Source organism: Klenkia sesuvii (assembly GCF_037083825.1).
Lineage (GTDB): Bacteria > Actinomycetota > Actinomycetes > Mycobacteriales > Geodermatophilaceae > Klenkia > Klenkia sesuvii.
This window is the reverse complement of the sequence record NZ_JBAPLU010000002.1, coordinates 1-222,873: the sequence shown is the minus strand read 5'-3', so window position 1 is coordinate 222,873 and position 222,873 is coordinate 1. Positions and strand designations below refer to the sequence as shown.

Genomic DNA, 222,873 nt, shown 5'->3' with positions numbered 1-222,873 from the left:
GGACTCGGCCCGATCGGGCGACCAGTCACCACGGGCGGGCCGTTCGGCCGACCGGCTGTGCGCGGACGCCCCGGCGCGGGGACGCGGGACGGCGGGGCGGAACTCCTCGGCGCGCTCACGCTCGCTACGCACGACACCCTCCCGCCTGGACTCGACAGCTGTGACCGGTGCGATGGTGCACCTCCTCGCTCGGGGCAGCACCATCCGTGGCCCGCCCATCGATCACGTCACGGTAACGGCCCTCCCTGGGGAGCAGCTGGAGGTCGGGGGGCCGGGCGCGGCGAGCCGTGCCCCGCGGACCTCACCCGTACCGGAGGTCACCGGCGGGCTGCTCGCCGACGGGGGGACGCAGCGGCCGCACCTCGGCCGACACCGGACCAGGCTCGGGCACGGGGGTGGCCGACACCCCGAGGTCGTCGAACCGGCGGGCCGCGCCGAGCACCGAGGTCTCGTAGCTGCCCACGGTGTCGTTGAACCGGCCCACCGCGGCGCCGAGCGCACTGCCCAACCGGGTGAGGTGGCCCGACAACGTGCCGAGCCGGGCGTGCAGCAACCGACCCACCTCGAGCACCGAGGCGGCCTCGCGGGCCAGCCGCTCGGTGCGCCACGAGTGCGCGACGGTGCGCAGCAGGGCCAGCAGCGTGCTGGGCGTGGCGATGACCACGTCGCGGGTGAAGGCGTGCTCGAGCAGCGCGGGCTCGGCCTCCAGGGCCGTGGTGAGGAACCCGTCGGAGGGCACGAACAGCACGGTGAAGGGTGCGGCGGAGTCGAACGCGGTGGGGTAGCGCCGACCGGCCAGGGCCTCGACGTGGGCGCGCAGCTGCCGGGCGTGCTCGGCCACCCGCTGGCGGCGCACCACGTCGTCGGTGGCCTGCACCGCCTCGATCCACCCGGCGAAGGGCACCTTGGCGTCGACCACCACCTGCTTGCCGTCGGCGAGGGTGACCACCAGGTCGGGGCGCACCCCGGTGCCCTGGTCGTTGACGGCGGAGGGTTGCTCCACGAAGTCGCAGTGCTCGAGCAGGCCGGCCACCTCGACCAGCCGGCGCAGCTGCACCTCGCCCCAGCGGCCCCGCACGTGCGGGGTGCGCAGCGCCGTGACCAGCGCGGCGGTCTCCCGGCGCAGCAGCGCCGAGGTCTGGCCCACCGTGCCCACCTGCTCGCGCAGCTCCCCGTGCGCGGTGGCCCGGTCGCGCTCGATGCCGGCCAGCAGCCGGTGCAGGTGGTCCAGCGACTCGTGCACCGGTTCCAGGCCGTCGGGCTGCGGGGCACGGCGGCGCAGGAGCGCCACGGCGGCCAGGGTCACCGCGGTGGCCAGCAGTGCACCGGTGACCAGCCCGAGCAGCAGGGAGGTGGCGTCCATGCCGGCGAGGGTGCCTCAGGGGTACGACAGTTCTCCTTGCGCCGCAGGTACCGGCTGCGCCGCGGCGGCCCGCCCGGTGGTGTGGGCCGCTTCGTGGTCGAGCAGCCAGCGCTTGACCGGCGTCCCCCAGCGGAACCCGCCCAGCCCGCCGCCGGTGGCCAGCACCCGGTGGCAGGGCACGAACAGCGCGGCGGCGTTGCGGGCGCAGGCACCCGCGGCGGCGCGGACAGCCGCCGGGCGGCCGCACCGGGCGGCGAAGGCGGCGTAGCTGTCGGGCTCGCCGGCCGGGACGGTGCGCAGGACGTCCCAGGCATCCTGCAGGAAGGGGCCCGAGCGCTGCCGCACCACCACGTCGTCGATGGCCGCGACGTCGCCGGCGTGGAAGGCGTCGACGACGTCGAGCACAGGCAACCGGTCGGCCTCGACCGAGGACGTCGGCCGCAGGCTCCGGTGCACGACGGGGAGCAGGTCGGAGATGTGCGCGGTCCAGCCGCTGGCGAGCACGGCGCCGTCGTCGACGAGGACGGTGAACGGGCCGACGGGCGTGGCGGTGGTGGCGTGCAGGGCGGTCACGGCTGGGCCTCCGGGTGACGGGTGAACAGGGCCGGGGCGGACATCGCCCACAGGTGCAGGACGGCGTAGGAGCGCCAGGGCCGCCAGCGGGTGGCGGCGTCGGCGTCCGAGCTGCCCAGGGCGGCGAGCGAGCGCCGCAGCGCGAGGTCGCCGGGCAGCCAGACATCGGGGTCGCCGAGACCGCGCAGGGCGACCAGCGCGACGGTCCACGGGCCGATGCCGGGCAGGGCGAGCAGCGCCCGGCCGGCCTCGGCCCGGTCGGCGCCGGGTCCCAGGTCCAGCTGGCCCGTGGCCAGCGCGCCGGCCAGGGCGTGCACGGTGCGTCGCCGGCTGCCGGTCAGCCCGACGGCACCGAGGTCGGCCTCCACCAGGGCCTCGGGCCGCGGGAAGGCGTGGGTGAGGCCACCCACCGGTTCGGGCAGCGGGGTGCCGGCGGCGGCGAGCAGCCGGGCGGTGAAGGTGCGCGCGCCGGCGAGCGACACGTGCTGGCCCAGCACGGCCCGCACGGCGGCCTCGGCGGCGTCCGGGTGGGTGGGCACCCGCCGGCCCGGGGCGGCGCGCACCAGGCCGGTGAGCGCAGGGTCGGCGGCGAGCACGTCGTCGACGGCGGTCGGGTCGGCGTCGAGGTCGAGCAGGTGCCGGCAGCGGGCGACCGCCGCCCCCAGGTCGCGCAGCTCGGTCAGCTGCAGCCGCGCGGTGATCGACGCCTGGTCGGCGCCGGGGGACAGGCGGACCACCCCGGGGCCGTGCGGCAGGTCCAGCACGCGCGAGAACGTCGCGCCGTCCCACTCCTCGAGCCCGGCGACGGCGTGCCCGCCGAGGAACAGCAGCACCTCCTCGGCGCAGAACGGGGCCCGGGCGGCCAGCCGCAGGGTGAGCCAGCCCGAGGGTCCAGCACCCCCACCGGCCCGTCGACGGGACCCCCGCAGGCCGGTGGGGGTGGTGGCGAAGACCTCGCGCACGGTGTCGTTGAACTGCCGCACGCTGGCGAAGCCGGCGGCGAAGGCGATGTCGGCGACCGCGAGGTCGGTGGTCTCCAGCAGCACCCGGGCGGTCTGCGCCCGCTGCGCCCGGGCCAGGGCCAGCGGCCCGACCCCGAGCTCACCGACGACGAGCCGGTGCAGCTGGCGTTCGCTGTAGCCCAGCCCGGCGGCCAGCCCGGCCACCCCGCAGCGCTCGACCTCCCCGTCGACGACGGCCCGCACCGCGCGGGCGACGACATCGGCCCGCACGTCCCACTCGGGGGAGCCCGGGACGGCGTCGGGGCGGCACCGCCGGCAGGCGCGGAACCCGGCGGCCTGCGCACCCGCCGCGGTGGGGTGGAAGCTCACGTTGCCCGGCAGCGGGGTGCGCGCCGGGCAGGAGGGGCGGCAGTAGATGCCGGTGGTGTGCACGGCGGTGAAGAACCACCCGTCGAAGCGGGCATCCCGGCTGGCGACGGCGCGGTAGCAGCGCTCGGGGTCCAGTCCCCGTCCCTCCAGGAGTTCGGTCACGGCTCCGAGCATGCCAGCGACCACGCCATCGATCTGGCGGGAATCGGACACGGTGGTGCTGCCGCGGTCCCGGCCCGCCGATGAGGGTTCCCGCACCCCGTACCGTCGACAGTCAGGGCGTCCCGTGAAGGTTCTCGTCGTCACGACCAAGCACGCGGCATCCAGCTACTACCGGGTGCGCGAGCCGGCGCGGGCGGTGTCGGAGCTGCCCCTGGGCGCAGAGGTGGTCGTGGTGGGCGGGTTGGCGACGACGATGTCCCGCACCCCCGGACCCGACGGACCGGTCGTGGTCGACATCGACGACCAGGGTGCCGACGTGGTGGTGTTCCAACTGCCGAAGACCGCCGAACTCGTCCAGATGGTGTCGATCCTGCAGGCGCGGGGGGTCGGCGTGGTCGTGGAGATGGACGACCTCCTGACGGCGGTGCCGGCCGGGATGCCGGGGCACCGGCGCCTCGTGATGGGCGGGATGGGTGAGCGGGCGCTCGAGTGCGCACGGCTGGCTGACCACGTCACGGTCTCGACCCCGGCGCTGCTGACCGCGTACGCGGCGCACGGACGGGGGACGGTCGTGCCCAACGCGGTGCCGCGGCGCGTCGCCGAGCTGCCGCCGGCGTACCTGCGGGAACCCGGGACGGCGACGATCGGTTGGGCCGGCAGCGTCCACGGGCACCCCTACGACCTGCCCGAGGTCGGGTCCGGCTTGCAGCAGGCGCTGAACGCGGCGCCGAGCCGGTTCGTGGTGCTCGGGGAGGCCGGCGACGCGGGCCAGAAGCTGGGGCTGACCCATGCCCCGGCCGAGATCCGGTGGCTCCCCGACGTCGATTCCTACCTGCGTGCGCTGGGCGAGGAGTTCGACCTGGGCATCGCACCCCTGCGGATCGACCGGTTCAACACGGCCAAGAGCTGGCTGAAGGTGCTCGAGTACGCGGCTCGCGGTGTGTACGCGGTCAGGTCCCCCTCGGCCGAGTACGAGCGGTTGGGCCTGGGTTGGCGGGCCCGCGCGGCCAAGGACTGGGCGAAGGGGCTGACCAAGGGCCTCCTCGAACCGGAGTGGCGCACGGCCCAGGCGCGCGCGGCCCGTGAGGTGGTGCTCGACCGCCATCTGACCGAGCACACAGCGGCGTCGTGGGTGGCGGCGTGGGAACGGGCGGCCGAGCACCGGGGTGGCGTGCTGCGGAGGAGTGCGGTGGCGGTCGGCTGAGACCCGTCGGGCCGTACTCTGGTCCGACGTGGCTCTCTCCATCGGCATCGTCGGTCTGCCCAACGTCGGCAAGTCGACCCTGTTCAACGCGCTGACCAAGAACGACGTGCTGGCCGCGAACTACCCGTTCGCGACCATCGAGCCCAACGTCGGTGTGGTCGGGGTGCCCGACGAGCGCCTGGGCAAGCTCGCCGAGGTGTTCGGCAGCGCCAAGCAGATCCCGGCCACGGTGTCGTTCGTCGACATCGCCGGCATCGTGCGCGGGGCCAGCGAGGGCCAGGGGCTGGGCAACAAGTTCCTGGCCAACATCCGCGAGTCCGACGCGATCTGCCAGGTCATCCGGGTGTTCAGCGACCCCGACGTGGTGCACGTCGACGGCAAGGTCTCGCCGAAGGACGACATCGAGACGATCAACACCGAGCTGCTGCTGGCCGACCTGCAGACGCTGGAGAAGGCCGTGCCGCGGCTGGAGAAGGAGATGCGCAAGGACAAGGACCGCAAGGCGTTGCACGACGCCGCGGTCGCCGCGCAGCAGGTGCTCGACAGCGGCCGGACCCTCTTCGCCGCCGGGGTGGACAGCGAGCCGTTGCGCGAACTGGGCCTGATGACCACCAAGCCGTTCCTGTACGTCTTCAACGTCGACAGCGACGAGCTGGGCAACACCGAGCTGCTGGACGAGCTGCGTGCGCTCGTGGCCCCCGCCGAGGCGATCGTGCTCGACGCGCAGACCGAGGCCGAGCTGGCCGAGCTGCCCGACGAGGAGGCCGCCGAGCTGCTGGCCGCCGTCGGCCAGGAGGAGCCCGGCCTGCACCAGCTCGCCCGCGTCGGCTTCGCCACCCTCGGTCTGCAGACCTACCTGACCGCCGGCCCCAAGGAGTCCCGCGCCTGGACCATCCCGGTCGGGGCCACCGCCCCGCAGGCCGCCGGGGTCATCCACACCGACTTCCAGCGGGGCTTCATCAAGGCCGAGGTCGTCTCCTTCGACGACCTCGTCGCCGCCGGCTCGATGGCCGCCGCCAAGACCAGGGGCCAGGTGCGCATCGAGGGCAAGGAGTACGTGATGGCCGACGGCGACGTGGTGGAGTTCCGGTTCAACGTGTGAACCTCCTCGGCTCCGCCGGCCGGACTACGGGTCACCCGGGAGCATGACCCCGGTCAGCGGCTGCCGTCGTTGCCGGCGTACCGGCCATTCGGGTCGACGATGAGCTCGGGCAGCGCGACGACCCGGGACGGGTCCCGTCCCTGCACGAGCTTGACCAGCAGCAGCGAGTGCAGCCGCTCCAGGCAGAACGCGGGGGAGCGGGCCTGGTACCCCTCCCGGTCGACCCCGTGCTGCTGGCCGTAGGCGACCGCGACCTCCTCGAGCACGGTCATGGTGCGCAGCCACCAGTCCCGGGGGAAGACGCCGACGGTCGCCGCCGGCACCAGCAGCTGGCCGCCCAACCAGGCGGCTGCCTCGGCGTCGGTGACCACTCCGAGGTCGACCGCCACACCCATGAAGAACAGCAGGTCGCGGGTGTGGTGGTACTGGCCGAACTGGCCGATCAGCGATGGTGCGACCTGGATGGGCTGCAGGTGGAGCACGGTGTCCGGCGGGGGGATGAACCGGTCGCGGGAGAGCTTGGCGAAGTCGGCCGGCCGGATCGCCTCGCCGCGGCGGGAGGACACCTTGGCCGGCAGGGTCATGGCGAAGCGCCGGTAGTGGGAGATCCCGATCATCTCGTCGGGCCCGGCGGCGTCCTCGGACTCCAGCGCTCGGCGCAGCGCGAACAGCGTCGCGTACTCGCCGAGCTGGCGGTCGCGGCCGGCCCACTCGGGGTAGCGCGCGCCGAGGTCGGTGACACCGGGCCCGCACGGGGTGGTCGAGACGGCCTCGGCGAAGCGGGGCAGCGCCCACTCCAGGGGGCGGTAGGCCACGCTGAAGTACCGCACGGGGGCTCCTCGGGGGTCGGCTCGGGCAGGACGTCGTCGACGGTGTCGGCGGTGGGGCCGCGGGAGCCGACCACCCGGCGAGGCTAGGCGATGCCTCCGACCGTCGTCCGGGTCCCTGCCCGACCGGGCAGGTGCGCCTGCCCGGTCGGGTCGACCTGACAGCCCGGACGGCCGGTTGCTGCCCCGCACACCTCCCGCAGCGTGTGACCGCGGCCATAGGTTCCGGCCCACCACAGCACCGTCGCTGCCGCAGGAGGGCCGCCGCCATGCAGGTCGAAGAACTGCTCAAGCCGTTCCCGATCAAGGAGTTCCACCCGTTCCCCCGGGCCATGCTCGGGCCGGGTGCGCACGAGCTGATCGGCCCCGAGGCCCTGAAGCTGGGCTTCAAGAAGACGCTGGTCATGACGTCGGGCCTGCGCGGCACGAACATCGTCGAGAAGATCAGCGAGTCCATGAAGTGGCACGGCCTCGACGTCGTCGTCTACGACCAGGTGGAGTCCAACCCCAAGGACTACAACGTCATGGACGCGGTCAAGCTCTACCAGGAGAACGACTGCGACAGCTTCGTCTCCATCGGTGGTGGCTCCAGCCACGACGCCTGCAAGGGTGCCCGCATCTCGGTCGCGCACGACGGCCGCAGCGTCAACGAGTTCGAGGGCTTCAACCAGAGCGAGAACCCCAACAACCCGCCGCACATCGCCGTCTCCACCACCGCCGGCACCGGCTCGGAGACCTCGTGGGCCTACGTCATCACCGACACCACGACCGACCCGGACAACCCGCACAAGTACGTCGCCTTCGACGACACCTCGGTCACCACGCTGGCCATCGACGACCCGGTCCTCTACTACGACTGCCCGGTCGACTACACCGCCCAGTGCGGCTTCGACGTCCTCGCCCACGCCTCCGAGCCCTACGTCAGCCGGCTGAACTTCGCCCCGTCGCTGGGCAACGCCCTCTACGCGGTCAAGCTGACCGCGGAGAACCTGCGCCAAGCGGTCTGGAACGGCCAGGACCTCGCCGGCCGCGAGGGCATGATGTACGCGCAGTACATCGCCGCGCAGGCATTCAACTCCGGCGGGCTGGGGATCATCCACTCCATCAGCCACGCGGTCAGCGCGTTCTACGACACCCACCACGGGTTGAACAACGCGATCGCGCTGCCCCGCGTGTGGGCGTTCAACATGCCCACCCAGTACAAGCGCTTCGCCGAGCTGGCCACCGCCATGGGCGTGGACACCTACGGCATGACCGACGTGCAGGCCGCCGAGGCGGCCCTCGCCGCGGCGGTGCGCCTGCTGCGCGACGTCGGCATCACCGAGCGGTTCGTCGACGTGAAGAAGGACACCTACTCCAAGAACCGGCTGGGCGAGGGCCCCACGAAGTACTACGAGAGCGCGGGCGTCATCGCCGGCGACGACGCCGACGTCGACCGGATCACCCGGCATGTGCTCGGCGACGCCTGCACCCCGGGCAACGCCAAGGAGTGCACCTTCGAGACCGTCCGCCCCGTCGTCGAGCACTGCATGACCGGCGACCTGGACGACCTGCTCTCCTGACCGACCGACGGGGGTGCCGGACGGCCTGCCGGCGCCCCCGTCCCCCCACCCCGAGGAGTGCGCGTGACCGATGACTTCGACAGCGTGGACGACGTCGCCCGCGCCTTCGCCGAGCACGGCTACATCACCGACCGCCGGCTGGCCACGACCACGTTCGTGATGAGCCGGCTGGGCAAGCCGCTGCTGCTGGAGGGCCCGGCCGGGGTCGGCAAGACCGAGCTGGCGAAGACCCTCGCCGCGGCCACCGGGCGGCGGCTGCTGCGGCTGCAGTGCTACGAGGGCCAGGACGAGACCAAGGCCCTCTACGAGTGGGACTACGGCAAACAGCTGCTCTACACCCAGATCCTGCGGGAGAAGACCGCCGAGCTGCTGGCCGACACCACGACGATGGCCGACGCCGTCGAGCGGGTGGCCGAGCAGGACACCGCCTTCTTCTCCGACCGCTTCCTCGCCGCCCGGCCGCTGTTGGAGGCCGTGCGCTCGCCGGAACCGGTGGTGCTCCTGGTCGACGAGGTGGACCGGGCCGACGAGGCGCTGGAGGCGGTGCTGCTGGAGATGCTCGCCGAGTACCAGGTCTCGGTGCCCGAGATCGGCACGTTCGTGGCCGAGCACCCGCCCTACGTCATCCTCACCAGCAACAACACCCGCGACCTGTCGGCCGCGCTCAAGCGCCGCTGCCTGCACCTGTTCCTCGAGTACCCCGACGCCGGACGCGAGCTGGAGATCCTGCGGTCGAAGGCGACGGGTCTGGACGACGCCGCGGCGCAGCAGCTGGTCGGCATCGTCCGCGGCCTGCGCGGGCTGGACCTGCGCAAGTCGCCGTCGATCTCGGAGACGATCGACTGGGCGCGCACGCTCGCCGTCCTGGGGGTGGCCGAGCTCGACGCCGACGTGCTCGCCGACACCGTCTCCGTCGTCGCCAAGTACGAGCGGGACGTCGAGCGCTCCCGCGCCGCGCTGCCCCGCCTGGTCGACCCCAACGCGCACGTCCCCGACCGCAGCCACGGGCACGACCACTCCCACGGGGGCCACGACCACTCCCACGGGGGCCACTCCCACGACGGCCGACCCCACGACGGCCGACCCCACGACCACGGGGACGACGACGACGGCGGCCGCGCCCGCCGCGCCGCCAAGGACCAGCCCGGCCGGCACGACGAGGAGTACTACGGCCAGCGGACCAGCGGATCGGGCAGCGAGAAGGCCGGGGGCGCCCGGGAGATCCCCGCCGCGCCGCGCGGGGTCACCTCCGCCCAGGGCGCGCGGTCCTTCCGGGGCGGCGGGGCCCGCCGCCGGCCGGTCTGATGGAGGGCGCGCTGCACCGGTTCATCCGGCTGCTGCGGCTGCGCGGCATGCGCATCTCCACCGCCGAGGCGGTGGACGCCTTCGCCGCCGCGGCCGCCGTCCGGGTGGGGGACCGGGCCTCGCTAAAGGCGGCCCTCGGGGCGGCCCTGCTCAAGGACCGCCGCGACACCGAGGTCTTCGCCGACACCTTCGCGAAGTTCTTCTCCCTGCGTGCGGTGACCGACACCGACGAGGGCCACGGCCACGCCCACGACGACCTGGTCGACGAGGGCGAGCTGACCCGGATGACCTGGTCCACCGAACCCGGTGCCGAACCCGAGCAGGGCCACAGCCACGGCAAGCCGGTCGACATCCGCGACCACTTCCGACCCGAGGACCTGACCCAGCAGTACAACCTGCACCAGGAGGCGAACAAGGTCGACCTGGCCAGCCTGACCCAGCAGATCGTGCTCAGCAGCGAACCGGTGGGCAACGCCGACGGCCAGGAGCGGGTGCAGGTCGAGGTCGGCCGGTTGCACGACCCCGGGCTGCCCGGGGACCTGGTGCGGGCCGGCGGCACGCAGCTGGACGCCGAGCTGTCGGTCGCCCAGCAGCAGGCGCTGCGCGACTGGCTGGCCCAACCGGTCGACGACCTGGACCCCGAGGTGGCCGAGGCGCTGCGCCGCCAGCTGGCCGGGGTGATCGAGGACCTGCCCGAGCTGCTGCGCGCCCACCTGCAGAAGCTGGCCGAGATGACCGACCTGGCGATCGAGGAGCGGGAGATGCGCGCCGCGCCGGTGCAGCGCGTGACCGAGGCCGAGCGCGCCCGCATCGAGGAGTCCCTGCGCCGGCTGGCCACCTCCCTGCACGGCGGGCTGACGCACCGCAAGCAGCGCTCCACCCACGGGCGCATCGACGTCAGCCGCACCATGCGGTCGAACATGAAGTACGACGGCGTGCCGTTCCGCCCGGTCACCACCCGCCTCGCCGCGGACAAGCCCCGGCTGGTCGTGGTGGCCGACGTCTCGCTGTCGGTGCGCACCACCGCCCGGTTCACCCTGCACGTGGTGCACGCCCTGCAGGACCTGTTCGCCCAGGTGCGCACGTTCGCCTTCGTCGACGACGTCGTGGAGATCACCGACCTGTTCGACGAGCACCCGCTCGAGCACGCGCTCGGCCTCGTGTTCGGCGGCGACGTGGTCGACGTGGACGCCACCAGCGACTACGGGACGGTGTTCGCGAAGCTGGCGGCCGAGCACGGCGGTGCGTTCACCCGCCGGACGACGCTGCTCGTGCTCGGCGACGGCCGGGGCAACGGCAACGCCCCCCGGGTCGACGTGTTCGCCGACCTCGCCCGCCGGGTCCGCGAGACGATCTGGCTCACCCCGGAGCCGCGCTACTCCTGGGCGCTGGGCGGCTGCGACCTGCCCGCCTACGCCGACTCCTGCGACCGGGTGGAGGTCATCCGGGACATGGCCGCCCTGGAGGGCTTCGCCACCGACGTGGTCACCCGAGCGCGCTGACGCCGGCGCCGGTCAGATGAGGCCGAGCTTGGACCCGGCGTAGACCGCCTCGGCCCGCCGGGACACCGAGAGCTTGCGCAGCACGTTGCCGACGTGGAACTTGGCGGTGGTCGCGGAGATGAACAGCTCCCGCCCGATCGCCTCGTTGGACAACCCCCGCGCCAGCAGGGCCAGCACCTCGCGTTCCCGACCGGTGAGGTCGGCGCCGTCGGGCCCGGGGGAGGCGTTCGCCGGCCCGGCCAGCGAGCGGACGACGGCGGCGGCGCTGTGGCTGTCGAACGCCGACTCCCCGCGCCGCACCGCCCGGATGGCGGCGACCAGGACGGTGGCGTCGACGTCCTTGAGCACGTAGCCGCGTGCGCCGGCCTGGATGGCCCGCAGCACCAGCTGCTGGTCCAGGAAGGTCGTGACCACGAGCACCCCGGGTGCCGTCGGCCCACCCCGGCCGGTGATCCGGGCGCACAGCTCCAGCCCGTCCACGTCCGAGCCGGCCGACAGCTTGAGGTCCAGCAGCACGATGTGCGGCCGCTCCCGGGCCACCAGCTCCAGTGCCGCACCCGGCGTCGCGGCCTCGCCCACCACCGAGATGCCGGGCTCGCGCTCCAGGATCGAGCGCAGGCCCTGCCGCACGATGGCGTGGTCGTCGACCACCAGCAACCGGATCGGCTCAGCCACCGGGGCCCGCCAGCGGCAGCACCACGTCCACCCGCACCCCGCCGAGACGGGCCCGGCCCACCCGCAGCCGCGCACCGACCTCCGCGGCCCGCGAGGCCATGTTGACCAGCCCCCGGTGCCGGCCGTCGGGCGTGCGCAGCGCCCGGCGCAGCACCTCCGGCGACCCGGTGCCGTCGTCGGCGACCGAGAGCCGCAGCTGACCGGGCCGGTAGGCCAACCGCACCGTGCACCGGCTGGCCCCCGCGTGCCGGGTGGTGTTGAACAGGCACTCGGTGGCGATCCGGTGCAGGGCGACCACCGCCGGGGGCGGCAGGTCCACCGGGCGGCCCTCCACCCGCACGGCGACGGCCAGCCCCGGCACCGGGTGCTCCTGGGGCAGCCGCGCCAGCCGCGCCGGCAGGTCCTCGGTGTGGTCGGGGTCGGCCGACAGGGCGTGGATCGCCCCGCGCAGCCGCTCCACCGCCTCCCGGGTCAGCGCCTTGGCGTGGTCGAGCCGTTCGTACACCTCGCGGTGGTGCTCGACCTCGGGCCGGCACCACTCGATGGTCATCCCGGCCGACAGCACGTGCTGGGCGACGCTGTCGTGCAGCTCCCGGGCGATCCGGTGCCGCTCGACGTCGACGGCCTCCCGTTGCGCGGCGTCGTCCAGCCGGCGTTCGGCCTCGGCGAGCTGCCGGTGGCGCTCGGCGAGGTCGCGGGCCCGCTGCTCGGCCTCGGCCAGCAGGTGGTCGCTGAGCAGGGCCACCGCGGACTGGTTGCCCACGATGCGCAGGATCGCCAGGTCGGCCGGCCCGGTCGTCGCTCGCGGGCCGACCCAGGCCACCAGGACGCCGGCCGCCTCGCCGTCGACGACCAGCGGCACCACGACGGCGCCGTCGCGGTCGCGTCGGGGCTCGACGGTGCCCGCGGCCAGCCCGGCGGCCACCGCCCGGCCCACCCCGCCGGGCAGGTCGGCCAACCGGTGCACCGGGTCCCCGGCCGGCCCGCGGGCGACCAGCCGCGGACGGGCGAGGGGGAGCGCGTCCTCGCGCAGGGCCAGCACGACCCAGCTGGCCCCGAGGTGGTCGGCGGCGGCGTCGACGACCGCCCGGCACAGCGCGTCCGCCCCCTGACCGGTCGCCGACAGCACCTGCGCGATGCGGTCCAGCGAGCCCAGCGCCCGGGTCAGCTTGTCCGCGGTCTGCCGGTACTCGGCGTACCAGGTCGGCTTGGACGAGCGCAGCCCGGTCAGCTCGGTGATGCCCGGGGTGCTCACATCGCGACCCGGAACAGGTCGGAGACGTCGGCGGCGCCGGCGTCCCGCGGGTTGGTCGACAGGCACGCGTCGGCCAGCGTGGTGGTGGTCAGGGTGTCGACGTCGGCGGGGCGCACCCCGAGCTCGGCCAGCCCGGCGGGGCACCCCAGGTCCGCAGCCAGCGCGGCCACCGCGTCGGCGGCGGCGTCGGCGGCCGCGGCCGCCGACATGCGCCGGGTGTCGACGCCGAGCGCGCGGGCGACCGGGACGAACCGCTCGGCGGTGGTGCGGGCGTTGAACCGCATGACGTGCGGCAGCAGCACCCCGTTGACCACCCCGTGCGGCAGGTCCAGCAACCCACCCACCTGGTGGCTCATCGCGTGGGTGGCGCCGAGGATCGCGGTGGTGAACGCCAGGCCGGCCTCCAGGCTGGCCTGGGCCATCGCGGTGCGGGCGGCCTCGTCGTCGGGGTGGGTGAGCGTGCGGCGCAGGTGGGCCGCGATCAGCTCGACGGCGTGCAGGGCGTGCACGTCGCTCAGCGGGCCGTGCGCCCGGGACACGTAGGCCTCGACGGCGTGGGTGAGCGCGTCGAGCCCGGTGGCCGCCGCCAGGTCGTCGGGCATGGTGGTGAGCAGCCGGGGGTCGGTCACCGAGATGTCGGGCACCAGCGCACGGCCGATCAGCGTCGCCTTGACCCGGCGCGCGGTGTCGGTGACGACGGCGAACTGGGAGACGTCGGCGCCGGTCCCGGCCGTCGTCGGGCACATGACCGTGGGTGGCAGCGCCAGCGCGACCCGGTCCACACCCTCGTAGTCCAGGATCGCGCCCCCGTTGCTGGCCACCACCGCGATCGACTTGGCCGCGTCGATGACCGAACCGCCGCCCAGGCCGACCACGACGTCGCAGCCGCTGTCGGCGTAGGCCCGCGCCCCGGCGGCCACCTCGTGGTCCTTCGGGTTGGGCGTCATGCCCTGCCAGACCGTGCCGGTCAGCCCGACCGCGGCCAGGTGGCCGGTGAGCTCGTCGGCCCACCCCGCCGCCGCCACGCCGTCGTCGGTGACCACGAACGGCCGCCGCGCGCCCAGCCGGCGGGCGGCGTGCCCGGCCTCGGACAACGCCCCCCAGCCGAACACCACCTCGGGCACCAGGTACTTGCTGAAGGGCCCGGCGGCGGACGCGGGAGCGGGTGGTCGGTGCGGGCTGCCCAGCACGGCGGTCATGTGCCCCCTCCCGGTGGTGGGACCCGAGGCTAACCGTTGCGGGGCCATCCTTGGTGATCGGCGCCACATCCGTGCAACGTCCCTCGCCCGCAACCGGTCCGGCGCAGGACCGGCCGCGCGGACGTCAGCCGGTGGGTCGCAGGAAGACGTCGTCGAGGGTGACGGTGGTGAGACCGCGGGCGTCGATGATCTGGCGCAGCTGCGGGAAGACCGTCGTCACCGGGGTGAAGTTCAGGTGCCCGATGACGATGTGCTGGGGCAGGAACCACTCGTCGGCGAAGCCCACGACCTGGTCGGGCGTCAGCAGGCCCGAGTCCGACAGCGACCCGTACCAGAGCACGGGGCAGGTGTAGCCGATCTCGGCGGCCGCGGCGTCGGTGGCGGCGTCGCGGTAGCCGAAGGGCGGCCGGTAGTAGGGCCGCATGTCCACGCCGTAGGTGTCGAGCACGAAGTCGTGGTTGCGCTGCAGCTCGTCCTGGACGCCGGTGCGGTTGAGCGAGGTCAGGTCGACGTGGCTCCAGGTGTGGTTGCCCAGCTGGATGCGGCCGTCGGCGACCAGTGGACGCAGCAGGTCGGCGTTCTCGGTCCAGGCCGGCTTCGAGCCGTTGAGGAAGAAGGTCAACCGGGTACCGGTGTCGCGGCCGAACTCGGTGTAGGCGCGCACCACGGAGCTGTCGTCGCCGTCGTCGACGGTCCACGCGAGCAGCGAGCCCTCCCCGGGCAGGCCGGTGAGCCTGCCCGGCGGGATGGGCACCTTCACCAGGTCGGGGGCGGGGAAGGTGGGCGGCGCCGAGGTCGTGGGCACCGTGGTGGCCGGGGTCGTCGACCGCGTGGTCGGGGGCGGGGCCGACTGCGGGGCCGACGTCGAGCTGCACCCGGTCAGCGCGGCGCCGCCGGCGAGGGAGAGGGCCAGGAAGCGGCGACGGTCCACCCGTCGAGGTTAGGCGATGCCCCCGGGTGTCGAGGCGGCGCCACCGGCTGCCGATACCGGGGACATGACGACGACGGTGTGCGACGCGGTGGCCAGCGCCGCGGTCCTCGTGGCGACCCTCTCCTCGGCGACCGAGCGGGAGCTCGCCCTGTTCCTGGCCGCCGGGTGGATGTCCACCGCGGTCACCGAGGCGCTGGAGGCGCAGCTGGTCCGGGAGCTGGCCCCGCTGCACTGAGCCGCCGGTCTACCGTCGCGGGCGTGCCGAACGTCTTCACCGACTACGCCGAGACCCACTGGGTGCCGATCAACGACGACATGGTCACCGTGCAGACCGTCGACGCCGCGGGCCGGCGCGAGACCCACGTGCTCTCGGTCGCCGACGCGCTGGCCCAGTTCCAGGTCAAGTACCCCTTCGTCGACGCCGCCCAGGCCGCCGAGCTCTTCGCCCGCGGCGGCTGAGCACCGCCGCTTGACCGGTCCTCCACCCGGGCGCACCATGATCTGCATCATCTGGTGCAGAGAAGGGCGTCGACGATGCGGACCACCGTGACCCTGGACGACGAGCTGCTCGCGCGTGCGCAGGAATTGACGGGGACCAAGGAACGGTCAGCGTTGATCCGGGACTCGCTCGAGCTGCTCGTCCGCGTGGAGAGCGGTCGTCGACTCGCTGCCCTGGGCGGCAGCGACCCCACGGCGGCGGTTGGCCCGCGCCGCCGCGGCGCCGCCGGATGATCCTGGTCGACACGTCGGTCTGGATCGACCACCTGCACGCTCCGGAGCCCACGCTCGTCCGGGCGCTCCTCGAGGACGAGGTCGGCCAGCACCCGCTCGTCCTCGAGGAGCTCGCCATGGGCCGCTCGGCCCAGCGGGACGACGTCCTGACCGGGCTCGGTCTGCTGCGGTCCTTCCCGCGGCTCGACCACGACGAGGTCCTGCTCTTCGTGGCGGATCAGCGGCTGTGGGGCAGAGGGCTCAGCACGGTGGATGCGCACCTGCTGGGGTCGCTGCGCCTGGTCCCGGGGTCACGTCTGTGGACGCGGGACAAGCGCATGCTGCGGGCGGCCGTGGACCTGGGGCAACCGCTGGTCGAGGCCTGAGGTCAGTGCGCGGCGGCCTTCCCGCCGCGCTTCGGGACCAGGTGGAGCACGGCCACGACCACCGCGCCGACCACGACGCCGACGACGGCCGACAGTGCCGTGTTGGTGAGCCAGCCGAGCACCCCGCCCAGTGCGCCGGTGGCGTCGTGCACCGCCACCTCGGCGTGGTGCACCAGGTCGTAGGGCCAGGCCCAGCCCAGCTCCTCGGCACCCACCAGCAGGATGTGCCCGCCGACCCAGAGCATCGCCGCGACCCCGACGGTGGCCAGCGTCGCCAGCACGACGGGCATGGCCTTGACCAGCCCGCGGCCGAGCGCGGCGACGCCCGTCGACGGTTTGGCGGCCAGCGCGACGCCGGCGTCGTCCATCTTCACGATCAACCCGACCACGCCGTAGACCAGCGCGGTGATGAGCACCGCGACGAGGACCAGGATGATCGCCCGGGACAGGAACGGCTCGGTGTCGACCTCGTTGAGCGCGATGACCATGATCTCGGCGGACAGGATGAAGTCGGTGCGCACGGCCCCGGACACGACGGTCCGCTCGTGCTCGGCGGGGTCGGTGACGGTCTCCTCGGCGGTCGCGGTCTCCTCGGGGTGGTGCCCCGAGACCTTCTCCCACAGCTTCTCGGCGCCCTCGTAGCAGAGGTAGAGCCCGCCGAGCATGAGGATCGGGGTGAGCAGGAACGGCAGGAACTGCGACAGCAGCAGGATCGCCGGCAGGATGATCAGCAGCTTGTTGCGGATCGACCCCTTGGCGATGCGCCAGATGATCGACAGCTCGCGCTCGGGCTTCAGCCCCTGCACGTAGCGCGGGGTGACCGCGGCGTCGTCGACCACGACGCCGGCGGCCTTGACCCCGGCGCGGCCGGCGGCGGCACCGATGTCGTCGAGCGAGGCGGCCGACAACCGCACCATCGCCGCGACGTCGTCGAACAGCGCGAACAGACCGCTGGCCATCAGGCGGGACCGCTCAGGGGAGTCACAGCGAGCAGGCTAGGACATCTCAGCGCAGCTGCGCCTCCTTCGGCGCGAGCCCGCGCGCGGCCTCGGCGGCGACCTGCTCCCGCGACGCGCCGCCCGCCGCCACGACCACGGCGCCGACCAGCCCCTCGACCAGCGGCGCCGCCGACAGCGTCGTGCGGGCGCGCACGTCGTCGGCCAGGAACTCCAGCGCCGTCTCCGCCGACAGCACCGCACTGCCCAGGTCCATGAGGACGACGGTGCCCTCGCCCGAGTCGGCCGCCTCGATCGCCGCCGAGACCGCCGCGGCGTCGGTGCCCAGCCCGCCGTCCTCGGTGCCGGCGGCCACCTCCACGGCCAGCTCGCGGCCGGGCAGCATCTGCCGGGCCAGCTCGACCGCGGCGTCGGCCAGCGCCCGGCTGTGCGAGACCACCACGATGCCGACGGTCACGGCGTCAGCCCCAGCGTCTCGGCAGCGGCCTGCAGCAGCAACGCGGTCGACGTCGCACCCGGGTCCTGGTGGCCGGCACTGCGCTCACCGAGGTAGCTGGCCCGCCCCTTGCGGGCCACCAGCGGGACCGTGGCATCGCGCCCGTCGGCCGCGGCCTGCGCGGCGTCGGCCAGCGACCCGCCGCCGTCGAGCACGTCGCAGGCTGGCCCCAGGGCGTCGACCATCGTCTTGTCGCCCGGCTCGGCCTTGCCGCGGGCCAGTACACCCTCGTACCCGGCCCGCAGCGCCGGGCCGAACCCGTCGCCGATCGACCCGGCCATGCGCAGGAAGAGGGTGCCGTACAGCGGTCCGCTCGCCCCGCCGACCTTCGAGACCAGGGTGGTGCCGGTCTTCTTGAGCAGCGCGGCGGCGTCGTCGGGCGGGGCCTCGGCCAGCGCGGCCACGACGGCGCTCATCCCGCGGTCCATGTTGGAGCCGTGGTCGGCGTCGCCGATGGCCGAGTCGAGCGCGGTCAGCGCGTCGCGCTGGGCGTGCACCAGGTCGGCGAACCGGGTGAGCCAGGCAGTGAGCTGGTCGGGGTTCACGCGCCCCACCGCAGCCCGGGGGTGTCGACCGGGGCGTCCCACAGCCGCAGCATCTCGTCGTCGGCCTGCAGCAGGGTGACCGAGCAGCCGGCCATCTCCAGGCTGGTCATGTACGGCCCGACCAGCGACCGGGCGATGCCGATGCCCGACCTCTCGAGGATCGCCGCGACCTCGGCGTACACGACGTAGAGCTCCAGCAGCGGGGTGCCGCCCAGGCCGTTGACGAAGCAGATGACCCCGTCGGAGAAGCTGCGGTCGGCCAGGATCGGCTCGACCAGCATCTCGGCGACCTCGCGGGCCGGGGCCAGCGGCACCCGGCGCCGGCCGGGTTCGCCGTGGATGCCGATGCCGACCTCCATCTCGCCCTCGGGCAGGTCGAAGGTGGGCTTGCCGGCGGCCGGCACCGTGCAGGAGGTCAGCGCGACACCCATGCTGCGGCCGGCGTCGTCGACGCGGCGGGCCAGGTCGGCGACCTCGGCCAGCGGGCGTCCCTCGTCGGCGGCGGCGCCGACGACCTTCTCCAGCAGCACGGTGGTGCCCACCCCGCGGCGGCCGGCCGTGTAGAGGCTGTCGGTGACCGCGACGTCGTCGTCGACGACCACGGTGACCACCTCGGTGCCGCTCTCGGCGGCGACCAGCTCGGCCGCCATCTCGAAGTTCATGACGTCGCCGGTGTAGTTCTTCACGACGTGCAGCACCCCGGCGCCGCCGTCGACACCCTGGGTCGCGGCCACCACCTGGTCGGGCACGGGCGAGGTGAACACCTCGCCGGCGCAGGCGGCGTCGAGCATGCCCGGGCCGACGAAGCCGCCGTGCATCGGCTCGTGCCCCGACCCGCCGCCGGACACCAGCCCGACCTTGCCCTGCACCGGGGCGTCGCCGCGGAACACCACCCGGTTCTCGTGGTCGACCCGCAGCCGGGGGTGGGCGGCGGCCATCCCGCGCAGGGCGTCGGCGACCACGTCGGCGGGGTCGTTGATCAGCTTCTTCATGACCCGACGCTAGGGCCCCGGCGCGGCGGCCACAACGGGTCGGGCCCACGTGCGCCAGGTCCGCGGGGGGTGCCAGCGGCTGGTCCTCGCGGTGGGCTCGGGGGTGAAGCCGTGCCGCCGGTAGAGCTCGTGGGCGTGCGGGGCGTCGTCGAACACCCGTGCCAGCAGTCGGTCGGCACCCCCGGCGGCCGCCCAGTCGACGACGGCGCCGACCAGCGCGGCCCCGACGCCGTGCCCCCGGGCGGTCGGGGAGACCCACATCGCGCCGAGCACCGCGTCGGCGCCGTCCCTGGTGCCGTGCACCAGACCCAGCGGGTGGGACAGGAACCAGGCACCCGCCACGACCTCGCGGCGCCAGTGCTCGGCCGGGTGCGCCTCCTCGACGGCCACCGAGGAGGCGAAGGCGTCCGGGTCCGCGCGCAGGGCGCGGACCCGGACGTCGCGGAGCAGGGCCCAGTCGGGCCCGTCGAGCCGGCGGATCAGGAGCCGGTGACCTCGGCGAAGGCGGCCTCGACGACGTCGAGGGCCTCGTCGAGGAGGTCGTGCCCGATCACCAGCGGCGGCAGGAAGCGCAGCACGTTGCCGTAGGACCCGGCGGTGAGGACGACGACGCCCTGCGCGTGGCAGGCCTTGGCCACGGCGCCGGCGAGCGCGGCGTCGGGCTCGGTGCTGCCCGGCCGCACCAGCTCCAGGGCGATCATCGCCCCGCGGCCGCGCACGTCGCCGATGGCGGGGAACCGCTCGGCGAGGGCGCGCAGTCGGGGCAGCATGCGCTCACCGATGGCGCGGGCAGCGCCGGCGAGGTCCTCGGACCGCATGGTCTCGATGGCGCCCAGGGCCGCGGCGCAGGCGACCGGGTTGCCGCCGTAGGTGCCGCCCAGGCCGCCCGGGTGCACGGCGTCCATCAGCTCGGCGCGGCCGGTGACGGCGGCCAGCGGCATCCCGCCGGCCATGCCCTTGGCGGTGGTGACCAGGTCGGGGACGACGCCCTCGGCGTCGACGCCGAACCAGTCGCCGGTGCGGCAGAAGCCGGACTGGATCTCGTCGGCGATGAGCACGACGCCGTGGGCGGTGCACCACTCGCGGAGCGCGGTGAGGAAGCCCGGGGCCGGCTCGATGAACCCGCCCTCGCCCTGCACCGGCTCGATGAGCAGCGCGGCGGTGTTGGACGCACCGACCTGCACCTCGATCTGGGAGATCGCGCGCGCGGCGGCGTCGGGGCCGGCGAGGCCGTCGCGGTAGGGGTAGCTCATCGGCACCCGGTAGACCTCGCCGGCGAAGGGCCCGAACCGGTGCTTGTAGGGCATGTTCTTGGCGGTCAGGGCCATCGTGAGGTTGGTGCGGCCGTGGTAGGCGTGGTCGAACACCACCACGGCCTGCCGGCCGGTCGCGTGGCGGGCGATCTTCACCGCGTTCTCCACGGCCTCGGAGCCGGAGTTGAACAGCGCGCTCTTCTTGGCGTGGTCGCCGGGGGTCAGCTCGGCCAGCGCCTCGCACACGGCCACGTAGCCCTCGTAGGGGGTGACCATGAAGCAGGTGTGGGTGAAGTCGGCGACCTGCGCCTGCACCGCGGCGACCACCCGGGGCGCGCTGGCCCCGACGCTGGTGACGGCGATGCCCGACCCGAGGTCGATGAGGGTGTTGCCGTCGACGTCCTCGATGACCCCGCCGCCCACGCGGGACACGAACACCGGCAGCGTCGTCCCCACCCCGGCCGACACCGCGGCCTGCCGGCGGGCCATGAGCTCGACCGACCGCGGGCCGGGGATCTCGGTGACCAGGTGGCGCCGCTGCTGCAGGCCGGTCTGGTCGAGCACGTCGGTCATGGGTGTCTCCTCACGCGTGGGCCGTCACCACATGGTGGCACCGATCGCGGGCGAACGGGGAATCCGTCGTGCAGAAGTCGTCGGACGACGGAAAGGGGCGGTGCACCTGCCGGTGCACCGCCCCTTCCGAACCTTCGCCGATCAGCTCGTGGGCACCGCGTTCGCGCGCAGGGCACCGAGCAGGTCGTGGTTGAGCCGCGAGATGGTCTCCATCGAGATGCCCTTGGGGCAGACCGCGGAGCACTCGCCGATGTTGGTGCAGCCACCGAAGTCCTCGGCGTCCTGCTGGGCGACCATGCGCACGACGCGGGCGTCGCGCTCGGGCTGGCCCTGGGGGAGCAGGCCGAGGTGGGTCACCTTGGCGGCGGTGAACAGCATCGCCGAACCGTTCGGGCAGGCCGCCACGCAGGCACCGCAGCCGATGCAGGTCGCCGCGTCGAAGGCGGCGTCGGCGTCGACCTTGGGCACCGGGGTGGCGTGCGCGTCGGGCGCGGTGCCCGTGGGTGCGGAGATGAACCCGCCGGCGGAGATGATGCGATCGAAGGCGGACCGGTCGACGACGAGGTCCTTGACCACCGGGAAGCCCCCGGAGCGCCACGGCTCGATGTCGATGGTGTCGCCGTCGGAGAACGACCGCATGTGCAGCTGGCAGGTGGTCGTCTGCTCGGGCCCGTGGGCGATGCCGTTGATCATCAGCCCGCAGCTGCCGCAGATGCCCTCACGGCAGTCGTGGTCGAAGGCGATGGGGTCCTCGCCGTCGAGGATCAGCTGCTCGTTGAGGACGTCGAGCATCTCCAGGAAGGACATGTCCTCGGAGACGTCGGTCAGGTGGTAGTTCGCCATCTTGCCCTTGACCTGGGGGGAGGGCTGGCGCCAGACCCTGAGGGTCAGCTTCATCACTTGTAGCTCCGCTGGGCGAGGTGGACGTACTCGTACTCGAGGGCTTCCTTGTGCAGCACGGGGGGCTCGCCCTCCGGCGTCCAGCCCCATGCCGCCACGTAGGCGAACTCCTCGTCGTTGCGCAGGGCCTCGCCCTCGGGGGTCTGGCTCTCGGCGCGGAAGTGGCCGCCGCAGCTCTCCTCGCGGTGCAGGGCGTCGATGCACATCAGCTCGGCGAGCTCGATGAAGTCGGCGACCCGCGCCGCGTGCTCGAGGTTCTGGTTGAAGGTGTGCGCGTCGCCGGCCACCTTCACGTTGGTCCAGAACTCCTTGCGGATCTCGGGGATGCGGTCCAGTGCCTTGCGCAGGCCCTCGGCGGTGCGCTCCATGCCGCAGTAGTCCCAGACCAGCCGGCCCAGCTCGCGGTGGAACGAGGCCACCGTGCGGGTGCCGTTGATCGACAGGAACTTCTCGACCTGCGCCTTCACCCCGGCCTCGGCCTCGACGATGGCCGGGTGGTCAGCGGGCACCTTCTCGAAGGGCGCGGCCGACAGGTAGTCGGTGATCGTGTTCGGCAGCACGAAGTAGCCGTCGGACAGGCCCTGCATGAGGGCGCTGGCGCCCAGCCGGTTCGCGCCGTGGTCGGAGAAGTTGGCCTCGCCGATCACGAACAGGCCGGGGATGGTCGACTGCAGGTCGTAGTCGACCCACAGCCCGCCCATCGTGTAGTGCACGGCCGGGTAGATCCGCATGCCCGAGGCGTAGGGGTCCTCCCCGGTGATCCGGGCGTACATGTCGAAGAGGTTGCCGTACTTGGCCTCGACGGTCTTGCGGCCCAGCCGCTCGATGGCGTCGGCGAAGTCGAGGTAGACCCCCAGCCCACCGGGGCCGACACCGCGGCCCTCGTCGCAGACGTTCTTGGCCTGGCGCGAGGCGATGTCGCGGGGCACCAGGTTGCCGAAGGCCGGGTACTTGCGCTCGAGGTAGTAGTCGCGCTCGTCCTCGGGGATGTCCTGCGGGGCGCGGGTGTCGCCGCGCTCCTTGGGCACCCAGACGCGGCCGTCGTTGCGCAGCGACTCCGACATCAGGGTCAGCTTGGACTGGTAGTCACCCGACACCGGGATGCAGGTGGGGTGGATCTGGGTGTAGCAGGGGTTGGCGAAGTACGCGCCCCGCTTGTGGGCCCGCCAGATGGCCGTGGTGTTCGAGCCCTTGGCGTTGGTGGAGAGGTAGTAGACGTTGGAGTACCCACCGGTGCCCAGCACCACGGCGTCGCCGATGTGGGTGCTGACCTCGCCGGTCACCAGGTCGCGGACGACGATGCCGCGGGCCTTGCCGTCGACGACGACGAGGTCGAGCATCTCGGTGCGCGAGTGGGTCTCGATGCCGCCGGCGGCCACCTGGCGCTCGAAGGCCTGGTAGGCACCGATCAGCAGCTGCTGGCCGGTTTGGCCGCGGGCGTAGAAGGTGCGCGACACCTGCGCCCCGCCGAACGAGCGGTTGTCCAGCAGACCGCCGTACTCGCGGGCGAAGGGCACGCCCTGGGCCACGCACTGGTCGATGATCTGCGTGCTGACCTCGGCCAGGCGGTGCACGTTGTTCTCGCGCGAGCGGAAGTCGCCGCCCTTGACCGTGTCGTAGAACAGCCGGTGCACGCTGTCGCCGTCGTTGCGGTAGTTCTTGGCCGCGTTGATCCCGCCCTGGGCGGCGATCGAGTGCGCGCGCCGGGGGCTGTCCTGGAACCAGAACGACTTCACGTGGTAGCCGGCCTCGGCCAGGGTGGCGGCGGCGGCGCCACCGGCCAGCCCGGTGCCCACGATGATGACCGTCATCTTGCGGCGGTTGGCCGGGTTGACCAGCTTGCCGCGGAACTTGCGCTCGCTCCACCGCTCGCCGATGGGGACGTCGGTGGGGGCCTTCGTGTCGGCGATCGGGTCGCCGTCGAGGAACAGCTCGAGTGCCATGGCGGTGCTCCTGTCAGTCGATGATGCCGAAGAGGACCGAGAACGGGATGAGCAGGTAGCCGCCGATGAGCACCACGGCGAAGGCGGTGGCGAAGACGTTCACCGCCCGCTCGCGACGCTTGTTGCTCTGCCCGAGGGTCTGGGTGGCCGACCACACGCCGTGCCGGATGTGGAAGCCGAGGGCGATCAGGGCGATGGCGTACCAGATCGTGACGACGGGGTTCTGGAAGCCCTCGACGAGGCGGCCGTAGGGCAGCGAGTCGCGCCCGGCGGGGTTCACCGCGCCCAGGGTGAGGTCGAGGATGTGCCAGATGATGAACAGGATCAGGATGACCCCGCCCCAGCGCATGGTCCGCGAGGCGTAGCTCTGCTGCACCCGCTTCTTGGTGACGTAGCCGACCGGGCGGGCCCGCTTGGCCTGCTTCCACAGGGAGAACGCGGCCCAGATGTGCGCGGCGACCGCGACCAGCAGGACGACGCGGATGATCGTGAGCACGGTCAGGCGCGGGACGATGGGCTCGCCGAGGTCGCGGAGGAACTCGGAGTACTCGTTGAACGTCTGCGCGCCGGCGAACGCCTTCAGGTTCCCCACCATGTGCGCGATGAGGTAGAGCACGAAGATGATGCCGGTGACCGCCATGACGGCCTTCTTGAAGACCGAGGAACCGAACCGCCCGGTGTTCGGTTGCCGCTTCGGACCGGGGTTCGCCCCCGCCGACTGCCCTGCCTGCTGCGTCGTCACTGTCGCCACGGCGCCCACGGTACGACCATGCACAGGTCACACCTACGTGAACGCGGCGTGACACGTCTCTCGGAAGGCAAGCCTTACCCGAGGAACGAACTCCGCACCGCCCGTGTTCCCCGATCGTCCCCGAGTTGGAGGTTCCCGTGCCCGGACCCACCCGAGGTTTCCTCGGCCGCAGCCGCCCCGCCCGCGACCAGCGGCTGCCGCCCGGCCAGTACGACGTCGGGGCCGACTGGCCGGTGCTCACCGCCGAGCCGACGCCCCGGATCAGCCCCGAGACCTGGAGCATCACCGTCGCGGGCAACGTCGAGACGCCGACCACCTGGGACTGGGACGGCGTGCACGCGCTGCCGCGCAGCGAGTACCGGGGCGACATCCACTGCGTCACGACCTGGTCGAAGTTCGACACCCGCTTCGCCGGCGTCTCCCTCGACGCGCTCTGGGAGGTCGCCCGGCCCACCCCCGAGGGCCAGTACGTCATGGCCACCTCGAAGTCGGGCTACACGACCAACCTCCCGCTCGAGGACCTCACCGGCGGCAAGGCCTGGTTGGTGTGGGAGTTCGACGGCCAGCCGTTGAGCGTCGAGCACGGCGGCCCGGTCCGGCTGCTCGTGCCGCACCTGTACTTCTGGAAGTCGGCCAAGTGGGTCACCAAGCTCGACGTGCTGAAGCGGGACCAGCAGGGCTTCTGGGAGCGCAACGGCTACCACGACCGCGGCGACCCGTGGCGCCAGCAGCGCTACCAGGGGGACGACTGAGCCGGTGGTCACCGCCCCCGCGCCCGGGCCCTGGACGACCGCCACGGTCTCCGGGGTCCGGCGACCGCTGCCGCGCACGGTGCAGCTGCGGCTGGACGTCGCCGGCCGGGTCGACCACCTGCCCGGCCAGCACTACGTCGTCCGGCTGACCGCCGAGGACGGCTACACCGCCCAGCGGTCCTACTCCGTGGCCTCACCGCCGTCGGACCCGCTGCTCGAGCTGTTCGTCGAGCGGCTGGACGACGGCGAGGTGTCCACCCACCTGGCCGACGTCGTGGAGCCCGGGGACACCTTCGAGGTGCGTGGCCCGATCGGCGGCGGCTTCGCCTGGGACGGCGAGACCCCGGCGCTGCTGGTCGGCGGCGGCACCGGCGTGGTGCCGCTGGTGGCGATGGTCCGGCACGCGCGGGCCACCGGCCGGCAGGACCTCCTGCGGGTGGCGGTCAGCGCCCGCACCCTGGCCGAGCTGCCCTACGCCGACGAGCTGCAGGCGGCCGGCGCCGTCGTCGTCCTGACGCGGGAGGCGCACGGCATCCGCCCGCCGGCCCGGCTGACCGCGATGGACCTGCTCCCGCTGTGGGAGCCGGGCCAGACGGCGTTCGTGTGCGGGTCGGCCGGGTTCGCCCGCGCGGCCGGCGACCTGCTGGTGGGCCTGGGCTTCGCCCCCGGGTCGGTGCGGGTCGAGCAGTTCGGCCCGTCGGGTCAGTAGCCCTCGGGCCGACCGGGTCCCAGCCAGGCGGCGAAGAAGTCGGTGAGGTCGGTGCCGGCGACCTCGGTGGCCAGGGCGGTGAACTCCCCGGTGGTCACCGCCTGGCCCGCGCGCTCGGTGGTCCACCGCGACAGCAGCTCGGCGAAGGCGTCGTCGCCGACCTCCTGCCGCAGCGCCGCCAGCGTGGCCGCCCCGCGCACGTAGACCGCCGAGCTGAACAGCTCGTCGCCGTCGGCGCCCGGGTCGCCGATCGCCTGCGACCAGAACTCGTCGTCGGCGGGCTGCTCGAGGACGTCGGCCAGCTGGTCGGCGACGGTCTCGCCGCCCTGGGCCTGCGTCCACGCCCACTCGGCGTAGGTGGCGAAGCCCTCGTTGAGCCAGATGTCGGACCAGCGGTCCAGCCGCAGGTCGTCGCCTGTCCACTGGTGGGCCAGCTCGTGCACCACGACGAGCTGGGCATCCTCGGCCGAGCCGAAGAAGTCGCGGGCGTAGATCGGCCGGGTCTGGGTCTCCAGCGCGAACCCCAGCGACGAGTCGGTGACGATCGCGCCGCACTCGTCGAAGGGGTAGGGCGAGCCGAACAGGTCGGCCAGGAAGTCGACGACCTCGGGCTGCCGGTCCAGGGCGGACCGCGCGTTCGCGGCGAACCGCTCCGGCAGGCCCCGGGACACCGCGTCGCGGTAGGTGACGCCGTCGACCACGCGGTCGGTCAGGTCGTAGTCGCCGACCGCCAGCGTGACCAGGTACGGGGCCATCGGCGCGTCGCTGCGCCAGGTCCAGGTGCGCTGCCCGTCGACCGGGTCACCGCGCTCGACCAGCGCGCCGTTGGAGACCGCCACGAGGTCGGCGGGCACGGTCACGGCCAGCTCGACGGACGCGGCGTCGCGGGGGTGGTCGTTCACCGGGAACCAGGTGGCGGCGACGTCGGGCTGCCCGACCACCAGCACGCCGTCCTCGGTGGGCACGACGCCGGACACCCCCGGGCCGTCCCGCACGGGCTCGGGCACGCCGGAGTAGGCGACGCGCACGGTGAAGTCGCCGTCGACGACGACCTGCCCGCGGTCGACGACCAGCTCGTCGCCGTCGCGGGTGACCTCGACCTCGGTGTCGTCGACCTGCACGTCGGACACGTCGAGGCCGACGAGGTCGAGGGAGAAGCTGGCCAGCGGCGCCCCGGTGGTGGTCGCGCTGATGGTCGCGACGCCGGTGAGGACGTCGTCGGCCGGGTCGTAGCCGATGTCGAGGTCGTAGCGCGCGACGTCGTACCCGCCGTTGCCGTCGCCGGGGTAGTAGGGGTCGCCGATCCCGGTGGCGCCCACGACCGGCAGCGGCCGCAGCACGGTCGAGCTGCAGGCGGTGAGCAGCACGAGCGGGCCCACGAGCAGCAGGCGGTGGCGGCGCATGCCTGCACGGTAGGGCCCGTCGTCCGGGCGCCGTATCCTCGCCGCACTGTGCTCCCCGCCGTCACCGCCACCCGCTACGTCCTCCCGCTGCGCGAGGGCGGGTCGCTGCCCGGCCTGGTCGAGGCCGACGACCTGGGCACCTACGTCGTGAAGTGGCGGGCGGCCGGCCAGGGCGTGCCCGTGCTGGCCGCCGAGGTCGTCTGCGGTGAGCTCGCCCGCGCGCTGGCGCTGCCGGTGCCCGCGCTGGTCACCGTCGACGTCGCCCCGGAGCTGGCCGTCGGCGAGCCCGACCAGGAGGTGCAGGAGCTGCTGCGGCACTCGGCCGGCACCAACCTGGGCATGGACTACCTGCCCGGGGCGCTGGACTTCAGCGCGCACACCGCCGACGTCGACCCCGAGCTGGCCGGCCGGGTGCTGTGGTTCGACGCCCTCGTGGGCAACGTCGACCGCTCGTGGCGCAACCCGAACATGCTGTTCTGGCACGGCCGGCTGCAGCTGATCGACCACGGCGCCGCGCTCACGTTCCACCACCACTGGCCCGGTGCGCCGGCCGCGGTCGCCCGGCCCTACGACGCCGCCCAGCACGCCCTGGTCGAGTCGCACCCCGACGTCCGCGCGGCCGACGCGGCCCTCAGCCGGCTGGTCACCCGGCCGCTGCTGGAGCAGGTGCTCGCGCAGGTGCCCGACGCCTGGCTGCGCGGGCCGGCGGAGGAACCGGCCGGCGCCACCCGCGAGCGCTACGTGGCCCAGCTGCTCGCCCGGCTCGACGCCCGCCCGGCCTGGCTGCCCGCCCTGGTGCAGGCCGCCGCCGACGGCTCCCGCGGGCGGGCCCCCGAGCCGCGCGGGCAGAACCGCCCGGGCTGGCTCGGCCCACCGCCCCCGCCCGGGGTGCGGCAGCGGTGAGCACCCCGGCGATGGAGACCTACGAGTACGCGGTGCTGCGGGTGGTGCCGCGGGTCGAGCGCGGCGAGAGCATCAACGCCGGGGTGCTGGTCTACTGCCGCCAGCGCGACTACCTCGGCTCCCGCGTGCACCTGGACGTCGAGCGGCTGCGGGCGCTGGACCCCACGGCCGACCCGGTGGCGATCGCGTGGGCGCTGCAGGCCGCGGCCGACGTCTGCGCCGCCGCCCCGGGCGCGGGTGCCGCGGGGCGGGAGGTGCTGGGGTCGCGGTTCCGCTGGCTCACCGCCCCGCGCTCCACCGTCGTCCAGCCCTCACCGGTGCACACCGGGCTGACCGCCGACCCCGACGCCGAGGCCGATCGCCTGCTGGCGCTGCTGGTGCTGCCGGTCCAGCCCTAGGGCACAGCTGGGTCCGCTGCCGGGCGCCCCGAGGCGAGCTCCGCGCGCAGCCGGGCAACCAGCTCGGTGCGCCGGGTCGCACCCAACCGGCGCCGCAGCCGGACGCGGTCACGCCCCCCGCGGCCGGTCGCTGCGCGGGCCGAGCTGGCCGACCGGGCCGGACACCTGACGGCTGCCCTGCACCGACTGCCAGGCCGACTCGAACCCGACGGTGGCGGCGGGGTCGGTGCGGGGGTCGAGCGCCAGGCCCTTGTCCCCGCCGGAGCGGATGAACCAGAAGTCGGTCTGCACCCGCTCGGGGGTGACGTCGACGACGGCGAAGCCGTGGCCGATGCCCTCCAGGTAACGGATCCAGGGGTTGGCGACCTGGAAGGCGGTGGTCGCGGCGAGTGCAGCGGCCGAGGTGCCGAGGGCCTCCTTGAACCCGTCGCTGGTCACCGACGGGCAGACGAACTCGACGCCGACCGACGAACGCCGGGCGAGGTAGCCGGCCGCGTCGGGTGACAGCGGCAGGTCGTTGGCCCAGGAGGAGTGGATGTCGCCGGTGAGCACGACCGGGTGCGTGGACCCGGCAGCCATGGCCTGCAGCAGCGTGGTCTGGTCGGCCTGGTAGCCGTCCCACTGGTCGGCGTTGAAGACTTGGCCGCCGACCACCCCGGTCCTGGGCACGGCGAACAGCCGGGCGAAGACCGTCTGGTTGCCCACCAGGTGCCAGGGCTTGCGGCTGCGCTGGATGCCGTCGGTGAGCCACTGCAGCTGCTCGGGCTCGGGCAGGTGCCGCGAGGGGTCGGCCAGGGCCGGGTTGACCTGCGCGCCGGCGGTGGTCGGCACCTGCTGGCTGCGGTTCTGCCGGGTCTCGACCACCGACAGGTCGGCCAGGTCTCCGAAGGAGAACCGGCGGAAGAACTGCGTCCCCTGGTGCGGGGCAGGCTGCCAGCCGGGCTCGCGGATCGGCATCCACTCCAGGTAGGCCTGGTAGGCCGCGGCCCGCCGCGCCAGGAAGTCGCCCTCGGCGCGCACCCCGGGTGCCTCGCCTGGCCCGGTGTAGCTGGTGTCGGGGTCGTCCTGCTGCTCGTGGTTCTCCGCACCGGTGGCGTAGGCGTCGTTGGTGACCTCGTGGTCGTCGAAGATCGTGATCCACGGGTGCTGCAGGTGCGCGGCCTGCAGGTCGGGGTCGGTCTTGTAGAGGGCGTGCCGCAACCGGTAGTCGGCCAGGGTGACCATCTCGGTGGGCGGCTGGTGGTCTCGGGTGCCGGCGAGGGAGGCCGGGCCGTAGCGGTCCTCGGCGTTGCCGTACTCGTAGAGGTAGTCGCCCAGGTGCAGCACGGCGTCCAGGTCGTCCCGCGCGGCGATCCCGCGGTAGGCGGTGAAGTAGCCGCCGGTGTAGTTCGAGCAGGACACGAAGGCCAGCCGGAGGGCGTGGGTGCGTCCGGGCTCGTCAGGGGAGGTCTGCGTGCGGCCGACGGGGGAGGTCTCGCCGCGGGACCGGAAGCGGTACCAGTACCGGGTGTAGGGCGTGAGCCCGCCGACGACGACCTTGACGGTGTGGTCGCGAGCGGCGTCGGTGCGCAGCGAGCCGCGGGCGACCAGCTGCCGGAAGCTGCTGTCGGAGGCGACCTCCCAGTCCACCCGGCTGCCCGGGCCGCGCCCGCTGCCGGGCAGCGCCGGTCGGCTGGGGGTCACGCGGGTCCACAGCAGGACCTCGGTGGCGGTGGGGTCGCCGCTGGCGACCCCGAACCCGAAGACCCCGGCCCGGGCGCGCTCCTCCACGGTGGCCCGGGCCTGCTCCGGGTTGAGCGCGCCCAGGGCGAGGGCCGCCAGACCGGCGGCCCCACCCTGCAGGACGGTGCGGCGGGAGACGGAGGGCGTCGCCGACGACATGTGGTCATGCTGTCCGGCGTGGACGACGTCCGCGGGGACTCCGGGTGAACAGCCGGGGCCGCTCACCCGTGGCCTCCGCAGCACTCGTGCGGGGACCTGATCTCCACCGGGCGCCAGGTGCGCGGGCCGGTGGGGTCGACCAGGAGCTCGACCCCGTCGGGGTGCCGCACCGGACGCAGGTAGCCGTCGACCGTGTCCACCTCGTCACCGGGCAGGGCCTCGCCCCCGATCCCGACCACCCGGTCGATGGCGGTGCGGGCCAGCAGCTCTGCCACGGTCAGCCGCACCGGCACCGCCGCCCTCCCCGAGCCGGCCAGGGCGTCGTCGAGGGCGCCGGTCACACGACGTCGACGAAGACCGGGTTCGCGTAGAACCACAGGTCGGCGAAGGGGTCCTCGTTGCCGACGACGTCGATCAGCGGGTTGCCCGCGCTGTCGAGCTGGTTGCCGTCGCTGCCGCGCAGCCGCAGGTAGAACGACTGCTGGACGTCGGTGAACGTGTAGTCCAGCCGGACCCGCCGGCCACCGGCCGACGACGTGACGTCGAAGGTCTTCACCACGCGGGTCTGGGGGGCCGTGAGGGTGTCCCGGTCGGTCACCGGGCCGGTGACCGGCCCGCTGATCAGGTCGACCTTGGCCAGCCGCGGCACCTGCCCGTTGAAGTTGGGTCCGGCGGCCAGGTCGATGGTGACGTCCAGCTTGACGTCACCACCGCGGGCGACGAAAGTGCGGCCGCCGAGGGTGACCCCGCGCCGGTCGCCGTCGCCCCGGAACGCCCGGACCCGCACGTCGAGACCGTCGATCAGCCGCCCGTGCACCGCCACGACCTGGCCGGACTGCAGGCCGCGCATGACGTCGACGTAGTTCTTCGACTGCGCAGCGACCAGGGTCGAGGAGTACTGGCCGGGCCAGAAGTCGCCGTAGGTGGTGATGGGGACGCCGGTGTCGACGGGGGCCCCGCGACTGCCGGTGGTGGCGTAGTCCTGCGTCCCGGGCCGGTAGGTGTCGCCGAACACCTGGTGGGAGTCCGAGGTCGAGGTGACGAACCAGGGCAGCCCCTCGGCGAGCAGGGAGTCCCAGACCCCGCCGACCTTGGCGGTCATCCAGTCGAACCCGCCGTAGGTGCGGTACGGGTTCTCGGCGCCGTTCGGTGCGTAGCCGGCGAAGCTGTCCTGGTTGGGGCTGCGGTCGTAGTAGCCGCGTCCTGACCGGGGGCTCGCCGTGCTGAGCGGGGAAGCGGCGATCTGGTGGCCGGGTGCGCCCTCCATGCCGACGGCGACCCGGGGTGCCGCGTCCCGCCAGCCGCGCAGCTCGTGCGGGCTGTCGATGCCGTTCCGCGAGGGGTGGTTGGCGAACATCAGGGCGATGTCGGTCCGCCCGCTGCGCACCTGCTGGTCCAGGTACTGCAGCGCCTGGATGGCGTAGGGCTCACCGGCCGCCGCGGTGGCCCGGGGGATGACCCCGTTCGACGCCAGGACCGAGCCGTCGTAGGCGAGCTCGAAGGCCTTGAGGATGTCGACCGTGTTCCGGCCGGGGGGCAGGAAGACCGTCGCGTGCTCGGCGCCGGGGATGTTCCACTCCAGGCCCTGGTACACCAGCATGTCCCGGTAGGCGGCGCGCGAGGCCTCGATGTTCGGCGTCACCTGGTCGACGGAGAACTTCTGGTGCGCCACGCTGCCGTGGTCGGTGATGACCACCCAGGAGAGCCCGTACTGCTGGCCCTTGGCCACCTGCTGCTCGACGGTGTACTGCGCGTCGGGGGAGTACTGGGTGTGGATGTGGTGGTCCCCGGCGTAGAAGCGGTTGTTCCCGCTCCACGGGTTGACCGGGGTGCGGCCACCGGGTGCAGCCGCCGCCGTGCCCTGCCCGACGCCGGCGGCCGCACCGCCGATGCCGGCGGCCGTGCCCGCCACGACGGCTGCGCCGGCCAGGAACGCCCTGCGCGAGACCGACAGCGGGTCGTCGGCGCGCTCGTCGCGCCAGCTGCCCTCGACCGGCCCGTGGTCGTGGTCGTGGGTGTGCTCGTGGTCGTGCGGGTGCCCGTGGTCGTGCGCCATCCCTGGTCCTCCCGGCTTGCATGCGTGCTCGACCACCCGACAGTCGTCGAGTGCAGCGAGGGCCGGACGACGCCCGGACGCCGATCCGGTGAACACCACGGGCGGAGCGCGCAGGTGGCTGCGGGGTGGCGACCTGGGGTTCCTCGACCGGTGTGAACTCGCCGTGAACCTTCATCCACCCGGTGGCCACTGACCGCGGCACCGAGGCGCAGGACGTCGCCGCCAACCCGCGATCGCGCAACGCCGCCGGCCACGTCATCGAGCTCGCCTGCCCGGACAACCTTGCCGGTGGACTCCCTCGGCCCGCTGTGGACGGCGGGACGCTCCCCGCGCCCACCAGCATCTGGCCCGACGGCGGCAGCTCGGTGCCGCGCTCGTCGGTGGTCGCGATCAGGCGGCGCTAGCCGCCGTTGCTGCCGGGGAACAGCGCGTCGACCCGGCGGGCGAGCTCGAGGTCGAGCTCGGTGACCCCGCCGGCGTCGTGCGTGACCACGGCGACCCGGAGGCTGTCGTAGCGCAGGTCGAGGTCGGGGTGGTGGTCCAGGGCCTCGGCGACGTCGGCGATCTGGACGACCGCGTCGACCGCGGCGCGGAACGAGGGGAAGTCCAACCGACGGTAGATGCCCTGCGGATCGCCGTCCCAGTGGGTGAGCTCGGCGACCGCGGCGGCCACCTCCTCGGCCGGCAGTGCCTGCGGTCTGCTCATGCCCGCAGTCTGACCGCTACGTGTGCAGCCCGCACTCCACCTTGTTCTTGCCGGCCCAGCGACCGGCCCGCGGGTCCTCGCCCGGGGCGACCGGGCGGGTGCAGGGCGCGCACCCGATCGAGGCGTACCCGATGTCGACCAGCGGGTTGACCGGCACCTGGTGCTCGGCGGTGTAGCGGTCGACGTCGTCCTGCGTCCACGCCGCGAGGGGGTTGACCTTCACCATGCCGCGCTTGGCGTCCCAGTCGACCACCTTGGTGCCGGTGCGCGTCTCGGACTCGTCGCGGCGCACGCCCGAACCCCAGGCGGAGAACCCGGCCAGGGTGCGCGCCAGCGGCTGCACCTTGCGCATGTCGCAGCACAGGTCGGGGTCGCGGTCGTGCAGCTGCGGCCCGAACTCGGCGTCCTGCTCGGCGACGGTCCTCTCGGCCTCGACCGAGAGCACCCGGATGTCCATGACCGAGGCGATCCAGTCGCGGGTGCCGAGGGTCTCGGCGAAGTGGTAGCCGGTCTCCAGGAACACCACCTGGACGCCGGGGTGCGCGCGCGCGGCCAGGTGCGCGAGCAGACCGTCGGCCATCGAGGAGGTGATCGCGAAGGAGTCGCCGAAGGTCTCCCCGGCCCACTGCAGCACGGCCAGCGCCTGCTCGACCGGGTCGGCGATCCCCTCGAAGCGGGCGTCGGCCTCGGCGGCCAGCTCGGGTGTCGGCTCGACCAGTGCTGTCGTCATGGCTGCTGCACTCCCGTTCCCGTCGTCCGCAGGGTGAAGGTCCGCAGGCAGGACCCGCAGTGCCATTCTCCCTCGGTCCCGCGCGGCCGCAGGGTCTCCTCGCCGCAGTACGGGCAGTAGAACGGCGGCAGCTGCCGGACCCTTCCCGCGCCGCTCAGCGCAGCCACTCCTCGTCGGCGCGGGTGGCGTAGGCCGCGAAGCTCTCGCCCTCGGTGCGGTGCTCGAGGTAGCCGCGCAGCACCCGCTCGACGTAGTCGGCGGTGTCGGTCGCGGCGACCTTGTGCCCGCGCAGCTTGCGGCCGATCGAGGACTCGAAGCCCAGGTGGCCGCCCAGGTGCACCTGGAAGCCCTCCTCGCCGCCGACGACCATGCCCTTGAAGCCGATGTCCGCGGTCTGGAACCGGGCGCAGGAGTTCGGGCAGCCGTTGACGTTGATGGTCACCGGGGTGTCGAAGTCGGGCAGCCGCCGCTCGAGCTCGGCGGTGAGCTCCTTGGCCCGGCCCTTGGTCTCCACGATCGCCAGCTTGCAGAACTCGATGCCGGTGCAGGCCATGGTCTGCCGGCGGAAGACGCTCGGGCGGACCAGCAGGTCGTGGGCGGCCAGCGCGGCGACGGCGTCCTCGACCTGCTCGTCGGGCACGTCGAGGACGACGAGCTTCTGGTCGGCCGTCGTCCGGATGCGGCCCTTCCCGTACTGCTCGGCGATGTCGGCGACGGTGCCGAGCAGCTCGCCGCCGATCCGGCCGGTGTGCAGGGCGAAGCCCAGCGCGTTGCTGCCGTCGACCTGCTTCATGACGCCGACGTGGTCGCGCTGGTCGGTGGCCGGGCGCGCGGGGGCCGGGCCGTCGGGCAGCGCCTCGTGCAGGTACTCGTCTTGCAGCACCTGGCGGAACTTCTCCGGGCCCCAGTCGGCCATGAGGAACTTGATCCGGGCGTGGGTGCGGGATCGGCGGTAGCCGTAGTCGCGGAAGACGGCGCAGACCCCGGCCCAGACGTCGGCGACCTGGTCGGGCCGCACGAAGACGCCGATGCGCTCGGCGAAGCGGGGGTTGGTGGACAGGCCGCCGCCGACCCAGAGGTCGTAGCCGGCCTCGCCCGCGGCGTTGCGCACGCCGACGAAGGCGACGTCGTTGATCTCGTGGTTGGTGCAGTGGTGGGCGCAGCCGGAGATCGAGCTCTTGAACTTGCGCGGCAGGTTGGAGTACTCCCGGTCGCCCAGGTACTTCTCGACGACCTCGGCGACGGCGGGGGTCGCGTCGAGCACCTCGTCGTCGAGCACCCCGGCCAGCGGGCAGCCCAGGATGACGCGCGGGGTGTCGCCGCAGGCCTCGGTGGTCGACAGGCCGACCGCCTCCAGCCGGCGCCAGATCTCGGGGACGTCCTCGATGCGGATCCAGTGCAGCTGCACGTTCTGCCGGTCGGTGACGTCGGCGACGCCGCGGCCGAACTCGGTGGAGATCCCCGCGATCACCCGCAGCTGGTCGGCCGACAGCTGCCCGCCGTCGATGCGCACGCGCAGCATGAAGTAGGCGTCCTCGAGCTCCTCGGGCTCCAGCACGGCGGTCTTGCCACCGGGGATGCCCTGGGCGCGCTGGGTGTAGAGGCCCATCCAGCGCATGCGGCCGCGCAGGTCACCGGGGTCGATGCCGTCGAAGCCGGTGTGCGCGTAGATGTCGAGGATCCGCTGCCGCACGTCGAGGCCGTCGGAGTCCTTCTTCATCCGCTCGTTGGGGTTGAGCGGTTCGCGGTAGCCGAGGGCCCACTGACCCTGGCCCTTCTGGGCGGTGCGTGACACGGGCGGGCTCCTTCGCGCAGGTGCGCGGTGCTGCGGGGGACTGGGTGGCGCGGCTCAGAGCGAGCGGCGACAGGCGGCGCTCACGACGCGGCCCAGGTCGATGTGCAGCCGCGCGACCAGGGGGGTGCCGCGGCCAGTCACGCCGAGGAGTCTTCCACACCGGCCATGGCGGCCCGGACCTGCGCGACCGCCTCGGCCAAGGGGACGACGGAGGTGTCGATGCGCAGCTCGGCCCGCACCGGCTCCTCGTAGGGGTCGCTGACGCCGGTGAAGGTCGGGATCACCCCGGCCCGGGCCTTCGCGTAGAGCCCCTTCACGTCGCGGGCCTCGCAGACCTCCAGCGGGGTCGACAGGTGGACCAGCACGAACCGGCCGTGTGCCTCGACCAGCGCGCGGGCCTCCTGGCGGGCCTGCTCGAACGGGGCGATGGCGGCGATGACCGCGGTGCCGCCGTGCTTGACGACCTCACCGGCGACCCAGCCGATGCGGCGGATGTTGAGGTCGCGGTCGGCCCGGGAGAACCCGAGCTCGGAGGAGAGGTGGGTGCGCACCGCGTCGCCGTCGAGCACGGTCACCGGGGTGCCCGCGGCCGCGAGCTCGGCGACCAGCGCATCGGTGATCGTGGACTTGCCCGCACCCGACAGGCCGGTGAGGAGGACGGCGACTCCGGTCATGGGGCAGCAGTCAACAGGGGGCAGGAGTCGATCAGTCGACCGGGACGGCCCCGAAGGACCGCCAGGCGCTCTCGACCTCGGCCAGCTCGGCGACGGCGGCCGGCAGCTTCCCCGCGACGACGTCGGCGAGGGTCACCTGCTCGAGCACGCGGCGGTAGGAGTCGCGGGCGGCCACCCACACCTCGGTCAGCGACCCGGCCACCCCGGGGTAGCTCGAGTCCTCGGGGCGCTGGCCGTGCACCTCGGCGAGGAATCCCTGCTCGACCCGCATCACCCGGGCGATGGAGACCTCCGACGGCGGCAGCGCCAGCCGGTAGCCGCCGTCGCGGCCGCGCTGGCTGGTGACCAGCCGCGCGTGCTGCAGGTCCCCGAGGATGGCCTGCAGGAAGCGGGACGGGATGCCCTGGGCCGTCGCGATGCGGTCGCAGGTGAGGGCGTCGGGACTGGCCGCGGCCAGCTCGAGGGTGGCCCGAACGGCGTAGTCGACGCGGGCGGTGATGCGCACGCAGCCCATCCTGCCCGGTCTGGGAAACTGCCGCGGTGTTCCAGCTGCGATTCACCACGCTGGTGGAGGCGCCGCTGACGGTGGCCTTCGACGTGGCCCGGGTGCTGGGCCGGCCCTGGCCCTGGGCGCTGGCCGAGGTCTCCGCCGACCGCCCGCACGCCGACGAGTTCCACGGGTCGGGGGGGTTGCTGGCCCAGGTGCGGCACACTCGTCGCTTCTCCCCGACCGGGGCGGGCACGCTGGTCGACGAGCAGGTCGAGTGGGACAACCGGGTGCCCGGCGTGCTGGGTCGGTTGCTGGACCAGACCGTCGTCCGGCGGCACGTGCTGGCCGCGATGCAGGCCCACCTCGACCTGTACGCCGCGGCTGCCCGCCGCCGAGCGGAGGACGTCGTCCAGGTGGTGGGTGCGGCCCTGGTGGACGGTGACCGGGTGCTGGTGGCCCAGCGCGGGTCGGGGCCGCTGGCCGGCCGGTGGGAGTTCCCCGGCGGCAAGGTGGAGCCGGGGGAGTCCGAGCTCGCCGCGCTGGTGCGCGAGTGCCGCGAGGAGCTGTCGGTGGGCATCACGCCGCAGGCGTTCCTCGGGGAGGTGCCGCTGCCCGGCGTGGTGGCCGGTGGTGCGCCCGGGGCCTCGACGCTGCGGGTCTGGTGGGGCCGGATCACCGCCGACCACCTGGTCGCGCACGAGCACACCGAGGTGCGGTGGGTCACCGGCGGTGAGCTGGACGACCTGGACTGGATCCCCGCCGACCGGCCGCTGCTGCCCGCCGTCCGGGCGCTGCTGGCCCGTCTCTGACACGACGAAGGCGCCGCCCCGGTGGGGACGGCGCCTTCGTCGTGCGGCTCCCTCGCAGGGTCCTGACGGACGCGGAGCGTCTGGCGGGGGGCGAGGGGGTCCTTCTGCTACTTGAAGACGTCCTTGACCTTCTCGCCGGCCTGCTTGGCGTTGCCCGAGGCCTGGTCGCGCTGACCCTCGGCCTGCAGGTCGCGGTTGTCGGTCGCGTCGCCCGCGGCCTCCTTGCCCTGGCCCATCAGCTCCTCGGCCTTGTTCTTGATCTTGTCGACGGCGCTCATGGCGTGCTCCTCACGTCTGGGGTGCTCGGTCGAGACGTGGTCTACCCGCCGCACCGCCCGCCACACATTGCCCGCCCGGCCGGCTCCCGTCCTCGACCCCCGCCGCTGCACCAGCGGGCTCGCGCGGGATGGCTTGCGGATGCAGGCCGTCCAGTCCGCAGAAGATGTGGTTGTGACCGGGCGATGACGCCAGTGTTTCCGACCGCTTCCGGCCTTGAACCGGCAGATCGTGAGCGGAAGTCACAAAACGGTGACGGTCGTGGACGGCCCCCCACGGTCTGCCTAGTGTCCTCCTGGTCGTACCCGGGTCGACAGGTGCCGGCCAGGTGCGACGTGGCTCGTCCACAGTCCGGTCCGGGCGCCGATCGTGCCCGGACGGGCAGACCAGGTCAGATCCCCCCGCCTCGGCGGGTCGAGGGAGGCAAACGAAGGTGAAGTTCAGCAAGCGCGGCGCAGTGCTGGTCTCGACCGGCGTCGCCGGCGCGATGGTGCTGTCGGCCTGCGGCGGCGGCAGCGGCAGCGGTGGCGACTCGGAGTCCTCCGGCGAGGGGCGGGTCGTCTTCGGCGAGTCCACCGACTTCCCGGAGAACCTGTTCCCCAACATCGCGGCAGGCAACGCGACGTCGACGGCGAACATCATCCACGGGATCCTGCCCGGGGCCTTCAACGCGCTCCCGGACTTCAGCATCGTCTACAACGAGGACCTGCTGACCGAGGAACCCACCCTCGACACCTCCAGCGGCGCCCAGGTGAACACCTACCAGATCAGCCCGGACGCGGTCTGGAGCGACGGCACCCCGATCACGGCCGCCGACTTCGAGTTCACCTGGCGGTCGAGCCGGTCGGGTGACCCGGCCGACGGCGGTTGCCCGGCGAACCTCTCCACCACCGGGTACGAGCAGATCGCCTCCGTGGAGGGCTCCGGGGACGACGACAAGACCGTCACCGTCACCTACGAGACGCCCTTCTCCGACTGGCAGTCGCTGTTCAGCGGGGACTTCGGCGGGGGCATCCTGCCGGCCCACCTGATGGACGACGACGACCCGGCGGTCCTGTGCGACACGCTCACCAAGGGGTGGCCGGTCTCCGAGGGCATCGTCGGCGACATCTCCGGCGGTCCCTGGCAGCTGACCGCCGACAACATCGACGTCGGCAGCCAGATCGTCATCCTGACCCCCAACCCCGAGTGGTGGGGCGAGCCGACCGGGCTGGCCCAGCTGATCATCCAGAACATCGGCAACGACCCGACCACCGCGGTGCAGGGCATCCGCTCCGGCGAGCTCGGCGTGATCTACCCGCAGCCGCAGCTGGACCTGGTCGACCAGATCGAGGGCCTGGAGCCCAACGTGTCGAGCGAGATCACCTTCGGTCTCTCCTTCGAGCACCTGGACTTCAACACCACCTACGGCCCGCTCGGTGAGCTCGCGGTGCGCCAGGCGTTCACCATGGCCCTGGACCGGCAGGAGATCGTCGACCAGACCGTCGGCCAGTTCTCCTCCGACGCCGAGGTGCTGCAGAACCGGATCTACTTCAACAACCAGCCGCAATACCAGGACACCGCGCCCGACGAGTACAAGACGCAGAACACCGAGCTGGCCAAGCAGACCCTCGAGGGGGCCGGTTGGGTGCTGGGTCCGGACGGCGTCTACGCCAAGAACGGCCAGCGGCTGACGGTGCAGATCGACACCACCACCAACAACCCGCTGCGCCAGACCACGATCGAGGTCATGATCCCGCAGCTGGCCGAGGCCGGCATCGAGGCGACGTTCAACGCCAACCCGGACATCTTCGAGAGTGCCGAGTCGCCGACGTCGCTGGAGGCCGGCGGCTTCCAGGCCGCCGTCTTCGCCTGGGTGGGGTCGCCGTTCCGCGCCGCCACGCAGTCGATCTACTCGCAGCCGCAGGGCGACAACGTCCAGCAGAACTACTCGCGCCAGGGCACCCAGGAGATCGACGACCTGTTCGCGCAGTTCGTCAGCGAGCCCGACCCCGACCGCCAGGCCGAGCTGGGCAACGAGATCGACGCCCTGCTGTGGGGCCAGGTGGCCACCGTGCCGCTGTACCAGAAGCCCACGTTCATCGCGTACCAGAGCTCGATCTCCGGTGTCGAGGACAACTCGACGCAGGCCGGACCGCTCTGGAACTCCGACACGTGGACGGTCCAGTGACCCGCTGACCTGACGGTCGGCACGGACCACCGCACCACCTGATCGCAGATCACGTCGCGGCCCCCGGGGGCACCCCCCGGGGGCCGCGCTGTGCCTGGACGTCCCCCGCTGACCAGGCCGTCCCGACCGGACGACCTCCGCTCCCGGCGTAAGGTCCCCGCATGTTCTTCTTCACGATCCGACGGATCATCGCGTCCGTCTTCGTGTTGCTGGCCAGCTCATTCCTGGTCTTCGCGCTCTGCGCGGCCAGCTTCGACCCGCTGGCTCGGTACTACTCCCAGAACCCCCGGCCCCCGCAGACCTTCTTCGACAACCTGCGCGACGAGCTGGGTCTCAACGACAACTTCTTCGTCCGCTACTGGAACTGGCTCTCCGGTGTGCTCACCGGGGACTTCGGCGAGACCGTCAACGGCACGCCGGTGGCCGACCAGCTCGGCGGTCGGCTCTGGGTCACCGGCCGGATGATCGTGCTCGCCATTGTCATCGCGGTCCTGCTCGCCATCATCGTCGGCGTCATCGGCGCCGTGCGGCAGTACAAGCCGTCGGACTACGCCTTCACCTTCGTGGCCTACCTGCTCATCGCGCTGCCCACGTTCTGGTTCGCCGCGATCCTCAAGGAGTTCGTCGCCGGCGGCATCAACGACCTGTTCGGTCGCCAGGTGCTGTTCACGCTCGGTGAGGAGACACCCGGGCTCGCCCTGTACGCCGACGGGTGGGAGATCTGGACGGACCGGCTGGGGCACCTGGTGCTGCCCACCATCAGCCTGGCCCTGCTCTCCTTCGCGGCCTGGAGCCGCTTCCAGCGCTCGGCCATGCTCGACGTGCTGGGGTCGGACTACATGCGGCTGGCCCGCGCGAAGGGGCTGCCCTACCGCCGGGTCGTCCTCAGGCACGGTCTGCGCAACGCGTTGATCCCGTTGACCACCGTCGTCGCCCTGGGCATCGGCACCCTGTTCGGCGGAGCGATCATCACCGAGCAGGTCTTCGTCTGGAACGGCATGGGTCGTTACCTGATCCAGAACGGCATCGGCCAGGACGACATCAACGTCGTCCTCGGCTGGCTGCTGGTCAGCGCGGTCTTCGTCGTGCTGTTCAACCTCGTCGCCGACGTCCTCTACGCGGTCCTCGACCCGCGCATCCGACTCTCCTGACCGGCAGAGGAGAACCCCCCATGGCCACCACCCAGGCCGCCGCCGAGGCGGCCGTCCCCGCCGAGCCCGGCGCGCCGGTCGGCGGCGGCGTCGACCGCGAGTTCACCGTGAAGGCCCGCAGTCAGCGCCAGCAGATCCTCCGGCGCTTCCTGCGCAACAAGGTCGGCATGACCGGGCTCGTCATCTTCGTGCTGCTGCTGGTCTTCGGCTTCCTCGGCCCGCTGGTCTACGGCACCCAGTACTCGACGCTGAACTCCTCCGCGCAGTCGGTGCCGCCGGGCAGCCCCGGCTACCCGCTGGGCAGCGACGAGATCGGCCGCGACCTGCTGGCCGGGCTCATGCAGGGCGTGCAGCGGTCGCTGTTCATCGTCGTGCTGTTCGTGGTCATCGCCCTGCCGCTGGGTCTGCTGGTCGGCGCGCTGGCCGGCTACTTCGGCCGCTGGGTCGACAGCGTGCTGATGCGCTTCGTCGACCTGGTCCTGACCGTGCCGCTGCTGGTCGTGCTCATCGTCGTGGCCAGCAACTTCCCGTCCAGCCGCACGCCGCTGGGCGTCGGCATCATCCTGGGGCTGTTCGGCTGGCTCGACCTGGCCCGCATCGTGCGCAGCCAGTTCCTCTCGCTGCGCGAGAAGGAGTACGTGGAGGCCGCGCACGCCCTCGGCGCCTCCAACGTCCGGATCATCTTCAAGCACCTGATCCCCAACGCCCTGGGGTCGCTGATCGTCTGGACGACGCTGGCCGCGGCCACCGCGATCATCCTCGAGGCGTCGCTGACCTACCTCGGCTTCGGTGTCAACGGGGCCAACCAGACGTCACTGGGCCGCCTGGTCTCCGACGGGGTGCAGGCCACCACGACCCGGCCCTGGCTCTTCTACTTCCCGGGCATCACGCTGTTGATCATCGTGCTGTCGATCAACCTGATCGGCGACGGGATCCGCGATGCCTTCGACCCGAGCAACCGCCGCGTGCGGGCCTGAGGGGCAGTCCATGAGCATCACCACGAACACCGACCCGACGGCGCCGCTGCTGTCGGTCGAGGACCTCAACGTCCGCTTCCCGACCGAGGACGGGCTGGTGCACGCCGTGCGCGGGGTGGACTACACGCTGCGGTCCGGTGAGGTGCTCGGCATCGTCGGCGAGTCCGGGTCCGGCAAGTCGGTCACGTCGCTGGCCGTGATGGGGCTGCTCCCGGCCTCGGCGCGGGTGAGCGGGTCGGTGAAGTACCGCGGCCAGGAACTGCTCGGCCAGCGCGACCGGGCGATGTCCCGGGTGCGCGGCAAGGGCGTGTCGATGATCTTCCAGGACCCGATGACGTCGCTGGACCCGGTCTACCGCGTCGGGTACCAGATCGAGGAGACGCTGCGGGTCCACGACCGCACGCTGTCGTCGCAGGCTGCCCGGGCCCGCGCGGTCGACCTCCTGACCATGGTCGGCATCCCGAACGCGGCCGAGCGGGTGCGGTCCTACCCGCACGAGTTCTCCGGCGGTATGCGCCAGCGCGTGGTCATCGCGATCGCGATGGCCAACCAGCCCGACGTCATCATCGCCGACGAGCCCACCACGGCCCTCGACGTCACCGTGCAGGCCCAGATCCTGGAGGTGCTGCAGACCGCGCTGTCCGAGACCGGTGCGGCGATGGTGCTCATCACCCACGACCTCGGCGTGGTCGCGGGCATCGCCGACCGGGTGCTGGTCATGTACGCCGGTCGCCCGGTCGAGGTCGGCGGCGTCGAGGACATCTACTACGAGCCGCGCATGCCCTACACCCTCGGGCTGCTCGGCTCGCTGCCCCGGCTGGACTCCTCGACCAAGCAGCGGCTGACCCCGATCAAGGGCGCACCGCCCTCGGTGGTCAACATGCCACCGGGGTGCCCCTTCGCCCCCCGGTGCCCGCTGCACGTGGCCGAGTGCGACACCACCGAGCCCGCTCTCCTCGACGTCGGCCGCGGGCACACCGCGGCCTGCATCCGCACCGACGAGGTGGGCCGGGCCCACGGCGAGGCCGCGGCGCTGTTCGACGAGACCGCCGCCGACGACGACGCGCCACGTGGGGGCCGGGCCGACGCGTCCGGCACTGTCGGCACCACCGACACCGGCGCGCCCGGCGACCCGGTCGGCGAGCGCACCGACCCCACCCCGCAGCCGGGCACCGGCTCGCTGCTGGACCCGACGCCGGAGGAGGCGGACCGACGATGACGAGCACCCGTGAGCCCATCCTGAGCGTGCGCGGTCTGGAGAAGCACTTCCCCATCAAGGGCGGCGGGCTGATCAAGCGGACCGTCGGCGCGGTGCGCGCAGTCGACGGCCTGGACCTGGACCTGTACCCCGGCGAGGTGCTCGGCCTGGTCGGGGAGTCCGGCTGCGGCAAGTCGACCACCGGGCGGGCCATCCTCAACCTGCAACCGGCCACCGGCGGCTCGGTTGTGTTCCAGGGCCGCGAGCTGGTCGGGCTGGACCGCAAGGCGATGCGCCCGCTGCGGCGGGACATCCAGATCGTCTTCCAGGACCCCTACGCCTCGCTCAACCCGCGGCTGCCCGTCTTCGACATCGTCGCCGAGCCGTTGATCATCCACGGCCTGACCACGGACCAGGCGGAGCTGCGGGAGCGGGTGCGCACCCTGGTCGAGACCGTCGGGCTCAACCCCGAGCACACCAACCGCTACCCGGCGGAGTTCTCCGGCGGTCAGCGCCAGCGCATCGGCATCGCCCGCGCGCTGGCGCTGGAGCCCAAGGTGCTCGTGCTCGACGAGCCGGTGTCGGCGCTGGACGTGTCGATCCAGGCCGGTGTCATCAACCTGCTCGAGGACCTGAAGGAGCGGCTGGGCCTCTCCTACCTGTTCATCGCGCACGACCTGTCGGTGGTGCGGCACATCTCCGACCGGGTCGCCGTCATGTACCTGGGCAAGATCATCGAGGTGGCGCCGCGGGACGAGCTGTTCGACCGCCCGACCCACCCCTACACGCAGGCACTGCTCTCGGCGATCCCGCTGCCCGACCCGCGCCTGGAGCGCAACCGGCAGCGGATCATCATCACCGGCGACGTGCCCAGCCCGGCCAACCCGCCCTCGGGCTGCCGGTTCCGCACCCGCTGCCAGAAGTTCGCCGGCGAGCTCAGCGACACCCAGCGCGAGAAGTGCATGACCGTCGAGCCGCCGCTGGAGCCCCGCGGGCCGGAGCACCGCAGCGCCTGCCACTACGCGGAGGCGCGGACGATCCTGTAGGGGATCATGGCCGGGTGTCCCCGTCTGGTCGTCGTCTCCTGCTCGTGCACGCCCACCCCGACGACGAGTCGATCAACAACGGCGCCACCATGGCCCGCTACGTCGCCGAGGGCGCGCACGTCACCCTGCTCACCTGCACGCTGGGGGAGGAGGGCGAGATTCTCGTCCCCGAGCTGGCCGGGCTGGCCGCCGACCAGGCCGACCAGCTCGGCGGCTACCGCATCGTCGAGCTCGAGCGCGCCATGGCCGCCCTCGGCGTCACCGACCACCGCTTCCTCGGCGGCACGGGGCGCTGGCGGGACTCGGGCATGATCGGCACCCCCGCCAACGCCCACCCGCGCGCGTTCTGGAACGCCGACCTCGACGAGGCCACCGACGCCGCGGTCGCCGTCCTCCGCGAGGTGCGCCCGCAGGTGGTCGTCGGCTACGACGAGCACGGGGGGTACGGCCACCCCGACCACATCCAGGCCCACCGGGTCACGATGCGGGCGGTCGAGGCCGCCGCCGACCCCGCCCACCGGCCCGACCTGGGCGCCCCGCACACCGTCGCCAAGGTCTACTGGACGTGCGTGCCGGTCTCGGTGCTCCAGCAGGGGCTCGACGCGCTGGCCGCCGCGGACACCGCGTACGACGGGGTGACCGACGCGCGCGCCGTCCCCTTCGCCGCCGAGGACGACGACGTCACCTGCGAGCTCGACGGCGCCGCCCACCGCGCCGCCAAGGCCGCGGCGATGGCCGCCCACGCCACCCAGCTGACCCTGGACGGCGACTTCTACGCGCTGTCCAACAACCTGGGCCAGGAAGTGCTCACCACCGAGTACTACCGCCTGGTGCGCGGCGAGCGCGGCCCGGGCGCCGGTCCGGCCGGCCGGGAGACCGACCTGTTCGCGGGCCTGTGAGGCTCCGGTGAGGCGTGTGGTCACCCTCGGCTGGGGGGTGCTGGCCGCCGTGGTCGCGGCGTGGCTGGCCGTGGTCGAGGTGCTGTGGTTGCCCCTGCGCGTCGGGCCGGTGCCGGTGCCGGTGTCGGTGCTGGCCGCCGCGGCGGGCAACGTGCTGCTGGTCGCCTGGGCCCTGCGCCTCTCGGGCTCCCGCGTGGTGGCCGTGCTGCCGGTGCTGGTCTGGGTGGTCGTCGCCGTGGGCGCGTCGGTGCGACGACCCGAGGGTGACCTGCTCATCACCGGCGCCACCACCGCCAGCCAGTGGGTGGGGCTGGGGTTCTTGCTGGTGGGGGTGCTGTTCGGCTCGTTCTCCGTCGGCCGGGTGCTCAGCCGGCCGCGCGCCGGTAGTGGTACCGGTGGTGCTCGATGAACCCCAACCGCCGGTACAGCTCCCGGGCCGGGGCGTTGGAGGCCACCACCTGCAGGTAGCAGTACCCGGCACCCTCCCGGACCGCCCAGCCCTGCAGCCCGCGGGTCACGGAGGTGGCCAACCCCCGGCGGCGGGCGCCCTCGGCCACGGTGACGGCGCTGACGCCCAGCCAGTCGTCGGTGCGCACCCCGCGGGCGACCGCCAGCACCGCGCCGTCCTCGGCCCGGACCGAGGCGAACACGACCCGGTCGGCCCCGGTGAGCACGGTCGTGGCGCCCGCCGGCAGGGGCCCGTCGCCGTGCTGCCGGCACGCCCGGAGCCAGGCCTCGTCGGGCTGGGGGGCGAGGTGCACCGGCGCCGGGGGCTCCGGCGTCCGGTCGTCGAGCTCGACGGTGAGCACGAGGGTGTCCTCGTCGCGGTCCCAGCCGGCGGCGGCGAGGACGGCGTCGGCGCCGCGGGCCTGCCGGCCGGGCAGCTGCACGCAGGGGCGCAGCCCGCGCGCGCGGTACCACTCCTCCACCGCGCGCACCGCGGCCGGTAGCGGCACCCCCGGGTCGCCGACCGCGAGCGCCGAGTGCGCCCGGCTGGAGTACCCGCCGCCCCCGGCGCGCAGCACCCAGTCACCCAGCCGCTCGGCCTCGGTGCCGCGCCACCCCCGTGCCGCCAGGAGCTCCAGCTCGACGACGTCGAGCGGACTGCGGCGCTGGCCCACGGACCCTCCTCGCTCGACGGTGGGGGTGAGGCGACCCTGGCCTCGCTGGACCCGTCACCCGGTTCCATACTGGACCCCACCCCAGACCCGTTCTGGTCCGCACCCCGGAGGGACCCCGTGACCTACGTCATCACCCAGGCCTGCGTCGACGTCCTCGACAAGGCGTGCATCGACGAGTGCCCGGTGGACTGCATCTACGAGGGCGACCGGATGCTCTACATCCACCCCGACGAGTGCGTCGACTGCGGTGCGTGCGAGCCGGTCTGCCCGGTCGAGGCCATCTACTACGAGGACGACGTGCCGGACAAGTGGAAGGACTTCTACAACGCCAACGTGGAGTTCTTCTCCGAGCTCGGCAGCCCGGGTGGCGCGGCCCGCACCGGCAAGGTCGGCAAGGACCACCCGCTGGTCGCGGCGCTGCCGCCGCAGGGGGAGTGACCTCCCGCTCGCTGCCGGACTTCCCCTGGGACTCGCTCCGGCCGGCCCGCGCGCGGGCGGCCGAGCACCCGGGGGGCGTGGTCGACCTGTCGATCGGCACCCCGGTCGACCCCACGCCCGACGTCCTGCGGACGGCGCTGGCCGACGCCGCCGACGCCCCCGGCTACCCGACGGCGCTGGGCACCGCTGACCTGCGCACCGCCGCGGCGGACTGGCTGTCGCGGCGACTGGGCGTGACGGTGGCCGACCCGCTGGGGGCGGTCCCCTCGGTGATCCCGACCGTGGGTTCCAAGGAGCTCGTCGCGCTGCTGCCGACCCTGCTCGGGCTGCAGGGCGGCACCGTGGTCATCCCCGAGGTCGCCTACCCGACCTACGAGGTCGGCGCGGTCGTGGCCGGGCTGTCGGTGCTGCGCAGCGACACCCCGCCCGCCGACGTCGCCGACCCGGTGCTGGTGTGGCTGAACTCCCCGGGCAACCCGCACGGCCGGGTGCTGTCGCCCGAGCAGCTGCGGGCCTGGGTGGCGTGGGGCCGCGAGCGCGGCGTGCCCGTGGTCGCCGACGAGTGCTACGTCGAGCTGGGCTGGGACGTCGCACCCACCTCGGTGCTGCACCCCTCGGTCGCCGGGCCCATGCACGACGGGCTGCTCGCCGTCCACTCCCTGTCCAAGCAGTCCACGGCCGCGGGGTACCGGGCCGGGTTGCTGTCCGGCGACCCGGCGCTGGTCGCCCGGGTGTGGGAGGCCCGGCGGCACCTGGGCCTGCTGGTGCCCGGCCCGGTGCAGGCCGCCATGGCCGCCGCGCTGGGCGACGACGGGCACGTCGAGCTGGCGCGGTCGCGCTACGGGGCCCGCCGCGACAGGCTGCGCGCCGCGGTCGAGGCCTGGGGCGGGCGCGTCGACCACTCCGAGGCCGGCCTCTACCTGTGGGTCACCCGCGACGAGGACTGCTGGACGACGGTCGACCGGCTCGCCGACCTGGGCGTCGTCGTCGCCCCGGGGGCGTTCTACGGCCCGGCGGGGGAGCGGCACGTGCGCCTGGCCCTGACCGCCACCGACGAACGCGTCGACGCCGCCGTGGCCCGCCTGACCGCCTAGCGGGACGGCCCACCTAGACCGCGAGCTGGAGCAGCAGCGCCCCGGCGTCCGTGCCGGTCTGCGCCCAGCCCTCGGCCGGGGTCCAGGTCCAGTCGGCGAAGCGCACCTGGGTGAGCTGCAGGTTGCGGGCGTGGGCGACCGCCCAGGTGGCCTCGGGCCAGCCGCCGGCGGCCACGGACACGACCCCGCCGTCCAGGACCGTGGGGGAGCCGGCCTCCCGGCGGACGACGTCGGCCACGGCGGCGGCCCGGGCGTCGACCGGCCCGTCGGCGTCGGGTGGGCGGTAGGTGCACGAGAGCGCTGCGGGGGCGCCGGAGAGCAGTGCACCGGCGAGCACGGTGCCCATCTCCTCCCACTGCTGGTAGGCCTCGGGGAAGCCCGAGCGCTGCACCGCCTGGGCCACCTCGGTGAGGCGACCGGTTTCCCAGCCCGGCACCTCGACCAGGCCGTCGAGGAACTTGCCGGTCGCGTAGACCGGGTCCTGCACCTGCTCGGGGGTGCCCCAGCCCTGCGAGGGACGCTGCTGGAACAGGCCGAGGGAGTCACGGTCGCCGTAGTCGAGGTTGCGCAGCCGGGACTCCTGCTGCGCGGTGGCCAGCGCGATGGTGGTGGCCCGCTCGGGCAGCCCGCGGGAGCGGGCGACGGCGGCGATCGTGGCCGCGTTGGCGGCCTGCTCGTTGGTCAGCGTCAGCGGTGAGCCCGCGACCGTGCAGCGCCCCGCCACCGGCGGCACCCCCTGGCTGTCGGTGTCCCACGAGAGGCCGACCACGGCGACGACCACGACCAGCAGCGGCGCCCAGAGGCCGGCCATGCGGCTGGTCCGCTTCGTGCGCCTGCGCCGCCGCTGGGGCGGCCGGGCCGGCCGGGGCCGAGGACGCGCCGCGGCGGGGCGGGCCGCCGGCCGAGCGCTGGTCACCGCTCCCAGGGTAGGCGCTGACTACCGTGTGACCCGTGACCGAGCCCCTGCTGCCCGGTGTCCGGGCCACCCGCGTCGAGACCACCCGCCTGACCCAGCAGGTGCTGCACCGCGAGGACGTCGACCCGGGCGGCGGTGGCGACGCGGTGCTGTTCGTGCACGGCAACGTCAGCTCGGCGCTGTTCTGGCAGCAGCCGCTGCTGGCCCTGGACCCATCGTGGCGGGCGCTGGCGGTCGACCTGCGCGGGTTCGGCGGCACCGACCCCGCCCCGGTCGACGCCACCCGCGGCGTGCGCGACTGGGTCGACGACCTGCAGGCCCTGGTGACCGCGCTCGGGCTGGAGCGGGTGCACCTCGTGGGCTGGAGCCTGGGCGGTGGCGTCGTCCTGCAGTACCTCCTCGACCACGCCGAGCGGGTGGCCTCGGTGACCCTCGTGGCGCCCGTGTCGCCCTACGGCTTCGGCGGGACGGCGGGGCCCGACGGCCGGCGCGTCCACCCCGACGGCACCGGCGCCGGGGCGGGCGGGGCCAACCCGGACTTCGTGGCGGCCCTGGCCGCCGGCGACACGTCGGCCGACGCACCGACCAGCCCCCGGTCGATCTTCCGCGCCTTCTACGTCGCGCCGGACAACCTGCCGGTCGACGAGCGGCTGGAGGACGTGTTCGTGGCCTCGATGCTCACCACCCGCACCGGGGAGGACCACTACCCCGGTGACGTCGTCGCGACCGAGGCCTGGCCCGGTGCGGCGCCGGGCGGGCGGGGCGTGCTCAACACGTTGGCGCCGACGGTGCTCGACGTCTCGGGCATCGCCGAGCTGGCCGCGAAGCCGCCGGTGCTGTGGGTCCGCGGGGACGCCGACCAGATCGTGAGCGACACGTCGGCCTTCGACCTGGCCTTCCTCGGCTCGATCGGGGCGGTGCCCGGGTGGCCCGGCCCGCAGGCGTTCCCGCCGCAGCCGATGGTGACGCAGACCCGGTCGGTGCTCGACCGGTACGCCGCCAGCGGCGGTGCCTACCGCGAGGTGGTGCTCCCGGCGGTCGGGCACTCACCCCACGTCGAGCGCCCGCAGGAGTTCGTCGTCGCCCTCCTGGAGCACCTGACCACCCCGCCCGCCGAGCCCGCCGGGCTGACCTGAGCCGCTAGTTGGCGTGCAGGGCGGCGTTGAGGGCCCCCCAGTCGCCGTCGCGCGGCAGGGCCTCCAACGCGCCCGACACCGAGTTGCGGCGGAACAGCAGCCCCGGCCGGCCCGAGAGCTCGAGCGCCTTGACCACCGAGCCGTCGGGCAGGGTCACCCGCGACCCGGCGGTGACGTAGCAGCCGGCCTCGACGACGCTCTTGTCGCCGAGGGAGATGCCGATGCCGGCGTTGGCACCCAGCAGGCAGCCCGAGCCGATCGAGACGACCTGCTTGCCGCCGCCGGAGAGGGTGCCCATGATCGAGGCGCCGCCGCCGATGTCGGAGTCGGCCCCGACGACCACCCCGGCGGAGATGCGGCCCTCCACCATCGAGGGGCCCAGCGTCCCGGCGTTGAAGTTGACGAAGCCCTCGTGCATGACCGTCGTGCCCTCGGCCAGGTGGGCACCCAGCCGCACGCGGTCGGCGTCGCCGATGCGGACGCCGGAGGGCAGCACGTAGTCGACCATGCGGGGGAACTTGTCGACGTGGGTGACGGTGACGTGCCCGTGGGCGGCGCGCACCTTCGCCGCGCGCACCGGGGTCCAGTCGGCGGCCTCGACCGGGCCGGCGCTGGTCCAGGCGACGTTGGTCAGCAGGCCGAACTGGCCGTCGAGGCTCAGCCCGTGCGGGCGGACCAGCCGGTGGGAGAGCAGGTGCAGCCGCAGGTAGACGTCGTGCGCGTCCACCGGGGCCGCGGACAGGTCGGCGATCGTCGTCCGCACCCCGATGACCTCGACGCCGCGGGCGTCGTCGCCGCGCACGAGCGAGCCGAAGTCGGGACCGAGCTCGCCCTCGAGCTCGAGCGTGCCCAGCCGTTCAGTGCCGGTGGTGGCCACCTCGCCGAGGGACGGGGACGGGTACCAGGTGTCGAGGACGACGCCGGCGGTGGTCACGGTGGCCAGGCCGACGGCGGTGGCGCCGGTCAGTGCATCAGTCACGACCGGCGAGGTTACCGACCGTAGGCTCCCTCCCGTGACAGCTCCGGCCCTCGACCTGACCGCCGACGTCCTCACCCTGACCCGAGCCCTGGTCGACGTCCCGTCCGTGTCGGGCACCGAGGAACCCCTGGCCGACCTCGTCGAGGCGGCCCTGCGCGCCCTCGGCGGCCTCGAGGTCGTGCGGATCGGCAACAACGTGCTGGCCCGCACCGACCTGGGTCGGGACACCCGCGTCGTGCTGGCCGGACACCTGGACACCGTGCCGATCGCCGACAACGTGCCCAGCCGGCTGGAGACCGTGGACGGCGAGGAGCGGCTCTACGGCTGCGGCACCAGCGACATGAAGGCCGGGGACGCACTCATGCTGCGGGTGGCCGGTCTGCTCGGGACGCCGGACGCCGCCCCGGCCCGCGACCTCACCTTCGTCTTCTACGACAACGAGGAGGTCGAGGCGGTGAAGAACGGCCTCGGCCAGGTGGCGCGCGAGCTGCGGGGCTGGCTGTACGGCGACCTCGCGATCCTGCTCGAGCCCACCGACGGCGACGTCGAGGGCGGCTGCCAGGGCACGATGCGCGTCGTCCTCACCGTGCCGGGGGAGCGGGCGCACAGCGCGCGGTCGTGGCTGGGGCGCAACGCGATCCACGGGGCGTCGTCGATCCTGGCCGTGCTCGACGCGTACGAGGCGCGCGAGGTCGAGATCGACGGGCTGCAGTTCCGCGAGGGCCTCAACGCCGTCCGCATCGAGGGCGGGGTGGCCGGCAACGTCGTCCCCGACGAGTGCCGGGTGACCGTGAACTTCCGGTTCGCCCCCGACCGCGACGAGGACGCCGCCGAGGCGCACGTGCGCGCGGTGTTCGCCGACGCGCTGGCCGCCGGCGCGAATCTCGAGGTCACCGACATGTCCGGCGGCGCGCTGCCCGGGCTGGCCGAGCCCGCCGCGGCGGACTTCGTGGCCGCCGTCGGTCGGCCGGCCCGGGCCAAGCTCGGCTGGACCGACGTGGCCCGGTTCGCCGCCTTCGGGATCCCCGCGGTCAACTACGGTCCCGGTGACCCCAACCAGGCCCACCAGCGGGGCGAGCACGTCCGGGTCGACCGCCTGCAACCCGCCGAGGACGCCCTGGTGGCCTACCTGACCGCACCGACGAGCACGGGGGAGACGGCATGAGCGACAACGGCACCCGGCGGGCGCCGCGGCGCACCCGCGGCCCGGTCCAGCTGCGCGGCGGGGAGCCCGACCCCCGCCGCGAGGGGACGACGACCGACCAGCGGCTGCTGGACTCCCGCGGCCCCTCGGACTGGGTGCACGCCGACCCTTGGCGCGTGCTGCGGATCCAGGCCGAGTTCGTCGAGGGCTTCGGCCTGCTCGCCGAGCTGCCCCGGGCGGTGAGCGTGTTCGGCAGCGCCCGCACCAAGCCCGACGACCCGTTCTACGCCGCAGGTGTGCAGCTGGGCGCGGCCCTCGCCGACGCCGGGTACGCCGTCATCACCGGGGGCGGTCCGGGCGCCATGGAGGCGGCCAACAAGGGTGCCTGCGAGGCCGGCGGCACGTCGGTGGGGCTGGGCATCGAGCTGCCGTTCGAGCAGGAGCTCAACGAGTGGGTCGACGTCGGCATCTCGTTCCGCTACTTCTTCGTGCGCAAGACGATGTTCGTGAAGTACGCGCAGGCGTTCGTGATCCTGCCCGGCGGGTTCGGCACCCTCGACGAGCTGTTCGAGGCGCTCACCCTGGTGCAGACCACGAAGGTCACCCGGTTCCCCGTGATCCTGTTCGGCACGGCGTACTGGGCCGGGCTGCTGGACTGGATCCGGGGCACGCTGGCCGACCACGCCATGATCTCCCCCAAGGACCTCGACCTGCTCACCGTCACCGACGACGTCGCCGAGGCGGTGCGGGTCATCCGTGCGGCCGAGGCGGCGCGGGAGGCCGCCGGGCAAGACTCCGGCGGGCCGGCGCCGGTCGAGGGGTGACCGGGTGCTGACGTTCGTCGTCTTCGTCGTCGGACTGGTCCTGGTGGGCGGGTTGCTGTTCCTGGGCGCCGCGCTGCTGCTGGGGCGGGGCGAGACGCAGCCGCCGGCCGAGCTGGACCGCTCGCCGGTCGAGCTGCCCGACGACCGGGCGGTGACCGGGGACGACGTGCGCGCGCTGCAGATCTCGGTGACGGTGCGCGGGTACCGCATGACCGAGGTCGACTGGCTGCTGGAGCAGCTGGCGCAGACCATCGACGAGCGCGACGTCGAGATCGCCCGCCTGCAGGCCGACCTCGACGCCGCAGCACCCACCCCCGTCGAGGAGGAGCAGCCCCGTGCCTGAGCTGGTGGAGACCGTGGACGTCGCCGCGCCGCCGGAGGTGGTGTTCGCCGCGCTGGTGGACTGGCCCACCCAGGGCGAGTGGATGCTGCTGACCGACGTCCGCACGGTGGACGGCGACGCGCAGGGCGTGGGCGGCCGCATCGAGGCGCGCACCGGGGTGCCGCTGCCCGGCGGACGGCGGCTCGGCGTACTCGACCGCATGACCATCACGGGCTGGGACCCGCCGTCGGTGGTCGACGTGCGGCACACCGGGCGGGTGGTGCGCGGCACCGGCAGCTTCCAGGTGCGCCAGCGCGACGGCGGCTCGACGTTCATCTGGGTGGAGACGCTCGACCTGCCGCTCGGCGCGCTGGGACGGCTGGGCTGGCCGCTGGTCAAGCCGGCGTTCGTGGCCGGCGTCCGCCTGTCGCTGCGCCGGTTCGCCCGCTACGCGGAGTCGCGCGCCCGCTGAACCCGCAGCGCCGCCCACCCGGCGGAGACGGCCAGCACGACGCCGACCACCACCAGCAGGGTGACCCCGTAGTCGCGGGGCAGGAAGGACGTGTCACCCACGTCCCCGCCGAAGCCGAGCACGAACGGCAGCGCCACCAGGGCGACCGAGCCGCTCACGGCGAACCCCACCACGACGGGGGCGCGGGCGGGGCGGGGCAGCACACGGGTGGCCAGCCACCCCAGGCCGACCCAGACCGGGGCGATGACCAGGTCGTGCAGCAGGGCCCCGCTGATGAACCACACGGCCCAGCTGCCCAGCGCCGACGTGCTCAGCGAGCTCCACAGCCCGTACCCGCCGACGCCCACAGCCAGCAGGCCGGGTACCAGGAACAGCCAGCGCCACCACGGCGTCAGCGCCGACCGCAGCGGTCGCGCCCGGTCGCTGCGGTAGCGGGGATCGGGCTCCGCGCGGACGGCGCTCACGAGCCCACCCCGGCCGCACCGGGGGCGATCCGGCCCAACCACTTGGTCTGCATGGCCCCGGGACGGTTCGGTGCGATCAGCCGCACCGGGTAGCCGTGGTCCAGGGCCAGCTCCTGGCCGTTGACCTGCAGGGCCAGGAGGGTCTTGTCGCTGTCGGCGTGCGGGCGCCCCACGGTCGAGACGCGGTAGGAGCCACCGGTCTGGATGGACTCGACGTGGACGACGGTGCCCGGCGGGTGCCCGGCGGCGGCCAGCACGTCCCGCAGCCGGGGGCCGGTCCAGTCGGCCCCGGCGCTCCACCCCTCGACGCAGGTGATGGGGAGCCGCTCGGTGTGCTGGGGCATGGCCTGCAGGTCGGCCAGGGTGAGCTCGAGCCGGGTGGGCCCCTCCACCACCAACCGGTACTCCGGGTCCCGGGCGGAGTCGGTGACCCCGGCGGCGACGGCGGTCTGGTTGACCGGCAGCCCCTGCGGGCCGACCCCGGGGATGCGCGGGGCCAGCACCGACACCTGCGCCAGCGGGGAGATCGTCTGGCCCCACTGGGTCAGCGCCACGGCGCCGGTGGCCACGGCGGCCGTGGCGACGAAGGCGCGACGGCTGACCGCGCCCTCCTCCTCGGCGGCGGTCTCGTCCTGGGCCCGCTCCGCCTCCTCGGCCGGGAGACCGGCGACCGAGGCCGCGGTGCCGCGACGGGCGAGACCCCGGCGGATGTGCGGGGCGTAGGCGCCCACGTGGGTGAGCACGGCCCCGAGGGCGACCCACCCGGTCCAGAAGTGGGCGGTGCGGAACCCGAACCCGAACGGGTACCACTGGCTGATGTTCACCAGGCCGGTGACCAGCATGAACACGGCGCTGCCGACCAGCACCAGGATGGACACGCGGGCCACCGCCTTGGCCGGCGTGGCGGCCGGGGGCCAGCTGAACAGCTGGGGGTAGACCGTCCACAGCTTCACCAGCAGCAGCGGGATCAGGGCCAGCCCCACCATCACGTGGGTGCCCTGCGTGACCCGGTAGAGCCACACGGGTTCGGCGGGCCAGACGAACCAGCTCGGCGGTTCCTGGATCAGGTGGCTGACCAGGCCGGTGAGGAAGCAGACCACGAAACCGGCACCGAGCCACACGCCGACCCGGGCCGCCCGGCGTTCGGTGTGCAGCGGGCTGGTGAAGGCGCCGTCGGCGAGGGGCCCGCGGCGCAGCGCGTCGGGCGGGTCGGGCAGTCGCGCGCCGAGCACCCGGTCCAGCGGTGCGGTCACCGGGTCTCCCTCCGTCGGTCCGGTCGCCCCACCGGCGGGGCGACCGTCGTAGTGGTGTTCGTACCCCGACGCCCGTCCGGACGGGTCACAGCAGGCCCGCGATCTCCTCGACGGTGCGCCGCATGCGGCTGGTCTCCGGGCACAGGGCGGCGACCTCCACCGCCTCGGGCCAGTGGTCGACGTCGGTGAGCACGGGCAGGTCGAGCACGGCCAACCCGGCGGCCTCGAGGGCGGCGCGGGTGTTGTCCGCGGTGTCCTCCCGCGACATCGGGACGTCGGGCAGGACGGCGGCTGCTTCTGGGGAGTGGACGCCGAGGGCCCACCAGCCGCCGTCCGGGGCCACCCCGAGCGCCGCCGTCCCGGGGCCGGCCGCCACGAGCCGGGCGAGGCAGTCGGTGAGCAGCTCGGGGCTGATCTGGGGGGTGTCCATGCCGACCAGCAGCGTGGGCAGGTCGCCGTCGCCGTCCATCGCGGCCGCGAACGCGGCCGCCAGCCGGGTGCCCAGGTCCCCCTCGACCTGCGGGACGACGACGAGGTCGTGCAGGTCGAGGTCACCGGGCGGGCCGTCCAGCGCGACGACCCGCCGCTGCACGGGGGTGGCGCGCACGACGTCCAGGGTGTCGCCGACCGCGGCCTCGGCGACCTGGCTGGCCTGCAGCGGGGTGCAGGGCGGGGTCAGCCGGGTCTTGCTCCGCCCGGGCACCGGTGCCTTGGTGATGACCAGCAGCTGGGTCTCACTGCTCCGCAGGGGTTCCGGTGCTGCGCCGCTCATCGGGCCAGCACCCGGGACATGTCGCGCACGGTCTTGGCGGTGCCGAGCACGGTGCCGGTCACCTTCGACTTCGTCCCGTCGGCGCGGGGGTGGTAGTCGACGTCCAGCTCGCGGATGCGCCACCCGGCGTCCGAGGCCCGCGTGACCATCTCGAGGGGGTAGCCGAACCGGCGGTCGGTGATGCCCAGGTCCAGCAGGTCGGTCCGGCGCGCGGCGCGCATGGGGCCGAGGTCGTGCAGGCGCAGCCCGGTGCGGCGGCGCATGAGCACGCTCAGCGCGGTGTTGGCGACCCGGGCGTGCGGCGGCCACGCACCCCGGCCGGTGGGCCGGCGACGGCCCAGCACCAGGTCGGCCGCACCCGCCTCGACCGGGCCGGCCACACGGGGGAGCTGCTGGGGGTCCATCGAGGCGTCGGCGTCGCAGAAGCAGACGACGTCGGCGGTCGCGGCCTCCAGGCCGGCGTGCGCGGCGGCGCCGAAGCCGCGCTGCGGGACGTGCACGACGGTCGCGCCGTGGTCGGTGGCGATCTGGGCCGACCCGTCGGTCGAACCGTTGTCGGCGACGATGGCGCGGTAGCCCTCGGGCAGGCGGGACAGGACCCAGGGTAGCGCGCCGGCCTCGTCGAGGCACGGGAAGACGACGTCGGGCACCAGGGGACGCTAACCGCGGGCGGGGCCGACCGCCCGGTGAGCACACGGGCACCCACCCGGCCGGGTGCCCCCGGGGCACCTACAGTCCGACCTCGTGACCAGCGCGGAACCGACGACGTCGCGGGTGCGGCCCTCCCCGCAGGGGGTCGCCGTCGCGGCGGCCGCCGTCTTCGTGGTGGTCATGGGGTTCATCGGCTGGCGGCTGGCCGAGGGCGGCACGGTGCTGCACCTGCTGGGCGGCTACGTGCTGCGCGGCGGGTTCGGGGTCGTGCTCACCCCGAGGGTGCTCCTGCCGGTGGTCGTCGGGGTCGTGCTGGTGCTGGTCGGTCCCGGTCTGGCCGCCCGGGTGCGGTTCGGCGTGCTGGCCGCCGGGTCGGCGGTCGCGGCGGCGGTGTGGGCGGTGGCGCTGGCGTTGAGCAGCGGCTGGCACCGGCTGCCCGAGCCGCTGTCGGTGGTCTACGAGTACCCCAACGACGTGCCCCGGGTGGGCGCGATCGGGCCGTTCCTGTCCACGTTCACCGACTTCGTGCCCGCCGACTCGCCCGACCCGTGGACCACCCACGTCGCCGGCCACCCGCCGGGCGCGCTGCTGTCGTTCGTGCTGCTGGACCGGTTGGGCCTGTCGGGCCTGGGGTGGGACGCCGCGCTGTGCATCGTCGGTGGCGTCCTGGCCGTGCCGGCCGTCCTCGTCACCGTGCGGGCGGTGGCCGACGAGGCGCAGGCGCGGGTGGTGGCGCCGTTCCTCGTGCTCGCCCCGATCGCGCTGTGGGTGGCCACGAGCGCCGACGCCCTGTTCGCCGGGGTCGCCGCGTGGGGGGTGGCCGGGCTGGCCACCGCGGCGGTGTCCTCGGGGTGGCGTCGGGACGCCAAGGCGCTGGCCGGCGGCCTGCTGCTGGGCCTGGCGCTGTTCCTGTCCTTCGGGCTGACGGCGCTCGGCCTGGTGGCGATCGTGGTCGTGCTGGTGCACCGGCGCGTGCTGGGCTGGGGCGGGGTCGTGCGGGTGCTGGCGGTGGGCGCCGTCGGGGTGCTCGTCGTGGTGGGGCTGTTCCTGCTCGGCGGGTACTGGTGGCTCGACGGCTTCCACGCCGCGGGTGACCGGGTGCGCTCGGGGCCCTCCTACGCCAACCGCCCCTTGGCGTTCTTCCTGTTCTCCAACCTCGCCGCGGCGGCCCTGGCGGTGGGGCCGGCCGCGATCGCGGGGCTCGCGTCGTTGCGCCGCCACCGGCTGGCGCTGCTCCCGCTGGCCGCGTTGCTGGGCATCCTGGCCAGCGACCTCACCGGCCTGGTCCGCGGGGAGACCGAGCGCATCTGGCTGCCGTTCTACGTGTGGGTGCTGACCGCGACCGCCTTCCTGCCCGAGCGGCAGCGCCGGCTCTGGCTCGCGCTGGGTGCCGCCCTGGCCGTCGTCATCGAGGTGACCGTCCGCACCGAGTGGTGAGATGCCCCCGTGAGTCGTCGGGGTTGGGCGCTGTTCGTCGCCATGTCGGTCATCTGGGGTGTGCCCTACCTGCTGATCAAGGTCGCCGTCGGCACCTTCGACCCGGTGCTGGTGGTGTTCGCCCGGTGCGTGCTCGGCGCCGTCCTGCTCGTGCCGCTCGTGGTCGCCCGCGGCCAGCAGCGCGAGCTGGCGCGGCACTGGCGGCCCCTGCTGGCCTTCACCGTGCTGGAGATGACCGGGCCGTGGTTGCTGCTCAGCGTCGCCGAGCAGACGCTGTCGTCCTCGCTCACCGGGCTGCTGGTGGCCACCGTGCCGTTCGTCGCCGCGCTCGCCGGGCAGCTTCTCGGCGGTGAGGAGCCGCTGTCCCGGGTGCGGATCGTCGGCATGCTGGTGGGCGTCGTCGGCATCGGGGCCCTGCTCGGGCTCGACGTGCGGGGCGCCGAGGTGTTGGCCATCGGCGCCGTCGTCCTCACCGTCGTCGGGTACGGGACGGCGCCGCTGATCATCAGCCGCAAGCTCGCCGACGTGCCGGGCGTCGCGGCCAGCGCCGTCGCCCTGTGCGTGACGTCGCTGGTCTACGCCCCGTTCGCGGTGCCCCGGCTCGACCAGTTCGCCGGTGCACCGCTGGACGCGGTGGGCGCGGTCGTCGTCCTCGGGCTGGTCTGCACGGCGGTGGCGTTGGTGCTGTTCTTCCGGCTCATCCGGGAGGTGGGGCCGCAGCGCGCGTTGGTCATCACGTTCGTCAACCCGGCCGTCGCGGTGCTGCTGGGTGTGCTGCTGCTCGGTGAGCCCTTCACCGTCGGCATCGCGGTCGGTCTGCCCGTGATCCTGGTCGGCTGCGTGCTGGCCACCCGCCGCACCCGGGCCCGCGCCCCCGAACCCCTGCCCGTCGCCCCTGCCTGAGGTCACGATCGGGTCACGGGGTCACCCCCTCGTCGTCCCGAGCGACGTCTTAGTGGCGTGCATCGACCACAGGGGGACGGATGAGCGCGGACGACGAGTTCGCCGCGTTCGTGGCGCAGCGGTCCACGGCTCTGCTGAGAACGGCGTACCTGCTCACCGGGGACCGCGGCCACGCCGAGGACCTGCTGCAGACCGCGCTGGTGAAGACCTACCGGCACTGGGGTCGGCTGGCCAACCGCGACGACCCGACGGCCTTCGTCCGCAAGGTCCTGGTGACCACGCACGCCGGGTGGCGCCGCCGGGTGCGGGTCGCTGAGTTCCTCTCGACGACGCCTCTGCTGCAGACCGCCGAGGACGACGCCCCCGATCTGGGCGAGCGCGACCGACTCGTCACCGCGCTGTCGGCTCTACCGCCCCGTATGAGGGCCGTCCTGGTCCTCCGCTACTGGGAGGACCTGTCCGAAGCCGGCACCGCCGAGGCGCTCGGGTGCTCGGTCAACACCGTCAAGACCCACACCACCCGAGGGTTGGCCCGGCTGCGTGCGCAGCTGGTCGACCCCGCCATCGCAGGGGAGTTCTGACATGGACGTCGAAGCGCAGCTGCGTGCCGGGCTCTCGTCCCGGGCCGCCGACATCGACTCCGCCCCCAGTGGTCTGGTCGACGAGGTCCTCGCGGGCCACCGCCGCTCGGTGCGCCGCCGCCGCGCCGCCCTCGTCGCCGGAGCCGTCGCCGTTCTCGTGGCGGTGACGGTCCCGGTAGGTCTCACGGTCACCCGACCCGTGGGTGGTGTGGCTGCTCCGACCACGGTGGGTGCAGGGCCGGCGACGACGCCCGCGGTCGAGGCGGGTTCCCGAGCCTTCGACCTCCCCACCCGCGGTGGTCTCGCGGGTGATCCGGCCTACCTGCAGGCCCTGCTGGAGCGACCCTGGAGCTCGCTCGCGGAGTACGCCGGTCCGCCGGTCGAGACGCGTTCGGTCGTCTACGCGGCCGACGGTGTGGACGGGGTCACCGCCCTCGTGGTCGGGTGGCAGGACGGCGGGTGGCGCGGCATCTGGTGGGAGGGGCCCAGCGGTGCGGCCGTGCCGGACCTCGTCGCCGCCGGCGATGCCACCCCGGTCGACCCGTCCTGGGCATCGATGTACACGGGGTCGCAGCTACTGCTCATCGGGCGCCCTGGGGACGCCATCGAGGTCTCTGCCCGCCAGGACATCGCGGCCGATGGGTCGATCGTCGCGGCCCCGTTCGTCGACGTCGCCGAGGCCGACGGAACGGGGGTCGTCGAGGGAGCGGGGCTCGGCACAGCGAGGATCCGGGTCGTCCGCAACGGCGCTGTGGTCGTCGACCAGACCGTCGTAGGCGGACAGGAGGCCCAGGAAGGGACCGCTGAACAGCTCGACCTCTCCGCAGCGCTCGCCGCCGCAGCGGGAGACCCCGAGCAGTCGCTGGTGCGGATGATGGCCCAGGAAGTGCTCAACCGTCTCGGCCTTGCGCCCTCCGCAGTGGTGGTGGGCGTGCGGTGGGGTGGACCCATCGGGAACGCGAACCTCGCGGCCACGTCCGCCGTCGTCACGGTCCGACTGCCGTCGGGTGCCACGGTGGTCGTCGGGGCCGTCGGGAGCGAACAGCAGGCGGGCGACACCTTCGTGACCGTCGCGCCCTGCGCCCAGGCCATCCTGCCTGCCGGTACCGACGTCGACCGGCTGCTCGTGGCCATGCGGTGCGACCTCACGGCGCTCGCCGACGGCCGGAGCCTCGGCAACCAGCTGGTCGTCGTCCCGCCCGTGGGAACGGCCGAGGTACAGCTGACCGGGGCCGGTGGAGAGGTCATCGACTCCCGTGAGCTCACCGGCCCTGTCTACGTCGAGCCGGCGCCCGATGGTGTGGTGGGGGCGGTCGCACTCGCGGCCGACGACGAGGTGCTGGCGCGAATGCCTCTGCTCGGTGTGGCGCCGTTGCAGGTCGACTGACGACGGCGGGGCGTTTCCGCGGGAACGCACCTACGTCTCAGGCTGCTTCGGCGCGAAGTCGGGAGGTCTGCTGCTGGCGGAGGACGGCTCGGTTGTCGAGGAGGACGCCGAGGGCGTAGCCGATGCCCAGGCGCTCGCCGTTGGCCTGCCAGACGGGTGGCAGGCCGTCGTGCGGCAGCGGTCGTGGTTCGCGGCCGGGTTCGGCGGGGGCCCACACGGGCGTGCCGTCCGAGGTGGTGGCCGCGAGCCGGCCGTCGTCGGTGCGGCACAGGGCGAGGTCGAGGTCGTGGACGAGGCCGTGGCAGCGGTCGCAGAGCAGGACGAGGTTGTCGACGTCGGTGCGGCCGCCGGCCAGCCAGCTGACCAGGTGGTGGGCGTGCAGGCGTTCGGGGCGGGTCTCGGCGCAACCGGGCCGGGCGCAGCCGCGGTCACGGACCAGTAGGGCGCGGCGTTGCGCTGTGGTGGCGAAGCGGCGGGTGCGGCCGCTGGCCAGCACCTGGCCGTCCTCGACCAGGACGACGGTGAGCGCGGCGTCGCAGGCCAGGCGGCGGGCCTGCGCGGGGGTGAGGGCGGCGACGCCGTCGATGGCGGCTTGGCCGGCTGCGGCGTCGTCGGCCAGTACCGCGGCGTCGACCCGGACGACGACCTCGCGGCGGGCTGGGTCGCCGGGCTGGGTGTCGACTGCCCCGGCGCCAGCTCGTCCCAGGTCGAGCAAAGCTGAGGTCCGGGCGACGGTGACCCGGGCGCGGCGGATGGCTGCCATGTGCGGGCCGCCGCCGGTCGTGCGGTCGTCGGGCAGGTCGTCGCCGGCGACCCAGTCGGACCAGTCCGGGGCCACCTGCTCCGCCTCGGCGTCCCGTTCGGTGCCGTTGTCGGCCGAACGGTTGCGGGTGATGCGTTCGCGGCGGGTGAGTACCTCGGCGCGGTGCTCGACCAGGCCGATCAGTTCGGCGGCGTCCTCGGCGGACAGGCGCAGCCGCAGGGTCACGCTGCCGTCACCCTCGTCGTGCCAGTCGAACCGTTGCTCCCACTGCGGGACCGGGCGGTTGGGGTCGGCGCCGTCGGGCCAGGCGGCGAGCCAGACCGCGGCTGCGGCTTCGCGGCCGGCGGCCGCGGCGTCGTCCTCGGTGGCGCCGTCGGCGAGGGCCTCGGCGCGGGCTTCGGCCTCGGCGGTCTCGCTGCGGACTCGTGCATGTTCGGTCTGGGTGGCGTCGGAGCGGCGCCAGCCGGCCACGACCTTGTCCAGTTGAGCGGCCGTGCAGTGCTCGGCGAGGCGGAGCAGCATCTCCTCGCTGCCGGCGTCGGCGACACGGGCGATGGCGCGGGCCTTGGCGTAGGAGATGCGGCCGGACCGTAGCTGCTCGGTGACGGCGGGGAGGGCGGGGAGGGTGCGAGCGAGACGGACGTGGTCGCGGGCGGTGCCGGGGCTGATGCCGCACTGCCAGGACAACCACTGGGCGCACGACGTGACCCCGGGCACCACCCAGCCACGGCGGCGGTCGAACTCGGCCACCAGCAGCAACCAGGCTGCCGTGGCAGCGGAGATGGCCACGGCGCCGGCGCACAACCGGGTGGCGAGCTCGGGCAGCGGGACGGCGTCCTCGGCCCGGTCGGGCTCCCACTCCTTCGTCGGCGGCACACGCACCCCGTCGACGACCTCAGGCGCACCGAGGTCGGTCACCGTGCTCTTCTCCTGCAGCACCGTCGGCATCGCAGACCACCTCCCGCTCAGTTCGAACACTTGAGCGAACGATGGCACGCGGCACCGACAGAACTGCGCGTCGGCGTTTCCGCGGAAACGCCGACCTGCGATCAGGGCTGCTGCGGCGCGGCGCGCAGGAGGGCGGTGGCGAACTCGCGCATGCCGTCCTCGAACGACACGGCAGCGGCGTAGCCGAGCTCGTCCTGGGCCCGCGCCGGGCTGGCCACCACGTGGCGCACGTCGCCGATGCGGTACTGCCCGGTGACCTCGGGCGCTGGTCCGCCGAACGCCTCGGCCAGCGCGGCGGCCATGTCGCCGACGGTGTGCGGGGTGCCGCTGGCGACGTTGTAGGTGCGCAGCGTCGACTCCTCCGGCGGGTTCTCGTAGGCCCTCAGGTTCGCCTGCGCGACATCGGTGACGTGCACGAAGTCGCGCATCTGGCCACCGTCCTCGTACACCTGCGGGGGCCGGCCACCCTCCAGGGACGAACGGAAGATCGACGCCACCCCGGCGTAGAAGGTGTCGCGGGGCATCCGGGGGCCGTACACGTTGTGGTACCGCAGGCCCACGGCCGTGCCACCCGTCGAGCGCGCCCACGCCGACGACAGGTGCTCCTGCGCCAGCTTGGTCGCGGCGTAGGTGTTGCGCGGGTCGGGGGCGGTCTCCTCGCCCACCCGGCCCCACGCCAGCGGCCGACCGCAGACCGGGCACGGCGGGTCGAAGACCCCCGCGTCGAGGTCGGGACGGCGACGCGGCGCGGCGGCCACCACCCCGTGCTCGGCGCACTCGTAGCGGCCCTCGCCGTAGACCACCATGGAGCTGGCGAACACCAGCTGCCCGACGTCGGCGCGGGCCATCCCGGCCAGCAGCACCGCCGTCCCCAGGTCGTTGATGCCGGCGTACTGGGGCATGTCCTGGACGTCGATGCCCAGGCCGACCATGGCCGCCTGGTGGTTGACCGCGTCGACGCCGCGCAGCACCCGGTCGACCGTCGCGGGGTCGCGGACGTCGCCCACCACCAGCTCGACGCCGTCGAGCCCGGGCGGGCCGTCGGGGTAGACGGGGTGGACGGCGGGCAGCAGCGCGTCCAGCACCCGCACCTCGTGCCCGGCGTCGAGGTGGGCGGCGACGACGTGGGAGCCGATGAACCCGGCTCCGCCGGTGACGAGGATGCGCACGACGATGAACGCTAGGTCGCCGCGCTCCCGGGCGCAGCGCGGGTGGCCAACCGGGCCCGAAGTCCGTCCAGCATGAGTGCCAACCCGGTCTCGAACCGCTCGTCGTCGTCGCCGAACCCCTCGGTCGCCGCCACGAGGTGGGGGTACTCGGTGTGCGGGGGGCGGACGTCGCCCGGCGGGCGGTCGAGCGCGGCCTGGGTCTCCAGGACGTCGCCGAGCAGGAACGAACCGAGTGCGGTCAGCACCTGCACCGCTTCGCCCGGCGCCAGCCCGGCCCCCACGAGGGCGGCGATGGTCCGCTCGATCTCGGGCAAGGCGTCCTCGGTGGGCCGGTTGCCTGCCACCACCAGCACGCTGTCCCGGTGCGCGAGCAGCGCCGCGCGGCGCACCCGGATGCCGTCGGCGAGCCAGTCGAGAACCGGCTCGCCCTCGGCGGGGGCGCGGCGGGCGGGCAGCTCGGCGAGCACGTTCTCGGCGACCAGGTCCAGCAGGTGCCGCTTGTCCGTGACGTGCCAGTACAGCGTCGGCGCGCTGACCCCCAGTCGCTTCGCCAGCCCGCGCAGCGTCAGACCGGCCAGGCCGTTGGCGTCGATCACCTCGACCGCCTCGCGCACGACGTCGTCCCTGGTGAGCGGCATGCTTGACACCCTAACGCCGTTAGAGCATGGTTGGCGCATGCCTCTAACAGCGTTAGGGACTCGCCTAGGTGGGGTCGACCGTGCGCCCGCCGTGCAGGTCCGCGGTCTCGTGAAGACTTACCCCGGCAAGGGGAAGCGCTCGGACGTCGAGGCGGTGCGCGGCATCGACCTCGACGTCCCGGCCGGCGAGTTGTTCGGGTTCCTGGGCCCGAACGGCGCCGGCAAGTCCACGACCATCAAGATCCTCTGCACATTGGTCCGGCCCACCGGCGGTTCGGCCCAGGTGGCCGGGTTCGACGTCATCCGCGAGCGGGACGACGTCCGGCGCCACATCGGGCTGGTCTTCCAGGAGACGACGCTCGACGGGCACCTGACCGCGGAGCAGAACCTGCGCTTCCACGCCGAGATCTACGGCATGGCCAGGGCGAGCGTCGGGCCCCGGCTCGACGCGGTCCTGGAGATGGTCGGGCTGGCCGAGCGGCGCTCGGCGGTGGTGAACACGTTCTCCGGCGGCATGAAGCGGCGGCTGGAGATCGCCCGCGGCCTCATGCACTCCCCGCGCGTGCTGTTCCTCGACGAGCCCACCATCGGCCTGGACCCCGAGTCCCGCGCCGGCCTGTGGGACTACGTCGACCGGCTGCGGGCTGAGGAGGACATCACCGTCTTCCTCACCACGCACTACATGGACGAGGCCGAGCGCTGCGACCGCATCGCCATCGTCGACGGCGGGCGGGTCGGTGCGCTGGACTCCCCGGCCGCGCTCAAGGCCAGCGTCGGCCACGACCGGGTGCGGGTCGTCACCACCGACGACGACGCCGCCGAGGCCCTGGTCCGGGACCGGCTGGGCGCGGAGACCGTGCGGGAGGAGGGCGCGCTGGTCGTGCTCACCCCGGACGGCGAGCAGTTCGTGCCCCGGCTGTTCGAGCTGGGGCTCACCGTGCGCTCGGTGAGCGTGACGAGGCCGAGCCTGGACGACGTCTTCCTGGCCTACACCGGCGCTCGCCTCGCCGACCGACAAGCCGCCGCCCCCGGCGGGAAGGGGCGACCCCGATGACCACCACCGTCGCCCCGGTGCAGGTCGCCACCCGCGGGCCGGCGCACGAGCTGCGCGCGGTGAAGGTCGTGTGGCAGCGCGAGCTCATCCGCTTCCGCGCCGACCGCGGCCGGATCCTCTCCTCGTTCGCCCAGCCGCTGCTGTTCCTGTTCGTGCTCGGCAAGGGCCTGGGCGCGAGCATCGGCGCGGGCACCTTCGGCGGCACCGACTACTCGACGTTCCTGTTCCCCGGCGTGCTCGCCACCTCGGTCATGTTCACCGCGGTGTTCTCGGCCATCTCCATCGTGTGGGACCGCGAGCTGGGGTTCCTGCGCGAGATGCTCGTGGCCCCGGTGCGGCGCACGTCGATCGTGCTCGGCAAGGCCCTCGGCGGGGCGACCGTGGCGAGCCTGCAGGCGCTGGTGCTGCTGGCGCTGGCCGGCGCGGTCGGGGTGCCCTACGACCCGCTGATGCTGCTCACGGTCTTCGTGCTGCTGTTCGTGGTCGCCTTCACGCTCACCTCGCTGGGACTGCTCATCGCGGTGCGGGCCGACCAGATCCAGACCGTGATGCCCCGGGTGCAGCTGCTGCTCGCGCCGCTGATGTTCCTGTCCGGGGCGTTCTTCCCGGTCACCGGTGCGCTTCCGGCCTGGCTGCACGGGCTGGCCCTGGTCAACCCGATCACCTACGGGGTCGACGCCGTCCGCCGCGTCGTCCTCGGCGTGGTCGACGGCGGCGACGCCGCGGCCGCCGAGGTCGCGCTGCGGTGGGGCGGCTGGGCGGTGCCGATCTGGCTGGACGTCGTCGTGGTCGCCGGCGTCGGTGGTCTGCTGCTGGCCGCGTCGGCCTGGCTCTTCAGCCGGCCCGAGTGACCTGTCGGTGGGTGCCGCTAGCTTCGCCGCCGTGGAACCCGAACGCTGCGCCTGGGCGACCAGCACCCCCGACTACGTCGCCTACCACGACGAGGAGTGGGGGGTGCCGCTGCGCGGCGACGACGCCCTGTTCGAGCGGCTGTGCCTCGAGGCGTTCCAGAGCGGCCTGTCGTGGATCACGATCCTGCGCAAGCGGCCGGCCTTCCGGGCCGCGTTCGCCGGGTTCGCGATCGACGCGGTGGCGGAGTTCGGGGACGCCGACGTCGAGCGGTTGATGGCCGACGCCGGCATCGTCCGCAACCGGGCGAAGATCGAGGCCGCGCTGCGCAACGCGCGGGCTGCGCAGCGCGTGCCGCAGGGGCTGTCGGAGCTGCTGTGGTCCTACGCCCCGCCGCCGCGCCCGAACCCGGCCACCCTGGCCGACGTCCCGGCCTCCACACCCGAGTCGACGGCGTTGGCGAAGGAGCTGAAGCGGCGCGGCTTCGCCTTCGTCGGACCGACCACGGCATACGCGCTCATGCAGGCCACCGGCATGGTCGACGACCACGTCGCCGGTTGCTTCCGGGCCGGGTCCGGTCCGCGGGGGTGAGGGCTCGTGTTGGTCCGGGGACAGGCATGCGGGAGAATGGGACCCAGCTCTGGTTCCCGCATTGACGAACAGCCACACCGCGCCCCGCACGGGGTCGCGGGTGGCCGGTTGAAGGAGGCACGCATGGCGGCCATGAAGCCGCGTACGGGTGAAGGTCCCCTCGAGGTCACCAAGGAGGGTCGCGGCCTGGTCATGCGCGTGCCGTTGGAGGGCGGTGGCCGGCTGGTGGTCGAGCTGTCGGCCGACGAGGCGGCGGCGCTCTCCGAGGCGCTCCAGGGCGCGATCAGCTGACGGGTCCGGCAGGACAGACGGCCCCGGCCGCCGGCAGCACGCCGGTGACCGGGGCCGTCGTGCACCCCACGGCCCCGCACCCGCGGGTCAAGCTGGCCACGAGCCTGCCCGAGCTCACCGAGGACGACGTCCTCGCCGTACCGGTCGGCGCCCGCGGCGCGCTGCCGGCCTGGTTGGCCGCCGCCGACCTCGACCCCGAGTGGGTGGCCGGCGCGCTCGCCGACACCGGCAACGGCGGCCGCCCCGGCGGCATCACCAACCTGCCCGTGCCCGGACGCCGGCCGCGCTCGCTCGTCGCCGTCGGCCTCGGCGACGCCACCCCGGACCACCTGCGCAGCTGCGTGGCCGTCGCCGTCCGGCGCGCCCAGACGCTGGCCGAGCACGGCGCCACCCGTCTGGTGCTCCCGCTGCCCCCCGACGTCGACCCCGAGCGGGTGCGCGTGGCCGCCGAGACCGTGCTGCTGGCCGGCTACCGACACCGCCGCACCTCGAGCCCGCACCCGCGCCGGCTGGCCCGCGTCGTCCTGGTCGTCCCGGGCGCCGGGCCCGCGGCGGTCGACGCGCTGCACCGCGGGCTGGTCACCGGCGCGGCCGTCGTGTGGGCCCGCGACCTGGTGGCCGCCCCGCCCGACGTCGCCGACCCCGTCTGGCTGGCCGGCCAGGCGACCGACCGGCTGGCCACCCACGACCGGGTGCGCACGACCGTGCTCGGCCCCCGGCAGCTCCGGGCCGCCGGCTTCGGCGGGTTGCTCGCCGTCGGCGGTGGCTCGGACAGCCCGCCGCGGCTGGTGGTCGCCGAGCACGCGCCGCCCGACGGTGGGCCGCACGTGGTGCTGGTCGGCAAGGGCATCACCTTCGACACCGGCGGCATCTCCATCAAGACGACCGCGGGCATGCGGCAGATGCACACCGACATGGCCGGGGCGGCCGCGGTGCTGGCGGTGCTCGACGCGGTCGCCCGGCTGGGGCTGCCCGTGCACGTCACGGCACTCGCGCCGTTGGCCGAGAACGCGGTGTCCGGGGCCGCCTACCGCCCCGGCGACGTGCTCACCCACGTCGGCGGCCGCACCACCGAGGTGCGCAGCACCGACGCCGAGGGCCGGCTGGTGCTGGCCGACGCCCTCGCCCACGCCCGGCTCGGGCTCGGAGCCGACCTGCTGGTCGACGTCGCCACCCTGACCGGCGCCGCCCGCACCGCACTGGGCGCCCGCACCGGCGCGCTCTTCGCCACCGACGACGACCTGGCGCAGGGGCTGCTCGCGGCGGGGGAGGTGGCCGGTGAGCCCTGGTGGCGGATGCCGCTGACCGACGAGCACGTCGGTCACCTGCGCGAGCAGCTCGACAGCCCGGTCGCCGACGCGAACAACAGCCCCGGCGCGCCCGGCGCCACCACCGCCGCGCTGTTCCTGCAGCCCTTCGCCGGTGCGCTGCCGTGGGCCCACCTCGACATCGCCGGGCCGGCCCGGGCCAGCAGCGACCACGCCGAGACGGTCAAGGGCGGCACCGGGTTCGCCGTCCGCACCCTGCTGCGCTGGCTGGAGTCCGGGGTGTCGAGCCCCTCGGCGGCGGGCAGGGCACACCCGGAGCCGCGCCACCAGGCGTGACCGGATCGCACCGCTGCGGCGGGGCGGCGAGGAGGCGACACCATGGCAGGACTGGGCGACAAGGCCAAGGACTTCCTGAACAGCGACAAGGGCGAGAAGGCCAGCGACAGCGCCCTGGACAAGGGCGCGCAGTTCGCCGAGGGCAAGGCCGGCGGGCACGCCGACCAGATCGAGAAGGGCCGCGACGCCCTCGACGACCGGATCGGCTCCGGCGGCGACGAGCGCTGAGCCCCGCGCGGTGCGGCATGCTCGCGGCGTGAGCGAGCAGCAGCACGGCGTCGTGTTCCCGGCCGGCCCCGACGGTCGGCGCAGCACCGGGGCGGTCGGCCGCCGCGTGGTCGCCGATGCGCTCCGCCCGGTCGACCCGACCGGGGCCGCCGCGGCCGAGCGGGAGACGAACTGGCGCTCGGGCTACCTGTCGCACATCCGGCGCACCACCGAGGCCGGCCTGGGCTCCCGCGACGCCGCCCTGTCGATCGCCGCCGCGGGGCTGGAGTCGGTGCACCGGCAGCTGCGCGTCGTGGTCGGCGGCGGCGAGGTCGAGCTGGGCGTGTTGCGCAGCGCGCCCGCCGACGCGGCGCTGAGCACCGAGACCGTCACCGGGTCTGCCGAGCCCGAGCGGGAGCTCACGCTGCCCCTGGGCGGCCGGCGGCTGCACGGCGCGGAGCTCAGTGACCAGCTCGACGCCTGGGTCGCCCGCGGCGTCGTGGAGCCCAGCTGCGCGACCGCCGTCCGTGCCGTCGCCGAGCACCCGGAGTGGCTGGCCCTGCCCGGCCGCACCGTCGCCGTGCTCGGCGCCGGGGCCGAGATGGGCCCGCTGACCGCGCTGCTGCGGTGGGGCGCCCGCGTCGCCGCCGTCGACCTGCCCCGCCAGCCGTTGTGGGACCGCGTGCTCGACACCGCCTGCCGGGGTGCGGGCACGTTGCTGGTGCCCACCCGGGACGGCGCCCGCGGGGCCGACCTGATCGGCGACGTCCCGGCCGTCGCCGACTGGCTGGGCGGGCTGGACGGCGTCCCCGTGCTGGGCGACTACGTCTACGCCGACGGGGCGACCAACGTGCGGGTGTCGGTCGCGGTCGACGCCCTCACGCTGCGCCTGCAGGGGCAGCGACCCGATCTCGCCCTGGCGTTCCTGGCCACCCCGACCGACGTGTTCGTCGTCCCGGAGGAGGCCGTCGCGGCGTCGCAGCGGGCCTACGCCGCGCGCAGCGCGACCGGCAAGCTGCTGGGCCGGCCGTTGCGCACGGTCTCGGGCGGGCGCCTGCTGCAGCGGTCGTACCCGAGGGACGCCGCCGGGCCGGGGATCGCCGACAGCCTGGTGCCGCAGCAGGGCCCGAACTACGCCCTCGCGAAGCGCCTGCAGCGGTGGCGGGCGACCACCGCCCGGGCGGCCGGCACGACGGTGTCGATGAACGTCGCGCCGCCCACCCGCACCCGGTCGGTGGTGAAGAACCGTGCGCTGGCGGCCGCGTACGCCGGGGCCCACCGGTTCGGCGTCGAGGTCTTCGAGCCGGCGACGTCGAACGTGCTCATGGCCGCGCTGCTGGTGCACGACCTGCACACCGGCGGTGGCCCGGCGCACGAGGAGCCGTGGCAGGACGAGGCCCATGCGGCCGCGCACGGTGGCCTGTGGCGCACCGCCTACGCCCCGCGCAGCGCGCTCGGCCTGGCCGCCGTGCTCGGCGTCGGCGCCGCCCGCGGCTAGCGGGCCGGGCCGACGAGACCCGCGACGACCTCGGCGGAGAGGGTCACCAGCGGCAGCCCGCCCCCGGGGTGGGAGGAGCCGCCGACCAGGAACAGCCCGGGCAGCGGCGAGGCGTTGGCCGGTCGCAGGAACGCCGCGCGGGCGCCGTTGGACGACGTCCCGTAGATCGACCCGCCGACGCTGCCGGTGGCGCGCTCCAGGTCGACCGGGGTGCGCACCTCGCGCCACCGCAGCCGGTCGCGGACGTCGAGACCGCGGCGGGCCAGCACCGCCAGCACGTGGTCGGCGTGGGCGTCGGCCAGGCCGGGGGAGTCCCAGTCGACCGGCCCGTGCCGCGGCGCGTTGACCAGCACGAACCAGGACTCGCTGTCGTCGTCGGGCCGGGTGGCCGGGTCGTCGGGGGCGCTGACGTAGACGGTCGGGTCGCGCAGCGGGCGGGGGCTGCGGAACAGGTCGTCGAACTCGGCGTCGTAGTCCTCGGGGAACAGCACGGTGTGGTGGGCGAGGCCCGCCGTCCGCCCGCGCAGGGCCAGCAGCAGCACGAACCCCGCCGACGACGGTGTCGCCCGGGCGAGGGAGGCGCGGGCGCGGCGCACAGGGGCGACGGCCGGCAGCAGGTCCCGGTACAGCGCCGCGGCGTCGGCGTTGCAGACCACCACGTCGGCGGGCAGGCGCCCGCCGTCGGCCAGCTCGACGCCCGCCGCCCGGCCGCCCTCGACGAGGACGCGGGTGACCGGGGTCGACGTCCGCACCTCCGCGCCGCGCTCGACCGCCCGGTCGGCGACGGCCAGCGGCAACCGCCGCAGACCGCCGCGCACGTACCAGGAGCCCAAGGCCTGCTCGACCCACGGCACGGTGGCCAGCGCGGCGGGCGCGAGACGGGGGTCGGACCCGGAGTAGGTGGCGTAGCGGTCCAGCAGCATGCGCAGGTGGGGGTCGGTGAGGTACTGCACGCCGAGCCCGCGCAGCGAGGACCACGGCGCCACCGTGCGGACGTCGGCCACCGAACGGGCCAGTCGGGCCAGCGTGCGGGCACCCTGCAGCGGGGAGCGCAGGAACGGCTGCTCGGTGACCCGCCAGATCTCGGCGGCCCGGTCGAGGAACGCCGACCACTCCGGCCCGAGGGTCGCCCGGACCCCGTCCAGCGTCCCGGGGACGTCGAGGTCGGTGCCGTCGGCGAAGCGGTAGGCCACCGCGGGGTCCAGCCGCACCAGGTCGAGGACGTCGTCCAGCGGGTCACCGGTCGCGGCGAACAGGTCGCCGAACACCTGGGGGAGCGTGACCAGCGAGGGACCGGTGTCGAAGCCGTGCCCGTCGCGGGACACCCAGCCCAGCTTGCCGCCCACCTCGGCCGCCTGCTCCAGCACGCTCACCCGGTGACCGCCGGCGGCCAGGCGGGCCGCCGCGGCCAGACCGCCGAGCCCGGCACCCACCACCACGACGCGCGCCATGCCGACCACCGTAGGAGCAACTACGGTGCGCTGGTGCCCGAGGACGTCTGGACCCCTGTGGGGCTGCGCTCCGGGCGGACGGTGCGGGTGCACCACAGCGAGGCCGGTACGGGTGGGCGGCCGATCGTCCTGGTGCACGGGCTGGGGATGTCCGGGCGGTCGATGGTGCCGGCGCTGCAGGTGCTGGGCCGCGAACGCCGCACCCTGGCCCCCGACCTCCCCGGCTACGGCCGCACCCGGGGCGGCGGCCGCCCGCTGGGCATCCCGGGGCTGGCCGACGCCCTGGTCCGCTGGCTGGACGCCGCCGGCCTCGACGAGGTCGACCTGGTGGGCCACTCGATGGGCGCGCAGGTGGCGGCCGCGGCGGTGCTGCGGGCCCCCGGGCGGGCCGGGCACCTGGTGCTGGTGGGGCCCACCCGCGACCCCGCCGCGCGCACCTGGGTCGGGCAGGCCTGGCGGCTGCTGGTGGACGCGCCCCGCGAACGGCCGGCGCTGATCCCGGTGGCGGTGCGCGACTACCTGCGGGCAGGCCCGTTGACGATGGTGGCGGTGCTGCGGCATGCGCTGCGCCGACCGGAGGAGCAGGCCATGGGTGGGGTCGACGTCCCGACGCTCGTGCTGCGCGGCAGCCGCGACCCGGTCGCCGGCCAGCGGTGGTGCGAGGACCTCGTCCGGCGCCTGCCGCAGGGCCGGCTGCAGGTGGTGCCCGGCGCGCCGCACGGGCTGGTGTTCTCCGCCCCCGAGGCGTTCGCCCGCGCGGTGCTGGGGTTCTGCCGGTGAGCGTCGTCGGGGCGGTGTACCGGCTGGAGACCGGGCTCCGCGATGCGGTGGCGCGCGTGGCGCGGGCCTTCGGCTGGACGCCGGTGGCCATCCCCTACCCCGGCTACGGCAGCGGTGGACGGGTGCGGGTGCTCGGCCGGGTGCTGCTCGCCCCCGCCGGGACGCACCCCGAGTCGCGGCTGCGCATCCCGGGTTGGCAGCGCTTCCTGACCCTGGAGGCGCCCGACGCCGAGGTGGACGTCGAGGTCGCGGGCACCCGCCGCCGGCTGACCAGCGACGGCGACGGGCTGCTCGACGCCGTCCTGGAGGTGGACCGCCCGCTCGACGGCCGGCCCACGGTCGGCGTCGGCATGACCGCCGGGGACCGGACGGCGACCGCCCCCGCCCACCTGGCCTCGACCGACGCGCACCGGGGCGTCGTGTGCGACATCGACGACACCGTGCTGGTCACCGAGATCGCGCACCCCCTGCGGGCGGCCTACCGCACCTTCGTGCAGCGCAGCCGCAACCGCCGGGCGGTGCCCGGCATGGCCGACCTGCTGCGGGAGGTCACCGCAGGGGCCGAGCACGTGCCGGTGCTCTACCTGTCCAACGGGCCGTGGAACCTCATCGGCCCGCTCGCCCGGTTCCTCGAGCGCAACGGGTTCCCGCCCGGGCCGCTGCTGCTCACCGACTGGGGCCTGCAGCCCGACCGGTGGTTCCGCGACGGCCAGGCGCACAAGCGCAGCTCGCTGCTGCGCTTGGCCGAGGACCTGCCCGGGGTGGACTGGACGCTGGTGGGCGACACCGGCGAGCACGACCCGGCGCTGTACGAGGAGTTCGCCCGCGCCCACCCCGACCGGGTCGCCGAGATCCTGCTGCGCGACACCGGCGCGGCCGAGCCCGTGGTCGAGCGGGTGGGCGAGGTCCCCGTGGTGCGGGCCGCCGACGGCACCGGGCTCAGCCGCGGGCGGGCACGGCTGCGCGGCTGACCAGCGCGGCCAGCGCCGCGTCGGACTCGGCCAGCGCGACCCGGTCGAGGGTGGACGACGAGGCGACCAGCTCGGCCGCACCCGTCCGCCCCACCAGCTGCGCCAGCTCCTCGGCGACGCGCTCCGGCGTGCCCGCGACCGCGCCGGCCACGGTCTGGTCGGCGTACCGCTGCTGGACCGCCGTCATGGCACGGGGCGGCTGCAGCGGCGGGAACGTGCCGGTGGTGCGCGCCTGGGCCATGGCCCACGCCTCGGGCAGCAGCAGGTCGCGGGCGGCGGCGTCGGTGTCGGCGACCAGGACGTCGAGGCTGATGCCCACCCACGGCTGCGGGCACTGCGCCGAGGGGCGGAAGGCCTGCCGGTAACGGTCCAGCGGCTCCTCGGGGTCGCGCAGCAGAGGTCCGCCCACCACGACCGGCAGGCCGAGCGCCGCGGCGACGTCCAGCCCGTGCCCGGTGGCCAGCACGAACAGGGGGACGGCGGCGGCCGGCCGCGGGTGCGCGGTGATCTCGGCGGTGCCCTCCAGGTGTGCGCGCAGCTCGGCGAGGTCGGCGCCGAAGTCGGTGTCGCGCTCGCGCAGGGCGCGGCGGACCGGCGCGGTGAACCCGGGGGAGCGGCCGACGCCGAGGTCGATGCGGCCGGGCGCGACGGCGGCGAGGGTGGCGAACTGCTCGGCGACCACCAGGGGCTGGTGGTGCGGCAGCATCACGCCCGCCGAGCCCAGCCGGATGCGGGAGGTGGCTCCGGTGAGGACGGCGAGCAGCACCGCCGGCGCCGACCCGGCCACCCCGGGGACGCCGTGGTGCTCGGCCACCCAGAACCGGTCGAAGCCCAGCTCCTCGGCCCGCTGCGCCCGCTCGACGGTGTGCGCGACGGCGTCCGCGTCGGTCTCGCCGACCCGGGTACGCGTCCGGTCCAGCAGCGAGAGCCCGATGTCCATGCCCGGCACAACGCAGTGCGGCCCGCGGTCAGTCCCGGCGGACGGGGAGGACGGCGGGGCCGTCGGGGCCCTCGACGACGGCGGCGCGGGCCCCGTAGTGGGTGCGCAGCGCGGCCGGGGTGAGCACCTGCGCGGGCGTGCCCTCGGCGACCACCCGGCCCCCGGCGAGCAGCACCAGCCGGTCGGCGTACTGGCCGGCCAGCGACAGGTCGTGCAGGGTGGAGAGCACGGTCAGCCCGTCGGTGCGGCGCAGCCGGTCGACCAGGTCGAGCACCTGCTGGGCGTGCCCGAGGTCCAGCGCCGTGGTGGGCTCGTCGAGCAGCAGCACCTGCGGCCGCTGGGCCAGCGCCCGCGCCAGCACCGCGCGCTGCTGCTCACCGCCGGACAGGGTGGTCAGCACCCGGTCGGCCAGCCGGTCCAGCTCCAGCCGCGCCATCGTCTCCTCGACCACGGCCCGGTCGGCGGCCCGCGGGGCGGCCAGCAGCGCCCGGTGCGGCGTGCGGCCCAGCGCCACGTAGTCGCGGGTGGTGACGGCCTCGGGCAGCACCGGCAGCTGCGGGGCGTAGGCGAGGAGGCGGGCGCGGTCCCGGCGGGTGAGCGCGTCCAGCGCGACGCCGTCCCAGCACACCGTGCCGCTGTGCCGCATCACGCCGAGCACGGCGCGCAGCAGGGTCGACTTGCCGGCCCCGTTGGGCCCGATGACCGCCGTCCACGACCCGGGCCCGGCGGTGAGCCCGACGTCGGTGAGCACCGGCGCCCGGCCCAGCGCCACCCCGAGCCCGGTGACCTCCAGCCCGGCGCTCACCGGCGCCGGCTCCACAGCAGCGCCGCGAAGAACGGCGCGCCGACGAACGCGGTCACCACGCCCAGCGGCAGCTCGGCCGGCGCCAGCACCGTGCGGGCGACCAGGTCGGCCAGCACCAGGAACGCCCCGCCGGCCAGCAACGACATCGGCAGCAGCAGGTGGTGCGCCCCGCCCACGAGCTTGCGGGCCACGTGCGGCACGACCAGCCCGACGAACCCGATCAGCCCGCTGACCGCCACCGCCGACGCCGTGGCCAGCGAGGCGGCGACCACGACGAGCAGCCGCAGCCGGCCGGGGTGCAGACCGAGCGAGCGGGCCTCGTCGTCGCCGACCGCGAGCACGTCCAGCGCGCGCCCGCAGACCAGCAGGACGGCGACCGCGGCGACCAGGTAGGGCAGCACCAACCCGACGTCGGCCCACGACGCCCGACCCAGCTGACCGAGCAACCACCCGTAGACCTGCTGCAGGTCCTCGGCGTTGCGCTGCTGCACCAGCGTCTGCCCGGCGGCGAGGAACGACGCCACCGCGACCCCGGCGAGCAGCAGCGTGGCGCTCGAGGAGCCGCCGGCCGCCGTCCCCAGGGCGAACGAGGCGCCCACGCCGACCAGTGCGCCGACGAAGGCGGCGACCGGGACGGCGCCGGTCGCCGGGGCGTAGGCGATGACGAGCGTGGCGCCCAGACCGGCGCCGGCCGCCGCCCCGAGCAGGTACGGGTCGGCCAGGGGGTTGCGGAACACGCCCTGGTAGGCCGCGCCGGCGATCGCGAGCGCACCGCCGACCAGCACCGCCAGCACCACCCGGGGGAGCCGCAGCTGCAGCAGCGCGGCGGCCCGGACCGGCTCCAGCCCGCCACCGACGGACCCGCCGAGGGGGCGCACCGCCCGGTCGGCCAGCGTGGCCAGCACGGGGCCCGGGGCCAGCGGCAGCGCGCCGATGCCCACCCCGAGCAGCACGGCGGCCACCAGCACCAGGCCCGCGCCGACCAGGTACGACGCCGGGCGGGCGCGCACCTCAGCCCTGCAGGGTCTGCGACACCTGCTCGGCGAGGTCGGCGATGCGCGGACCCCACCGGGACGCGATGTCGTCGTCGGCGGCCAGCACCCGGCCGTCGCGGACCGCGGGCAGCGTGTCGAAGGCGGGACGTGCGGCCAGCGTCGCGGCGTCCTGGCCGCAGCACACGGTGTCGGCGAGGACGACCAGGTCGGGGGCGGCGTCCACGACGTACTCGGCGGACAGCTGGGGGTAGCCGGTGCCGTCGCCGGCGCCGTCGGCGATGTTGGTCAGCCCGAACAGGGTGTAGAGGCCACCGACGAAGGTGGCGCTGCTGGCGGCGTACCCGCTGGGGTCGAGCTCGTGGTAGACCGACAGGCCCTCGCCCGCGCCGCCCGCCGCGTCGACCGCGGCGTCGATCCGGTCCTGCGTGGTGGACACCAGGTCGGCGGCCGCGTCGCGGTGCCCGGTGGCCTCGCCCAGCGTCGTCATCTGGGCGTAGGCGTCGTCCAGGTACTCCGCGGCGCCCAGCTGCAGCACCGGGATGCCCAGGGTGCCCAGGTTCGCGGCCAGCCCGTCGACGTCGTCGCTGATGACGACCAGGTCGGGCTCGTACCCGGCGATCGCCTCGGCGTTGGGCGTGAAGGCCGACAGGTCGGTGACCGGCGCCTCGGCGGGGTAGGTCGAGGTGCTGTCGACGGCCACGACCTGGTCACCGGCGCCGATGGCGAACAGGTCCTCGGTGGCGGTGGCCGACATGGACACGATCCGCTCGGGCGCGGTGTCGAGGGTGAGCTCGCCGGTGTCGCCGTTGACGGTGACCGGGAAGCCGGCGTCGCCCGCGGTCGAGGAGGACGCCGACGGCGTCGCGGGGGAGTCGGCGCCCCCGGAGCAGCCGGCGAGGGCGAGCGCCGCCCCCAGGAGGACGACGAGGATCGGACGACGGGGCACGGGCGCTCCTGCGGCGGGGGAGACGGACCGCCGACGGGGGAGCCCCGACTGCGCGACCCGCTCCACGGGGGTCGGTGGCAGGACGGGGCGGCAGGCGACCTGGCTCGGGCCCCACGGGCCCTCACAGTTGCGGGACAGCGCCGGACTCGCACCGGCTTCGCTCCCACCTCGTCACCGGCCCCACGGCCGGCAGGGGCACGTTACCCGCGCGCGGCGAGCACCCGCTCGTACGCCGCCACGGTCTGCTCGGCGATGGCCGGCCAGCCGAACTCGGCGAGCACCCGGTCGCGGCCGGCGGCCCCCATGCCGGCGGCGCGGTCGGGGTCGGCCAGCAGCTCCGACATCCGGGCGGCCAGGCCGGCGGCGAAGGCGGCCGGGTCGTGCTCGTCGTAGGGCACCAGCAGGCCGGTGCGGCCGTCGGCGACGACCTCGGGGATGCCGCCCACGGCTGAGGCGACGACGGCGGTGCCGCACGCGGCGGCCTCGAGGTTGACGATGCCCAGCGGCTCGTAGACCGAGGGGACGACGAACACCGTGGCGCCGGTGATGAGCGGCACCAGCTTCTGCCGGGGCAGCATCTCCTCGATCCAGACCACGCCGTCGCGGCGGCGCTGCAGCTCGACGACGGCGTCGGCGACCTGCTGCCGCTCCGCGGGGGTGTCGGCGGCGCCGGCGCACAGCACCAGACCGGCCTCGGCGGGCAGCTGCTCGGCGGCGGCCAGCAGGTGCACCAGGCCCTTCTGCCGGGTGATCCGGCCGACGAACAGGGCGTAGGGCCGGTCGGGGTCGACACCGACCGAGCGGACGACGTCGTCGTCGTGGACGGGCCGGTACGCCTCGGCGTCGACCCCGTTGCCGACCACGAGGACCCGGTCGGGGTCGAGCTCGGGGTAGGCGTCGAGCACGTCGGTGCGCATGCCGTGGCTCACCGCGATGACCGCGTCGGCGGCCAGGTAGGCGGTGCGCTCGACCCAGCTGGACAGCCGGTAGCCCCCGCCGAGCTGGTCGGCCTTCCACGGCCGGCGCGGCTCGAGGGAGTGCGCGGTGACCACGTGCGGGACGCCGTGCACCAGGCTGGCCAGCTGCCCGGCGTGGTTGGCGTACCAGGTGTGCGAGTGCACGACGTCGGACCCGGCGAGCGCCGCGGCGATCTCGACGTCGACCCCGACCGCCTGCAGCGCGCCGTTGGCCTCGGCCAGGCCGGCCGGGACGGCGTGCGCGGTCGCGTCGGCGCGGGGCCCCCCGAAGCAGTGGACGTCGATCTCGGGCCCGGCCTCCAGCCCCCGCATGGCGGCGACCAGGTGCTCGACGTGGACGCCGGCACCCCCGTAGACGTCCGGCGGCCACTCCCGGGTGACGACTCCCACGCGCATGCCGGTGAACCTAGTGTGCCGAGCGATCAGGCGGGCAGCAGCTCCACCCGGACGCCGAGTGCGGCGTAGGTCGCCAGGGCACGTCCGTCCCGCGTCATCAGCGGGAGGCCCGCCTCGTGAGCGGCGAGCCCGACCAGCGCGTCGTACACCGCGCCACCGACGACGCCGGCCGCGGCGAGCCGATCCGGCACGAGACGAGCGACCTCGGGGCTCAGCACCACCGGACTCACGAACTGGGAGGCCATGGCCCGCACGACGTCTGCCGCGTCGGCCGCGCGGCCCATCCGCGTCAGCACGCTGTAGGTCTCGGCCGCGGAGTGCGCGGTGAGTGCCGGGCGGCGACCGGAGAGGGTGCGCTGCGCCGTGGCGTGCCACGGATGGGCGATCAGCAACGCGGGGACGGCGACGCTGGTGTCGACCGCGCAGTCGGCCTCGTGGCCGGTCAGCGCCGACCCTCGTCGATGAGACCGAACATCAGGTCGTCGTCCACGGGGCCGTCGGTCTCGATGGCGAGCTTGCCGTCGCCGATGTCGACCAGCCTCGCAGCTCGACCGCCGGGGACCACCTGCAGGCCGCCGCCGTACAGCGAGATGTCCACGGTGGCCCCGGGGGTCAGTCCCAGCGCATCACGGAGTGCCTTCGGGACGACGAGTCGCCCGGCCCCGTCGATCGTGGTCTCCATGGCATCACGCTACCAACGGAATGCCACTCGAGCGTTGCCCGCTCAGTCGTCGACTGATTGGCTGAAGCAGACGCGGGCGCCGCCGGCGCCGTCGTAGTCGTCCACCGGGTCGCTGACCACGAAACCGAGGCGGCGGTGGAACTCCTGCGAGCGGGTGTTGCCCACCGACGTGATCGCCCGCACCGACGTGCAGCCGAGGTCCCGCACGGTGGCCGCGAACCGGTCGTGCAGCGCCCGGCCGAGACCGGTGCCGCGCACGTCGGGGGAGACGCCGAGGAAGTGCACGTAGCCGACGGTCGGGTCGGTCTGCGAGACGAAGCCGACGAGGAACGCGACGAGCCGGCCACCGTCGTCGCGCACTGTCCAGCTGGTCGGCCCGAAGTGCTGGAAGAACAGCCGGGGGAGCAGTACCGCCCGGGCGTCGCCCCCGCCGTCCTCACCCCACCAGGTGCGGACGGCGGCCAGCACGTCGGCCTGGTCGTCCTCGGCCAGCGCCCGCCATCGCCACGGCTCGTCGTCGATCACCGGGGCAGGCTGCCGGGTCGCCGGCACGGTGTCGAGCGGGATTCAGTCCTCGGGGTCGTCGCAGTCGAAGTCGCCGCGGACGCTGGGCACCGGGGCACCCAGGGCCTCGAGGGCGGCGTGCACCCGGTGGCCGGCGCAGCACTGGGGGTAGGGGGGCTCCTCGAACGCCGCGAACGGGTCGGGCGCGGGGTACTCCACGGCGAGCTCGGGCCCGCCGTCCCAGTGGTCGCAGTGCTCGCCCGGGTAGCCGACGACGTCGGCCGACCGCGGCTCCAGGGCCACGACCAGGCCCTCGGGGCACAGCGTCCCGGTCCAGCGGCCCACGGCCTCGAGCAGGTCGCCGTACAACGCCGTCCAGTCGGCCAGCCGCTCCCCGACCGGGGTGAGCACCTGCACCCGGCCGTCGACGGCCACGTCGACGCCGGCCAGCCCGAGCGCGTCGCCGCCGCGCTGGAGCCGGAAGACGACCAGTCCCCGGTCGGCGCCGATCGTCGACCGCAGGTCGGCCAGGCAGCGTTCGAGGGCGATGTCGGCGGCCCGGCGGGCGGCCTCCATCGCCAGGCCTCGGGAGGAGGGTCGGCTGCGCTTCACCCGACCAGCTTCCCCTATCCCCGGCGCCCCGTGCCGCGGACGGGTGATGCCGCGCCGACCGGGTGCGCGACGGCGGTGATCAGCCGTTACCTTCACCACATGCGTGGCAGCCCGCGGATCCTCGGCATCGTCCTGGCAGGTGGAGAGGGCAAGCGCCTCTCGCCGCTGACCCAGGACCGGGCCAAGCCGGCTGTGCCCTTCGGGGGCAACTACCGGCTCGTCGACTTCGTGCTGTCCAACCTGGTCAACGCCGAGATCCGGCAGATCGCCGTGCTCACCCAGTACAAGAGCCACTCGCTCGACCGGCACATCACCACCACGTGGCGCATGAGCAGCCTGCTGGGCAACTACATCACCCCGGTGCCGGCCCAGCAGCGGCTCGGCCCGCGCTGGTTCACCGGCAGCGCCGACGCGATCTTCCAGTCGCTGAACCTGATCCACGATGCCCGGCCCGAGATCGTCGTCGTGTTCGGTGCCGACCACGTGTACCGCATGGACCCGGCCCAGATGATCGACCAGCACCTGCAGACCGGCGCCGGCGTCACGGTCGCCGGGCTGCGGGTCCCGCGCCGCGACGCCACCGAGTTCGGCGTCATCGACGCCACCGCCGAGGGCAAGGTCAAGAGCTTCCTGGAGAAGCCGGCGGACCCCCCGGGGCTCCCGGACTCGCCCGAGGAGAGCTTCGCCTCGATGGGCAACTACGTGTTCACCACCGAGGCGCTGCTGGAGGCCCTGCGCGCCGACGCCGAGGACGACTCCTCGGTGCACGACATGGGCGGCTCGATCATGCCCATGCTCGCCGACAAGGGCGAGGCCTGGGTCTACGACTTCACGACCAACAAGGTGCCCGGCGCCACCGAGCGCGACCACGGCTACTGGCGCGACGTGGGGACCATGGACAGCTACTTCGACGCGCACATGGACCTGCGCTCGGTGTCGCCGATCTTCAACCTCTACAACGACCGCTGGCCGATCTACACCCTGCCCCCGCAGCTGCCGCCGGCGAAGTTCGTGCTGGGCGGCCGCGCCGAGGACTCCATGGTCAGCGCGGGCGTCATCGTCGCTGGCGGCACCGTGCGCGGGTCGGTGGTCAGCCCCGGTGTGCGGGTCGACGGCGCCAGCTACGTCGAGGACAGCGTGCTCATGGACGGCGTCCACATCGGCGAGGGCGCGGTCGTGCGGCGGGCGATCCTGGACAAGAACGTCGTCGTCCCGCCGTTCGCCCGCATCGGCGTCGACCATGAGGCCGACCGCGCCCGCTACCACGTGAGCGCCGGCGGGGTCACCGTGCTCGGCAAGGGCGCCCGCGCCATCGTCGACTAGTGCAGCCCCTGGTCGTCACGTTGCTGCTGGCCGCCGACGCCCAGCAGCGGTTCGACGAGCTGCGGGCCCGGCACTTCCCGGCCGACCGGCTCGTGGTGGGCGCGCACGTCACGCTGTTCCACGCGGTGCCCGGCGAGCACGAGGACGCCGTCCGCGCCGACCTGGGGACGGCGGCCGCCCGGCCGCCGTTCGACGTCGAGGTCAGCGGGCTGCGGTCGCTGGGCCGCGGGGTGGCCTACGACCTGCGCTCGGACGACGTCACCGGGCTGCGGGCCGACCTGGCCCGCCGGTGGGCGCCGTGGCTCACCCGCCAGGACGCGCAGTGGCGGCACCCGCACGTGACGGTGCAGAACAAGGTCGCCCCCGAGACGGCCCGCGCCCTGCACGACGACCTCGCCGCCGGCTTCGAGCCCTACCCCGTCCGCGCCGAGGGCCTGGGCCTGTGGCGCTACGTCGGCGGGCCCTGGGACCCGGTGGCCCGGTACGCGTTCGGGCCGGAGGCCTAGCCGCGCTTGGTGGCGACCAGCAGGCCGGCGCCGACCGGGATGACGGCGCGCACGAGGTCCTCGTCGTCCTTCACCCCGCGCACCAGCTCGCGCCAGGCCACCGTCTGCGGGTCGCGCTGGGAACGGTCACCCACCGCCGAGGCGCTGATGCCGTGCATGACCAGCGAGCCGCCCACGCGCACGAGGTCGAGCAGCCCCGGCAGTTGCTTGCTGTACTCGGCCGGCGGTCCGGCGCAGCAGACGAGGTCGTAGGCGCCGGGGGACAACCGGGGCAGCACCTCGACGAGCGTGCCGAAGATCAGCCGGGTGCGGCCGCTGGGCAGCCCCGCGTCGGTGAAGGTGCGTCGGGCAGCGCGCAGCTCGGTGGGGTCGGCGTCGAGGGCGGTGAGGACGCCGTCGCTCCGCATGCCCTGCAGCAGCCACAGCCCCGCCACCCCGCCACCGCCGCCGACGGTCACGACCGAGCGGGCGCCCACACCGGCGGCCAGCACGGCGAGCGTGGCGCCGACCGCGGGACCGACGGGGGCGACGGTGCCCAGGGCGTCGACGGCGGCCTCGGCCCGGTGGCGGGCCTGGGCGAGGGCGGGCGGCTCGGCGGCGAAGGTGTCCGCGTACGCCGCCGCGTCGGCGGTCTGCCCGCCCGGGGGCGGTGGTCCGGCGGGGCTGGTCACCGGGCGAGGGTAGTGGCCCGGCAGCCACGGTGGCGCACCGAGTGCGTGCCGACGGCGCCTGCGGGACGCCTGTGACCGGCGCCCGGGCGGGAACACCGGGCACCCCGCCACCCGTTGGACCGGACGTGCGCCTGAAGCGTCCCTCGTCCGGGTCCCCCGCCGCCGAACCTGCCCCCCGTCAGGAGGTCGGCGCCGTCGCGGTCTGCGATCCTGGAGCGGTGACCGTCCCCCCCGTGTCCGACGCCGCCGCCGACGTCTGGGTGGCCCCGACCTGGGAACAGGTCGTGCGCGACCACTCCGCGCGGGTCTACCGGCTGGCGTACCGGCTCTCGGGCAACGCCCACGACGCCGAGGACCTGACCCAGGAGACCTTCGTCCGGGTGTTCCGGTCGCTGGCGTCGTTCTCGCCGGGGACGTTCGAGGGCTGGCTGCACCGCATCACCACCAACCTGTTCCTGGACATGGTGCGGCGGCGCCAGCGGATCCGCTTCGACGCCCTGCCCGAGGACACCGAGCGGCTGCCGGGCACCGCGCCCAGCCCGGAGCAGGTCTACTCCGACACCCACCTGGACCCCCAGGTGCAGGCCGCGCTCGACGCGCTGTCCCCCGAGTTCCGGGTGGCCGTCGTGCTGTGCGACATCGAGGGCCTCACCTACGAGGAGATCGCGGCCACGCTCGGCATCAAGCTCGGCACCGTGCGCAGCCGCATCCACCGCGGCCGGGTGCAGCTCCGCGAGGCGCTGGCCCACCTCGCCCCCGGTGTGCGCCCCGGCGCGGTCGAGGAGGGCACCCGGTGAACATCCCCGCCAGCCACCTGGCCCAGGAGGCCATTGCTGCCCTGGTCGACGGCGAGCTGTCCGGGGTCGCCGCCGGCCGGGCCGCCCGCCACCTGACCGGCTGCCTGCAGTGCCGCCTGGCGGTCGAGGCCCAGCGCGAGGCCAAGGAGGCCCTGCACACCAGCCGCGACGTCGCCGTCCCCGGTGACCTGCTGAGCCGGCTGCAGGCCATCCCGTTCACCGCCGACGTCTCCTCCTCGGGCGGGTTCGGTGGCTCCACCCCGCTGCTGGCCGGGCCCGACCGGGTCGTCGGCGGCGCGTTCTCCGCCCCGCTGACCCCGCAGGAGGACCCCGACCGCCCGGGTCAGGCACGGTGGCTGCGCCGCGGCATGGCCGCCGGGCTCGCCGGCATCGGCGTCGGGGTGGTCGCGCTGGCGGTCACGCTGCCCACCGGCGCGACGGCTGCGCCGGTCGCGCGCCCGGGCAGCTCGGTCGACGCCGTGCCGGTCGAGCGCACCGAGGTCGTGCCCCCGGTCGTGCGCACCGTCACCGTCGGTACCGACCTGAGGGGCGGCACGCCCTGACCGAGCCGCCCGAGGACCGGTCCGGGCCCGACGACGAGCCCTTCGCCCGGCCCGAGGGCACCGACGGCTCCTTCGACCGCTCGCCGTCCGCACCGGCCGCGCGCACCCGGCCGGTGCCGCCGCCGCCCGAGCAGCAGGCAGCCTTCGGCCGCCCCGCCGACGTCGACGGACCCTTCGCCGGCGGTCGCCCGACGCCCCGGCCCCGCCCGCCGCTCGCGCCCCCGCCGGAGGCCGTGCTGCGCGCCTTCGCCCCGCGCGACGGGCAGACCGGTCTCGGTCTCCCGCCCGGTGGTCGCCCCGGCCCGCGCCGCACCGCCAGCGGGCCCTGGTGGAAGGCCGACGCCGCGCAGGACCCCTGGCGCGACCCGCACGCCCCGGCCGGGTTGGGCCGCCCCGCGGAGTACGCCGAGGAAGCCGACGAGGCGGCCCAGCCAGGCCCGGTCGTCGTCGGCCGCTCGGGACGCCGCCGCCTGCGGCTGGCCGACGTGTCGGTGCCGCTGGCGCTCGTCGCCGTCCTGGCGCTGCTGTTCGTCGCCGCCCTGGGCGGCACGGTGAGCTGGTACCTCGGGCGCACCGCCGACCAGGAGCCCCTCATCACCGCGAACACCCGGCTGTCGGAGGTGTCGCCGGGCATCACGCGGGAACCCGGGTCGGTGGCCGGCATCGCCGAGCAGGTCGGGCCCGCCGTCGTCTCCATCGAGGTGCGGGTCGGCGAGTCCGGGGCGACCGGCTCCGGCGTGGTCGTCGACGCCGACAACGGCTACGTCGTCACCAACAACCACGTCATCTCCGGCGCCGCCGACGTCGACGGCGCCGAGATCCGAGCGGTCTTCTCCGACGGCAGCGGGTCACCGGCCCAGATCGTCGGCCGTGACCCGGCGAGCGACCTCGCCGTCGTCAAGGTCGACAAGCCCGGCCTGGTCGCCGCTGCCCTGGCCGACGGCGGCGACGTCGTGGTCGGTGACCCGGTGGTGGCCATCGGGTCGCCCCTGGGGCTGTCGGGCACGGTGACCAGCGGCATCGTCAGCGCCCTGGACCGCCCGGTCCGGCTGTCGGGGGAGGGCAGCGACACCAACGCCGTGATCAACGCGATCCAGACCGATGCCCCGATCAACCCGGGCAACTCCGGCGGGGCGCTGGTCGACGTCACCGGCGCGGTCATCGGCATCAACACCGCCATCGCCAGCCTGGGTGGCAACGGCACCACCGGTGGGTCGATCGGGCTGGGCTTCGCCATCCCGGTCGACACGGTGCGCGACATCGCCGAGCAGCTGATCAGCACGGGCACCGCGGTGCACGCCTCGCTCGGCGTGCAGGCGCGGTCGGTCACCGACGGCACCCGCGACGGTGCGCTGGTGGTGAACGTCGAACCGGGCAGCCCGGCCGCCGAGGCCGGCATCCGGGAGCAGGACGTGATCATCGCCGTCGACGGCGCGCCGGTGGGCAGCTCCGAGGAGCTGCAGGTGGCCGTCGACAGCAAGGACCCAGGGGACACGGTCACCGTCGAGCTGGTGCGGGGCGGGTCGTCCTCGACCGAGGTGCAGGCCACGCTCACGACGGCGTGACCGCGCCGACCGGCTGCCTAGAGTGGTCGGCGGCGTGACGACGGAAGGGGAGCGGTGTTCGACTCGATCGGCTGGGGCGAGATCGTCGTCCTCGGGCTCGCCGCGCTGTTCATCTTCGGCCCCGAGCGGCTGCCCACGCTCGCCCGGGACGCCGCGCAGGGCCTGAAGAAGGCCCGCGAGGCCATCACCGGCGTGCGCGGTCAGCTGCACGACAGCCTCGGCGACGACTTCGACCAGCTGCGCGACCTGGACCTGCGCAAGTACCACCCGAAGACGTTCATCCGCGACCAGCTCATGGGCGACGGCGACACCCCGGCGGCGGCACCCGCGGCCGGCGCCGGCCTCGCCGCGGGCGCGGCCACCGCGGCCCGCCGGACGCCGGTCGCCCGGGACCGGTCGCGGCCGGCGCCCTACGACACCGACGCGACCTGACCCCTGGGCGAACCCCCCGGCGAGTCCCTCAGCGGCGGACGGGCGTGAGCCCCAGCGACATCCCCGACAGCCCGCGGGAGCGCACGGCCAGCCCCTCGGCGATCTTCTCCAGCGACTGCGCCGCGGGGGCGTCGGGCTGGGCCAGGACGATGGGGGCGCCGGCGTCGCCGGCCTCGCGCAGCCGGGTGTCCAGCGGGATCTGGCCCAGCAGCGGCACCCGCGCACCCAGGGTCGTGGTGAGCGCGTCGGAGACCGCCTGGCCGCCGCCGGAGCCGAACAGCTCCAAAAGCGAGCCGTCGGGCAGCTCGAGCCAGCTCATGTTCTCCACGACGCCGACGACCTGCTGGTGGGTCTGCGTGGCGATCGCCCCGGCGCGCTCGGCCACCTCGGCGGCGGCCTGCTGCGGGGTGGTGACGACGAGGATCTCGGCGTTGGGGACCAGCTGGGCCACCGAGATCGCGACGTCGCCGGTGCCCGGGGGGAGGTCCATGAGCAGGACGTCGAGGTCGCCCCACCACACGTCGGCGAGGAACTGCTGCAGCGCGCGGTGCAGCATCGGTCCGCGCCAGACGACCGGGGTGTTGCCCGGGGTGAACATGCCGATCGAGATGACCTTCACGCCGTAGCTCTGCGGCGGCATGATCATGTTGTCGACCTGGGTGGGCTTGTCGTCGACGCCCAGCATGCGCGGCACGGAGTGGCCGTAGATGTCGGCGTCCACCACGCCCACGGAGAGCCCGCGCTTGGCCAGCGCGGCGGCGAGGTTCACCGTGACGCTGGACTTGCCGACCCCACCCTTGCCGGAGGCCACCGCGTAGACGCGGGTCAGCGAGCCGGGCTGGGCGAAGGGGATGACGGCCTCGGGGGCGTCGGTGCCGCGCACGGTCTTGCGCAGCTCGGCGCGCTGCTCGTCGTTCATGACGTCGAGGCCGACCCGGACGCCGGTGACCCCGGCGACCTGGCCCACGGCCTCGGTCACGCGGCTGGTGATCGTCTCGCGCATCGGGCAGCCCGAGACCGTCAGGTAGACGTCGACCTCGACGAGGCCGTCGGCGCCGATGCGGACGTCCTTGATCATGCCGAGCTCGGGGAGCGGGCGGTTGATCTCCGGATCCTGCACGGTGGCCAGGGCGGCGTTGACCGCGTCGGCGGCCGGGGTGCCGGTCAGCGTCTCGGACATGCGGTGGTGTGTCTCCTCGCATCGATGGGGGTCCGCGTCGTCGCGGTCGCCCGGGCCCCGGAGGGCGGCGACCCGCGCTGCAGGCCACCGACCACTGTACGTCCGGCACCGGACCTAGAGTCGGGCCACGTGACCGACGAGGTGACCGACGCCGCTGCCGCCCGCCGGGCGACGATCCGCGACGCCCTCGGCCTCGGGGTGGCGGTCGGCCTCTACGGCGCCGCGTTCGGGGCCGCGGCGGTGGCCGCCGGGCTCGACGCCTGGCAGGCCTGCGCGCTGTCGCTGCTGATGTTCACCGGCGCCTCGCAGTTCGCCCTGGTCGGTGTCCTGGGCGCCGGGGGTGGGGCGCTCGCCGCGGTGGGCAGCGCCGTGCTGCTGGGCACCCGCAACACCATCTACGGCGTGCGGCTGGTGCCGCTGCTGCAGCCGGCCCGCGGTCTGCGGCGCCTGGGGACGGCGCACCTGGTCATCGACGAGTCGACCGCGCTGGCCCTGGCCGCGCCCGACCGGGCCAACGCCCGGCTGGCGTTCACCCTCGGGGGCGGGTCGATCTTCCTGGGCTGGAACGTCACCACGCTGCTGGGCGCGCTGGGCGCCGACGCGCTGACCGGGCCGTGGCTGGCCGCGCTGGACGCCGTCGTCCCGGCCGCCTTCCTGGCGCTGCTGTGGCCGCGGCTGCAGCGGACGTGGGCAGAACCCGCGGCGCAGCGGCGGGTGGCCCTCGGCGGTGCGGTGGTCGCGCTGGCGCTGACGCCGGTCGTGCCAGCCGGGGTCCAGGTCATCGCCGCCGTGGCCGCGGTGGCGCTGGCCGGGGGGTGGCGGCGGTGAGCGCCACCTGGATCGCGGTGCTGGCTGGTTGCCTCGGTTGCTACCTGCTCAAGCTGGCCGGGCTGAGCGTGCCGGCGGCCTGGGTCGAGCACCCGGTGGTGCGCCGGGTGGTGGACTTCGTGCCGGCCGCACTGCTGGCTGCGCTGGTGGCGGTGCAGGCGGCGACGTCGGGGTCGGACCTGGTGGTGGACGGCCGGCTGGCCGCGCTCGCGGTGGCCGCGCTGGCCCTGGCGCTGCGCGCGCCGTTCGTCGTCGTCCTGCTGCTGGCCGGGGCCACGGGGGCGGGCATCCACCTGCTGGGGTGAACTACCGTCGGCGCGTGGCGGAGGTGGAGCTGGACGGGCGGCTGGTCGACGAGCAGAGCCGCTGCGCCCACTACCGCACCGAGCTCGACGTCGTCGCCATCCGGTTCGCCTGCTGCCCGCCCTACTGGGGCTGCCACCTGTGCCACGCCGAGTGCGCCGACCACCCCGCCGTCGTCTGGCCCGCCGGCGACCGGGTGGCCCACGCCGTGGTCTGCGGGGTCTGCCGGCACACCCTGTCGGTCGAGGACTACGTCGTCGCCGACGGCTGCCCGCACTGCGCCGCGCGGTTCAACCCCGGCTGCCGGCTGCACCACCACCTGTACTTCGCGCCGCCCGCCCGTGCCCACTGACCCCCGCGGCCTGCGCGGCGACGCCCCGCTGCTGGACGCCTGGCTGAGCTTCCGCGAGCAGGCGCCCACGCCGTTCACCATCCCCGGCCACAAGCAGCGCCACGACCTGGTCGGCGACGTGGTGGCCGGGGACTTTCCGCTCTACGGCGGGCTGGACACCGTCAAGCTCGCCGGCGGGCTGCTCGCCGACGCCGAGGCCCGCGCCGCGGCGCTGTGGGGCGCCGACGTCTGCCGGTTCTCCACCGGCGGGGCCACCCACGCCAACCAGGCGGTCGCCCTGGCGCTGGGCCGGCCCGGCGACCGGGTGGTCGTCAGCCGCACGCTGCACCGCTCCCTGCTGCTCGGTCTGGTGCTGGCCGGGCTGGTCCCGGTGTGGGTCCGGCCGGACGTCGACCCGGCCACCGGCCTGCCGCTCGGCGTCCCGCCCGCCGCAGTGGCCCGGGCGCTGGCCGCCGCCCCCGACGCCGTCGCGGTGCTCGTCGGCGACCCCTCCTACGTCGGCACGGTCGGCGACGTCGCCGGGCTGGCGCAGGTCGCACACCGTCACGGGGTGCCACTGGTCGTCGACGGCGCCTGGGCGGCGCACTTCGGGTTCCACCCCGAGCTGCCCCGGCACGCCCTCCAGCTGGGTGCCGACGTGCTGGTCACCAGCGCGCACAAGACGCTGCCGGCCTGGAGCCAGGCCGCCCTGGTGCTGGCCCGCACCCGGCTCGTCGACCCCGCCCGGCTGGACGCCGGCGTCGAGGCCACCGCCACCACCAGCCCGGCCGGCGCCGTGCTGGCCAGCACCGATGCCGCCCGCGCGCTGCTGGCCCGCGACGGGGAGCAGCTGCTGGGCGCCGCGCTCGCCGCCGTCCGCCGGGCCCGCGAGCGGCTGGCCGCCGTCCCCGGCCTGGTCGTGCTCGGCGGGGCGGGCACCGACCCGCTCAAGCTCGTCCTCCTGCTGCCCGGCACGGGCGCGGACGGCGTCGCCGTCGAGCAGGACCTGCTGGCCGCCGACGTGCCGGTCGAGGCCGCCGAGCGCGACCTGCTGGTCGCCGTCGTCTCCCTGGCCGACGACGACGCCACGCTGCAGCGGTTCACCGACGCCGTGGCCGCCTCGCTGCGGCGGCGCCGCGGGCCGGCCCGGGCGGTGGTCGGGGCGGCGGTCTACGCCGTCGACCCCGAGCAGGTGCTGCCCCCGCGCGAGGCCTTCTTCGCCGACGCCGAGGCGGTCCCCTTCGCCGCCGCGGTCGGCCGGGTGTGCGCCGAGCTGGTGGCGCCCTACCCGCCGGGCATCCCCGTGCTGGCCCCCGGCGAACGGGTCACCGACGCCGCCGCCGCCGCGCTGCTGGCCGCGCGGGACGCCGGGGTGCGGGTCGCCTACGCCGCCGACCCCACGCTGGGCACGCTGCGCGTGGTCCGCTGACCGGTCAGTCGGCCGCGGCCTCGCGGGCCTGCTGCTCGCGCTTGCGCTTGCGCTCCTTCTTCCGGCGGGCGGCGGCCTCGTCGTCGGGCGGGGACAGCCGGTCGAGCTCGCGGGAGATGAAGTCGCGGGTGGCCAGCTCACCGATGGCCACCCGCAGCGAGGCCAGCTCGCGCGCCAGGTACTCGGTGTCGGCGCGGGTCTGCGCGGCGCGGGCGCGGTCCTCCTCGGCCTGCACCTTGTCCCGGTCGGCCTGCCGGTTCTGCGCCAGCAGGATGAGCGGCGCGGCGTAGGCGGCCTGGGTGGAGAAGGCCAGGTTGAGCAGGATGAACGGGTAGGGGTCGAAGCGGAGCGCCACCCACGCGACGTTGATCGTGATCCAGACGATCACGATGATCGTCTGGATGGCCAGGTACCGGCCGGTGCCCAGGAAGCGGGCGATGACCTCGGCGTAGTGGCCGATCGCGTCGGGGTTGAACCGCAGGAACGCGGCGATGCTGCGGGTGCCCGAGGGCTGGTCCAGCTGCAGGTCCGCGCGGCGCGCGGCGTCGGGCCGCTCAGCCACGACGCTCACGGTCGCGCCAGTCGTCGGGCAGCAGCGCGTCGAGGACGTCGTCCACCGTCACCGCGCCGAGCAGCCGGCCGGCGGTGTCCACGACCGGCGCGGCCACCAGGTTGTAGGTGGCGAAGTAGCGGGTGATCTCGGCGAGGGGGGCCTCGGGCCGCAGCGGCTCGAGGTCGTCGAGCACCCCCGACACCAGGGTGAACGGGGGTTCGCGCAGCAGGCGCTGGATGTGCGCCAGACCCAGGTAGCGGCCGGTGGGGGTCGCCGAAGGGGGCCGGCACACGTAGACCTGGCTGGCCAGCGACGGCGTGATCTCCTCGGCGCGCACGCGGGCCAGGGCCTCGGCGATCGTGGCGTCGGGGGCCAGGATCACCGGCTCGCTGGTCATCATGCCGCCGGCGGTGTCCTCGGAGTACTCCAGCAGCCGGCGCACCGACTCCGCCTCGTCGGGCTCCATGAGGCCCAGCAGGCGGTGGCGGTCGACACCGGGCAGCTCGTTGAGCAGGTCGGCCGCGTCGTCGGGGTCCATCTCCTCGAGGACGTCGGCGGCGCGGTCCTCCTCGAGGGTGCCCAGGATCGCGATCTGCTCGGTCTCGGGCAGCTCGCCCAGCACGTCGGCCAGCCGCTGGTCGTCGAGGGCGTCGGCGACCTCCAAGCGGCGCTTGGCCGGCAGGCCCTGCAGCGCGTGCGCGAGGTCGGCCGGCTTGAGCTCGCGGTAGGTGGCCAGCAGCGCCTCGGCGCTCTGGTCGGTGGACTCCAGGGCCAGGCCGGTCACCTCGTCCCAGGCCACCTGGTGCAGCTGCCCGCGCCGGCCGAAGCGACCGGGCTCGGCGACCGCGAGCCGGGTCAGCGCCCAGTCGCCGGTGCGGGTCTGCTCCATCGAGGCGTCGACCACGACGGCGGCCCGGCCGTCCTCGGGGAACTGCACCCGCCGGTCCAGCAGCTCGCCGAGCACCAGCGTCTCGCCGGCCCGCTGCTCGAAGTGCCGCAGGCTCAGGGTGCCGGTGGACAGCGTCACCGCGCCGGCGTCGACGCGGGTGACCCGGCCCATCGGCAGGAAGATCCGCTTGCGGGCGACCACCTCGAGCACCAGGCCGAGCACCCTCGGCGCCGCCGGCCCGACCCGCAGCGCCACGACCGCGTCGCGCACCTTGCCCACCCGGTCGCCGTCGGGGTCGAAGACGGTCAGCCCGGCCAGGCGGGAGACGTACGCTCGCGTCGCCGTGGTCACGGGGGTGGAGGCTACCGTCGCCGCCGTGCTGCCCTTCGAGGTCGTCGACGTCTTCGCGCCCCGCCCGTTCGCCGGCAACCCGTTGGCCGTGGTCCTCGACGCCGGGCAGCTGACCACGGGGCAGTGCCAGGCGCTGGCCCGGGAGTTCCACCTGTCGGAGACCACCTTCGTCACCGCGGTGGAGGCGCGCGGGTACCGGGTGCGCATCTTCACGCCCGACACCGAGCTGCCCTTCGCCGGTCACCCCAGCGTCGGCACCGCGCACACCCTGGTGCGCCTGGGGCTGCTGCCGGCCGGGACCGTGCAGCAGGTGTGCGGGGTCGGCGTCGTCCCGGTCGAGGTCACCACCACCGGCGCCCGGCTCACCGGCGGCCCGGTGCAGCTGCGGCCCGGCCCCGACCCGGCCGCACTCGCCGCCGCCCTCGGCCTGCGCCCGGACGACGTCACCGGCCGGCCGGCCCACCTCGTCGGCTGCGGCATCGAGTTCGCCCAGCTCGACGTGCACCCCGGGGCCCTGGACCGCGCCGTGCCCGACCGCCGGGCGCTCGCCGCCCTGCTGCCGGACGTCGAGGGCGGGGTGTCGGTGCTGGCCCGCGGCCCGGGGACCGAGCACACCGTGCGGGTCTTCGCCGGCGGGCTGGCGTGGGAGGAGGACCCGGCGACGGGATCGGCGGCGCTGGGCACCGGGGTGTGGCTGGCCGCCGAGGGCCTGACCGGCGAGGGGACGACGGCCTTCCGGCTGCACCAGGGCGCGGCGCTGCACCGGCCGTCGGTGCTCGACGCGACGGTGGCGGTCGAGGGCGGCCGGGCGGTCGGGGCCACCGTGGCCGGCGACGTGCACCCGGTCTCGCGCGGCACGATCGCCGTCCCCTCGTCCACGGCCCTGTGAGCGCGACCGACGCCTGGGCCGTGCACCGGCCCGGCGGCCGGGACGTGGCGATCATGGCCGTGGCGGTCGTCGGCGTGTCGCTGTCCGGGCCGATGACCGCCCTGGTCGCCGCGCCCGCGCTGGCCATCGCGTTCTGGCGCAACGCGGCCGGGGCGGTGGCGCTGCTGCCGGTGCTGCTCACCCGCGAGCGCGCGGGGCTGGCCGGCCTGCGGCTGCGCGACCTGCGCAGCTCCGTCGTCGCCGGGCTCTTCCTGGCCGGGCACTTCGCCGCCTGGCTGCCGAGCCTGTCGATGACCACGGTGGCGGCCTCGATCGCGCTGGTCACCACCACCCCCATCTGGACGGCGCTGGCCGCGCGGCTGTCGGGCGTGCGGCTGCCCGCCCAGGTGTGGTGGGGGCTGGTGCTCGCCGTCGGCGGGGCGGCGCTGATCGCCGGGGTCGACGTCACGGTGTCCTGGACCGCGCTGGCCGGCGACGGGCTGGCGCTGCTGGGGGCGATCGCCGCCGCCGGGTACGTGCTGGCCGGGGCCCGCGCCCGGCAGCGGCTGACGACGTCGGCCTACGCGGTGGTCTGCTACTCGACCTGCGCGGTGGTGGTGGCGCTCGGCGCGCTCGCGGTCGGGGTGCCGCTGGCCGGGTTCAGCGCCCGCGACTGGTGGCTCATCGCCGGCATCACGGTCGTCGCCCAGCTGCTGGGCCACACCCTGTTCAACCTGGTGCTGTCGACGGTCGGGCCGACCGTGGTGGGGCTGGCCATCCTGCTCGAGGTCCCCGGCGCGCTGCTGGTCGCGCTGGTGCTGCTGAGGCAGCTGCCGCCGCTGCTGGCGCTGCCCGGGATGGCGCTGGTGGTGGTCGGGGTGGCCCTCGTCGTCCGGGCGTCGCGGCCCCCGACGGTGGTCGAGCCGCTGACCTGACCTGTGCGTCCGGTCACGCTGCGGTGCCGGCACCTCGGTCGCTCGTTACTGTCCGGTAACCCATCGTCGATCGTGGAGGCACCGTGGCCGAGCTCCGATCCCGCCGTTCCAACCTCGCCGTCCCGGGCAGCAACCCCCGGTTCCTGGAGAAGGCCAAGGGCCTCCCAGCGGACCAGGTGTTCCTGGACCTGGAGGACGCCTGCGCGCCGCTGGCCAAGCCCGGCGCCCGCAAGAACATCGTCGCGGCGCTGAACGAGGGCGGCTGGGGCGACAAGATCCGCACGGTGCGGGTGAACGACTGGACGACGGAGTGGACGTTCCAGGACGTCATCGAGGTCGTCGGCGGCGCCGGGGCGAACCTCGACTGCATCATGCTGCCGAAGGTGCAGGACGCCGGTCAGGTGCAGGCGCTGGACATGCTGCTCACCCAGATCGAGAAGGCCCACGGCCTCGAGGTCGGGAAGATCGGCATCGAGGCGCAGATCGAGACCGCCCAGGGCCTGATCAACGTCAACCAGATCGCCTTCGCCAGCCCGCGGATCGAGACCATCATCTACGGCCCGGCCGACTTCATGGCCTCGATCAACATGAAGTCCCTCGTCGTGGGCGCGCTGCACCCCGACTACCCGGGCGACCCCTTCCACTACATCCTCATGCAGATCCTCATGGCCGCCCGCGCCCGCGGCGTGCAGGCCATCGACGGGCCGTTCCTGCAGGTGCGCGACGTGCCCGCCTTCGAGGAGGTCGCCAAGCGCTCGGCGATGCTGGGCTTCGACGGCAAGTGGGTGCTGCACCCGGGCCAGATCGACGCCGCCAACGAGATCTACGCCCCCTCGCAGGAGGACTACGACCACGCCGAGCTGATCCTCGACGCCTACGAGCACGCCACCAGCGAGGCCGGCGGCAAGAAGGGCTCGGCGATGCTCGGCGACGAGATGATCGACGAGGCCAGCCGCAAGATGGCCCTGGTCATCGCCGGCAAGGGCCGCGCCGCCGGCATGAGCCGCACGTCGTCGTTCACCCCGCCCGAGGACTGAGCGGCCGGCTTCGGCCCCTGCGCGTCAGGGGCCGAAGCTGAGCACGGTCACCAGTGCCCACAGCCAGGTGAGCAGGAGCAGCCCGTAGACCGCCGTCCCGGCCGAGCCGACCACGATGCCGGCCAGCGCCAGGCCGTCGCCCTCCTCGCCGGTCCGCCGGATCGTGCGGCGGGCCGAGATGCCCAGCCCGAGCCCGACCGGCGGGAACACGAAGGCGAACACCAGCGCCAGGATCGCGGTGGTGTTCGTCGGGCGCCGTACCACGTAGACCGGCTGGCCGTACCCCGGGGGCGGCCCGTACCCCGGGGGCGGTCCGTACCCGGGCGGGGGCCCGTAGCCGGGCGGGGGTCCGGACGTCGGCGGGGGCCCGTACGTCGGCGGAGGCACGGCGCCCTGGGTGGCCTGCACCGGCGGGTCGCCGCGGTAGAAGCCGTCGTCTTGGCTCATGGGTCCTCCTGGGGTCGCCGGCCAGCCTGGCAGAGGTGACGCACCACACCGGGGAGGTGGCGGTCGCTGCGCCATACTCACCGGTAACCCCGGACACCGTCGTCCCCCGAGGAGCAGCCATGACCCGCCTGGCCCAGACCGCCGACCTGACCGAGATCCAGACCGAGATCCTGTCCACGGTCCGCCGGTTCGTCGACCGGGAGATCATCCCGCGGGCGCAGGAGCTCGAGCACGCCGACACCTACCCGACCGAGATCGTCGACGGGATGAAGGAGATGGGGCTGTTCGGCCTCATGATCCCCGAGGAGTTCGGTGGCCTCGGCGAGAGCCTGCTGACCTACGCGCTGGTGGTCGAGGAGATCGCCCGCGGCTGGATGAGCGTCTCCGGGGTCATCAACACCCACTTCATCGTCGCCTACATGCTCATCCAGCACGGCACGCCGGAGCAGAAGGAGAAGTACCTGCCCCGCATGGCCACCGGCGAGGTGCGCGGGGCGTTCTCGATGAGCGAGCCGGGCCTGGGCTCCGACGTGGCCGCCATCCGCACGCGGGCCAAGCAGGACGCCGACGGCAACTACACGATCGACGGCGAGAAGATGTGGCTGACCAACGGTGGCAGCTCCACCCTGGTGGCCGCGCTGGTGCGCACCGACGAGGGGTCGGCGAAGGCCCACGAGAACCTCACGACGTTCCTGGTGGAGAAGCCCACCGGCTTCGGCGAGGTCGTCCCGGGCCTGAGCATCCCCGGCAAGATCGACAAGATGGGCTACAAGGGCGTCGACACCACCAGCATGGTGTTCGACGGCTACCAGGCGAAGGCCGAGGACATCCTCGGGGGCGTGCCGGGCAAGGGCTTCGCGCACATGATGGACGGCGTCGAGGTCGGCCGCGTGAACGTCGCCGCGCGGGCCTGCGGCATCTCCATCCGGGCCTTCGAGCTGGCCGTCGCCTACGCCCAGCAGCGCGAGACGTTCGGCAAGAAGATCGCCGGCCACCAGGCCATCGCCTTCCAGCTGGCCGAGATGGCCACCAAGGTGGAGGCCGCCCACCTGATGATGGTCAACGCGGCCAAGCTCAAGGACAGCGGCAAGCGCAACGACGTCGAGGCGGGCATGGCCAAGCTGCTGGCCAGCGAGTACTGCGCCGAGGTGACCACGCAGTCCTTCCGCATCCACGGCGGCTACGGCTACTCCAAGGAGTACGAGATCGAGCGGCTCATGCGCGAGGCGCCGTTCCTGCTCATCGGCGAGGGCACCAGCGAGATCCAGAAGACCATCATCAGCCGCGGCCTGCTGAAGGAGTACCAGCTCAAGGGATGAGGCGCGGGTGGGTGTCGGTCGAGGACGCCGCCGGCGGCCGGTGGTGGCTGGCGGTCTTCGACGACGGCTGGGTCGAGCTGCCCGCGCGCGACCAGCAGCCCTCGGGCCCGCGGGCCCAGCTGCGCCAGCTGGCCGTCCTCGTCGGTGCCTTCGGCCTGCTGGTGCTGCTGTCCCAGATGGCCGGCCGCTTCGACGGGGCGGGCCCGGCCGGAGCGGTCGTGTTCGGCGTCGGCGCCCTGGCGCTGCTGCTGTTCTCGGCCGTGCAGGTCGCCCGCTCCCGGGCCCGCGACCGGACCTCGGCGGGCTACGCCGAGCGCTTCGACGGCGCGCGGCGGGTCGGGTCCGCGCAGGTGGGCGCGGTCGTCGTGACCGGCCCCGACCGGCCGGCGCCGCAGGACCCGCTGGTGGTGTCGGTGCTGCTGCACGACGGCGGCACGCTGACCTACCGCACCCCCGACCCCGCCGCCCGCGACCTGTTCGCCCCCTGGACCAGCCTCACCTGAGCGCCGTCGTCAGGTCGTACAGCTCGACGCCCTCGACGTGCTCGGCGGGGAAGGTGCGCTCGACCCAGGTGGCGATCTGCTCGGCGGCCCCGGAGCCGCCGCTGCTGCGGCCCACCGTCCCGGCCACGAACCAGTGGACGGCGCCCTCGGCGACCTCCTGCTGGAACTGCTCCAGGGTGGGGGAGGGGTCGCTGCCGTTGAACCCGCCGAGGGCCATGACCGGGTCACCGGTGGCCAGCTGGTAGCCCGCGGCGACCTGGGAGCCGACCGCGGCGGCCACCCAGGTGTAGGTGGAGGCGTTCTGCCGCAGCAGCTGGGTGACCCGGGGGCCGGGGTGGCTGGCGGTGACGAGGGACCCGTGCGCGCCGACGGGGGCCCGCCCGGTCGCGATCCCGCCGCCGGGGCCGGCGGTGACGATCGACCCGGCGTGCGGGGTGCCGGCGGTCTGCAGGGCGTAGGCCGCGGGCCCGGCGAGCGCGGCGGGCACCGCGGCGGCCAGCACCAGGACGCCGACGGCGCGGCGCAGGTGGGCGACGAGCAGGCCGAGCGCGGCCAGCAGCGCCACCACCAGCACGACCGGTCGCAGCCCGGGCGCGAAGGCGGGCGTCCGCGCGAGCAGCACCCACGACCACGCCCCGGTGCCGGCCAGCACGGCGGCCAGCACCGCCCGCGCCCACCACGAGCGTCGCCGTGCCCACAGCAGGCCACCGCCGATGCCGGCCACGGCGGCCACCGCCGGGGCCAGCGCGACCGTGTAGTACGCGTGGAAGATGCCGGCCATGAAGGAGAAGGTCAGACCGGTGACCAGCAGCCAGCTGACCCACACCAGCAACGCCGACCGGCGGACGTCGGTGCGCGGCACCCGGCCCACCGCCACCAGGCCGGCCGCGCCCAGGGCCAGGGCGGCGGGGAGCAGCCAGCCGACCTGACCGCCCACCTCGACGTCGAGGAGCCGGCCGAGCCCGGTCCGACCCCAACCCGCAGCACCGCCGACCGAGCCGGTCTCGTCGCCGGTGAGCCGGCCCAGCCCGTTGTAGCCCCAGACCAGCTCCCACACGGAGTCGGTCTGCGAGCCGCCCACGTAGGGCCGCCACCCGGAGGGCACCAGCTCGACGACGGCCAGCCACCACCCGCCGGTGACCACCAGCGCGAGGCCGGCCAGCAGCAGGTCGACCACCCGGCGACGCAGGGACGAGGGGGCGCAGACCAGCCACACCAGCGCGAACCCGGGCACGACGAGGAACGCCTGCAGGGTCTTGGTCAGGAAGGCGAGGCCGAGGAGCACGCCGACGCCCACCAGGGTGGCCCGGCGTCCCGACTGCAGGGCGCGGGTGAGCAGGTAGCCGGCCAGGGTGAGCAGCAGGACCAGCAGGGCGTCGGGGTTGTCGAACCGGAACATGAGGACGGCGACGGGGGTCAGCGCCATGACCGCCCCGGCCAGCAGGCCGGCCCCGGGGCCGGCGACCCGGCGCACGGCCAGGAAGACGACGCCGGTGGTCGCCACGCCCATGAGCGCCTGGGGCACCAGCAGCGACCACGGGTTCAGCCCGAACAGCCGCACCGAGAGGTCCATGACCCAGAGCGAGGCGGGCGGCTTGTCGACGGTGATGGAGTTGGCGGCGTCGGAGGAGCCGAAGAAGAAGGCCTCCCAGCTCTGCGAGCCGGCCTGCGCGGCGGCGGTGTAGAAGGCGTTGGCCCACCCCGAGGCGGCCAGGTCCCACAGGTACAGCACGCCGGTGGCCGACAGCAGCGCGACCACCGCCGGGCGCACCCAGAGCGGGTCGCCGGCGGGGACCGGGTCGGACGGCGGGTCGGACGGTGCGGCCGGCGCCGTCGGTCGGTCCAGCAGCGTGCTCATCGCCCTGCGGGCTCCAGCTCCGGGACGACGACGGTGCGGGTGACCCGGGGGGTGCGGCTGCGGAAGACCCAGGCGCGCAGGAGCACGAACCGCACCAGGGTGGCCACCAGGTTGGCCGCGACGAGGAAGCCCATCTCGACCAGACGGTGCGGGTGCGGGTCCCACCGGGTGAGCGCGGCCAGCGTGCCGCTGGTCAGGGCCAGGCCGAGGGCGAACACCAGCAGGCCCTGGAACTGCGCGGTGGCCGCGCCGCCGCGCCCGCGGATGCCGAAGGTCAGGCGCCGGTTGGCGGCGGTGTTGGCCACGGCGGTGACCGCGAGGGCGACGAGGTTGGCCGGCTGGGCGTCGAGGGTGTGCCGCAGTGCGACGAACAGCGTCAGGTAGGCCAGGGTGGAGACGGCGCCGATGACGGCGAACCGCACGAGCTGGCCGACCAGGCCCGCGGGCACGCCGTCGAGCGCGGGTTCGACCAGGGGGCCGCGGCCGATCTGGGCCCGCAGGTCGGCCAGCGGCAGGCGGCCGGTGGTGAAGGCGCGCCACATGCGCGCGATCCCCGCGAGGTCGGCGCGGGCGGTCGCCGCGATGTGCACCCGGCTGTCGGGGTCGTCGACCCAGTCCACCGGGACCTCGGCGATGCGCAGCCCGGCGCGCTCGGCCAGCACGAGCAGCTCGGTGTCGAAGAACCACCCGGTGTCCTCGACCAGGGGGAGCAGGCGGGCGGCGACGTCGGCGCGGATGGCCTTGAAGCCGCACTGGGCGTCGGAGACGTGGGTGGCCAGGGTGCCGCGCAGCAGCAGGTTGTAGCTGCGGGAGATGAACTCCCGCTTGGCGCCGCGCACCACCCGTGACGACCCGGCCAGGCGGGTGCCGATGGCCAGGTCGGAGTGGCCGCTGATGAGCGGTGCGACCAGCGGCAGCAGGGCGTTGAGGTCGGTGGAGAGGTCGACGTCCATGTAGACCAGGACGGCGGCGTCGCTGGCCCGCCAGGCCCGGTTCAGCGCCCGGCCGCGGCCGGGCTCGGTCTCCACCCGGACGACGACGTCGGGCAGCTCGGCGGCCAGCCGCTGGGCGACGCCGAGGGTGCCGTCGGTGCTGGCGTTCTCGGCGACGGTGATCCGGGAGCTGAACGGGAGCGTGGCCAGGTGGGCGTGCAGGCGGCGCACGCATCGCTCCAGGTCGGCCTCCTCGTCGTGCACGGGGACGACGACGTCGAGGACCGGGACGGGACGGACGGGCGGGGGCATGGCGGGGACTGTGGGCGTGCTCCCTGATGGCTGGCGGCGGAGTCGCTGCAGGCCTGCTGTGGGAATCCCGCACGGCCCCGGCGCCCTTGCACCTGGCATGAGAGCTGTCGGAGTGACCGAGTTCGGCGGGCCCGAGGCCCTGCACCTGCTCGACGTGCCCGAGGTGCACGCCGGTGAGGGGGAGGTGCGGTTGGCCGTGCGCGCCGCCGCGGTGAACCCGACCGACACCTACGCCCGCAACGGCACCTACGCCCAGCACCCCACGGCGCCGCAGGGGATGCCGTGGATCCCCGGCATGGACGTCGCCGGGGTGGTCGACGAGGTCGGGCCCGGCACGCAGACGCCGCTGCAGGTGGGTGACCGGGTGATGGCGGTCGTGGTGCCCAGCGGTGCGCACGGCGGCTACCGCGAGCAGATCGCGCTGCCGGCCGCGTCGGTCGTGCCGGTGCCCGCCGGTGCCTCCGACGCCGAGGCGGCGTCGCTGCCGATGAACGGGCTCACCGCCCGGTTGGCGCTGGACCGGATGGGCCTGGCGGCCGGCCAGGTGCTCGCGGTCAGCGGCGCGGCCGGCGCGTTCGGCGGGTACGTGGTGCAGCTGGCGAAGGCCGACGGGCTGGTCGTGGTGGCCGACGCTGCGGAGGCCGACCGGGAGCTGGTGCGCTCGCTGGGTGCCGACGTGGTGCTCGAGCGGGGCGCGGGCTGGGGCGACGCGGTGCTCGACCGCTACCCGGGTGGGGTCGACGGCCTGGCCGACGGTGCCCTGCTCGGCGCCGACGGCGCCCGCGTGGTGCGCGACGGCGGCGTGGTGTCGACGGTGCGCGGCTACCGCGGTGAGGACGACGCCCTGGCGCGGGGGATCCGCTTCGAGGCGGTGATGGTGCGCGACTACGCCGAGAACACCGCGGCGCTGGACACCCTGCGGCAGCAGGCCGAGCGCGGCGAGGTGACCCTGCGGGTGGCCGACGCGGTGCCCGCCGCCGAGGCCGCCACCGCGCACGCCCGGCTGGAGGCCGGCGGCGTCCGCGGCCGGCTGGTGCTCGTGTTCTGACCGGTCAGGCTGAACGGCCCCGAGGCAGGTGAGGCAGGTTCCCGCAATCGTGGCGCGGAACCCGTCGCAGGCGTCGCTCGGATGCCTACCGCGTCTGCTTCTTGTGGGTTGACGTACCGGGTACGCGTTTGGCGTTCGCGATCTTGGAGACGCTGCTCTTCACGAATCGACCAGAAGCCGCGGATCGTTTGACCGCCATCTTCGCCGCGTTGACCTGCGCTGGGGTCACCTTCACGACCTTCTGCACCAACGGGCCTCCTTCTGCGCCGAGGTGTCCCACTGTCTCAGTCCCCTGGGTCACTGTCGACCTCCACTACCTCGACATCGCTCTCGGCGGTCTCGATCTCCTCGACGGGCTCTTCGAGGACCGTGTCGAGCACGGCGTCGACCAGCGCTTGATCAGGTGGTTGAAGCAGTTCGGAGTCACTCAGCGCATCGAGCACTGCGAGACCCATACGGGCCTGTGCGTCCTGGCTCGAGGTCGCCTGCTCGGAGGCCCACCGGAGCATGCGCATGGTCTCCTCCCGCCGGCGCCAGATGTCCAGTTCGTTCGACGCCCGGCGGCCCAGGACATGTCCGATCAGTGCGCCGAGGAGGGCAAGCACGGGCGCACCCAGGCTCACTGCGTAGACGGCCCAGATCGGCAGCGTTGTCACGGCACGGACGATAGAGATGGGAGCCGGCGTCTGGGTGCCGCTACGGGCCGCACCAGATCCATCATGGATGAGCAGCGGGCCGGGTCTCGAGGATCTGGTCGCGTAGGTCGCCGACGAGGGCCATGAGCTCACGGACGGGGCCCCCGTCGACACCCACCTCCGCGAGCGCGGTGACGGTGCGTGGCGAGGGCGCGACGGTGCGCTGAGCTGCGGGTCACCCGATCAGGTACGGCTGCGTGCGCTCGTCCACAGGCGGCCCGATCGGGCTTCCCGCGGGCCTGGTCGGTCTCGTAGGTTGCCCGAGACCTGTCGCCCGACCGGGGGGAGCCGCGCGTGTCCGTGTTCCCTGCTGCGGTGACCGCGCTGGACCTGGTGGACGCCGAGGTGCGCGAGCTGGTCCGCCGGCGGGGCCTGGACCCGGCGGTGGACCCGGCGCCGGTGCGGGCGCTGGTGCGCGAGGTGGTGGCCGACTACGCCGACCGGGCGTCGTCCTCGTCCCTGCCGCCGCTGGCCGACCCCGAGGGCGTGCTGCGCGACGTGCTCGACCGGGTGGCCGGGTTCGGGCCGCTGCAGCGCTGGCTGGACGACCCCGAGGTCGAGGAGATCTGGGTCAACGAACCGGGCCGGGTGTTCGTGGCCCGGCGGGGGCGCAGCGAGCTGACCACCACCATCCTGGGCCCGGGTGAGCTGGCCGACCTGGTCGAGCGGATGCTGCGCACCTCGGGTCGACGTGTCGACATGTCGACCCCGTTCGTCGACGCCTCCCTGCCCGACGGGTCGCGGCTGCACGTGGTCATCCCCGACATCACCCGCCGGCACATGGCGGTGAACATCCGCAAGTTCGTGCTGCAGGCGCACAGCCTCGACGAGCTGGTGGCGCTGGGCACGCTGACCCCGCAGGTGGCCCGGTTCCTGGAGGCCTCGGTCGCGGCGGGGTTGAACATCCTGGTCAGCGGCGGCACCCAGGCCGGGAAGACCACGATGCTCAACTGCCTGTGCGCGGCCATCCCCGCCCGGGAGCGGGTGATCACGGCGGAGGAGGTCTTCGAGCTGCGCGTGCCGCTGCCCGACGTGGTGGCCATGCAGACCCGCCAGCCCAACCTCGAGGGCGCCGGGGAGATCCCGCTGCGCCGGCTCGTGAAGGAGGCGCTGCGCATGCGGCCCTCCCGGCTGGTCGTCGGCGAGGTGCGCCAGGAGGAGTGCCTGGACCTGCTCATCGCCCTCAACTCCGGCTTGCCGGGCATGTGCACCCTGCACGCCAACAGCGCCCGCGAGGCCGTGGTGAAGATGTGCACGCTGCCGCTGCTGGCCGGGGAGAACGTGGGCCACGCGTTCGTCGTCCCGACCGTCGCCGCCAGCGTCGACCTGGTCGTGCACGTGGGCACCGACCCCTCCGGCCAGCGACGGCTGCGCGAGGTCGTGGCCCTGCCGGGTCGTGCCGAGGGCGCGGTGATCGAGACCGCCGACGTCTTCACCACCAGCGACGGCCGCCTCGTGCGCGCCGACGGCCACCCGCCGCACCCGGAGCGCTACGCCGCCCTCGGCTTCGACCTGCCCGCGCTGCTGGGGGACCGCCGGTGACCGTCCCGGGTGCGCTGCTCGGGCTGGCGCTGGGTGTCGGTCTCCTGCTGGTCTGGCGCAGCGGACCCCGCGCTCCGCAGCGGCGCAGCACCCCACGCGGTCCCGGGCGCCGCCACGAACTCATCGCCGCGGCGGGGCTGACCGGCATCAACCCCGCCCAGCTCACCGCGCTGCAGGTGGTGCTCGGCACGGTGGTCGCGGTCCTGGTGCTGGTCACCACCGGCACCGTCACGATCTCGCTGGTGTTCGGCGTCTTCGGGGCCGCCACCCCGTACCTGCTGGTGCGGCGCCTGGCCGCGCGCCGCCGCGCCGACCTGCGCGAGGTGTGGCCCGAGGTCGTGGACAACCTGGCCTCCGCCGTCCGGGCCGGGCTCTCCCTGCCGGAGGCGCTGTCGGCGCTGGCCGTCCGCGGGCCCGAGGTCCTGCGCGCCCCGTTCGCCCGCTTCGCCGCCGACCACCGGGCCACCGGACGGTTCGCCGACAGCCTGGACCGGCTCAAGGACGACCTGGCCGACCCCGTCGGCGACCGCATCGTGGAGACGCTGCGGGTGGCCCGTGAGGTGGGCGGCAGCGACCTGGGCCGGGTGCTGCGCACCCTGGCCACGTTCCTGCGCGAGGACGCCCGCGCCCGCGCCGAGCTGGAGACCCGGCAGGGCTGGATCGTGCAGGCCGCACGGCTCGCCGTCGCGGCCCCCTGGGTGGTGCTCCTCCTGCTGGCCACCCAGAAGCAGACCCTCGCCGCCTACGACAGCCCGGTCGGCACCGCGATCCTGCTCGGGGGCGGCGCGGTGTGCTTCCTGGCCTACCGGCTCATGCTGCACATCGGGCGGCTGCCCGAGGACGTCCGGGTGCTGCGGTGAGCGCCGGGGTGACCGGCATCCTGCTCGGCCTGGTGTTCGCCGGCGGCCTGCTGCTGGCGGTGCGGTACGCACCTCCCTTCCGCGCCGTCCGGCTGGTCGACCGGCTGGCCCCCTACGTCGCCGACACCCCACCGCCCTCGCGCCTGCTGGGCACCGCCACCGAGCCGGGCATGCTCTCGGCCACCCGGCGGGTCTTCGGCCCCGCGCTGGTCGACGGGGCCCGCTTCGTCGACCGCGTGCTGGGCGGGCGGGTCGCCGTCCGGCGCCGTCTCGACGCCCTCGGGGCGACCACCGGGGTCGAGGACTTCCGGGTCGAGCAGGTCGTGTGGGGCGGGCTGGGCCTGCTCGGCGGCGGCCTGGTCACGCTGCTCGTCGCCGGGCTGAGCGGGGGCCTCAACCTGCTCAGCGCCGCGCTCGTCTGCGTCGGCGGCCTGGTCAGCGGCGTGCTCGGCCGCGACTGGTGGCTGACCCAGCAGGTGCGCAAGCGCGAGGAGCTGTTGCTGGCCGAGTTCCCGGTGGTCGCCGAGCTGCTGGCCCTGGCCGTCACCGCCGGCGAGAGCCCCACCTCGGCGATCGCCCGGGTCACCCGGCTGTCCGGCGGCGAGCTGGCCCGCGACCTCGGGGGCGCCCTCGGTCGGGCCCGCGCCGGCGTGCCGCTGGTCACGGCCCTGCAGGAGGTCGCCGACCGCACCTCGGTCGAGGCGCTGGCCCGCTTCGTCGACGGCCTGGTCGTCGCCGTCGAGCGCGGCACCCCGCTGGCCGAGGTGCTGCGCGCCCAGGCCGCCGACGTCCGGGAGGCCGGCAAGCGCCGGCTGCTGGAGGCCGGCGGCACCAAGGAGATCCAGATGATGGTCCCCGTCGTCTTCCTGGTGCTCCCCGTGACCGTCCTGTTCGCCCTGTTCCCCGGCCTGATCAGCATCGTGACGCTGGCCCAGTGAGGAGACCCGCATGCCCGTCCTGACCCTGGTGGTCACCGCCCTGCTCGACCGGTTGCGGGGCGAGGACCCCGAACGGGGCGACGTCCCCGGCTGGGTGATGATCACGGTGATGACCGCCGCCCTCGTGCTGGCCATCCTCATCCCGTTCCGCACCGCCATCGTCGAGGCCGTGCAGACGGCGCTGTCCTCGGTCACCAGCGGTGCCGGCTGAGCCCAGCGCACCCGACCGCGAGCGCGGGAGCGCCGTCGTCGACTTCGCGCTGGTCTCGGTGCTGGTCGTCGTCCTGCTGCTGGCCGTGCTGCAGGTCGCGGTCTACGTGCACGTGCGCAACGTGGTGACCAGCAGCGCGCAGGACGGCGCCCGCTTCGCCGCCAACGCCGACGTGCCCACCGCGGCCGGTGGTCAGCGCACCCTCGAGGTCGTCGCCCGGGCCCTCACCCCGGCCACCGCCGCCGGGTTGACCTGCACCAGCGCCGACGAGGTGGACCCCAGTGGCCTGGTGCTGGTCGTGGTGCGCTGCGAGGGCGCGGTGCCCAGCCTGCTGTCCGGGCTGGGTGACCTGCTGCCGCTGTCGGTCACCGGCCGCGCGGTGGAGGAGGCCCCGTGACCGGTGCCGCCAGGGACCGGGACGACGGCGAGCGCGGGTCGGCGGTCGTCGAGTTCGTGTTCGTCGCGGTCGTGGTCTTCCTGCCGCTGGTCTACCTGGTGGCCGGGTTCTCCGCCGTCCAGCGCGGGGTGTTCGCCGCCGACGCCGCCGCCCGCGAGGCCGGCCGGGCGATGGGCGCGGCGACCGACCCGGCCACCGGGCAGGCGCGGGCCGAGGCGGCCGCCGCGTTGGCGGTGGCCGGCCAGTCGGTCGACGCGACCGACGTCCGGGTGGCGTACGTGCCCGCCGGCGTGACCTGCACCGCCACCAACGGCGGCTACCGGCCCGTGTTCGCACCGGGTGAGGAGTTCAGCGTGTGCGTCACGGTCACCGTGCGGGTGCCGCTGCTGCCCGACTTCGTCGACGCCAACACCGCCACCGGGCAGTTCGTCGTCGAGCGCGACCGGTACGTCGACCCCTGACCCGTGACCCCTGGCGCTTGGGGCGCCTGGGGCGGTTGGGACGGCGGACCGCTCCCGACACGCAGTGTCGGCCCCCACTCGGCGCGGTCACGCTGTGCAACGGTGCGGGGAGTCCCTAGGCTGGCCCTCGTGTCGACACCCGCCGTTCCCCTGGCGGACGGCGGTCGTACGGGCGGCCACCGCTTCCGCCGCCCGGTCACCACCGCGCCGGCCCTGCCCGCCACCGTGCTCGACGCGCTCCCGGCGCCCACCGCGCTGCTGGACACCGACGGCACCGTGCTGCTGCTCAACGCGGCCTGGGCCGAGCAGATCGCCCAAGGCACCGGCCTGCTGCTGACCACCGGCGACGACTACGCCGAGGCGGTGCTGGCCGCCCGCGACGACGACGACGTCCGGCTGCTGCTGGCCGGGCTGGGTGAGCTCACCGAGCACGGCGGCACCCCCGTGTCGGTCGACGTCGCCCTGGGCAGGGCCCCAATGGGGCGCTGGGTGCACGTGCAGGCCGCCCGGGTCGACGAGTCCGGCCAGCTCGTGGTCACCCACACCGACATCACCGCCAGCGTCGAGGCCGTGCGCGACAGCGCCCGCCGCGCGCTCTACGACCACCTCACCGACCTGCCCAACCGGGTGCACCTGCAGGAGCTGGTCGAGGCCGAGCTCGCCCGGCCCGACGCGGGGTCGGTCGCCGTCCTGGTCCTCGACGTCGACGAGTTCAAGACGGTCAACGACACGCTGGGTCACGACACCGGAGACCTGCTGCTGCGGCAGGTCGCCGCGCGGCTGGCGCGGGCCACCCGTGAGCGGGACACCGTCGGCCGCCTGGGTGGCGACGAGTTCGTGGTGCTCGGCCGCGACGTCGACGCCGAGGAGGCCCTGACCCTGGCCGAGCGGTGCCGCCAGGTGTTCGCCGACCCCTTCAGCGTCGCCGGCGCCACCGTCCCGCTGACCGTCAGCGTCGGCGTGGCCGTGTCCTCCGGCGAGCAGCGGTCGGCCACCGACCTCATCCGCGACGCCGACCTGGCCAAGTACGCCGCCAAGGGGGCCGGCCGCGACACCGTCGCCCTCTTCTCCGACGAGCTGCGCGCCGCTGCCCGGCGCCGGCTGCGCGTCACCACCGAGCTGCGCGAGGCCATCGCCGCCGGCCAGCTCGTCGTGCACTACCAGCCGCTGCTGCACCTGCGCACCCGCACCGTCACCGGCGTCGAGGCGCTGGTCCGCTGGCAGCACCCCGAGCGCGGCCTGCTGCCGCCGTCGGAGTTCGTGCCGGTCGCGGAGGCGAGCGGGCTGGTCGACGAGCTGACCCGGTGGGTGCTGGCCACCGTCGCCCGGGACGCCGCGGCGTGGGACGACATGGGCCTGCCGCTGACCGCCGCGGTCAACATCAGCGCCACCCACATGGGCTCGGGCACCCTCGTGTCCGACGTCAGCGCGGCGCTGGCCAGCAGCGGGCTGCGCCCCGAGCGGCTGGTGCTCGAGCTCACCGAGACCAGCGTCGCGGAGGACCCCGAGCGGGCCGCCGAGCAGTTCGCCGAGCTGCGCGTGTCGGGCATCGAGGTCTCGATCGACGACTTCGGCAGCGGCTTCTCCTGCCTGGGCCAGATCGTGTCGATGCCCGCCGGCATCCTCAAGATCGACAAGTCCCTGGTGCAGGGCATCGCCGGGTCGGGCCACAAGCAGGCCAGCCAGTCCGCGGCCGCGGTCGAGACCGTGGTCAGCCTGGCCAAGGCCTGCGGCATGCGCAGCGTCGCCGAGGGGGTCGAGACCCCCGAGCAGCTGGCCGTCGTCGCCGCGCTGGGCTGCACCTACGCCCAGGGCTTCGTCATCGCCAAGCCGATGCCCGCCGAGGAGCTGCCGCGCTGGATGGGCGCCCGCAGCCGGCGCCGGGCCGCCCTCGCCGGCTGACCCACCCGCGCGCGGACGGGAAAACCGGGCGCGGAACGTCGTACCCGCTCCGTACGGTGCCGGCGTGGACACCACGGGGGCTGCGGCCGACGACGCGCCGCGCGCTCCGCTGGGCTGGCGGCGGCTGGCCGGCCCCGGGTGCGCGGTGGCCGCCGTCCTCGCGGTGGTCGCCGCGGTCGCCGAGACCCTGGGCACCGTCGTGGCCGGCCGCATCGCCGACGGGCCCACCGGTGGCCTGCTCGCCGCGCTCGCCGGGCTGCTCGTCGGGTCGGCGCTCGCCGAGGTGGTCGGGCGCACCCTGTTCGCCACCGCCGTCGGCCGCGCCGAGGGCGTGCTTCGGGCCGACCTGCTCGACGCCGCGCTGCACCAACCGCTGACCACGCTCGAGGGGCAGGGGGTCGGCGAGCTGATCGACCGGGTCGACGACGACACCCGGCAGCTGGCGACCCTGCTGCGCATCACCGGGTGGGCCATGGGTCGCGCGGTCCTCCGCTCGGTGCTGGCCTGGGTCGCCGCCGGCCTGGTCTGGTGGCCGGCGTGGATCGCCTTCCCCGTCGCCGCGGTCGTGGTGCTCGCCACCGTCCGCCGGCTCACCCCGCAGCTGGCCGCGGCCAAGACGGTGGAGGAGGAGGCCTGGTCCGACGGCGCGGCGCAGTTGGAGGAGGCGGTCGCCGGCCGGGACGACGTCCGCACCGCGTTGGGCCAGCCGCACGTGCTGGGCCAGTTCGCCGGCCGGTCGGCGGAGATCCTGCGGCGCAACGCCCGCACCTCCCGGATCGGCGCCCGGGTCGCGCTGCGCAGCGGCCTCGTGCTGCACGGCATGCTCGCCGCGCTGGCCCTGGCGGCGGTCGCCCTGGTCGGCCGGGGCGTGCTCGACGTCGCCACCCTGGTCACCCTGTGGCTGCTGGTCACCACGTTCGTCGGCCGGCTCGACGAGGTGAACCACCACCTGCCCGAGATGCACGAGGGCGTCGGGGCGCTCACCCGCATCCGCACCCTGATGTCGGCCGAGCCCGAGCCGCAGGGCGGTGCCCCGCTCACCGGCGCCGGCATCGAGGTGCGCGACCTCGACTTCGCCTACCGGACCGAGGGCCACCGGGAGCCCTTCTCCCTGCGGGTCGCGCACTGGTCGGTCCCGGTCGGCACCACCTGCGCGCTGGTGGGGCGCAGCGGCGCCGGCAAGTCGACCCTGGCCAAGCTGCTCTCCCGCGCCGTCGACCCGCCCCCCGGCACCGTGCTCGTCGGCGGCGTCGACGTCACCCGCCTCGACCTGCAGCAGCTGCGGGCCGGGGTCGGCGTGGTCACCCAGCGCACCGAGCTGCTGGCCGCCACCCTCGCCGAGAACATCACGCTGTTCGCCGACGTGCCACGTGCCGCCGTGGAGGCCGCCGTCGCCGAGCTGGGCATCGACGGCTGGGTGGCCTCCCTGCCGCGCGGCCTGGACACCGTGCTCGGCCCGCGCGGGGTCACCCTGTCCGCCGGTCAGGAGCAGCTCGTCGCCTTCGCCCGGCTGCTGGTCCGCGACGTGCGGGTGGTGGTGCTCGACGAGGCCACCGCCCGCATGGACCCGGCCACCGAGGACCTGGTCACCCGGGCCGCCCGCCGGTTGCTCGCCGGGCGCACCGGGGTGGTCGTCGCCCACCGGCTGGGCACCACGCGCTGGTGCGACACGGTGGCCGTGCTCGACGCCGGTCGGGTGGTGCAGCAGGGCCCGCGGGCCGAGCTGGCCGCCAGCCTTGGCCCGTTCCGCGACCTGCTGGTGGCCGCCGGCAGCGCCGGGTCGGTCGACGCTCCGCCCGAGGCCGTCACGCCGGTGCAGCACGTCGGCCTGGTCGCCCGCACCGACCGCCGCGACCCCCGCCCGGCCCCGGCCGCGCCCCGCGTGCGGCTGGGCGCGACCATCGGCCGGGTGCTGCTGGCCCACCCCCGGTGGGGACTGCTGGGTGCCGGCACCTTCCTGGCCGCGTCGTTGGTCGGCACCTACGGCGTCGTCACCGGCGCGCTCTGGGGTGACCTGGTGGCCGGCCTGCAGGCCGGCGAGGACCCGACCGCCCAGTCCGTGCTGCTCGCGCTCTCCCTGCTGGCCTCGTCGTTCCTCGTCGCCTGGGCCTTCCTGGTCTACCCGGTGTGGTGGACGGCGGTGACGCTGCGGCTGCGGCTCGCGGTGCTGCGCGGGCAGACCGAGCAGCGCCGGCTGGTGCGCACGCCGGCCGGTGAGGTCACCGCCCGCGCGCTGGACTCCGACCGGCTGGTCAACTGGGCCGACCGGTGGGTCGACGTCGGCATCGGTGCCGCCGTGACGCTGCTGACCGTGGTGGTCACCGGCGAGCCCCTGGCCGGGGTCATCACCGGTGGCGTCATCGTCGGGTCGGTGCTCGCGGCCTTCCTCGGCGCCCCCGTGGCCGGTCGGGCCGGGCGGCTGGCCGGTGACCAGCGGGCTGCCTTCGGCCGGGCACTGGCCTCGGCCCTGGAGGCGGTGCGCACGGTGAAGCTGGCTGCGGCCACCGCACCCGTGCAGCGCCACCTGCAGGCCGTGGACGCCCGGCGCGTGCAGGCCACCGTGCGGGAGACGCGCATCCGCACCTCGCTGGAGGGCACCGCCGTCGTCCTGGTGCAGGTCGGCGTCGTGGCGGCCTGGGCGCTCTACCTGCTCGACGTCTGGGGTCTGGCGACCGCGCTGACGGTGAGCACCGCGGTGTCGGGGGCGGGCTGGTACGGCATCACCGCCGGGCTGGTCGTCGTCGAGCGGCCCATCGCGGGCGCGTGGCTGCGGGAGGCGACCGCGCTGGCCGGCCGCGACGACCTGGTGGGGCTGCCGCCCGACGTCGACATCGTCGCCGGCGCCGCACCGCCACCCCCGCCCGCCGACCGGGTGCCGCTGCGCCGGCTGGAGCTCGACGACGTCACCGCGGTCCACGACGACGGCACGGTGGGCGTGGCCGGGGTCGACCTGGAGGTGCCCGCCGGCTCCCTGGTGCTGCTGGTCGGGCGGGTCGGGTCGGGCAAGTCCAGCCTGCTCGGCGCGCTCGCCGGTCTGGTCGACCACGAGGGCGCGATCCGCTGGAACGGCACCGAGGTCGGTGACCCTCAGCTCTTCCTGCGCCCCGGGCAGGTCGCCCACGTCGCGCAGGTACCCCGGGTGCTGTCGGGCTCGATCAGCGACAACGTCACCCTCGGCCATGCCCGCGAGGTCGGCGGTGCGCTCGCCGACGCCCGGCTGGAGCGCGACGTCGTCGCCGCCGGGGGAGTGGGTGCCCTGGTCGGCCACCGGGGGGTGCGGCTCTCGGGTGGGCAGGTGCAGCGGCTGGCGCTGGCCCGCGCGCTGGCCACCGGCGCCGAGCTGGTGCTGGCCGACGACGTGAGCTCGGCCCTGGACGCCCGCACCGAGCTCGAGCTGTGGGCCGCCCTGCGGGAGCGGGGGGCCACCGTCGTCGGGGCGTCGGCCAAGCGGGCGGCGCTGGCCCTGGCCGACCAGGTCGTCGTGCTCGACGGCGGGCGGGTGGTCGACCGCGGTGCCTGGGCCGACCTCGCCCCGGCCTGGGGCCACCTGGCGGGGTAGGGCCGGGTGGCTCAGCCGGGTTCGCCCCGGGCCTTGCGCCGGGCGACCACCCCGAGGTCGACCACCGCCACCGCGGCCAGCACGAACATCACCACCGCGAACACCACGGGCACGCCCGCCACGAGGAACACCACCCCGGCCACGGTGCAGACCACCACCCCGAACGCGGCCAGGACCAGGCGCAGGGTCAGGGCGCTCCGGGCCGGTGCGGCACCGCCGAGGCCGGCGGTCGGGTCGTGGTGGTCGGGCAGGCCGCGGGCGTACTCCTCGCGGCTGGGCTTCCCTCCGGTTCGGCTCATCGCCGGGGGCTACCCGGCCGCGGGGGGCTCGACGCCCCCCGCGGCGCTGGTCGGTCCGGTCAGACCACCAGACCGGCCAGGTCGCGCGGCACCGCCCGCCGTTCACCGGTCGCCGGCTGCGGGCGGCGACCCAGGTCCGCCGACGTCCGGGTCGCCACGGGGCCGCGGGGTGCCAGGTCGAGCACCATGCGGGTCGGCACGAACGCCTCGGCGTAGCCGATGCGGGCCTGCGCGCCCCAGTAGCGGGCCGCAGCCTCCACGGCGTCGGGCTCCACCATGGCCGACAGCTCGACCTGGGACGCGTGCGCCTTCAGCGCCGCCACCTTCCCGCTCAGGTAGGCCGTGACGTCGACGAACACCGTCGGGTTGAAGCTCAGCGTCGACGGGCTCTGGTAGTGCAGCACCCGGGGCAGCCGACGGGCCGCCGAGCGGGCCGCGGCAGCCGCCGCCCGGTGGTCCTGGTGGCTGTCGTCGGGCGCGTGCACGTAGACCAGGTCCGCGGAGGTCTCCTCCAGCACCTCCTCCACCAGGCGCACGGTCGCGGCGTCGGCGGTCAGGCTGCAGTCCAGCAGCCCGCCCCAGCGCAGCGAGACCCCGAGCGTGCCGGCGGCTGCCCGCTGCTCGGCGTAGCGGTCGGCGCGGCCGGGGCCGGCCTCCCCGCCGGTCAGCACCAGGACGGTGACGGTGTCCCCGGCGGCGACGTGCGCCAGCAGGGTGGCGCCGCAGCCCAGCTCGACGTCGTCCGGGTGGGCCCCGATCGCGAGGACGTCAGCCACGACCGGCTGCCGGGGCCGTCGTCACCCGACGCTGACGACGCAGCACGATGACGCCCACCACGCCGGCCAGCAGGACCATGGCGACGACCGCGGCGCCGTTGGCCAGCATTGGCAGCTGGGAGGCGGTGCACGGGGACATCCCGCTCGACAGGGACACCCGGTTCCCGGCCAGGGTCCACGACGAGCCGTTGCTCAGCTCGGCGTTGGTGAGGTTGATCCGGGCGACACCGTGCTGCGTACCGGCGGCGAAGGTGGTCGGCAGCGAGGAGTTGTTGCGCGACGGGTTGGTGTAGTTGTAGTTGCCCACCGGGATCGACTGGGACGACCCCGTGGAGTTCTCGTAACCCAGGATGACGTCCCAGCTGCCGTTGCCCGCCGAGGTGTAGCACTCGGCCAGCGGCGTCACGGTGCCGGCCGCCGACGCCGTGCCGGGCACCAGGGACAGGGCGACCGCGGCCAGGACGGCCAGCAGGACGGCGACGGTGCGCGGTCGGTGTGCACCGGTGGGTCGGGTGGTGGGTGTGGTCATGATTGCTGCTCTCCCGCTGTCGCGACGGTGGTTCCGTCGTCCTGTCGTCATCCGTTGAACATTCACGCACCGAAATCGTTCGATTGCGCTCCGTTTCCCTCGATCGAGCGAGGAGCATCAGCCGCCCAGGGCGTCCAGGGCGGCTCGGGCCGCCGCCGGGAACGTGTCGACCGTCATCCAGGCGGCCGGGGTGTCCGGCGCCGAGGCGTGCTCGCCCTGCCGCACCCGGATGGCCCGGGCGCCCACGGCGGCGGCCACGGCGACGTCCTTGGCGGGGCGGTCGCCGATGACCAGCACGCGGTCGGGCGGGGTGCACAGTTGTCGTGCGGCCTCGACCAGACCGGCCGGGTGCGGCTTGCGGAACCCCCGCCCCCCCAGCCGGTCGGTGACCACGACGACCGGCAGCAGCGCCCCGAGCCCGGTGGCGGCCAGCTTGGCGTCCTGGATGGCCGGCGCGCCGTCGGTGAGGCAGGCCAGCGGTGCCGCAGCAGCCAGCTCCCGCAGCGCGTCGACCACGCCGGGGTAGGGGGTCAGGCGGTCCGGGGTGTGCCGGGTGAAGGCCTCGACCAGCGCGGGCACGAAGCGGGGCAGGTCGTCGTCGGCCACCCCGGCGGCGAGCAGGGCCCGGTCGACGGTGCGACCGGCGTCCGAGCCGGCGGCCAGCAGCCCGGCCAGCTCGCGGTGCACGACCGCGCCGTCCAGGCCCAGGGCGGTCGCGGCGGACCCGACGGCGCGGGCGGCGCCCGCGAGGTAGTCGGCCTGCGGGTAGAGGGTGTCGTCCAGGTCGACCACCACCGCCAGCGGCGGCCCGCTCACCACGGCAGCCGCCCGTCGGTGAAGTCGGGTTCGTCGAGGGCCAGCAGGGCGTCGGTGGCCGGGTCGGCCAGGACGGCGGCCACCCGCGCTCCGGTGGTGCCGTCCCCGTAGGGGCAGGCGAGCGCGACCGCCCGGGCCTGGCCCTCGGGCGAGGCGTGGGCCAGGGCAGCGTCCAGCACGGTGGTCGCGGCGCCCGGCCCGGCCAGCCCGGCCAGGCTGGTGGTGCCCGCCTCCACGCCCTCCCAGCGCGGGGTGGAGGACCGCAGCACGACGACGGGGACCCCCAGGTAGGCCGCCTCCTCCTGGATGCCACCGGAGTCGGTCACCGCCAGCACCGACGACGCCAGCGCGGCCAGGAGGGCGTCGAGCTCCAGCGGCCCGGTCGTGGTCACGCCGGGGTGCCGCAGCCGGGCGTCCAACCCGGTCGCGGCCAGCCGGGCAGCGGTGCGGGGGTGGACCGGGAACAGCACCGGACCGACCCGGTCGGCCAGCCCGCGCACCACCTCGACCAGGCGGCCCAGCCGGACCGGGTCGTCGACGTTGGTCGGCCGGTGGGCGGTCACGAGCACCCCGCGGCGCTCGGCCGGCGGGCAGGGCCGCACACCGCGGGACACCAGCGTGTCGATGACCGGGTTGCCCACCACGACGACGCGCTCGGCGGGCACCCCTTCCCCGGCCAGGAAGGCCGCCGCGCGCCGCGTGGGGGCGAAGTGCAGCTGGGCCACGGCGGCGGCCATGCGCCGGTTGACCTCCTCCACGCTGCGCATGTTGAAGCTGCGCAGCCCGGCCTCCAGGTGCGCGAAGGGCACGCCCGCCGCGCGGGCCGCCAGGGCGTAGGCCGGCACCGTGGCGGTGTCGCCCAGCGCCAGCACCACCTCCGGGGCATGCCGGGCGACCGCCGCGGCGGCGTCGGCGTGCAGGGCGCCGGTGCGTGCGGGACCGGCCGTGGGCAGGACGAACCGTTCCGCGGGGCGCAGGCCGAGGGTCTCCTGCAGGCCGGCACCCATCGCCGCGTCGGCGTGCTGCCCGGTGTCGACGGCGGTCACCCGGTGCCCCGCCGCCTCCAGCGCGGCCACCACCGGGGCGAGCTTGACCACCTCGGGGCGGGTGCCGAACGGGACCAGCACGTGCCGGGAGCGGATCACGCCGGCACCGCTGCGGTGCACGGGTCGGCCACGGGACGCCCGTCCGGGCCGGTGTAGGTCTCGGCGAAGTACCGGCTCATGGACACCCCGGGGGTGAAGTGCAGGGGGGCCAGCCGGGTGCCGGGGTTGCGGATGCCGGTCAGGTAGGCCGAGACCACGTCGGCGCCGGCGGCCAGGGTCAGGGGCAGCCCGCCGGAGAAGCGCGGGTTGACCTCCATGACCGCCGCCCGGCCGTCGGGCCCGACGAAGCCCTGCACGTTGGCCGGGCCGGTCAGCCCCACCGCGGCCAGGGTGGCGGCCACCAGCCCGGTGACCTCCTCGGAGTCGAAGGTGGTGCCCTTCACCGAGATGCCCGCCTTGGTCTCGTCGCGCCAGCGGGGGACGACGGTCAGCAGCTCGCCGTCCCGGGCCACCAGCGCGTCGGCGGTGAACTCCCGACCGGTGAGCCGGGTCTGCGCCACGAGCGCGGCGTCGGCGTGCAGGGCGGCCACGACGTCGGCGCGGCGGTCCACCAGCTGCACCCCGCGGCTGCCCCGGCCGGTGCGGGGCTTGACCACCCAGGGCCCCACGACGTCGTCGAGCTCGTCGACGGCGGCGGCGGTGACCGGGTGCGGCACCCCGCACTCGGCCATGCGCCGGGCGAACAGGGCCTTGTCGCAGCACAGCTCGACGGCCGGGACGTCGGGCAGCCAGCTGCTGATGCCCGCGGCCGACAGCCAGAACGCCACGGGGCGCAGGACCGCCAGCTCCTCGGCGACGGTCGGCACGAGGGCGTCCACGCCGTGGGCCGCTGCCGCCGCGACCAGTGCGTCGACGAACCCCGGGTCGTCCGCGCGGGGGAGCACCACGGCGGCGTCGGCCAGGGCGGCCCCGGCCGCGCGCGGGTCGGCGTCCGCGGCGACCACCCGCTCGCCGGCGGCCAGCAGCCGGCGGACGACGGCCACCCCGGCCGGCCCACCGGCCCCGGTCACCAGCACCGCGGCCCGACGGCGGTGCGCCCCGGCGCGGGGGGCGGCCGGCAGCGCGGGCCGGGCCGAGGACCGCGGCGGGCCGTCGGGCCGCGCGGGGGCGTCGGGTCGGGTGGGGGCGAGGGTCATCGGGGGTCCTGTCGGTGGGGTCGGACGAGGTCGGCGCGCGTGGGGACAGCGGGCACGGACGGCACGGCGCGGGCGAAGCTGCGCGGGGTGGCCCGGTCGCCGCGGCCGGGGAGCCGGCCGGGCGCGGGGGGCGCCGGTCGTGGGGCCTCGATCAGCGTGGTGCTGGAGTTGCCGGCGGAGAACTGCCGGCGGGCGAGCAGCCAGCCCCGGGCCCACAGCCGCAGGCTGGCCACCCGGTGGCTGACCACGGGCTCCCACTGCCGGGCCGCGACGGCGTCGGCGAGGGCGTCGAGCACGTCGATGTCGGTGTCGTAGGTGGCGACGGCCAGCAGCGACGCGGTGTGCACGCCGAGGCCCTCGCCGGCCAGCCGCTGGACGGTGGCCACCCGCTGGGCCGAGGTCAGGTGGCCGATGCGGTAGTCGATGCGGCCGGCCTCCCGACGGGCCGCCAGCCGGGCGGCGACCCGGCGGGGGAGCACCCGGCGGTAGAAGAACGCAGTCGGGCTGAAGCGGTGGCGGCGGCGCTCGGCGGCCCGCTGCTCGACCTCCGCGACGCGGTAGCCCAGGCCGGGCCGGGCCCAGGCGTCGGGACGGCGGGCGGTGTGCCGCCCGGCGACGTCCTGCTCGGCGCGCTCGGCCGCGGGCAGGGTGAGGCACACCATGAGCAGGAACCCGGCCAGCGTGGACGCCAGCGCCCAGATCGTGCCGACCCAGTCGTGGAACAGCGTCATGGCCGGGCCGCCCCACGCGTAGCCGGCCAGCGTGGAGAGCACCAACCGCACGCAGTTCGCGGCCACCACGGCGACCAGGGCGACCAGCAGCCCACCGACGGCGTGCAGTCCCCGGCTGCGCAGCACCACCGCGGTCAGGGCGGTCAGGCCCACCACGGTGAGGATGGAGGAGCACGACGTCGTCACGATGCCCTGCAGGACGTCGTCCGGGCCGCGGTAGATCAGGATCGACTGCGGGATGACCGCGGAGACGTCGTCGAACCCCAGCCACCGCAGCACCCGGACCGCCAACGCGGCCTCCTGGGTGCGGAACCAGTCGGCGGCGTAGTAGTAGCCCACCAGGCAGATGCCCACGGCCACGCCGATCTCGGCGGCCACCGTGCCCAGGCGACGTCGGGTCGCCCGCGGGGTGGGCCGGGGCAGCGGGGTGATCGCGGCCGCGGTCACCGGGACGCCCCAGCCGTCAGCGGGGTGGCCGAGACCGTGGACGTCGCACCGGTGCGGCTGGTCTTGACCCACGAGTAGCGCCGGCCGAGCATGCCGTCCAGGTAGGCCCGGCTGGTGATCCACACGGAGAGCACGAACGCCGGCAGGAAGCCCAGCAGGCTCCACGCGGCACGGCGCTCCACGCGGCCGACCAGCAGGCCCACCGAGAGCTCGGCGAGGGGACCGACGAACAGCAGCATGGACAGCGGCAGCAGACCCACGACGGGCAGCCCGCCGATGCCGAAGGCGCGCAGGGCGGTCAGTGCCAGGCCGATGCCGCAGAGCACCGGCACGTGGTAGCTGAGCAGGAACAGCACCGACTCCACCTTCTCCACCACGCCCAGGTGACGGGCGCGCAGGATCGGCCAGGTGTAGTCCCGGAAGCACTTCTGGTGGCCGCGGGCCCACCGGTAGCGCTGGGTCCAGAACCGCTGGGCGGTGACCACCGCCTCCTCGTAGTCGATGGCCGACAGGTCGTAGCGGATCCGCTGGCCGGCGATGAGCACGCGCAGGGTGAGGTCGGTGTCCTCGGTGACGGTGTCGGGGTTCCACCCGCCCAGCGCGCGCAGCGTGCTGGTGCGGACGGCGCAGTTGGCCCCGCCGTAGGCCGGCAGCTCGAAGAGCGCCTGCCGGCCGTACTCGTTGACCAGGTAGCCCGAGAGGAAGTCCACGAACACCGTCGTGGCCATGGACGACTCGTGGCCGTTGCGGATGACGCAACGACCCATCACGGCCCCCACCGAGGGGTCGCGGAAGTGCCGCACCAGGCGGCGCAGGGCACTGGCCTCGGGCTCGTGGTCGGCGTCGAAGATGAGCACCACCTCGGAGTCGACGGTGGCCAGCGCGTCGTTGAGCGCGCCGGACTTGCCCCCGCCGGACCCGGGGGCCCGGTGCAGCACCCGCAGCCGGCGGTCGCGATCGGCCCAGGCGTCCAGCCGGGCGCCGGTGTCGTCGTCCGAGCCGTCGTCGACGACCAGCAGGGTCAGCCGGTCGGCCGGGTAGTCCAGGGTGAGCAGCGCCTGCACCATGCCGTCGACCACGAGGCCCTCGTTCTTGCAGCTGACCAGCACGGCCACGCTCGGCAGGAAGCCGTCGGGGTCGACCTCCGCGGCGAGCAGGTCCGGTTCGGCCCACCGCGCGGCGGCGACGGCGAAGGCCAGGTGGCGGAAGAAGTAGACGGCGAAGACCAGGTTGAGGGCGCCGGCCAGCCAACCGAGGACGGGGTCGGCGCCCCACAGGTACAGGGCACCGACGAGGGCGAGGACGTAGGCGGCCAGGACCACCCGGCGTCCATCGGGCCTGCTGCTGTGCGGGGGCACGGGTGGGCTCCTCGGGCGTGGGGGGCCTCGTGCCCCCGTCCTCCTGCTCTTCGGCACGGGCAGGGCCCGCCTGTAGAACCGGATCAGCCACAACCCACGACATGCCCCGGAGGGGTGGGGAACGCCCGACCGCGACTACCGTGGTCCGACGTGGCCGCTGACTTCTCCTCCCGCCTCGACGACCTCAACGGGACGCTGGGGTCGATCGAGGCCGTGATGAAGCTCGAGGACCTCCGCGACGAGATCCGCGACCTCGAGCAGCAGTCGGCCGCCCCCGACCTGTGGGACGACGTCGAGGCCGCCCAGAAGATCACGTCCCGGCTGTCCTACCTGCATGGTGACCTGCGCCGGGTCGAGGAGCTGCGCAGCCGCATCGACGACGTCGGCGTGCTGTGGGAGATGGCCGCCGAGGAGGACGACGAGGCCACCCGCGCCGAGGCCGAGCGCGAGGTGGAGAGCCTGGAGAAGGCGGTCCAGGAGCTCGAGGTGCGCACCCTGCTCTCCGGTGAGTACGACAGCCGGGAGGCCCTGGTCACCATCCGGTCCGAGGCCGGGGGCGTCGACGCCGCCGACTTCGCCGAGATGCTGCTGCGCATGTACCTGCGCTGGGCCGAGCGCAAGGGCTACCCCACCGAGGTCTACGACACCTCCTACGCCGAGGAGGCCGGCATCAAGTCGGCCACGTTCGCCGTCAAGCAGCCCTACGCCTACGGCACGCTGTCGGTCGAGCAGGGCACCCACCGGCTGGTGCGCATCTCGCCCTTCGACAACCAGGGGCGCCGGCAGACGTCGTTCGCCGGTGTCGAGGTGCTCCCGGTGGTGGAGACCACCGACCACGTCGACATCCCCGACAACGAGATCCGGGTCGACGTCTTCCGCTCCTCGGGCCCCGGCGGCCAGTCGGTCAACACCACCGACTCCGCCGTCCGGCTGACCCACATCCCCACCGGCATCGTGGTGTCCTGCCAGAACGAGAAGTCCCAGATCCAGAACCGCGCGGCGGCGCTGCGGGTGCTGCAGGCCCGGTTGCTGGTGGTCCGGCAGGCCGAGCAGAAGGCCGAGCTCGACGCGCTCAAGGGCGAGGGCAGCAGCTGGGGCAACCAGATGCGCTCCTACGTGCTGCACCCCTACCAGATGGTGAAGGACCTGCGCACCGAGACCGAGAGCGGCAATCCCTCCACCGTGCTCGACGGCGACCTCGACCCCTTCATCGAGGCCGGCATCCGCTGGCGCAAGGAGCAGGAGGCCGCCGCCGAGGCCGGGTGACCCCGGCGAGCCGACCAGCATGACCAGGTTCGGCGGGTACGGTCATCTCCCGTGATCGAACTGCAACACGTCACCAAGGTCTACCCGACCAGTTCGCGGCCTGCCCTCGATGACGTCTCCATGGAGATCGACAAGGGCGAGTTCGTCTTCCTCATCGGTTCGTCGGGTTCGGGCAAGTCCACGTTCCTGCGGCTCCTGCTCAAGGAGGACAACCCCACCTCGGGCACCATCAAGGTCAACGACAAGACCCTGAACACCATGAGCAAGTGGCAGGTGCCCAAGCTCCGCCGCACGATGGGCTGCGTCTTCCAGGACTTCCGGCTGCTGCGCAACCGCACCGTGGCCGAGAACGTCGCGTTCGCGCTCGAGGTGATCAACAAGCCGCAGCGCACCATCCGCCGGGTCGTCCCCGAGGTGCTGGAGATGGTCGGTCTCGAGGGCAAGGCCGAGCGGCTGCCCAACGAGCTCTCCGGTGGCGAGCAGCAGCGCGTGGCCATCGCCCGCGCCTTCGTCAACCGCCCCCTGGTGCTGCTGGCCGACGAGCCCACCGGCAACCTGGACCCCGAGACCAGCCAGGGCATCATGCTGCTGCTGGAGCGGATCAACCGCACCGGCACGACGGTCGTCATGGCCACGCACGACTACCACATCGTCGACTCCATGCGGCGCCGCGTGATCGAGCTGAACGACGGCCAGGTGTCCCGCGACCAGTCGCGCGGCGTCTACGGCGTCGGTCGCTGAGCCCGGCCCCCCGAAACCGCGAAGGAACCCATGCGCGTCAACTTCGTCCTCTCCGAGGTGGCCACCGGGCTGCGCCGGAACCTGACCATGACGATCGCCATGATCCTGACCACCGGGATCTCCCTGGCGCTCATGGGCACCGGGCTGGTCATCGCCAACATGATCAGCGACATGCGGGCGATCTACTACGACAAGGTGCAGGTCTCGATCTACCTCACCGACGACGTCACCGAGGAGCAGCGCGAGGCCATCGCCGCCGAGCTGGACGCCTCGCCCGAGGTCGCGAACTACATCTACGAGTCCAAGGCCGAGGCCTACCAGCGGTTCACCGAGCAGTTCTCCCAGCAGCCCGCGCTGGTCGAGAACACCGACCCCGACGCGCTGCCCGAGAGCTTCCGGGTCGAGCTGGTCAACCCCGAGCGCTACCAGGTGATCGCCACCGAGTTCCCGAACGGGCAGAACGGCGTGGAGCAGGTGCGCGACGAGGGCGACTTCCTCGACCGCCTGTTCAGCCTGCTCAACGGGGCCCGCAACGCCACCATCGCGGTGGCCGTCGTCCAGGCCCTGGCTGCGTTGCTGCTGATCTCCAACACCATCCAGTTGGCGGCGTTCAACCGGCGCAACGAGACCAACATCATGCGGCTGGTCGGTGCCTCGCGCTGGTACACCCAGCTGCCGTTCATCCTCGAGGCGGCGCTGGCCGGCCTGCTCGGTGGACTGCTGGCGACGGTCGGCCTGGTGCTGACCAAGGTGCTGTTCATCGACCGCACCCTGGCCGGCCCCATCCGTGCCGGGATCATCCCGCCGGTCGACTGGGGGGTCATCGCCACCATCAGCCCGGTCATCACCGGTGCCGGCATGGCCCTGGCCGCGATCGCCGCCTACGTGACCCTGCGGCTGTACGTGAGGCTGTAGCCCCTCCCCGATGATCACGGACCTGCGTACGCACCACGCCGGCGCGGCGCTGCCCCAGATCCGTGATCGTCGGGGATTCCGAGTGGCGGGCCGCCGGTAGCCTGGGACCCATGCCGCGGGAACAGGGGCGGAAGTTCATCGCCCAGAACAAGAAGGCGCGGCACGACTACTCGATCCTCGACACCTACGAGGTCGGCCTCGTGCTGACCGGCACGGAGGTCAAGAGCCTGCGCCAGGGTCGTGCCTCGCTCGTCGACGGCTTCGCGATGGTCGAGGACGGCGAGGTCTGGCTGCACCACGTGCACATCCCGGAGTACACCGAGGGCACGTGGACCAACCACACCCCGCGCCGCAAGCGCAAGGTGCTGATGCACCGCGCGGAGATCGAGAAGCTGATCGGCAAGACGAAGGAGGGCGGGCTCACCCTGGTCCCGCTCGACCTGTACTTCAAGGACGGCCGGGCGAAGGCCACCCTCGCCCTGGCCAAGGGCAAGAAGACCTACGACAAGCGCCAGGACATGGCCGAGCGGGACAGTCGTCGCGAGATGGAACGCGCCTTCGGCCGCTACGTGAAGGGTCGCCGCTGATGCCCTCGACGATGCGGGGCATCGCCTACGACGAGTTCGGCGGCGTGGAGGTGCTGCGGCTGCGCGAGGACCTCCCGGTGCCGCCGGTCGGGCCGGACACGGTGCTCGTGCGGGTGCACGCCGCCGGGGTCAACCCGGTCGACATGGCCATCCGCTCCGGCGGGCTGGCCGAGCTGTTCCCGCACCACTTCCCGGTGGTGCCGGGCTGGGACGTCTCCGGGGTCGTCGAGCAGGTCGGGCCCGCGGTCACCGGCTTCGCCGTCGGCGACCAGGTGTTCGGGTACGTGCGCCGGGACGACGTCGGGCTGGGCACCTGCGCCGAGCTCGTCGCCGCACCCCAGCGGTGCCTGGCGCACAAGCCGCAGTCGCTGAGCTTCGCCGAGGCCGGGGCGCTGCCGCTGGCCGGGCTCACGGCGTACCAGGCGCTGACCGAGACCCTCGACGTCGGCGAGGGCGACCGGGTGCTGGTGCACCGGGCCTCGGGCGGGGTGGGGTTCAACGCCGTGCAGATCGCCGTCGCGCTGGGTGCGCACGTCATCGGCACGGCGAGCGCGAAGAACCACGGCTTCCTGCGCGACGCCGGGTGCGCCGAGGTGTACGACTACGCCGACGGCCCGCTCTCCGAGCAGCTGACCGAGCCGGTGGACGCCGTCCTCGACCTGGTCGGCGGGGCGACCCTGGCCGACGCGCCGGACCAGGTGCGGGACGTCGCGCGCCTCGCCTCGGTCGTCGACCCGGCGGTCAACGACCTCGGCGGTCAGTACGTGTTCGTGCGGCCCGACGCCCACGACCTCGAGGAGCTCGCCCGGCTGGCCGACGACGGCCAGCTGCGGGTGCCGGTGGCCAAGGCGTTCCCGCTCGAGCGCACCGCCGAGGCGCAGGAGCTCGTGGCCGCCGGCCACGTACGCGGCAAGGTCGTCGTCACGCTGCGATGACGGTGCAGCCCCCGGTCGACGACGCCGACGTGCCACGGTACGTGGCCGAGCTGGGGTTGCCCGGGCTGGTCGACGTCCACGTGCACTTCATGCCCGAGCGGGTGCAGGCCGCGGTGTGGGCCTACTTCGACCGGGCCGAGGAGCACTACGGACCGCCGTGGCCGATCACCTACCGCGGGACCGTCGAGCAGCGGCTCGCCCAGCTCGACGCCCTCGGTGTCCGGGCGTTCTCGGCCCTGAACTACCCGCACCGGCCCGGCATGGCCGCCGGCCTCAACGCCTGGTCCCGGGAGTTCGCCGCCGCGCACCCGCAGGTGCTGCCGTCGGCGACGTTCTTCCCTGAGCCCGAGGCCGCGCGCTACGTCGCCGAGGCCGTCGACGCCGGGGCGCGGGTGTTCAAGGTGCACGTGCAGGTGGGCTCCTTCGACCCACGGCACGAGCTGCTCGAGCCGGTGTGGGCTCGGCTGGAGGAGTCGGGCACCCCGGTGGTCATCCACTGCGGGTCCGGGCCGCTGGCCGGCGAGCACACCGGGCCGGCGCCGATGCAGGGCCTGCTGCAGCGGCACCCCGGGTTGCAGCTGGTGATCGCGCACCTGGGCATGCCCGAGTACGCCGAGTTCCTCGACCTGGCCGAGACCTACGACGGTGTGCGGCTGGACACGACGATGTTCGGCACCGACTTCACCGAGCGCCTCATGCCCTTCGACCGGGCCCTGCTGCCCCGGCTGGCCGCGCTGGGCGAGAAGGTGCTGCTGGGCAGCGACTTCCCGTCGATCCCCTACCCCTACGCCCACCAGCTGGCCGCGCTGCACCGGCTGGGGTTGGGGGAGGACTGGTTGTGCGCGGTGCTCTGGCGCAACGGGGCGCGGTTGTTCGGGCTCTGAGTAGGGTCGCCGGGTGCCCTTCCCCGCCGGACTCACCGATCGCCCGCTGACCCGGGACGACCTGCCCGCGGTGGCCGCCCTGTACGCCGCCGCCGAGCGCGTCGACGACACCGGGGAGCACCACGACGCCGCCGACCTCGCCGAGTACTGGTTCGCCCCCTTCGTCGAGGTGCCGGCCGACACCCGGGTCGTGCTCGACGGCGAGGACGTCGTGGCCGTCGGCACCGCGGTCGCCCCGCCCACCTTCCGCGACGCCTTCGCCGTCCACCTCGACGGCCGGGTGCACCCCGACCGCCGCGGGGAGGGCATCGGGCGGGTACTGCTGGACTGGCAGGTGGCGCGGGGCCGCGAGGTGCACGCCCAGCGCCACCCCGAGGCGCCGGGCCGGCTCACGGTGCTGCACCAGGCGACCATCGGCGGTCAGGAGGGGCTGCTGCGGCGGGCCGGGTTCACCGCCGCGCGCTGGTTCCAGACGATGTCCCGCCCGCTCACCGACCTGCCGGCGCCGCGCACCGTCGAGGGGGTCGAGCTGGTGCCCTTCGACTGGGCGCGCGACGAGCAGGTGCGGCACGCCCACAACGCGGCCTTCACCGAGCACTACGGCTCCAGCGAGCGCGACCGCACCTCGTGGGAGTCGATGTTCACCGGCCAGCGGGCCTTCCGCCCCGACCTCTCGGTGCTCGCCGTCTCCGACGACGACGTGGTCGGCTACGTGCTGGCCTACGTCCACGACGCCGACACCGCGGCCACCGGTCGGCTGGACGCCTACTACGGCCAGATCGGCGTGGTGCCCGCCGCCCGGGGGCGAGGCTTGTCCAAGGCCGTGATCGGTGCCGCGCTGCGGGCCGCGGCCAGCGCCGGGTGCGACAGCGCGTCGCTGGAGGTGGACACCGACAACGTCGACGAGGCGCAGGGCCTGTACCGCGCCGTCGGCTTCGAGGTGGCCCGCACCCAGGTGTCCTGGTCGGTGCATCTCCCCCCGCGGGCGTGACCGACCAGTAGGGTCCCCGCATGGTCACTGTGGATCAGCTCACACCCGCGGGGGTGGACGCCCGGCTCGCCGCCCGGGCGCACCGGTCGATCGAGCCCCTGCACTCCCACCACTACTTCTCGCCCGAGCACGACGAGCAGCTGGCCGCCACGGGCCTGCGGCCGGGCCGCATGGCCTACTTCGCCGGGCGGGCCGCCCCCATGGGTGCGGTCTCCCCGGGGGTGGTGACGGCGACCTTCTACAACTTCGCCCCCTCGCTGGTGGCCCGGCACGTGCCGCGCTGCTGGACCCTCGCCCGGCCCGAGGACGTCGTCGCCGCCCGGTTCGCCAGCGCCGGGGCGTCGCTGACCAGGCTGCTGGGCGCCACCCCCACCTCCGACGTCGTCGAGCTGGGCGACCTGCTGGCCGAGGCGTGCACCGCGCTGAGCCCGCAGGCGCGCCCGCTGTACGCCGGGCACGCCGACCTGGAGTGGCCGACCGAGCCGGTCACCCGGCTCTGGCACGCGGTCACGCTGCTGCGCGAGCACCGCGGCGACGGGCACCTCATGGCGCTGCAGCTGCACGGGCTGTCGGGCCTCGACGCGCTGGTCACCCACACCGCCACCGGGCGCGGGTTCACCGTCGAGGCCGCGCAGCGCACCCGGGGCTGGAGCCCCGAGGAGTGGGACGCCGCCACCGCGCGGCTCACCGAGCGGGGCCTGCTCGACGGGCACGGCCTGACCGAGGACGGCGTGGCCCTGCGGGGGGCCGTGGAGGAGGCGACCGACATGCTGAGCGTGCAGCCCTTCGAGCACCTGGGGCCCGAGCGCACCGCGCGGGTGGTGGAGCTGGCCAAGGGCATGGCCCGCACGCTGGTCGCCGGCGGGGCCTACCCGGCCGGCGTGCTGGCGGGGGGCTCCCGGTGACCGCGCGCCGCCACGACACCCACCACGAGGCGACCGGCCCGGCCCGGCTGCCCTTCCCCGAGGTCGCCGCCGCGGACGCCCCGGTCGCCGAGCGCATGGCCGCCCGTCGCGGCGGGGAGCTGTCCGCGCTGGACAAGCTGCTGCTGCACAGCCCACCGGTGGCCGACGGGTGGAACGAGCTGCTGGGGGCCCTGCGGCACAAGTCGTCGCTGGCCGCCGACCTGCGCGAGCTGGCCATCCTGCGGGTGGCGGTGCTCAACAACGCCGCGTTCGAGTGGGTCGCCCACAAGGACGCCGCCCGCCGCGCCGGGGTCACCGACGCCCAGATCGACGCGCTCTACGACCAGGACCCGCGGGCGCACTTCGACTACCGGCAGAACCTGGTGCTGGAGCTGACCGACACCGCCACCGTCGAGGTCGAGATCCCCGACCTGCTGTTCCAGCAGGTGCGGGCCGAGTTCAGCGAGCGCGAGATCGTCGAGCTCATGGTGACCATCGGCGGCTACGCCATGGTCAGCCGCTTCCTCGTCGGCCTGCGGGTGCCCCCGCCCGAGGGCGAGGTGGGGTCGAGCTAGGGCGCAGCTCCGGCGCGACGGCGGGCAGGGGGACCAGCACGTCGTGGAGCCCCCGTCACCGGCCCGCGGGCCACCCCGCACGAGTCAGGCCGGGACCGGCTCATCCGGCGGGGTGGCCGGGCCCACGCCGACCGGCGCGCAGCACCAGCGCCATGGAGAAGCCGTACAGCGCCAGGCCCGCGTAGAGCTGAGCGAGGCGGCGCGGGAGCCCGACGTGGTGGTGTTCACCGGATCGACGGCCGCGCCGGGGTGATCGTGCGGCCACGACGTGCCACGATGGACGACGGCCCGACGAGCGGGCCCCGACCAGGGAGGTGCCGCGGTGCGCAGCGAACCCCCCAGTAGTCCCGAGGTCCCCGCCGCCTGACGGTCACCCGACGCCACGTGATGCCCCTGCTGCGGGCACGTGCTGCCCGGTGCGCGGGGACCCGCCGACGTCCCCTGCCCGCTCGTCCCCCGGGAGTCCGTCGTGGCCGACCGCCGCCGTCCCCAGCTCACCGCCCCCCTCACCGCCCTCAGCACGCTCACCCGCCGTCCCCGGCCGGCCGGGTTCACCCCCGAGCCGGTCACCCGCCTGGAGCTGCCCGGGCGCGCGCCCAAGCTGGTCGACAACGCGGTCTACAGCGCCGGCAAGCGGGTGGCGACCCCCGAGTCCCCCGAGGAGAGCCGCACCTGGTTGCAGCTGGCCGACGGCTTCACCGACAGCCGGCTGGCCTGGTTGGGCCTCTACCGGCCCGAGGCCCGCCAGGTGGGGGAGCTCGCGGAGCTGTTCGACCTGCCCGAGCTGGCCGTCGAGGACGCCATCCACGCCCACCAGCGGCCGAAGTTCGAGCGGTACGGCGACACGTTGTTCGTCGTCCTCAAGGCGGCCCGGTACCTCGACGCCCGCGAGGAGGTCGAGTTCGGCGAGCTGCACCTGTTCCTGGGCCGCGACTTCGTCATCACGATCCGGCACGCCGAGTCCCCCGACCTCGCGCGGGTGCGCCGTCGGCTGGAGAGCGACCCCGAGCTGCTGGCCAGGGGCAGCGAGTCGGTGCTGTACGCGATCCTCGACGCGGTCGTCGACGGGTACCTCCCGGTGCTGGCCGGGCTGGACAAGGACATCGACGAGATCGAGCTCGAGGTGTTCCGCGGGGACCCGCGGGTGTCACGGCGCATCTACGAGCTCTCGCAGGAGGTGCTCGACGTGCAGCGGGCCACCGCGCCGCTGGCCGGCATCTGCGCCGCCATCGCCGCCGGGTTCGAGAAGTACGGCGTGGACGAGGAGCTGCGCGCGTACCTGCGCGACGTCGCCGACCACGTCACCGGCATCAACGAGCGGGTCGACGCCTTCCGGTCGCAGCTGCGCGACATCCTCACCGTCAACGCCACCCTGGTCGCGCAGCGGCAGAACGAGGAGATGAAGACCCTGTCGGAGGCCTCGATCGCGCAGGGCGAGGAGGTCAAGAAGATCTCCGCGTGGGCGGCCATCCTCTTCGCCCCGTCGCTGGTGGGCGGCATCTACGGGATGAACTTCGACCACATGCCGGAGGAGAGCTGGACGTACGGCTACCCGTTCGCGCTCGGCCTGATGTTCGCGACCAGCCTGACGCTCTACATCATCTTCAAGCGGCGCGACTGGATCTAGGAGTAAGCTCGACCAGCACAACTGCACAGGGGGTGATTGGTCTCGACTTCGGTCGGGTCACCAGGGGAAGCGAGCCGAGGAAGCCAACGATGAGCTCGTTAACCACGCGTTGGAAAACACACAAGCGCCGACTCCAGTCAGCGCGACTTCGCTCTCGCTGCCTAAGCAGCCGGAGTGAGTCTGTCAGCCCGGGTTTCGCCATCGGCCCGGATCCTGGCATCAGCTAGATGGCTCACCGTGCGGGTCGGTCGCGGATCCGCACGGGACACCTCACAGCGACTGGGCCTGTCGTCTCGACTCGTTCGTGGGATCGAGAAGGCCGAGTAGGGACACAGCGGACTGCGCTCGGAGAAGCCCTGGTCGCGCGTCGAAGGACGCGGGTTCGATTCCCGCCACCTCCACCATCACTGCACCACCCCTGGCAGAGCAGAGCCCGGCCGGTCCTCGGACCGTCCGGGCTCTGCTGCGTCCGGGGACTGACGTCGAGTGGCGGCGGCTTCAGGCGCCGACGTACTGGGCGAGGTGCTGGCCGGTGAGGGTCGAGCGGTCGGCGACCAGCTCGGCGGGGGTGCCCTGGAAGACCACCCGCCCGCCGTCGTGGCCGGCGCCCGGGCCGATGTCGATGACGTGGTCGGCGTGCGCCATGACCGCCTGGTGGTGCTCGATGACGACGACCGACGTGCCGGAGTCGACCAGCCGGTCGAGCAGGCCCAGCAGCTGGTCGACGTCGGCCAGGTGCAGACCGGTGGTGGGTTCGTCGAGGACGTAGACGGTGCCGCCCTCACCCATCTGCGTGGCCAGCTTGAGCCGCTGCCGCTCGCCGCCGGACAGGGTGTTCAGCGGCTGGCCCAGCGTGAGGTAGCCCAGGCCGACGTCGGCCATGCGGGTCAGCACCGCGTGCGCGGCCGGGGTCTTCGCCTCGCCGGTGCCGAAGTAGTCGTGCGCTTCGGCCACCGACAGCGCCAGCACCTCGGCGATGTTCTTGCCGCCGAGGGTGTACTCCAGCACCGCGGCCTGGAAGCGCTTGCCCTCGCACTCCTCGCAGGGTGTCGAGACGGTGCCCATCGTCGGGATCTCGGTGATGATCACACCGGCGCCGTTGCACGAGGGGCACGCGCCCTCGGAGTTCGCGCTGAACAGCGCGGGCTTGACCCCGTTGGCCTTGGCGAAGGCCTTGCGCACCGGCTCGAGCAGACCGGTGTAGGTGGCCGGGTTGCTGCGCCGGGAGCCCTTGATCGCGCTCTGGTCGATGCTCACCACGCCCTCGCGGCCGCTGATCGACCCGTGCACCAGGGAGCTCTTGCCCGACCCGGCCACGCCCGTGACGACGGTCAGCACGCCGAGGGGGACGTCGACGTCGACGTCGCGGAGGTTGTGCGTGCTGGCCCCGCGCACCTCGAGCACCCCGGTGGGCGTGCGGACCTCGGCCTTCAGCGTCGCCCGGTCGTCGAGGTGCTGCCCGGTGAGGGTGCCGCTGGACCGCAGGCCCTCCAGCGAGCCCTCGTAGACCAGCTCGCCGCCCGCCGTGCCGGCCCGGGGGCCCATGTCGACGACGTGGTCGGCGATCGCGATGGTCTCGGGCTTGTGCTCGACGACCAGCACCGTGTTGCCCTTGTCGCGCAGCTGGAGCAGCAGCGTGTTCATCTTGCCGATGTCGTGCGGGTGCAACCCGATGGTGGGCTCGTCGAACACGTAGGTGACGTCGGTGAGCGAGCTGCCCAGGTGCCGGATCAGCTTGGTGCGCTGGGCCTCGCCGCCGGACAGCGTGCCGGCCGGCCGGTCGAGCGAGAGGTACCCCAGCCCGATCTCGACGAAGGCGTCGAGGGTGTCGCGCAGCCCGGCCAGCAGCGGGGCCACGCTCGGCTCGTCGAGCTCGCGGACCCACGCCGCCAGGTCGCTGATCTGCAGCTGGCACAGCTCGGCGATGTTCTTCCCCGCGATCCGGGAGCTGCGGGCGGTCTCGTTGAGCCGCGTGCCGTCGCAGTCGGGGCAGGTGGTGAAGGTGACCGCCCGCTCGACGAAGGCGCGGATGTGCGGCTGCATCGCGTCGACGTCCTTGCTCAGGAACGACTTCTGGATCTGCGGGATGATGCCGAGGAAGGTCAGGTTGATGCCCTCGACCTTGATCTTGGTGGCGTCCTGGTACAGCAGGGCGCGCAGCTCGCGCTCGGGCAGGTCGCGGATCGGGACGTCGCAGTCGAAGAGGCCGCAACCGCGCAGGATGCGGCCCTGCCAGCCGTCCATCGACCAGCCGGGGATGGTCAGGGCGCCGTCGTTGATGGACTTCGTGTCGTCGTAGAGCGCCGTCCGGTCGAAGTCGGTGACCGAGCCGCGGCCCTCGCACCGGGCGCACATGCCGCCCTGCACACGGAACTCCTTGCGCTCCACCTTCTTCCCCGCCTCGGGGTTCCCCTTCTCCACGGTCAGGCCGCCCTTGCCGCTGACGGTGGCGGTGTTGAAGGAGAAGGCCTGCGCCGAGCCGATGTGCGGCTGGCCGATCTTGCTGAACAGGATGCGCAGCAGCGCGTTGACGTCGGTGGCGGTGCCGAGGGTGGAGCGCGGGTTCGCGCCCATGCGCTCCTGGTCGACGATGATCGCGGTGGTCAGGCCGTCGAGGACGTCGACGTCGGGGCGGGCCTGCGACGGCATGAAGCCCTGCACGAACGCCGGGTAGGTCTCGTTGATCAGGCGTTGGGACTCCGCCGCGATGGTGGCGAAGACCAGCGAGCTCTTGCCCGACCCCGACACCCCGGTGAACACCGTGAGCCGGCGCTTGGGGATCTCGACGTCGACGTCCTTGAGGTTGTTCTCGCGCGCGCCGAGGACGCGGATGAGGTCGTGGCTGTCTGCCGGGTGCTCCACGGCGTGATGTGTACCGCATGCGGGCGACAATTCCGACCCGGTCACATCCGTCCGTGCCGGCTCGTCAGGAGGGGGTGCGCATGACCGAGGAGTTCGAGGCCGAGCGGCCGCGGCTGACCGCCCTGGCGGCCCGGGTGCTGGGCGACCGGGCCGAGGCTGAGGACGTCCTCCAGCAGGCCTGGCTGCGACTGGCCCGCACCGACGCCGACGTCGTCGACCTGCCCGCCTGGCTGACCACCGTCACCACCCGGCTCTGCCTGGACCGGTTGAAGGCCCGCACGCCGGTGCCGGTGGAGGAGGTCGAGCTGCCGGGGGCCGCGCCCGACCCGGCCGACGACGTCGTCCTGGCCGACACCGTGGGCCTCGCGCTGCAGGTGGTGCTCGACCGGCTGCCGCCGCGGGAGCGGGTGGCCTTCGTGCTGCACGACAGCTTCGGGTTCGAGTTCGCCACGATCGCCGCCGTCCTCGACACCACCCCTGCGGCGGCCCGCAAGCTCGCCTCCCGGGCCCGCGCCCGCGTCGCCCAGCCGCCCGCCCAGGACGGGCCGGCCGACGCCGCAGTGGTCGACGCGTTCATGGCCGCGGCCCGCGGGGGAGACCTGGCCCGGCTGCTCGAGCTGCTGGCCCCCGACGCCGGGGTGAGCGCCGACGCCGCCGCCCTGCAGGCGGGTACGCCCGAGCGGATCGACGGCCGGGAGGCGGTCGCGGCGTTCTTCGACGGCAGCGCGCACGCCGCGCTGCCCGTGCTGGTCGCCGAGCGGCCCGGCTACGCCTGGTACCACCGCGGCGAGGCGAAGGTCGTCGTCGACTTCACCGTGGTCGAGGGGCGGGTCGCCGGCATCGTGTTCCGGGCCGCCGACGGGGTGCTGGCCGCCGTCGAGCGCCGGGCCGTCACACCTGCGGCCCCGCCGTCGTCGGAGAGATGAAGCTGTCAGCGAGAGAGGACGACCGATGAAGACCATGACCTGCGCCCAGCTCGGCGGGCCCTGCGACCACCCGCACCGCGGCGAGGACGCGAACGCCGTCATCAACGCCCAGGACCAGCACCTGAAGGAGCGGGAGGCGGCCGGCGACGCGACCCACCAGGAGGCCCGGGACGCGATGAAGGCCCGCTGGCGGCACCCGAAGAGGTCGATGGACTGGTACCGGGGCGCGCAGCGGGCCTTCGCCGACCTGCCGGAGAGCTGACGTCAGACCTTGACGACCATCTTGCCGGTGTTGGCCCCGCGCATCATCGACAGGAACGCCTCGACGGTGTTCTCGACGCCCTCGACGACGGTCTCGTCCCAGGCGATCTGGCCGTCGGCGAACCAGCGGGTCATGTGCTCGCGGAACTCCGGCGCGAGGTGCGAGTAGTTGCCGAGGGTGAAGCCCTGCAGCGTCAGCCCGCCCTTGATGATGTTCATCATGTTGCGGGGGCCGGCCGGCGCCTCGTCGGCGTTGTAGCCGCTGATCGCGCCGCACAGGGCGGCCCGGCCGCCGTCGTTGAACACCGCGAGCGCGGCCTCGAGGTGGTCGCCCCCGACGTTGTCGAAGTAGACGTCGATGCCGTCGGGGGCGGCCGTGCGCAGCTGGTCGAGCACGGGTGCGGCCTTGTAGTCGAAGGCGGCGTCGTAGCCGTACTTCTCGGTGAGCAGGGCGACCTTCTCGGTCGACCCGGCCGACCCGATGACCCGCCCGGCGCCGAGCAGCTTGGCGATCTGGCCGACGGCGGAGCCCACGGCACCCGCGGCACCGGAGACGAAGACGGTGTCGCCCTCGCGCAGGCCGGCGATGGCGGTCAGGCCCACGTAGGCGGTCATGCCGGTCAGGCCGAGGACGCCCAGGTGCAACGAGGCCGGGGCGCCGGGGACCTCGGGCAGCACGCGGAACCCGCGCGCGTCCTCCTGGACGACGTCGCGCCAGCCGAAGTTGTGCAGCACGAGCGAGCCCACCGGGTGGTCCTCCGACGTCGACTCGACGACCCGACCGACCGCGCCACCGGTCAGGGTCTCGCCGAGCGCGAAGGGCGGCACGTAGCTCTTGACGTCGTTCATGCGGCCGCGCATGTACGGGTCGACGGAGAGGAACTCGTTGCGCACCCGGACCTGGCCGGGGGCGAGGTCGCCGTAGGTGACGGTGACGGTCGCGAAGTCCTCGGGCGTCGGCCAGCCCTGCGGACGGCGGACGAGCTGGATCTGGGTGCTCTCGGTCATGGCGCTCCCCACGAGATAGTGGAATGATCGGTTCAGAACGACCGTACACGTCCGAGGAGGCAGCGTGCCCCGACCGCAGGCCTACGCCACCGCCGACGCCGTCCGCGCGGCACGCGGTGTGTTCTGGGTGCAGGGCTTCGAGGGGGCCTCGGTGCCCGACCTGGAGCGGGCGACCGGCCTGAACCGGTCGAGCATCTACCACGCCTTCGGCAGCAAGCGCGGGCTGTTCGACGCCGCCGTGCAGAGCTACCTCGACGAGGTCGTCCGCCCGCGGCTCGCCGTCCTCACCGGGCCCGACGTCGCACCCGACGCGCTGGTCGCGTACCTGACCGGGCTGCGCGCGGCGATCGCCGCTGCCGACCCCGCCGGCGCCGGGCAGGGATGCCTGCTGGTCAACGCCGCCACGGCGCCGATCGGCGGGGACGGCGCCGTGCGCGCCGTCGTGGCCGGCTACCGCGCCGAGCTGCGGACGGCGTTCGAGCGCGGCGTGGCCGCCCGGTTCCCCGACCGCGACCCCGTGCCGCTGGCCGACACCTGCACCTCGCTGGTGGTCGCCGCGTTCGCGCTGGCCCGCGTCGACCCCGACGGCGCGGTGCGGTCGCTGGACGCCGCGCTGTCCCTGGTCGCCGAGGCGCAGGTCGGCTAGAGCTCGCCCCGCACGAGCTCGGCGGCCATCACCAGGGCCCGCATCTTGCCGGTGGCGGACTTCCGCGGCAGGTACTTCAGACCGCAGTCGCTGGAGAGCACCAGCTCCTCGACGTCCACGTGGTCCAGCGCCCGACGCACCCGGTCGGCCACCTGCACCGGCGTCTCGACCTCCGGGGTGGAGAGGTCCAGCACCCCGAGCGCGATGCCCTTCCCGCGCAGCGGCTCCAGCGTCGTCGGGTCCAGGTGCGACTGGGCGGTCTCCACCGACACCGCGTCGCAGGCGACGTCGGCCAGCTCCGGCAGGAAGGAGTAGCCGTCGGGGCGCTGGGCCACCATCGCGGCGTAGCCGAAGCACAGGTGCACGTGCGTGGTGCCGGCCGCACCCTCCAGCGCCCGGTTCAAGGCCTCGACGCCGTACCGGCGGGCCACCTCGGGCCGGGCCTGCAGCCACGGCTCGTCGAGCTGGACGACGTCCGCGCCGGCCGCGAACAGGTCGGCGACCTCCTCGCGGACGACGTCGGCGTAGGCCAGCGCCAGCGCGCGGTCGTCGCCGTAGTGGTCGTCCTGGGCCTGCTGCGCCATGGTGAACGGCCCGGGGACGGTGATCTTGACGGCTCGGTCGGTGTGCGCCCGCAGGAACCGGACGTCGTCGGCCTGCACCGGGCGCGGCCGGGTGATCGGCCCGGTGATGCGGGGGACGGGGATGTCCAGGCCCGAGCGGTTGCGCACGGTGCCCGGGCGGTCCAGGTCGATGCCCGAGAGGGCGGTGGCGAAGTGGTTGGAGTAGGACTCCCGCCGGACCTCGCCGTCCCCGACGATGTCCAGCCCCGCCTCCTCCTGGGCGCGGATGGTGACCAGGGTGGCGTCGTCCTGCGCCTCGGCCAGCCGCTCGGGCGGGATGCGCCACAGCTCGGCGGCCCGCACCCGGGGCGGGAACTGGTGGCCCAGCCGGTCGCGGTCGATCAGCCAGTCCGGCTGCGGGAGGCTCCCGACGACGGTCGTGGGCAGCGTCGGCAGCGGTCGCGGCATGCGCATGATCCTGCCCCAGAGCACCTGCCCGCGTCCTTGCGGAAATGCGTCGACGTACCGCGGGCCGGGCTGGCACGGTCACGGGATGGAACGCTTCGTGACCGTCGCACCCGACGTCGACCTGTGGGTGGAGGAGCGCGGGGACCCCGGTGCGCCGGCCGTGCTGCTGGTGATGGGGGCGGCGTCGTCCGGGCTGGTGTGGCCCGACGCGCTGGTCGACCGGCTGGCGGCGGGGTACCGGGTGGTGCGCTACGACCACCGCGACACCGGCCGGTCAGCGCGTGGCACCACCTACGCGCTGCGCGACCTGGCCACGGACGCCGTGGGCGTGCTCGACGGGCTGGGCATCGACCGCGCGCACGTGGTCGGCATGTCGATGGGCGGGCTGCTCACCCAGCTGCTGCTGCTCGACCACCTCGAGCGGCTGCGCAGCGCCACCCTGGTGTGCACCGGCCCGCTCGTCGGGGCCCCGGGCGACCCGGCGCCGGGCCCGTCCGACGACCTGCTGGCGTTCTGGGCGACCATGCCCGAGCCACGGGACGACGAGTCCGAGCTGGCCTGGCGGGTCGAGCACTGGAGGCGCCTGAACGGCGACCAGCTCGAGGTCGACCCGGCCGAGTGGGTGGCGCTGGAGCAGCGGGTCTCCGAGCACTCCGGCGGGCTGCTGCCGGCCACCCCGCACGCGATGGCCGACCAGTCGGGCCTGGCGCGGGGCGCCGAGCAGGCCCGGGTCGACGTCCCGGTGCTGGTGGTCCAGGCGCCCGCCGACCCGGCCTACCCGCCGCCGAACGCGCAGCGCTTGGCCGACGCGATCGGCGGGGCGCGGCTGGTCACGGTGCCGGGCATGGGCCACGCACTCCCGCCCGCCGTCCTGGGGCCGCTGGCCGACGTGGTCGAGGACCACCTGGCCGGGGGGCGCTGACCCCGCGATCAGCCGCCGAAGGAGGCGCAGGCCACCTGGGAGCCGGTCGGACCGGCGGCGTCGGTGTCGGGCGGCCCGACCAGCAGCGCGCTGCCGTCGTCGTCGAGCAGGTCCGCCAACCCGACGTCGACGGTCGCCGACACCTGCCCGCCGCCGTCCTCCTGCACGATGAGCCCGGCCAGCTCGGCGCCCTCGACGGGTTCGCCGGAGCCGCCCAGCGCGGCGTCGCAGTCGGCGCTGTCGAGCAGCGTCAACGGGTGCTCGCCGACCGCTAGCCCGGCCGCGTCGAGCTCGACGGTCGTGCCGGCCGCGGTGGCGAGCTGGCGGAGGGTGGCCGACCCGATCGTGCTGCCCTCGACGTCCCGGAGGTCGACGCTGCGCTCGACCGGGACCGGCTCGGACACCACGGGGGAGGGGTCGGCGTCGCTGCCGGGGCCGTTGGTGGACGGGCTGCTGCAGGCAGCGGCCAGGGCCAGCGGCAGAGCGGCGGCTCCCAGGGCCAGCAGTCGGGGTCGAGCGGTCACGGTTCCTCCTCGGGACGACGACGTCGCCCCCGCCCCTGCCCGCGGCCCGGGGGGCTGGACACGGGAGGACGGCGATCCGATGCGCGGTCGTGACCTACCGCGGACCGGCCGGGGTCACCGCGGGGAGCTCGGCGGTCAGCAGGCGCACGTGCTTGCGCCGGCCGGGACGGCGGGCGGCGAGGAAGTCCAGCGCGATCGCCGCCGTCCACGACTGGTCCCTGCTGCCCAGCTGCTCACCGGTGAGCGGCTCGTAGTACTCGGCGAAGTCGCAGTCCACCAGCTGCGCGAGCCCGGCCAGCCGCAGCGCGTTGGCCGCCTCCTGCTCACCCGACCGGTTCAGCGCCCAGGCCATCAGCCAGTTCAGCACCGGCCACTGCGGGCCCCGCCAGTAGGTGCGGTCCCGGAAGGCCGGCGAGGCCGGCGACACCGACGGCACGACCGGCCAGCGCAGCCGGGAGTGCCCGCACCAGCGCGGCCCGAGCAGCAGGTCGCGCTGGCGGCGCAGCAGCGCGTCGTCGCCCCCGCACAGCAGCGGGGCGAACCCGGCGGCGGAGTCGACCGACAGGTGCTCGCCCGTCCGCAGGTCCAGGTCGCGGGCCAGTCCGGTCGAGGGGTCGACCGATCGCAGCACCCCGGTGCGGAACCGCCGGGCGATCAGCCGCGACTCCTCGATGCCGGCCGGGTCGGCGCCGAACTCGGCCCCCATGTCGGCCAGCAGGTCCGACGCCGCGGCCAGCAGCGCCGACACCAGGACGTCGCCCACCACGAAGTCGCCGGTGGCCCGGTAGGCGGCGTCGTCGTAGCGGGCGCGCACCTTCTGCTCGACCAGCCACAGGTAGCGGCGGTACTCGGCGTCCGACGGCCGCTGCGACGGGTCGGACACGTGCGCGAGGTCGCGGCGGGTGAACGGCGGCATCTCCCCGGGGCGCACCCGGGAGTAGGGGCCGTCCCAGCGGGGCGAGTCGTCCATGCCCGACTCCCAGCCGTGGTGGATCTCCACCAGCCCGTGCTCGTGCGGGTCCCGGGCCGTGGCCAGGTAGCGGTGCCAGGCCAGCCACCGCGGGAACGTGTCGAGCACGAACCGCTCGCACAGCTCCTGGTCGGCCCCGCCCCGGCGCCGCGCGTCGTGCAGGATCCGGGACAGCGCGATGACGTGGATCGGCGGCTGCGTGACGCCGCTGGTGAGCACCCCGGCCGGCCGGGCGGCGGCGACCTGGGTGCGCCAGCGGTCGGGGTCGGGGAAGTAGTCGCTGGGGGAGTGGAACAGGATGTGCGGGATCATCCCGGTGCTCCACTGCCCGGTCAGCAGCGTGCGCAGCTCGTCCAGCGCCCGCGGCACCGACACGGTCGCGATGCCCAACGCCACGAACCCGGCGTCCCAGCTCCACATGTGCGGGTAGAGCGTCGGCGAGGCGACGGTGAACCGGCCGCGGTCGTTGGCCTTGAGCACGTAGCCGGCCCGCCCGGCCATGAGCGCGATGTCGTTCGGGGTGGGCTGAGTGACCGGCATGACCCATCCTCACCGCCCGGGCCCCTCAGGCGGTAGAGGCGCGCGTCACCCTGGCCAGCAGGTACAGCCCGACCCCGACGGCCAGCATGATCGCCGCCCGGAGCCAGGTGCCGGCCTCCTGCTGCCACAGCAGCAGGACGCAGGACCCGATCGCCAGCACGGGCAGCGCCACCGGCGCCCGGAAGTGCTCGTGGTCGACGTGGTCGCGGCGCAGCACGAGCACCGAGACGTTGGTGGAGAGGAAGACGAACAGCAGCAGCAGGACGACGGTCGTCGCCAGCGTGGCCAGGTCCCCGGTCAGCGTGAGCCCGATGGCGACCGCCGTGGTCACGACGATCGCCACCCACGGTGTGCGCCGGCGCGGCAGCACCCGCGAGAGCGCCGGGGGCAGCAGGCGCTCCTGGGCCAGCCCGTACACCAGCCGGCTGGCCATGATCATCGTGAGCAGGGCGCCGTTGGCCACGGCGACCAGCGCTACGCCTGCGAACACCTGGTCGGGGATGCCCACCCCGCTGGCCTGCACCACCGCCAGCAGCGGTCCCGACGACGCCGCCAGTTCGTCGGGGGCCAGCACGACCGAGGCGGCCAGCCCGACCAGCACGTAGACCGCGCCGGCGGTCAGCAGCGACCCGAACAGTGCCCGCGGGTAGACCCGGCTGACGTCGCGCACCTCCTCGGCGACGTTGGCCGAGGTCTCGAACCCGACGAACGAGTAGTAGGCCAGCACCGCGGCGGCCAGCACCGCCGACCCCGCGGACACCCCGTCGGGGAACTGGGTCACCCGCGCCGGGTCGCCGTCCCCCCGCCCGAGCACGAGCGCACCGAGGACGACGACGAGCACCAGCCCGCTCACCTCGACGCAGGTCATCACCAGGTTGGCCCGCATCGACTCCTGGATGCCCCGGGCGTTGAGCAGGCCGACCAGCACCAGGAACACCACGGCGGCCGGGACGGCGGGGACGTCGAGGAACGCGGTCAGGTAGTCGCCGCTGAACGCCAGTGCCAGGCCGGCCGCGCTGGTCACCCCGGCGGCGAGCATGCAGAACCCGACCAGGAACGACACCACGGGGACGCCGAAGGCCCGCTCGGCGAACACCGCCGCCCCGCCCGCCCGGGGGTACTTGGTGACCAGTTCGGCGTAGGACGCCGCGGTCAGCATGGCCAGCCCGAGCGCGACCAGCAGCGGCACCCACACCGCCCCGCCGACCTCCCCGGCCACCTCGCCGACCAGGGCGTAGATGCCCGCCCCGAGCACGTCGCCGAGGATGAAGACGTAGAGCAGCTTCCCGCTGACGACCCGCTGCAGCGCGGTCCCCTCGCCGCGGTCGGTCGAGTTCGGGTCCTGGTCGGTCCCCCGGCCCAGCGTCGTCCCCCCGGGTCGATCCGGCGCGTCGGGGGGTCCCTGCGCTGGTGCCCGGGTGTCGAGGAGGGCACAGTGCGCCGGTGCGCAGTGTCCTCGCGGCCCCTCCCTCGTTGGGGCATGCCGTGGGGCCGACGTGATCACCCAGCTGCCCCGGGCGCTGCTGCGCGTCGTCGTGCCGGGCATCCGCCGCGTCGTGCCGGCCGACCGGGTGGTCGCCCCCGGTGTCGCGCTGCTGGTCGTGCTGGCCAACGTCGTGGGCGCGGCCGTGGTCACGGTGCTGCTGCTCGGCGTCAACGGCGGCAGCGACGTCGAGTCACCCACCGGCCGGCTGGTCACCGGGATCGTGGGGGCGGGCTACCTCGTGCTGGCCGTCCCGGTCGGCGTGGCGCTCGGCCTGCACAAGCAGCGGCGCACCAACCGCTGGCTGTGGGCCGGCCGCGTGCCCACGCCCGAGGAGGTGGTCATCGCCCTGCGCATGCCGGCCGACATCGCCCGGTTGGTCGCCTGGACCTGGGCGGTGGCCGCGGTCGGCCTCGGCGCGGTGTCGGCCGCGGTCTACCCCGAGCCGCTCGTGGGTCTGCGCATCGGCATCTCCGTCGTCCTCGGCGGAGTCGTCACCGCCGGGGTGAGCTACCTGCTGGTCGCGCGCGCCGCGCGGCACGTCACGGCCCGCGCGTTGGCCGCCCACCCGCCCGACCAGCCACGCACGCTCAACGTGCGCCGTCGGCTGCTGCTCACCTGGGGTCTGACCAGCGGGGTGCCGATGGTCGGGCTCATGCTGCTGGTGCTCGACCCCACCGGGCAGGGCACCCCCAGCACCTTCACCGCGCTCTTCCTGCCCGGGGTCAGCCTCGTGGTGGGCCTGCTGGCCACCTTGCTCGTCGCCCGCGGCGTCGGGTCGCCGCTGCGCGAGCTGCGCCGCGCCGTGCAGCGCATCGGTGACGGCGCCACCGACGTCCAGGTGGTGGTCGACGACGCCGGTGAGATCGGGCTGCTGCAGAACGGGGTCAACAGGATGGCCCGCGGGCTGGCCGAGCGCGAACGGCTGCGTGACCTGTTCGGCCGGCACGTGGGTGCCGACGTCGCGGCCCGGGCGCTGGAGAACGGGGTGGAGCTGGGCGGGGAGACCCGTCGCGTCGCCGCACTGTTCGTCGACGTCGCCGGCTCCACCGGGCTGGCCGAGCGGCTGGGTCCGCAGGAGATGGTCGGGCTGCTCAACCGGTTCTTCGCCGTCGTGGTCGACGCCACGCAGGCCGAGGGCGGGCTGGTCAACAAGTTCGAGGGCGACGCCGCGCTGTGCGTCTTCGGGGCCCCGCAGCCCCTGCCCGACGCCGCCGGCGCCGCGTTGCGGGCGGCCCGGGCGATCTGCACCGCGGTGGCCCGGGCCGGGGAGGTCGAGGTCGGCGTGGGCGTCGCCTGGGGCGACGTGGTCGCTGGCCAGATCGGGGCCGACAGCCGCTCGGAGTACACCGTCATCGGCGACGCGGTGAACACCGCCGCCCGGCTGACCGAGCTGGCCAAGGACCACGACGGCCGCGCGGTGGCCAGCGACGCGGCGGTGCAGGCGGCCGACCCGGCCGAGCGGGCGCACTGGCGCCGCGCGGACGAGGTGGTGCTGCGGGGTCGGTCCGAGCCGACGACGACCTGGGTGCGGGCCTAGTTCGAGCGGACGACGACCAGCACGTCCTCGCTCTGCAGGGTGCCGATCGCCGGGTCGTCGAAGCGCAGCGTGCGCCCGCCCCGGGTCACCGACAGCACCACGTCGCGCAGCTGCCGCGCGCCCATGCCGACCTCGGCGCTGGTCACCGTGCGCTGGGTGAGGTCCAGGCCGTGCCCGGCGGTGAGCAGGTCCTCGACGACGGCCACCACGCGCGGGCTGTCGGTGGCCAACCCGAGCAGCCGACCCGAGGTCGACGACGACGTGATCACCGAGTCGGCGCCGCTCTGCCGCAGCAGGCTGGCGTTCTCCTCCTCGCGCACGCTCGCGGTGATCGGCACGCTGGGGTTGAGCTGCCGCACGGTGAGGGTGATGAGGACGGCGGTGTCGTCGCGGTTGGCCGCCACCACCACCGCGCGGGCCTTCTCGATGGAGGTGCGGCGCAGCACGTCGGCGCGACCGGCGTCGCCCACGATGCCGGTGAGCCCGATCGAGTTGGCCTCGTCGATCGACACCGGGCTGGGGTCGACGACGATGATGTGCTCCTTGTCGGTGCCGTTGGCCAGGAGCGCGCGGATGGCGCTGCGGCCCTTGGTGCCGTAGCCGCACACGACGACGTGCTGGCGCACGGTGGACCTCCAACGACGGACCCGGAACTCCTCCCGCGAGCGCGCGGTGAGCGCCTCGAGGGTGGTCCCGATGAGGATGAGCAGGAAGAGCACGCGCAGCGGCGTGATGAGCAGGATGTTGACCAGCCGAGCGCTGGCCGTGACCGGCGTGATGTCGCCGTAGCCGGTGGTGGAGAGGCTGACCGTCGCGTAGTAGGTCGCGTCCAGCAGCGACAGCTCGCCGCCGCTGCTGTCCCGGTAGCCGTCGCGGTCGAAGTACACGATGGCCACGGTGGCCACGAGGACGACCGCGGCGATGACCACCCGCTTGCCGACCTGCCGGAAGGGGGACTGCTCGGTGTGCGCGAGCTGCACCCCGCCGTGGTCGCTCAGCATCGCGTGCTCACCGCAGGGACAGTAGTGAGCACCGGCCCGCCCGGCGCCCCGGGCACCCCTTCCGGGTCAGCCGGCCCCGGCCCGCTCGCGCTCGGCCAGCACCCGCTTGAGCACCTTGCCCGCCGCCGACACCGGGATCGCGTCGGTGAACACCACGTCGCGCAGCCGCTTGTAGGGCGTGACCCGGTCGTTGACCGCGGCCAGCACCGACGCCTCGGTGAGGTCGGCGCCGGCGTCGTCGTCCCGGCGCACGACGTAGGCGACCGGGAGCTCGCCGGCCACCGGGTCGGGTCGGCCGACGACGGCGGCCCCGGCGATGCCGGGGACGCCGAGCAGGACCTCCTCGAGCTCGCGGGGGAACACGTTGTAGCCCTTGTGCAGCAGCATGTCCTTGGTGCGGTCGACGACGGCGAGGTAGCCGTCGGCGTCGAGCACGCCCACGTCACCGCTGTGGAACCAGCCGTCGGGGTCGATCGCCTGCGCGGTGGCGTCGGGGCGGTGGGCGTAGCCGCGCATCACCTGCGGGCCACGGATGCAGATCTCGCCGCGCTCGCCGACGGGCACCTCCTCGCCGGTGTCCAGGGCGCGGATGCTGATCTCGGTGTCGGGCACGGGCAGGCCCACGGTGCCGGCCTTGCGCAGCCCGGAGCGGGCGGCGGGGTTGCCGGTGGCCTGCATCGTCACCTCGGTGAGCCCGTAGCCCTCGCCGATGACCGCCTGGGGCAGCAGGGCGCGCAACCGCTCGATCAGCGGGACGGCCAAGGGCGCGGCACCGCTGGAGATGCCGCGCACGCTGGACAGGTCGGCGTCGGCGATGCCGGGCACCTGCAGCAGGGCGGCGAACACCGGCGGCGCGCCGCCGATGCCGGTGACCCGGTGGGCGACCGCGTCGGCGAGGTAGGCCACCGGGTCGAAGCGGTCGTGGATCACGACGGCCGCGCCGGTGAGCACCTGGCCGTTGAGGTAGCCGATCACGCCCATGGCGTGGAACCACGGGGTGAGGTTGATCGCGCGGGCGGTGCCCAGCCGCACCGGGTACTCCTCGGCCGGGCCGACCTGGTCGAGGGTGACGTCACCGCGCTCGTCGAGGGCCGGCACCGAGCCGGTGGTCCAGCACGCCGACTGCAGCACGTTGGTGACCACCTGCCGGTGCGGCAGCTCGACGCCCTTGCTCACGCCGGTGGTGCCGCCGGTGTAGGCCAGGTGCGCCAGGGCGGTGGCCGGGTCGAGGTCGGCGTCGAGGTGGGCGTCGGACGGGTCGGCCCGCAGCAGGTCGGCCAGGTCGTGGGCCCCCTCCGGCAGCTCCACCGGGGCGGCGGGGTCGGTGATCTGCCCGGGTCCGGTGACGACCACCGTGGTCACCGCCGTGCCGGGCAGGGCGCCGCGCACGGCCGGCAGGCACGCCTCCCAGGTGACGAGGGTGCGCGCGCCGGAGTCGGCCAGCTGGTGGGTCAGCTCGGTCGGGGTCAGCAGCGGGTTGGTGGGGGAGAAGGTCGCCCCGGCCAGCAGCACGCCGTAGTAGACCGGCGGGTACTGCAGGCAGTTGGGCAGGTGGACGGCGACGACGTCGCCGCGCTGCACCCCGCGGGCGACGAGCCCGGCCGCCACGGCGTGCGCCCGGCGACCCAGCTCGGCGTACGTGAGCTCGGCACCGTGGTGCACGAACGCGGTGCGGTCGCCCCAGCGACGCACCGCCGCCCGCAGCACGGAGCCGACGGGCACCGCCGGGTAGGCGAGGGAGCGGGGGAGCGCGGCGGGCCAGTGGTCGGACACGGGACCGATCGTGGTCCCGGTCACACCAGTTGTCGAGCGCACCGCGACGCCGATCTCGTCAGCTCTTGATCACGGGTGGTCACGACGCGCGATGAACCGGGTGCATCGGCTCCGCCAGGCACCGGAACGGCGCCCTCCCGGGTGGCTGTGCGCCCGCTGTGCTGTCACGGTCCGTCACCGAAGGGCCGACCGGCCCACGCGCTCGCCCCTCCCGGGGCCGACGAGAGGTGGGCTCCGTGCGGGCTCCTGCACGACGGACGACGATCGCCGCGCTGCTGACGGCGGGGCTGCTCGTCGGCGGCGCCGGCATCGCGGCGGCCGCCGACGGCGACACCGGTTCGACCACCTCCGGGTCGGTCGCCTCCGGGTCGGAGGTCGCCCGGACGTCGGCCCCCGCCCCGCTGGCCCGCACCGCCGCGCCGACCACCCACACCTCCACCCACACCTCCACCTCCACCGGTGCCGACGGGTCGGTCACCACCACCACCTCGGTGGCCGGCGGCAGCTCGACGTCCGAGGAGACGACGACCTCCTCGTCCACCTCGACGTCCACCTCGACCTCGGAGGAGACGTCCACCTCGACATCGACGTCCGAGCAGACGTCCACCCCGCCGCCCGGGCCGAGGGGCTCCGTCGACGCCGTGCGCGGCTGCCTCGGTGAGCTGTCCGTCGTGGTGTCGGGCACCGAGCTCGCGGAGGGCACCGAGGTCGTCGTCGAGCTCGGTCTGCCCGGCGGTCCGCAGACGGTCGCCTCGGCGGTCGTCGACGGCGGCATCCCCGTGCTGGTCGGCGACGCCCTGCTCGCCGGTGCGACGGAGCTGACGGTCGGCGTCGTCGCCGGCACCCAGGCGTTCGGCCCCTACACCGTGGCCGTCCCCTCCCTCGACGACACCCGGGCCGACGTGTGCACCGCCGACGCCACCATCGCGCTGGCCCGCGACTGCACGGCGCCGGACTCGGTGCTCGCCACCGTCGACGTCCGCGGGCTGACCGCCGGGACCTACGGCCTCGCCGTCGTCGGCCTCACCCCCGACGGCGGCCAGGTCAGCCTGGCCAGCGCGGACGTCGAGGTCACGGGCACCACCCTCACCGGCACGCTCCCGCTCGTCAGCCTCACCGGACCGGTGCCGCTGGCGGGCTTCGCCGGGGTCGCCCTGGTGGTCGAGGGCCGGACCCTGGCCAGCGTGGGCGGCGGCGACGTCGCGGTCGGGGCGTGCGCGCCGCCGGCGCCGCTGCCGGTCGCCCCCGTTGCCCCGGTCGCCCCCGTCGGCACCACGGCGGCCCCGACCAGCGCCACCGGGACCCCGGCCGGCACCGTCCCGCCGACCCGCCCCGCCGCCCTGGCCAGCACCGGCGCCCAGCCCGCCGGGCTCCTGCTGCTCGGCGGACTGCTCCTCGCCCTCGGTGGGCTGACCACCCTGCTCACCCGCCGCGCGGCGCGCTGACTCGCGCACCCCGTCGACCGGCCCGGTCCCCCGCGGGGGGCCGGGCCGGTCGCGTCCGTGGCCCCGGGTGGCCGGGTTGGCCGGGTAGGCGCACCATCGCGGGTGGTTGAGAGTTGCAACGAGATGGGACCCGTCATGACCAGCACCACCCAGGCCTCCGCCGCGCACCGGCGTGCGGTCACCAAGGCCGCCGCGCTCACCGCCGTCGGCGGCATCCTGTTCGGCTACGACACCGGCGTCATCGGCGGCGTGCTGCCCAACATCAGCGACGACTTCACCCTCGACACCCCGTTCCTGCAGGGCACCGTGGTGTCGATCCTGCTGGTCGGTGCTGCGGTGGGGGCGCTGGTGGCCGGGCGGGTGGCCGACGCCCTGGGCCGGCGGCGGGCCATCATCGCCACCTCGCTGGTGTTCGTGGTGGGCCTGCTGCTCTCGATCGTGGCGCCGTCGTTCTGGGTGCTCCTGCTCTCGCGGTTCCTGATCGGCGTCGGCGTGGGGTCGGCGTCGTTCGTCGTCCCGGTCTACATCGGCGAGATCGCCCCGCCCGAGCGCCGCGGCGCGCTCGTGAGCCTCAACCAGCTCTCGGTCACCCTGGGCATCCTGGTCTCTCAGCTGGTCGCCTACTTCCTGGCCGGCAGCGGCGACTGGCGGATCAGCGTGGGCCTGGCGCTCGCGCCGGCCGTCGTCCTCGGGCTGGGGATGGCCCGCGAGCCCGAGAGCCCGGCCTGGCTGGTGCGGCAGGGGCGGGTCGACGAGGCCCGCGAGGTGCTGCGCACCCTGCGCGACTCCGAGGCGGCCATCACCGAGGAGATCGACGACATCCGCGGCACCGCCACCGAGGAGGAGAAGGGGCAGAAGCGGTCCCTGCTGGCCCCGAAGCTCCGCCCGGCGCTCGTGCTCGGGGTCACCCTGGCGGTCGTCCAGCAGATCACCGGGGTGAACACCGTCATCTACTTCGCGCCGACCGTCCTGGAGAACGCCGGCCTGGGTGCGCAGGCCGCGCTGCTGGCCCTGCTCGTGGTCGGCCTCACCAACGTGGTCATGACCGTCGTGGCCATCAAGGTCATCGACCGGGTCGGTCGGCGGGCACTGCTGATCTGGGGCATGAGCGGCATGGTGCTGGGCCTGGCCGGGCTGGCCATCGCCTTCCTGTTCGACATCGCCGGTGCGGGGGCGATCGTCACCACCGTCGTCCTGGCGTTCTACGTGGGGTCGTTCGCGGTCAGCCTGGGCCCGGTGGTGTGGCTGCTCATCAGCGAGATCTTCCCGCTGGCGGTGCGCGGGCGGGCGTCGTCGGTGGCCACGATGGCCAACTGGGCGGCCAACTTCGTCGTCGCGGTCAGCTACCTGTCGATCATCTCCGCGATCGGGGAGACCGCGACGTTCGGCCTCTACGCCGTCATCACGGTGCTGTCGCTGGTGTACGTGGTCAAGGCGGTGCCCGAGACCAAGAACCGCAGCCTGGCCGACATCGAGCGGGAGCTCGCGCCGGCGTCCTGACGCGGCGCGGGCGGTCAGGGTTGACTGCCCGGGTTCCACCTGGCAGACATGCCGGCATGACCGACACGGTGCTCGCAGAGGTCTCCGACGGGGTCGGCGTCATCACGCTGAACCGCCCGGAGGCGAAGAACTCCATCGACCTGGCCACCACCGAGGCGCTCGCCGCGACCGTCGACGACCTCGACGCCCGGGACGACGTGGCGGTGCTCGTGCTGACCGGCGCCGGCGGCGTGTTCTGCGCGGGCATGGACCTCAAGGCCTTCGCCCGCGGCGAGCGGCCCTCCCTGCCCGGCCGGGGCTTCGCCGGCCTCACCGAGGCCCCGCCGGCCAAGCCGCTCGTCGCCGCGGTCGAGGGCTGGGCGCTGGCCGGGGGGTTCGAGCTGGTGCTCTCCTGCGACCTGGTCGTGGCCTCACGGGAGGCCCGCTTCGGCATCCCGGAGGTCAAGCGGTCGCTGGTCGCGGCCGGTGGCGGCGTGCTGCGGCTGCCCAAGACGTTGCCCTACCAGCGGGCCATGGAGCTGGCGCTGACCGGTGACCCCATGACGGCGGAGGAGGCCCACCGGTTCGGCCTGGTCAACGTGCTCACCGAGCCCGGCGGGGCGCTGGCCGGTGCCCGCGAGCTGGCCGGCCGCATCGCCGTCAACGGCCCGCTGGCGATCCGCGCCACCAAGCAGCTGGTGGCCGGGGCCGTCCGCTGGACCGACCGCGCGCTGCTGGACCACCAGGTGACCGTGACCGAGGCGGTGTTCGCCTCCGCCGACGCGCAGGAGGGGGCCCGCGCCTTCGCCGAGAAGCGCGCCCCCGTCTGGCGCGGCGCCTGAGCCCCGCGGGGGCCGGCGGGGCTACGCCGGCTCCGCGGCGTGGTCGCGCCGGAGCTCGGTCTTGAGCACCTTCCCGCTGGGGTTGCGCGGGAGGGCGCCGACGACCCGGAACTCGCGGGGGCACTTGTAGTGCGCCAGGCGCTCCCGGCACCAGGCGGTCAGCTCGGCCGCGGTGGGTGGCGCCGCCGGGTCCACCGGGGCCAGGACGGCGAGCGGGGCCTCCCCCCAGCGGTCGTCGGGGACGCCGATCAGCGCCACCTCCGCGACACCCGGGTGGGCGGCGAGCACGTCCTCGACCTCGGCGCAGTAGACGTTCTCCCCGCCGCTGATGATCATGTCCTTCGTGCGGTCGATGACGTAGAAGTAGCCCTCCTCGTCCTGCCGCACGAGGTCGCCGGAGTGGAACCAGCCGCCGGCGAAGGCCTCGGCGGTCTCGGCCGGCTTGCCCCAGTACTCGCGCATGACCATCGGTGAGCGGTAGACGATCTCGCCGACCTCGCCCCGCGGGACGTCCCGCATCGCCTCGTCGACCACGCGCACCTCCACGTTGAGCATCGGGGTGCCGATCGACCCGATCTTGCGCACGGCGTCCGCACCGCGCAGGAAGCACGTCACCGGCGAGCACTCGGTCTGCCCGAACGCGGTGACCAGCTCGGCCTGCGGGAACAGGTCCAGCATCCGCTGGAGCAACGTGGTCGACGCCGGCGCCGCGCCCCACGAGATGCGCCGCAGCCGGGAGAGGTCACGGTCGGCCAGGTCGGGCACGGCGACGATCGCCTGCCACGCCGCGGGCACGAAGAAGCAGGAGGAGACCTCCTCGGCGACCAGCTCGTCGAGGGTCTCCGCCGGGTCGAACGCGCCCGAGCGGGTGAGGACGAACGTGCCGCCGAGCAGCAGGTTGGGCAGCATCCCGGCCACCGCGGCGATGTGGAACAGGGGGGCGCCGTACAGGGTGACCCGGTCGTCGGGTGCCCAGCCCAGGTGCGTGATGTGGCTGAAGGCGTGCATGAGCAGGTTGCGGTGGGTCAGCACGGCGCCCTTGGGCTTGCCCGTCGTCCCCGAGGTGTACATGAGGAAGGCCGCGTCGGTGTCGCCCACGGCGTGCTCGGCCGGCGTGGGGTCGGCGGCGGCCAGCGCGGCCTCGTAGTCCGGGCCGATGGTCAGCACGTGCACGGGCCCGGGTGCGGCGGACGAGGCGACCGCCGCGGTGGCGGCGTCGACCACCAGCACCCGGGCGCCGGAGTCGGCCAGCACGTAGGCCACCTCCGGCGCAGCGAGCCGGAAGTTCACCGGGACGGCGACCGCGCCGGTGCGGGCGCAGGCCAGGAACACCTCGACGACCTCGAGGCCGTTGAGGGCCAGCACCGCCACGCGGTCGCCGGGCCGCACCCCCCACCCGGTGAGGACGGCGGCCAGCCGGGTCACCCGCTCGTCGAGCTCGGCGTAGGTGCGCCCGCCGCCGGCGAACCGCAGCGCGGCGACGTCGGGGGTGGTGCGGGCCCACCGGGCGACCTGGTCGGAGATGGTCATGCCGCGCCAGCCGGTGTCGTGCCGGTTCTGCTGCACAGGGGCTCCCTCGGGGCCGGGGCCGGGTGTGGTCGGCGTCATGCTGGACCGGGCATCCGATACGGTCAACCCTGACTGCCCAGCCTCGTCGGCAGCCGCGGCAGCAGCCTCGACCGAAGGAGAACCATGGACGTCACCGACGCCGTCGCCGTCGTGACCGGGGGCGCGTCCGGCCTCGGCCTGGCCACCGCCCGCCGCCTGCGCGAGGCCGGCGCCCAGGTCGTGCTGCTGGACCTGCCGTCCTCGGCCGGGGAGTCCGTCGCCGCCGAGATCGGCGCGCACTTCGCCGCCGCCGACGTCACCTCCGAGGAGCAGGTCACCGCCGCGCTGGACCTCGCGGTCGAGCTGGGCCCGCTGCGGGTGGCGGTCAACTGCGCCGGCATCGGCAACGGCATCAAGACCGCCGGCAAGAAGGGCGCCTTCCCCCTCGACGCGTTCCAGAAGGTCATCCAGGTCAACCTGGTCGGCACCTTCAACGTCATCCGGCTCGCCGCGCAGCGGATGCTCGACGTCGACCTGCAGGGCGAGGAGCGCGGGGTGGTCGTGAACACCGCATCGGTCGCGGCCTTCGACGGCCAGATCGGGCAGGCGGCCTACTCGGCGTCCAAGGGCGGCATCGTCGGCATGACCCTGCCGATCGCCCGCGACCTGGCCGGCGAGGCCATCCGGGTCGTCACCATCGCCCCGGGGCTGTTCAACACGCCGCTGCTGGCCGGGCTGCCCGAGGAGGCCAAGGCCTCCCTCGGCGCGCAGGTGCCGCACCCGGCCCGGCTCGGCGAACCCGACGAGTACGGCCAGCTGGTCGCGCACATCGTGGCCAACCCGATGCTCAACGGCGAGGTCATCCGCCTGGACGGCGCCATCCGCATGGCCCCGCGGTAACACGGTCGTCCTCCGGACCCCAACCGCGGCCAGGGGACGGCGCCGGGGGCGTTGAGCCGGTCCTGCGACTTCTCGGGGAGGGCTCCGCCCTCCCGTCGGCGTCGCGGGGTTCGTCCCTCACCCCAACATCTCGCGGGCGAGGTCCTTCCAGATGGAGAGGTGGGGGTCGGTGGCAGCGGGGCGGTCCTCGAAGGAGTAGGCGATGGCCACGCCGCGCATCGAGGTGAACAGCAGCTCCCGCAGCACCGGGTAGCGGGGGTTGGCCCTCGCGGCCGGGCCCCAGATGCGGTCGGCGGCCGCACGGATGGCCTGGTTGAGCCGCCGCTCCTCCACCCGCAGCGCGGCCCGCAGCGTCTCGTCGGTGCGGGCGGCGTTCCACAGCTCCATGGCCGCCCAGAACGGCGGCTTCTGGAACAGCGCCCAGTTCAGCTCCACGCACCGCTCCACCCGCTCGACCGGGTCGGCGACGTCGAGGTGCTCGGCCTGCTCGGCGGCCTCGGCCAGCATTTCGTTGACCAGGTGCGAGGCCGCGGCCACCAGCAGCTCCTCGCGGCTGGGGAAGTGGTGCAGGAGCCGGCCCCGCGACACCCCGGCCCGGGCCTGGACGGCGAGGGTGGAGGCCCCGGAGTACCCGTCGGACACCAGGCAGGCGACCGCGGCGTCCAGGATGAGGGCGCGGCTGTCGGCCGACCGCTCCGTGCGGCTGCGGGGCTGCGCGGGCGACGTCATCCCCGCAGCCTACGTCCGGCAGTCAGGGTTGACCGCTCCCCGCGGCCCCCGCAGGATGCGACCGAACCCCACCGCGCGACCGCAGGAGACCCGCATGAGCTGGACCCAGGTGTCCTGCACCGTCGAGGACGGGGTCGCCGTGCTGACCCTGGACCGCCCCGAGCGCCGCAACGCCTACACCACGGTCATGGCCCGCGAGCTGGCCGAGGCGGCCGCGGCGCTGGACGCCGACGACGCGGTGCGCGTGGTGGTGGTGACCGGCGCGGGGAACACCTTCTGCGTGGGCGCCGACCTCGCCGGGGCCGGCACCTTCGACCGCAGCGCCCAGGCCGACGCCGCCGGGACCATCGGCGGAGTGGCCCGTGACTGGGGCGGCATCGGCGCGCTGCCGTTCGCCACCCTGCGCAAGCCGGTCATCGCGGCCGTCAACGGGGCGGCGGTCGGCATCGGGGCCACCATGACCCTGCCGATGGACATCCGCATCGCCGGTGAGTCGGCCAAGTTCGGGTTCGTCTTCGCCCGGCGCGGCATCGTCCCGGAGGCCGCCTCCAGCTGGTTCCTGCCCCGGGTGGTGGGCATCAGCCAGGCGATGGAGTGGGTGGCCACGGGCCGGGTCTTCGACGCCGCCGAGGCGTTGCGCGGCCGGCTCGTGTCCCGGGTCGTGCCCGACGACCAGGTGCTGGCCACCGCGCTGGAGCTGGCCCGCGAGATCGCCGACCACACCTCGGGCGTCGCGGTCGCCACCAGCCGGCAGCTGCTGTGGTCCATGCTCTCGGCCCCCAGCCCGTGGGACGCCCACCGCGCCGAGTCGCGCGCCCTCGTCGAGCTCGGGTCGGGGCCGGACGCCGCCGAGGGCGTGGCCTCGTTCCTGGAGAAGCGGCCGGCCCGGTTCACCGCCCCGCTCGACGGCGCCGGCCTCGGCTGGCCGGCGCCCCCCGACGACCTGGCCTGAGCCGGTTTCGCCGACCCCCCGCCCGGGGCACCGGCGATCCGTGGACCGTGACATCACCCTCGAGGTCGACGGCGCGCGCAGGTCGCTCGCCGTGGACACCCGCACCTCCCTGCTGGACGCCCTGCGCGAGCGGCTGGGCACCACGAGCGCGAAGAAGGGGTGCGACCACGGCCAGTGCGGCGCCTGCACGGTGCTGCTCGACGGGCGCCGGGTGAACAGCTGCCTGGTGCTGGCGGTGACCGCGGACGGCGCGCAGGTGACGACGTCCGACGGGCTGGCGGGGGAGCAGCCGCACCGGCTGCACGAGACCTTCGTCGACCACGACGCCTACCAGTGCGGCTACTGCACGCCCGGCCAGGTGGTGTCGGCCGCGGCCGTGCTCGACGAGGTCGCCCGCGGCTGGCCCAGCGCGGTCACCGAGGACCTCGTCGCCGAGCGCACCGACCTGACCGACGCCGAGATCCGCGAGCGGATGAGCGGCAACCTGTGCCGGTGCGCCGCCTACGCCAACATCGTCCCCGCGGTCGCCGAGGTCGCCGTGGAGCAGGGAGTGCGCGCGTGAGGGAGTTCCGGTACGAGAAGGCCACCGACCCGGCCGGGGCGGTGGCGCTGCTGGCCGGCGAGCCGGAGGGCGCCTACCTCGGTGGGGGCACCAACCTGGTCGACCTCATGCGGCTGGGCGTGGCCACCCCCGACGTGCTGGTCGACGTCCGGCAGCTCACCTCGACCGAGGTCGAGGACCTCCCCGGCGGCGGGCTGCGGATCGGCGCCGCGGTGCCCAACGCCGACCTGGCCGCCGAGCGGCGCGTGCGCGAGCGCTACCCGCTGCTGGCCCAGGCGCTGCTGGCCGGGGCGTCCGGGCAGCTGCGCAACCGCGCCACCACCGGCGGCAACCTGCTGCAGCGCACCCGGTGCACCTACTTCACCGACACCACGATGCCGTGCAACAAGCGGGTGCCGGGCTCGGGCTGCGGCGCGGTCACCGGCCTGCACCGCAACCTCGCCGTGCTGGGCGCCACCGACGAGGGCCCGGACTCCCCGCACACCTGCATCGCCACCCACCCCTCCGACCTGGCGGTGGCGCTGCGCGCGCTGGACGCCCAGGTGCGGGTGCTGGGTGCCGACGGCGAGCGCACGGTCCCGATGGCCGACCTGCACCGGCTGCCCGGCGACGACCCGTCCCGCGACACCACGCTGGCGCACGGCGAGCTGATCACCGCGATCGACGTCCCGGCGCTGCCCTGGGCCACCCGCTCGCGCTACCGCAAGGTGCGCGACCGGGCCTCCTACGCCTTCGCCCTGGTCAGCGTCGCCGCGGCGATGGACCTCGACGGGGGGCCTGTCCGCGACGTGCGGATCGCCCTCGGCGGGGTCGCGCACGCCCCGTGGCGGGCGACCGCCGCCGAGGACGCGCTGCGCGGCGGCCCCGCCACCGAGGAGGCGTTCACCGCCGCCGCGCAGGCGGAGCTGGCCGCTGCCCGTCCGCTGGCCGAGAACGCGTTCAAGGTCCCGATGGCCACGAACATGATCACCCGCACCCTGCTCCAGATCTCCGCGGAGGCCCGCGCATGACCGCCACCACCGAGCGGGCCGTCGGCAGCGACGTCCGCCGCATCGACGGGCCGGACAAGGTCCGCGGCCGCGCCCCCTACGCCTACGAGCACGAGCTCGGCGCCCAGCCGGCCTTCCTCGCCGTCGTGCAGTCGACCGTGGCCCGGGGCCGGGTCACGGCGATCGACGCGTCGGCGGCCGAGGCGGTGCCCGGGGTGGTCGCCGTCCTCACGCACCAGAACGCACCGCGGCTGGGCGACGTCGCCGAGGAGATCGCCGTCCTGCAGTCCGACCGGGTGCAGTACGTGGGGGAGCCGGTGGCCCTCGTGGTCGCCGAGACCTCCGAGGTGGCTCGCGACGCGGCGGGCCGGGTGCTGGTCGACTACGACGCGCAGCCGGCCGACGTGCGGCTCGCGGCCGACCGGGACGACCTGTACGCGCCGGAGCAGCTGATGGCCGGCTTCGCGACCGACTCGGTGATCGGCGACGTCGACGCCGCGCTGGCCGCCGCCCCGGTCTCGGTCGACGTCACCTACGAGACGCCCAACCAGCACAACAACCCCATCGAGATGCACGCGACGGTGGCCCGCTGGGACGGCGACGTGCTGCGGATGTGGGACGCCAACCAGGGCCCGCACAACCTGGTGCCGGTGATCACCGAGGCCTTCGGGATCACCGAGGACCAGCTGCACATCGTGTCGCCCTACGTCGGCGGGGCGTTCGGGTCCAAGGCCTACACCCACGCCCACCAGCTGCTGGCCGGCATGGCCGCGAAGGTCACCGGCCGCACGGTGAAGATCGAGCTGACCCGCCAGCAGATGTTCAGCCTCGTGGGGCACCGCACCCCGACCATCCAGCGGCTGCGGCTCGGCGCGCAGCCCGACGGCACGCTGACCGCGATCAGCCACGAGGTCGTCGAGCACACCTCGCAGAACGCCGAGTTCGCCGAGCAGACCGCCACGGCCACCCGGTTGATGTACGCGGCACCGGCCCGGCGCACCACGCACCGGCTGGCCAAGCTCGACGTGCCGGCACCGACCATCATGCGGGCGCCGGGGGAGACCCCGGGCATGTACGCGCTGGAGTCGGCGATGGACGAGCTGGCGGTGGCGCTCGGCATCGACCCGGTCGAGCTGCGGCTACGCAACGAGCCCGAGCGCGACCCCGAGCGCGACGTGCCGTGGAGCACCCGCAACCTGGTCGCGTGCCTGCGCCAGGGGGCCGAGCGCTTCGGCTGGGCCGGCCGCGACCCGCGTCCCGGGGTGCGCGAGGACGGTCGCTGGCTCGTGGGCACCGGGGTGGCCGCGGCCACCTACCCGACCCGGCGCCGTCCGTCGCAGGCCCGCATCGAGGCCGTTCCCGGCAAGCCGTTCGTGGTGTCCATCGACGCCTCCGACATCGGCACCGGGGCCTGGACGACGCTCACGCAGATCGCCGCCGACGCCCTGCGCGTGCCGATGGAGCAGGTGTCGCTGCGCATCGGCGACAGCCGGCTGCCGAAGGCCTCGGGTGCGGGTGGGTCGACCGGCATCACCTCGTGGGGGCCGGCCATCATCGCCGCCGCCGAGCAGCTGCGGGACCGGGACGTGCCCCCGGGCGGCCTGACCGTGACCGGCTCGAGCGGTCCGGGCGACGAGGCCGAGACGTACTCCAGCCATGCGTTCGGCGCGCACTTCGCCGAGGTGCGGGTCGACCGCGACTCCGGCGAGGTGCGGGTGCCCCGGATGACCGGGGTCTTCGCGGTGGGCCGGGTCATCAACACCACGACCGCGCGCTCGCAGTTCCTCGGCGGCATGACGATGGGGTTGTCGATGGCGCTGCACGAGGAGTCGGTGCTGGACCAGGGCCGCGGCCACTACGCCAACCACGACCTCGCCGAGTACCACGTCGCCGCCAACGCCGACGTCGCCGAGATGGACATCAGCTGGGTCGACGAGGTCGACGACGAGCACAACCCGCTCGGCGCCAAGGGCATCGGCGAGATCGGCATCGTCGGCGCGGCGGCCGCCATCGGCAACGCCTACTGGCACGCCACGGGTCGCCGGGTGCGCGACCTGCCGATCACGCCGGACAAGTGGTTCCGGCAGGCCCCCGCGCGGTAGGGCTCAGCGGGGCGGGTCGAGGTGCGCGAGCAGGGTCTGGCCGATGTCCTGCAGCGCGGCGACCTGGTCGGGGGACAGCTGGTCGAACAGGTGGGTGCGCACGCTCTCGACGTGCACGGGGGCGGCCTGCTCGAGCGCGGCGAAGCCGGCGTCGGTGAGCACCGCGAGCTGGCCGCGGCCGTCGCTCTCGCACACCCGCCGCTGCACCCAGCCGCGCTCCTCCAGCCGGGACACCGCGTGCGAGAGCCGGCTGCGGGAGGACAGGCACCGGTCGGCCAGGTCGCTCATCCGCAGCGCGCGGCCGGGGGTCTCCGACAGCTGCACCAGGATCTCGTAGTAGGCGTGCGAGATGCCCGCCGTGCGGGTGAGCTCGCGGTCGAGCCGGTCCTGCAGCAGCAGGGTGCTGTACAACCAGGCGCGCCACGCCTGCTGCTCCTCCGCGTCGAGCCAGCGGGTCTGTGACGGAGTCGACACCTCTTCGGACATGACCACGAGGGTACTGGCGAAATGCTCAAGCCTTCAACTACGCTACGGTCCGGCGAAGCAGTCAAACGCTCAACGACCTTGGAGGTCACCATGACCAGCACGCAGATCCCCGGCTACCTCGCCGGCACCTGGGACATCGACGCCAGCCACTCGACCGTGGGCTTCTCGGTCCGCCACATGATGGTCAGCAAGGTGCGCGGGTACTTCACGAAGTTCGAGGGCGTCGTCGTGACGGCCGAGGACCCGACCGCCTCCACCGTCGAGGCCACGATCGACATGGACTCGATCGACACCCGCCAGGAGCAGCGCGACGCCCACATCAAGTCGGCTGACTTCTTCGACACCGGCAACCACACCGTCATGACCTTCCGCTCCACCGCGGTCAAGGCCAAGGGCGACGACTGGACGATCGAGGGCGACCTCACCATCAAGGGCATCACCAAGCCCACCACCCTGGAGCTGGAGCTCAACGGCTTCGGCCCCGACGCCTACGGCGGCACCCGCGCCGGCTTCTCCGGCAAGACCGAGATCTCCCGCAAGGAGTACGGCGTCGACATCGACATGCCGATGGACGGCGGCGGCGTCGTCGTCGGCGACAAGATCTCCGTCGAGCTCGAGATCGAGGCCGTGCTCCGCACCGCCTGATCCAGCCGACGAGAGCCCCGGTGCCCGATGGGTACCGGGGCTCTCGCGAGCGCGAGCGGTTCGCAACCCGCGTGCGGGAGTTCGCCAGCAACCTCTGAGCAGGTTCCCAGGAACCAGCAGGGGTCGGGGGACGACTGTGGGAGGTGTGCGGTCCGAGTCCCTGCGTCCCTTGCTGGCCACGGCCGCCCGGTTGCTGCTGGGCGGCGTCCTCGTGGTGGCCGGCGCGCTGAAGCTGCCCGACCCGGCGGCCGCCGCCCGCGCGGTCCGCGCCTACCAGCTGCTGCCCGAGGCGCTGGTCGGTCCGGTGGCCTTCGGCCTCCCGGTGGTCGAGATCGCGGTCGGGCTGGCGCTGCTGGCCGGGGTGTTCGTGCGGACGGCGGCGCTGGCCACCGCGGTGCTGCTCGTCGTCTTCCTCGTCGGGATCGTCTCGGCCTGGGCGCGCGGCCTGCAGATCGACTGCGGCTGCTTCGGCGGCGGCGGCCAGGTCGACGCCGCCGACACCGCCTACCCGGCCGAGGTCGCCCGGGACACCGCGATGCTGCTGGTCGCGCTCGCCCTGGCCCGCTGGCCGCACTCCCGTCTCGCCCTCGGCAACCGTCTGGAGCCATCGACCCCATGAGCACGTCCCGCAGCGCAGGCAAGAAGGAAGCCGCCCGGCAGCGCATCGCCGCCAAGCGGGCCGCCGAGGCCGCCGCGCAGGCCGCCGAGCAACGCCGCCGCCGCACGGTCATCGGGGCGTCGGTGGCGGCGGTGGTCGTCGTCGTGGCGGTCGTGGTGGCGATCGTCGTCCAGACGTCGCGGTCGGCGGTGGACGGCGACGCGGCCCGGCCCGCGGGCACGGCGGCCGACGGCAACGGCTACACGTTCGCGGTCGGGCAGGCCGACGCCCCGGTCACGGTGGACCTCTACGAGGACTTCCAGTGCCCGGTCTGCAAGCAGTTCGAGGACGCCGCCGGGGCGACGCTGGAGGACTACGTCGCCGCCGGCACCGTGCGGGTGGTCTACCACGGCATGGCGTTCCTGGACTCCGCGCGGAACGACGACTACTCGACCCGCGCGCTCAACGCCGCCGCCGTCGTGGCCTCAGGTGCCGGGCCCGAGGCCTACGAACGGTTCCACGACCTGCTCTTCGCCAACCAGCCCGACGAGCGGACCGGCAGCGGGCTCACCGACGACCAGCTGGTCGACTACGCCGAGCAGGCCGGGGCGACGGGGGAGGAGGTCGGCACGGACATCCGCGACCTGGTCTACGGCCAGTGGGTGAAGGGCGCCACCGAGCAGGCCTCGAAGGACGGCGTCACGGCGACCCCCACGGTCTTCGTCGACGGCACGCAGCTGACCGACCGCACGGCCGACGGCCTCAGCGCCGCCGTGGACGCCGCCCAGCGCGGCTGACCGGGGAGACTGGGCGCATGTCGACGACCTCCCTCACCCGCTCGTCCCTGCCCAGCGCGCTGCCGGTCGCGGTCGGGCTGGCCGCCGGGTTCGCGATCGCGCAGGGCACCGGCGTCCGGGCCCTCGGCGGAGCCGTCTTCCTGGCCGGTGGCGTGGCTGCCGGGTGGCTGTGGCGCCGCCGGCGCGGCTGGGCGGTGACCGCGGGCCTGGCCGCGGTCTACCTGGTGGCCTTCGTGCTCGCCCACGTGCTGGCCATCGGGGTCGGCTGGCCGGCCTGGTTGGCCGTCGGCACGGTGACCGTGGTGGCCGCCGGCATCGCCTACGGCGTCGCCGACCGCTGAGCCCGTCGCCCGGCCCGTCCCCGCACCCTGTCCCCCGGCCGGGGTGGGGGTGACCGCGCACACGCCGAGAGGGGGTCCGGCGCCGCGTACCATGGCAGGGTCGCCGGTCGGCGACCCCGCGGCGTGCAGCGCTGCGCACTCCCGAGCTCCTGAGGTGCCGTTCCCCCATGCCCACCCGCAACGACCTGCGCAACGTGGCGATCGTCGCCCACGTCGACCACGGCAAGACGACCCTGGTCGACGCCCTGCTCCGGCAGGCCGGCGCCCTCGGACGGGCCAAGGGCGAGGGCACCGACAACGACTCGACGCAGGACCGGGTCATGGACTCGATGGACCTCGAGCGCGAGCGCGGCATCACCATCCTCGCCAAGAACACCGCGATCCGGCTCGCCGACGCCGACGGCAACCCGGTCGTGGTCAACATCGTCGACACCCCGGGCCACGCCGACTTCGGCGGTGAGGTCGAGCGCGGCCTGTCGATGGTCGACGGCGTCGTGCTGCTGGTGGACGCCTCGGAGGGCCCGCTGCCGCAGACCCGCTTCGTGCTGCGCAAGGCGCTGGGCAAGGGGATGCCGGTCATCCTCGCGGTCAACAAGACCGACCGCTCCGACGCCCGCATCGAGGAGGTCGTCGACGAGTGCTACGAGCTGTTCATGGAGCTGCTCGAGGACGCCGGCCTGCCCGCGGAGACACTCGAGTTCCCGATCGTCTACTGCAACGGCCGCACCGGCCAGGCCTCGCTGACCAAGCCCGAGAACGGCACCGTCCCCGACAGCCCCGACCTGGCCCCGCTGGTCACGACCCTGCTGGACACCATCCCGGCGCCGGAGTACGACGCCGAGGAGCCGCTGCGCGCGCAGGTCACCAACCTCGACGCCTCCCCGTTCCTCGGCCGCCTGGCCCTGCTGCGCATCCACTCCGGCGAGATGAAGCGTGGCCAGCAGGTCGCCTGGTGCAAGGTCGACGGCACCATCACCAAGGTCAAGATCACCGAGCTGCTGGTCACCGAGGGCCTCACCCGCACCCCGGCCGAGAGCGCGGGCCCGGGTGACCTGGTCGCCATCGCCGGCATCGAGGACATCGGCATCGGTGACACCCTGGCCGACCCCGACGACCCGCGGCCGCTGCCGGCGCTGACGGTCGACGAGCCCTCGATCTCGATCACCATCGGCATCAACACCTCGCCGCTGTCGGGCAAGTCGGGCAAGAAGGTCACCGCCCGTCTCATCAAGAACCGGCTCGACCAGGAGCTGGTCGGCAACGTCTCGGTGCGCATGCTGCCCACCGAGCGCCCCGACACCTGGGAGATGCAGGGCCGCGGCGAGCTGGCGCTGGCCATCCTGGTCGAGCAGCTGCGCCGCGAGGACTTCGAGCTGACCGTCGGCCGCCCGCAGGTGGTCACCAAGACCATCGACGGCAAGCTGCACGAGCCGGTCGAGCGGGTCACCATCGACACCCCCGGTGAGTACGTCGGCACGCTGACCCAGGCGCTGGCCGTGCGCAAGGGCCGGCTGGAGAACTTGGTGCACCACGACACCGGCTGGGCGCGCATGGAGTACGTCGCCCCCTCGCGCGGTCTCATCGGCTTCCGCACCGAGTTCCTCACCGAGACCCGCGGCACCGGCGTCTTCAACCACGTGCTCGAGGGCTACGAGCCGTGGCTGGGCGAGATGCGCGCCCGGCCCACCGGCTCGCTCGTGGCCGACCGCGCGGGTGTGGCCACCACCTACTCGATGTTCTCCCTGCAGGAGCGCGGGCAGATGATGGTCGAGCCGGGCTCGGAGGTCTACGAGGGCATGCTGGTCGGTGAGAACTCGCGTCCCGACGACATGGACGTGAACATCACCAAGGAGAAGAAGCTCACCAACATGCGCAAGTCCACCTCCGAGGAGCTGGAGCGGCTGATCCCGCCGCGCGTGCTCAACCTGGAGCAGGCGCTGGAGTTCTGCGCCGAGGACGAGTGCGTCGAGGTCACCCCGACCGTCGTCCGCATCCGCAAGGTCGAGCTCGACCAGACCGTCCGCGGCCGCCAGCGCAACAAGAAGCCCAAGGTCGGCGACTGACGCGGCCCGGAGGCCCTCGGTGCGTGGCCTGCGGCGCAGCCGGACGGTCACCGGGAGTGAGGGCTGGCCGTGGGGCGCGCGGGGCTGGTGGGGCGTGGCGTGTCCGGTCGAGACGGTGCGCCGCCGCGCCTAGCGTTGTCCTGCGGGGTCGGTGACCCCGGGGGACGAGGGGTGTGGTGCCGGTGGCCGACCGGGCAGCGTGGATCGGGGAGCAGGAGCTCCCGGGGTTCCGCGGAGGCATCGACGTGCGGGTCAGCCTGCGCACGGACGCGGGCCCCGGCCTGCACGGTGCGTGGTGGCCGCGGACGACCGACCTGGCCGTCGAGCTGCCCGAGCTGGTCGCCGCCCTGGCGCGTCGCGGGGTGCAGGTCACCCGCTTCACCTACCCCTTCGCCACCTGGCACGCCGTCCCCCGCAAGCTCGCGGTGGGCGACCGGGTGGTCCGGGTCGGCGGGTTCGCCACCGGCGACCCGCAGCTGGTGTCGCTGACCTGCGGCCCCGACGGCCAGCACCTCGAGCTGCTGGTGGTCCCGCCCGGCACCGAGGCCCTCTTCAGCGCCCGCGCGCTGCGCATGGCCGCCCACCCCGGTGCGGCGCTGACGGCGCGGGCCGTGCTGACCGCGGCCGGCCGGCACCCGGCCCTGCGCACCGGCGAGATCCCGGTGCAGACCGCCGGTTGACGCCGCCCCGGCGTCGAGGGACGCCGGGGCCGCGTCGACGGGTCAGTCCGAGCCCTCGACCTGGTAGCGGAACTCGCCGCGGCCGGTGTGCAGGTCCCACAGGTGGCCGGCCATGACGTCGGGGCCCTTGACCGGGTCGCCGTCGACCATGGCGCCGGGGATGACCAGCTGGGCGACGTGGATGCCCTCGTCGGCCAGCACCTCGTGCAGCATCTGCGCGTAGGCGGTGAGGCCCGCGAAGGCGACGCTGGTGCCGGCGACCCCGCTGTTGGGCACGACGGCCGACCCGCCGTTGACGAACAGGATCGACGGTCGCGCGCCCTCGGGCAGGTACCGCATGCCGGGCAGCACCTGCCGCACGGCGGCCACCGGCCCGTAGACCGAGAACTCGACCGGCCCGACGAGGTCGGCGGCGGTGGTCTCCAGGACCGGGCGCAGGAAGGTCTTGTCCGGCAGCGGGCTGTACTGCAGCACCTCGATCGGCCCCATCGCCTGTGCCACGGTGTCGAGGGTGTGGGTGATCGAGTCGGGGTCGCGCACGTCGGCGACGAAGCCGCCGACGGTTATGCCTTCGCCCGACAGCTCCTGCGCGAGGTCGGTGACCCGCTGCTGGTTGCGGGCGATCAGGGCGACGTCGTAGCCCTCCCTGCCGAACCTGCGGGCGGTCTCCGCGCCCAGCCCGCGTCCTGCTCCGATGATGGCCATGACCGGCATGCCGGACCTCTTCCTCGTCGAGTGCGTGTCGAGGAGGCCCTACCCGGTCGATCGCGCGCAACGCATCGGCGGTCGGTAAACCCGACCAGTGTTGATCATGCAGGTCCGCAACGGCGCCACGCCGTCCACCGGTGCGCCGGCGTTGCCGTTCTGCATGATCAACGGCGGGAGGGAGCCGGGGGGAGGGAGGGGGTCGGGGAGTGGACGTCCTCGCGGGACAACTGGCGCACGAGCTCTGCGCGGCGCGCCTCCTCCAGCTCCCGGGCCGCCTCCACGGACTCGGCCTCGGTGTCGGCCCGGTACTGCTTCCAGGAGTAGACGACCGCGCCGACCCAAGCGACCACGATGACCGCGTACACCGGCCAGCGGACGGCGTCGGCGACCTCGAACGCGGCGAACAGCGAGCGGGTGTTGGTGAACACGATGATCCCGCCGACCGCCGAGCCGAGCAGCCGCGGCGGCACGTGCCGCACCAGCCACGCGGCGATCGGGGCGGCGACCAGACCGCCGGCCAGCAGGCCCAGCACCCAGACCAGCTCGATGCCCTGCGACCCGAGGGCGAGCAGGAAGGCGACCGACGCCGCAGCCGACACGAGGAACTCGGAGGTGTCGATCGACCCGATGACCTTGCGGGGTTCCATGCGGCCGCTGGCGAGGATGGCCGGCGTGCCGACCGGACCCCACCCGCCGCCCCCGGTGGCGTCGACGAAGCCGGCGAACAGGCCGAGCGGGGCCAGGAACCGGCGCCGCATCGGCCGGCCGAGGTTCTGCCGGTTCAGCCCGCGCAGGGTGAAGCGGACCAGCACGTAGAGACCCAGCACCAGCAGGATGCTGTTCATCAGCGGCGCGGCCACCGAGGTGTCCAGGGAGGACAGGAAGGTGGCACCGGCCGCGGCCCCGACGGCGCCGGGCACGCCGATCTTCGCGACGACGCCCCAGTCGACGTTGCCGAACCGCCAGTGCGCGACACCCGATGCGAGGTTGGTGCCGATCTCGGCGAGGTGGGCAGTGGCCGACGCGGCGGCGGGGCTGGCGCCGACGGCGAGCAGCAGCGTCGTCGAGGTGACGCCGTAGCCCATGCCCAGGCTGCCGTCGACGAGCTGGGCGCCGAGGCCGACGAGGGCGAAGAGGACGAGGGTGCGCACGGTGGTGCTCCAGGGGGAGGAGTGGCGGGGTCGTGTCCCCGGCCGCGCACCCGCGCCGGGGTCGGGGCGGCAGCGCCCCGGGGTGGTCAGCGGACCGGACACCCCGCGGTGGTGACCCGGCCGAGGTCGACGTGGATGCGGCTCACCAGGAGATCACCCGGGAGCAGGCGCGACGTCGGCACGAACGCAATGTCTACCAGTCCGATGCACAAACGAGGAATCAAGGGTCCCGTCAGGTGGGATCGGGCTCGAGCACGTCGGAGCGGATGGTGAGCAGGGCCACGACGCCGCCGGCGGCGATGAGGCCGGCGCACACCCGCATGGCCAGCGCGTACCCGTCGGTGAAGGCGTCGGGGCGGGCGTAGTCGTCGCCGGAGAGCCCGACCGCCAACGGCAGCGCGGCGACGGCCAGCAGCTGGGCCGCGCGGGCGACGGCGTTGTTGACCCCGCTGGCCACGCCGGCCAGGTGGTCGGGGGCCGCGCCCAGGACGGTGGCGGTCAGCGGCGCGACGGTGAGGGCCATGCCCAGCCCGAACAGCACGGTGCCGGGCAGCACCCCGGTGGCCCAGCCGGTGCCGGCGTCGACGAAGGACAGCAGCAGCACCCCGGAGGAGGCCACGAGCGGGCCGACGGTCATCGGGATGCGGGGGCCGATGCGTGCCGCCAGGGCACCCGACCGCGACGACAGCAGCGAGATGAGCAGGATCGAGGGCACCGAGGCGGCCCCCGCGGCCAGGGCGTCGTAGCCGAGCACGGTCTGCAGCTGCAGCACCAGGAAGAACGAGAACCCGCCGAGCGCGCCGTACACGGCCAGCGTGGTCAGGTTCGCCCCGGTGAACTGGCGGTCGGCGAACACCCCGACGGGGAGCATCGGGTCCGCGGCGGCCCGTTCGCGCAGCACGAAGCCCACCCCGCCGGCCACGCCGGCGGCCAGGGCCACCCAGGTGCCCGGGCCCCGGCCCGCGTCGATCAGGGCGTAGGTGGTGCCGCCCAGCGCCGCGGCGGCCAGGACCGCGCCGGCGACGTCGAAGCGCCCGTGGTGGCCCTCGTCCCGGCTCTCGGGCACGTGCCGCAGCGACACCAGGACGACGGCGACCGCCAGCGGCACGTTCAGCAGGAACACCCACCGCCAGCTCACCGTGTCCACCAGGAACCCGGCCAGGAAGGGGCCGGCCAGGCCCGCGATGCCGCCCAGCCCCGACCACAGCCCGATGGCCGCACCGCGGTCGGTGGCGGCGAAGGAGGACTGGATGATGGCCAGCGACCCGGGCACGAGCAGGGCCCCGCCGATGCCCTGCAGCACCCGGGCGGCCACCAGCAGGCCGGTGCTGGGCGCCAGGCCGCAGAGCAGCGAGGCCGAGGCGAACCACACGACGCCGACCAGGAAGACCCGACGGCGGCCGAACCGGTCCCCGAGGGCGCCGCCGAGCAGCACGAGCGCGGCCAGGGCCAGGGTGTAACCGGTGACGGTCCACTGCAGGCCCGACAGCGACGCGCCGAGCTCGCGGCCGATGGTGGGCAGCGCGACGTTGACCGCGGTCGCGTCGAGGAAGGCCATGGCCGAGGCGAGCACGGTGGCCAGGAGGGTCCACCGGGCCGGCGCCGTGCGCAGCCGCAGACCGGGCACGGCGTCCCTCCGGTTCAGCCGACGACGGCGTGCACCAGGAAGTACACGCCCGCGGCCACGGTGCCCGCGGCCGGCAGCGTCAACACCCAGGCCACCACGATGTTCCCGGCCACGCCCCAGCGCACCGCCGACAACCGCCGCGTGGCGCCCACCCCCATGATCGAGGTGGTGGTGATGTGGGTGGTGGAGACGGGGACGGCGAACACCGTCGCGGTGGTGACCATGACCGCGGAGGCGACGGTCTGCGCGGAGAACCCGCCGGCCGGGGTCAGCTGGATGATGCGCCGGCCGAGGGTGCGCATGATGCGGAACCCGCCGGCGTAGGTGCCGGCGCTGATCGCCAGCGCGGCGGCCAGGATGACCCAGAACGGCACCTCGAAGGTGTCGATCTCCCCGGCGGTGACCAGCGCGAGGGTGATGATGCCCATCGTCTTCTGGGCGTCCTGCAGGCCGTGGCCCAGCGCCATGGTGGCCGAGCTGACGATCTGGGCGTACCGGAAGCCGCGGTTGGCCCGCGTGACGTTCGAGCCGCGGAAGGACCAGAGGATGGCCAGCATGAACAAGTAGCCCAGCCCGAAGCCGACCAGCGGCGAGAGCACCATCGGGACGACGACCTTCTCGACGATGCCCAGCCACTGCACGGAGTGGGCCGCGGCCAGCGCGGCGCCGACCAGCCCGCCGATGAGTGCGTGCGAGGAGGAGCTGGGCAGCCCGAAGTACCAGGTGATGAGGTTCCAGGTGATCGCGCCCACCAGGGCGGCGAACACGATCTGCAGGCCACCGCCGCCCTCGGGGGTGTCGATGATCCCGGCACCCACGGTCTTGGCCACCTCGGTGGAGATCAGTGCGCCGACCAGGTTCATCACCGCGGCCAGGGCCAGCGCGACCTTCGGGGTCAGCGCCTTGGTGGAGACGGCGACGGCGATCGAGTTCGCGGCGTCGTGGAAGCCGTTGGTGTAGTCGAAGGCCAGCGCGACGACGACGATGAGGACCATCGCCAGGAAGAGCCCGTCCACGACGGTGTCAGGACTCCTTGACCGCGATGGTCTCGACGACGTTGGCCACGTGCTCGAAGGCGTCGGCGGCCTCCTCGAGCTGGTCGGCCACCTCCTTGAGCTTGAGGATCTCCAGGGCGTCGAACTCCCCGGAGTAGAGCCGGGAGAGCAGGCGCCGGTACAGCTTGTCGGCCTCGTTCTCCAGGCTGTTGACCTCGATCCAGTAGTCCGACAGGCCCTTCATCGCCTTCAGCCGGGGCATGGCGTCGGCAGTCACCCGGGCGCAGCGCTGCAGCAGCTCGACCTGCTGGCTCATCTCGGCCGGCAGGGTGCCCAACCCGGTGAGGACGACGAGGTCGGCGGCGGCCTCGATGGCGTCCATGACGTCGTCGAGGTCGCTGGCGAGGTTGTAGATGTCCTCGCGGTCGAACGGGGTGACGAAGCTGGAGTTCAGCTGCCGGAAGACCGCGTGCGTGGCGTCGTCGCCGGCGTGCTCGAGGTCGCGCAGCTCGCCGGCCAGCTCGTCGCGCCGGGTGTGGTCGTGCACGAAGTCGCCGAGGACGGTGGTGGCTGCGACGAGGTTCCGCGCCGAGGCGGTGAACATGTCGTAGAAGCTCGAGTCCTTGGGCGTGAGGCTGAAGGGCACGCCGCGGAGCCTAGGCCCCTTGCGGACACCAACTGTTCACCTCTGCGTCACCGGGCGGCGCGGATGCTCCCGGTGTCCTCGCCGACGGCGTCGACCAGGTCCGCCCGTGCCCGCGCGACGCGGGAGCGGATGGTGCCGACCGGCACCCCGGCGACGTCGGCGGCCTCGGCGTAGGGCAGGCCCATGAGCTGGGTCAGCACGAAGGCCTCGCGCCGGTCGGGGTGCAGCCGGGCCAGCAGGTCCTCGACCGCGACGCCCTCGGCCACCCGGTCGGCGCCGTCGGACCGCTCGAGCAGGTCGTCGTCGCCGACCAGGGTGAGCCGCCGCCGCTTGCGGGACCGGACGGCGTCGGCGCAGGTGCGGCGGGCGATCGAGAGCAACCAGGTGCGCACGGTGGACCGGCCGGCGAACCGGTGCAGCGACCCGAAGGCCCGCAGGTAGGTCTCCTGCGTGAGGTCGTCGGCGGACTGCCGGTCACCCAGGTGCGCGCAGAGCCGCCAGACGTCGGTCTGGGTGGCCCGCACCAGGGCCGCGGCCGCGACGGCGTCGCCCGCGGCGGCGGCCGCCGCGACCCGGGCCAGCTCGTCGACGGGTTCGCTCACACCCCCAGTGTGACCTGTGAGCCACCGCATACCGGCGACCCGGGAACCGGGTGGGCCCGACCGGCGACCACCACACCATGCACTGCGATCGCTTCCGCGAGGCGGCCTCGGCCCGGATGGACGGCGAGGGCTCCCCGGTCCCGGCCGGCGCGCTGGCCGAGCACCTCGCCGGCTGCGCTGCCTGCACGCGGTGGGAGGCGGCCGCGGCGTCGGTCACCCGCCGGGCGCGGCTGGCCCCGGCGCCGGCGGTGCCCGACCTGACCGCCGCCGTGCTCGCCGCGCTGCCCGACCGGCTGCCCGGTGCGGCGGCGGCTGCTCGTGCGCGGCTGGTCTCCACCGCACTGCGGCTGGCCCTGCTGGCGGTCGGGGTGGGCCAGATCGGTCTGGCGACGCCCTCGCTCGTGCACGGCGCCGGGGCGATGAGCGCCCCGGTGCACATGGCGCACGAGACCGGTGCGTGGAACCTCGGCCTGGCCGCGGCCTTCCTGGCGTGCGCGGCGCTGCCGCGGCTCGCCGCCGGGGCACTGCCCTTCCTGGCCACCTTCACCGTCGTGCTGACCGTGACCACCATCGGCGACCTGGGCGCCGGGCACGTGCACGCCGACCGCGTGGTGGGGCACCTGCTGCTCGTGGCCGGCCTGCTGCTCACCGCCGTGCAGGCGTGGCGGGGGCGGCCGCGGGGGCTGCGGGGGTCGCGGGGGTCGCGGTCGCGCGCCGGGGTGCGGGTGCTCGCGTGAGGCGGGTCCTCCTGGTCCTCCTGGCCGGGGTGGGGGCGCTGCTGGGCACCGCCGGGCCGGCCAGCGCGCACGCCACCGTCGTGACGTCGTCCCCCGCGGACGGCGCCCGGCTGGCCACCGTGCCCGCCGAGGTCACGGTGCAGTTCGACGAGGGCGTGTCCCTGGGGGCCGGGTACGCCCGGGTGATCGGGGCCGACGGCGAGCGGGTGGACACCGGTGCGGCCACGGTCACCGACGACACCGTGACCATCCCGCTGCGCAGCGGTCTCCCCGACGCCAGCTACGTGGTGACCTGGCGGGTCGTGTCGGCCGACTCGCACCCGGTGTCGGGCGCCTACGCCTTCGTCGTGGGCGACGGCGAGCTGGCGGCCACCACCGCGGCGGAGGACGGCGCCGACGTCGACCCGGCGGTGGCCGCGCTGCTGCCCGTCGCCCGCTGGCTGGGTTTCGCCGGGCTCGCGCTGGGGCTCGGCGTCCCGGTCTTCCTGGTCCTGTGCTGGCCGGCCGGGTGGACGTCCCGGCGGGCGCGACGGCTGACCGTCGGCGGGCTGGCCGCGGTGGCCGGCGGCGCGGTCCTGTCGTTCCTGCTGCAGGGCCCCTACGCCGCGGGCACCGGCGTCCTCGGTGCGGTGGACCCGCAGCTGGTCGGCACCACGGCGTCCTCGGCCTACGGGCTCACGCTGCTGGCCCGCGTCGTCCTCGCCGCCGCGCTGGCCCTGCTCCTGCTCCGCGGACCCCTCCGGGCCGGCGCGGCCGGCACCCCCTGGGTGGTCGGTGCCGGGGCGCTCGGCCTCGGGCTGGTGCTGACCACCGCGGCCACCGGTCACCCGGTCGCCGGCTCGCTGCCGGGGCTGGCCGTGGTGGTGACCGCGGTGCACGTGGCGGCCATGGCGGTGTGGCTGGGCGGGCTGGCCGTGCTGCTGGCGGCGGTGCTGCGGCCCGGAGTGCCCGGTGACGAGCTGGCCGCGGCGCTGCCCCGCTACAGCCGGCTGGCGGCCGGGTCGGTCGCCGCGTTGGTGGTCACCGGGGTGGTGCAGAGCGTCCGCGAGGTGGGGTCGCCCGAGGCGCTGGTGTCGACCACCTACGGCTGGGTGCTGGTGGGCAAGCTGGCGCTGGTCCTGGCGATGCTGGCCGTGGCCGGGGTCAGCCGGGTGTGGGTGCAGCAGCGCCTGGGTGCCCCCCGCCCGGGACGGCGCACGGTCGTCGCCCACGCGTTCAGCGCCTCCGCCGGTGCGACCGGTGCCGCCGGTGGAGACGGTGCGGACGACGACGCGGCCGCCGCGCGCAGCCGGGCCGCGGTCGCCGAGGTGGGCCCGTTCCGGCGGTCGGTGCTGCTGGAGGTCGCGGTGGGCGCCGCCGTGCTGGCGCTGTCGGCGGTGCTGGTCGGCACGCCCCCGGCGAAGGCGGCCCTGGCCCAGCCGGTCGACGTCACGGTGCCGCTGCGCAGCGCCACCGGCACCGAGGGCAGCGTGCAGCTGTCGATCGACCCCGCCCGGACCGGCCCGAACGTGCTGCACCTCTACCTCTTCGACGAGCAGGGCCGGCTGGCCCAGCCGCGGGAGCTGCGGGTGACCCTCACCGAGCCCGGGCAGGGGATCGGCCCGCTCGCGGTCGACCTGGAGCCCGCGGGCCCCGGCCACTCGATCGGCGACGCCGACGTCCCCACCGCCGGTACCTGGACGGTCACCGTGACCGTGCGGCTCGACGAGTTCACGGCACTGACCTCCGACACCACGTTCCCCGTCCGCTGAACCGGACGACCCCACCCCCCGATCGAGGAGAACCATGTCCCCCTCCCTCCGCCGCGCCGCCGTCCTGGCGGTGGCGACCACCGTCGCGCTCGTCGGCGGCACCGGCATCGCCTCGGCGCACGTCCGGGTGTCCTCCGACGACGCCACCCCCGGTGGCTACGGCGTGATGACCTTCCGGGTGCCCAACGAGAGCGACACCGCCAGCACGGTGTCGCTGCGCATCCAGCTGCCCACCGACACCCCGATGACCTTCGTGCAGGCCGAGCCGGTGGCGGGCTGGACCATCACGCAGACCGCCACCCAGCTGGACCCGCCGGTGGAGAGCGACGGCGACACGATCAGCGAGGCAGTCAGCGTCGTGCAGTTCACCGCCGACGCCGGGGGCGGCATCGCGCCCGGGCAGTTCCAGCAGTTCCGGCTGCTGGGCGGGCCCTTCCCGGACGCCGACAGCGTGAGCTTCGCCGCCGTCCAGACCTACAGCGACGGATCCGAGGCGGCCTGGATCGAGCCGACCGTCGAGGGCCAGGCCGAGCCGCAGTACCCGGCCCCGGTGCTCTCGCTGAGCGGCGAGGGCGGCGCGGCCGACGCGCACGGTGGGGGCCACGGCGGGTCCACCGCCTCCTCGGGGGACTCCGCGGACGCGGCGGACACCGCCGAGGCGGGGTCCGCCGGTGCCGACGGCGGGGACGGGCTGGCGGTGACCGCGTTGGTGCTCGGTGGCCTCGGCCTGGTCGCCGGTGTCGCCGGGCTCGCCCTCGGCCTGGCCGCGCGCCGTCGTACGGTGGGCGGGTGAGCGCGCGACGTCGTCCCCTCGCCGCGGCCCTGCTGGCCGGCGGTCTGCTGCTGGCCGGCTGCGGCGGCACCGCCGAGGCCGACGGGGGCCACGACCACACGGCGGGGGAGGCCCCGGCCACCGTCTCGGGCCCGAGCAACCCCTACGACGGTCTGTACCTGCAGAGCCCGTACCAGAAGCCGTCGTTCACGCTCACCGACCAGACCGGCGCGGCCTACGACTTCGCGGCGCAGACCGCCGACGGGCCCACGCTGCTGTTCTTCGGGTACACGAACTGCCCCGACATCTGCCCGACCACGATGGCCGACGTCGCCATCGCGCTGCAGTCGGTCGACGCCGAGGTCGCCGAGCGCACGCACGTCGTGTTCGTGACCACCGACCCCGCGCGCGACAGCCCCGAGGTGCTGGGGGAGTACCTGGCCCGGTTCGGCACCGGGAAGGCACCGGCCATCGTCGGGCTGACCGGTGACCAGGGGCAGATCGACGCCGCCCAGCTGGCCGCCGGGGTGCCGCTGGCCGAGGACATGGGCCAGCAGCACTCGTCGCTGCTGCTGCTCTACGGCACCGACGGGGAGGCAAGCGTCGCCTTCGACGCCGGCAACACCAGCCGCGACATCGCGCACGACCTGGCGCTCGTCGCCGCGCAGTGAGCACGGCCGGCGCCCGGCTCCTCGCCGTCCTCCTCGGGCTGGTGGGGTGCCTGGCGCTGGCCGGGCCCGCGTCGGCGCACGTCGGCGACGGCCGCGCCGGGAGCGACTTCGACGGCGCCGTCGCGTCGGTGACCCCGCAGCTGCCCGGGGTCACCGTGCGGGTGCTGCAGTTCGGCGACGAGCTCGAGGTGGTCAACCGCACGGGCACCGAGCTGGAGGTGCCCGGCTACTCGGGGGAGCCCTACCTGCGCATCGGCCCCGACGGCGTCTGGCGCAACCGGCTGAGCCCGGCGACGACCATCAACCTCGACCGGTACGGCCGCACGCCGCTGCCGGCCGACGCCGACCCGCTGGCCGAGCCGGACTGGGTGCAGGTCTCTACCCAGCCGCAGTACACCTGGCACGACCACCGCACCCACTGGATGAGCGAGGGCCTGCTGCCCCCGGCCGTCGCCGCCGACCCCACCGTCGAGCACACGGTGCTGGAGTGGACGGTGCCGATGACCTACGGCACCGCCGACGTCGTCGTCGCCGGCGAGCTGACCTGGTCGCCCCCGCCACCGGCCTGGCTGGTCTGGCCGGTCTACGCCGCGCTGTTCGCGCTGGTGGTGCTCGCGGGGGTGCGCGGGCCCGGGCCGCTGGCCGGTGCGCTGGGGGTCGGGGCGGGGGCGTCGCTGTGGCACGCGCTGGCGACCCCGGCCCCGGCGGTGACGCAGGGCGGGCACCTGGGCGCGGTGCTGTCGGCGCTGCTGCCGGCCCTGCTCGTCGCCGCGGTGGCGGTCCTGGGCGTCCGTGCGGCGCGTCGTGGCCGCGGGGGCCTGACCGCGGTGCTGGCGGTGGTGGCGGGCTGGCTGCTGCTGGTGCAGGGGTTGCCCGACGTCGACGTCCTGTGGACCTCGCACGTGCTGACCGCCGGGCCGACCCTGCTGGGCCGGGCCGCGGTCGCGGTGCTGCTGGCCGGTGGCGCGGGCCTGGTGGTCGGCGGCGTGCTGGCGGCGCGGCGGTCGAGGGACCGCGCACCGGCGTCGGTCGCGCCGTGACCCGCGCGGAGGGCGACGCCGTGGCAGGCTGCCAGCCGTGAACGGGGTCGCGCTGCTCGCCGCCGGGGACGGACCACCGCCGGCGGTCACGGCGAACCTGCCCCTGTCGGTGCTGCTGGCCCTGCTGTCGGCCTGCGCGTTCGCGGTGTCCACCGTGGTGCAGCACCGGGCCGCCACGGTCGCCGGCAAGGACCTCCCGCAGGGCGCGGTGCTGCGGCTGGTGGGCAAGCTGGTGCGCAACCGGGCCTGGATCGGCGGGCAGGCCGCGGCGCTGACCGGGTTCCTGCTGCACGCGGCGGCGCTGAAGTTCGGCCCCGTGGTGGTGGTCCAGCCGCTGCTGTCGGGCGGGCTGGTCATCTCGCTGGCCCTCGGGGCGCTGGTCGACCGCCGGCACCCTGACCGCCTGCTGCCCGAGCGCGGGCAGTGGATCGCCGCCGCGGTGGTGGCGGTGACGCTGGGTCTGTTCGTGGTGTCGGCCCGGCCCGACCACGGCGGCGCCTACGCCCGGCCCGGCCCGCTGCTGGTCTGCCTGGCCGCCGCGGCCGGGGTGATGGCGCTGGCCGCGCTGTGGGCGCTGCGCCCGCGGGCCCCGCACAAGGCGCTGGCGCTGGGGCTGGGGGCCGGCTTCGGCTTCGGCATGACCGGGTTGCTGCTCAAGGACGTCGTCGCCCACCCGCCGGGTCAGCTGCTGACGTCGTGGACCCTGTACGTGCTGCTGCTGTCGGGCGCGGCGTCGATCACCTTCGCCCAGTGGGCCTACCAGTCCGGGGCCCTGATCGAGTGCCTGCCGGTCATGGCCGTGCTGGAGCCGCTGGTGGCCGTCGGCCTGGCCGCGCCGGTCTACGGCGAGCGCCTGGCGCCGGGGCTGCTGGCCACCACCGGCCAGGTCGTCGGGGTGGTCGGGCTGGTGGTCGGGGTGGCGGTGCTCGCCCGCCGCACCGCTGCTCGCGACGCCACCGGCGTGCCCCTCGCGGTGCCCGCGCCCGCCCCTGCGCCTCCGCCCACCTAGGCCCGAATGACATCGATGTGATTTCTCTGGCGGCGTGTCGTGCGCGACGCGCCGAACGGGGGGTCACAGGCGGGTCACGGCTCGTTACGTTGTGCGCCACAGGAGCGGGCGGACGGCGGAGGGCGCGGCATGGCGGGTGGGTCCCGGAGCGGGCGGTCGGGTGGTCGGCGGCGTCCGGTGGCGCTGCTCGTGGCACTTGTCCTGGGGGGCGTCCTGGCCGGGGTGGTCGGGCTCCCGGCGCCCGCCCCCGCCGTCGCCACCCCCGACGCCGGCGTCGCCGAGGCCCTGCAGGCCTCGGAGAACGCGGCGTTCGCCGAGGAGGCCGAGGCGCTGCCGCAGATGGCGATCACCGAGGCGCAGGCCCAGGAGCGCCTCGCCGAGGTGGCCGCCTCCCGGGCCGCCCGTGACGCCGCCGCCGCGGCCGCCGCCGAGGCGGCCCGCCCGCAGGTGGTGGCCCCCGTCGACGGGGCCCGCATGACCACCTGCTTCTGCATGCGCTGGGGCACGATGCACTGGGGCATCGACCTGGCCGCCCCCATGCTCACGCCCGAGTACGCGGTCGAGGACGGCGTGGTGCTGCGCGCCGGCTCGGCCAGCGGCTACGGCCAGGCCGTCTACATCCTGGGCGTCAGCGGCGACGTCACGGTCTACGGCCACATGGAGGAGATCGAGGTGTCGGCCGGCGACACCGTCGAGGCCGGGCAGACCATCGCGCTGCTGGGCAGCCGTGGCCAGTCCACCGGCCCGCACCTGCACTTCGAGGTGCACTCCGGCGGCCTGGACGGCCAACCCGTCGACCCGGTCGAGTGGCTCGCCGACCGCGGCGTGGAACTGTAGGCGCCCCGCCCCCGCCCCAGCCCTCGCCTCCGCGCAGCGTTGATCAGGGGCCGGGCTCCGCGCAGCTCAGGGCGTGAAGCGGTAGCCCATGCCGGGTTCGGTGTGCAGGTACCGGGGGCAGCCGGGTCGGGCGCGACACCCCGGTGGACGACCGTGGCGCGGGGGACCACCTCGAGCCCCTCGAGCTGGGCCGCGGTGCGGTCCCGGCCGTGGGTCTCGACCACGCCGACGACGACGTCGGCGCCGCGTACGGCCCGCCGGTGCGCCTCGCCGAGCGCGGCGAAGGTCTTCCCGACGCCCGGTGCGGCGCCCAGGTAGACGCGCAACGTGCCCCGGCCCATGGCTCTCATGATCACCCCGGTCGCCGGCCGGCCGGTGCCGACGGGCGTCAGGGTCGCGTCAAGACACCTGGGCGGGTGAGCGGATAGACCTGCCGTGCCGTCGGCGACCACCGGGCTCAGGACCGGACGGGGCCCTGGCCGGCCGGTCGGCCCGCCAGCAGGGGCCGCCAGGCGGTCCACCCCCGGGCCAGGACGTAGGCGACTGCGCCGCTGAGGACCAGCCACCCGTCGATGAGCGCGGTCTCCCGCGCCTCCGGGGCGCCCCCGAGGGTCAGGGCGAACACGGTGATCGCCACCTTGTGGACGAAGATCAGCTCCCACGCCCCCGGCGTCCGGCGCGGCCACACGGCGACCATCACCCACAGCGAGAAGAAGACCAGGAAGCCGAAGGTGCGCCACCCCTGGACGACCAGCTCGTCGTCGGGGACCTGGGTCAGCCGGTAGATGCCGTAGCCCAGCGCGACGAGGGTGAGGACGGCGTTCGTCCACGCCACCCCCGCGGCGATGCGGTCGGCTCGCGCACTGCGGCGGCCCGGGTCGCCCTCGACGTGGCCGGGGGTGGTCGTCGACGTCGTCCGGTCGGTGGAGAAGGTCATGGCTCATTCCTGACGGTGGTAGGTTTTCTAACGCCGTTAGATAACCACGCCGACCCGAGGGCGTGTCAAGACCGCGGCTAGCGTCGCGGCAGGTCGCCGGAGCGGAGTGGGGGAGTGCCATGCCCAGCAAGGAGCGGCGGGCCCGCCAACGGGCCGACGTCCGGGCGAGGATCATCGGGGCGGCGTCGACGGTCCTGGTGGGCGAGGGGATCGCGGCGCTGACGATGCGGCGGGTCGCGCACGACGTGGAGTACACGCCGCCGGTCATCTACCAGCACTTCGCCAACAAGGACGCCCTGGTCGGCGAGCTCGTGCGGCAGGGCTACGGCGAGCTCGTGCGGCAGCTGGACGCCGCGGCACAGGAGGCGCCGGACCTCGACGCGCGCCTCACCGGCGTGGCGGCGGCCTACCTGCGGTTCGCGGCCGAGAACGTGCACCTGTTCGACGCGATGAACAGCTCTTCCCTGCCCGACGGCGAGCGGCGCGCCGCGGCCGAGCCGGTCATCGGCGTGGTGTGGGACCTGATGAGCACCTGGGCGCAGACGCACCGGGTCGAGCTCGACGTCGGTGCGGCCTGCGAGATCATCTGGGGCACGCTGCTGGGCATCGCGACGCTCGGGCGCCTGGACACCGTCGACGGGGACCGGGCCCGCCGACTCGGGGTGGACGCCCTGCGGCTGCTCCTGCAGGGCTGGCGCGCCGCGGCGTAGGGCCGGCCCGCGCCGGTGGTCGGCCCGGCTGTGGGCGGGTGCGGCCCTCCCGTCAGGATCCCCCGCCCGGGGCGTGCCCCCGCCCGTCGATCACGGACCTGTGCGCACGCCACGCCGTGCGCGGGCGCCCCGGGGTCCGTTATCACCACGGGGACGGCGGGGAGGCGGCCACGCGAGCTCCCAGGTCTCACCCGGGTGCAGGGCCCGCCACCGGGCGCGGGCGTCCCGCAGCGCGGTCGCCGCGCGCTGCAGCTCTGCGGCCGGCACCCAGGTTACCTGGCCGGCGGGCACCGGTTCGCCGCGGGAGAGCCGGACGACGGCGTCGGCGAGGACCTCGGCCCGGCCGATGGCGTCGTGCCGCTCCTTCTTCAGCTTCTCCGACCGCTCGCGGGCATGCGGGGGTTGCCGGCCCGCGACGTGGGTCATCGACCCCCACACCACACCGTCGGCCATGCAGCCCCAGATGCCGTCGCGGATGCCCAGCTCGGTCTCCACCAGCAGGTGCACCAGGTCGTGCGGGAGGTCGTCGCCGCCGCCGGCGCCGCGCAGGGTGAACGCCACTCCGTCGTCCCGGGTCAGCGGCGTCACCACGGGACGTCGGTCGGCCATCCGCTCGAACACCACCTGCACCGCTCCAGGGTGCCCGGTTCCGCACCCCCATTTCCCGATGATCACGGACCTGTGCGCGCGGCACGCCGTTCCCAGGCGCCCTGGGGTCCGTGATCGTCGGGAGGAGGGGGACGGGTGCAAAGGCGGCGTCAGGGGGTGGGCGGTGAGGCGTCAAGGACGCGTCAAGACGCCTCGGGACCGGCCGCCGCGCTCCTAGCGTCGCCGGCTGCGAGGGACCGGCGCCGTGCCGGCCCCGCGGACGAGAGAAGGCGACTCCAGGTGACCGACGTGGTCTACGTGCTCCTCACGCTGGCGGTCTTCGGACTGCTGGCGCTGGCCGTGCGAGGGGTGGACAAGCTGTGACCTGGATCGGTCTGGCCGTGGCGGTGGGCCTCGTGGGCTACCTGCTGGCCTCCCTGCTGTTCCCGGAGAGGTTCTGATGACGGCCTGGCTGCAGGTCGGCCTGCTGGTGCTCGCGCTGGCCCTCGTGCACGTGCCGCTGGGGGACTGGATGGCGCGCGTGTTCACCGCCGAGCGGCACTGGCGGGTGGAGAAGCTGGCCTACCGGCTGGTCGGCGTGGATGCCGACGCCGAGCAGCGCTGGCCCACCTACCTGCGCAGCGTGCTGGCGTTCTCGCTGGTCGGCGTCCTGCTGCTCTTTTCGTTGCAGCGACTGCAAGCACTGCTCCCGCTGTCGAACGGGATGGCTCCGGTCGAGCCGTCCAGTGCCTGGAACACCGCCGTCAGCTTCGTGACCAACACCAACTGGCAGGGCTACGCGGGTGAGTCGACGATGGGCCACCTCGTGCAGATGGCCGGGCTGGCGGTGCAGAACTTCGTCTCCGCCGCCGTCGGGCTCGCCGTGCTGGTGGCGCTCGTGCGCGGGTTCGTGCGCCGGGGCACCGACCGGCTGGGCAACGCCTGGGTGGACACCACGCGGGCCGTCGTCCGGCTGCTCCTCCCGCTGGCCGTCGTCGCCACCGTCGTGCTGGTGCTCGGTGGGGTCGTGCAGAACCTGCGGTCCGGCACCGACGTCACCACGCTGGGCGGTGGCTCGCAGTTCGTCCCGGGCGGCCCGGTCGCCTCGCAGGAGGCGATCAAGGAGCTCGGCACCAACGGCGGCGGCTTCTTCAACGCCAACTCGGCGCACCCCTTCGAGGGGCCCAGCGCGTGGGTGTCGCTGTTCCAGGTGTTCCTGCTGCTGCTCATCCCCTTCTCCCTGCCGCGCACCTTCGGCCGCATGGTCGGGGACCGCACGCAGGGCCTGGCGATCCTCGGCGTGATGGGGCTGCTGGCCGCGATCTCGGTGTCGCTGCTCAGCGGCTTCCAGGCCGGCGCGCTCCCCGAGGGCCAGGAGACCCGCTTCGGCGGTCCGCTGTCGGCGCTGTTCGCCGCGGCCACCACGCTCACCTCGACCGGCGCGGTCAACTCGATGCACGACAGCTACAGCCCGCTCGGCGGCATGGTGACGCTGTTCAACATGATGCTGGGCGAGGTCGCGCCCGGCGGGGTCGGCTCGGGTCTCTACGGGATGCTCGTGCTCGCCGTCGTCGCGGTGTTCGTCGCCGGGCTGATGGTCGGCCGCACGCCGGAGTACCTGGGCAAGAAGCTCGGCCGCCGCGAGATGACCCTGGCCAGCCTCTACATCCTGACGACGCCGGCCATCGTGCTGGTCGGCACGGCGGTCGCCGTCGCCGTCCCCGCGGGGCAGGCCGGGATGCTGAACGACGGACCGCACGGCCTGTCCGAGGTGCTCTACGCCTTCACCTCCGCCGGCAACAACAACGGCTCGGCGTTCGCCGGGCTGATCGCGGGCACGACCTTCTACAACACCGCGCTGGGGTTGGCGATGGTGCTCGGCCGGTTCGTCCCGATCGTGCTCGTGCTCGCGCTGGCCGGCCGGTTGGCCGCGCAGGGGAAGGCCCCGGCCACCGCCGGGACGCTGCCCACCCACCGCCCGCTGTTCGCCGGGCTGCTCACCGCCGTCGTCCTCGTGGTCGTCGGTCTCACCTACTTCCCGGTGCTCGCACTCGGGCCCCTCGCCGAAGGACTCTCATGACCGCCGTCCTGGACCGGACCCCTGCGCCCCCGCAGGCCCGGCCCACCATCGAGTGGGGCCCGGCGCTGCGCGGCGCCGTCGGCAAGCTCGACCCGCGCGGGCTGGTGCGCCAGCCCGTCGTGTTCACGGTCTGGGTCGGCTCGGTGTTCTCCACGGTGCTGGCGGTCCTGGAACCGTCGGTGTTCGGGTGGGCCATCGCCGTCTGGCTGTGGCTGACCGTGCTGTTCGCCAACGTCGCCGAGGCCGTCGCCGAGGGGCGGGGCAAGGCGCAGGCCGCCTCGCTGCGCAGGGCGCGGACCACCGCGGTCGCGGTGATGGAGGACGGCCGCGAGAAGGCCGCCTCCGACCTGCGCCCCGGCGACCGGGTGGTCGTGGTCGCCGGGCAGCAGATCCCCGGGGACGGCGACGTCGTGGAGGGCATCGCCAGCGTCGACGAGTCCGCGATCACGGGGGAGTCCGCGCCGGTGATCCGCGAGTCCGGCGGCGACCGGTGCGCGGTGACCGGCGGGACGACGGTGCTCTCCGACCGCATCGTCGTGGTCATCACCAGCAAGCCCGGCGAGACCTTCGTCGACCGCATGATCGCGCTGGTCGAGGGCGCGGCGCGGCAGCGGACACCGAATGAGGTGGCGCTGAACATCCTGCTCAGCTCGCTGACCATCGTGTTCCTGCTGGCCGTGGTGACGCTGCAGCCGATCGCGGTCTACTCCGGCGCCGGGCAGTCCCTGACCGTGCTGATCGCGCTGGTGGTCTGCCTGATCCCGACCACCATCGGTGCGTTGCTGAGCGCGATCGGCATCGCCGGGATGGACCGGCTGGTGCAGCGCAACGTGCTGGCGATGAGCGGCCGGGCGGTGGAGGCGGCCGGCGACGTCGGCACGCTGCTGCTGGACAAGACCGGCACGATCACGCTGGGCAACCGGCAGGCCGCGCGCTTCGTGCCGGTCGGTGCGGCGTCCGACGACGAGGTGGCCCGCGCCGCCGTCCTCGCGTCGTCGGCCGACGAGACCCCGGAGGGCCGCTCGGTCGTCGTCCTCGGTGGGGGAGCGGTGGACCGCCCGGCGGGCGCTGCGTTCGTGGAGTTCACCGCGCAGACCCGCATGAGCGGGGTCGACCTCCCCGGTGGTCGCCAGCTGCGCAAGGGTGCGGCCGGGGCGGTGCAGGCCTGGGTGCGCTCGCTCGGGGGTTCGGTGGACGACGCCGTCGGACCGACGGTCACCGACATCTCGACCGCCGGCGGCACGCCGCTGGTGCTGGCGGAGAACGGTTCGGACGGCGCTCGGGTGCTCGGCGTGATCGAGCTGAAGGACGTCGTGAAGCCCGGGATGCGCGAGCGCTTCGACGAGCTGCGCCGCATGGGCATCCGCACCGTGATGATCACCGGCGACAACGAGGCCACCGCCCGGGCGATCGCCGCCGAGGCAGGGGTGGACGACGTCCTGGCCGAGGCGACGCCGGAGGACAAGCTGGCGTTGATCGCGAAGGAGCAGGAGGGTGGCCGGCTGGTCGCGATGACCGGGGACGGCACCAACGACGCGCCCGCGCTCGCCCAGGCCGACGTCGGCGTCGCGATGAACACCGGGACGTCGGCGGCGAAGGAGGCCGGCAACATGGTCGACCTCGACAGCGACCCGACGAAGCTCATCGAGATCGTGGCCATCGGCAAGCAGCTGCTCATCACCCGCGGTTCGCTGACCACGTTCTCCATCGCCAACGACCTGGCGAAGTACTTCGCGATCCTGCCGGCGATGTTCGCGCCCGTCTTCCCGGGCCTGGACCTGCTGAACGTGATGCGCCTGCACTCGCCGGAGTCGGCGATCCTGTCGGCGGTCATATTCAATGCGCTGATCATCGTGGCGCTCGTGCCGCTCGCCCTCCGCGGTGTGCGGTACCGGCCCGGGACGGCGTCCGCGCTGCTCTCGCGCAACCTCCTGGTCTACGGCGTCGGCGGCGTGGTGCTGCCCTTCGTCGGGATCAAGGCCATCGACCTGCTCGTGTCTCTGCTTCCTGGGATCTCGTGATGACTCGTCAACTGCTCGCCTCGGTCCGTGCCCTGCTGCTCGCGACGGTGGTGCTGGGCCTGGCCTACCCGCTGCTCATGACCGGCGTCGCCCAGGTCGTGGCACCTTCCCGCGCCGACGGCTCGCTCGTGACGTCGGCCGACGGCACGGTGGTCGGTTCGTCGCTGCTCGGCCAGGGCTTCGTGGACGCGTCCGGTGCGCCGCTGCCGCAGTACTTCCAGTCCCGGCCGTCGGCGGGGGACTGGGACGGCGCCGCGTCGGGCGGGTCGAACCTCGGGCCGTCGTCGCCCGAGCTGGCCGACGCGGTGGCTTCCCGGCGTGCGGAGGTGGCCGCGTTCAACGGGGTGCCCGAGGACCAGGTCCCGGACGACGCGGTGACCACGTCGGCGTCGGGCCTGGACCCCGGCATCTCGCCGGCCTACGCGGCGATCCAGGTCGACCGGGTGGCGTCGGCTCGCGGAGTCTCCCCATCGGAGGTGCAGGCGCTGGTCTCCGCCGCCACCCACGGCCGCGACCTGGGCTTCATCGGTGCGCCGTACGTCGCCGTCCTGGACCTCAACCTGGCCCTGGACCAGGCCGTCGGCTGAGGCCGCGCGGGGTCCCGGTCATGACACGCCGGTGACCGGGACCCCCCTCCGAGGAGGCCGTCGGGGGACTGTATGGTTGTCAACGGCTCGGACGCACCAGACCGGGTCGCAAGGGGCTGTGGCGCAGCTGGTAGCGCACCACACTGGCAGTGTGGGGGTCAGGGGTTCGAGTCCCCTCAGCTCCACCCGATCGACCAGGCCGTCCTCCACCAGGAGGGCGGCCTTCGTCGTCCCCGGCTCACCAGGGGGTGGGTCAGCTGCGGGCCCAGTGGGCCAGGTAGCTGCGGTGCAGCCAGGCATCCACCCACGCCTGGTCGGGCTGGTCGGGCACGGTCGAGCCCTCCCGCAGCGCGATGAGCCGTTGCTCGGCGGCGTCGACGGCGGCGACCACCTCGGCCAACGGCACCTGGCCGCGGCGCACGGCGCGCAGGTACGACCGGTCGGGCTCGGGCACCGGCAGCGTGATCCGGCCGGTGGTCAGCAGCTCGACACCCTGCACCCCCAGCCGCAGCGCGTGCATCGCGTACTTGGTGTCGTAGCCGTGCAGCGCCACCAGCTCGGGGCGGTTGGTGTGCGCGCCCACCTCGCCGGTCATGGCCCCGCGCTGGCCGGCCAGGTGGCCCAGGAACCGGTCGGCAGCCAGCCGCGACACGAAGCGGTGCGCGTTGTCGACCAGCTCCGCGCCCGCCTCGTCGCGGTGCACCACCTCGGCGTCGGGGACGAACAGCAGCAGCAGGACCGTCGGGTTGCCGGCCAGCGCCAGCCGCGCCCACTTCCGCGCCGAGTACACGACGACGTCCAGGTCCCCGGCCCCCGACCGGTTCGCCAGCCCACCGGGCCGGTCCCACACGGTGTGCCGCTGGTACTGCTCGAACGGGATCCCCTCACCCACGCGGGCCACCCCGGTCACGTACTGCGGCGGCTCCAGGCAGATGCCCATCTCGTCGCGGTCGTCCTGCCCGCCGATCAACGTCCCGTGCACCCCGGACCCGACCTGCACCCTCAGGATCGTGCCCTCCTCGGCGATCCGCCGGGCCTCCTCCGAGGCGTGGGGGTGGTCGAACCCGGCCGACAGCGACCGGTCCCCGAGCACGACCGACGACGGAATCCGGGCTGACACGGCCGTCACACTCCCAGAGTGACCACGGTGCAGACAGCCGGTTTCCCGCTCAGCGACGCGACCACCGCGGCGGTGCGGGCGATCAGCGCGGCGGGCGGTCGGCCCTACCTCGTGGGCGGCTGCGTGCGCGACGCCCTGCTGGCGCCCGGCAGCACGCCGAAGGACGTCGACCTCGAGGTGTTCGGCCTCGGGCTCGACGACCTGCGCCACGCGCTGCAGACCGTCGGCCGGGTCGACGAGGTGGGCCGCTCGTTCGCCGTCCTCAAGGTGCGTCGGGACGGCGAGGACCTCGACGTCGCCGTGCCCTCGACCGGCCCGGGCACCCGGCCCGAGGACGCCGCCCGCCGACGCGACTTCACGATGAACGCGCTGATGGTCGACCCGCTCACCGGGCAGCTGCTGGACGCCGTCGGCGGGGTGGCCGACCTGCGCGACGGGGTGCTCCGGCACACCGGGCCCGGCTTCGGCGACGACCCGCTGCGGGTGCTGCGCGGCGTCCGGTTCGCGGCCCGGTTCGGGTTCCGGCTCGCGCCGGAGACCGCCGAGCTGTGCCGCACGCTGCCGTTCGAGGGCCTGCCGGTCGAGCGGGTCTGGGGCGAGTGGCGGGGGATCAGCGAGACCGGCCGGCACCTGAGCGCGGCGGTCGTCGCGCTCGAGGCGACGGGCTGGCTCGCCCACGTGCCGCAGCTGGCCCGGCTCGCCGGGGTGCCGCAGGACCCGCGCTGGCACCCCGAGGGTGATGTCCTGACCCACTCCGCACTGGCCGGGGACGCTGCCGCTGTGCTGGCCGACGAGGCCGGGCTGACCGGTGACGACCGCACCGTCGTCGTGCTCGGCGCGCTGCTGCACGACGTCGGCAAGGCCACCCACACGCAGGTGCGGGCCGACGGCCGCATCACCTCCCACGGCCACGCCGAGGCCGGGGCCGAGGTTGCCCGGGGTCTGCTCACCGCCCTCGGCGCGCCGGCGGGCGTGGTGGACCGCGTCGTCCCGGTGGTGCGCGAGCACATGGTGGCGACGACGGCGACGCGGGGACCGAGCCGGGCAGCCGTACGCCGGCTGGCCCGCCGCCTGGTCCCCGCCACGATGGTCGAGTGGTCGCTGGTCTGCGGCGCCGATCACGCCGGGCGCGGCGCCGGCTCGGGCCCCAACCCGACCACCGCCTGGGTGGAGGTCGCCGCCTCGGCCGGGGTGGATCGACGTCCGGGCCGGCCCCTGCTGCGGGGTGCCGACCTGGTCGCCCTCGGCCTCGTGCCGGGTCCGTCGTTCCGTGCCGTCCTGGACGCGGCCCTCACCGCCCAGGACGAGGGCCTGTTCAGCGACCGGGACGGCGCGGTGGCCTGGCTGGGCGAGCTGGCCGCGGACGGTCGGCTGGACGACCTGCTCGGCCGGTAGCGGCTCACCGACGACCGACCCGGACGACGGTCAGCGCGCCGTGTCGCCGGCCCGGTCCCGCTTCGACGGCCACATCTTCGCGCCCGCGACGCCACCGAGGGCCGAGGCGATGAACGCCAGACCCAGGCCGAGGGAGGCCCAGCTCGCGCTCGAGGTGACGGCGTCGGCGGCCTGCGCGGGGTCGACGTCCGGCGTCCCGATGGCGCCGATGTCGTCGACGACCCGCGACAGCGGCCCGAGCAGCGCGCCACCGCCCAGGAGTGCCAGGCCGAGGATGGCCACGATGCCGGCAGCCCAGACGAGGATGCCGTGCAGCAGGCCGTCGTCGACCCCGCGCCACGTCGAGCTGGCCCCGGCGGTGAGACCACCGAGGAAGAACGCGACCAGGCCGGCGATGCCGCTGATCACGCCGGCCTCGGTGCCGTCCTGCTCGGTGATGTCCCACCACCCCAGCGCGAGGGTGATGACCTCGATGAGCAGGAAGGTCGGCAGGGCGACCACGAGGCCGGCCCACACCGGTCCCCAGCGCACCCGGTCCTGTCGCGGCGGGACGGCGACCTGCCGGTCGCGCACCCCGACGCGTTGGCCGCCGACGTGCTCGTGACGGGTGGTCGTGGTCTGGTCGTCGCCCACGGGGTGGGCGCCGCTGTCCGCGGTCATGGTGGTGCCTCTCGAACGGTGGTCGGTCGCCCCCGGTGTTCGAGACGTTGCGTGCCCCCCTCCTGTGCCCGGTGATCCGGGCTCCACACCCCGACCGGGCAGCTACCGCAAGTTCTGCCGCCGGGCGACGACGACCGCGACCACGAGCACCAGCGCCAGCGGCGCCCAGCCGGGCAGCCCGAAGGGCCCCAGGATCAGCTGCGCGACGAAGAGGATGAGCTGGAAGGCGACGAAGAAGCCCACCAGCAGGACGAGCATGTAGAGCAGAGGGCGTTCCATCTGCAGGCGGCGCAGGTAGTCCATGCCGCCATCATCCCCGGTCGACGGCCTGCGGCGCCCCGCCGCGCGAGGCCTGGACCCCGAAGAGTGAGCCGGGGTCCAGGGCAGTCGTAGGCTGGTGCGTGCTGGTCCCCGACGAAGGCCCCGGTGCGCCGCGAAGCGCCGTCCCCATGGAGAGCACCACCACCGCACGGTGAGCGCCCCGCGGCTCACGCCGCCCCGAGAACTGCGCCGGCAGCGCCGGGGACGGCCCACCGCTGCTGGGACCACCTCGTCGCCGCACCCCTGTGGCCGATGCACGGGGCCAACCTCGGCATGCTGCTGCGCACGGCCGACGCCGTCGGCGCCTGCCTCGGGGTGGAGCTCACCGACGAGTCGGTGCGGCTGGGCGACCTGCCGGCCGCCCGCGGGCGCACCGTCGTGGTCCTCGGCCACGAACAGACCGGGATCCCGCCCGAGGCCCTCGACCTGGTCGAGCTCGCCGTGGAGAACCCGATGCTCGGCACCGGGTCGAGCCTGAACGTCGCGGTCGCCGGGTCCCTCGTGCTCTACCGCCTGGCCGGGCTGGTGTGAGCTCAGGCCCCGGGGCGACCGGTCACCCGCAGCGCCAGCCCCAGCAGCCGGTCCACGACGGCGTCGACGGCCAACCCGACGCCCACGACGACCGACACGGGCAGCACCAGCGGGACGGCGAGCACCGAGATCGCCAGCACGGCCGGCAGGTCACGGACGAAGCCCGGTCGCCGCACCGGGTTGACCACCGCACCCCACCGCACGCCGGCCCACATGAGCCAGCGGCGCAGCACCGGCGTCCGCAGCTCCCGGCACATGCGGCGGAACACGCCGTCGGCGTCACGGCTGCTGATCACCCCGGCGGCGATGCCGACGTCGCAGAACCAGTCGTGCACGATCGCGGCCGCCGTCCACGGCCCGTTCGTGGGGATGAGCCACCGCACCGGTACCGGCACCGAGGCGAGGTCGGAGACGAAACCGGTCGGCACCACCCAGCGGTCGGCGCGGCCGGCGTAGACCAGGGGCTCTGTCAGCGCCCAGTCGCCGTCGTCGAGCTGCTCGACGTGCGGACGGGACAGGAACGGCACGCGGCCAGTGTGCGGGGTCAGCCCTGCGGGGAGTGCACCGAGTCGGCCTCGATGGTCACGACGAGGCGCTGCTGGTCGCGGCCGCCGTACCAGGGGTAGGGCCCGCCCGTGTACTTCCGGGAGAGTGCCTCGATGTGCTCGACGGCGCCCTCGGCGGTGATGCCGACGACGCGGCCGCGCACCCCGAAGTAACGCGACGGGTCGGCGGGGTCGGCGATGTTCAGCGCCACCCGGGGGTCGCGCTCGACGTTGCGCACCTTCTGGAAGCCGGCGACCGTGTTGACCACGATGCGCCCGTGCTCGTCGACGTCGACCCAGGTCTGGGTCATCTGCGGCCCGCCGTCGGGCATCAGCGTCGCGATGAAGCAGGGGGCGGGCGAGCGGAGCAGGTCCAGCAGCGCCGGGGGCAGGTCCATGCCCGGTGACGCTACGGCTGCAGCGCCTCGATCTCCCAGGCGGCGGTGTGCGACTGCCCGGGCGCCAGGACGACGAGGTCGGTGCCCGAGTTCAGGGCGTCGGGCGGGCAGGTCATGGGCTCGACGGCCAGCCCGACGCGGTCGTCGGCGGGGTCGGGGCGGTCGGCGGTGTGGACCTGCACCCACGGCAGGGACGCCGGCGACCAGTGCATCGCCACCCCGCCGCCGTCGGCCGCCCACACGCTGGCGGTGGCCCGCTCGGTCGACCCCAGGCCGGTGTAGGCGTGGTCGACGGCCACCCCGCGCAGGGACCGCCGCGTGCGGAAGTCCAGGTCGGTGGAGCCGACGTCGACCAGGCCGGTGGGCAGCAGCCGCGCGTCGTCGACGGTGAGCACCTGGGCCGCGTCCACCTGGAACTCCCAGTCGTCGACCCGGCCCGGCCCCGGCACGAGGTAGGGGTGCACCGAGCTGCCCCAGGGAGCGGGGGTGCCACCCGGGTTGTGGCCCTCGACGGTCCAGCGCAGCCCGGAGTCGGTCAGCTCGTAGCCGACGACGACGTCGAGCGCGTGCGGCCACCCCTGCTGCGGCCAGATGCGCGTGCCCAGCCGGATCGTCGACGCCGAGCGGTCCACGACCTGCCACGCGCTCCAGCAGGTGAGCCCGTGCAGGGCGTTGCCCCGGTCGGGTTCGGTCAGCGCCAGGTGCTGCACGGCACCGTCGGAGGTCCAGCGGCCGTCGGCGACGCGGTTGGGCCACGGCGCCAGCACCGACCCCCGGTACAGCGGGCGGACGGCGTCGGCCGGGAACCCCACGACGAGGTCGCGGCCGTCGACCGTCAGGCTGCGCAGCCCGCCGCCCACCTCGGTGACGACGGCTCGCACATCACCACGGACCAGCTCGTGCTGCGCGCCGGTCGGGCGTGCGGTGCTCATGCGGTGACCTCTCGACGGCAGGGGGAGAAGCGCAGTCTGATAGCGCTCACAGGTGGGGGTCAAGCTGCGTCCGTGGGCCGCGCCGCGACTCGGTCGAACCGTGGTTACCGGTGGCTCCCGCGACGTCGTCCCCCACCGTCTGGCCACCGAGGTGGCACGATCCCGGTCCGACGTCCGGCTCCAGCCGGTGCGCCGACGGGAGGTCAGGGTGGGACCACGAGCGGGCCGACCGGCCGTGATGGCCGACGTCGCGCAACTGGCGGGGGTGTCCCACCAGACGGTCTCGCGGGTGCTCAACGACCACCCGTACGTGAAGGAGGAGACCCGGGCGCGGGTGCTCGAGGCCATGGCCGAGCTGGGGTACCGGCGCAACCTCACCGCCCGGGCACTGGCACGTCGGCAGTCCGACACCATCGGGGTCATCGCCTTCGACACCAGCCTGTACGGGCCGGCCAGCACGCTGTTCAGCCTCGAGCAGGCCGCCCGCGGGGCCGGCCTCGAGGTGCACGTGGTCACCGTCCCCGACATGGGCCCGGAGGCGTTCGCCGAGGCGGTCGACCGGCTGGTCGCCCAGTCGGTCTCCGGCGTGGTGGTGCTCGCCCCGCAGCGCGCGGCGGTGCAGGTGATGGTGGGCCTGCCCGCCGACCTCCCCGCCGTCGCCGTCGAGGGCGGCGCGCCCCCCGGGGTGCCCTCGGTGGTCGTCGACCAGGTCGACGGTGCGCTGCAGGCCACCCGGCACCTCGTCGAGCTCGGCCACACCGAGATCGCCCACGTGCGGGGACCGCAGGACTGGATCGAGGCCGAGGCCCGGCGCGTGGGGTGGCACCAGGCCATGACCGCGGCCGGGCTGACGGTGCGGGAGCCCCTGGTGGGCGACTGGAGCGCCCGGTCGGGCTACGACGCCGGGGTGCTGCTGCACGAGCGCTGGCCCGAGGTGACCGGGGTGTTCGTGGCCAACGACCACATGGCACTGGGTTTGGTGCGGGCGCTCGCCGAGGCAGGGGTGGACATCCCCGGGCAGGTCAGCGTGGTCGGGTTCGACGACATCGCCGAGGCCGGGTACCTCCGGCCGCCGCTGACCACCGTGCACCAGGACTTCGCCGAGGTCGGTCGCCGGTGCGTCGACGTGCTGGTGGAGCGGATCGGGTCGGCCGAGCGATGGTTCCAGGGCCAGCCGGTGGTCGTCCCGAGCCGCCTGGTGGTGCGGGCCTCCACGGCCCCGGTCACCCGTCGCGGCTGAGCTGGGTGCGGGGGGCGCCCAGGTCGGCGGTGTCGGCGGCGCGGCGCCCGGCCCACCAGCCCTCCGGGTCCACCGTGCGTCGGCGGCTGCGCCGCACGTGCGGGAAGAGCTCGGTGACCCGGTCGGCCACAGCCGCCTCCCGCCGGGCCAGCACCGGCAGGACCGACCGGCTGTGCGCCGCGGCCGCCTCGGCGGTCGCCCGGTCACCGGCCTCGGCCAGCCGCTCGCCGATGCGGGTGGCGTAGGCCAGCAGGAACCCTCGCCGGTACACGGTGGAGGTGGTCGTGCCCGATGCGCTGCCGGCCAGGGCGCGGGTGGCCTGGAGCAGGAGCGAGGTGAACAGCAGCTCGGCCAGCACGACGTCGACCGGCAACCCCACCACGGTGGCGACGCCGAGGTCGCGCAGCAGCACCACCTGGCAGCCGTTCGGGGCGGCGACGGCGTGCAGCAGGGCGGCCTTGGCGCCGGTGAATGGGTCGGTCAGGTGCAGCCGGCGGGCGACGACGTCCGCGCCCACGCCGGGCCCGCCCACCTGCTGACCGGCCAGCACGGCGTGGTCGATGGCGTACCTGCTCATCAGCTCCTGGGCCTTGGCGGTCAGCGCGTCGGCCTCCTCGACGAACTCGGTGCGCTCGGCCTTGGCCAGCAGCCCCCGCACCCGGCCGAGCACCTTCTCGTCGACCGGCCCGGTGGTGGGGAGCGTGGACGTGGCGGCCCGGCGGTGCTGGGGCCACGCGGCCGGCCCCGGCAGCAGCACCTGCAGCGTCGGGAGGTCGGTCAGCAGGGCCAGCACCCGCACGACGTCCCGCCACCCGGTGGCGGCGTCGACACCGGTGCCGGCCCACCACCCCGCTGCCCCCGACGCCGGGCCCGGCAGGGCCACGAGCTGCTCGACCCACTCCCGCGGGGCGCGGTCGGCGGCCCGGGACCGGTCGGCCTCGGCCCGCAGTGCCGACCCGAGCAGCCGGGACGCGCGCCGGCTGGTGCGCCGGCCGGTCACGTGCACGAGGTCGGCCGGTTGCCACCCTCGGTCGTAGCACCGGCGCACGGCGTGGTCGAGCAGCGGCTCGAGATCGGGCAGGTCGAGGTCGGGGCACTGCCGGGCCAGCGCCGCGGTGAACGGGTCGAGCTCCTCGGCGGTGCCCCCGGGACGGCGTGCCACCTGCACCGCCGTCTGCAGCAGCTCGAGCGGTGAGGTGGTGCGGGGCCACGGGGTGCGCATGCCCAGGAGCGTGCCCCAGGGCGCCGACGGAGGAGACCGGGTCGGGTGCTGCTGTGGACGACGGCGTCGACGGTGGACACCGCGGCCGGTCCTGTCGGTGCCCCGCGCTACCGTTCCGCCCGGCTGAGGGGAGTGCCGTGCACGTCGACGTCGACACGCTGCGGCGCATGCGGCTGTCCGCGCTGGGCCTGACCGCGCCCCGGCCCGACGTGGTGGCCGCGGTGCGTGGGCTGCTCGCCGTCCAGGCCCAGGACCTGCGCCAGGCCGAGTGGGCCCTTGGCTCGCGGGTCGCGGGCAGCACGGTGGCCGACGTGTGGGCCGCGTTCGCCGCGGGCCAGGTCGTGCGCTCCTGGCCGATGCGCGGCACCCTCTTCGCCACCACCCCGGCCGACCTGAGGCTGCTTCTCACGCTCACCGCGGAGCGTCAGATGCGCACCGCCGAGCCCCGGCACCGCCAGCTGGGAATCACCCCCGCCGACGTCGCCCGGGCGGCCGAGGTGGCCCGCACCGAGCTGGCCGGCGGGGGAGCCCTGACCGGTCCCGAGCTCGCCGCCCGCTGGGCCGCGGCCGGGCTGGTCGTGGCCGGTCAGCGCACCCCGCACCTGTACGGCCGGCTCGCCCACCAGGGCCTGCTGTGCCTCGGGCCGCCGCGCGGGGAGACCGCCGGAGGGCCGGTGCAGGCGTTCGTCCTGCTCGACGAGTGGGCGCCCGGTGAGCCGCCGTCGGACCGGGCAGGTGCGGTCGCCGTCCTGGTGCGGCGGTACCTGGCCGGGCACGGTCCGGCGTCCGAGCGCGACCTGGCGTGGTGGAGCGGGCTCACGCTCACCGAGGTGCGCGGCGGCTTCGCGGCGGTGCGCGACGAGCTCACCGAGGTGCGCTGCGGTGACGCGGTGCTCTGGACCCTCGGCGACCCGCCGCCGGCGCACCCCGACGGCGTGCGCGCGCTGGCCGGGTTCGACGAGCTGCTGCTGGGGCACACCGACCGCTCGCACGTGGTCACGCCCGACCGCTTCGCCGCCGTCGTGCCCGGAGGCAACGGGGTCTTCCTGCCGGTGCTGGTCGACGACGGCGAGGTGGTCGGCGCCTGGAAGCTCGTCCGGGGCGCCGTCCAGGTCACCCCCGACTCCGCGGAGGCCCGGGAGGCGGTGGCCGTCGCGCAGCGGTTCCGCGGCTGATCAGGCGCGCGGGCGCACCCGGCTCGCGGCCTCGCGGGCGGTGCCGCGAGCGGCGTCGACGTCCTCGCCGCGGGCCAGCGCGACGCCCATCCGGCGGCGGGTGAAGCTCTCGGGCTTGCCGAACAGCCGCACCTGCACACCGGGCAGCGCGAGCGCCTCGTCGACGCCGTCGAAGGTGATGCCGGCGGCCTCGACGCCGCCGTAGACCACGGCCGAGGCACCGGGGTTGCGCAGTGCGGTGTCCACCGGCAGGCCGAGCAGGGCGCGGGCGTGCAGCTCGAACTCGTCCTGCCACTGGGTGGCCATGGTGACCATGCCGGTGTCGTGCGGACGGGGGCTGACCTCGGAGAACCACACGTCGTCACCGCGCACGAACAGCTCGACGCCGAACAGGCCGAGGCCGCCGAGGTCGGCGGTGACGGCGGCAGCGATCTGCTGCGCCCGCTGCAGCGCCAGCTCGCTCATCGACTGGGGCTGCCAGCTCTCGACGTAGTCGCCGGACTCCTGCCGGTGCCCGATCGGTGCGCAGAAACCGGTCACGGTCTCCTCGCCGCGGCGCGACCGCACGGTGAGCAGGGTGATCTCGTAGTCGAAGTCCACGAACCCCTCGACGATGACCCGGGTGCCGGCCACCCGGCTGCCGGCCATCGCGTACTCCCACGCCGTCTCGACGTCCTCCGCCGTCCGCACGGTGCTCTGGCCCTTGCCCGACGAGGACATCACCGGCTTGACCACGCACGGGAACCCGACGGCCTCGGCACCTGCGCGCAGCTCCTCCAGGGAGTCGCAGAACCGGTACGGGCTGGTCGGCAGGCCGAGGGTCTCGGCGGCCAGCCGGCGGATGCCCTCGCGGTCCATCGTCAGCCGGGCGGCCCGGGCGGTGGGCACGACGCGCACGCCCTCGGCCTCCAGCTCGACCAGCGTGGGCGTGGCGATGGCCTCGATCTCGGGGACGACGACGTCGGGTCGCTCGGCCTCGACCAGCGCCCGCAGCTGTGCGGGGTCGCTCATGGTGATGGTGCGGGCGTGGTGGGCGACCTGCTGGCCGGGGGCGTCCTCGTAGCGGTCGACGGCGGTGGTCTCCACGCCCAGCCGCTGCAGCGCGATCAGCACCTCCTTGGCCAGCTCACCGCTGCCCAGCAGCATCACGCGGGTGGCCGAGGGGGACAGGGGGGTGCCCAGGGAGACCATGCGCAGGAGGCTAACGAGGGGCCGACGCCCGCCCGGCGTGAGATCGCTACCGGTGGGTAGGGGATCGGGAGCACTGCAGACACCAGCTCGACCGGGAGGACCGCACACCATGACCGCCGACCTGCTCACCGGGGACTTCTTCGGCTACGAGACCCTCCTGTCCGAGGCCGAGCGCAAGGAGCTGCAGACGCTCCGCGAGTTCCTCGACGAGAAGGTGCGCCCCCGGGTGAACGCGGCGTGGGCGGCGGCCGAGTTCCCGATGGACCTCATCCCCGAGTTCGCCTCCGTGGACGTCGTCGGCCGCGCCTACGAGTGGGACGGGCGGGTGCCGGCGTCCAAGCTGTACGGCGGGTTCCAGGCCCTCGAGCTGGCCCGCGTCGACCCCTCGATCGCCACCTTCCTCGGCGTGCACAACGGCCTGGCGATGGGCTCGATCATGATCCTGGGCTCGGAGGAGCAGCGGCAGCGCTGGATCCCCGCGATGATGTCGATGGACGAGATCGGGGCGTTCGCGCTCACCGAGCCCGAGGGTGGTTCCGACGTCGCCCGCGGGCTGCGAACCACGGCGCGCCGCGACGGCGACTCGTGGGTGCTCAACGGCGCCAAGCGCTGGATCGGCAACGGCACCTTCGCCGACCACGTGGTGGTGTTCGCCCGCGACGAGGCCGACGACCAGGTGAAGACCTTCGTGGTGGACAAGGGCACCCCGGGCTTCACCGCCAGCAAGATCGAGGACAAGTTCGCGCTGCGCACCGTGCAGAACGCCGACCTGGTCTTCACCGACTGCCGCATCCCCGCCGACCACAAGCTGGAGGGCGGCAACACCTTCAAGGACGTCAACAAGGTCCTCAAGGTCACCCGCGGCGGGGTGGCCTGGTCGGGTGTCGGGTGCCAGATGGGCGCCTACGAGTACGCGCTGGCCTACGCCAAGGAGCGGGAGCAGTTCGGCAAGCCGATCGGCGGTTTCCAGCTCATCCAGGACCTGCTGGCCAAGATGCTGGGCAACGTGACGGCCTCCCTCGGCATGGTGGTGCGCCTGGCGCAGCTGCAGGAGACCGACGACCTGCGCGACGACCAGGCAGCCCTGGCCAAGAGCTACGTCACCGCGCGCGGCCGCGAGACCGTGGCCATGGCCCGCGAGCTGTTCGGGGGCAACGGCATCGTGCTGGAGAACAACGTCGTCCGGTACTTCAACGACGCCGAGGCGCTGTACTCCTACGAAGGCACCCGTGAGATGAACACGTTGATCGTGGGTCGCTCCGTGACCGGGATGTCGGCCTTCGTCTGACCGCGGTGCCACCGTCGTGGGCTAGGGTTAGGTTCACCTAACCAGGAGGACGACGTGACGCAGGCACCGAAGAAGAAGCGGGTCCCCCGCGTGGGCGTCGTCGTCCGCGCCGAGCGGTTGACCCCGCACCTCGTGCGGATCGTGCTCGGTGGTGACGGCCTGGCCGGGTTCGGCGCGGGCGAGTACACCGACCACTACGTCAAGCTGCAGTTCCCCCCGGCCGGGGCCCCGTACGGGGTGCCGTTCGACGCCGAGGAGGTGCAGGCCGAGCAGCCCCAGGGGTGGTGGCCGGTCACGCGGACCTACACGGTGCGCGCGTGGGACCCGGCCGCGCAGGAGCTCACCGTCGACTTCGTCGTCCACGGCGACGAGGGCGTGGCGGGGCCGTGGGCTGCGGCTGCCCGTCCCGGGGACGCCGTCCAGCTCCTCGGGCCCGGCGGGGCGTACGCCCCGTCGGCCGACGCCGACTGGCACCTGCTCGCCGGTGACGACTCCGCGCTGCCGGCGATCGCCGCCGCCCTGCCCCGGTTGCCCCCGGGCGCACCGGCCCACGTGTTCGTCGAGGTCGAGGGATCGGACGACGAGCAGGACCTGCCGGGCGTGCTCTGGGTGCACCGCGGGTCCCGCCCGGTGGGCAGCGCCCTGACCGCGGCGGTGCTGTCGGCCGAGCTGCCCGAGGGCGTCCCGCACGTGTTCGTGCACGGCGAGGCCGGGTTCGTCCGCGAGCTGCGTCGCGCCGTGCGCGCGCGCTGGGAGGTGCCGCGCGAGCTGCTCAGCGTCTCGGGCTACTGGCGCTCGGGCCGCTCCGAGGAGGGGTGGCGGGCCGACAAGCCGGCCTGGAACGCCGCCGTGGAGGCCGACGAGGCCGCGCTGGCGGTCTGACCAGCGCGGCCCCCGCATCACATGTCGCGGTAGCGCTTGGCCTCCGCGGTGGCCTGCCGGAGCTGCGTGACGTCGTACTCCGGGCCGTAGCCGGGGGTGTCGCGCTGGATGCGCCAGCCCTCGGCGAGCGGGCCGAGGTCGAGGGTGTCGAAGCCCAGCCGGTCGATGTAGTCGGCCACCCACGCCTTGGCGTCGGCGTCGTCGCCGGCGATGGCCAGTGCCCGCCGGTGCTCGGTGCCGCTGGGGGTGCGCTTGGTCGTGAGGTGCTCGGCGTAGATGTGGTTGAACGCCTTGACGACCCTCGAGGTGGGCAGGTGGGCCTGCGCCATCTCGGCAGTGGTGGTGGTCTCGTCGTCGAGCTCGGCGATGTGGCCGTCGCGCTCGGGGTAGTAGTTGTTCGTGTCGATCACGGTCTTGCCGGCCAGCGGCTCGACCGGCACGTCCCCGAGGTTCTTCAGCGGGACGGTGACGACGACGACCTCGCCGGCCGCGCCGGCCTCCGCCGCGGTGGCCGCGGTGATGGAGCCCTGCCGGGTGTCCCGGGCCTCGACCTCGGCGACGAGGTCGGCGAGGGTCTCCGGGCCGCGGGAGTTGGCGATGACGACGTCGTAGCCGGCGTCGGTGGAGATGCGGGCGAGCTGGGAGCCGATGAGCCCGGCCCCGATGATGCCGATGGTGGTCATGCGGGGTGCAACACCGTCAGCTCTGCGGGATTCCGTCCCACGGGAAGCGCGGTGGTCGCCGCTCGGCGAAGGCGGCGACCCCCTCGGCGAGCTCGCCGGAGGCGATGGTCTCGCGGAACCCCCGGGCGGCCACCGGCTCGGCGTCGAGCCCCGCGGTGAGCGCCGCGACGACCTCCTTCGTGGCCCGTTGGGTGAGCGCCGACCGGCTCGCCAGGACGGCGGCGAACTCCTGCGCCCGGGCCTCGAGCCGGTCGGCGGTGTGCACCTCGTCCACCAGGCCCACCCGCAGGGCGGTCGCGGCGTCCAGCAGCTCGCCGGAGAACAGCAGCCACTTCGTCGTCGCCGGGCCCACCAGGTCCACCAGCGCCTTCGTCGGGGCCGGCGGGTAGACGACGCCGATGCGGGCCGGGGTCACCCCGAACACCGCGGTGTCGTCGGCGAACCGCAGGTCGCAGCTGGCCGCCAGCTCCACCCCGCCGCCGATGCAGTGCCCGCGCACCACCGCCACCGTCGGGTGCGGGAACGTGCGGATCGCCGCCTGGGCGGCCAGGTTGTCCGCCCGCAACCCGGCCATGGGGTCGGCCGGGTCGTCGCCGCCGAGCAGCTCGCCGATGTCGGCGCCCGCGCAGAACGACGGCCCGGCACCGGTCACCAGCAGCACCCGGACATCGTCCACCACCTCGGCCAGCAGTCCGGGGACGGCGGCCCACATGGCCCGGGTCATCGCGTTGCGCTTGGCGGCCCGGTCGACGGTCAGCGTGGCGACCGGACCCTCGACGCCGATCGTCAGGCTCATCCGAGGTCGTCGGTGGCGAAGGTGTCGCAGGCGCCCGGGTCGCCGGTCTCGTAGCCGGTGCTGAACCACCGCTCGCGCTGGGCCGACGAGCCGTGGGTGAAGGCGTCCTGGTCGACGGTGCCACCGCCCAGGTTGGTCTGGATGAAGTCGTCGCCGATGCGGCTGGCGGCGTCCAGGGCCCGGTCGACGTCGTCCTGGGTGATCTCGGTGATGAGCGGCTCCTGGCCGTCGTCCGACGTCGTCGTGGCGTGGTTGGCCCACACCCCGGCGTAGCAGTCGGCCTGCAGCTCCAGCCGCACCGTGCCCGACGTCGGCCCGGTCTCGCCCGGGGTGACCTGCTGGTTGGTGCCCAGCAGGTTCTGCACGTGGTGGCCGTACTCGTGGGCCAGCACGTAGGCGTCGACGAAGGTGCCGCCGCGGGCGCCGAACTGGGTCTGCAGCTGGTCGAAGAAGGTGAGGTCGACGTAGACCAGCTGGTCGCCGGGGCAGTAGAACGGGCCCGACCCGCTGGTCGCCCCGCCGCAGGCGGTCTGCACCGACCCGGAGAAGAAGACGGTGTCGGTCTCGGCGTACGGGGTGCCCGTGGCCTGCGGCAGCGCCGCCGTCCAGAAGTCCTGGATCGAGTCGACGATGGCCACCGCAGCGCAGTCGGCGCTGTCGTTGGCGTCGGCCCCCGTCTGGCACTGCTGTGCCAGCTCGGTGTTGTCGGCCGTGCCGCCGCCCCCACCCTGCAGCTGGGCCAGGACGCTCGCCACGTCGGGCCCCGACCCGCCGGACCCGCCGCCGCCCAGCACCTGGATCAGCACGAAGGCGATCAGGCCGACGACGCCGATGCCGCCCCCGCCGACGGCGACCGCCCGGCCGCCGCCCCCGCGGCGGTCCTGCACGCCCGAGGTGTCCAGCCGGGCACCTTCACGGAACCGCACCATCTAGAGCTCCTCGAGGTTCGGGGCGGAGATGAGGAACACGGCCTCGACGGCGCCGTGCACCTCCTGCAGCGCCGGTTCCAGGTCCAGCTCGGGGGCCGCCCGCACCGCGGACCGCGCCGAGCCGGCCATCATCATCGCCGGGGACACCGCGCCGGTGCCGACGTCGCGGAGCTCGACCAGCCCGGTCAGGGTGCTGCCGACGGCCTCGGCGTAGCCGCGCGCGCGGGCGACGGCCTCGCCGATGGCCTCGGTGCGGGCCCGCGCCCACGCCGGGTCGTCGCGGTCGAGCTGCCAGCTGGGCCCCCACAACGAGCAGCCGTCGAGCCCGGCGGCGGCCACGGCCAGCTCGCCGACCCGGTCGACGTCGTCCACCCGCACCTGCGTGGTCACGGTGGCCCGGTAGCCGGTGACCCGCTGGCGGTCGGAGTGCTCGGCGTGGACGCCGACCGCGGCCGTCGCCGAGCGGGTGACCAGCGCGGCGTGCTCGGCCAGCAGGTCGGCGACGGTGCGCTGGACGTCGCCCAGCAGCACCAGCGCGCGGTCGCGGTGCCGGTCGCGCGCCTCGGCGGTGAGGGACAGGGTGGCGTGGCTGGGGGGCACCCGCAGGGTGGTCTCCCCGCGGACGACCACGCGCGGGGTCGGTTCGGTCACGCGGTCACCCTGGCAGATCACAGGTGGAGAACGCTTGTCGAACCGTGATGCCGTCGTGACCCTGCGCTGCGAGGGTCGGGGGGTGGCCGATCAGCGGGGTGCGGAGGGCAGGTTCGCCACCGTCGGGGTGGTCGGTGCGGTGTGCCTGGCCGCCGCGCTGCTGACCACCTGGATGCTCGGGGTGCCGGCCTGGGTCTTCGTCGTGGTGTTCGCCGGGCTGGCCGTCGTCAGCATGATCCGCCCGCCGAACGGGTGAGCGGCCGGCTCACCGGCGTCGACGGGTGCCGAACACCCCGCGCGTGATCTCCCGGCCGAGCGCCGAGGCGGCCGAGCGGGCGAAGGCCCGGAACGCCGAGGACCCGAGCACCTGCTCGACGACGCCGGGCTCGGGGTCGGGTTCGCGGCGGGGCCGCTCGCGCCGTTCCGGTGCAGGTGACGGTGTCGACGGAGGTGGTGCGGGCGCCGGTGCGGGGGCCGGGGGTGGGGCCAGCCGGGCGGCCAACCGTTCGTAGGCCGACTCGCGGTCCACCGCGGTGCCGTAGGTGGCCAGCAGCGGGGACGCGGCGACGGCGGCCTCCAGCTGCGCCGCCTCGACCGTGCCCATGAGGGAGCGCGGGGCGCGCAGCATCGTCCAGGCCACCGGGGTCGGCGCACCGCGCTCGGACAGCACCGTCACGACGGCCTCGCCGGTGCCCAGCGAGGTGAGGGTCTCGCCGACGTCGTAGGCGTCCGAGCGCGGGTAGGTCTTGACCGTCTTCGTCAGCGCGGTGGCGTCGTCGGGGGTGAAGGCGCGCAGCGCGTGCTGCACCCGGTTGCCCAGCTGGCCGAGCACCGGCGCCGGGACGTCCGTGGGGTTCTGGGTCACGAAGAAGACCCCGACGCCCTTGGACCGGATCAGCCGCACGGTCTGGGTGACCGACTCGAGGAACGCCGCGCTGGCCCCGGTGAACAGCAGGTGCGCCTCGTCGAGGAAGAAGACCAGCTCGGGCTTGTCGACCTCGCCGACCTCGGGCAGCTCCTCGAACAGGTCGGCCAGCAGCCACATGAGGAAGGTGGAGAACAGGGCCGGCCGGTCCTGGACGGCGGTCAGCTCGACCGAGCTGATGACGCCGCGGCCGTCGGGGGCGGTGCGCATGAGGTCGGCGGTCTGCCACTCGGGCTCGCCGAAGAAGACGTCGCCGCCGAGGTCCTGCAGGCCGACGAGGTTGCGGAGGATGACCCCGGCGGTGGCCTTGCTGAGCCCGCCCAGGCCCGCGAGGTCGGCCTTGCCCTCGTCGCTGACCAGCCAGCTGATGACCGAGCGGAGGTCCTTGAGGTCCAGCAGCGGCAGCCCGGCCCGGTCGGCGTAGTGGAAGACCAGGCCCAGCGAGCTCTCCTGGGTCCTGTTCAGGCCCATGACCTTGCTGAGCAGCACCGGGCCGAAGCTGGTGACCGTCGAGCGCACCGGCACGCCGGTGCCCAGCCCGCCGAGGGCCAGGTACTCCACGGGGTAGCCGGTCGGCGTCCAGTCGTCGGCGGTGTCGGTGGCCCGCGCGGTGATGCGGTCACCGGGCACCCCGGGGTGGGAGAGCCCGGTGAGGTCGCCCTTGACGTCGGCCAGCACGACCGGCACGCCCTGCGCCGACAGCTGCTCGGCCAGCAGCTGCAACGTCTTGGTCTTGCCGGTGCCGGTGGCCCCGGCGATGAGCCCGTGCCGGGTCATCATCGACAGCGGGACGCGGACCTGGGCGTCGGGGTGCGGCTGGCCGCCGTGCACCACCGAGCCCAGGTCGAGGGCGGGGCCGGTGAACGCGTACCCGGCGGCGATGCCGGCCGCGACGGTGGCGGACGTCTCGTCGACGGGTGCGCCCACCGGTGCGCTCAGCCCTGCTCGCGAGCGGCGCGGTCGACCTCGGGCGTGGGCGAGGCCGACGGCGACGGCGGGGCGGCGGCCGTGCCGGGGGACCAGGACGGCGCACCGGCGTCCGGGGCGGTGTGCGTGGGGGTGGCGCCGGGGGCTCCCGCAGCGCCGGGCTCGGCCACCGGCGTGGGCGGGGTGACCGGGGTCGGGTCGGGAGTCGTGGCCGGGTCCTGCGCGGGGCTGGTGGCGGTCGTGCCGAACGCGGTGCCCCCGCTGGTGCCGTCCTCGTGCCGCGGGACGGCGGCCTTGGCCTTCTGCGTCGCGTTGTCGATCTGCGCGGCGCGGTCGGGCATCTTCTGCTTCGCGAACTGCCCGGCCTTGTCGACCGCACCCTCGATCTTGCCGCTGTTGTCCTTCAGCGCCGCCTCGATCTTGTCCGACCCCTGGGCCAGTGCGTCCTGGGCCTTCTTCGCCAGCCTGCCGAAGTCCACCACGTCGTCCTCCTCTGGTCGTCGTCTGCGCACACCCTGCCGGTGGTGCGTCGCACCTGCCACCCGTGCTACGTGCGTCCCTCCGCGAGGGTTCCCGTCGCGCAGGATGACGGCCATGACCGAGAAGGTGCAGGGGCCGGCGAGCTACTTCCCGGCCATGGAGAAGAAGTACGGCCGGCCCATCGGGGAGTGGCAGCAGCTGGTGCGCGAGAAGCGGGCCGCCGAGCCCGACGCGAAGCACATGGCGCTCGTGTCGTGGCTGAAGTCCGAGCACGGGATGGGCCACGGCCACGCGAACGCGTTGGTCGCCTACGTCCTCGCCGCGGACTGAGGCGCCCGGCGTCGAGGAGTCCTAGGGTCGGGACATGCCACTGGAAGGCGAGTACGAGCCCAGCCCCGAGAAGTGGGTCCGCGACCAGGTCGAGGCCTACGAGCGCAGCGGCGGCCGCGAGGCCAACACCCTGCCCGGCCGCCCCGAACCGGTCGTCGTCTTCACCACGCGCGGGGCCAAGAGCGGCAAGGTGCGCAAGAACCCGCTCATGAAGGTCGAGCACGACGGGGTCTACGCGATGGTCGCCAGCCAGGGCGGGGCGCCCAAGCACCCCACCTGGTACTTCAACCTCAAGGCTGCACCCCGACGAGGTCACCGTGCAGGACGGCGACCAGGTGTGGGACGGCGTCGCGCGGGAGATCCACGGCGAGGAGAAGGCCGTGTGGTGGGAGCGGGCCGTGGCCGCCTTCCCCGACTACGCCGACTACCAGGAGAAGACCGACCGGGAGATCCCGGTCGTGCTGGTGGAGCGCCCGAGCTGACCGGCTCCCGCGTCGCCGTCGTGACCGGTGCCTCCGACGGCATCGGCGCGGCGGCCGCCCGCCGGCTGCACCGCGACGGCTGGCGGGTCGTGGTGGTCGGCCGGTCGCCGGCGAAGACCGACGCCGTCGCCGACGAGCTGCAGGCGCAGGGGCACCCCGACGACCACCGCGAGGTCGAGCGGCACGTCGCCGACTTCGCGCGTCTGGACGACGTCCGGGCGCTGGGCGCTGCCCTGGCCGAGCGGCACCCGCGCATCGACGTCCTGGCCAACAACGCCGGGGCCTCGTTCCCGCGGCGGACCACGACCGGCGACGGGTTCGAGACCACGTTCCAGGTCGACCACCTGGGCGGGTACCTGCTCACCCGGTTGCTCGAGGAGCCGCTGCGGGCCGCCCGGGGGCGGGTGGTCACGACGTCGTCGTTCATGCACCGGTTCGGCCCGTTGCCCCGCCACCTGACGCTGCGGTCGGTGCAGGACGTGCGGCCCTACCTGGGCACGCTGGCCTACGGTCGGGCCAAGACGCTGAACGCGCTGTTCACCCGGGAGCTGGCCCGCCGCTGGGCCCCCGACGTCGTCGCCACCTGCTACAGCCCGGGCACCGTGGCCACCTCCTTCGGCGCGCGGTCGGGCGGCATCTCGGGGCTGGCCTGGAAGCTGGGCCTGCCGCGGTTCTCGCGCACCCCGGCCGAGGGCGCCGACACCCTGGTCTGGCTCGCCACCACGGACGACGGCTGGCGCAACGGCGGCTTCCACGCCGACCGGTCGGCCGGCCTGACCATGCCGTGGGCCACCGACGACCGGCGCGCCCGCGACCTGTGGCAGCTGTCCGCCGATGCGGTGAAGGACCACCTCGCCCCCCACGACTCGCGGGCTCGCCGTGGGACCCTGCGAGGAGGCCGAAACGGCATGCCGGATGAGGGTTGAATGGCCAGCATGAGCGGTGACGCCATCGAGGTGGAGGTCGACGGGCTCGACGTCCGGCTGTCCAGCCCGGACCGGGTCTACTTCCCGGCGCGCGGGGAGACCAAAAAGGACCTGCTCGACTACTACCTCGCCGTCGGGCCCGGCATCGTGAACGCGCTGCGCGAGCGGCCGTGCATGCTGCACCGCTTCCCCAAGGGCGTCGAGGGCGACAAGGTGCACCAGAAGCGCATCCCGGCCGGGGCGCCGCCGTGGATCGAGACGGTGCGGCTGCACTTCCCGCGCTGGAACCGCACCGCCGACGAGCTGTGCGTCACCCACCTCGCGCACGTGGCATGGGCGGTGCAGATGTCGACGGTGGAGTTCCACCCGTGGAACAGCCGCCGCGCCGACACCGAGCTGCCCGACGAGTGGCGCATCGACCTGGACCCGATGCCCGAGGCCGACTACGCCGCGGTGCGCCGGGTCGCCCACGTGGTGCACGAGGTGCTCGACGAGCTGGGTGCGGTCGGCTTCCCGAAGACCTCGGGCGGCAACGGGCTGCACGTCTACGTGCGGATCCGGCCCGAGCACGGGTTCGGCGACGTCCGGCGGGGTGCGCTCGCGTTCGCCCGGGAGGTCGAGCGGCGTTCGGCCGACGTCACCACTACCTGGTGGCGCAAGGACCGCGACCCCCGCGCGGTGTTCGTCGACTACAACCAGAACGCCCGCGACCACACCATCGCCGCGGCGTACTCGGTGCGCGGCAACGCCGAGGCCACGGTGTCCACCCCGATCCGCTGGGACGAGGTGGACGACGCCCACCCGCGCGACTTCACCATCGCCACCGTGCCCGCCCGGTTCGCCGAGCTCGGCGACCTGCACGCCGACATCGACTCCGAGGTGTTCGACCTCGCGCCGCTCCTGGAGTGGGCCGACCGCGACGGCACCGAGCTGCCCCCGGAGGACTGATGGACCTCAACGCCGACCTCGGCGAAGGCTTCGGCGTGTGGGCCCTCAGCGACGACGACGCCCTGCTCGACGTCGTCACCAGCGCCAACGTCGCCTGCGGGTTCCACGCCGGCGACCCCCGCACGATGCGCCGGGTGTGCGAGCGGGCGGTCTCCCGCGGTGTGGCGATCGGGGCGCAGGTCGGCTACCGCGACCTGCCCGGCTTCGGCCGGCGGTTCATCGACGTCGACCCCGACGAGCTCACCCAGGACGTCGTCGCCCAGCTCGGCGCCCTGTCGGCGTTCGCGCGCGTGGCCGGTGACCGCGTGCGGTACGTCAAGCCGCACGGGGCGCTCTACAACGCGATCGTCACCCACGAGGAGCAGGCCGCCGCCGTGGTGGCCGCCGTCGTCGACGTCGACCGCACGCTGCCGGTGCTGGGGCTGCCCGGGTCGGCGTTCCTGCGGCTGGCGGCCGAGGCCGGGCTGCGGTGCGTCGACGAGGCGTTCGCCGATCGCGCCTACACCGCGGACGGCGCGTTGGTGTCCCGCCGGCTGCCGGGCGCCGTCCTCCACGACGCCGGTCTCGTCGCGGCGCGGTGCGTCGCCATGGCGACCGGGCAACCGGTGCACGACGTCGACGGGGCCGAGCTGCGGCTGGCCCCGGCGTCGATCTGCGTGCACGGGGACACCCCCGGCGCGGTCGAGATCGCCCGGCGGGTGCGGACCGAGCTGACCGCGGTCGGGGTCGAGCTCGCACCGTTCGCGTGAGGCTGCTCCCCAGCGGCGACGCCGCCGTCCTCGTCGAGCTGGCCGACCTCGACGCGGTGCTGGCGCTGCACGCCGCGTTGGCCGACCCGCCCGACGGCGTGCTGGACGTCGTGCCGGCCGCCCGCACGGTGCTGGTGGTGCTGGACCCGGGGCGGACGTCGGTGGACGCCGCCGCGTCGTGGATCCGGTCGGCGCGGCCGGTCGCGGGAGCCCGACCCGACGCCGGCGAGGTCGAGGTGCCGGTGGTCTACGACGGCGCGGACCTCGCCGAAGTCGCCGCCGCCCTGGGGTGCCCCGTCGAGGAGGTCGTCGCGCGGCACACGGGGACGGTCTGGACGGTGGCCTTCGGCGGGTTCGCCCCCGGCTTCGGCTACGCCGTGCCCGACGGCGGGGGTTGGGACCTGCCGCGCCGGGCCACCCCCCGCACGCGGGTGCCGGCCGGGTCGGTGGCGGTGGCCGGCGGGTTCGGGGCGGTCTACCCGCAGGCGTCGCCCGGCGGGTGGCAGCTGCTCGGCCGCACCGACCTCGCGGTGTTCGACGTCGAGCGCGACCCGGCGGCGCTGCTCCGCCCGGGGGTGCGGATCCGGTTCCGTGTCGTCGGGCCGGACGTCACGTGACGCTCACCGTGCTGGCTCCCGGGCCGCTGACGACGGCGCAGGACCTGGGCCGGCCGGGGCTCGCGGCGCAGGGCATCGGCCGCTCGGGCGCCGCGGACCGGGCGGCTGCGGCGCTGGCCAACCGGCTGCTGGGCAACCCGCCCGATGCCGCCGTGCTGGAGGTGACCGCCGGTGGGTTGGCGGTGCGGGCGGACGCGGCGGTCTGGGTGGCGTTGACCGGTGCGCGCTGCGCGGGTGCGCCGTACGCCGCACCGGTGCGGCTCTCGGCCGGTGCCGAGCTGCGGCTGGGGACGCCGGTGAGCGGGCTGCGCAGCTACCTGGCGGTGCGGGGTGGGTTGACCGTGCGGCCGGTGCTGGGGTCGCGCTCCACCGACCTGCTCTCGGGCCTGGGGCCTGCGGTGGTCGGGGTCGGTGACGTGCTGCCGGTGGGGCCCGGTACCGGCAGCTGGCCCGGCGTCGACGTCGCGCCGGTGGCCGAGCCGGCGGACGGGCTGGTGGTCGCCGTCCGGCCGGGTCCGCGGGCCGACTGGTTCGCCGAGGATGCCCACCGGGTGCTCACCGCTACGGCGTGGGAGGTGACGGGGGAGAGCAACCGGGTGGGCCTGCGACTGGCCGGGCCGGTGCTCGAGCGCGCCCGGGACGGCGAGCTGCCCAGCGAGGGCCTGGTGCGCGGGGCGCTGCAGGTGCCGCCCTCGGGTCAGCCGGTGCTGTTCCTGGCCGACCACCCGGTCACCGGCGGCTACCCGGTGATCGGTTACGTCGCGGACGCCGACGTCGACCGCTGTGCCCAGCTGGCCCCGGGCCGGACGGTCCGCTTCCGCCGTTGAACTAGCCGGTCGTGGCGGTCGTGGCGGACCGGGCCCAGGACCGCTGAAGCCTTGGTGGGTCAGAGCACCGACGGCGGTGCGGTGCGGGCGGTGAGCCCGGCGGGGGTGGTGACGACGTAGCTGCCGTCCGGGTGCAGCTCGTGCTGCCAGCCCACCGCCTGGTGCTTGCCGCGGTGGTCGGTGAGGCACAGCCCGCACAAGTTGCTCGCCGAGGTGGCGCCCGCGGGGTGCGGGACGTGGTGGTCGACCTCGCCGGTCATGACGGGGCGGCGGCAGCCGGGCGCGCGGCAGCGGCGATCGCGGGTGCGCACGTGCCGGTCGAGGGTCGTGGCCGGGCGGTAGCCGTCGGTGTCCGCTGGTGCGCCCAGGTGTGCGCCGGTGGCCGCGGCCCTGCGCAGTGCCGGGAGGTCGGTGAGGGAGACCAACGCCCCGGTGAGGGCGGCGGTGAGGGCGATGCGCGGGCGGTGGGTGAGACCCCCGCTGCTCGAGGTGGCGGTGGCGGCCAGCAGGTCGTGCAGGGCCGCTGTCCGGGCGGGCACGGCGGCACGCAGGACCTCCAGGGCGTCGGCCGCGTCGGACCCTCCACCGGCACGGGTCTGCCACCCCTCCTCGTCGGACCGGGCCGCCAGCTGCGCGTCGGCGACGGCCGTGTCGGCCGCCCGCAGGGCTTTGTGGAGTTCTCCGAGAGCGGTCTGCGCACGCGCGACCGCGTCGATGGCCTGCTGACCCAGGTGCCGGGCTGCCTCGCCGGGGGTGTCCGCCGCTGCGCTCGGTGTGCCGTCGGCGAGGGTCTCTCCCGTCGAGCTGTCGTCGTCGTGGGTGCTGGGGACGGCATCGACGTCGGCGTCGGGCCAGGTGAGGTCGTCGGGGTCCCACCACATGTCGTCGGGGTCAGGGGCGCGAGCGATGAGCTCGTCGACCATCGCCCAGTACGTGGCGTCGTCCAGCGCCGGCGGCTCCCCGTCGTGGGACCAGGTCGTCGAGGTGACCTGGGTAGTCGGCCTCGAGCTCGACGGCTCACCGTCGACGGCGTGGGCAGTGCCGAGGTCCGCAGCACGCACGGTGTCGCCGACGCGCTCATCCCCGGCCCGCTCGTCGTCCTGCTCTGCGTCGCCCAGGGGGGCGTCGAGGTGGCTGCCGGTGAGGAGGTCGAGCAGTGTGCGGATCTGGGCCGCGGGCACGACGTGTCCGTCGATCTCGCCGGGGGTGTCGCCGCCGAGGAAGGTCTCCAGCGCCGCGACGACGGTGAGGGACACCTGGACGGGCGGGAGGGATCCGGTGCCCGGGCGGAGGACGGAGTCGAGAAGGACGTCGAGCATCCTCTCGGCCTTGCTGCGCGCCGGCCCGTCGTCGGTGGGGTCGTCGGGGAGGTGTGCGCCGAGTTGGTCGAGGGCGGCGTGCAGAGCGGCGGCCTCGGCGGTCGTCATGCGCAGGTGCAGTCCGCTCATGCCCGGGACCGGGTCGGGAGAGGTGAAGACCCCGCGGGTGGCCAGGGCCCGGCGCAGCTCCTCGGCCTGGGTGCGGGCGTCGCGGGACAGCAGGACCCGGTGGATCTTGGCCCGCAGCTGGGCGGGGGTGGTGATGGTGCCCGCTGCGCCGCGCGCGGCCAGCCAACGGAGCAGCTCTGCCTCGATGCGGGCACGGAGGGTGTCATCGGCGACGGGGTCGAGCAGCTCGATCAGGGCCGGCAGGTGCCCGCAGTGGACGGTGCCACCGTCGAGTGCGGCCAGCACCCCCGGCAGCCGACGGGTGAGGGTGAGCGCCTGCACGAGCATGCGCTCGGCGGCGACGTCGGTGACGGCCAGTGAGACCCGCAGCTCGCGGACCACCCACTCCGACACCGGTGCCAGGACGCCGGGTCGGGCGGCACGGCGGTCGGCGGACATGGCGCCGGGGGTTCCTGAGGGGCGGTCGTCGGTGGCGGGCCGAGCCTCGGCCAGGGCGCTCAACGCCCGCGCGCGGGCTGCGGTGGCGGTGGCCAGGGTGCGTTCGGCGGCCATCACCTGAGCCATCGGCCCGGACGCTGTGCCCAACGCGGGCGGGGCGAAGGCCGGCCACGTGGCGGACTCGAAGTCGGCCCGTGCCGCGACGGCCCGGGCGCTGGCCGCTGCGGCTCTGCCCGGGATCCTGCTCCGGGTGCGGCGCGTACGGCACAGGCCGTGGGACGCAGGGTCGGCCGACGCCGACGCCGACGCCGACGCCGACGCGGGCGGTGCCTGGTTGGTCGGGTTCGCTGCATCGACGCGGGTCCGCTGCGCGGCGCGTTCGGCCACCGCGGTGGGCGACAGGCGCAGGGGATCGGGCAGGTCGGGTTCGTCGTCGCTCCACACGTGCCCCGCAGCGGCAGCGGGACAGGGGATAGGCGACGTCATGTGTTCGATCATATGTTCGAAAGCGAGCGCCGGCAAGTCGTACCCGGGCGGGAGTGGGAAACCATCGGCGTGGTGATGTCCACCGTGGGACGGCTCGGGCTGCCACGCTGCTCGGCATGGCGGACGAGGAGGGGCAGCGGTCACTGCTCAAGGAGCTCCCGGTGCTGCTCGTCGTCGCGTTCGTCCTGGCCCTGCTCGTGAAGACGTTCCTGGTGCAGCCGTTCTTCATCCCCTCGGGCTCGATGGAGCAGACGCTGCACGGGTGCGAGGGCTGTACGGCCGACCGCATCCTGGTGACCAAGCCGCCCTACTGGTGGTCCGACCCCGAGCCCGGCGACGTCGTGGTCTTCGAGGGCCCGGGCACGTGGGAGCCGGAGGTCACCTCGACCGCGCCCTCGAACTGGTTCGCGTCGGCCGCCCTGTTCCTGGGCCGGGCCGTCGGCATTGCTCCGCCCAGCGACCGCGACTTCGTCAAGCGGGTGATCGCCGTCGGCGGGCAGACGGTGCAGTGCTGCGACCAGCAGGGCCGGGTGGTCGTCGACGGGCAGGCGCTGGACGAGCCCTACCTCTACCAGGACGACTCCCAGCCGTTCGGCCCGGTGACCCTGGCCGAGGGGCAGCTGTGGGTGATGGGCGACCACCGGTCGGACTCCGCCGACTCCCGGGTGCACGGCCCGATCTCGGTCGACGACGTCATCGGCAAGGCCTCGCTCATCGTCTTCCCGTTCAGCCGGTTCGGCTGGATCGACAGCCCGGACCCCCAGCCGACCGCGGCGGCCGACCCGGGGTCCGCCGTCCTGCTCGCCCCGCTGGTGGTGGCCGTGCGCCGGAGGGGGCATGACGTCCACGGCCGAAGCCGCGCACGAACCAGGTCACCCGGTGAGGGTGCCACCTCCGCCGCCCGGGGGCGGCGGAGGTGGCGCGGTGTCAGACCGCCGGGGGGACGGCGGACGCGGTGACCAGCTCGGCCCGCTCCCACACCCGGTGCTGGCCCATTGCGGCGACCAGGTCGGTGACGACGTCGTCGACCGAGGACCCGGTGAAGACGCCGGGCCCGGACACCCCGGCGGCGTCCAGGACGCCGGACCCCGAGCCCCAGGCCGCGAACGGCTTGAGCTGGCGCAGCGCCTCCTGCAGCAGGATCGTCGCCTTGATGTCCCCGTCGTCGGGCGCGCCGTCGGCCACGACGACCGCGTCGAACTCGATCGACCGGGCGGTCACGTTGGTCCGCTCGACGACCTGCTGGTCCTTCCCCGACCCGAGCACTCCACCGCGCGGGGCCAGCACCTTCAGCTGCGCGCCCTCGGCGTCCAGGGCTTCGCGGAGAGCCGCGATGCCGGCCAGGTCGGCGTCCGGCCCGGCGACGACGGCGACCTGCCGGCCGTCCAGCGGGAACGCCTCGCCGGTCACCTGGGACAGCGCCGGGGACGGCGGGAGGTGGTCGGCGGGCGAGCCCGAGGGCGCCGCAAGGCCGAGGCCCTCGGCGACGAGCTCCGCCAGCGAGGTGTCGACGTTCGCCAGGACGCCGAGCACGCGCTCCTTGATCGCCTGCTCGTAGACCTTGCCCAGCTCGAACGTGTACGCCTCCACCACGTGCGTCTTCTCGACGTCGGACAGCGAGGCGTAGAACATCGCGGGCTGGCTGAAGTGGTCCTCGAACGACGCCGCCACCTCGCGCACGACCTCGCCCTCGACCTTGCGCGGGACGACGACGTACCCGCCCTCGGCCCAGTCGGCGGGCTTCGGCACACCGCCGTCGACGGAGTTGGGGGTGTAGGGCGCCTCCCCGGTCGGCACGCCCTGCTGCATGAACCCGTCGCGCTGGTCGTCGTTCACCGGCGCGTGCGGGCGGTTGATCGGCAGCTGGGTCCAGTTCGGGCCGCCGAGGCGGGTGAGCTGGGTGTCCTGGTAGGAGAAGTTGCGGCCCTGCAGCAGCGGGTCGTTGGTGAACTCGATGCCCGGCACCACGTGCCCGGTGTTGTAGGCGACCTGCTCGGTCTCGGCGAAGTAGTTCGTCGGGTTGGCCGTGAGGCGCAGCGTGCCGATGGTCTGCACCGGCACCATCTCCTCCGGCACGATCTTGGTGGAGTCCAGCAGGTCGATGCCCTCGTACATCTGGTCGTCGGTGTCGGGGAACACCTGCACGCCCAGCTCCCACTCGGGGAACGCGCCGGCCTCGATCGCGTCGGCCAGGTCGCGGCGGTGGAAGTCCGGGTCGGTGCCCATGGCCAGCTGCGCCTCCTCCCACGTCAGGGAGTGCACGCCGAGCTTCGGGGTCCACTTGAACTGCACGAGCACGGTCTCCCGCGCCTCGTTCACCAGCCGGAACGAGTGGACGCCGAAGCCCTCCATCATCCGGTAGCTGCGCGGGATGCCCCGGTCGCTCATGTTCCACAGCGAGTGGTGGGTGGCCTCGGTGTGCAGCGACACGAAGTCCCAGAACGAGTCGTGCGCCGACTGCGCCTGCGGGATCTCCCGGGTGGGGCTGGGCTTGGCCGCGTGGATGAGGTCGGGGAACTTGATGGCCTCCTGGATGAAGAAGACCGGCATGTTGTTGCCGACCAGGTCCCAGGTGCCCTCCTTCGTGTAGAACTTCGTAGCGAAGCCGCGGGTGTCCCGCGCGGTGTCGGCCGACCCGCGCGAGCCCAGCACGGTGGAGAACCGCACGAACACCGGCGTCTCCAGCCCCTTCTCCGCCAGCACCGGTGCGCGGGTGATGCTGGCCGCCGACCCGTTCGCGGTGAACACGCCGTGCGCCCCGGCGCCGCGGGCGTGCACCGCTCGCTCGGGGATCCGCTCGTGGTCGAAGTGGCTGATCTTCTCCCGGAGGTGGAAGTCCTCCAGCAGCGTCGGACCCCGCCGTCCGGCCTTCAGTGCGTGGTCGGTGTCGGGGATGCGCACGCCGTTCGGCGAGGTGAGGACGTCGCCGCCCTGGGCGCGCGGGTCGCGGTCGCCGTCGGCGGCCTCGAACGGGACGCCGGTCGGGCTGACCTGCGCGGGGGCGGACTGGTCGGGCTTGGGTGCCGGAGGCATGGCTCTCCCTGGGCTCGGGGGGCTGGAGCGCCGTTCTCTGGACGCGTGGCGTCGCGGCCATGCCCTCGTCCGACGGGGGCCGAAACGGCCGCCGTGCAGCCGTCACCTCCACGGCACGGCGGGGGCGGCTAGGTTGCCGCCGTGCACGCCGCCGACTGGGACGCCCGCTACGCCGAGAGGCAGCAGTGGTCGGCCACCCCGAACCCGCTGGTGGCGCAGCTGTGCGCCGACCTCCCGCCCGGGGACGCCGTCGACCTGGCCGCGGGGGAGGGGCGGCACGCGCTCTGGCTGGCCGCCCGGGGCTGGCGGGTCACCGCCGTCGACTTCTCCGCGGTCGGGCTGGACCGCGGCCGGGCCACCGCCCACGGCCGGGACGTCCAGTGGGCGGTCGCCGACGCCACCACCTGGCGCGCGGCCGAGGCGTCGCTGGACCTCGTGCTCGTCGCCTACCTGCACCTCGCCGAGGCCGACACGGTCGCGCTCCTGACCCGGGCGGTGGGGTGGCTGCGGCCGGGTGGCCGGCTGCTGGTGCTGGGCCACGACGTCGACAACGTGGCGCACGGGGTGGGCGGCCCGCAGGACACCGCGATCCTGCACTCGGTGGACCGGCTGGCCCCCGTGGCCGCGCTGCTCGACGTCGACCGGTGCGAGCAGGTGCCCCGCGAGGTCGACGCCGGCACCGCCCTGGACACGCTGCTGTGGGGCGCGCGACCCGTCTCGAGGTGAAGTCCACCAGGTCGGTGTGGTTTGCTCGGGGCGTGCCGACCCAGGAGCTGACCCGACGCCGCGTCGTCGACTTCGCCCTGGTCTGCACCACCGCCTGTCTGCGCTGAGCGACCGCTCCCATCCCAGGCCCCACCCGGCGGTGATCCCGCCGGCCCTCGCAGGCCCATCTCCCCACCTGCTGAGGACATCCCGCCATGAGCGCACCCACCACACCCGACGACGAGCTGCAGGCCGCGAAGTTCGCCTACTGGGTCCCCAACGTCAGCGGCGGCCTGGTCACCTCGACCATCGAGCAGCGCACCGACTGGGGCTACGACTACAACAAGAAGCTCGCCCAGACCGCCGAGGCCGTCGGCTTCGAGTACGCCCTGTCGCAGGTGCGGTACATGGCCAGCTACAGCGCTGCCTACCAGCACGAGTCGGTGTCCTTCTCCCTCGCCCTGCTGCTGGCCACCGAGCGGCTCAAGCTCATCGCCGCCGTCCACCCCGGCATGTGGCAGCCCGGGGTGCTGGCCAAGCTCGGCGCCACCGCCGACCACCTCAGCAACGGCCGGTTCGCGGTCAACGTCGTCTCGGGCTGGTTCAAGGGCGAGTTCACCGCCATGGGTGAGCCGTGGCTCGAGCACGACGAGCGCTACCGGCGCTCCGAGGAGTTCATCCAGGCCCTGCGCGGCATCTGGACCGAGGACGGCTACACCCTCGGAGGCGACTTCTACCGCTTCCGCGACTTCGACCTGCAGCCCAAGCCGCTCTCGTCGCCGGGCCGGCCGCACCCCGAGATCTTCCAGGGCGGCAACTCCACGGCCGCCCGCGCGATGGCTGGCCGGGTCAGCGACTGGTACTTCTCCAACGGCAAGGACCTCGCCGGCATCGACGAGCAGATCCGCGACGTGCGGGCGGTGGCCGACCCGCTGGGCCGCCGGGTGCGGTTCGGCCTCAACGGGTTCGTCATCGCCCGCGACACCGAGGCCGAGGCGCACGACACCCTGCGCGAGATCGTCGCCAAGGCGAACAAGCCCGCCGTCGAGGGGTTCCGCGACGCGGTGGCGCAGGCCGGCAGCTCGACCGGGGACAAGAAGGGCATGTGGGCCGACTCCTCGTTCGAGGACCTGGTGCAGTACAACGACGGCTTCAAGACCAACCTCATCGGGACGCCGGAGCAGATCGCGGAGCGCATCGTCGAGTTCCGCCGGCACGGGGTCGACCTGTTCCTCTGCGGCTTCCTGCACTTCCAGGAGGAGATCGAGTACTTCGGCGACCGCGTCCTCCCGCTGGTGCGCGAGATGGAGCAGGCCGCCGGCTTCGCCCCCACGCAGTTCCAGCCTGCCGCCACCGTCTGAGCCCGGTACGGTCCCGCCCATGCTCGGCATGGGCGGGACCAACGGACCGGACGGACGACGGCGGCAGCGCCTGGTCGCGGGGATCGTCGTGCTCGCCATGGTGCTGGCGGCCGGCGCCGTGGTCTTCTCGATCCTGCTGTCCTGACCCGGGGCCGCGGTCGGGGAGACTGACCGCGTGGGCTACGTCGACGTCACCGGCATCCGCTTCACCCTGCCCGACGGGCGCGTGCTGCTCGACGACGTCTCCTTCCGGGTCGGCGACGGCGCGGTCGCGGCGCTGGTGGGGGAGAACGGCGCCGGCAAGACCACGCTGCTGCGGATCATCACCGGTGACCTGACCCCCGACGCCGGCTCGGTCGCCCTCGTCGGCGGGCTGGGCGTGATGCGCCAGTTCATCGGCTCGGTGCGCGACGCCACGAGCGTGCAGCAGTTCCTCGTCGACCTGGCCCCGCCCGCCGTCCGCGACGCCTGGCACGCCGTCGAGGCCGCCGAGCTGGTGATGATGGAGCGGGACGACGAACCCGCCCAGATGGCCTACGCCAACGCCCTGGCGCACTGGGGCGACGTCGGCGGCTACGACGTCGAGGTCACCTGGGACACCGTCACGGTCGCGGCGCTCGGCGTGCCCTACGAGCGGTGCAAGTACCGCGAGCTGCAGACGCTGTCGGGCGGGGAGCAGAAGCGGCTGGCGCTGGAGTGCCTGCTGCGCGGCCCCGACCAGGTGCTGCTGCTCGACGAGCCCGACAACTACCTCGACGTCCCGGGCAAGCGCTGGCTGGAGGCGCGCCTGGCCGAGACCCGCAAGACCGTGCTGTTCGTCAGCCACGACCGCGAGCTGCTGGACACCGTGGCCACCCGGGTGGTCACCGTCGAGGGCGGCACCGCGTGGGTGCACGGCGGGGACTGGGGGAGCTACCCCGCGGCGCGGGAGGCCCGGCACGAGCGCATGGCCGAGCTGCGGCTGCGCTGGGAGGAGGAGCACCAGCGCCTGGTCGACCTCACCCGCACCATGCAGCAGCAGGCGGCCAACTCCCCGGACATGGCCAACCGCTACCACGCCATGCAGACCCGGCTGGCCAAGTTCGAGGCCGCCGGTCCGCCGCCCGAGCGCCCGCCGCAGCAGGAGGTCGCGATGCGGCTCCGGGGTGGCCGCACCGGCGTCCGGGTGCTGGTCGCCGCCGACCTCGAGCTGACCGGCCTGATGCAGCCGTTCGACGTCGAGCTGGACTACGGCGACCGGGTCGCCGTCCTGGGCTCGAACGGGGCCGGCAAGTCGCACTTCCTGCGCCTGTTGGCCGGTCAGGACGTCGACCACACCGGCACGTGGAAGCTGGGCGCGCGCGTCGTCCCCGGGTTCTTCGCCCAGACCCACGCCCACCCCGAGTGGATGGAGCGCACCCTCACCGACCTGCTCTGGCACGGCGAGCCCGGTCGGCCGGGCATCGACCGGGGCAGGGCGATGGCGGTGCTGCGGCGCTACGGGCTCGCCGCGGCCGGTGACTCGCTGTTCCGGTCGCTGTCCGGTGGCCAGCAGGCCCGGTTCCAGGTGCTGCTGCTGGAGCTGTCCGGCGCCACCCTGCTGCTGCTCGACGAGCCCACCGACAACCTCGACGTGCTCTCCGCCGAGTCGCTGGAGCAGGCGCTGGCCGCCTTCGACGGCACCGTCGTCGCGGTCACCCACGACCGCTGGTTCGCCCGCTCGTTCGACCGGTTCCTCGTGTTCGGCTCCGACGGCCGGGTCCGGGAGTCGCCCGAGCCGGTGTTCGACGAGGCCCGTGTGGAGCGTGCCCGGTGAGGTGGCGCAACTGGGCCGGCAACCAGCGGGCCGACGGCATCGACGTGCGGCACCCCCGCACCACCGGAGAGATCGCGACGGTGCTGCACGAGGCCTCGGTCGCCGGCCGACGGGTGCGCCCGATCGGCAGCGGGCACTCGTTCTCCGGCATTGGCCGGCCCGAGCAGGTGCAGGTGGTGCTCGACCGGCACGCCGACCTGGTCGACATCACCCCCGGCGGCCTGGTCACCGTGCAGGCCGGGATGACGCTGCACCGGTTGAACGCCGTGCTGGCCCGCGAGGGCTGGGCGCTGACCAACCTCGGCGACATCGACCGGCAGACCGTCGCCGGCGCGCTGTCCACCGGTACGCACGGCACCGGTGCCGCCTTCGGCGGCCTGGCCACCCAGGTGCGCGCGCTGCAGCTGGTCACCGCCGACGGCGCGGTGCTGGAGTGCGGCCCCGACCACGAGCCCGAGGTGTTCTCCGCCGCGCGCCTCGGGCTGGGCGCCCTCGGGGTGCTGTCCACCGTGACGGTGCAGGCGGTGCCGGCCTTCGCGCTGCACATGGACGAGCGGCCGCTGCCGCTGGACGAGGTGCTCGAGGACCTCGACGGGTTCATGACCTCCACCGACCACGTCGAGTTCCACTGGTTCCCGCACACCCGCGGCTGCCTGGCCAAGCGCAACACCCGGGTACCGGTCTCCGCGGGCCTGGACCCGCTGCCCCGGTGGCAGGCGGTGTGGGAGGACGAGGTGCTGGCCAACGGCGCCTACGCCGGGTTGATCGCCGCCGGCCGCCGGGTGCCCGCGCTGGTGCCGCCGCTGGCTCGGTTCGCCTCCACCGCGCTCAGCCCGCGGACGGCGACCGACCTCTCGCACCGCGTCTTCGTGTCCGCCCGTCGCTTCCGGTTCCGCGAGAGCGAGTACGCCGTCCCGCGCGACGCCGTACCCGACCTGCTGCGCGAGCTGGCCCGGCTCACCGAGCAGCGCGGCTGGCGGCTGCCCATCCCGACGGAGGTCCGGTACGCCGCCGCTGACGACGTCCCGCTGTCGACGGCCTCGGGCCGGGACACCGCCTACGTCGCGGTCCACGTGCCGGCCCGCAGCGACCCCACCGACTACTTCGCGACGTTCGGGCAGCTGGCCGGGGAGGTGGGCGGCCGGCCGCACTGGGGCAAGGAGCACGACCTGGACGCCGCCGTCCTCGCCGAGCGCTACCCCCGGTTCGGGGAGTTCGTCGCGGTGCGCGACCGGCTGGACCCGACCGGCACGCTGTCCAACGCCTACCTCGACCGCGTGCTGGGGTCGCCGCGCCGGTCCGGCTGAGGCTCAGGCCCCGCCGAGGGCGTCGAGCTCGGCGAGCTCCGCCGGGCCCAGCACGCGGGCGGCCGCCTCGAGGTTCTCCTCCAGGTGCGCCACCGACGAGGTGCCGGGGATGAGGAGGACATTGGGTGAGCGAGCCAGCAACCAGGCCAGCGCGACCTCCATCGGGGTGGTCTCCAGCGTGCGGGCGACCGACTCCAGCGCCTGCGACTGCAGGGGGGTGAACCCGCCGAGCGGGAAGAACGGCACGTAGGCGATGCCCTCGCGGGCCAGGGCGTCGACCATCGCGTCGTCGTCGCGGTGCGCCAGGTTGTAGTGGTTCTGCACGCACACCACCGGCGCGATCGACCGGGCCTCGGCGAGCATCGACGTGCTCACGTTGCTCACCCCGATGTGCTGCACCAGCCCCTCGGCCTGCAGGGCGGCCATCGTCTCCATCGGCTCGGCCACCGACCGCTCGACCGGCTCGGCGAACCCGGGCATCCGCAGGTTCACCACGTGCAGCGAGTCCAGGCCCAGGTGGTCGAGGTTGTCGTGCACGGCCTGCCGCAGCTCGTCGGCACCCAACGCCTCGGGCCACTCACCCTCCGGTGTCCGGCGGGCACCGACCTTGGTGACGACCGTGAGCTGCTCGGGGTAGGGGTGCAGGGCCTCGCGGATGATCTCGTTGGTGACGTGCGGACCGTAGTAGTCGCTGGTGTCGATGTGGTCCACGCCCAGCTCCACCGCCCGCCGCAGCACCGCCACCGCGCCGTCCCGGTCGGCCGGCGGCCCCATCACGTGCGGCCCGGCCAGCTGCATCGCACCGTAGCCCATCCGGTGCACCGTGCGGTCGCCGAGGGTGAACTGCCCGGCCCTGTCTGCCGTCGTCGTCATGGCCTCCGGTCTACCCCCGCGCGGCGCTCAGCGCGCGGTGACGCAGGCGGTCTCGCGCTCCCACACGTCGACGTCGACCACGACCGGGTCCGGGGTGCCCGCGTCGGCGCGCTCGGTCCGGACGGCGACCAGGCACAGCCCGGCCCCGACGGCGGCGAGGACGGCACCCACCCAGATCGGGGCCGTGAACCCGTACCCGGCCGACAGCACCCCGGCGCCCAGCGCGGCGCCCGCGGCGTTGGCCACGTTGAACGCGCCCTGGTTGGCCGCCGACACCAGGGACCCGCCCCGGACCCGGGCGGCCTCGATCACCTTGTTCTGCACGACCGGTCCCGCGGCGAACGACACCGCCCCGAACAGCACGAGCAGGACGACGGCGGCCGCCGGTGTGCGGGCCGTGAGCGCGAAGGCGGCCAGCAGCGCGGCGCTGACCACGAGGCTCCCGACGACGGCGCGCAACCCGAAGCGGTCGCCGAACCGCCCGCCGGCCAGCATCCCGATCGTGGTGCCGATGCCGAACAGGGCCAGCACCGGGGTGACCCAGCCCTCGGTCAACCCGCCGAGCTCGGTGAGGATGGGGGAGACGTAGGAGTAGACGGCGAAGAGCGCGGCGAACCCCACCATCGTCACACCGAGCACCATCCACACCTGGCGGCGGCGGAAGGCCCGCAGCTCGCTGCGCAGGTCGGTGGGCTCGCCGGCGAGCGCCGGCAGCCAGGCGAGCAGGCCGGCGATGGTGACCAACCCGACGGCGGCGCAGGCGGCGGGCACCAACCGCCAGCTCGCCTGCTGGGCCACGAACGTCCCCAGGGGCACACCGACGACGTTCGCCAGCGTCAGCCCGGCGAACATGAGCGAGATGGCCTGGGTGGCCCTCTCGCGGGGCACCAGCCGGCGCGCGGCGACTGCGCCCACGCCGAAGAACGACCCGTGCGCGAGCGCGGTCAGCACCCGGGCGACGACGAGGGTGCCGTAGGTGGGGGCCAGGGCCGACAGCAGGTTGCCGACGACGAAGACGGCCATGAGACCGACCAGGGTCTGCTTCGGGGTGAAGCGGACGCCCAACGCGGTCAGGGTGGGCGCGCCCACGACCACACCCACGGCGTAGGCGCTGATGAGCAGCCCGACGGCGGACACCGAGACGCCCAGCCCGTCGGCGATCTGGGGCAGCATCCCCATGACGACGAACTCGGTGGTGCCGATGCCGAAGGCACCGATGGACAGGGCGAGCAGGGCGCGGGGCACGACGGTCCTTGCGACGGGGAACGGGTTCCTCCACCACCCAAGACCACAACGGGCCCGATCCATCTCCCCCGACGCCATGAACCCGGTCACGCGGGGACCGGAACAGTACCGTTCCTGACGGAACTCGCGGACACTCCCGGCAGGGGTGAACTGACCGGTCGCGCTCGTCCAGTGGCATTGCGTCACGGTGCGACGCTCGGCGAGCGGAGCGGCAGCTCTGTGCTGCGCCCACATCACTCACCGTGCCCCGTTGGCAGGTGTGCTGGTGACCTGGGCCACAGGGTGCACGTGATCTGCGCCCCGATCTGGTCACGGCTAGGTCACGGCATGTTTACATGGGCCCCGCCCTCCTCCGAGAACGCTGACGAAAGCCAGGTGCATGAACCCGCAACACCCGGAATCCCTCCTGGCCACGGACGGGCTCCGACAGCTCGGTGGGGCGCTGTCGCTGGACACCCGCAACCCGTCCACGGGTGAGTGGGCCGCGATCGTCGGCGTCTGGTCCGACGAGTTCGCGTCCGACCCGGTCATCGTGCCCGGCCCGGCCACGATGGCCGCCCTGCGCGCCGTCGCCGCCCACGACCTGGTCGACCACGTCACCGGCGACGCCGACGACGCCCGGCCGGTCCCGCACGCCGAGGCCGCCGACGGCGACGTCGTCCTGGCCGACACCCCGCGCGAGGACGTCGAGGTGTCCGCGGCCGAGATCATCGCCGCCATCGCCGAGGGGCGCGTGCCCCGCGGTCGCCACCGCCAGGCCAAGCCCAGCCGCGGCGTGCTCGCCGGCCCGGCCCGCATGCGCAAGCCGACCCTCTACCTGGCCGCCGCCCTCGTCGGCGCCACCGGGGTGGGTCTGATGACCACCGGTGACCCGCAGGCCCAGGCCGACCAGGCGGTCACCGCGGCCGAGGCCACCGCCGCGGAGGCCACCAGCGTCGCCGACGCCCTCGGCCTGCAGGCCGCGCCCGACGAGGCCGCCGCCGAGACCGACGCGGTCACCCAGCTCCAGCAGATGGCCGCCAGCCGGGCCCAGCGCGAGGACGCCCAGGTCGCCGCTGCCGAGACCCAGGCGGCGGCCGACCAGGCCGCCGTCGACGCCGCGATCGAGGCCGCGCGGCCCAAGGCGGTGCTGCCCGTCGACGGTGCGCGCCTGTCCAGCGGGTTCGGCTACCGGTGGGGGACGCTGCACGCCGGCATCGACCTCGCTGCCCCGATGCTGACCCCTGAGTACGCCGCCATGGACGGCGTCGTGCTCAAGGCCGGCCCGGCCAGCGGGTTCGGCCAGGCCGTCTACATCCAGCACGAGAACGGCGACGTCACCGTCTACGGCCACATGGAGAAGATCCTCGTGACCGAGGGCCAGGCCGTGCAGGCCGGCGAGACGATCGCCCTGCTGGGCAACCAGGGGCAGTCCACCGGGCCGCACCTGCACTTCGAGGTGCACGTCGGCGGGATCGGCGGCGAGAAGGTCGACCCCCTCCCGTGGTTGGCCGAGCGCGGCGTCGTCATTCCCTGAGGCCCGCCCACCCCGGCGGCGTCGTCCCCGGGTCCGGTGGGGCACACTGCTCGCATGCACGATGTCGCATGCGACCGGGTGCTGCCCTGATGGGCCACGACCACGGGCACACCCACGCGCACCTGCCGCCCGGGGGCACCGCCTCGGCCGGCCACCGTCGACGGCTGGGGCTGGTGCTCGCCATCACCGGCACGGTGCTGGTGGTGCAGGCCGTCGGTGCCGTGCTGTCCGGCTCGCTCGCCCTGCTCGCCGACGCCGCCCACATGGCCACCGACACGGTGGGCATCGCGCTGGCGCTGGGCGCGGTGACGCTGGCCCAGCGCCCGGCGTCGGGCCGGCGGACCTTCGGTCTGCAACGCGTCGAGGTGCTCGCCGCCCTCGGCAACGGGCTGCTGCTCCTCGGCGTGGGTGCCTACGTCGTCGTCGAGGCGGTCCGCCGCATCGGGGACCCGCCGGAGATCCGCTCGGGCCTGATGCTCGTCGTCGCCGTCGTCGGCCTGGTCGCGAACCTGGTGTCCCTGGCGCTGCTGCGCCGGGGTCAGGGTGAGTCGCTCAACGTGCGCGGCGCCTACCTGGAGGTGCTCGGCGACGCCCTGGGCTCGGTCGCGGTCATCGTCGCCGCCGTCGTCATCGCGACCACGGGGTGGACGGCGGCCGACGTCGTGGCCTCCGTCGCGGTGGGTGCCCTGGTGCTCCCGCGGGCCTGGTCCCTGCTGCGCGACGCGTTGGACGTCCTGCTGGAGGCCGCGCCCCGCGGGGTCGACCTGGCCCAGGTCCGCTCCCACATCCTGGGGGTCCCGGGTGTCACGGCCGTGCACGACCTGCACGCCTGGACCATCACCTCGGGCCTGCCCGTCCTGTCCGCGCACGTCGTCGTCGACGACGACGTGCTCGCCGACGGCCACGGCGGGCGGGTGCTGGACGCCCTCTGCGCCTGCCTGGGCGGGCACTTCGACGTCGAGCACTGCACCTTCCAGCTGGAGTCGGTGTCCCACCGCGGCCACGAGGCCCCCGTCCACGACTGACCACCGGGATCGGGTGCACCATGGGGGAGTGCACGACCACTCGGACATGTGGATGCCGACCGACCCGCCGACGTGGGCACGGCTGTTCACCCCCCACCTCGACGGTTGGTCGTGGGTCGCCTACCTGACGGTCCTCGCCCTCGTGGCCTACCTCACGGGGCTGGCCCGCCTGCGCCGGGCCGGCGTGCGCTGGCCGTGGTGGCGCACCCTGTCCTTCGTGACCGGCGCGGTGTCGCTGTTCGCGGTCACCGGCACCGAGCTGCACGGCTACTCGATGATGTTGTTCAGCGTGCACATGGCCCAGCACATGGTGCTGTCGATGGTCTCGCCGCTGCTGCTGCTGCTGGGCTCCCCGGTGACCATGGCGCTGCGCGCCCTGCCGCGGGGGAGGGGAGCGGCCGGCGCGCCGCGCGCCCTGCTGCTCGAGGCGCTGCACAGCCGGTTCGCCCGCTTCGTCGCCCACCCGGGCTTCACGATCCCGCTGTTCATCATCAGCCTGTACGGCGTCTACTTCACGCCGCTGTTCGACGACCTGATGGCCGACCCGCTGGGCCACCAGTTCATGCTGGCCCACTTCCTGGTGACCGGGCTGCTGTTCTTCGGGCCGATCCTGGGCGCCGACCCGTGGCCGCGCACCGCCGGCCACGCCGGTCGCATGCTGGAGCTGCTGCTGCCGATGCCCTTCCACGCCTTCTTCGGAGTGGCGATCATGATGGCCGGCAGCCTGCTCGTGGAGACCTTCGCCAACCCGCCGGCCGCCTGGGGGGTCGACCCGCTGGCCGACCAGAACACCGCCGGGGCGATCGCCTGGTCCTTCGGTGAGCTGCCCACCGTGCTCGTCCTGGCCGTCGTGTTCTTCCAGTGGGCGGGGTCCGAGCAGCGTCGCAACCGCGCCCGCGACCGTGCCATCGACCGCAGCGGCAACGACGAGCTGGACGCCTACAACGCCCGGCTGCGGGCCCTCGCCGGCCGCCAGGCCTGACGCGCCCCGGTGGCCCTCGCGCTGACCCTCCTCGCCGACACGCACCTGCCCCGGCGCGCCCGCGACCTCCCGGCGGAGGTGTGGGACGCCGTCGAGTCCGCCGACGTGGTCGTGCACGCCGGCGACTGGGTGGGCGTCGCGCTGCTCGACGAGATCCAGGTCCGGTCCCGTCGCCTGGTGGGCGTCGTCGGCAACAACGACCACGGCGTGCTCCGCGAGCGGCTCCCCGAGGTGGCCCGGGTGGAGCTCGAGGGGGTGCGGCTCGCCGTCGTGCACGAGACCGGTGCCGCGGCGGGGCGGGAGGCCCGCTGCGCAGCGACCTACCCCGACGTCGACGTGCTGGTCTTCGGCCACAGCCACATCCCGTGGGACACGGTGGCCCCGGGCGGGCTGCGGCTGCTCAACCCCGGGTCGCCGACCGACCGCCGCCGGCAGCCGCACTGCACCTACCTCACGGCCGTCGCCGACGCCGGCGAGCTGCGCGACGTGGTGCTGCACCGGCTGCCGCCCCGCACGTGACGCCGCCGCTCCCGCCGGCCGCCGTCGCCGTCCTCGCCTGCCCGGTCTGCACGGCCGGTCTCGCCGTCGTCGGCGCCGGACTGCGGTGCGCCGCCGGGCACTCCTTCGACCGGGCGCGGCAGGGTCACGTCACCCTGCTGCCGCCCACGGGCAGCCCGCACGCGGGCGACTCGGCGGCCATGGTCGCCGACCGGGTCGACTTCCTGGCCGCGGGCCACTACGCCGGCGTGACCGCCGCGCTGGCCGGTGCCGTGCTGGCCGATGGCCCCCCGCGCACGGTGCTCGACCTGGGCGGCGGCACCGGGGCGCACCTGGCCGGGGTGCTCGACGCCGCCCCCGACGCCGTGGGCGTCGTGCTGGACGTGTCGCGGTACGCCGCCCGGCGGGCGGCCCGCGCGCACCCGCGGGCGATGGCGGTCGTCGCCGACACCTGGGCGGGGCTGCCGGTGCGCGACCGCTCGGTCGACCGGGTGCTCGTCGTGTTCGCCCCGCGCAACGGTGCCGAGACCGCGCGGGTGCTCCGTGCCGACGGCCGGCTGGTGGTGGTCACGCCGGCGGTCGACCACCTCGCCGAGCTGGTCGGGCCGCTGGGGCTGCTCAGGGTCGACCCCGACAAGGCCGACCGCCTGGCCGACTCGTTGAGCCCGCACCTGGTGGAGGTCACCGCGACGGCGCACCGCCAGCAGCTGCTGCTGGACCGGAGCGCCGTGCGCGTGCTCGTCGGGATGGGCCCGCACGCGCGTCACCTGCCCGCCGACGCGCTGGCCGCGGCCGTCGCCGGCCTCCCGGAGCAGGTCGCGGTGACCGTGGCCGTCGACGTGACGACCTACTGCCCGGCCTGATCGCCCCCGGGCACGGCAACGGGGGCCCGGCCTGTGGGACCGGGCCCCCGTCGGAGGTCCTGCAGCTGCCCCGGAGTCTCGGGGCGGGTAGGCGGCGCGAGCGCCGCCGGGGGTCAGCGGCGGACGCTCTTGCGGCCGCTGACCGCCACGTAGACGCCGAGGACGACGATCGCGCCGATGATCGAGCCGATCCAGCCGGCCGGGGCGAGCTCGAAGCCGTTGCCGCTGATCAGGCTGCCGAGCAGGTTGCCGACGAACGAGCCGATGACGCCCAGCACGATCGTGGCGACGATGGACATGTCCTGCTTGCCGGGGATGACCGCGCGGGCGATGAAACCGGCCACGGCGCCGATCACGATGAGGACGATGATGTTCCAGAGCACGGGGACCTCCAAGGTGTGACGGCGACTGCCGTCGGCGTCGGTCTCTCCGACGCGGTTGATCATGTGTCCCGCTCGAGGACCGGCCAAACAACGACTGGGTCACGATCTGGTCCCGGTGCGCCCGGTCGCCGGTCGAGGGTGCCGCATCCCTGCAGGTCAGCGCATCGGTCGGGGGCGGCCAGGAGACGCCGTCACGGACTCGCCGTCCTCCGCCGTACCGGCCGCCGCAGCACCGTCTAAGCTCCCGGACGTGACGATCGCCCCCGCTCCGATCGTGAGCCGTCCGAGTCCGGTTCACGTGGCCGAGAAGGGTTCGCGGCTCTCGATGCTGCTGCGGACCACTGACCACAAGACCATCGGTCTGATGTACCTGGCCA

235 protein-coding genes, 1 tRNA gene, 1 other RNA gene, 2 pseudogenes and 1 riboswitch (1 of these 240 only partly in view) are annotated in these 222,873 nt (G+C 74.4%); of the genes and pseudogenes, 135 read left to right on the top strand and 104 right to left on the bottom strand.

Features of this window, described 5'->3' with window-relative positions; all coding sequences use genetic code 11:
- From TEK04_RS02955 to TEK04_RS02940, 4 genes are all read right to left on the bottom strand, one after another.
- On the bottom strand, window positions 1-132 hold the start of the coding sequence (locus tag TEK04_RS02955) for a DUF6542 domain-containing protein (RefSeq protein WP_336402815.1). 438 nt of this gene lie to the left of the window's left edge; only the first 132 of its 570 coding nucleotides appear in the window; its start codon is at window positions 130-132; its stop codon lies beyond the left edge, outside the window.
- A 169-nt stretch (window positions 133-301) separates the two neighbouring features.
- On the bottom strand, window positions 302-1,363 hold the full coding sequence (locus TEK04_RS02950) for a DNA recombination protein RmuC (RefSeq protein WP_336402814.1): 1,062 nt from the start codon (window positions 1,361-1,363) through the stop codon (window positions 302-304).
- A gap of 15 nt (window positions 1,364-1,378) precedes the next feature.
- The gene (locus TEK04_RS02945; protein WP_336402813.1) at window positions 1,379-1,936 is read right to left on the bottom strand and encodes a methylated-DNA--[protein]-cysteine S-methyltransferase; all 558 of its coding nucleotides are present in this window, start codon (window positions 1,934-1,936) and stop codon (window positions 1,379-1,381) included.
- Window positions 1,933-3,429, bottom strand: a complete 1,497-nt coding sequence (locus TEK04_RS02940) for an AlkA N-terminal domain-containing protein (protein WP_336402812.1) — start codon at window positions 3,427-3,429, stop codon at window positions 1,933-1,935. Before TEK04_RS02940 ends, TEK04_RS02945 begins: the two co-directional genes overlap by 4 nt.
- Window positions 3,430-3,553: 124 nt before the next feature.
- Here TEK04_RS02940 and TEK04_RS02935 point away from each other — a divergent pair, with 124 nt between their 5' ends.
- Together TEK04_RS02935 and ychF are read left to right on the top strand one after the other, a co-directional pair.
- Complete coding sequence (locus tag TEK04_RS02935) at window positions 3,554-4,633, top strand: glycosyltransferase family protein (RefSeq protein ID WP_336402811.1); 1,080 nt, start codon at window positions 3,554-3,556, stop codon at window positions 4,631-4,633.
- Window positions 4,634-4,661: 28 nt separating this feature from the next.
- The gene (gene ychF, locus TEK04_RS02930) at window positions 4,662-5,735 is read left to right on the top strand and encodes a redox-regulated ATPase YchF (RefSeq protein WP_336402810.1); all 1,074 of its coding nucleotides are present in this window, start codon (window positions 4,662-4,664) and stop codon (window positions 5,733-5,735) included.
- Window positions 5,736-5,788: 53 nt separating this feature from the next.
- Here the strand turns inward: ychF and TEK04_RS02925 are convergent, their stop codons facing one another.
- Complete coding sequence (locus TEK04_RS02925) at window positions 5,789-6,565, bottom strand: hypothetical protein (protein ID WP_336402809.1); 777 nt, start codon at window positions 6,563-6,565, stop codon at window positions 5,789-5,791.
- A gap of 266 nt (window positions 6,566-6,831) precedes the next feature.
- Here TEK04_RS02925 and mdo point away from each other — a divergent pair, with 266 nt between their 5' ends.
- The 3 genes from mdo (at window position 6,832) to TEK04_RS02910 (ending at window position 10,931) form a co-directional block, all read left to right on the top strand.
- A complete protein-coding gene (mdo, locus tag TEK04_RS02920) occupies window positions 6,832-8,124 on the top strand; it encodes an NDMA-dependent methanol dehydrogenase (protein WP_336402808.1) in 1,293 nt (430 codons plus the stop codon).
- A 63-nt stretch (window positions 8,125-8,187) separates the two neighbouring features.
- Window positions 8,188-9,429 carry an AAA family ATPase gene (locus TEK04_RS02915; RefSeq protein WP_336402807.1) on the top strand — a complete coding sequence of 414 codons (1,242 nt, stop codon included), beginning with the start codon at window positions 8,188-8,190 and terminating at the stop codon, window positions 9,427-9,429.
- Entirely contained in the window at window positions 9,429-10,931 is a 1,503-nt protein-coding gene (locus tag TEK04_RS02910; protein WP_336402806.1) for a VWA domain-containing protein, read from the top strand. Before TEK04_RS02915 ends, TEK04_RS02910 begins: the two co-directional genes overlap by 1 nt.
- A 12-nt stretch (window positions 10,932-10,943) precedes the next feature.
- On the opposite strand, the gene TEK04_RS02905 is transcribed toward TEK04_RS02910, so the two are convergent.
- From TEK04_RS02905 to TEK04_RS02890, 4 genes are all read right to left on the bottom strand, one after another.
- Entirely contained in the window at window positions 10,944-11,606 is a 663-nt protein-coding gene (locus tag TEK04_RS02905; protein WP_336402805.1) for a MadR family response regulator transcription factor, read from the bottom strand.
- Window positions 11,599-12,861, bottom strand: coding sequence for a GAF domain-containing sensor histidine kinase (locus TEK04_RS02900; RefSeq protein WP_336402804.1), 1,263 nt, complete (start codon window positions 12,859-12,861; stop codon window positions 11,599-11,601). The genes TEK04_RS02905 and TEK04_RS02900 overlap by 8 nt, the downstream gene beginning before the upstream one ends.
- Window positions 12,858-14,060, bottom strand: a complete 1,203-nt coding sequence (locus TEK04_RS02895; protein WP_336402803.1) for an iron-containing alcohol dehydrogenase — start codon at window positions 14,058-14,060, stop codon at window positions 12,858-12,860. The genes TEK04_RS02900 and TEK04_RS02895 overlap by 4 nt, the downstream gene beginning before the upstream one ends.
- Window positions 14,061-14,184: 124 nt before the next feature.
- Window positions 14,185-14,991: a polysaccharide deacetylase family protein gene (locus tag TEK04_RS02890; RefSeq protein ID WP_336402802.1), complete on the bottom strand. Its 807-nt coding sequence runs from the start codon at window positions 14,989-14,991 to the stop codon at window positions 14,185-14,187.
- A 64-nt stretch (window positions 14,992-15,055) separates the two neighbouring features.
- Between TEK04_RS02890 and TEK04_RS02885 the strand changes: the two genes are divergently transcribed.
- The 4 genes from TEK04_RS02885 to TEK04_RS02870 all read left to right on the top strand — a co-directional run bounded on the left by TEK04_RS02885 (window position 15,056) and on the right by TEK04_RS02870 (window position 16,088).
- Window positions 15,056-15,226, top strand: a complete 171-nt coding sequence (locus tag TEK04_RS02885) for a hypothetical protein (protein WP_336402801.1) — start codon at window positions 15,056-15,058, stop codon at window positions 15,224-15,226.
- Between the two features lie 23 nt (window positions 15,227-15,249).
- Window positions 15,250-15,450: a hypothetical protein gene (locus TEK04_RS02880; protein WP_336402800.1), complete on the top strand. Its 201-nt coding sequence runs from the start codon at window positions 15,250-15,252 to the stop codon at window positions 15,448-15,450.
- A gap of 87 nt (window positions 15,451-15,537) precedes the next feature.
- Complete coding sequence (locus TEK04_RS02875) at window positions 15,538-15,723, top strand: type II toxin-antitoxin system VapB family antitoxin (RefSeq protein WP_336402799.1); 186 nt, start codon at window positions 15,538-15,540, stop codon at window positions 15,721-15,723.
- Window positions 15,720-16,088 (top strand): type II toxin-antitoxin system VapC family toxin, encoded by a 369-nt coding sequence (locus tag TEK04_RS02870; protein WP_336402798.1) that lies wholly within the window; start codon window positions 15,720-15,722, stop codon window positions 16,086-16,088. Before TEK04_RS02875 ends, TEK04_RS02870 begins: the two co-directional genes overlap by 4 nt.
- 2 nt (window positions 16,089-16,090) lie before the next feature.
- On the opposite strand, the gene TEK04_RS02865 is transcribed toward TEK04_RS02870, so the two are convergent.
- The 9 genes from TEK04_RS02865 to TEK04_RS02825 form a co-directional block, all read right to left on the bottom strand.
- Window positions 16,091-17,047: a DUF808 domain-containing protein gene (locus TEK04_RS02865; RefSeq protein ID WP_336402797.1), complete on the bottom strand. Its 957-nt coding sequence runs from the start codon at window positions 17,045-17,047 to the stop codon at window positions 16,091-16,093.
- Window positions 17,048-17,093: 46 nt separating this feature from the next.
- On the bottom strand, window positions 17,094-17,501 hold the full coding sequence (gene dhaM / locus TEK04_RS02860) for a dihydroxyacetone kinase phosphoryl donor subunit DhaM (protein ID WP_336402796.1): 408 nt from the start codon (window positions 17,499-17,501) through the stop codon (window positions 17,094-17,096).
- Entirely contained in the window at window positions 17,498-18,085 is a 588-nt protein-coding gene (gene dhaL, locus TEK04_RS02855; protein WP_336402795.1) for a dihydroxyacetone kinase subunit DhaL, read from the bottom strand. The genes dhaM and dhaL overlap by 4 nt, the downstream gene beginning before the upstream one ends.
- Complete coding sequence (gene dhaK / locus TEK04_RS02850) at window positions 18,082-19,077, bottom strand: dihydroxyacetone kinase subunit DhaK (RefSeq protein ID WP_336402794.1); 996 nt, start codon at window positions 19,075-19,077, stop codon at window positions 18,082-18,084. Before dhaK ends, dhaL begins: the two co-directional genes overlap by 4 nt.
- A gap of 9 nt (window positions 19,078-19,086) precedes the next feature.
- Window positions 19,087-19,467: a GNAT family N-acetyltransferase gene (locus TEK04_RS02845; protein ID WP_336402793.1), complete on the bottom strand. Its 381-nt coding sequence runs from the start codon at window positions 19,465-19,467 to the stop codon at window positions 19,087-19,089.
- A gap of 89 nt (window positions 19,468-19,556) precedes the next feature.
- Window positions 19,557-20,903, bottom strand: a complete 1,347-nt coding sequence (gene gabT, locus TEK04_RS02840; RefSeq protein ID WP_336402792.1) for a 4-aminobutyrate--2-oxoglutarate transaminase — start codon at window positions 20,901-20,903, stop codon at window positions 19,557-19,559.
- Between the two features lie 141 nt (window positions 20,904-21,044).
- Window positions 21,045-21,800 (bottom strand): succinate dehydrogenase/fumarate reductase iron-sulfur subunit, encoded by a 756-nt coding sequence (locus TEK04_RS02835; protein ID WP_336402791.1) that lies wholly within the window; start codon window positions 21,798-21,800, stop codon window positions 21,045-21,047.
- Window positions 21,800-23,746, bottom strand: coding sequence for a fumarate reductase/succinate dehydrogenase flavoprotein subunit (locus tag TEK04_RS02830; protein ID WP_336402790.1), 1,947 nt, complete (start codon window positions 23,744-23,746; stop codon window positions 21,800-21,802). Before TEK04_RS02830 ends, TEK04_RS02835 begins: the two co-directional genes overlap by 1 nt.
- 13 nt (window positions 23,747-23,759) lie before the next feature.
- Entirely contained in the window at window positions 23,760-24,497 is a 738-nt protein-coding gene (locus tag TEK04_RS02825) for a succinate dehydrogenase cytochrome b subunit (RefSeq protein ID WP_336402789.1), read from the bottom strand.
- Between the two features lie 137 nt (window positions 24,498-24,634).
- On the opposite strand from TEK04_RS02825, the gene TEK04_RS02820 reads away from it, so the two are divergent.
- Window positions 24,635-25,249: a sulfite oxidase-like oxidoreductase gene (locus TEK04_RS02820; RefSeq protein WP_336402788.1), complete on the top strand. Its 615-nt coding sequence runs from the start codon at window positions 24,635-24,637 to the stop codon at window positions 25,247-25,249.
- Between the two features lie 4 nt (window positions 25,250-25,253).
- The gene (locus tag TEK04_RS02815; RefSeq protein ID WP_336402787.1) at window positions 25,254-25,958 is read left to right on the top strand and encodes an FAD-binding oxidoreductase; all 705 of its coding nucleotides are present in this window, start codon (window positions 25,254-25,256) and stop codon (window positions 25,956-25,958) included.
- On the opposite strand, the gene TEK04_RS02810 is transcribed toward TEK04_RS02815, so the two are convergent.
- On the bottom strand, window positions 25,952-27,361 hold the full coding sequence (locus tag TEK04_RS02810; RefSeq protein ID WP_336402786.1) for a M1 family metallopeptidase: 1,410 nt from the start codon (window positions 27,359-27,361) through the stop codon (window positions 25,952-25,954). The genes TEK04_RS02815 and TEK04_RS02810 overlap by 7 nt on opposite strands.
- Before the next feature lie 48 nt (window positions 27,362-27,409).
- On the opposite strand from TEK04_RS02810, the gene TEK04_RS02805 reads away from it, so the two are divergent.
- Together TEK04_RS02805 and TEK04_RS02800 are read left to right on the top strand one after the other, a co-directional pair.
- The gene (locus tag TEK04_RS02805) at window positions 27,410-28,264 is read left to right on the top strand and encodes a HipA family kinase (RefSeq protein ID WP_336402785.1); all 855 of its coding nucleotides are present in this window, start codon (window positions 27,410-27,412) and stop codon (window positions 28,262-28,264) included.
- The gene (locus TEK04_RS02800; protein WP_336402784.1) at window positions 28,261-28,662 is read left to right on the top strand and encodes a DUF3037 domain-containing protein; all 402 of its coding nucleotides are present in this window, start codon (window positions 28,261-28,263) and stop codon (window positions 28,660-28,662) included. Before TEK04_RS02805 ends, TEK04_RS02800 begins: the two co-directional genes overlap by 4 nt.
- Window positions 28,663-28,770: 108 nt before the next feature.
- Here TEK04_RS02800 and TEK04_RS02795 read toward each other — a convergent pair whose 3' ends face one another.
- The 3 genes from TEK04_RS02795 to TEK04_RS02785 all read right to left on the bottom strand — a co-directional run bounded on the left by TEK04_RS02795 (window position 28,771) and on the right by TEK04_RS02785 (window position 32,599).
- Window positions 28,771-30,543 carry an alkaline phosphatase D family protein gene (locus TEK04_RS02795; protein WP_336402783.1) on the bottom strand — a complete coding sequence of 591 codons (1,773 nt, stop codon included), beginning with the start codon at window positions 30,541-30,543 and terminating at the stop codon, window positions 28,771-28,773.
- A 62-nt stretch (window positions 30,544-30,605) separates the two neighbouring features.
- Complete coding sequence (locus TEK04_RS02790) at window positions 30,606-30,884, bottom strand: hypothetical protein (protein ID WP_336402782.1); 279 nt, start codon at window positions 30,882-30,884, stop codon at window positions 30,606-30,608.
- Window positions 30,881-32,599, bottom strand: coding sequence for a PHP domain-containing protein (locus TEK04_RS02785; RefSeq protein WP_336402781.1), 1,719 nt, complete (start codon window positions 32,597-32,599; stop codon window positions 30,881-30,883). Before TEK04_RS02785 ends, TEK04_RS02790 begins: the two co-directional genes overlap by 4 nt.
- A 182-nt stretch (window positions 32,600-32,781) precedes the next feature.
- Here TEK04_RS02785 and TEK04_RS02780 point away from each other — a divergent pair, with 182 nt between their 5' ends.
- Window positions 32,782-33,003, top strand: coding sequence for a hypothetical protein (locus tag TEK04_RS02780; protein ID WP_336402780.1), 222 nt, complete (start codon window positions 32,782-32,784; stop codon window positions 33,001-33,003).
- Here TEK04_RS02780 and TEK04_RS02775 read toward each other — a convergent pair.
- From TEK04_RS02775 to TEK04_RS02755, 5 genes are all read right to left on the bottom strand, one after another.
- Window positions 33,000-33,305 (bottom strand): 4a-hydroxytetrahydrobiopterin dehydratase, encoded by a 306-nt coding sequence (locus TEK04_RS02775; protein WP_336402779.1) that lies wholly within the window; start codon window positions 33,303-33,305, stop codon window positions 33,000-33,002. The two genes, TEK04_RS02780 and TEK04_RS02775, sit on opposite strands and share 4 nt — an antisense overlap.
- A gap of 16 nt (window positions 33,306-33,321) precedes the next feature.
- Window positions 33,322-34,035 (bottom strand): phosphoadenylyl-sulfate reductase, encoded by a 714-nt coding sequence (locus TEK04_RS02770; RefSeq protein WP_336402778.1) that lies wholly within the window; start codon window positions 34,033-34,035, stop codon window positions 33,322-33,324.
- A 154-nt stretch (window positions 34,036-34,189) separates the two neighbouring features.
- Window positions 34,190-35,830: a nitrite/sulfite reductase gene (locus TEK04_RS02765; RefSeq protein WP_336402777.1), complete on the bottom strand. Its 1,641-nt coding sequence runs from the start codon at window positions 35,828-35,830 to the stop codon at window positions 34,190-34,192.
- Window positions 35,831-35,967: 137 nt separating this feature from the next.
- The gene (gene cysC, locus TEK04_RS02760; protein WP_336402776.1) at window positions 35,968-36,504 is read right to left on the bottom strand and encodes an adenylyl-sulfate kinase; all 537 of its coding nucleotides are present in this window, start codon (window positions 36,502-36,504) and stop codon (window positions 35,968-35,970) included.
- A 31-nt stretch (window positions 36,505-36,535) separates the two neighbouring features.
- Window positions 36,536-37,018: an RrF2 family transcriptional regulator gene (locus tag TEK04_RS02755; protein ID WP_336402775.1), complete on the bottom strand. Its 483-nt coding sequence runs from the start codon at window positions 37,016-37,018 to the stop codon at window positions 36,536-36,538.
- A 26-nt stretch (window positions 37,019-37,044) separates the two neighbouring features.
- Here TEK04_RS02755 and TEK04_RS02750 point away from each other — a divergent pair, with 26 nt between their 5' ends.
- The gene (locus TEK04_RS02750) at window positions 37,045-37,803 is read left to right on the top strand and encodes a (deoxy)nucleoside triphosphate pyrophosphohydrolase (protein WP_336402774.1); all 759 of its coding nucleotides are present in this window, start codon (window positions 37,045-37,047) and stop codon (window positions 37,801-37,803) included.
- A gap of 107 nt (window positions 37,804-37,910) precedes the next feature.
- Here TEK04_RS02750 and TEK04_RS02745 read toward each other — a convergent pair whose 3' ends face one another.
- Window positions 37,911-38,081 carry a CsbD family protein gene (locus TEK04_RS02745; RefSeq protein ID WP_336402773.1) on the bottom strand — a complete coding sequence of 57 codons (171 nt, stop codon included), beginning with the start codon at window positions 38,079-38,081 and terminating at the stop codon, window positions 37,911-37,913.
- 431 nt (window positions 38,082-38,512) lie between these two features.
- Here TEK04_RS02745 and TEK04_RS02740 point away from each other — a divergent pair, with 431 nt between their 5' ends.
- The 7 genes from TEK04_RS02740 (at window position 38,513) to TEK04_RS02710 (ending at window position 45,929) form a co-directional block, all read left to right on the top strand.
- Window positions 38,513-40,249: an ABC transporter family substrate-binding protein gene (locus tag TEK04_RS02740; protein ID WP_336402772.1), complete on the top strand. Its 1,737-nt coding sequence runs from the start codon at window positions 38,513-38,515 to the stop codon at window positions 40,247-40,249.
- A gap of 161 nt (window positions 40,250-40,410) precedes the next feature.
- On the top strand, window positions 40,411-41,400 hold the full coding sequence (locus TEK04_RS02735; RefSeq protein ID WP_336402771.1) for an ABC transporter permease: 990 nt from the start codon (window positions 40,411-40,413) through the stop codon (window positions 41,398-41,400).
- A 20-nt stretch (window positions 41,401-41,420) separates the two neighbouring features.
- Window positions 41,421-42,377: an ABC transporter permease gene (locus TEK04_RS02730; RefSeq protein ID WP_336402770.1), complete on the top strand. Its 957-nt coding sequence runs from the start codon at window positions 41,421-41,423 to the stop codon at window positions 42,375-42,377.
- Window positions 42,378-42,387: 10 nt separating this feature from the next.
- Entirely contained in the window at window positions 42,388-43,596 is a 1,209-nt protein-coding gene (locus TEK04_RS02725; RefSeq protein WP_336402769.1) for an ABC transporter ATP-binding protein, read from the top strand.
- The gene (locus TEK04_RS02720) at window positions 43,593-44,621 is read left to right on the top strand and encodes an ABC transporter ATP-binding protein (protein ID WP_336402768.1); all 1,029 of its coding nucleotides are present in this window, start codon (window positions 43,593-43,595) and stop codon (window positions 44,619-44,621) included. Before TEK04_RS02725 ends, TEK04_RS02720 begins: the two co-directional genes overlap by 4 nt.
- A gap of 14 nt (window positions 44,622-44,635) precedes the next feature.
- Window positions 44,636-45,520, top strand: a complete 885-nt coding sequence (mshB, locus tag TEK04_RS02715) for an N-acetyl-1-D-myo-inositol-2-amino-2-deoxy-alpha-D-glucopyranoside deacetylase (RefSeq protein ID WP_336402767.1) — start codon at window positions 44,636-44,638, stop codon at window positions 45,518-45,520.
- 7 nt (window positions 45,521-45,527) lie between these two features.
- Window positions 45,528-45,929 carry a hypothetical protein gene (locus TEK04_RS02710; RefSeq protein ID WP_336402766.1) on the top strand — a complete coding sequence of 134 codons (402 nt, stop codon included), beginning with the start codon at window positions 45,528-45,530 and terminating at the stop codon, window positions 45,927-45,929.
- Here the strand turns inward: TEK04_RS02710 and TEK04_RS02705 are convergent.
- The gene (locus tag TEK04_RS02705) at window positions 45,886-46,641 is read right to left on the bottom strand and encodes a GNAT family N-acetyltransferase (protein WP_336402765.1); all 756 of its coding nucleotides are present in this window, start codon (window positions 46,639-46,641) and stop codon (window positions 45,886-45,888) included. The genes TEK04_RS02710 and TEK04_RS02705 overlap by 44 nt on opposite strands.
- Window positions 46,642-46,758: 117 nt before the next feature.
- Here TEK04_RS02705 and fdxA point away from each other — a divergent pair, with 117 nt between their 5' ends.
- Both fdxA and dapC read left to right on the top strand, forming a co-directional pair.
- Window positions 46,759-47,079 carry a ferredoxin gene (gene fdxA, locus TEK04_RS02700; RefSeq protein ID WP_091056825.1) on the top strand — a complete coding sequence of 107 codons (321 nt, stop codon included), beginning with the start codon at window positions 46,759-46,761 and terminating at the stop codon, window positions 47,077-47,079.
- Window positions 47,076-48,173 carry a succinyldiaminopimelate transaminase gene (dapC, locus tag TEK04_RS02695; protein WP_336402764.1) on the top strand — a complete coding sequence of 366 codons (1,098 nt, stop codon included), beginning with the start codon at window positions 47,076-47,078 and terminating at the stop codon, window positions 48,171-48,173. The genes fdxA and dapC overlap by 4 nt, the downstream gene beginning before the upstream one ends.
- A gap of 13 nt (window positions 48,174-48,186) precedes the next feature.
- Here dapC and TEK04_RS02690 read toward each other — a convergent pair whose 3' ends face one another.
- The gene (locus tag TEK04_RS02690; protein WP_336402763.1) at window positions 48,187-48,984 is read right to left on the bottom strand and encodes a hypothetical protein; all 798 of its coding nucleotides are present in this window, start codon (window positions 48,982-48,984) and stop codon (window positions 48,187-48,189) included.
- Window positions 48,985-49,124: 140 nt separating this feature from the next.
- Here TEK04_RS02690 and TEK04_RS02685 point away from each other — a divergent pair, with 140 nt between their 5' ends.
- The gene (locus TEK04_RS02685) at window positions 49,125-50,225 is read left to right on the top strand and encodes an alpha/beta hydrolase (protein WP_336402762.1); all 1,101 of its coding nucleotides are present in this window, start codon (window positions 49,125-49,127) and stop codon (window positions 50,223-50,225) included.
- Between the two features lie 4 nt (window positions 50,226-50,229).
- On the opposite strand, the gene dapD is transcribed toward TEK04_RS02685, so the two are convergent.
- Window positions 50,230-51,204, bottom strand: coding sequence for a 2,3,4,5-tetrahydropyridine-2,6-dicarboxylate N-succinyltransferase (gene dapD / locus TEK04_RS02680; protein ID WP_336402761.1), 975 nt, complete (start codon window positions 51,202-51,204; stop codon window positions 50,230-50,232).
- A 34-nt stretch (window positions 51,205-51,238) separates the two neighbouring features.
- Here dapD and dapE point away from each other — a divergent pair, with 34 nt between their 5' ends.
- The 4 genes from dapE to TEK04_RS02660 are packed head-to-tail and all read left to right on the top strand — an operon-like array spanning window position 51,239 to window position 53,966.
- The gene (dapE, locus tag TEK04_RS02675; RefSeq protein ID WP_336402760.1) at window positions 51,239-52,369 is read left to right on the top strand and encodes a succinyl-diaminopimelate desuccinylase; all 1,131 of its coding nucleotides are present in this window, start codon (window positions 51,239-51,241) and stop codon (window positions 52,367-52,369) included.
- A complete protein-coding gene (locus TEK04_RS02670; RefSeq protein WP_336402759.1) occupies window positions 52,366-53,172 on the top strand; it encodes an LOG family protein in 807 nt (268 codons plus the stop codon). Before dapE ends, TEK04_RS02670 begins: the two co-directional genes overlap by 4 nt.
- Before the next feature lie 4 nt (window positions 53,173-53,176).
- Window positions 53,177-53,515, top strand: a complete 339-nt coding sequence (locus TEK04_RS02665; protein ID WP_336402758.1) for a DivIVA domain-containing protein — start codon at window positions 53,177-53,179, stop codon at window positions 53,513-53,515.
- The gene (locus tag TEK04_RS02660; protein WP_336402757.1) at window positions 53,508-53,966 is read left to right on the top strand and encodes an SRPBCC family protein; all 459 of its coding nucleotides are present in this window, start codon (window positions 53,508-53,510) and stop codon (window positions 53,964-53,966) included. The genes TEK04_RS02665 and TEK04_RS02660 overlap by 8 nt, the downstream gene beginning before the upstream one ends.
- Here TEK04_RS02660 and TEK04_RS02655 read toward each other — a convergent pair.
- From TEK04_RS02655 to TEK04_RS02640, 4 genes are all read right to left on the bottom strand, one after another.
- Window positions 53,942-54,430 (bottom strand): hypothetical protein, encoded by a 489-nt coding sequence (locus TEK04_RS02655; RefSeq protein ID WP_336402756.1) that lies wholly within the window; start codon window positions 54,428-54,430, stop codon window positions 53,942-53,944. The genes TEK04_RS02660 and TEK04_RS02655 overlap by 25 nt on opposite strands.
- On the bottom strand, window positions 54,427-55,683 hold the full coding sequence (locus TEK04_RS02650; RefSeq protein ID WP_336402755.1) for a molybdopterin-dependent oxidoreductase: 1,257 nt from the start codon (window positions 55,681-55,683) through the stop codon (window positions 54,427-54,429). Before TEK04_RS02650 ends, TEK04_RS02655 begins: the two co-directional genes overlap by 4 nt.
- Before the next feature lie 85 nt (window positions 55,684-55,768).
- Complete coding sequence (locus TEK04_RS02645; protein WP_336402754.1) at window positions 55,769-56,455, bottom strand: TIGR04282 family arsenosugar biosynthesis glycosyltransferase; 687 nt, start codon at window positions 56,453-56,455, stop codon at window positions 55,769-55,771.
- On the bottom strand, window positions 56,452-57,105 hold the full coding sequence (locus tag TEK04_RS02640) for a glycosyltransferase family 2 protein (RefSeq protein ID WP_336402753.1): 654 nt from the start codon (window positions 57,103-57,105) through the stop codon (window positions 56,452-56,454). Before TEK04_RS02640 ends, TEK04_RS02645 begins: the two co-directional genes overlap by 4 nt.
- Window positions 57,106-57,199: 94 nt before the next feature.
- On the opposite strand from TEK04_RS02640, the gene TEK04_RS02635 reads away from it, so the two are divergent.
- From TEK04_RS02635 to TEK04_RS02620, 4 genes are all read left to right on the top strand, one after another.
- On the top strand, window positions 57,200-58,543 hold the full coding sequence (locus TEK04_RS02635) for a hypothetical protein (protein ID WP_336402752.1): 1,344 nt from the start codon (window positions 57,200-57,202) through the stop codon (window positions 58,541-58,543).
- 9 nt (window positions 58,544-58,552) lie between these two features.
- Window positions 58,553-59,446: a DMT family transporter gene (locus tag TEK04_RS02630; RefSeq protein WP_336402751.1), complete on the top strand. Its 894-nt coding sequence runs from the start codon at window positions 58,553-58,555 to the stop codon at window positions 59,444-59,446.
- 80 nt (window positions 59,447-59,526) lie between these two features.
- Window positions 59,527-60,027 carry a SigE family RNA polymerase sigma factor gene (locus tag TEK04_RS02625; protein ID WP_336402750.1) on the top strand — a complete coding sequence of 167 codons (501 nt, stop codon included), beginning with the start codon at window positions 59,527-59,529 and terminating at the stop codon, window positions 60,025-60,027.
- A 499-nt stretch (window positions 60,028-60,526) separates the two neighbouring features.
- Window positions 60,527-61,414 carry a hypothetical protein gene (locus tag TEK04_RS02620; protein WP_336402749.1) on the top strand — a complete coding sequence of 296 codons (888 nt, stop codon included), beginning with the start codon at window positions 60,527-60,529 and terminating at the stop codon, window positions 61,412-61,414.
- Window positions 61,415-61,451: 37 nt separating this feature from the next.
- Here the strand turns inward: TEK04_RS02620 and TEK04_RS02615 are convergent, their stop codons facing one another.
- The 3 genes from TEK04_RS02615 to TEK04_RS02605 form a co-directional block, all read right to left on the bottom strand.
- Entirely contained in the window at window positions 61,452-63,125 is a 1,674-nt protein-coding gene (locus TEK04_RS02615) for an HNH endonuclease signature motif containing protein (RefSeq protein WP_336402748.1), read from the bottom strand.
- A 101-nt stretch (window positions 63,126-63,226) separates the two neighbouring features.
- The gene (locus tag TEK04_RS02610; protein WP_336402747.1) at window positions 63,227-64,294 is read right to left on the bottom strand and encodes an NAD-dependent epimerase/dehydratase family protein; all 1,068 of its coding nucleotides are present in this window, start codon (window positions 64,292-64,294) and stop codon (window positions 63,227-63,229) included.
- Between the two features lie 11 nt (window positions 64,295-64,305).
- Window positions 64,306-64,932, bottom strand: a complete 627-nt coding sequence (locus tag TEK04_RS02605) for a TetR/AcrR family transcriptional regulator C-terminal domain-containing protein (RefSeq protein ID WP_336402746.1) — start codon at window positions 64,930-64,932, stop codon at window positions 64,306-64,308.
- A 109-nt stretch (window positions 64,933-65,041) separates the two neighbouring features.
- Here TEK04_RS02605 and TEK04_RS02600 point away from each other — a divergent pair, with 109 nt between their 5' ends.
- The 7 genes from TEK04_RS02600 (at window position 65,042) to TEK04_RS02570 (ending at window position 71,026) form a co-directional block, all read left to right on the top strand.
- The gene (locus tag TEK04_RS02600) at window positions 65,042-65,986 is read left to right on the top strand and encodes an ATP-binding cassette domain-containing protein (RefSeq protein ID WP_336402745.1); all 945 of its coding nucleotides are present in this window, start codon (window positions 65,042-65,044) and stop codon (window positions 65,984-65,986) included.
- A complete protein-coding gene (locus TEK04_RS02595; RefSeq protein WP_336402744.1) occupies window positions 65,983-66,837 on the top strand; it encodes an ABC transporter permease in 855 nt (284 codons plus the stop codon). The genes TEK04_RS02600 and TEK04_RS02595 overlap by 4 nt, the downstream gene beginning before the upstream one ends.
- A gap of 31 nt (window positions 66,838-66,868) precedes the next feature.
- A complete protein-coding gene (locus TEK04_RS02590; RefSeq protein WP_336402743.1) occupies window positions 66,869-67,426 on the top strand; it encodes a DNA-3-methyladenine glycosylase I in 558 nt (185 codons plus the stop codon).
- A 123-nt stretch (window positions 67,427-67,549) separates the two neighbouring features.
- Window positions 67,550-67,717 carry a DUF3117 domain-containing protein gene (locus tag TEK04_RS02585; RefSeq protein WP_082522773.1) on the top strand — a complete coding sequence of 56 codons (168 nt, stop codon included), beginning with the start codon at window positions 67,550-67,552 and terminating at the stop codon, window positions 67,715-67,717.
- Window positions 67,718-67,761: 44 nt separating this feature from the next.
- Window positions 67,762-69,321: a leucyl aminopeptidase family protein gene (locus tag TEK04_RS02580; RefSeq protein WP_336402742.1), complete on the top strand. Its 1,560-nt coding sequence runs from the start codon at window positions 67,762-67,764 to the stop codon at window positions 69,319-69,321.
- A gap of 42 nt (window positions 69,322-69,363) precedes the next feature.
- Window positions 69,364-69,549 (top strand): Rv0909 family putative TA system antitoxin, encoded by a 186-nt coding sequence (locus TEK04_RS02575; RefSeq protein ID WP_336402741.1) that lies wholly within the window; start codon window positions 69,364-69,366, stop codon window positions 69,547-69,549.
- 28 nt (window positions 69,550-69,577) lie between these two features.
- Window positions 69,578-71,026, top strand: a complete 1,449-nt coding sequence (locus TEK04_RS02570; RefSeq protein WP_336402740.1) for a hypothetical protein — start codon at window positions 69,578-69,580, stop codon at window positions 71,024-71,026.
- Here the strand turns inward: TEK04_RS02570 and TEK04_RS02565 are convergent.
- Window positions 71,023-72,477 (bottom strand): phytoene desaturase family protein, encoded by a 1,455-nt coding sequence (locus TEK04_RS02565; protein WP_336402739.1) that lies wholly within the window; start codon window positions 72,475-72,477, stop codon window positions 71,023-71,025. The two genes, TEK04_RS02570 and TEK04_RS02565, sit on opposite strands and share 4 nt — an antisense overlap.
- 33 nt (window positions 72,478-72,510) lie before the next feature.
- Between TEK04_RS02565 and TEK04_RS02560 the strand changes: the two genes are divergently transcribed.
- Complete coding sequence (locus tag TEK04_RS02560) at window positions 72,511-73,257, top strand: alpha/beta fold hydrolase (RefSeq protein WP_336402738.1); 747 nt, start codon at window positions 72,511-72,513, stop codon at window positions 73,255-73,257.
- Window positions 73,254-74,228 carry an App1 family protein phosphatidate phosphatase gene (locus tag TEK04_RS02555; protein WP_336402737.1) on the top strand — a complete coding sequence of 325 codons (975 nt, stop codon included), beginning with the start codon at window positions 73,254-73,256 and terminating at the stop codon, window positions 74,226-74,228. Before TEK04_RS02560 ends, TEK04_RS02555 begins: the two co-directional genes overlap by 4 nt.
- Here the strand turns inward: TEK04_RS02555 and TEK04_RS02550 are convergent.
- The 9 genes from TEK04_RS02550 to TEK04_RS02510 form a co-directional block, all read right to left on the bottom strand.
- Complete coding sequence (locus TEK04_RS02550) at window positions 74,197-75,168, bottom strand: MsnO8 family LLM class oxidoreductase (protein ID WP_336402736.1); 972 nt, start codon at window positions 75,166-75,168, stop codon at window positions 74,197-74,199. The genes TEK04_RS02555 and TEK04_RS02550 overlap by 32 nt on opposite strands.
- Before the next feature lie 28 nt (window positions 75,169-75,196).
- Window positions 75,197-75,973 (bottom strand): ABC transporter ATP-binding protein, encoded by a 777-nt coding sequence (locus tag TEK04_RS02545; protein WP_336402735.1) that lies wholly within the window; start codon window positions 75,971-75,973, stop codon window positions 75,197-75,199.
- On the bottom strand, window positions 75,970-76,983 hold the full coding sequence (locus TEK04_RS02540) for a FecCD family ABC transporter permease (protein ID WP_336402734.1): 1,014 nt from the start codon (window positions 76,981-76,983) through the stop codon (window positions 75,970-75,972). Before TEK04_RS02540 ends, TEK04_RS02545 begins: the two co-directional genes overlap by 4 nt.
- A gap of 1 nt (window position 76,984) precedes the next feature.
- On the bottom strand, window positions 76,985-77,914 hold the full coding sequence (locus TEK04_RS02535; RefSeq protein ID WP_336402733.1) for an ABC transporter substrate-binding protein: 930 nt from the start codon (window positions 77,912-77,914) through the stop codon (window positions 76,985-76,987).
- Between the two features lie 98 nt (window positions 77,915-78,012).
- A riboswitch (cobalamin riboswitch) is annotated at window positions 78,013-78,070 on the bottom strand.
- 44 nt (window positions 78,071-78,114) lie between these two features.
- Window positions 78,115-79,287: a glycogen synthase gene (gene glgA / locus TEK04_RS02530; protein WP_336402732.1), complete on the bottom strand. Its 1,173-nt coding sequence runs from the start codon at window positions 79,285-79,287 to the stop codon at window positions 78,115-78,117.
- 26 nt (window positions 79,288-79,313) lie between these two features.
- Window positions 79,314-79,733 carry a PIN domain-containing protein gene (locus TEK04_RS02525; RefSeq protein WP_336402925.1) on the bottom strand — a complete coding sequence of 140 codons (420 nt, stop codon included), beginning with the start codon at window positions 79,731-79,733 and terminating at the stop codon, window positions 79,314-79,316.
- Window positions 79,730-79,969, bottom strand: a complete 240-nt coding sequence (locus tag TEK04_RS02520; protein WP_336402731.1) for an AbrB/MazE/SpoVT family DNA-binding domain-containing protein — start codon at window positions 79,967-79,969, stop codon at window positions 79,730-79,732. Before TEK04_RS02520 ends, TEK04_RS02525 begins: the two co-directional genes overlap by 4 nt.
- Window positions 79,970-80,011: 42 nt before the next feature.
- Entirely contained in the window at window positions 80,012-80,494 is a 483-nt protein-coding gene (locus TEK04_RS02515; RefSeq protein WP_336402730.1) for a GNAT family N-acetyltransferase, read from the bottom strand.
- Window positions 80,495-80,536: 42 nt separating this feature from the next.
- The gene (locus tag TEK04_RS02510) at window positions 80,537-81,085 is read right to left on the bottom strand and encodes a hypothetical protein (RefSeq protein WP_336402729.1); all 549 of its coding nucleotides are present in this window, start codon (window positions 81,083-81,085) and stop codon (window positions 80,537-80,539) included.
- Between the two features lie 99 nt (window positions 81,086-81,184).
- On the opposite strand from TEK04_RS02510, the gene glgC reads away from it, so the two are divergent.
- Together glgC and TEK04_RS02500 are read left to right on the top strand one after the other, a co-directional pair.
- Window positions 81,185-82,408: a glucose-1-phosphate adenylyltransferase gene (glgC, locus tag TEK04_RS02505; protein ID WP_336402728.1), complete on the top strand. Its 1,224-nt coding sequence runs from the start codon at window positions 81,185-81,187 to the stop codon at window positions 82,406-82,408.
- The gene (locus TEK04_RS02500; RefSeq protein ID WP_336402727.1) at window positions 82,408-82,914 is read left to right on the top strand and encodes a 2'-5' RNA ligase family protein; all 507 of its coding nucleotides are present in this window, start codon (window positions 82,408-82,410) and stop codon (window positions 82,912-82,914) included. Before glgC ends, TEK04_RS02500 begins: the two co-directional genes overlap by 1 nt.
- Here the strand turns inward: TEK04_RS02500 and TEK04_RS02495 are convergent.
- A complete protein-coding gene (locus tag TEK04_RS02495; protein WP_336402726.1) occupies window positions 82,911-83,585 on the bottom strand; it encodes an O-methyltransferase in 675 nt (224 codons plus the stop codon). The genes TEK04_RS02500 and TEK04_RS02495 overlap by 4 nt on opposite strands.
- A gap of 218 nt (window positions 83,586-83,803) precedes the next feature.
- On the opposite strand from TEK04_RS02495, the gene sigE reads away from it, so the two are divergent.
- From sigE to TEK04_RS02475, 4 genes are all read left to right on the top strand, one after another.
- Window positions 83,804-84,382, top strand: coding sequence for an RNA polymerase sigma factor SigE (gene sigE / locus TEK04_RS02490; RefSeq protein WP_336402725.1), 579 nt, complete (start codon window positions 83,804-83,806; stop codon window positions 84,380-84,382).
- Window positions 84,379-84,945: an anti-sigma factor family protein gene (locus tag TEK04_RS02485; protein WP_336402724.1), complete on the top strand. Its 567-nt coding sequence runs from the start codon at window positions 84,379-84,381 to the stop codon at window positions 84,943-84,945. Before sigE ends, TEK04_RS02485 begins: the two co-directional genes overlap by 4 nt.
- Window positions 84,946-85,058: 113 nt before the next feature.
- A complete protein-coding gene (locus tag TEK04_RS02480) occupies window positions 85,059-86,510 on the top strand; it encodes a S1C family serine protease (RefSeq protein WP_336402723.1) in 1,452 nt (483 codons plus the stop codon).
- Between the two features lie 54 nt (window positions 86,511-86,564).
- Complete coding sequence (locus TEK04_RS02475) at window positions 86,565-86,942, top strand: twin-arginine translocase TatA/TatE family subunit (protein WP_336402722.1); 378 nt, start codon at window positions 86,565-86,567, stop codon at window positions 86,940-86,942.
- Between the two features lie 28 nt (window positions 86,943-86,970).
- Here TEK04_RS02475 and TEK04_RS02470 read toward each other — a convergent pair whose 3' ends face one another.
- A complete protein-coding gene (locus TEK04_RS02470; RefSeq protein WP_336402721.1) occupies window positions 86,971-88,122 on the bottom strand; it encodes an Mrp/NBP35 family ATP-binding protein in 1,152 nt (383 codons plus the stop codon).
- 129 nt (window positions 88,123-88,251) lie between these two features.
- Here TEK04_RS02470 and TEK04_RS02465 point away from each other — a divergent pair, with 129 nt between their 5' ends.
- The 4 genes from TEK04_RS02465 to TEK04_RS02450 are packed head-to-tail and all read left to right on the top strand — an operon-like array spanning window position 88,252 to window position 91,013.
- Window positions 88,252-88,950: an AzlC family ABC transporter permease gene (locus TEK04_RS02465; RefSeq protein ID WP_336402720.1), complete on the top strand. Its 699-nt coding sequence runs from the start codon at window positions 88,252-88,254 to the stop codon at window positions 88,948-88,950.
- Window positions 88,947-89,255 (top strand): AzlD domain-containing protein, encoded by a 309-nt coding sequence (locus TEK04_RS02460; protein ID WP_336402719.1) that lies wholly within the window; start codon window positions 88,947-88,949, stop codon window positions 89,253-89,255. Before TEK04_RS02465 ends, TEK04_RS02460 begins: the two co-directional genes overlap by 4 nt.
- A gap of 14 nt (window positions 89,256-89,269) precedes the next feature.
- Window positions 89,270-89,605: a CHY zinc finger protein gene (locus TEK04_RS02455; protein ID WP_336402718.1), complete on the top strand. Its 336-nt coding sequence runs from the start codon at window positions 89,270-89,272 to the stop codon at window positions 89,603-89,605.
- Complete coding sequence (locus TEK04_RS02450; RefSeq protein WP_336402717.1) at window positions 89,595-91,013, top strand: aminotransferase class V-fold PLP-dependent enzyme; 1,419 nt, start codon at window positions 89,595-89,597, stop codon at window positions 91,011-91,013. The genes TEK04_RS02455 and TEK04_RS02450 overlap by 11 nt, the downstream gene beginning before the upstream one ends.
- 4 nt (window positions 91,014-91,017) lie before the next feature.
- On the opposite strand, the gene TEK04_RS02445 is transcribed toward TEK04_RS02450, so the two are convergent.
- Window positions 91,018-91,575, bottom strand: coding sequence for a DUF1003 domain-containing protein (locus tag TEK04_RS02445; RefSeq protein ID WP_336402716.1), 558 nt, complete (start codon window positions 91,573-91,575; stop codon window positions 91,018-91,020).
- Window positions 91,568-92,806 (bottom strand): magnesium transporter MgtE N-terminal domain-containing protein, encoded by a 1,239-nt coding sequence (locus TEK04_RS02440; protein ID WP_336402715.1) that lies wholly within the window; start codon window positions 92,804-92,806, stop codon window positions 91,568-91,570. The genes TEK04_RS02445 and TEK04_RS02440 overlap by 8 nt, the downstream gene beginning before the upstream one ends.
- A gap of 4 nt (window positions 92,807-92,810) precedes the next feature.
- Here TEK04_RS02440 and TEK04_RS02435 point away from each other — a divergent pair, with 4 nt between their 5' ends.
- The 3 genes from TEK04_RS02435 (at window position 92,811) to TEK04_RS02425 (ending at window position 95,646) form a co-directional block, all read left to right on the top strand.
- Entirely contained in the window at window positions 92,811-93,695 is an 885-nt protein-coding gene (locus tag TEK04_RS02435) for a PhzF family phenazine biosynthesis protein (protein ID WP_336402714.1), read from the top strand.
- Window positions 93,692-94,609 (top strand): DMT family transporter, encoded by a 918-nt coding sequence (locus TEK04_RS02430; RefSeq protein ID WP_336402713.1) that lies wholly within the window; start codon window positions 93,692-93,694, stop codon window positions 94,607-94,609. Before TEK04_RS02435 ends, TEK04_RS02430 begins: the two co-directional genes overlap by 4 nt.
- A gap of 83 nt (window positions 94,610-94,692) precedes the next feature.
- Window positions 94,693-95,646 carry an HpcH/HpaI aldolase/citrate lyase family protein gene (locus TEK04_RS02425; RefSeq protein WP_336402712.1) on the top strand — a complete coding sequence of 318 codons (954 nt, stop codon included), beginning with the start codon at window positions 94,693-94,695 and terminating at the stop codon, window positions 95,644-95,646.
- A 24-nt stretch (window positions 95,647-95,670) separates the two neighbouring features.
- On the opposite strand, the gene TEK04_RS02420 is transcribed toward TEK04_RS02425, so the two are convergent.
- Window positions 95,671-96,093: a DUF4190 domain-containing protein gene (locus TEK04_RS02420; protein WP_336402711.1), complete on the bottom strand. Its 423-nt coding sequence runs from the start codon at window positions 96,091-96,093 to the stop codon at window positions 95,671-95,673.
- 119 nt (window positions 96,094-96,212) lie between these two features.
- On the opposite strand from TEK04_RS02420, the gene TEK04_RS02415 reads away from it, so the two are divergent.
- A complete protein-coding gene (locus TEK04_RS02415) occupies window positions 96,213-97,412 on the top strand; it encodes an acyl-CoA dehydrogenase family protein (RefSeq protein ID WP_336402710.1) in 1,200 nt (399 codons plus the stop codon).
- Window positions 97,409-97,915, top strand: coding sequence for a hypothetical protein (locus tag TEK04_RS02410; RefSeq protein WP_336402709.1), 507 nt, complete (start codon window positions 97,409-97,411; stop codon window positions 97,913-97,915). The genes TEK04_RS02415 and TEK04_RS02410 overlap by 4 nt, the downstream gene beginning before the upstream one ends.
- Here the strand turns inward: TEK04_RS02410 and TEK04_RS02405 are convergent.
- Window positions 97,908-99,773 (bottom strand): ArnT family glycosyltransferase, encoded by a 1,866-nt coding sequence (locus tag TEK04_RS02405; RefSeq protein ID WP_336402708.1) that lies wholly within the window; start codon window positions 99,771-99,773, stop codon window positions 97,908-97,910. The two genes, TEK04_RS02410 and TEK04_RS02405, sit on opposite strands and share 8 nt — an antisense overlap.
- Complete coding sequence (locus tag TEK04_RS02400) at window positions 99,770-101,017, bottom strand: bifunctional glycosyltransferase family 2/GtrA family protein (RefSeq protein WP_336402707.1); 1,248 nt, start codon at window positions 101,015-101,017, stop codon at window positions 99,770-99,772. The genes TEK04_RS02405 and TEK04_RS02400 overlap by 4 nt, the downstream gene beginning before the upstream one ends.
- A 112-nt stretch (window positions 101,018-101,129) precedes the next feature.
- Here TEK04_RS02400 and TEK04_RS02395 point away from each other — a divergent pair, with 112 nt between their 5' ends.
- Window positions 101,130-102,065, top strand: a complete 936-nt coding sequence (locus tag TEK04_RS02395) for an NADP-dependent oxidoreductase (protein WP_336402706.1) — start codon at window positions 101,130-101,132, stop codon at window positions 102,063-102,065.
- An 85-nt stretch (window positions 102,066-102,150) separates the two neighbouring features.
- Here TEK04_RS02395 and TEK04_RS02390 read toward each other — a convergent pair whose 3' ends face one another.
- Both TEK04_RS02390 and TEK04_RS02385 read right to left on the bottom strand, forming a co-directional pair.
- Window positions 102,151-102,312, bottom strand: a complete 162-nt coding sequence (locus tag TEK04_RS02390; RefSeq protein ID WP_336402705.1) for a hypothetical protein — start codon at window positions 102,310-102,312, stop codon at window positions 102,151-102,153.
- A gap of 37 nt (window positions 102,313-102,349) precedes the next feature.
- Window positions 102,350-102,721, bottom strand: coding sequence for a hypothetical protein (locus TEK04_RS02385; RefSeq protein WP_336402704.1), 372 nt, complete (start codon window positions 102,719-102,721; stop codon window positions 102,350-102,352).
- A gap of 333 nt (window positions 102,722-103,054) precedes the next feature.
- On the opposite strand from TEK04_RS02385, the gene TEK04_RS02380 reads away from it, so the two are divergent.
- From TEK04_RS02380 to TEK04_RS02345, 8 genes are all read left to right on the top strand, one after another.
- Window positions 103,055-104,302, top strand: coding sequence for a TadA family conjugal transfer-associated ATPase (locus tag TEK04_RS02380; RefSeq protein ID WP_336402703.1), 1,248 nt, complete (start codon window positions 103,055-103,057; stop codon window positions 104,300-104,302).
- Window positions 104,299-105,162, top strand: a complete 864-nt coding sequence (locus tag TEK04_RS02375) for a type II secretion system F family protein (protein WP_336402702.1) — start codon at window positions 104,299-104,301, stop codon at window positions 105,160-105,162. The genes TEK04_RS02380 and TEK04_RS02375 overlap by 4 nt, the downstream gene beginning before the upstream one ends.
- Window positions 105,159-106,100, top strand: a complete 942-nt coding sequence (locus tag TEK04_RS02370) for a type II secretion system F family protein (RefSeq protein WP_336402701.1) — start codon at window positions 105,159-105,161, stop codon at window positions 106,098-106,100. Before TEK04_RS02375 ends, TEK04_RS02370 begins: the two co-directional genes overlap by 4 nt.
- A 10-nt stretch (window positions 106,101-106,110) precedes the next feature.
- On the top strand, window positions 106,111-106,311 hold the full coding sequence (locus TEK04_RS02365; protein ID WP_336402700.1) for a hypothetical protein: 201 nt from the start codon (window positions 106,111-106,113) through the stop codon (window positions 106,309-106,311).
- Window positions 106,301-106,708 (top strand): TadE/TadG family type IV pilus assembly protein, encoded by a 408-nt coding sequence (locus TEK04_RS02360; protein ID WP_336402699.1) that lies wholly within the window; start codon window positions 106,301-106,303, stop codon window positions 106,706-106,708. The genes TEK04_RS02365 and TEK04_RS02360 overlap by 11 nt, the downstream gene beginning before the upstream one ends.
- The gene (locus tag TEK04_RS02355) at window positions 106,705-107,169 is read left to right on the top strand and encodes a hypothetical protein (protein ID WP_336402698.1); all 465 of its coding nucleotides are present in this window, start codon (window positions 106,705-106,707) and stop codon (window positions 107,167-107,169) included. The genes TEK04_RS02360 and TEK04_RS02355 overlap by 4 nt, the downstream gene beginning before the upstream one ends.
- Before the next feature lie 129 nt (window positions 107,170-107,298).
- Window positions 107,299-109,071, top strand: a complete 1,773-nt coding sequence (locus tag TEK04_RS02350; RefSeq protein WP_336402697.1) for a putative bifunctional diguanylate cyclase/phosphodiesterase — start codon at window positions 107,299-107,301, stop codon at window positions 109,069-109,071.
- Between the two features lie 64 nt (window positions 109,072-109,135).
- A complete protein-coding gene (locus tag TEK04_RS02345) occupies window positions 109,136-112,630 on the top strand; it encodes an ATP-binding cassette domain-containing protein (protein ID WP_336402696.1) in 3,495 nt (1,164 codons plus the stop codon).
- A gap of 11 nt (window positions 112,631-112,641) precedes the next feature.
- On the opposite strand, the gene TEK04_RS02340 is transcribed toward TEK04_RS02345, so the two are convergent.
- The 8 genes from TEK04_RS02340 to TEK04_RS02305 all read right to left on the bottom strand — a co-directional run bounded on the left by TEK04_RS02340 (window position 112,642) and on the right by TEK04_RS02305 (window position 119,792).
- The gene (locus TEK04_RS02340; RefSeq protein ID WP_336402695.1) at window positions 112,642-112,929 is read right to left on the bottom strand and encodes a DUF6343 family protein; all 288 of its coding nucleotides are present in this window, start codon (window positions 112,927-112,929) and stop codon (window positions 112,642-112,644) included.
- A 59-nt stretch (window positions 112,930-112,988) separates the two neighbouring features.
- Complete coding sequence (locus tag TEK04_RS02335; protein WP_336402694.1) at window positions 112,989-113,705, bottom strand: PIG-L deacetylase family protein; 717 nt, start codon at window positions 113,703-113,705, stop codon at window positions 112,989-112,991.
- The gene (locus TEK04_RS02330) at window positions 113,698-114,234 is read right to left on the bottom strand and encodes a hypothetical protein (RefSeq protein WP_336402693.1); all 537 of its coding nucleotides are present in this window, start codon (window positions 114,232-114,234) and stop codon (window positions 113,698-113,700) included. Before TEK04_RS02330 ends, TEK04_RS02335 begins: the two co-directional genes overlap by 8 nt.
- Before the next feature lie 117 nt (window positions 114,235-114,351).
- Complete coding sequence (locus TEK04_RS02325; protein WP_336402692.1) at window positions 114,352-115,050, bottom strand: HAD family hydrolase; 699 nt, start codon at window positions 115,048-115,050, stop codon at window positions 114,352-114,354.
- Window positions 115,047-116,195 carry a non-hydrolyzing UDP-N-acetylglucosamine 2-epimerase gene (gene wecB / locus TEK04_RS02320; protein ID WP_336402691.1) on the bottom strand — a complete coding sequence of 383 codons (1,149 nt, stop codon included), beginning with the start codon at window positions 116,193-116,195 and terminating at the stop codon, window positions 115,047-115,049. The genes TEK04_RS02325 and wecB overlap by 4 nt, the downstream gene beginning before the upstream one ends.
- Entirely contained in the window at window positions 116,192-117,292 is a 1,101-nt protein-coding gene (locus tag TEK04_RS02315) for an ATP-grasp domain-containing protein (RefSeq protein ID WP_336402690.1), read from the bottom strand. Before TEK04_RS02315 ends, wecB begins: the two co-directional genes overlap by 4 nt.
- A complete protein-coding gene (locus tag TEK04_RS02310) occupies window positions 117,289-118,470 on the bottom strand; it encodes an exosortase/archaeosortase family protein (protein ID WP_336402689.1) in 1,182 nt (393 codons plus the stop codon). The genes TEK04_RS02315 and TEK04_RS02310 overlap by 4 nt, the downstream gene beginning before the upstream one ends.
- A complete protein-coding gene (locus tag TEK04_RS02305) occupies window positions 118,467-119,792 on the bottom strand; it encodes a glycosyltransferase family 2 protein (RefSeq protein ID WP_336402688.1) in 1,326 nt (441 codons plus the stop codon). Before TEK04_RS02305 ends, TEK04_RS02310 begins: the two co-directional genes overlap by 4 nt.
- Window positions 119,793-119,978: 186 nt before the next feature.
- On the opposite strand from TEK04_RS02305, the gene prfB reads away from it, so the two are divergent.
- The 11 genes from prfB (at window position 119,979) to ssrA (ending at window position 129,658) form a co-directional block, all read left to right on the top strand.
- Window positions 119,979-121,094: a peptide chain release factor 2 gene (prfB, locus tag TEK04_RS02300; protein ID WP_336402687.1), complete on the top strand. Its 1,116-nt coding sequence runs from the start codon at window positions 119,979-119,981 to the stop codon at window positions 121,092-121,094.
- A gap of 51 nt (window positions 121,095-121,145) precedes the next feature.
- Window positions 121,146-121,835, top strand: coding sequence for a cell division ATP-binding protein FtsE (gene ftsE, locus TEK04_RS02295; protein ID WP_336402686.1), 690 nt, complete (start codon window positions 121,146-121,148; stop codon window positions 121,833-121,835).
- Window positions 121,836-121,865: 30 nt separating this feature from the next.
- On the top strand, window positions 121,866-122,750 hold the full coding sequence (gene ftsX / locus TEK04_RS02290; protein ID WP_336402685.1) for a permease-like cell division protein FtsX: 885 nt from the start codon (window positions 121,866-121,868) through the stop codon (window positions 122,748-122,750).
- 110 nt (window positions 122,751-122,860) lie between these two features.
- Window positions 122,861-123,337 carry an SsrA-binding protein SmpB gene (gene smpB / locus TEK04_RS02285; protein WP_336402684.1) on the top strand — a complete coding sequence of 159 codons (477 nt, stop codon included), beginning with the start codon at window positions 122,861-122,863 and terminating at the stop codon, window positions 123,335-123,337.
- The gene (locus tag TEK04_RS02280) at window positions 123,337-124,272 is read left to right on the top strand and encodes an NADP-dependent oxidoreductase (RefSeq protein WP_336402683.1); all 936 of its coding nucleotides are present in this window, start codon (window positions 123,337-123,339) and stop codon (window positions 124,270-124,272) included. The genes smpB and TEK04_RS02280 overlap by 1 nt, the downstream gene beginning before the upstream one ends.
- Window positions 124,269-125,156, top strand: coding sequence for an amidohydrolase family protein (locus TEK04_RS02275; protein WP_336402682.1), 888 nt, complete (start codon window positions 124,269-124,271; stop codon window positions 125,154-125,156). The genes TEK04_RS02280 and TEK04_RS02275 overlap by 4 nt, the downstream gene beginning before the upstream one ends.
- Before the next feature lie 13 nt (window positions 125,157-125,169).
- Window positions 125,170-126,147, top strand: a complete 978-nt coding sequence (locus tag TEK04_RS02270) for a GNAT family N-acetyltransferase (RefSeq protein WP_336402681.1) — start codon at window positions 125,170-125,172, stop codon at window positions 126,145-126,147.
- Window positions 126,148-126,167: 20 nt separating this feature from the next.
- Window positions 126,168-127,052 (top strand): SCO6745 family protein, encoded by an 885-nt coding sequence (locus TEK04_RS02265; protein ID WP_336402680.1) that lies wholly within the window; start codon window positions 126,168-126,170, stop codon window positions 127,050-127,052.
- A complete protein-coding gene (locus TEK04_RS02260; protein WP_336402679.1) occupies window positions 127,049-127,627 on the top strand; it encodes a carboxymuconolactone decarboxylase family protein in 579 nt (192 codons plus the stop codon). The genes TEK04_RS02265 and TEK04_RS02260 overlap by 4 nt, the downstream gene beginning before the upstream one ends.
- A 469-nt stretch (window positions 127,628-128,096) precedes the next feature.
- Complete coding sequence (locus tag TEK04_RS02255; RefSeq protein ID WP_336402678.1) at window positions 128,097-129,254, top strand: magnesium and cobalt transport protein CorA; 1,158 nt, start codon at window positions 128,097-128,099, stop codon at window positions 129,252-129,254.
- Window positions 129,255-129,282: 28 nt separating this feature from the next.
- Window positions 129,283-129,658: a transfer-messenger RNA gene (gene ssrA, locus TEK04_RS02250) on the top strand.
- A 94-nt stretch (window positions 129,659-129,752) separates the two neighbouring features.
- Here ssrA and TEK04_RS02245 read toward each other — a convergent pair.
- Window positions 129,753-132,116 (bottom strand): ATP-binding cassette domain-containing protein, encoded by a 2,364-nt coding sequence (locus tag TEK04_RS02245; RefSeq protein WP_336402677.1) that lies wholly within the window; start codon window positions 132,114-132,116, stop codon window positions 129,753-129,755.
- 80 nt (window positions 132,117-132,196) lie between these two features.
- Here TEK04_RS02245 and TEK04_RS02240 point away from each other — a divergent pair, with 80 nt between their 5' ends.
- Together TEK04_RS02240 and TEK04_RS02235 are read left to right on the top strand one after the other, a co-directional pair.
- A complete protein-coding gene (locus TEK04_RS02240; protein WP_336402676.1) occupies window positions 132,197-133,042 on the top strand; it encodes a sigma-70 family RNA polymerase sigma factor in 846 nt (281 codons plus the stop codon).
- Between the two features lie 25 nt (window positions 133,043-133,067).
- Window positions 133,068-133,304 (top strand): hypothetical protein, encoded by a 237-nt coding sequence (locus tag TEK04_RS02235; protein WP_336402675.1) that lies wholly within the window; start codon window positions 133,068-133,070, stop codon window positions 133,302-133,304.
- 2 nt (window positions 133,305-133,306) lie between these two features.
- Here TEK04_RS02235 and TEK04_RS02230 read toward each other — a convergent pair whose 3' ends face one another.
- The gene (locus TEK04_RS02230; protein ID WP_336402674.1) at window positions 133,307-134,311 is read right to left on the bottom strand and encodes an NADP-dependent oxidoreductase; all 1,005 of its coding nucleotides are present in this window, start codon (window positions 134,309-134,311) and stop codon (window positions 133,307-133,309) included.
- Window positions 134,312-134,375: 64 nt separating this feature from the next.
- Here TEK04_RS02230 and TEK04_RS02225 point away from each other — a divergent pair, with 64 nt between their 5' ends.
- The gene (locus TEK04_RS02225; RefSeq protein WP_336402673.1) at window positions 134,376-134,957 is read left to right on the top strand and encodes a TetR/AcrR family transcriptional regulator; all 582 of its coding nucleotides are present in this window, start codon (window positions 134,376-134,378) and stop codon (window positions 134,955-134,957) included.
- Here the strand turns inward: TEK04_RS02225 and TEK04_RS02220 are convergent.
- The gene (locus tag TEK04_RS02220; protein ID WP_336402672.1) at window positions 134,954-135,988 is read right to left on the bottom strand and encodes a uroporphyrinogen decarboxylase family protein; all 1,035 of its coding nucleotides are present in this window, start codon (window positions 135,986-135,988) and stop codon (window positions 134,954-134,956) included. The genes TEK04_RS02225 and TEK04_RS02220 overlap by 4 nt on opposite strands.
- An 85-nt stretch (window positions 135,989-136,073) precedes the next feature.
- Here TEK04_RS02220 and TEK04_RS02215 point away from each other — a divergent pair, with 85 nt between their 5' ends.
- Window positions 136,074-136,910, top strand: a complete 837-nt coding sequence (locus TEK04_RS02215) for an alpha/beta fold hydrolase (RefSeq protein WP_336402671.1) — start codon at window positions 136,074-136,076, stop codon at window positions 136,908-136,910.
- An 8-nt stretch (window positions 136,911-136,918) separates the two neighbouring features.
- On the opposite strand, the gene TEK04_RS02210 is transcribed toward TEK04_RS02215, so the two are convergent.
- The 3 genes from TEK04_RS02210 to TEK04_RS02200 all read right to left on the bottom strand — a co-directional run bounded on the left by TEK04_RS02210 (window position 136,919) and on the right by TEK04_RS02200 (window position 140,250).
- The gene (locus tag TEK04_RS02210; protein WP_336402670.1) at window positions 136,919-137,434 is read right to left on the bottom strand and encodes a hypothetical protein; all 516 of its coding nucleotides are present in this window, start codon (window positions 137,432-137,434) and stop codon (window positions 136,919-136,921) included.
- A 94-nt stretch (window positions 137,435-137,528) separates the two neighbouring features.
- Complete coding sequence (gene ggh, locus TEK04_RS02205) at window positions 137,529-138,944, bottom strand: glucosylglycerate hydrolase (protein ID WP_336402669.1); 1,416 nt, start codon at window positions 138,942-138,944, stop codon at window positions 137,529-137,531.
- Between the two features lie 25 nt (window positions 138,945-138,969).
- On the bottom strand, window positions 138,970-140,250 hold the full coding sequence (locus TEK04_RS02200) for an APC family permease (protein ID WP_432277311.1): 1,281 nt from the start codon (window positions 140,248-140,250) through the stop codon (window positions 138,970-138,972).
- 190 nt (window positions 140,251-140,440) lie between these two features.
- Here TEK04_RS02200 and TEK04_RS02195 point away from each other — a divergent pair, with 190 nt between their 5' ends.
- Complete coding sequence (locus tag TEK04_RS02195; protein ID WP_336402668.1) at window positions 140,441-141,967, top strand: adenylate/guanylate cyclase domain-containing protein; 1,527 nt, start codon at window positions 140,441-140,443, stop codon at window positions 141,965-141,967.
- Here TEK04_RS02195 and TEK04_RS02190 read toward each other — a convergent pair.
- Window positions 141,964-142,968 carry a potassium channel family protein gene (locus TEK04_RS02190; RefSeq protein ID WP_336402667.1) on the bottom strand — a complete coding sequence of 335 codons (1,005 nt, stop codon included), beginning with the start codon at window positions 142,966-142,968 and terminating at the stop codon, window positions 141,964-141,966. The two genes, TEK04_RS02195 and TEK04_RS02190, sit on opposite strands and share 4 nt — an antisense overlap.
- A gap of 66 nt (window positions 142,969-143,034) precedes the next feature.
- On the bottom strand, window positions 143,035-144,741 hold the full coding sequence (locus TEK04_RS02185) for a class I adenylate-forming enzyme family protein (protein WP_336402666.1): 1,707 nt from the start codon (window positions 144,739-144,741) through the stop codon (window positions 143,035-143,037).
- A gap of 236 nt (window positions 144,742-144,977) precedes the next feature.
- Between TEK04_RS02185 and TEK04_RS02180 the strand changes: the two genes are divergently transcribed.
- From TEK04_RS02180 to TEK04_RS02170, 3 genes are all read left to right on the top strand, one after another.
- The gene (locus TEK04_RS02180) at window positions 144,978-146,186 is read left to right on the top strand and encodes a hypothetical protein (protein ID WP_336402665.1); all 1,209 of its coding nucleotides are present in this window, start codon (window positions 144,978-144,980) and stop codon (window positions 146,184-146,186) included.
- 135 nt (window positions 146,187-146,321) lie between these two features.
- A complete protein-coding gene (locus tag TEK04_RS02175; RefSeq protein WP_336402664.1) occupies window positions 146,322-147,686 on the top strand; it encodes a sugar porter family MFS transporter in 1,365 nt (454 codons plus the stop codon).
- A gap of 56 nt (window positions 147,687-147,742) precedes the next feature.
- On the top strand, window positions 147,743-148,507 hold the full coding sequence (locus TEK04_RS02170) for a crotonase/enoyl-CoA hydratase family protein (RefSeq protein WP_336402663.1): 765 nt from the start codon (window positions 147,743-147,745) through the stop codon (window positions 148,505-148,507).
- Between the two features lie 21 nt (window positions 148,508-148,528).
- On the opposite strand, the gene TEK04_RS02165 is transcribed toward TEK04_RS02170, so the two are convergent.
- On the bottom strand, window positions 148,529-150,073 hold the full coding sequence (locus TEK04_RS02165; RefSeq protein ID WP_336402662.1) for a long-chain-fatty-acid--CoA ligase: 1,545 nt from the start codon (window positions 150,071-150,073) through the stop codon (window positions 148,529-148,531).
- Between the two features lie 126 nt (window positions 150,074-150,199).
- Here TEK04_RS02165 and TEK04_RS02160 point away from each other — a divergent pair, with 126 nt between their 5' ends.
- The gene (locus TEK04_RS02160; RefSeq protein WP_336402661.1) at window positions 150,200-150,955 is read left to right on the top strand and encodes a 3-hydroxyacyl-CoA dehydrogenase; all 756 of its coding nucleotides are present in this window, start codon (window positions 150,200-150,202) and stop codon (window positions 150,953-150,955) included.
- A 117-nt stretch (window positions 150,956-151,072) separates the two neighbouring features.
- Here the strand turns inward: TEK04_RS02160 and TEK04_RS02155 are convergent, their stop codons facing one another.
- Window positions 151,073-151,684: a TetR/AcrR family transcriptional regulator gene (locus tag TEK04_RS02155; protein WP_336402660.1), complete on the bottom strand. Its 612-nt coding sequence runs from the start codon at window positions 151,682-151,684 to the stop codon at window positions 151,073-151,075.
- Between the two features lie 94 nt (window positions 151,685-151,778).
- On the opposite strand from TEK04_RS02155, the gene TEK04_RS02150 reads away from it, so the two are divergent.
- Genes TEK04_RS02150 through TEK04_RS02135 form a run of 4 tightly spaced genes read left to right on the top strand, consistent with a single transcriptional unit; the run spans window position 151,779 to window position 156,289 of the window.
- Entirely contained in the window at window positions 151,779-152,636 is an 858-nt protein-coding gene (locus tag TEK04_RS02150) for an enoyl-CoA hydratase-related protein (protein WP_336402659.1), read from the top strand.
- 40 nt (window positions 152,637-152,676) lie between these two features.
- Window positions 152,677-153,198: a 2Fe-2S iron-sulfur cluster-binding protein gene (locus TEK04_RS02145; RefSeq protein WP_336402658.1), complete on the top strand. Its 522-nt coding sequence runs from the start codon at window positions 152,677-152,679 to the stop codon at window positions 153,196-153,198.
- Window positions 153,195-154,208 carry an FAD binding domain-containing protein gene (locus tag TEK04_RS02140; protein ID WP_336402657.1) on the top strand — a complete coding sequence of 338 codons (1,014 nt, stop codon included), beginning with the start codon at window positions 153,195-153,197 and terminating at the stop codon, window positions 154,206-154,208. The genes TEK04_RS02145 and TEK04_RS02140 overlap by 4 nt, the downstream gene beginning before the upstream one ends.
- The gene (locus tag TEK04_RS02135) at window positions 154,205-156,289 is read left to right on the top strand and encodes a xanthine dehydrogenase family protein molybdopterin-binding subunit (RefSeq protein WP_336402656.1); all 2,085 of its coding nucleotides are present in this window, start codon (window positions 154,205-154,207) and stop codon (window positions 156,287-156,289) included. The genes TEK04_RS02140 and TEK04_RS02135 overlap by 4 nt, the downstream gene beginning before the upstream one ends.
- 3 nt (window positions 156,290-156,292) lie before the next feature.
- Here TEK04_RS02135 and TEK04_RS02130 read toward each other — a convergent pair whose 3' ends face one another.
- A complete protein-coding gene (locus tag TEK04_RS02130; RefSeq protein ID WP_336402655.1) occupies window positions 156,293-156,775 on the bottom strand; it encodes a MarR family winged helix-turn-helix transcriptional regulator in 483 nt (160 codons plus the stop codon).
- 90 nt (window positions 156,776-156,865) lie between these two features.
- On the opposite strand from TEK04_RS02130, the gene TEK04_RS02125 reads away from it, so the two are divergent.
- The 6 genes from TEK04_RS02125 (at window position 156,866) to TEK04_RS02100 (ending at window position 161,899) form a co-directional block, all read left to right on the top strand.
- Entirely contained in the window at window positions 156,866-157,420 is a 555-nt protein-coding gene (locus TEK04_RS02125; RefSeq protein ID WP_336402654.1) for a YceI family protein, read from the top strand.
- Between the two features lie 145 nt (window positions 157,421-157,565).
- Complete coding sequence (locus TEK04_RS02120) at window positions 157,566-158,039, top strand: MauE/DoxX family redox-associated membrane protein (RefSeq protein ID WP_336402653.1); 474 nt, start codon at window positions 157,566-157,568, stop codon at window positions 158,037-158,039.
- The gene (locus TEK04_RS02115) at window positions 158,036-158,815 is read left to right on the top strand and encodes a DsbA family protein (RefSeq protein WP_336402652.1); all 780 of its coding nucleotides are present in this window, start codon (window positions 158,036-158,038) and stop codon (window positions 158,813-158,815) included. Before TEK04_RS02120 ends, TEK04_RS02115 begins: the two co-directional genes overlap by 4 nt.
- Before the next feature lie 17 nt (window positions 158,816-158,832).
- Window positions 158,833-159,156, top strand: coding sequence for a hypothetical protein (locus TEK04_RS02110; RefSeq protein ID WP_336402651.1), 324 nt, complete (start codon window positions 158,833-158,835; stop codon window positions 159,154-159,156).
- Between the two features lie 167 nt (window positions 159,157-159,323).
- Complete coding sequence (gene typA / locus TEK04_RS02105; RefSeq protein ID WP_336402650.1) at window positions 159,324-161,219, top strand: translational GTPase TypA; 1,896 nt, start codon at window positions 159,324-159,326, stop codon at window positions 161,217-161,219.
- Window positions 161,220-161,401: 182 nt separating this feature from the next.
- Window positions 161,402-161,899 carry a DUF5994 family protein gene (locus TEK04_RS02100; RefSeq protein ID WP_336402649.1) on the top strand — a complete coding sequence of 166 codons (498 nt, stop codon included), beginning with the start codon at window positions 161,402-161,404 and terminating at the stop codon, window positions 161,897-161,899.
- A 42-nt stretch (window positions 161,900-161,941) separates the two neighbouring features.
- Here the strand turns inward: TEK04_RS02100 and TEK04_RS02095 are convergent, their stop codons facing one another.
- The 6 genes from TEK04_RS02095 to TEK04_RS02070 form a co-directional block, all read right to left on the bottom strand.
- Window positions 161,942-162,613 carry an SDR family NAD(P)-dependent oxidoreductase gene (locus TEK04_RS02095; RefSeq protein ID WP_336402648.1) on the bottom strand — a complete coding sequence of 224 codons (672 nt, stop codon included), beginning with the start codon at window positions 162,611-162,613 and terminating at the stop codon, window positions 161,942-161,944.
- Window positions 162,614-162,771: 158 nt separating this feature from the next.
- Window positions 162,772-163,758, bottom strand: coding sequence for a sulfite exporter TauE/SafE family protein (locus TEK04_RS02090; protein ID WP_336402647.1), 987 nt, complete (start codon window positions 163,756-163,758; stop codon window positions 162,772-162,774).
- 232 nt (window positions 163,759-163,990) lie between these two features.
- The gene (locus tag TEK04_RS02085) at window positions 163,991-165,385 is read right to left on the bottom strand and encodes an MFS transporter (RefSeq protein ID WP_336402646.1); all 1,395 of its coding nucleotides are present in this window, start codon (window positions 165,383-165,385) and stop codon (window positions 163,991-163,993) included.
- Window positions 165,386-165,399: 14 nt separating this feature from the next.
- Window positions 165,400-166,401: an inorganic phosphate transporter gene (locus tag TEK04_RS02080; protein WP_336402645.1), complete on the bottom strand. Its 1,002-nt coding sequence runs from the start codon at window positions 166,399-166,401 to the stop codon at window positions 165,400-165,402.
- A 7-nt stretch (window positions 166,402-166,408) separates the two neighbouring features.
- Window positions 166,409-167,026 (bottom strand): DUF47 domain-containing protein, encoded by a 618-nt coding sequence (locus TEK04_RS02075; RefSeq protein ID WP_336402644.1) that lies wholly within the window; start codon window positions 167,024-167,026, stop codon window positions 166,409-166,411.
- A gap of 47 nt (window positions 167,027-167,073) precedes the next feature.
- Complete coding sequence (locus TEK04_RS02070) at window positions 167,074-167,628, bottom strand: sigma-70 family RNA polymerase sigma factor (protein WP_336402643.1); 555 nt, start codon at window positions 167,626-167,628, stop codon at window positions 167,074-167,076.
- 77 nt (window positions 167,629-167,705) lie between these two features.
- Here TEK04_RS02070 and TEK04_RS02065 point away from each other — a divergent pair, with 77 nt between their 5' ends.
- The 7 genes from TEK04_RS02065 to TEK04_RS02035 all read left to right on the top strand — a co-directional run bounded on the left by TEK04_RS02065 (window position 167,706) and on the right by TEK04_RS02035 (window position 174,445).
- A complete protein-coding gene (locus TEK04_RS02065; RefSeq protein WP_336402642.1) occupies window positions 167,706-168,365 on the top strand; it encodes a zf-HC2 domain-containing protein in 660 nt (219 codons plus the stop codon).
- A complete protein-coding gene (locus TEK04_RS02060) occupies window positions 168,362-170,116 on the top strand; it encodes a copper resistance CopC/CopD family protein (protein ID WP_336402641.1) in 1,755 nt (584 codons plus the stop codon). The genes TEK04_RS02065 and TEK04_RS02060 overlap by 4 nt, the downstream gene beginning before the upstream one ends.
- Window positions 170,117-170,150: 34 nt before the next feature.
- Window positions 170,151-170,909: a YcnI family copper-binding membrane protein gene (locus TEK04_RS02055; protein WP_336402640.1), complete on the top strand. Its 759-nt coding sequence runs from the start codon at window positions 170,151-170,153 to the stop codon at window positions 170,907-170,909.
- The gene (locus tag TEK04_RS02050; RefSeq protein WP_336402639.1) at window positions 170,906-171,559 is read left to right on the top strand and encodes an SCO family protein; all 654 of its coding nucleotides are present in this window, start codon (window positions 170,906-170,908) and stop codon (window positions 171,557-171,559) included. Before TEK04_RS02055 ends, TEK04_RS02050 begins: the two co-directional genes overlap by 4 nt.
- Entirely contained in the window at window positions 171,556-172,599 is a 1,044-nt protein-coding gene (locus TEK04_RS02045) for a hypothetical protein (RefSeq protein WP_336402638.1), read from the top strand. The genes TEK04_RS02050 and TEK04_RS02045 overlap by 4 nt, the downstream gene beginning before the upstream one ends.
- A 37-nt stretch (window positions 172,600-172,636) precedes the next feature.
- On the top strand, window positions 172,637-173,608 hold the full coding sequence (locus TEK04_RS02040) for a DMT family transporter (protein ID WP_336402637.1): 972 nt from the start codon (window positions 172,637-172,639) through the stop codon (window positions 173,606-173,608).
- A gap of 177 nt (window positions 173,609-173,785) precedes the next feature.
- Entirely contained in the window at window positions 173,786-174,445 is a 660-nt protein-coding gene (locus TEK04_RS02035; protein ID WP_336402636.1) for a M23 family metallopeptidase, read from the top strand.
- Window positions 174,446-174,591: 146 nt separating this feature from the next.
- Here the strand turns inward: TEK04_RS02035 and TEK04_RS02030 are convergent.
- Both TEK04_RS02030 and TEK04_RS02025 read right to left on the bottom strand, forming a co-directional pair.
- Window positions 174,592-174,786 (bottom strand): annotated as a pseudogene (locus tag TEK04_RS02030) (sensor histidine kinase KdpD); the annotation flags it as partial.
- Between the two features lie 116 nt (window positions 174,787-174,902).
- Window positions 174,903-175,382: a hypothetical protein gene (locus tag TEK04_RS02025; protein ID WP_336402635.1), complete on the bottom strand. Its 480-nt coding sequence runs from the start codon at window positions 175,380-175,382 to the stop codon at window positions 174,903-174,905.
- Between the two features lie 119 nt (window positions 175,383-175,501).
- Here TEK04_RS02025 and TEK04_RS02020 point away from each other — a divergent pair, with 119 nt between their 5' ends.
- Window positions 175,502-176,092, top strand: coding sequence for a TetR/AcrR family transcriptional regulator (locus TEK04_RS02020; RefSeq protein ID WP_336402634.1), 591 nt, complete (start codon window positions 175,502-175,504; stop codon window positions 176,090-176,092).
- 90 nt (window positions 176,093-176,182) lie between these two features.
- On the opposite strand, the gene TEK04_RS02015 is transcribed toward TEK04_RS02020, so the two are convergent.
- Window positions 176,183-176,722 (bottom strand): hypothetical protein, encoded by a 540-nt coding sequence (locus TEK04_RS02015; protein WP_336402633.1) that lies wholly within the window; start codon window positions 176,720-176,722, stop codon window positions 176,183-176,185.
- 338 nt (window positions 176,723-177,060) lie between these two features.
- On the opposite strand from TEK04_RS02015, the gene kdpF reads away from it, so the two are divergent.
- From kdpF to TEK04_RS01995, 5 genes are all read left to right on the top strand, one after another.
- Window positions 177,061-177,141 carry a K(+)-transporting ATPase subunit F gene (gene kdpF / locus TEK04_RS21320; protein ID WP_432277310.1) on the top strand — a complete coding sequence of 27 codons (81 nt, stop codon included), beginning with the start codon at window positions 177,061-177,063 and terminating at the stop codon, window positions 177,139-177,141.
- Window positions 177,141-178,760 carry a potassium-transporting ATPase subunit KdpA gene (gene kdpA / locus TEK04_RS02010; protein ID WP_336402632.1) on the top strand — a complete coding sequence of 540 codons (1,620 nt, stop codon included), beginning with the start codon at window positions 177,141-177,143 and terminating at the stop codon, window positions 178,758-178,760. The genes kdpF and kdpA overlap by 1 nt, the downstream gene beginning before the upstream one ends.
- A complete protein-coding gene (gene kdpB / locus TEK04_RS02005; RefSeq protein WP_336402631.1) occupies window positions 178,757-180,781 on the top strand; it encodes a potassium-transporting ATPase subunit KdpB in 2,025 nt (674 codons plus the stop codon). The genes kdpA and kdpB overlap by 4 nt, the downstream gene beginning before the upstream one ends.
- Entirely contained in the window at window positions 180,781-181,368 is a 588-nt protein-coding gene (gene kdpC / locus TEK04_RS02000) for a potassium-transporting ATPase subunit KdpC (RefSeq protein ID WP_336402630.1), read from the top strand. Before kdpB ends, kdpC begins: the two co-directional genes overlap by 1 nt.
- 112 nt (window positions 181,369-181,480) lie before the next feature.
- A tRNA-Ala gene (locus tag TEK04_RS01995) sits at window positions 181,481-181,553 on the top strand.
- A 68-nt stretch (window positions 181,554-181,621) separates the two neighbouring features.
- Here TEK04_RS01995 and TEK04_RS01990 read toward each other — a convergent pair.
- Window positions 181,622-182,461 (bottom strand): DNA polymerase beta superfamily protein, encoded by an 840-nt coding sequence (locus TEK04_RS01990; protein WP_336402629.1) that lies wholly within the window; start codon window positions 182,459-182,461, stop codon window positions 181,622-181,624.
- 54 nt (window positions 182,462-182,515) lie between these two features.
- Between TEK04_RS01990 and TEK04_RS01985 the strand changes: the two genes are divergently transcribed.
- The gene (locus tag TEK04_RS01985; protein ID WP_336402628.1) at window positions 182,516-183,883 is read left to right on the top strand and encodes a CCA tRNA nucleotidyltransferase; all 1,368 of its coding nucleotides are present in this window, start codon (window positions 182,516-182,518) and stop codon (window positions 183,881-183,883) included.
- A 30-nt stretch (window positions 183,884-183,913) separates the two neighbouring features.
- On the opposite strand, the gene TEK04_RS01980 is transcribed toward TEK04_RS01985, so the two are convergent.
- Together TEK04_RS01980 and TEK04_RS01975 are read right to left on the bottom strand one after the other, a co-directional pair.
- The gene (locus TEK04_RS01980; RefSeq protein WP_336402627.1) at window positions 183,914-184,543 is read right to left on the bottom strand and encodes a permease; all 630 of its coding nucleotides are present in this window, start codon (window positions 184,541-184,543) and stop codon (window positions 183,914-183,916) included.
- Between the two features lie 102 nt (window positions 184,544-184,645).
- Window positions 184,646-184,846, bottom strand: coding sequence for a hypothetical protein (locus TEK04_RS01975; protein WP_336402626.1), 201 nt, complete (start codon window positions 184,844-184,846; stop codon window positions 184,646-184,648).
- 270 nt (window positions 184,847-185,116) lie between these two features.
- Between TEK04_RS01975 and TEK04_RS01970 the strand changes: the two genes are divergently transcribed.
- Window positions 185,117-185,395 (top strand): TrmH family RNA methyltransferase, encoded by a 279-nt coding sequence (locus TEK04_RS01970; protein WP_336402625.1) that lies wholly within the window; start codon window positions 185,117-185,119, stop codon window positions 185,393-185,395.
- 2 nt (window positions 185,396-185,397) lie between these two features.
- Here the strand turns inward: TEK04_RS01970 and TEK04_RS01965 are convergent, their stop codons facing one another.
- From TEK04_RS01965 to TEK04_RS01955, 3 genes are read right to left on the bottom strand one after another with little or no spacing between them, the layout of a single operon-like run.
- A complete protein-coding gene (locus tag TEK04_RS01965) occupies window positions 185,398-185,922 on the bottom strand; it encodes a DUF1353 domain-containing protein (protein WP_336402624.1) in 525 nt (174 codons plus the stop codon).
- Window positions 185,923-185,939: 17 nt separating this feature from the next.
- A complete protein-coding gene (locus TEK04_RS01960) occupies window positions 185,940-186,338 on the bottom strand; it encodes a TIGR03618 family F420-dependent PPOX class oxidoreductase (protein ID WP_336402623.1) in 399 nt (132 codons plus the stop codon).
- Between the two features lie 11 nt (window positions 186,339-186,349).
- On the bottom strand, window positions 186,350-187,270 hold the full coding sequence (locus TEK04_RS01955; protein ID WP_336402622.1) for an aldose 1-epimerase family protein: 921 nt from the start codon (window positions 187,268-187,270) through the stop codon (window positions 186,350-186,352).
- A gap of 208 nt (window positions 187,271-187,478) precedes the next feature.
- Between TEK04_RS01955 and TEK04_RS01950 the strand changes: the two genes are divergently transcribed.
- Window positions 187,479-188,510, top strand: a complete 1,032-nt coding sequence (locus tag TEK04_RS01950) for a LacI family DNA-binding transcriptional regulator (protein ID WP_336402621.1) — start codon at window positions 187,479-187,481, stop codon at window positions 188,508-188,510.
- Here the strand turns inward: TEK04_RS01950 and TEK04_RS01945 are convergent.
- On the bottom strand, window positions 188,494-189,732 hold the full coding sequence (locus TEK04_RS01945) for a DUF2786 domain-containing protein (protein WP_336402620.1): 1,239 nt from the start codon (window positions 189,730-189,732) through the stop codon (window positions 188,494-188,496). The genes TEK04_RS01950 and TEK04_RS01945 overlap by 17 nt on opposite strands.
- 137 nt (window positions 189,733-189,869) lie before the next feature.
- On the opposite strand from TEK04_RS01945, the gene TEK04_RS01940 reads away from it, so the two are divergent.
- A complete protein-coding gene (locus TEK04_RS01940; RefSeq protein ID WP_336402619.1) occupies window positions 189,870-190,907 on the top strand; it encodes a winged helix DNA-binding domain-containing protein in 1,038 nt (345 codons plus the stop codon).
- Here TEK04_RS01940 and purT read toward each other — a convergent pair whose 3' ends face one another.
- Window positions 190,908-192,098, bottom strand: coding sequence for a formate-dependent phosphoribosylglycinamide formyltransferase (gene purT / locus TEK04_RS01935; protein ID WP_336402618.1), 1,191 nt, complete (start codon window positions 192,096-192,098; stop codon window positions 190,908-190,910).
- A gap of 109 nt (window positions 192,099-192,207) precedes the next feature.
- Here purT and TEK04_RS01930 point away from each other — a divergent pair, with 109 nt between their 5' ends.
- Window positions 192,208-193,386, top strand: a complete 1,179-nt coding sequence (locus TEK04_RS01930) for an acyl-CoA dehydrogenase family protein (RefSeq protein ID WP_336402617.1) — start codon at window positions 192,208-192,210, stop codon at window positions 193,384-193,386.
- A gap of 54 nt (window positions 193,387-193,440) precedes the next feature.
- On the top strand, window positions 193,441-194,268 hold the full coding sequence (locus tag TEK04_RS01925) for a siderophore-interacting protein (protein WP_336402616.1): 828 nt from the start codon (window positions 193,441-193,443) through the stop codon (window positions 194,266-194,268).
- Between the two features lie 17 nt (window positions 194,269-194,285).
- On the opposite strand, the gene TEK04_RS01920 is transcribed toward TEK04_RS01925, so the two are convergent.
- From TEK04_RS01920 to TEK04_RS01905, 4 genes are read right to left on the bottom strand one after another with little or no spacing between them, the layout of a single operon-like run.
- Window positions 194,286-194,951, bottom strand: a complete 666-nt coding sequence (locus TEK04_RS01920) for an NADPH-dependent F420 reductase (RefSeq protein ID WP_336402615.1) — start codon at window positions 194,949-194,951, stop codon at window positions 194,286-194,288.
- Between the two features lie 16 nt (window positions 194,952-194,967).
- Window positions 194,968-195,747, bottom strand: coding sequence for an enoyl-CoA hydratase/isomerase family protein (locus TEK04_RS01915; RefSeq protein ID WP_336402614.1), 780 nt, complete (start codon window positions 195,745-195,747; stop codon window positions 194,968-194,970).
- Complete coding sequence (gene ypfJ, locus TEK04_RS01910; protein ID WP_336402613.1) at window positions 195,744-196,676, bottom strand: KPN_02809 family neutral zinc metallopeptidase; 933 nt, start codon at window positions 196,674-196,676, stop codon at window positions 195,744-195,746. The genes TEK04_RS01915 and ypfJ overlap by 4 nt, the downstream gene beginning before the upstream one ends.
- Entirely contained in the window at window positions 196,677-197,327 is a 651-nt protein-coding gene (locus TEK04_RS01905; protein ID WP_336402612.1) for an SIMPL domain-containing protein, read from the bottom strand. It abuts the gene before it with no gap.
- Between the two features lie 82 nt (window positions 197,328-197,409).
- On the opposite strand from TEK04_RS01905, the gene TEK04_RS01900 reads away from it, so the two are divergent.
- On the top strand, window positions 197,410-197,583 hold the full coding sequence (locus tag TEK04_RS01900; protein WP_336402611.1) for a hypothetical protein: 174 nt from the start codon (window positions 197,410-197,412) through the stop codon (window positions 197,581-197,583).
- A 9-nt stretch (window positions 197,584-197,592) separates the two neighbouring features.
- Here the strand turns inward: TEK04_RS01900 and TEK04_RS01895 are convergent, their stop codons facing one another.
- Together TEK04_RS01895 and TEK04_RS01890 are read right to left on the bottom strand one after the other, a co-directional pair.
- The gene (locus TEK04_RS01895; protein WP_336402610.1) at window positions 197,593-199,179 is read right to left on the bottom strand and encodes a helicase HerA-like domain-containing protein; all 1,587 of its coding nucleotides are present in this window, start codon (window positions 199,177-199,179) and stop codon (window positions 197,593-197,595) included.
- A gap of 8 nt (window positions 199,180-199,187) precedes the next feature.
- On the bottom strand, window positions 199,188-199,658 hold the full coding sequence (locus TEK04_RS01890; protein ID WP_336402609.1) for an antitoxin: 471 nt from the start codon (window positions 199,656-199,658) through the stop codon (window positions 199,188-199,190).
- 115 nt (window positions 199,659-199,773) lie between these two features.
- Between TEK04_RS01890 and TEK04_RS01885 the strand changes: the two genes are divergently transcribed.
- The 8 genes and pseudogenes from TEK04_RS01885 (at window position 199,774) to TEK04_RS01850 (ending at window position 204,538) form a co-directional block, all read left to right on the top strand.
- Complete coding sequence (locus tag TEK04_RS01885; RefSeq protein WP_336402608.1) at window positions 199,774-199,989, top strand: DUF4287 domain-containing protein; 216 nt, start codon at window positions 199,774-199,776, stop codon at window positions 199,987-199,989.
- Between the two features lie 34 nt (window positions 199,990-200,023).
- Window positions 200,024-200,281, top strand: a pseudogene (locus tag TEK04_RS01880) (nitroreductase/quinone reductase family protein); the annotation flags it as partial.
- Between the two features lie 25 nt (window positions 200,282-200,306).
- Window positions 200,307-200,471: a nitroreductase/quinone reductase family protein gene (locus tag TEK04_RS01875; RefSeq protein ID WP_336402923.1), complete on the top strand. Its 165-nt coding sequence runs from the start codon at window positions 200,307-200,309 to the stop codon at window positions 200,469-200,471.
- A gap of 20 nt (window positions 200,472-200,491) precedes the next feature.
- The gene (locus TEK04_RS01870) at window positions 200,492-201,397 is read left to right on the top strand and encodes an SDR family NAD(P)-dependent oxidoreductase (protein WP_336402922.1); all 906 of its coding nucleotides are present in this window, start codon (window positions 200,492-200,494) and stop codon (window positions 201,395-201,397) included.
- A gap of 9 nt (window positions 201,398-201,406) precedes the next feature.
- Window positions 201,407-202,345, top strand: coding sequence for a non-homologous end-joining DNA ligase (gene ligD / locus TEK04_RS01865; protein ID WP_336402607.1), 939 nt, complete (start codon window positions 201,407-201,409; stop codon window positions 202,343-202,345).
- On the top strand, window positions 202,345-203,094 hold the full coding sequence (locus TEK04_RS01860) for a LamB/YcsF family protein (protein WP_336402606.1): 750 nt from the start codon (window positions 202,345-202,347) through the stop codon (window positions 203,092-203,094). The genes ligD and TEK04_RS01860 overlap by 1 nt, the downstream gene beginning before the upstream one ends.
- Window positions 203,091-203,711 (top strand): 5-oxoprolinase subunit B family protein, encoded by a 621-nt coding sequence (locus TEK04_RS01855; protein WP_336402605.1) that lies wholly within the window; start codon window positions 203,091-203,093, stop codon window positions 203,709-203,711. The genes TEK04_RS01860 and TEK04_RS01855 overlap by 4 nt, the downstream gene beginning before the upstream one ends.
- Window positions 203,708-204,538, top strand: coding sequence for a 5-oxoprolinase subunit C family protein (locus TEK04_RS01850; RefSeq protein WP_336402604.1), 831 nt, complete (start codon window positions 203,708-203,710; stop codon window positions 204,536-204,538). Before TEK04_RS01855 ends, TEK04_RS01850 begins: the two co-directional genes overlap by 4 nt.
- A 59-nt stretch (window positions 204,539-204,597) precedes the next feature.
- On the opposite strand, the gene TEK04_RS01845 is transcribed toward TEK04_RS01850, so the two are convergent.
- Window positions 204,598-206,550 (bottom strand): HNH endonuclease signature motif containing protein, encoded by a 1,953-nt coding sequence (locus TEK04_RS01845; RefSeq protein WP_336402603.1) that lies wholly within the window; start codon window positions 206,548-206,550, stop codon window positions 204,598-204,600.
- 476 nt (window positions 206,551-207,026) lie between these two features.
- Here TEK04_RS01845 and lepB point away from each other — a divergent pair, with 476 nt between their 5' ends.
- Complete coding sequence (lepB, locus tag TEK04_RS01840) at window positions 207,027-207,869, top strand: signal peptidase I (RefSeq protein ID WP_336402602.1); 843 nt, start codon at window positions 207,027-207,029, stop codon at window positions 207,867-207,869.
- On the opposite strand, the gene TEK04_RS01835 is transcribed toward lepB, so the two are convergent.
- Window positions 207,838-209,943: a catalase gene (locus tag TEK04_RS01835; RefSeq protein ID WP_336402601.1), complete on the bottom strand. Its 2,106-nt coding sequence runs from the start codon at window positions 209,941-209,943 to the stop codon at window positions 207,838-207,840. The two genes, lepB and TEK04_RS01835, sit on opposite strands and share 32 nt — an antisense overlap.
- A 141-nt stretch (window positions 209,944-210,084) precedes the next feature.
- On the opposite strand from TEK04_RS01835, the gene TEK04_RS01830 reads away from it, so the two are divergent.
- From TEK04_RS01830 to TEK04_RS01810, 5 genes are all read left to right on the top strand, one after another.
- Window positions 210,085-210,669 carry a class I SAM-dependent methyltransferase gene (locus tag TEK04_RS01830; protein ID WP_336402600.1) on the top strand — a complete coding sequence of 195 codons (585 nt, stop codon included), beginning with the start codon at window positions 210,085-210,087 and terminating at the stop codon, window positions 210,667-210,669.
- 194 nt (window positions 210,670-210,863) lie between these two features.
- Window positions 210,864-212,009 carry a dimethylsulfone monooxygenase SfnG gene (gene sfnG / locus TEK04_RS01825; RefSeq protein WP_336402599.1) on the top strand — a complete coding sequence of 382 codons (1,146 nt, stop codon included), beginning with the start codon at window positions 210,864-210,866 and terminating at the stop codon, window positions 212,007-212,009.
- A 19-nt stretch (window positions 212,010-212,028) separates the two neighbouring features.
- Window positions 212,029-212,154 (top strand): hypothetical protein, encoded by a 126-nt coding sequence (locus TEK04_RS01820; RefSeq protein ID WP_336402598.1) that lies wholly within the window; start codon window positions 212,029-212,031, stop codon window positions 212,152-212,154.
- A 30-nt stretch (window positions 212,155-212,184) separates the two neighbouring features.
- Complete coding sequence (locus tag TEK04_RS01815; RefSeq protein ID WP_336402597.1) at window positions 212,185-213,804, top strand: ABC-F family ATP-binding cassette domain-containing protein; 1,620 nt, start codon at window positions 212,185-212,187, stop codon at window positions 213,802-213,804.
- A complete protein-coding gene (locus tag TEK04_RS01810; protein WP_336402596.1) occupies window positions 213,801-215,111 on the top strand; it encodes a D-arabinono-1,4-lactone oxidase in 1,311 nt (436 codons plus the stop codon). The genes TEK04_RS01815 and TEK04_RS01810 overlap by 4 nt, the downstream gene beginning before the upstream one ends.
- Window positions 215,112-215,114: 3 nt before the next feature.
- Here TEK04_RS01810 and TEK04_RS01805 read toward each other — a convergent pair whose 3' ends face one another.
- Together TEK04_RS01805 and TEK04_RS01800 are read right to left on the bottom strand one after the other, a co-directional pair.
- Window positions 215,115-215,984 carry an oxidoreductase gene (locus TEK04_RS01805; RefSeq protein WP_336402595.1) on the bottom strand — a complete coding sequence of 290 codons (870 nt, stop codon included), beginning with the start codon at window positions 215,982-215,984 and terminating at the stop codon, window positions 215,115-215,117.
- A gap of 27 nt (window positions 215,985-216,011) precedes the next feature.
- Window positions 216,012-217,229 (bottom strand): MFS transporter, encoded by a 1,218-nt coding sequence (locus tag TEK04_RS01800; RefSeq protein WP_336402594.1) that lies wholly within the window; start codon window positions 217,227-217,229, stop codon window positions 216,012-216,014.
- A gap of 379 nt (window positions 217,230-217,608) precedes the next feature.
- Here TEK04_RS01800 and TEK04_RS01795 point away from each other — a divergent pair, with 379 nt between their 5' ends.
- From TEK04_RS01795 to TEK04_RS01775, 5 genes are all read left to right on the top strand, one after another.
- Window positions 217,609-218,745, top strand: a complete 1,137-nt coding sequence (locus tag TEK04_RS01795; protein WP_336402593.1) for a M23 family metallopeptidase — start codon at window positions 217,609-217,611, stop codon at window positions 218,743-218,745.
- Window positions 218,746-218,813: 68 nt separating this feature from the next.
- Window positions 218,814-219,770, top strand: coding sequence for a cation diffusion facilitator family transporter (locus TEK04_RS01790; protein ID WP_336402592.1), 957 nt, complete (start codon window positions 218,814-218,816; stop codon window positions 219,768-219,770).
- A 28-nt stretch (window positions 219,771-219,798) separates the two neighbouring features.
- Entirely contained in the window at window positions 219,799-220,752 is a 954-nt protein-coding gene (locus TEK04_RS01785) for a cytochrome c oxidase assembly protein (protein WP_336402591.1), read from the top strand.
- Between the two features lie 9 nt (window positions 220,753-220,761).
- Window positions 220,762-221,271: a metallophosphoesterase family protein gene (locus TEK04_RS01780; protein ID WP_336402590.1), complete on the top strand. Its 510-nt coding sequence runs from the start codon at window positions 220,762-220,764 to the stop codon at window positions 221,269-221,271.
- Complete coding sequence (locus tag TEK04_RS01775; protein ID WP_336402589.1) at window positions 221,268-222,113, top strand: putative RNA methyltransferase; 846 nt, start codon at window positions 221,268-221,270, stop codon at window positions 222,111-222,113. Before TEK04_RS01780 ends, TEK04_RS01775 begins: the two co-directional genes overlap by 4 nt.
- Before the next feature lie 113 nt (window positions 222,114-222,226).
- Here the strand turns inward: TEK04_RS01775 and TEK04_RS01770 are convergent, their stop codons facing one another.
- Window positions 222,227-222,496 carry a GlsB/YeaQ/YmgE family stress response membrane protein gene (locus TEK04_RS01770; protein WP_336402588.1) on the bottom strand — a complete coding sequence of 90 codons (270 nt, stop codon included), beginning with the start codon at window positions 222,494-222,496 and terminating at the stop codon, window positions 222,227-222,229.
- Window positions 222,497-222,873: the final 377 nt, after the last annotated feature.

What these genes read in the sequence shown, in the direction of transcription:
- TEK04_RS02950 (WP_336402814.1), bottom strand. Translation starts at nt 1,363, where the DNA reads ATGGACGCCACCTCCCTGCTGCTCGGGCTGGTCACCGGTGCACTGCTG.
- mdo (WP_336402808.1), top strand. Translation starts at nt 6,832, where the DNA reads ATGCAGGTCGAAGAACTGCTCAAGCCGTTCCCGATCAAGGAGTTCCAC.
- TEK04_RS02910 (WP_336402806.1), top strand. Translation starts at nt 9,429, where the DNA reads ATGGAGGGCGCGCTGCACCGGTTCATCCGGCTGCTGCGGCTGCGCGGC.
- TEK04_RS02895 (WP_336402803.1), bottom strand. Translation starts at nt 14,060, where the DNA reads ATGACCGCCGTGCTGGGCAGCCCGCACCGACCACCCGCTCCCGCGTCC.
- TEK04_RS02885 (WP_336402801.1), top strand. Translation starts at nt 15,056, where the DNA reads ATGACGACGACGGTGTGCGACGCGGTGGCCAGCGCCGCGGTCCTCGTG.
- TEK04_RS02870 (WP_336402798.1), top strand. Translation starts at nt 15,720, where the DNA reads ATGATCCTGGTCGACACGTCGGTCTGGATCGACCACCTGCACGCTCCG.
- TEK04_RS02865 (WP_336402797.1), bottom strand. Translation starts at nt 17,047, where the DNA reads ATGGCCAGCGGTCTGTTCGCGCTGTTCGACGACGTCGCGGCGATGGTG.
- dhaK (WP_336402794.1), bottom strand. Translation starts at nt 19,077, where the DNA reads ATGAAGAAGCTGATCAACGACCCCGCCGACGTGGTCGCCGACGCCCTG.
- gabT (WP_336402792.1), bottom strand. Translation starts at nt 20,903, where the DNA reads ATGACCGACGTGCTCGACCAGACCGGCCTGCAGCAGCGGCGCCACCTG.
- TEK04_RS02835 (WP_336402791.1), bottom strand. Translation starts at nt 21,800, where the DNA reads ATGAAGCTGACCCTCAGGGTCTGGCGCCAGCCCTCCCCCCAGGTCAAG.
- TEK04_RS02830 (WP_336402790.1), bottom strand. Translation starts at nt 23,746, where the DNA reads ATGGCACTCGAGCTGTTCCTCGACGGCGACCCGATCGCCGACACGAAG.
- TEK04_RS02810 (WP_336402786.1), bottom strand. Translation starts at nt 27,361, where the DNA reads ATGCGCCGCCACCGCCTGCTGCTCGTGGGCCCGCTCGTGCTGCTCACC.
- TEK04_RS02795 (WP_336402783.1), bottom strand. Translation starts at nt 30,543, where the DNA reads ATGTCGTCGGCGACGCCCTCCGTCTCCCGCCGCACCGTCCTGCAGGGT.
- TEK04_RS02785 (WP_336402781.1), bottom strand. Translation starts at nt 32,599, where the DNA reads ATGGCGCACGACCACGGGCACCCGCACGACCACGAGCACACCCACGAC.
- TEK04_RS02775 (WP_336402779.1), bottom strand. Translation starts at nt 33,305, where the DNA reads ATGAGCAGACCGCAGGCACTGCCGGCCGAGGAGGTGGCCGCCGCGGTC.
- TEK04_RS02770 (WP_336402778.1), bottom strand. Translation starts at nt 34,035, where the DNA reads ATGACGACAGCACTGGTCGAGCCGACACCCGAGCTGGCCGCCGAGGCC.
- cysC (WP_336402776.1), bottom strand. Translation starts at nt 36,504, where the DNA reads ATGACCGGAGTCGCCGTCCTCCTCACCGGCCTGTCGGGTGCGGGCAAG.
- TEK04_RS02755 (WP_336402775.1), bottom strand. Translation starts at nt 37,018, where the DNA reads ATGGGCTGCGTGCGCATCACCGCCCGCGTCGACTACGCCGTTCGGGCC.
- TEK04_RS02745 (WP_336402773.1), bottom strand. Translation starts at nt 38,081, where the DNA reads ATGAGCGCCGTCGACAAGATCAAGAACAAGGCCGAGGAGCTGATGGGC.
- TEK04_RS02735 (WP_336402771.1), top strand. Translation starts at nt 40,411, where the DNA reads ATGTTCTTCTTCACGATCCGACGGATCATCGCGTCCGTCTTCGTGTTG.
- TEK04_RS02730 (WP_336402770.1), top strand. Translation starts at nt 41,421, where the DNA reads ATGGCCACCACCCAGGCCGCCGCCGAGGCGGCCGTCCCCGCCGAGCCC.
- TEK04_RS02725 (WP_336402769.1), top strand. Translation starts at nt 42,388, where the DNA reads ATGAGCATCACCACGAACACCGACCCGACGGCGCCGCTGCTGTCGGTC.
- TEK04_RS02720 (WP_336402768.1), top strand. Translation starts at nt 43,593, where the DNA reads ATGACGAGCACCCGTGAGCCCATCCTGAGCGTGCGCGGTCTGGAGAAG.
- TEK04_RS02690 (WP_336402763.1), bottom strand. Translation starts at nt 48,984, where the DNA reads ATGGCCGGCCTCTGGGCGCCGCTGCTGGTCGTGGTCGTCGCCGTGGTC.
- TEK04_RS02670 (WP_336402759.1), top strand. Translation starts at nt 52,366, where the DNA reads ATGAGCGACAACGGCACCCGGCGGGCGCCGCGGCGCACCCGCGGCCCG.
- TEK04_RS02645 (WP_336402754.1), bottom strand. Translation starts at nt 56,455, where the DNA reads ATGAGCGGCGCAGCACCGGAACCCCTGCGGAGCAGTGAGACCCAGCTG.
- TEK04_RS02625 (WP_336402750.1), top strand. Translation starts at nt 59,527, where the DNA reads ATGAGCGCGGACGACGAGTTCGCCGCGTTCGTGGCGCAGCGGTCCACG.
- TEK04_RS02615 (WP_336402748.1), bottom strand. Translation starts at nt 63,125, where the DNA reads ATGCCGACGGTGCTGCAGGAGAAGAGCACGGTGACCGACCTCGGTGCG.
- TEK04_RS02605 (WP_336402746.1), bottom strand. Translation starts at nt 64,932, where the DNA reads ATGCCGCTCACCAGGGACGACGTCGTGCGCGAGGCGGTCGAGGTGATC.
- TEK04_RS02595 (WP_336402744.1), top strand. Translation starts at nt 65,983, where the DNA reads ATGACCACCACCGTCGCCCCGGTGCAGGTCGCCACCCGCGGGCCGGCG.
- TEK04_RS02585 (WP_082522773.1), top strand. Translation starts at nt 67,550, where the DNA reads ATGGCGGCCATGAAGCCGCGTACGGGTGAAGGTCCCCTCGAGGTCACC.
- TEK04_RS02575 (WP_336402741.1), top strand. Translation starts at nt 69,364, where the DNA reads ATGGCAGGACTGGGCGACAAGGCCAAGGACTTCCTGAACAGCGACAAG.
- TEK04_RS02565 (WP_336402739.1), bottom strand. Translation starts at nt 72,477, where the DNA reads ATGGCGCGCGTCGTGGTGGTGGGTGCCGGGCTCGGCGGTCTGGCCGCG.
- TEK04_RS02550 (WP_336402736.1), bottom strand. Translation starts at nt 75,168, where the DNA reads ATGGACATCGGGCTCTCGCTGCTGGACCGGACGCGTACCCGGGTCGGC.
- glgA (WP_336402732.1), bottom strand. Translation starts at nt 79,287, where the DNA reads ATGCGCGTGGGAGTCGTCACCCGGGAGTGGCCGCCGGACGTCTACGGG.
- TEK04_RS02520 (WP_336402731.1), bottom strand. Translation starts at nt 79,969, where the DNA reads ATGGAGACCACGATCGACGGGGCCGGGCGACTCGTCGTCCCGAAGGCA.
- glgC (WP_336402728.1), top strand. Translation starts at nt 81,185, where the DNA reads ATGCGTGGCAGCCCGCGGATCCTCGGCATCGTCCTGGCAGGTGGAGAG.
- TEK04_RS02470 (WP_336402721.1), bottom strand. Translation starts at nt 88,122, where the DNA reads ATGTCCGAGACGCTGACCGGCACCCCGGCCGCCGACGCGGTCAACGCC.
- TEK04_RS02420 (WP_336402711.1), bottom strand. Translation starts at nt 96,093, where the DNA reads ATGAGCCAAGACGACGGCTTCTACCGCGGCGACCCGCCGGTGCAGGCC.
- TEK04_RS02415 (WP_336402710.1), top strand. Translation starts at nt 96,213, where the DNA reads ATGACCCGCCTGGCCCAGACCGCCGACCTGACCGAGATCCAGACCGAG.
- TEK04_RS02410 (WP_336402709.1), top strand. Translation starts at nt 97,409, where the DNA reads ATGAGGCGCGGGTGGGTGTCGGTCGAGGACGCCGCCGGCGGCCGGTGG.
- TEK04_RS02405 (WP_336402708.1), bottom strand. Translation starts at nt 99,773, where the DNA reads ATGAGCACGCTGCTGGACCGACCGACGGCGCCGGCCGCACCGTCCGAC.
- TEK04_RS02400 (WP_336402707.1), bottom strand. Translation starts at nt 101,017, where the DNA reads ATGCCCCCGCCCGTCCGTCCCGTCCCGGTCCTCGACGTCGTCGTCCCC.
- TEK04_RS02365 (WP_336402700.1), top strand. Translation starts at nt 106,111, where the DNA reads ATGCCCGTCCTGACCCTGGTGGTCACCGCCCTGCTCGACCGGTTGCGG.
- TEK04_RS02340 (WP_336402695.1), bottom strand. Translation starts at nt 112,929, where the DNA reads ATGAGCCGAACCGGAGGGAAGCCCAGCCGCGAGGAGTACGCCCGCGGC.
- TEK04_RS02330 (WP_336402693.1), bottom strand. Translation starts at nt 114,234, where the DNA reads ATGACCACACCCACCACCCGACCCACCGGTGCACACCGACCGCGCACC.
- TEK04_RS02315 (WP_336402690.1), bottom strand. Translation starts at nt 117,292, where the DNA reads ATGACCCTCGCCCCCACCCGACCCGACGCCCCCGCGCGGCCCGACGGC.
- ftsX (WP_336402685.1), top strand. Translation starts at nt 121,866, where the DNA reads ATGCGCGTCAACTTCGTCCTCTCCGAGGTGGCCACCGGGCTGCGCCGG.
- smpB (WP_336402684.1), top strand. Translation starts at nt 122,861, where the DNA reads ATGCCGCGGGAACAGGGGCGGAAGTTCATCGCCCAGAACAAGAAGGCG.
- TEK04_RS02280 (WP_336402683.1), top strand. Translation starts at nt 123,337, where the DNA reads ATGCCCTCGACGATGCGGGGCATCGCCTACGACGAGTTCGGCGGCGTG.
- TEK04_RS02275 (WP_336402682.1), top strand. Translation starts at nt 124,269, where the DNA reads ATGACGGTGCAGCCCCCGGTCGACGACGCCGACGTGCCACGGTACGTG.
- TEK04_RS02265 (WP_336402680.1), top strand. Translation starts at nt 126,168, where the DNA reads ATGGTCACTGTGGATCAGCTCACACCCGCGGGGGTGGACGCCCGGCTC.
- TEK04_RS02240 (WP_336402676.1), top strand. Translation starts at nt 132,197, where the DNA reads ATGACCGAGGAGTTCGAGGCCGAGCGGCCGCGGCTGACCGCCCTGGCG.
- TEK04_RS02235 (WP_336402675.1), top strand. Translation starts at nt 133,068, where the DNA reads ATGAAGACCATGACCTGCGCCCAGCTCGGCGGGCCCTGCGACCACCCG.
- TEK04_RS02230 (WP_336402674.1), bottom strand. Translation starts at nt 134,311, where the DNA reads ATGACCGAGAGCACCCAGATCCAGCTCGTCCGCCGTCCGCAGGGCTGG.
- TEK04_RS02220 (WP_336402672.1), bottom strand. Translation starts at nt 135,988, where the DNA reads ATGCCGCGACCGCTGCCGACGCTGCCCACGACCGTCGTCGGGAGCCTC.
- TEK04_RS02215 (WP_336402671.1), top strand. Translation starts at nt 136,074, where the DNA reads ATGGAACGCTTCGTGACCGTCGCACCCGACGTCGACCTGTGGGTGGAG.
- ggh (WP_336402669.1), bottom strand. Translation starts at nt 138,944, where the DNA reads ATGCCGGTCACTCAGCCCACCCCGAACGACATCGCGCTCATGGCCGGG.
- TEK04_RS02190 (WP_336402667.1), bottom strand. Translation starts at nt 142,968, where the DNA reads ATGCTGAGCGACCACGGCGGGGTGCAGCTCGCGCACACCGAGCAGTCC.
- TEK04_RS02175 (WP_336402664.1), top strand. Translation starts at nt 146,322, where the DNA reads ATGACCAGCACCACCCAGGCCTCCGCCGCGCACCGGCGTGCGGTCACC.
- TEK04_RS02170 (WP_336402663.1), top strand. Translation starts at nt 147,743, where the DNA reads ATGACCGACACGGTGCTCGCAGAGGTCTCCGACGGGGTCGGCGTCATC.
- TEK04_RS02160 (WP_336402661.1), top strand. Translation starts at nt 150,200, where the DNA reads ATGGACGTCACCGACGCCGTCGCCGTCGTGACCGGGGGCGCGTCCGGC.
- TEK04_RS02155 (WP_336402660.1), bottom strand. Translation starts at nt 151,684, where the DNA reads ATGACGTCGCCCGCGCAGCCCCGCAGCCGCACGGAGCGGTCGGCCGAC.
- TEK04_RS02150 (WP_336402659.1), top strand. Translation starts at nt 151,779, where the DNA reads ATGAGCTGGACCCAGGTGTCCTGCACCGTCGAGGACGGGGTCGCCGTG.
- TEK04_RS02135 (WP_336402656.1), top strand. Translation starts at nt 154,205, where the DNA reads ATGACCGCCACCACCGAGCGGGCCGTCGGCAGCGACGTCCGCCGCATC.
- TEK04_RS02130 (WP_336402655.1), bottom strand. Translation starts at nt 156,775, where the DNA reads ATGTCCGAAGAGGTGTCGACTCCGTCACAGACCCGCTGGCTCGACGCG.
- TEK04_RS02125 (WP_336402654.1), top strand. Translation starts at nt 156,866, where the DNA reads ATGACCAGCACGCAGATCCCCGGCTACCTCGCCGGCACCTGGGACATC.
- TEK04_RS02115 (WP_336402652.1), top strand. Translation starts at nt 158,036, where the DNA reads ATGAGCACGTCCCGCAGCGCAGGCAAGAAGGAAGCCGCCCGGCAGCGC.
- TEK04_RS02110 (WP_336402651.1), top strand. Translation starts at nt 158,833, where the DNA reads ATGTCGACGACCTCCCTCACCCGCTCGTCCCTGCCCAGCGCGCTGCCG.
- typA (WP_336402650.1), top strand. Translation starts at nt 159,324, where the DNA reads ATGCCCACCCGCAACGACCTGCGCAACGTGGCGATCGTCGCCCACGTC.
- TEK04_RS02095 (WP_336402648.1), bottom strand. Translation starts at nt 162,613, where the DNA reads ATGCCGGTCATGGCCATCATCGGAGCAGGACGCGGGCTGGGCGCGGAG.
- TEK04_RS02065 (WP_336402642.1), top strand. Translation starts at nt 167,706, where the DNA reads ATGCACTGCGATCGCTTCCGCGAGGCGGCCTCGGCCCGGATGGACGGC.
- TEK04_RS02055 (WP_336402640.1), top strand. Translation starts at nt 170,151, where the DNA reads ATGTCCCCCTCCCTCCGCCGCGCCGCCGTCCTGGCGGTGGCGACCACC.
- TEK04_RS02025 (WP_336402635.1), bottom strand. Translation starts at nt 175,382, where the DNA reads ATGACCTTCTCCACCGACCGGACGACGTCGACGACCACCCCCGGCCAC.
- TEK04_RS02020 (WP_336402634.1), top strand. Translation starts at nt 175,502, where the DNA reads ATGCCCAGCAAGGAGCGGCGGGCCCGCCAACGGGCCGACGTCCGGGCG.
- kdpA (WP_336402632.1), top strand. Translation starts at nt 177,141, where the DNA reads ATGACGGCCTGGCTGCAGGTCGGCCTGCTGGTGCTCGCGCTGGCCCTC.
- kdpB (WP_336402631.1), top strand. Translation starts at nt 178,757, where the DNA reads ATGACCGCCGTCCTGGACCGGACCCCTGCGCCCCCGCAGGCCCGGCCC.
- kdpC (WP_336402630.1), top strand. Translation starts at nt 180,781, where the DNA reads ATGACTCGTCAACTGCTCGCCTCGGTCCGTGCCCTGCTGCTCGCGACG.
- TEK04_RS01980 (WP_336402627.1), bottom strand. Translation starts at nt 184,543, where the DNA reads ATGACCGCGGACAGCGGCGCCCACCCCGTGGGCGACGACCAGACCACG.
- TEK04_RS01975 (WP_336402626.1), bottom strand. Translation starts at nt 184,846, where the DNA reads ATGGACTACCTGCGCCGCCTGCAGATGGAACGCCCTCTGCTCTACATG.
- TEK04_RS01970 (WP_336402625.1), top strand. Translation starts at nt 185,117, where the DNA reads ATGCACGGGGCCAACCTCGGCATGCTGCTGCGCACGGCCGACGCCGTC.
- TEK04_RS01960 (WP_336402623.1), bottom strand. Translation starts at nt 186,338, where the DNA reads ATGGACCTGCCCCCGGCGCTGCTGGACCTGCTCCGCTCGCCCGCCCCC.
- TEK04_RS01955 (WP_336402622.1), bottom strand. Translation starts at nt 187,270, where the DNA reads ATGAGCACCGCACGCCCGACCGGCGCGCAGCACGAGCTGGTCCGTGGT.
- TEK04_RS01945 (WP_336402620.1), bottom strand. Translation starts at nt 189,732, where the DNA reads ATGCGCACCCCGTGGCCCCGCACCACCTCACCGCTCGAGCTGCTGCAG.
- purT (WP_336402618.1), bottom strand. Translation starts at nt 192,098, where the DNA reads ATGGTCTCCCTGGGCACCCCCCTGTCCCCCTCGGCCACCCGCGTGATG.
- TEK04_RS01930 (WP_336402617.1), top strand. Translation starts at nt 192,208, where the DNA reads ATGACCGCCGACCTGCTCACCGGGGACTTCTTCGGCTACGAGACCCTC.
- TEK04_RS01920 (WP_336402615.1), bottom strand. Translation starts at nt 194,951, where the DNA reads ATGACCACCATCGGCATCATCGGGGCCGGGCTCATCGGCTCCCAGCTC.
- TEK04_RS01915 (WP_336402614.1), bottom strand. Translation starts at nt 195,747, where the DNA reads ATGAGCCTGACGATCGGCGTCGAGGGTCCGGTCGCCACGCTGACCGTC.
- ypfJ (WP_336402613.1), bottom strand. Translation starts at nt 196,676, where the DNA reads ATGGTGCGGTTCCGTGAAGGTGCCCGGCTGGACACCTCGGGCGTGCAG.
- TEK04_RS01885 (WP_336402608.1), top strand. Translation starts at nt 199,774, where the DNA reads ATGACCGAGAAGGTGCAGGGGCCGGCGAGCTACTTCCCGGCCATGGAG.
- ligD (WP_336402607.1), top strand. Translation starts at nt 201,407, where the DNA reads ATGAGCGGTGACGCCATCGAGGTGGAGGTCGACGGGCTCGACGTCCGG.
- TEK04_RS01860 (WP_336402606.1), top strand. Translation starts at nt 202,345, where the DNA reads ATGGACCTCAACGCCGACCTCGGCGAAGGCTTCGGCGTGTGGGCCCTC.
- TEK04_RS01845 (WP_336402603.1), bottom strand. Translation starts at nt 206,550, where the DNA reads ATGGCTCAGGTGATGGCCGCCGAACGCACCCTGGCCACCGCCACCGCA.
- lepB (WP_336402602.1), top strand. Translation starts at nt 207,027, where the DNA reads ATGGCGGACGAGGAGGGGCAGCGGTCACTGCTCAAGGAGCTCCCGGTG.
- TEK04_RS01835 (WP_336402601.1), bottom strand. Translation starts at nt 209,943, where the DNA reads ATGCCTCCGGCACCCAAGCCCGACCAGTCCGCCCCCGCGCAGGTCAGC.
- sfnG (WP_336402599.1), top strand. Translation starts at nt 210,864, where the DNA reads ATGAGCGCACCCACCACACCCGACGACGAGCTGCAGGCCGCGAAGTTC.
- TEK04_RS01820 (WP_336402598.1), top strand. Translation starts at nt 212,029, where the DNA reads ATGCTCGGCATGGGCGGGACCAACGGACCGGACGGACGACGGCGGCAG.
- TEK04_RS01805 (WP_336402595.1), bottom strand. Translation starts at nt 215,984, where the DNA reads ATGACGACGACGGCAGACAGGGCCGGGCAGTTCACCCTCGGCGACCGC.
- TEK04_RS01795 (WP_336402593.1), top strand. Translation starts at nt 217,609, where the DNA reads ATGAACCCGCAACACCCGGAATCCCTCCTGGCCACGGACGGGCTCCGA.
- TEK04_RS01790 (WP_336402592.1), top strand. Translation starts at nt 218,814, where the DNA reads ATGCGACCGGGTGCTGCCCTGATGGGCCACGACCACGGGCACACCCAC.